The sequence below is a fragment of the Allosphingosinicella sp. genome (genome assembly GCF_059502505.1).
In genome coordinates, this window is the sequence record NZ_JCACEU010000019.1 from 1 (window position 1) to 222,375 (window position 222,375).

The window sequence follows — 222,375 nt, forward strand, 5'->3', positions numbered from 1 at the left end:
CCTGTGGCCTCTGCCTTCGGAGGGCAGCGCTCTATCCAGCTGAGCTACGGGTGCCTGGCGCGGAGTTAGCAAAGGGCAGGCCGGCCTGCCAGAGGCTTATTTCGCCACGTCCAAGCGCGCTCGCCGCGCGGGCTTTGGTGCGGTGCCCGGAGGCGGGGTCTTGGGTCGGTAGCGGCAGATGTGGGCGATCACGCAGCGCCAGCATTCGGGCACTCGCGCCTTGCAGACATAGCGGCCGTGGAGGATCAGGAGGTGGTGGGCGTCCCGGCGCCAAGGCTGCGGCGTCACCTTGTCCAGCTTCAGTTCCACCTCCAGCACGTTCTTGCCGGGGGCGAGACCGGTGCGGTTGGAGACGCGGAAGACATGGGTGTCGACCGCGAAGGTCTCGGCACCGAAGGCGGTGTTCATGACCACGTTCGCCGTCTTCCGGCCGACGCCCGGGAGCGCCATCAGCAGGTCGGGGTCGCGCGGCACCTCGCCGTCGAACTGCTCGACGAGCACCTTGGAGAGCAGGATGACGTTCTTCGCCTTGGTGTTGAACAGGCCGATCGTCTTGATCGTGTCGCGCAGGCGCTCCTCACCATAATCCAGCATGGCCTGGGGCGTGTTGACCGTCTCGAACAGCTCGCGCGTGGCGAGATTGACGCTGGCATCCGTAGCCTGGGCGGAAAGTACGACCGCGACCAGCACGGTGAAGTCGTTGACGGACCGGAGCTCGGTCTCGGGATTGGGGGTGCGGTCCGCGAGCAGGCGGTAGAGCTCGGCGACTTCGGCCTTCTTCATGCGAGGCCCAGCACGTCCGCCATCGTGTAGCGCCCGGCCGACTTGTCCTGTAGCCAGAGCGCCGCCTGCACCGCGCCACGCGCGAAGATCTCGCGGCTTTCGGCGCGGTGGCCGAGCTCGAGGCGTTCGCCTTCACCGGCGAAGATCACCTGATGCTCACCCGCGACGGAGCCGCCGCGAAGGGCTGCAAGGCCGATACGGCCGGTCGCGCGCGGGCCGGTGATCCCGTCACGACCCCGGTCGCTGACCTCGTCGAGGCTGACGCCGCGCGCTTCGGCGGCCGCGCGGCCGAGCAGCAGGGCCGTGCCCGACGGCGCGTCGGCCTTGTGGCGGTGGTGCATCTCGACGATCTCGATGTCCCAGTCGGGTCCGAGCCGGGCCGCAGCCTCGCGCACGAGATGGGCGAGGAGGTTCACGCCGAGCGAAGTGTTCGCGGCTTGCAAGACCGCGATCCTGGCGGATGCATCGTTGATCAGCCGCTGGTGCTCGGCCTCGAGGCCGGTGGTGCCGATCACAATCGGCCGACCTGCTTCTTCGGCCTCGGCGAGATTGCCTGCGAGGGCGGCAGGGGCGGAGAAATCGACGAAGACGTCGGGCTCCTCGCCGACGATCGTCACGTCCTCGCGCTCCGCGGCGATCTCCGCGATCGCGCGCCCCATGCGGCCGCTCGCGCCGAAGATGGTGATCGCGGTCATGCCTTGTCGCCCCTCATGGAAGCTGCTTCATGGGCGCGGTGAAGCGGCGAGGCAAGATCGGTAGCGGATGAGCGAGACCCTCTCCATCGCCGCCGCGCGCCGCATCGCGCTTGCCGCACAGGGGCTGGCGAAGCCGCGGCCGGACGGACCTTTTGAGCGGCGGCACCTGCTGAAGCTGCTGGACCGGCTGCAACTTCATCAGATCGACAGCGTCAACGTGCTGTCGCGGGCGCATTATCTTCCTGCCTTTTCGCGGCTGGGCGCCTATCGTCGTGAGCTGCTCGACGGCATGGCCTGGCGGAAGCCGCGGCGGCTGTTCGAATATTGGGCCCATGAAGCTTCGCTGCTGCCGCTCGAACTGCATCCGCTCATCCGCTGGCGGATGGCGCGGGCGGAACGCGGGGAGGCAGGGTGGAAGTCGATGCAGGCGTTTCGCGTCGAGCGGCGCGCCGAAGCGGATGCCGTGCTGGCGCGGATCGTCGCGGAAGGGCCGCTCGCCGCTTCAGACTTCGAGGTGAAGGGAAATGGCGGCTGGTGGGGCTGGAGTAGCGCCAAGGCCGCGCTGGAATGGCTGTTCCTCACCGGCCGCATCACCACGGCGACCCGCCGCAGCAGCTTCGAGCGGGTCTACGACCTCACCGAACGCGTCATCCCCGGTCGCATCCTTGATCTGCCGACGCCAAGCGAGGCCGAGGCGCAGCGCGACCTGCTGGAGCGCTCCGCCCGGGCGCACGGCATCGGCACCGCCCGAGACCTGCGCGACTATTTCCGCCTCTCGCCGGGTGATGCGGCAGCCCGCATCGCCGAACTTGTGGAGGAGGGAGCGCTGCTGCCCGTGCAGGTCAAGGGCTGGCGCGAGATCGCCTATCTGCACAGGGATGCGAAGCGGCCGCGCGGCGCCGAGGGGCGCGCCTTGCTGGTCCCTTTCGATCCGCTGGTCTGGGAGCGCGCCCGCGCCGAGCGCCTGTTCGACTTCCGCTACCGGATCGAGATCTACACGCCGGCGGACAAGCGTGTGCACGGCTATTACGTGCTCCCGTTCCTGCTTCGCGATCAGATTGCCGCGCGCGTGGACCTGAAGGCCGACCGACAGGCCGGGACTCTGCTCGTCCAGGCAGCGCATCTCGAGCCGGGCGCCCCGGCGGACACGGCGGAGGAACTGACGCAGGAGCTGAAGCTGATGGCGTCATGGCTGGGGCTGGAGCGGATCGAGATCAGCTGCCGTGGCGATCTCGCGCCCGCACTGAAACAGGCAGTGAGGCGCGCGGTGGAGGCTTGAGCTTCTGAAGTGTGGATGTCCTGCTCTCGATCGAAAGCGGATATTCGTCAGATGGAGGCGGGAGCTACCGAGGGCGGTTCGCTATCGCGGCTGCCTCGTCGGAACGCATGCTTTCGGGCCGGCCGCCCGGGCCGGTTTGCTGCTGCAGAGCGCTTTCCTGTGCGGCGAGTGCAGCTTCGTCCCATTGCGCCTGGGTGCGGCAGGTGCGGGTGCTGAGGCGCGTTCCGCTGAGCACCAGGTTGCGGCACACCTTGCGGCCGGGATCGTTTTTCGCCGATTTGCCCTGTGGTGCGGCGGGAGCGGAGCCGTCATTCTGGCCCGCAAGCGCCGTACCCGCCCAAAGAGCGGCAACTCCTATCGCCAAGGCCGAGCTTGTGACCAACGTCCTTACGGCCATTTTCATCCCCTCCCATCCCTGCTGCCGAGTCGGCGCTGCTGTCCCCGGACGTACAAGATGTTGATCCGGAAAGGGAGTCCCACCCGCGGCTGGGGATCTTGTGCCGGTGCAGAAGAGCTCGACATCGTCTGTAAAGGTGAGGACTGCGGCCGGATCTCCTGTTCCAGCGGCGAGGCTGAGAATTACTGCAGGCCATTTCAGACGGTCCGGCCGCTCGCTAAACGGGCGTAATGCGTGACATCCGAAACATCTTTGTCCTGACTGGCGCGGGCATTTCGGCCGAGAGTGGGGTGGCCACTTTCCGGGGGCCAGATGGGCTGTGGGAGGGGCACCGGGTGGAGGATGTGGCGACGCCCGAGGCGTTCCGGCGGGATCCGGCGCTGGTGCAGAAATTCTACGATGCGCGGCGGGCGCGGCTGGGCGAGGTGGAGCCGAACGCAGCGCATCGGGCGCTGGCGCGGCTCGACGCCGAGTGGCCGGACGAGTTGCTGATCGTGACGCAGAATGTCGACGACCTGCACGAGCGCGCCGGCGCGAAGCGCGTGCTGCACATGCATGGCGAGCTGAAGTCCGCCTGGTGCCGCGGCTGCGACGGACGGGTGCCGTGGGAGGGGGAGCTTTCGAGTGGGCCGCCTTGCCCCGGATGCGGCGCGGCGAAGCTGCGGCCGGACATCGTCTGGTTCGGCGAGATGCCGTATCGGATGGACGAGATCGACGCGGCGTTGATGAAGGCGGACCTGTTCGTCTCTATCGGCACTTCAGGCGCGGTCTATCCGGCGGCCGGTTATGTACAGACCGCCCGCTACCTCGGCACGCCGACGCTCGAGATCAACCTCGAGCCAAGCCAGGGGAGCTTCTTCTTCGAGGAGAGCCGGATGGGACCGGCGGGCGAACTGGTGCCGGAGTGGGTGGAGGAGATGCTCGCGGGGCGCGGCTAGCCCTTGTTCCGGGGAACGGGCTTAGACGGAGCGGCGTTCTAGGGCGAGTGCCGCTTCATCGACCAGCGTGCGGATGATGTCAGCGACGGATTCCTCCTTCTTCACCATGCCGACCGACTGGCCTGCCATGACCGAGCCGGATTCGACATCGCCGTCGATGACGGCGCGGCGGAGGGCGCCGGCCCAGTAATGCTCAATCTGGAGCTGGGCCTCCGCCATCTCGACCTTCTGCTCGTCGAGCAGCTTGGCGACCTCGATCTGCTTGGCGGAGAAATTCTCCATTTCGCGGTTCTTGAGCGCGCGGACGGGGATCACCGGGAGGCGCGGATCGATCTGGACGCTGGGGATCGCGTCACGGGCCGAGGCGCGGATGAAGGCCTTCTTGAAGTTCGGGTGGGCAATGCATTCGTGCGCGCAGACGAAGCGGGTGCCGAGCTGCACGCCGGCAGCGCCCATTTCGAGATAGCCGGCGATGGCGCCGCCGCGGCCGATGCCGCCGGCGACGAAGACCGGGACCTCGGATGCGACCTCAGGCAAGATCTCCTGAGCGAGGACCGAGGTGGAGACCGGGCCGATATGGCCGCCTGCCTCCATCCCCTCGATCACCAAAGCGTCGACGCCGGAGCGGATCAGCTTCTTGGCGAGGGCGAGGGCGGGGGCGAAGCAGATCAGCTTGGCGCCGCCTTCCTTGACCTTGTCGATCGACCCGGCAGGGGGAAGGCCGCCGGCGAAGACGACATGGCCCACGGTGTGGCGGCGGGTGACCTCGATCAGCTCGGTGAGCTGCGGGTGCATGGTGATGAGGTTGACGCCGAATGGGCGGTCGGTGCGCACCTTGGTCTCGGCAATCTCGCGATCCAGCAGGTCCGGAGTCATCGCCCCGCAGGCGATCACGCCGAAGGCGCCGGCATTGGAGAGGGCGGAGACGAGATTGCGCTCCGAGATCCAGCTCATCGCGCCGCCCATGATCGCGACCTCGCAGCCGAGGAAGTCGGTGCCGCGCTTCATCAGCCGGTTGAGACGGTCGTGGCCGATGCTGATCGTGTCCGCCTCGCTCATGCCGCCGCTCCCGTGTCGTCGAGGCCGTAGGTGGTGTGGAGCACGCGGACGGCGAGCTCGGTATAGTCTTCGGGGATCAGCACGGACACTTTGATTTCCGAGGTGGTGATGGCGAGGATGTTGATGCCGCGGCCGGCCAGGGCCTGGAACATCTGTGCGGCGATGCCGGCGTTGGAGCGCATGCCGACGCCGACCGCGCTCACCTTGACGACGTCGGTGTCGGTCAGGATCTCGGCGAAGCCGATGCTCTCCCGCGCCTTCTCGAGCGCTTCGACGCTGTGGGCAAGGGAAGCGGTCGGGACGGTGAAGGTGAGGGTGCTCTCCGCCCCGGCCCGGGGCACGCTCTGGACGATCATGTCGACGTTGATGCCGGCGTCGGCGAGCGGCGCGAAGATCGCCGCAACCGTGCCGGGAACATCGGGCAGGCCGGTCAGCGTCACCCGCGCCTCGTTCTTGTCGTAGGCGATGCCGGTGACGAGCTGCCGTTCCATTTCATATCCTTCCAATTCCTCGTCGGCGACGACGAGGGTGCCGGGCTTGTCCTCGAATGAGGACAGCACCGTGATCGGCACCCGCTCGCGCATCGCCAGGCCGACGGAGCGCGTCTGCAGCACCTTGGCTCCAACGCTCGCCAGCTCCAGCATTTCCTCGAAGGTAATGATCGGGAGCTTCTTCGCCTTGGGCACGATGCGCGGATCGGTCGTGTAGACACCGTCGACGTCGGTGTAGATGTCGCAGCGATCGGCCTTCACCGCCGCCGCCAGTGCCACCGCCGACGTATCGGAACCGCCGCGGCCGAGAGTGGCGACGTCGCCATCTGCCGACACCCCCTGAAACCCCGGAATGACTGCGATGCCGCCGCCTTCGAAGACGCGCTCCAGCACGTCCGCATCGATGCCCTCGATAAGGGCGGCGGCGTGGCCGCTGGTCCGGATCGGGAGCTGCCAGCCCATGTAGCTCTTGGCGTTGAGGCCCATGCCCTGGAGTGTGATGGCGAGAAGGCCGCTCGTCACCTGCTCGCCCGAGGCGACGACCACGTCATATTCGCGCGGATCGTAGAGCGAGGAGGCCTCGCGGCAGAACTGGATCAAGCGATCGGTCTCGCCGGCCATGGCGGAGACAACCACGGCGACCTGGTTGCCGCGCTCCGCCTCGCGCTTCACCAGCCCCGCGACGTGGCGGATGCGCTCGATGCCGGCCATCGAGGTGCCGCCGAATTTCATCACGATGCGGGCCATGCGGGGCGGCTGATAGGGGGCGGGAAGGGCTTCGACAAGCGCGCCGCGAGGGCGTAAGGGCCACGTATGGCAACGTCTGGCTCGACCATCGATCCCCGCGAGGCCGAGCATTTCGGCCGGATGGCGGCGGACTGGTGGAATCCCCGGGGCTCGTCCGCCATGCTCCACCGGCTGAACCCGGTGCGGCTCGGCTACATACGCGACCAGATCGATCATCATTGGAGCCTCGACGAGTGCCACCGCCGGCCGCTCGCCGGCAAGCGCGCGGCGGACGTGGGCTGCGGCGCGGGCCTGCTGGCCGAGCCGCTCGCCCGGCTCGGCGCGGAGGTTGCCGGCGTCGATCCTGCGCCGGAGAATGTCGCGGCCGCGCGCATTCACGCCGAAGGGCAGGGGCTCGCCATCGACTACCGCGTCGGCAGCGTCGAGGCGCTGACCGCTCCCTACGACCTCATCACCAGCCTCGAGGTGATCGAGCATGTGAACGAGCCGCGCCTGTTCGTGCAGGGACTGGCGGACGCGCTGGCCCCCGACGGCCTGCTGATCCTGTCGACGCCGAACCGCACGGCCTGGTCGCGCCTGCTGATGATTGTGGTGGGAGAGGGGACCGGGCGGATTCCCCGCGGCACCCACGACTGGGAGAAGTTCCTGAGCCCCGACGAACTATGCGCGCTGCTTCGCGACGCGGGGCTGGAGATCGTGGACCGGACGGGAATTGGCTGGAACCCGATGAGCGGATTCAGCCTGACGGATGATCTTTCGCTCGATTATTTCGTAACCGCAAAGAGGCTCTGAAGGGCGTGCGCCGGATCGTTCCGGGGAAGAGACAACAACACTAGCTGTAGCGGAGATTGTTAAGTATAGTTTCGCGGCCGGTATAAGAAAAAATCAGCCGGCGCGTAGCTTGAAGGGAGGACAGATTGCCGCAAGATCGTTACCGGCTCGAGCGCCGGCGCGTGCTGCTCATGACCGCCATCTCCTATGTCGAGGATCAGCAGCGCAACATATCGCGCGACACCGCACATTTCCTGGATTGGGCAAGGCAGGAACTGATCTTCGTGGACGCTCTGCTGAGGCAGCAGCAGCTTCTCAATCAGTTCCTGAGCTACAGCGCGTCGAACAGCAGGCAGCTGGAAGCCGCGTAAGACAGGACGAGGCCGTCCCGCTGTCGGGTCAGAAGAAGTCCACTTTGTCATAGTGGGCCGGCGGGACGATCACTTCCATCCGTTCGCCAAGGAACGGGCGGAAGCTCGGCCGCGACTTCATGACGGCATACCAGTCGGTCGTCTGCTTGTGGCTGCGCCAGTCGAGGCCGCCAAGATAATCGGCGACCGATAGGTGGGCGGCCGCCGTGAGATCGGCGAGGCTCAGCACCGGCCCGGCCAGCCAGCGGCGGTGGTCGAGCAGATAATCGATATAATCGAGATGACTGTTGGCGACCTTCATCGCCTCGCGAAGCACGCGCGTGTCGGGGGGGTCGCGGTTGACGATGCGTTTGCGCATTCGCTCTTCGAGCAACGGGCCGACCACGTCGCCGTAGAGCCGGTCGTCGAAGAAGGCGACGAGCCGCCGCACCTCGGCGCGATCGCGGGCGGTGCCCGGAATCATCGGCGCCTTTTCGACCGTCTCCTCGAAATATTCGCAGATCGCGTTGGAGTCGATGAGGATCGTGCCCTTTTCCTCGACCAGCACCGGCGTCTGGCCGGCGGGGTTGAGGTCGAGGAACTCGTCACGCCGCGCCCAGGGTGACTCGCGGACGAGCTCGTGCGGCACGCCTTTCTCGCCCAGCATCAGCCGGACCTTGCGGGAGAAAGGACAGAGGGGGAATTGGTATAGTTGCCACATGCGCGCCGCGACTATTAGCGTCACGGCGCGCTGGGTAAACTCTGAGTTTAGCTAATCGCCTTTAACGGCGACGATATTCGTAATCTGGATAGTAATCGCGACTGCGGCTGCGGCGGGCGTCGTAGATGGCGCGGTCGAGATTGCGCTCGAGATCGGCGAGCGAGCGCCTGAGCGCCGGGGCGACGACGGCGACCTGCGCCATCACGTCGCCCATCTCGATCGCGACGTCATCGACGGAGTCGCGGATGCGATCGCGAAGGTAAGGATCGCGCGATACGTCGGCGATGGTGTCGTCGCGGCGGACGCGGCGGGTGGGGTCGATCGCCTGGATGACTCCGCCGATCGGCACGTCGATCACGGCCTCGGCGGCGCGACCCGCGGCGTCTGCCATGGCCTCGACCTCGGCCGGATGCGGCAGGCTACGGGCGATCTCCTCGTCCATCTCCTCCGGGAAACTCGGCGAAGACTGGGCCGACGCCGCGGCGGGGAAAGCGAAGGCCATCGCGGCCGCGGCAAGAATGAGCTTACGCAAAATAGGCCTCCTCACGTACATCAGCGGCGCGTGCGAACAACGCGCTCGGGGGCGACTCGTTGCCGCCTTATAGCCTTGAGGGATGAGCCTAATCTGAACGTCAGCGCGCCGCCAGCCAGACCAGGGCAGCGGCGCCGGCGACGATCCGATACCAGGCGAATGGCGCGAAGCCGTAGCGGGTGACGATGCCGACGAACGCCTTCACCACCACCAGGGCCACGATGAACGACACCAGCGCGCCGAGGCCGATCTCGCCGATGAGATCCGGGGTGATCTCGTCGCGATGCTTGGCGAGTTGGAGGACGGTGGCGCCGGTGAGGGTCGGCACGGCGAGGAAGAAGCTGAACTCCGCCGCGGTCTTGCGGTCGACGCCGAGGCTCATTGCGCCCAGGATGGTGGCGCCGGAGCGGCTGACGCCGGGGATCATGGCAAGGCATTGCACCAGGCCGACCCCCATCGACTGGCGGAGGGTCACCCCGGACACGCCGCCCGCATCGACCGGCTTGGCGAAACGTTCGACGATCAGGATCGCGATACCCCCGATGATCAGCGCCCAGCCGACAACGACCGCGTTCTCAAGCAAAGCCTCGATCGGGTCGTTGAAGATCAGGCCGATGATCACGGCCGGGAAGAAGGCGACCAGCAGGTTGCGGACGAATTTGATCGCGGCGGGCTCGCGGCGGGTGAGGCCGACCAGCACGTCCCTGAACGTCCGCCAGTAAAGCACCAGGATAGCCAGGATCGCGCCGGGCTGAATGGCGATGTTGAATAAGGCCCAGCGCTCGGCTTCGAACCCGAGCAGCTCGGTCGCCAGGATCAGGTGGCCGGTGGATGAGACCGGCAGATATTCGGTGAGACCCTCGACGATGCCGAGGATGATGATGACGAACAGGGATTCCATTCTAGCACGTCACCCCGGCGAAGGCCGGGGTCCCAGGACGATAAGGCAAAGCGGGTCTCCACGAGATCCCGGCCTGCGCCGGGATGACGACTAGTTTCAGTAGGGTTGCTTGGCGGCGAAGCGACCGCCGCGGCGATAGGCGGTCAGCCACCCCTCGGACACGGCGGCGAGCGGCGTCGGCGCGATCCCGAAGCTGCGCAGGCCCTCGGCGCCCGGCGCGACGATATTGTCGCGCTGCAGCATCAGCCACTGGTCCCAGGTGATCGGCGCGCCCGGAAGCCAGCCGGTCGTGCGGGCGATCAGGCCGCCGGCCGAGTCTGGAATGTCTACAAGGGCGCGGTTCCAGCCGGTGGTCTCGTCGATCCACTCCATCAACTCGCGCATGGTGAGCACCTGCGGCCCGCCTAGCTCATAGATCTTGCCGCCATGGTCGCGCGGGTGGAGCGCGGCGGCGGTGACCGCCTTGCCGACATCGGCCGCATAAATAGGCTGGAGCTTGACCGTCGGGCGGATCACCGGAAGCACCGGCGCGAGCCGCGACATCGACGCGAAGCGATTGATGAAATTGTCCTCGCGGCCGAACAGGACGGAGGGGCGGATAATGGTGGCGGTCGGGACGGCGGTCCGCACCGCCTCCTCGCCCAGGCCCTTGCTGCTGCCGTAGCGGGACTCGGCTCCAGGGTCCGCGCCGATGGCGGAGATGTGGACCAGCGACCGGATCTCCTCGACAGCGCAGGCCTCCGCCACATTGGCGGCGCCGTCGATGTGGATCTCCTCGAAATTGCCCTTGAGGATTCCGACCAGGTTCACGACGGCGTCGCTGCCCTTCACCGCCTCGCGCACCTGGTGGGAGTTGCGGATGTCGGCCGCGACGAACTGGGTCTGGCCGAGCCCGCCCAGGGGCTTCAGGAAGAAAGCGGTGCGCGGATCCCGCTGCGCGATGCGGACGCGGGCGCCCGACTTGTAGAGCGCCTGGGCGACGTAGCGGCCGAGAAAACCGCCGCCGCCGAACAGGGTGACCAGCCGGAAAGTGTCTGGAAGCATGGGTTCGCCTGATTGAAAATCGGCGCCTCAATGCCCGCTCGGCTCTTCATTGACAAGCGCGCTCGGGGGCGGCTAAGCGCGCCGCCTACCCCGTGCCCAGATGGCGGAATTGGTAGACGCACCAGCTTCAGGTGCTGGCGCTCGCAAGGGCGTGGAGGTTCGAGTCCTCTTCTGGGCACCATTCCTTTCAGAGCACCGAAAAGGACGCTGCGGTCTAGGCAGCGCCCTGATGTGATGGCGCGAATTCCAGACGATAGCAGCGAAGGTCCTCGCCCGGCCGCGGCGGCTGCGCTCTGCTGCAGCTACCGCGGCGAGGGAGATCAGCTTCTCATCGCGGCTCGGCAATGCCGATCGGCTGGACGCTGTCCGGGTTCTGCGGGACGTCGAAGCGGTCGGCGTTCATCACCTTGGTCCAGGCAGCGACGAAGTCGCGGACGAATTTTTCCTCGTTTCCGCTTTCGGCATAGACCTCGGCGACGGCGCGGAGCTGGCTGTTGGCGCCGAAGATGAGGTCGGTGCGGGTCGCCCGCCATTTTTCCTGCCGGCCGCCGCGGTCGTAGCCGATGAACTCCTCGTCGGCGCTCGTGTCGACCACCTTCCAGAAGGTGTCGTTGTCGAGCAGATTGACGAAGAAGTCGTTGGTGAGCTGGCCCTTGCGGTTGGTGAAGACGCCCTCGGGCTTGTCCTGGTGGTTGGCGCCGAGCACACGAAGACCGCCGAGCAGCACCGTCATCTCCGGCACCGACAGGCCGAGCAGCGAAGCACGGTCGAGCAGCAGCTCCTCGGTCTTCACGCTGTGCTTCGTCTTGAGGTAGTTGCGGAAGCCGTCGGCCACCGGCTCCATCACGGCGAAACTGTCGGCGTCGGTCCAGTCCTGGGTCGCATCGCCGCGGCCGCCGGTGAAAGGCACCTCGACATTGTAGCCGGCATCCCGCGCCGCCTTATCCACCGCGGCGGTGCCGGCGAGCACGATGGCGTCTGCCATCGACAGCGAGCCACGCAGCTCATCGATCTTGGCGAGAACCCGTCCGAGCTCCTCCGGCTCGTTGACCGCCCAGCCGCGCTGCGGCTCGAGGCGGATGCGTGCGCCGTTCGCGCCGCCGCGATGGTCTGACCGGCGGTAGGTGGACGCCGACGCCCAGGCGGTCTTGACCAGCTGGCCGATGCTGAAGCCGGCGTCGAGGATCTTTTCCCTGAAGGTGGACACGTCAGCGGCGGACGGGGTTGAGCCGGCCGGGACCGGATCCTGCCAGATCAGATCTTCCGCCGGCACTTCCGGCCCGAGGTAGCGGACCTTCGGCCCCATATCGCGGTGGGTGAGCTTGAACCAGGCGCGCGCGAACGCGTCCTTGAACGCTTCATGGTCGTTGCGGAACCGCTCGGAGATGGCGCGAAACTCCGGATCGACCTTCAGCGCCATGTCGGCGGTCGTCATCATCGTCGGCACGCGCTTGCTGGGGTCGTGCGCGGCCGGCGCCATGTCCTCCGGCTTCTGGTTGATCGGCTGCCACTGCTGTGCCCCAGCGGGCGACCGCACCAGCTCATATTCGTAATCCAGCAGCAGGCGGAAATAGTTCTCCGACCACTCGGTGGGGGTGTTCACCCAGCTGCCCTCGATGCCGCTGGTGATGGTGTGCTCGCCAAAGCCGCTCTCATGCGCGCTGGCCCAGCCGAGGCCCTGCAGGGCGATGTCGGCCGCCTCGGGCGCGGCGTCGACCAGGCTCGGATCGCCGGCGCCATGGGCCTTGCCGAAGGTGTGGCCGCCCGCGGTCAGCGCTACCGTCTCCTCATGGTTCATCGCCATGCGCTCGAATGTGATCTTGATGTCGCGCGCCGACTGCAGCGGGTCGGGGACGCCGCCGGGGCCCTCCGGATTGACGTAGATGAGGCCCATCTGGATTGCCGCGAGCGGATGCTCCAGCTCCAGCTGTTCCTCGGGAAGAATGCGGGTCTTGTTGTCGGGGTGGCCGACGAACTGCTCTTCGGAGCCCCAGTAGATATCGCGCTCGGGCTCGAACACGTCGCGGCGACCGCCGCCGAAGCCGAACACCGGGCCACCCATCGATTCGATTGCGACATTACCGGCCAGGATGAACAGGTCGGCCCAGCTGATATGCTTCCCGTATTTGCGCTTGATCGGCCACAGCAGGCGGCGCGCCTTGTCGAGATTGCCGTTGTCCGGCCACGAATTGAGCGGGGCGAAGCGCTGCTGACCGCTGTTCGCGCCGCCGCGGCCGTCGGCGGTGCGGTAGGTGCCCGCCGCGTGCCAGGCCATGCGGATCATCAGGCCGCCATAATTGCCGTAATCGGCCGGCCACCAGGGCTTGCTGTCGGTCATCAGCGCGGTGAGGTCGGCCTTCAGCGCATTGTAGTCGAGCGCCTTGAACGCCGCGGCATAGTCGAAATCGTCGCCCATCGGATCAGGCGAGGTGCCGCCCTGGTTGAGGATCTCCAGCGGGAGCGACTCGGGCCACCAATCCTTGTTCTGTCGCCCGAGCAGCGAACGCACCGTGCTCGGCCGCTCAACCGGGCAGCCGCCACCAATATCGCCGGTCTTTGCGTCCATCTCGTCGCTCTCCTTTTTGATTTGTCGGGGGAGGCTAGGCCTGGCGCAGCGGGGACGAAACCCAATTCTTTTCGTCACCGAGAATTGCAAAATCGATCAGAGGCGGCGCCTCTACGCAGCGCGGAACCGGCCTAAAGCCCTGAATGTTCTGCCAGCGGAAGAAATCACAGGAGACGATCCATGCCTGCCAAGTCCGGAGCCCAGCAGAAGGCGGCGGGCGCCGCCTTGTCGGCGAAACGCGGCGATACGCCGAAGAGCAAATTGAAAGGCGCATCCAAGTCCATGGCGGACTCGATGAGCGAGAAGGAGCTTGAAAAGATGGCTTCCACCAAGCGCAAGGGGAAGCCGGAGCACGCCAGCAAGAAGTAGCTAGAGCATTGCCCTGATGATCGCCTCGGCCGCTTCCTCAGGGGTCATGGCGGTGGTGTCGATGCGGATGTCGGGGTGCTCGGGCGGCTCGTAGGGGCTGTCGACGCCGGTGAAGTTGGTGAGGGCGCCGCTGCGCGCCTTGGCGTAGAGGCCCTTGGGGTCGCGTTCTTCGGCGACACCGAGCGGCGTGTCGATGAAGATCTCCACGAATTCGCCCGCGGGAAAGATGCGGCGGGCCATCTCGCGCTCGGCGCGGAAAGGCGAGATGAGGGCGGCGAGCACGATGAGGCCGGCATCGGTCATCAGCTTGGCCGCCTCGGCGACGCGGCGGATATTCTCGACACGCTCGGCATCGGTGAAGCCGAGATTCTTCGACAGGCCGTGACGGATATTGTCGCCGTCCAGGACGAAGCTGTGCTTGCCCATGGCGTGGAGCTTGCGGTCCACCAGGTTGGCTATGGTGCTCTTGCCCGCGCCGGAGAGGCCGGTGAACCAGAGCAGCTTCGGCTGCTGATTCTTGGCGGCCGCGCGTGCCTCGCGCGTGACGTCGATCGCCTGCCACTGGACGTTCTCGGCGCGCCGCAGCGGGTGGTGGATCATGCCGGCGCCGAGCGTCGCCGCGCTGTCGCGGTCGATCAGGATGAAGGCGCCGAGCTCCCGGCTCTCCTCATAGGAGGTGAAGGGGAGGGGACGGTCGAGCGCGATGTTGACGGTGCCGATGCCGTTCAGCTCCAGCGTCCGCGCCGCGAGCTTCTCCAGCGTCTCGACATCGGTCGCGGACTTGAGCTCGGTCACCCAGGCGCCGACCGTGCTGGTTGCGAGCTTCAGGCGGTAGGAGCGGCCGGGCAGCATCGGCTGTTCGGCCATCCAGACGAGGGTGGCTTCGAACTGATCGGCGACGTGCAGCGGCGTTTCGGGCGCCGCGACGATCTCGCCGCGGGAGCAGTCCAGCTCGCGATCGAGGACGAGCGTGATCGACTGGCCGGTGACGGCTTGTTCGAGATCGCCGTCCATCGTGACGATCCGGGACACCGAGGCCGTGCGTCCGGAAGGGAGCAGGCGCACCGGGTCGCCCGGCGCAACCTGGCCGGCGGCGATCATGCCCGCATAGCCGCGGAAGTCCGCGTCCGGGCGGCTCACCCACTGCACCGGCATCGCAAAGGACGTCGGTGCGGTGCTTTCGCCAGCAGGCAGATCGTGCAGCAGATCGAGCAGGGTCGGGCCCGAATACCAGGGGGTGGCGTCGCTCACGGCCGTGATGTTGTCGCCGCGGGCGGCCGCCAGCGGGATCGCATGAACTTGAAGGTCCAGCGTCCCCGCCATGGCCGAATAGGCTTTGGCGATCTCCTGGAACACAGCCTGGTCGAAGCCGACCAGGTCCATCTTGTTCACCGCCAGCACGATGTGGCGGATGCCGAGCAGGCGCGCGAGGTAGGAGTGGCGCAGCGTCTGGGTGAGCAGGCCCTTGCGCGCGTCGACCAGCAGCACCGCCGCGTCGGCGCGGGAGGCGCCGGTCACCATGTTGCGGGTATATTGCTCGTGCCCCGGCGTGTCGGCGACGACGAACTTGCGCCGGTCGGTCTCGAAATAGCGCCAGGCGACGTCGATGGTGATGCCCTGCTCGCGCTCCGCGGCGAGGCCGTCGAGGAGCAGGGCATAGTCGATCTCGCGGCCGCGGCTGCTCGCCTGGAGGGCCGCGAGCTGGTCATCGGGGATCCTGCCGGTCTCGAACAGCAGCCGCCCGAGCAGGGTCGACTTGCCGTCATCGACGGAGCCGCAGGTGAGGAAGCGGAGCAGGGATTTGGGCGCAGCCGCGGTCATGTCAGAAATAGCCGGCCTGCTTCTTCATCTCCATGCTGGCGGAGGGTTCGCGGTCGATCAGTCGCGCCTGCCGCTCGGAGAAGGTGGAGGCGGTGAGCTCCTCGATGATGTCGGCGACGGAGGATGCCTCACTCTCGATCGCGCCGCTGAGCGGATAGCAGCCGAGGGTGCGGAAGCGGATGCGCCGTTCCTCCGCGGCTTCTCCGGGCGCGAAGCGGAACCGCTCATCGTCGACCATCAGGATCGCGCCGTCGCGCTCGACGGTGGGGCGGGGCGCGGAGAAATAGAGGCGGACGACCGGCACATCCTGCGCCGCGATGTAGCGCCAGACGTCGAGCTCGGTCCAATCCGAGAGTGGGAAGACCCTCAAGGTATCGCCGCCGGCGACGCGCATATTGTAGAGCCGCCAGAGTTCGGAGCGCTGGCTCTTCGGATCCCAGCGATGGGTGGCGGAGCGGACCGAGACGATCCGCTCCTTGGCGCGGCTGGCTTCCTCGTCGCGGCGGGCGCCGCCGAATGCGGCGGTGAAGCCGTGCCTGGCCAGCGCCTGCTTCAGCCCTTCCGTCTTCCACAGCTCGGTGTGGGCGGGGCCGTGGTCGAAGGGATTGATCCCCTGCGCCTCCGCGTCCGGATTGCGATGGACGATCAGCTCCATGCCGGCTTCCGCTGCCATGCGGTCGCGATGCTCGTACATCGCCCGGAACTTCCACATCGTGTCGACGTGGAGGAGCGGGAAGGGCGGCGGCGCGGGATGGAAGGCCTTGCGCGCCAGGTGCAGCATCACCGCGCTGTCCTTGCCGGCCGAGTAGAGCATCACCGGCCGTGCCGTCTCCGCGACGGCTTCGCGGAGAATATGGATGCTCTCCGCCTCGAGCTGGTCGAGGTGGCTGAGGCTCGGCGGTCGCTGCGTCACTCCTGGACCCGCTTCAGCTCCTCGTTGATCAACACCGGCGCACCGAAGCCGAGCGCCTCGAGGCGCTTCGCCTGGGTCGCCGCATCGCCGACGATCACGTAAGTCATCGCGGTCGGACGGAGGTAGCGGCCGGCGAGCGTCTTGACCTGGTCGACCGTCATCGCGTCGACGATCGCCTGCTCCTGCTTCGGATAATCGAGCGGGAGGCCGTAATCGGCGATGTTGCCGAGGTAACGCAGTTTGGCGTCGGTGGTCTCGAACGAGCGGGCGCGGCTCTTGGTGAGGAAGCTCTTGGTCACGTCGAGGTCAGCGGGCGTGTAGGTGGTGGCGAGATCGCTGACGATCTTCCTGGTGAGCTCGGCCGCCTCCAGCGTCACATTGGCTCGCACGCCGCTGCCGATCTGGAAGGTGCCGTAGCTCTCGCCGCCGCCGAAGCCGGAGCCGATGCCGTAGGTATAGCCTTTGCCCTCGCGCAGCTCCTGCGTCAGGCGCGAGGCGAAGCCGCCGCCGCCCAGGATGTAGTTCATCACCGTCGCCGGATAGTAATTCTCGTCGGAGCGGCGGAGCGCGGGATAACCGAAGGCGAAAGTCGACTGCTTCGCGCCCGGCAGGTCGTAGAAGAGGATCTTCGACGCCGTGGGCGCCTGCGGCTGCGGATAGGCGGGAATGCGCACGTCTCGGCGCGTCCAGCGGCTGCCGAGATCGGCAAGCGCCGTCTGCACCCGCGCCTGCGGCACCGCGCCGACGACGCGGAAGCTGGCGAGGTTCGGCGCGAGATTGGCGGCGTGGAAGCGCTTCAAATCCTCCATCGTCGTCGCCGCGACCGACTTCTCGCTGCCGAGCGGGTTGCGCGAATAGATGTGCTTGTCGCCGAAGGTAGCGTATTCGAAGGCGCGGGCGGCGACCGCGTTGGCCTCGACCTTCTCGCTCTGGATGTCGCTGACGGTGGCCGCCTTCTGGATGGCGAGTTCTTCGGTGTCCCAGCGCGGCTGGAGCAGCATCTCTTCGACCAGGTCCATGGTCTTGTCGAAATTGCGGGCGAGGGTGCGGCCGGAAATGACGAAATGCTCGTTGCGCGCCTCGGCCTGCACTTCGGCGCCCAGCGATTTCAGCGCATTCTCGAGCTCGGCGGGTGTGCGGCGGGCAGTGCCGCGGGTGAACATCCGAGCGAGCAGGGCCGCGGTGCCGGGCTTGTCGAGGCTGTCCATCAGGCGGCCGCCCTTGATCGCCAGCTCGAAGCGGGCGAGCGGGAGCTCGTTATCCTCGATGCCGAGCGCGCGGAGGCCGTTCGGAAGCTGGGCCTGCCATACCGCCGGGAGGTTGACCGCGGGCCGGGGCCCGTAGGGCGGCTCGACGGTGCGGTCGAAGCTGGAGGGCGTGCGCGCATAGGTCGCGGCGGCGCTCGCATCGACGGCAGCCTCGGCGCCCTGGACGATCGGCTCCTCGACGACCTTGGCCTGGGTCGCGCCCTGGAGCGCGAGGTCGACCTTGCCCTTGGGCACGAAGCTCGCCGCCACGAAGGGCTTGTTCTTGAAATAGGCATTGTAGACCCGCATCACGTCGGCGGGCGTGACGGCGCGGAGGGCCGCGATCTCGCGATCGGCATAGGCCGGGTCGCCGGTGTAGAGGTCGTAGCGGGCGAGGCGGCGGACCTTGCCGAGGACGCTGCCGATCTGGCCGTAGACCTCCACTTCCTGCTGAGTCTTGACGCGCTCCAGGGCGGCGGGATCGACGCCTTCGCGCTCGAACCGGGCGAAGCCTTCGTCGAGAGCGGCCTTGACCCTGTCGAGGTCGATGTCGTCGAAGGCGCGAACCGTCAGCCAGGTCTCGCCGGCGACCTTGCCCGCATCCTGGAAGGCGCCGACTTCGCTCGTCACCTTCTTCTCGTCGATCAGCACGGCGTTGAGCGGCGCCTCCTTGCCGTCGGTGAGGAGGTCCACCAGCACTTCGATGGGCGCATAATCGCGGTGGAGGGCAGTGACGGTCGGCCAGACCATGGTGAGCTGCGGCAGCTCGGCGAAATTGTCCTCGTGGTAGAGCGACTTGGACGTCGCGAGCCCAGCGGCGCGGACCGGCGCCGGGTCGACCTTGGCGCCGGCCGGGATCTCGGCGAAATATTTCTCCACCCACTGGCGCGCCTGAGCCGGATCGAAGTCGCCCGCGATGACCAGCGACACGTTGCTCGGCACGTACCAGCGCCGATAGAAGTTGCGGACATCCGCCAGCGTCGCCGCGTCCAGGTCGGCAAGCGAGCCGATCACCTCCCAGCTATAGGGATGGCCGGCCGGATAAAGATTCTCCGCCACCACCGCGCCGGTATGGCCATAGGGCTGGTTGTCGACGCTTTGGCGCTTCTCGTTCTTGACGACCTGCTTTTCCTTGGCGAGCACCGGCTCGGTCACGGTGTTGATGAAATAGCCGAGCTTGTCCGCCTCGGCCCAGATCATCTTCTCGAGCGCGTCCTTGGGGACGGTCTGGAGATAGTCGGTGATGTCTCGGCTGGTCGAGCCGTTCGCGCCGGAGCCGCCGATGCGGGCGCTCATCTTGTCGAGCCCGCCTTTGCCGAGATTTTCCGAATCGAGGAAGAAGAGGTGCTCGAACATGTGCGCGAAGCCGGTGCGGCCGGGCTCTTCTCGCGCGGAACCGACATGGGCGTTCAGCGACACCGCGACAACGGGGTCGGAGCGGTCGACATGCATGATCACCTTGAGGCCGTTCGGCAGCGTGAACTGCTCAACCGGGATCAGCGCCTGCGCGCTCTTCTGCGATGCCGGGGCCTGCGCATGCGCCACTTGGGGTGCCAGCATCAGAGCGGCCAATGAGGCCGAAAGAGCGAACCTATTCAACGTCATGAACATACCCCACCCGATGCGACGCGCGACCTTAACCGAGGACAAGCGGGTCCGCCAGCAGGCTACAGCTCCGCCAGAGCGGCCAGAAGGGTGTCGACCTCTTCGGCCGTGCTATACTGGCAGAAGCCGACGCGGAGCAGGCCGCCGGACGCCTCTAGGCCGAGGCGCGTGATCGCCTCCTTGGCGTAGAAATTGCCGGACCAGGCGAAGATGTTGCGCTCGGCCAGCCGTTCCGCCGCCTGGCGGGCGGTCATGCCTTCGACCGTGAAGGAGAAGGTTGGGACGCGGCCTTCCATTTGGTTCGGCCCGTAGAGCTTCATCCGCTGGAGCCGGGAAAGGCCGTGGAGGAATTGGCGGCCGAGCTCACGCTCATATTCAGCAACGCGGTTCATCGCGCTGACGATGCGCTCACGACGGGTCGCGCCCGCCCCGAGGCTGGCGATATGCTCGATCGCGCCGATGGTGCCGGCCATGCCTTCGTAGGAGGGAGTGCCGGTCTCGAAGCGCACCGCGGCGGGAAGGGTGGGAGAGGGGCGCAGCTTGTAGGCTTCCAGCTCCTCCAGGAGCTCGCGCCGGCCCCAGAGCACGCCCTGGTGAGGACCGAAGAATTTGTACGGCGAGCAGGCGAGGAAGTCGCAGCCGAGCGCGCGCACGTCGGTGGCGATGTGCGGCACCGACTGGACGGCGTCGACATAGACCAAAGCGTCGGAGTGGGCGCGGACGATGCGCACCGCTTCGGCAACGTCGTTGATCGTGCCGAGGGCGTTGCTCGCGCCGCCAAGCGCAACCAGGCGGGTGCGGGCATTCAGGAGGGACGGCAGTTCGTCGAGGCGGAGACGCCCTGTCTCAGGATCGAAGTCGAGCCAGCGCACCTCCATGCCGACATCGCGGGCGACCAGCAGCCACGGCGCGACATTGGCATCGTGGTCGAGGCGAGTGACGACGATCTCGTCACCCGGCTGGAACCGGCGCGCGAGCGCCCGCGACACGGCGAGCGTCAGCGTTGTCATGTTCTGGCCGAAGGCGATCTCGGAAGACTGGCCGCCGAGCAGGTCGGCCATCGCTTCATGCGCCTCTTCGGCCATCGCGTCGGTAGCGACGGCAGTGGCGAAGGCGCCGCCGGAATTGGCGGTGCCGCCTTCGAGGTGGCGTACCATCGCCCGGATCGCGCGGCGGCAAACCTGGGTGCCGCCCGGCGCGTCGAAATAGACGCGGGGGCGGCCATCATCCTCGACCGCCAGGGCCGGGAATTCGGCACGGACCGCCGCGACGTCGTAGCTCAAGCGGCAGACTCGTCGCCGGAGGAATCGCGTGCCTGCTCCTCCGGGGCCTGGTCCTGTTCGTCCTGATAATAAGGCTCGACGGGACCGCTCAGCTTGATCGTCATCGGCTGTCCGTAGCGGTCGAGGCTCTTGCCCGCGGCCACTCGGATCCAGCCCTCGCTGACGCAATATTCCTCGACGTTGGTCTTCTCCTGGCCCTTGAAGCGGATGCCGACGCCCCGGCGAAGCAGGTCCGCGTTGAAGTGGGGACTGCGCGGGTTGAGCGAGAGACGGTCGGGAGGGGTGTCGGACATGCGAGAGCTTTCGGAAGTGTTGCGGGCACTCGATTAGCCAGCGGATGGATCGAAGCCAAGCACGTCATCCCGGCGACGGCCGGGATCTCAGGACGAGAAGACGCCTGCGCAAGTTCTCGCTGAGACTCCGGCCTTCGCCGGGGGTGACGCGCTTCTCCCGGGGCCTCAGCGCAGCTTGGCGATCTTGATGCCGTCCGTCTTCGCCCGATCCTGCACCGATTCCTCGCTGCGGGTGAGCGCCTTGGCGATCGCCTTCAGGCCCATGCCCTTGCCCGCCAAGGTCTTCAGCTTGGCGAGTTCCTCACTTTTCCATGGCTGGCGATGGCGGACGAAATTCTCCGCCATCAATCCTCCTTGGCGCCGAGGCCGCCGCCGCTGCCCTTGGTGGACGGCTTCGCGGCGATGGTCTTCTTGACCTCCTTCTTCGGCTTCCGCGCTTCCTTGTTGCTGCGCACCTGTCCCTTGGCCATCTCGTCTCTCCCTCAGCTCTTGCGTGATGTGATATAGGCGTTGACCTGATCGTCGAGAATATCGAGCGGCATCGCGCCGTTTTCCAGCACCGCGGCGTGGAAGTCGCGAATGTCGAAGCGGTCGCCGAGCTCCCGCTTCGCGCGGTCGCGCAGCTCGAGGATCTTGATCTGGCCGACCATGTAGCTCGTCGCCTGGCCCGGATTGTTGATGTAGCGCTCAACCTCCTTCTTGGCGTCGCGCTCCGAGAGGAGGCCGTTCTGGCGGAAATAGTCGATCGCCTGCTCGCGGGTCCAACGCTTGTGGTGGAGGCCGGTGTCGACGACGAGGCGGATCGCGCGCCAGATCTGGGTGGAGAGCATGCCGAACTCGGAAATGGGCTCGTCGTAGAAGCCCATCTCTTTGCCGAGCCCCTCGGCATAGAGACCCCAGCCTTCCGAATAGGCGCCATAGCCGCCGAAGCGACGGAATTTCGGCACGTCCGGTAGCTCCTGCTGCAGCGCGATCTGGAAGTGATGGCCGGGGGCCCCCTCATGATAGCTGATCGCCTCGGTCTGAGGCTTCAGCACCTGGTTCATGTCGGCGAGGTTGACGTAATAGATGCCGGGGCGTGAGCCATCGGGCGAGGGGCGGTTGTAGAAGGCGACCGAGGCCGTCTCCTGGCGCCACGTCTCGACCGCGCGCACCTCCAGCGGGGCCTTGGGCAGGCGGCGGAACCAGGTCGGGGCAACGGCCATCACCTGATCGATGAAGCCGCGCGCGTCGGCGAGGTAACGCTGCCTGCCCTCCTCCGTGTTCGGATATTTGAACTCGGCGCCATTGTTGATGTGCTGGAAGAATTGCTGGAGCGTGCCCTTGAAGCCGACCTGGTTCTTGATCCGCTCCATCTCCCCATGGATGCGCCGGACTTGGTCGAGGCCGAGCTGGTGGATCTGGTCGGCGCTCATATCCGTGGTGGTCGAGAAGCGCAGCGCAGAGGCGTAGAAGTCAGCGCCATTGGGAAGGCGCCATGCACCGTCATTGCTGGTCGCCTGCGGCTCGATCGCGTCCAGCGCTGCAAACATCGTGTCGTAGCCGCGGCGGAACGGGCCGGTCAGCGCCGCCTTCGCCTCGGCGATCAGGCGCTGCTTCTCCTCGACCGGCGCCTGGAGCGCGTTCACCTTCTTGGTGAAGTCGGCCAGAACGGTGCCGTCGGCGCCGCTGTCGAAGGGAGCGCCAGTCAGGATCTTGCGGGCGTCGGCGCGGACCGGCGCGAAGACGAACTTCGGCGGGACGATGCCCGTCCGGGCCTGCTCGCGGACATTGGCGGAGACCTCGCCCATCACCCGCTCCACTTCACGCAGGCGCGAGATGTAGGCTTCGGCGTCGGCGACCGTGTCGACGCGGTGCTGGTTGATCAGGAAGACGGGGATCTGGCCTGCCGGGCTGCCGTTGGTCGAGATCGGGAAGCGGTGCTTGCGCCACTGGAACTGCTCGCGGCCGCGGACGACGCCATTCTCGAACATGCGGTAGCTGAGCTGGCCGGCCGGGCTCAGCTTCGCGACGTCGAACTCGGCCTTCATCTGGGCGAGCTGCCGCTCGGCAAGCGCCCGCTGCCGTTCCGCCTGCGCGTCGGTATAGTCGTTGAGCCTGCCGTAATCCTGCTTGCTGCCGAGCGCTGTCAGCGTCTCCGGGCTGGAGGCGATCGACTCGTCGAACGCCCGGTCGAGGAAAGCGAGCAGCCGCTGGTCCTCGGCACGTGGATCGGCCGCGACGGAGACGGGTGCTGGGGAAGCGGGCGCGCTCGCCTGCGGCTGAGGTGTGGCACAGGCGGTGGCGGCAAGCAGCAAAGCGGCGACGGAGAGCTTGGTCGTCAAAGGATTTTCCCTGGTTAGGTTGGGGAGTCTTAGTAGCGGCCCTGGTCCGAGCGTCCACCCTCGGCGGCATTGCATGGGTCCCACTCGGGCTCCGGACCGAAGCGCTCGGCGAGGAAATCCACGAGGGCGCGGACGCGGGCGGTGGTGGCGCGGCCGGGCGGCATGACGGCGTGCATGTCGACTTCCGGGATCGGGTAGTCGCGCAGGATCGGCTCCAGCTCGCCCGACTGGATCGCGTCGGAGGCGATGAAATTGGGCAGGGTGACGATGCCGAGGCCGGCGCAGGCAGCGGCCTTCAGCATCTCGCCGCTGTCGGCGCGCATGCGCATATTTCCCTGCGCTTGCTCCATTCGGTTGCCGATCTTGAAGCGGAACTGCTCCGACATGGCGAGGTTGGCGTAGAAGAGCAGGTCGTGGCCGTTGAGGTCGCGGGGGTGCTCGGGGCGGCCGCGCTCGGCCAGATAAGCGGGGCTGGCGAGCACCGACGCGCGAACGGTGGTGAGCCGCCGCGCCTTCAGCGAGGAATCCGGCAGCTTGCCGATGCGAACGGCGAGGTCGAAGCCGCCGCCGACCAGGTCGACGCGCTTGTCGTCCAGCGAGACGTCGAGCTCCACCTTCGGATGAGTGCGGGCGAACTCGACGAGGGCAGGGGCGAGATGCTTGGTCCCGAACGAGACGGGCGCGCTGAGCCGGATCGGGCCGGCGACCTGTGTCACTGCGTCGGCGACGATCTCCTGCGCCGCCTCCAGCTCCGCGAGGATGTTGGCGGCGCGCTCGTAATAGGCCTGGCCGATATCGGTCGGCTGCGCGCCCTGGGCGGTGCGGGTGAGGAGGCGAGCGCCCAGTTGCTCCTCCAGCCTTGCGACGCGGCGGCTCAGCACCGATTTCGAGATCCCCATGCGCTCGCCGGCACGGGCGAAGGCGCCGGTCTCGGCCACTCGGACAAAGGCGAGGACGTCGAGCATGTCGACCGATGAGCGTTCCATGATCTGCAACACCAGGGTGCGGGTTGAATGCCTACTCGCAACACCTCTATCGCCTTATCTCCCTTCCATCAAGTTCACGGAGGAAGGCATGACCAAGGTTCTCATCATCGACAGCGCCGCGACCGGCGAAGCGTCCGTGTCGCGCAAGCTCACCGCCGAGTTCGCGGACCATCTCCTTAAGGTGCGGCCGGGCGTTCAGATCGTTCGCCGCGACATTGGCCGGGCGCCGATCCCGCATCTGACCGAGGAGACGGTCGGCGCCATCCGCGGCGCACCCGCGGAGACCGAGGCCGCCGAGGCTGCGCTGGGTCTTTCCGACACGCTCATCCACGAGCTTCGCGAAGCGGACCTGATCGTGATCGGCGCGCCAATGTACAATTTCGGCATGCCCTCGACACTGAAGGCCTGGTTCGACCACGTCCTGCGCGCCCGGGTGACGTTCCAATATACCGAGACCGGTCCCGAAGGGCTGATCAAGGGCAAGAAGGCGATCGTGATCGAGACGCGCGCCGGCTTCTACAGCGAGGGTCCCGCGGCTGCGATGGACAGCCAGGAGCCGCATATCCGCACCTTGCTCGGCTTCATGGGCGTGGACGACGTGAACTTCGTCCGCGTCGAGAAGCTCGCCTTCGGAGCCGAGGAGGCGATCGCCGCCGCCGTCGCCCAGCTCGACGGGATCGCGGCAACCGAATTGGCGCTGGCTGCGTAACACAGCCGGCGCCTCGATCCGCCCGCTCTGCCGGACCATGCCCCCTCCTCGCGGGGCGGGCGGATCAACCCACAGGGAGACAAGAACATGGCCAAGCTTCGTCTGATCAGCTTTCCGCTCTGCCCCTATGTGCAGCGCGCCGCGATCCTGCTGCTGGAGAAGGGCGTGGAGTTCGAGCGAGTTGATATCGACCTCGCCAACAAGCCGGACTGGTTCCTGAAGCTGTCGCCGCTCGGCAAGGTGCCGGTGCTGGTGGTGGAGCAGGACGGCAAGGAGCAGGTGCTGTTTGAGAGCGCGGTGATCGCCGAATATCTGGACGAGGTGCTGGAGCCGCGGCTTCATCCCGCCGAGCCGCTCGAGAAGGCGCGGCACCGCGCGTGGATCGAGTTCGCGTCGGCGACGCTGGCGGACATCTACGGCTTCTACACGACGCCCGACCGGGAGACGTTCGAGGCGAAGCGCGACGCGATAGCGGCCAAGTTCGAGCGGCTCGAGGCGCAGCTCGGGCAGGGCCCGTTCTTCGCGGGCCAGCAGTTCAGCATCGTCGATGCAGCCTTCGCTCCGGCGTTCCGCTACTTCGACCTGTTCGACCGGCTGACCGACCATAAGCTGTTCGAGGGCAAGCCCAAACTCGCCGCTTGGCGGCAGGCGCTGGCGAAGCGGCCGAGCGTGCGCGACGCGGTCGTCGCCGACTTCCAGGATCGCCTGCGGGATTATGTCCGTGAAAAGGGTGGCTATCTCGCCACCGCAGCGCTCGCCGAAACGGCTTGAGCTGGATTTGAAAGGAACATGAGATGATCGACATTCGCCCCTTCCGCACGCTCGGCCACGCCGATCATGGCTGGCTGAACGCGCGCCATCATTTCTCCTTCGCCAATTACTATGATCCTGCCCGGATGAGCTGGGGCGCGATCCGGGTGTGGAACGACGACGAGATCGCCGCCCGCTCCGGCTTTCCGCCGCATCCGCACGACAATATGGAGATCATCACCTACGTCCGGACAGGCGCGATCACCCATCAGGATTCGATGGGCAACCAGGGCCGCACCGAGGCGGGTGATGTCCAGGTGATGTCGGCCGGCACCGGCGTCCGCCACGCCGAATATAATCTGGAGGACGAGGCTACGACGCTCTTCCAGATCTGGGTGCTGACCGACCAGCGTGGCGCGCAGCCGAGCTGGGGCGCCAAGCAGTTCCCGAAGGGCGATCGTGCGGGCAGCTTCGTGACGCTCGCCAGCGGCTTCGACAACGATGCCGACGCGCTCAAGATCAACGCCGCCGCACGAGTGATGGGCGCGACGCTGAAGGCAGGCGAGACGGCCGACCTTCAGCTCGACCCGAGCCGCCATGTCTATCTGGTCGCGGTAGGCGGTGCGATCGAAGTGAACGGCACCCGCGCAGAGTCACGTGACGGTGTTGCCATCACCGGCGAGGAGCGGGTGACGATCAAAGCTGTCGACAATGCCGAGATCGTGCTCGTCGACGCGCGCTAAACTCCTTCTCCCCGGCCGCAAGGCCGGGGAGAATTTCAGATCAGCTTGATCTCCCGCAGGCGCTGCAGGAGGAAATCGTGGCTGCTGATCGGCTCCGGATAACGGTTCGGGTTCTCGGGCGTGATGCAGTTCGGCAGCGTCTCGATCACATAATCCGGCGCGAAGTGCAGGAAGAAGGGGGTCGAGTAGCGCGCGAAGCCGCGCCGCTCGGGAGCCGGGTTGACGACACGGTGCGACGTGGACGGCAGCACATGGTTGGTCAGCCGCTGCAGCATGTCGCCGATATTGACGACGAGCGCGCCAGGCGGCGGGTTGATCGGCAGCCAGCGGCCGCCGCGGTCGAGCACCTCCAGGCCTGCCTCCTCGGCGCCCAGCAGCAGGGTAATGGTATTGATGTCCTCATGCGCGCCGGCGCGTACCCCGCCTGCCTCCTTCGGCACCGGCGGATAGTGAAGAAGGCGCAGCACGCTGTTGCCGTTTTCCACGGTCGGCTCGAAGAAGCCGTCATTGAGACCGAGGTCCCGTGCGATCGCCCGCAGCACCTTGCCGCCCATGGCGTCGAGCGCATCGTAGAGCGCCAGCAGCCGCGTGCGGAAACCCTCGATCTCCTCCGGCCAGACATTGTCCGCCATCACGGCGCGGAACGGGTGTCCCTCCGGCAGCTCGCGGCCGACATGCCAGAATTCCTTGAGGTCGAAATGGGTGGCGTCCTTGGCGGTCTCGATGCCGAATGGCGTGTAGCCGCGCGCGCCGCCGCCGCCGGGCGTGTGATATTTGCGCTTCACCTCGTCGGGCAGGGCGAAGAAGGCCTTGGTCTTCTCCAGCGCCTCGTCCACCACCTGCTGGTCCAGCCCGTGATCCGCAATGACCGCGAAGCCGTAGCGCCGGAAGGACGCGCCGAGCCCTTCCGAAAAGGCGGCGAAGTCGCGGTCGTAGCCGGACATGGAGACCGGCTCGATCCCGGGCAGGACGGCGGCGGCGGATGAGGACATGGCTGGCACCTTGGCTGGTTGCTGGACACCCGGATAGCCGAGCGCATCATGTGGCGACGGATACTCCCGCCGAGGCTCCCACGCAACGACGAGGCCGCAAGAGCCGGGACGAAGCTATTTCCCGACCGTTCGGTCGGACAGTGCTGGTGGGACTCGCTAAGACCTGATAAAAGTACGGTATTCGGCGGCCGCGGGCCTGCCGGCAACAGTCTCAGAGAGGTGCGGCGCTGTGGCGGTAATGGTGCCAGGCGAAGATGGCGGCGGCGCCCCGGTGCGGGCGCCAGCTCTCGGCAAGCTCGCGCACCCTGCGCTCGCCGGGCTTTTCGGGGAGGCCCAGGATCCGCCCGGTCTGGATCTGGACGACGAGGTCGCCGGCGGGCCAGATATCCGGCCGCCCCTCCGCAAACAGAAGGTAGACTTCGGCGGACCAGCGGCCAATGCCCTTGATCCAGACAAGCTGGGCTATCGCGGCCTCGTCTTCATCATCTAGATTGTCGAGGTCGAGCCGGCCCGACAGCACTTCCTCGGCAAGGCTCCTGGCATAGCTCATCTTCTGGCGCGACAGGCCGGCCGCGCGCAGCGTCTCGTCGCTCGCGGCAAGGATATTGGCAGGGGAGGGGTCGCCCACCAAGGTCTCGAGCTTTGTCCACATCGACGCGGCCGCCTTGATGCTGACCTGCTGGCCGACGATCGTGCGCAGCAGGGTGATGTACCCCGGCGCGCTGGTGCGCGGCTCGGGATACCCGGCTTCATCGAGAGCTTGCGCGATTGCCGGCTCGCGACGCGCCAGTTCGTCGAGCGACGCCCTCAGCGCCTCCGCCGGTATCCCCACCTCTATCCTCCTCGCTTGATTTGCCCCGGCGCGCCTAGCATAGGCCGCGCGCCAAGCACTCCCGTTTCTTCAGGCCAGGATCCCAGCAATGCCCAAGCTCATCGTCGTCACCCGCGATGGCACGGAGACCCCTGTCGAAGGGCAGGAAGGGCTGAGCGTCATGGAAGTGATCCGCGACAACGGCTTCGACGAGCTGCTCGCCTTGTGCGGCGGCTGCTGCTCCTGCGCGACCTGCCACGTCCATGTCGACGAGAGGTGGCTGGGCATGCTGCCGAAGATGCATGGCGACGAAGACGATCTGCTCGACAGCTCCGACCATCGGGTCGCCAGCAGCCGGCTGTCATGTCAGATCCCGATGAGCGCCGCGCTCGACGGCATGCGGGTGCGCATCGCGCCGGAGGACTAGGCGCCGACCCGGATCAGCGCCTCACTTCGATCCACCCGCAGTCGCTGCTGCATAGAGCGCGATCGCGGCGGCATTTGACACGTTCAGGCTCTCGATCCGGTCGCTGATCGGAAGCTTGGCGAGCGCGTCACAATGGCTTTCGGTGTTCTGGCGCATGCCTTCGCCTTCCGCACCGAGCACCAGAGCGACTTTCGACGGGCCTAGCGCCTCGGCAAGCGTCATCCCCGCCTCGCCGGTGAGGCCGACGCGCCAGAAGCCAGCCTCGGCGATCTCGTCGAGCGCGCGGGCGAGGTTCACAACCCGCACCCACGGCACCGTCTCCAGCGCGCCGCTCGCGGCCTTGGCGAGCGCGCCGGATTCAGGGGGCGCATGCCTGTCCTGGGTAACGATACCGAGCGCGTCGAACGCGGCGGCCGAGCGCAGGATCGCGCCGACATTATGCGGGTCCGTCACCTGGTCGAGCACCAGCAGGGGGCGGCGATCCGCGGCCTCGTCGAGGAGATCGGCAAGCAGCAGGTCCGGTAGCTTCTCGACTTCCGCGACCATCCCCTGGTGCGGTGCGTCGTGCGGCACCAGCCGGCCAAGGTCAGCGGCGTCGGCGAGGGTGACCTGGATATCCTTGTCGGGATTGAGGAAGGCTGCCGCCTCGCGGGTCGCCCAGATCCGCACCACCTTGCGCTCCGGATTGTCGAGCGCGGCCGCGACGGCGTGGCGTCCCCAGAAGCGCGGGCGGTTTTCGGGCTTGGTGGTCTGGCGGGCCTTGCGTCTCATCCCATCCCCATGCCGGGCTGCCCCGACAGGCGCAAGCCGCGCTCCTGAACCCGGCGCTTCGTCCCGCGTTGAGCGGGCGAGGAGCATCGATGGCCACCACTTTTGCCGCGACCGCCGGAAGAGCCGGCGGCCGCCTGTTCTATACGGCCATGGGGCTGGCGATCGCATTGCTCGTCTTCGCCGGCTATGCGCAGAGCTACTATCTCTCCCGCTGGGTCGAGCCGCCGGCTCGCGCGCCGGAGATGACGGCGCTCCTCCACCTGCACGCGCTGAGCTTCACCTTGTGGATCCTGTTCGGCGTCCTGCAGCCCGCACTGGTCGCCTCGGGAAGGGTCGAGGCCCACAAGCGCGCAGGCTATGCGGGCGTGGCGCTCGCCCTGCTGGTCTGGCTGCTCGGCAACGTCGCCGCGATCGAAGCGATCCGCGTCGGTTACAAGGGCCTCGGCGACCCTTACGCCTTCTACTCGGTCACGTTCTTCTCGATCCAGGCTTTCGCCGTCATCGTCGCCCTGGGAGTGTGGAAGCGCCGCGACCCTGAGACGCACAAGCGGCTGATGCTGCTCTCCAACGCCGCCATCCTCGAGGCTGCGGTCGGGCGGCTGCCCCTCGCCGCGGTGGTCCAGACGGCGCCGCTTTCCTTCTATCTCGGCGCCGATCTCGTCATCCTCGCGGGCATCGCCTATGACAAGCTGACCCGCGGCGAGATCCATCCCGTCTGGACCTGGGGCGGCGGTCTGCTCGTCCTCAGCCAGCTCTTCCGCCTCGCCATCATGCACAGCGAGCCGTGGCTCGCCTTCGCGCACATGATGGCGCGGCTGGCCTGACCGCGCGTTGACAGGCGCGACCCCTTTCGTCATGGAGCCGCCTTCCTATCTAGGCAGCTCGCCGAGCGCCTTCTGGGACAGGTGGCCGAGTGGTTAAAGGCAGCAGACTGTAAATCTGCCGGGGTTGCCCCTACGCTGGTTCGAATCCAGCCCTGTCCACCAACTCCGCGTTTCATGCGGTCCCGTGCTGTTTCAATGAAGTCCAGCAATGTCGGCAGTATTTTGGGAGTGTCGACTTCAATCGGTGGGGATATCGGGGTTGACCTGGGGCTGCGGACCCAACGCGCGCCGGCAATCTGCTCCTTTATGACTCCGACATCGGCATGTCGACGTCGGGCGGCTGAGGCCCGCCGCCGCCGTGCCGAAGCCCTGGCGGGGGGGGGATTTGGAGGATGTTGGAGCCGCGGCCCAAGATCTGCTGCTGCACAGCGGCGTCCGCCGTGCTGCGGACAGCCCGCTTTCTTGTCGGGTGACGGACCCTCACCGCGGCGAAAGGTCCCGCGGCACGTGCCGCGGGACCCGGATCCTAGAATGCGTTGCCAATCACGGCGCCGATGAGGCCGCTGGCGATCGCGATCAGAACCGCGTCATTGTCCGACTGGACCCAGCGATAGCCGCGCGGCGCGTCGTAGAGGCGATAGGCCCGCGGATTGCTGACGACCCGGTAGTTGCGCGCATAACGGCTCTCGAAACGCTCGCCCTTGCGCCAGTTCCGCTGCTGCGCCTGGCGGGTCCGCACGACCTGCTTGGTCACGACCCGGCGACCGTTGTCGCGGGTGACGACGCGCTTGTTCTTCTGGACCTGAACGACGCGTCCTCGGTCATTATGGCCAAAGGGCGCCGCAACGGCCGGAGCGGCGACGACGGAAGCAGCCACGGCGGCGAGGATAAGCTTCTTCATGTTCAAGTTCCTTCTGTCTGGACGCCTCAATCGGCGTTGACAGATAGATGGAGCCTTCCTGTCGCAGACCTATCTCCGGCGGAGCGCAAATTGGTATCAGATTGTATCAGGAGCCGTGCGACTTCTCCGCTTCCCGGAAGGCGCGGTCGCGGGCTTCCGGTGACGCCTGGAAGACGATGGCGGTGTCGCCGACACGGCCCCGGACATGGCCGCTCGGCGACACGCGGAAGCGGAACGGGCGGCCGGTGCCCCTTTCGTAGCCCTTGAGGTGCAGCACGCCGGACGCGTCGATGTGACTGGTATATTCCGGCGCGATCGCCACGGCGGCCGGCGGGGCTGCCAAAGCAGGGGCGGCAAGGGCGGCGAGGGCGGCGGCCAGGGGCAGGTAGTTTATTCTCATCGAGCTCTCCTCTTGAAGCGCCGGCACCGCGCCGGCCGCGGGCTGCTTTCAAGAGGTGTGCCACTCCAGCAATACACTGGTTCCAGATACACTTAGCGAAACAGGGGGAATCGCGAGGCTGCGCGATTTGCCAAGGGGTGGCGGTTCTCGCCAATCGCGGGCGCAGCGGCCATATGGGCTTGTCTGATATGGCCGCTGGCGATATCGGCCGCCTGATGCGGGCGTAGCATAGTGGTAATGCTCCAGCCTTCCAAGCTGGCTAGGAGGGTTCGATTCCCTTCGCCCGCTCCACCTTCGCCCCGCCTAGCGCTCGCGCAGCCAGCTCATGAGCTCGCGGAACGGGATCACCTGATTGAAGGCGATGCCGCAGATTCCGTCCTGGTACCAGCGGACCACGCCGACCACCGGGCGGAAGCCTTCGAGGGTGAGCACGACGTCCTGGCCCTCCTCGAGCGGTTCGTCGGTCTCGATCTTGATGCCGCCTTGGCTGATGTCGCGGGTGCTGACGCCGTAGAGGCTGGCGCCGACGCGCAGGGTGGCGAGGCAGTCGATCTCGACCCGGGGCAGGCGCGGCCGCCAGCCATTTTCCAGCACCGAGTGACCCGCCAGCATCTCCTCGACGTCGATCTGCTCGGCGAAGGTGATTCCGGCATTGTTGTCCTGGAGCCATGAGACGCTGCCGGCGATCCGCTGATTGGTCTTGAGCTCGACCCCGACCGGCTGGTCGACCTCGAGCGGCGAATAGACATGGGCCATCAGTCCGCCGGCCGAGATGTTGCGGATCAGGCAGAGCTCGCGCTTGTCGCCGACGAAGATGCTGCCGACGCGGAGGATGGTCATGTAGCGGCGCTGCTCGCGCCGCTCGGGCGGCTGCGGCGGGATCGCCGAGAAGGAGAAGATGGTCTCTTCGAGAGCAGTGTCGATGTGCAACTTCGTTTCCTCGCAAGCCTGCGGAAGACCGGCAATCTCCGATCCGGCTTCCACCCTCCGGATTAGGAGAAGAGAAGTTTAAGATCGGCTTACGCGGCGCGCGGAGGTTACGGCCTTCCCGTTTTGGGACGGACACGAACTCCGTCTTCACGGCTTGCTTACGCTGCTCCATTATCGAGGGGCCGCAATGACTGCCCAGAGCAAGATCGAAGCCGCGCTCCGCGTGGACCCCCGTCCCGCTTCCGCGGTGAGCACGATGGTGGGCGTCGTCGGCCTGGTCGGGCTGTTCGCCTGGGTGGCGGTCGCGCGCAGCTATGGCTGGGACGGACCCGTTCCTTCGCTCGGCGCGCTGCTCGCCTGCGGCATTCCGATGGTGCTGTGGTCGCTGCTGGTCGACAAGGTCCACCGAAACCCGAGCACGGGCATCGACTGGGACGCGGCGCCGCGGCCGCTATCCGAAACGCTCGACGTGAGCCTGGTCAAGATCGCCGGCATCTGGGGGATCTGGGCCGTCATCGGCTTCCTCTATTGCGTCGCCCGCTGGTATTGGGACGGCAATTACCTCTTCTCGATGCAGTTGCTGGCGCTGGGCTCGCCGCTTCTGCTGGTCCTGTCCGTGCCCTACATCCTGTGGCTCGACCGGCGCCTCAGGGAGCCGAAGGACGGCGCCTGGCATTTCGGGCGGCTGTTGATCGGCAAGCCGAAGGGCGTCGACCGCGAGATCGTCTACGATTTCCTTCGCGCCTGGGCGATCAAGGGCTTCTTCCTCGCCTTCATGATCTCGATCGTGCCGCCCAACTGGACGGACACGATACGGCCGGCAGCGGCGAACATCGCCGCCAATCCGGTCAACCTTGCCCACTGGCTGATCGCGCTGATGTTCCTGATCGACGTGAGCTTCGCGACCGTCGGCTACATGCTGACGATGAAGCCGCTCGATGCCCATATCCGCTCGGCCAACCCCTATGCGGCCGGCTGGATGGCAGCCTTGATCTGCTATCCACCGTTCATCCTGATGAACCCGGGCGGGCCGCTCGACTATCACCAGGGGACGGCGGGATCGGGCGGCTGGGTGCACTGGCTGGACGGATCGCCGCTCGCGCTTGCCGCGATGGGCTTCGTGCTCGTCCTGCTGACGGGCATCTACGCCTGGGCGACAGTGGCGTTCGGGCTGCGTTTCTCCAACCTCACCCATCGCGGCATCCTGACCCACGGTCCCTATGCCTGGACCAAGCACCCTGCCTATCTTTCCAAGAACCTGTTCTGGTGGCTGGCGACGATGCCGTTCCTGGCCGTGAGCGGGAACCCCAACGACATGGTCCGCAACACCGTCGTGCTCGGCATCGTCAGCGGTGTCTATTACTGGCGCGCGCGCACCGAGGAGCGGCACCTGTCCGAGGATCCGGCCTATGTCGAATATGCCGCCTGGATGGAGCGCAACGGCCCGATCCCGCGGCTGCTGCGCAAGATCGGGCTGAAGCGCACGGAGCCGCTGCCGGCCGAGTGAGGCCCGGACGCGGCTAAGTTCCGGGAAGACACGCAGCCTTGCGAGGCGCCTGCGACGGCGCTCCTCGCGACGGGCGTGAAGATAACCGGAGGATGAGGCCGACGGCGCTATGTCCGCTTTCGACCCACTGCGGGCATTTAGAATTCTTTAGTTCTACGATATTTATTCAAGCGATCGACCCTTTCGGCCTTTTGACCGCCCTTGGTGTCACTGGTCGAGGCCACCTGAAAGAATGTCGTGTGACGCAAAAACGACGGAAATTCAGGCAATCTGTTATGCGGCCGGCCGCTCCTGCTAGCGCCGAGGAGTTCGCCGCAAACCTGCAGCGGCGGAGGCAAGCAGCACAAGGGCTAGAACAAGACCTGCTCACTAAGGTGCCATTGCTGTATGGATCGCCTGATAATCTAGCGCCGCATGGAGACCCTGGCGTGGTCCTTGCGCAAATTCACCAAGACGAACTGCTGCGGAAGAATGGCGGTGGAGTCTTGTCGCGGTCTAGGAAACGATCTGAGGTCGCTCTTCCATTTGAGCGCACGACGGCAGCATTAGCTATTCTGCTCTTCTTGTTCTTCCTTTTCGTAGATTAGCGGGACGACCAAGGTCCGTGCCGATTGTCTGCTTTCCAACCATTGTGGACTTTCGTCAGTCAACCCGCACCGGGCCAGAGCCCGCAGGGCAGCGCGGTTCCTACGCCGAGCGTTTCCGCGTACCAGCCGCCATAGACGATTGACGTCCGCTAGATTGACAGGCCGGGATCGCCCTCCAGCACTTCTTGCGTGAGATGGGGGCGCTCGCCCGGGCGCCATAGACGGGCACGATGGGAGACCCGGTAACGTAGCGGCCCGCCATCCGCTTGCTCGCTGCGCCGGATCGGGCGCGGGATGCAGACGAACTCGGTCTGGATCTCCCGGCCGTCGAGCCGGACCTTTCCGTAGCCGTGAGCGCCCATGTCGACGAATTCCAGATGTGGGGAGAGGGCCGGGTTGCTGAGCGCGCGGGCGCGCTCAAGGTCGTGGTTGCGCGCATAATCGAGACAGGCGCGGACGCCGTGTTTCAACAGCATGTTGAACGTCCAATCGGGTTGGCCGCCATCGGCGCGGTCGGCGAGATACAGCGGCCGCAGCGGCAGCGTCTTGCGGTGCTCGTACGATTCCATCGCGCCGGGGCTCGTCATCGATGCGCCGACGAAGCTCAGGCCGATCGGCTCGAATTCGGCCGGCGGCAGCGCCCTGGCGGCATAGCCGGCCCAGAAGCTGTGCCGGTCGCCGGAAACGATGGCGAAGCCGGTGATCTTCTCGTCCCGGACCAGATCATAAATCTCGCCGCGCTCGACCCAGGCGGTGCCATAGTCGCCGCCACCGAGATTTGCGAAGCTGCCCTTGGGCCAGGGCTTCTTGATGAGCTCCGGCGGCAGGTTTTCGGGGTCGGCGCGCAACTCGAGCGTACCGAGCGAAGCGCCCCAGATCTTCCATGTCGCCGTCGAGCGCCGCAGTCGGTCCTTGAACCAGGCCTTCTGGGTCGCGCCAAGGATGGCCTGCGGCGGCGCATTTCGCTGCGGATTGGCGATCTGCTTGTCGCCGAAGCGTAGTTCCGCAGGCGGATTGCCGCCGTTGAACGCACGGCCGCCGTCAAGCACCTGCAGGGCCGCGTCCGGGAACATGCCGTTATAGTCACCCCAGTCGCCAAGCTCGTCGAGCGACGGGTCGCCAAACGGGGTCGGGCTCCGGAAGCTGTGCTGGTCGGTGATGATCAGGTCGAGGTGCCGACCGTAACGGAGCGCGCGATAGGCGATCAGGCTGTTGATCGCGGTGAGGTTGTTGGGCTCCTGGCTGAGGCCATTGTCGTCGAACTGGGCGAGCGGGACATTCTTCACCGCGGGCGGTCCGAACTGCTCGAGGGATTCGCTCGGCGCCGCCACGCGCGCGGGGATATATTCGAACCAGGCCTGATTGGCCGCGACCTTTACGGTCTGGCCGGGCTGGTCGATCGGCCCGGCCTTGAGGACGCTCTGCCAGCCCTGCCAGGAGAATTCGTGATTGTCCCACATGCAGACGAACGGCCAGCGGGCGCGGGCGTCCTGAAGCTCCGGGTCGCGAAGATAGCCGCGATAGATAGCGCGGTAGCCGTCGATCGTCGTCGGGATGTGGAAATTGCTGACCTTGAGGGCGTCTGGAATTCGGGCGACCTCATAGATGGTCCGGTCGTAGCGCGTCTTCACTTCGTCGGGATATTGGACGACCTCATAGATGAAGTCGCCGAGGTGGAGAATGAAACCGAGCTGGTCCTCGGGCCGCGCCCGTTCATCCTCGAAGATCATCCGCCGGTAGCCGTTGAGCGCGCCCTCGTTGACGGTCTGGCAGCTCACGAAGGCGAAGTTCACGGCTCTCGGATCGTCCGGGCGTGGGGCGGTGATCGTCCTGCCGATCCGGCTTCCATTGCCGTCGGCGTCGGTGAAGCGATACCAGTAGGTGGTTGCGGGCTTGAGGCCGCCGACCAGGACCCGGCTGGTCCAATCCGCCGCGGCTGACACCGGCGCCGACGCATTGGCGACGACGCGCCTGAACTCGGGATCGGTCGCGACCTCGACGGTCAGAACGTGCCGCGTGCCGGACTGGAATGGGCGGCGGGTCCACAGGATGACGCTGCTCGGATCGGGATCGCCGGAGGCGACGCCTTCGGGGTAGAACTCTCGCGCTTCGCGCCAGCTGGTCCGCGATGCCCGCGCCGAGCCGCTCCACGCCAGCGAGGCGCCGAGCCCAGCTGCCAGTTGGACGAACTCACGGCGGCTGAGCGTCATCATCTATCCCTTCGCAATCGTTCGGCGTGCCGGGCTCGATGAGCCGGGCCTAGGCCGCATGCTGCTTCAAGCAGTTCCGGCCGCAACCTGTTTTCGATGAACGGGCGAACGGCGCTTTCCCGCACGAGCCTGCGAGACTGTGGCTCGTTCTCATCGGCGCGCAGTGATAGGGCAGCCTCAAACGGAGGATCTATGAAGGCGACCATCTATCACAATCCGCGCTGCGGGACTTCGCGCAAGACGCTCGAGATATTGGAGCAGGCGGGGGCGGAGGTGGCGGTGGTCGAGTATCTGAAGCATCCGCCCTCCAAGGCAGAGCTGAAGCGCCTCTACGAGCGCGCGAAGATGATGCCGGAGGAGGGGCTGCGGGCGAAGGAGTCGCTCGCCGAGGATCTCGACCTGCTGAGCGGGCGGGTCAGCGACGATGCGATCCTGGACGCGATGGTGGCGAATCCGATCCTGATCGAGCGGCCGCTGGTGGAGACCGAGAAAGGAGTCAGGCTCTGTCGGCCGCAGGACAAGGTGCGGGAAATCCTGTAGAAAGCGCCATGCGACGCGGCCCCAATCCCCCGGCGACGACGGTGCTCGATCCGGACCTGGTGCTCCGCGCCTATTCGATCGGCGTGTTCCCCATGGCGGACAGCCGTGACGCAAACGAGGTCTTCTGGGTCGAGCCCAAGCGGCGGGCGATCCTGCCGCTGGACGGATTCCGGATGTCGCGGTCGCTGCGCAAGACGATCCGCTCGGGCCGGTTCGAGGTCAACCGCGACACCGCCTTTGCCGAGGTCGTGCGGCACTGCGCGGAGCGGGCGGAGACCTGGATCAACCCGCAGATCGAGGCGAGCTACAATCTGCTCCACAGGCTCGGCCACGCCCATTCGATCGAATGCCGTGAAGGGGGCGAGCTGGTCGGAGGGCTCTACGGCGTGAAGCTCGGCGGCGCCTTTTTCGGGGAGAGCATGTTCTCGAGCCGCACCGACGCGTCCAAGGTCGCGCTCGCCTGGCTGGTCGCCCGGCTGATGGTCGGCGGCTTCAGGCTGCTCGACTGCCAGTTCATGACCGATCATCTGCGGAGCCTCGGCGCAGTCGAGGTCCAGCAGACGGATTATGTGGTGATGCTGTCGGCGGCGCTCGGCGGCGACGGCTCGGGAGCCGGCGCGGGCGCGGGGGAGGGGCCGGAGTTCGGCGCCCTCGACCGCCTGCTCGTCTCCCCGATCGGCGGCTCCGCGCCGAGCGGGTGCGTCATCGCGCAGCTCTTGGGCCAGACGTCGTAAATGGGGTGCTCGACGACGTTCAGCGACGGCGTCTCCTTGTAGAGCCAGCCCGAGAAGACGCGCTGGAACTGGCCCTGCGGGTTACGGACGTCAAGCTGGACGAAGGCGCCGGTCAAATTCTGGACCTCCCACGGAGCGGTCGTCTCGCATGCGCGCAGGCGGACGATGACGTCGCCGACGCGGAGCGCCTCGCCCGGCTTCATGGTGAGGTTGCGCGAGATGCCGTTGCGCTTGTTGAGCAGGCCGAGCACGGCGACGCGCTGCGCCATCGGCGTGGTGCCGGGCGCAACGGCGGTCACCGTCTGGGGGATGTCGACCGTCTCCGGCTCTGGCTCCGCCTCGGTCTTCTGCTTCTGCGCGGGCTCCGGGATGTCGCCGCGGTTGCAGCCTGCCGCGGCGAACAGCACCGCGAGGAACATGAAGCTGGAGACGCGCCTCATCGTCTTATTCGGGGATCCAGGCTTCATAATCCCCGCTAGCCGCCTGGCGCTGGCCGCCACGCTCGAGCGCGCCCGAGGGGCGGTAGGCTTCGGCGGTGCCGGTGCGGTTGCCGGTCGGCGGCTTCTGGAACTTGCGAACCGGCGGCAGCGCCTCGTCCGGCAGGCCGTCGATCTGGCCGTGGATCCAGCTGTACCAGTCGGGCGGGATGCGGCTGGCGTCGTTGGCGCCGTTGTAGATCACCCAGCGGCGGCCGCCCTTCTTCGCCTCATAATAGATGTTGCCGAGCGAGTCGGTGCCGACCTTGCGGCCGTGCCGGCGGGTGTGGAGCGCGGTGCCGATCGTAGCGCCGTTCCACCAGGTGAAGATCTGCCCGAGCAATCCCATCGCCGCCGCCTAGCCCTTGTGCCGGAGCCTGCGCAAGCCTTAGCGCCGGTCGGTCCAGCTGACCCGGTCGCCCTCCGCGATACCGAGCTCGGCCGCGCGGCCGCCGGCAATCTCGAGCACGGCGGCGACCGGCTCGTCGACGCCGACCGGCTCGAGCGAATGCGGCACGGTGTTGGCGGCGATGCGGGCGATGGTGCCGTCGGCGCGGACGAAGATCATGTCGAGCGGGATGAGTGTGTTCTTCATCCAGAAGCTGGCCGGCCGCGGCGCGCCGAACGGGAAGATCATGCCGGCGTCGGGCGCGAGCCTCTCCCGGAACATCAGCCCCTGCGCCTGCTCCGCGCCGGTGCGGGCGACTTCGACGGTGAAGCGGTGAGTGCGGTTCGCACTGCTGATCTGGAGGGGGACCAGATCCAGGCCGGAAGGAGCGGTCCGGGCCGTGACAGCCTGAGTGGCCACGGCTTGCGGCTCGGCGCGGCACGCGGTGAGTGGCGCCGCCAGAGCGGCGAGGAGGAGGAGGGCCTTGAGCATCAGCGGGGCTGCACGGCGACGGCGAGCGGTCCCTTGCGCCCCTGGGCGATGCGCGCGCTCAGCGGCTCGTCAGGAGCGAGATCGGTAAGACCGCCGCGGCGAACCGTCTCCATGTGGACGAAGATGTCCTGGCCGTCATCCTCGTCGCGGACGAGGAAGCCGTAGCCTTTGAGACGGTTAAACCATTTGACGTGGACCGGCTCATACTCGCCGGCCTCGTCGATCAGAGCGGACGGATCGACCCGCTCCGCCGTCGAGCTGCGCGGCCGCGCGGCATCGGGCATGATCGCGCGGCTGAGGTCGATCGACAGGATCTTGCGCGCCTGCAGGCCGCGCTCCTGATCGGCAACCAGGCATTCGACGATCGCACCCTCGGGCAGCGAGCGGCGGTCATGCTCCTTCAGCACGCTAAAGTGGACGAGCACGTCGCCCTTCGCCTGCTCGCTGACCAGGAAGCCGAAGCCGCGGGTGGCATCGAACCATTTCATGGTGCCGGTCAGCTTGACGAGCGCCTCGTCCTCCGGACGCGGGGCATCACCCCCTTGGATGGAAGGATCGTCCGCAAGCATTTCCCGGCGCGAAGTCATTACAGGCCGATCCAATACATAAACTCTGCGCTAGGACTATCACGGCTCCCGCGCTCTTGTGAACTGTTCCAACACGATTTTTACAGTTTGTCCATTTCCGGTATCTCGCCAGGAGAGGCGTTAAGAATTCGGCGGACATATTCTGTGCGGTGGCCGGCTCGCACCATCGCTCCAAAGGCGCGCTGGCGGGCCGCGCGATCGACCTGCTCCGCGCCATAGGGGCCGATCCGCCGGCGCTCGGCGAAGCGCAACGCGGCGGCCCAGGCGCCCTCGCTCGCTTCCTCGCGCGCGTCCGCCCCATCCTCCTCGCCGATGCCGGCCGCCTTCAGCGCCTGCGCCACGCGCCGCTCGCCATAGCCGCGGCGCTGCAGAGACGCTGCGCGCGCCGAGGCGAAGGTGGCGTCATCGATATAGCCGGCCTCCGAGAAGCGCTCCGCCAGCCGCCCGAGGTCGGGAGGCGAGGCCTCGCTCCAGCCCCTTTCTGCGAGTTTGCGCCGGAGATAGGCGGCGAGCTTGGAACGCGTGGTGGCGTATCGGCCGACATAGTGGAGAGCGAGCCGCTCCAGCGCTTCGGCGTCCAGCGGCGGGCGCGGCTTGTTGGGGCGGTCCCGTGTCACTGCGCCATGATTGTGCCACAGTCGGGCCGGAATAAGAACGCCTGGCGCGCTAGAAGACCCGCGGGAGGCGGGCGACCATGCCGCCACGCCAGACGAAAAGGATGAATTCCGACGTGCTCCACCAGGCTCTGGACCAGACGGCCCGGCGTGACAGCAAGGACAGCGAGCCGCTCGCTTATACTCCGACGGCCGACGCGTTGCCGCGACGGTTCGCCGATTTCGACACGCTCGGCGAGGCGCTCGATTATGCGGCCCGCGGCGTGCGCGGCCTCAACTTCCACAATCCGCGCGGGCAGCTCGTGCGGCCTTATTCCTATGCTGAGCTGCGCGAGGATGCGCTCGCCGCGGCCTATCGCCTGATCGCGCATGGCGTGAAGCGGGGCGACCGGATCGCGATCACCGCCGAGACCGGGCCGGAATTCGCCGCCCTCTTCTTCGGCACCGTCTATGCCGGCGCCTGGCCGGTGCCGCTGCCGCTGCCGACCTCCTTCGGCGGGCGCGATTCCTATATCGACCAGCTCGCCGTCCAGATGCGCAGCGCCGAGCCGAGGATGCTCTTCTTCCCGGCCGAGCTGAGCGGCATGGCCGGCGCCGCCGCCGAGGCTGTCGGGGCGGAAGGCATCGCATGGGAGGATTTCGCGCGGAACGAGGCGCCGCCGGCGCCTCTTCCCAAGGCGGGTCCGGACGATATCGTCTTCCTGCAATATTCGAGCGGCTCGACCCGCTTCCCGCATGGCGTTGTGATCACCCACCGGGCGCTGCTCAACAATCTCGCCGCCCACGGCCACGGCATGGGCCTGATCGAAACCGACCGGTGCATCTCCTGGCTGCCCTGGTATCATGACATGGGCTTGGTCGGCTGCATGCTCTCCCCGGTGGCGAACCAGCTTTCCGCCGATTATCTCAAGACCGAGGATTTCGCGAGGCGGCCGCTCGCCTGGCTAGACCTCATCAGCCGCAACGAGGGCACGACCGGCAGCTATTCGCCGACCTTCGGCTACGACATCTGCGCGCGCCGCGTCTCCAGCCAGACCAATGTCGCCGAGCGCTTCGACCTGTCGCGCTGGCGGATCGCGGGTAATGGCGCCGACATGATCCGGCCGGACGTGATGCAGGCCTTCCTCGACGCATTTGCGGAAGCCGGCTTCGACGCCAAGGCGTTCCTGCCGAGTTACGGCCTTGCTGAGGCGACGCTCGCCGTGACCCTGATGCCGCCGGGCGAGGGGATCGTGGTAGAGCTGGTTGAGGAGACTTTGCTGTCGGGAGGCGAAGGGCAGCGCGACCGGCCGCAGCGCTACCGGGCGATCGTCAATTGCGGCAAGCCCGTGCGCGACATGGAAGTCGCGATCCGCGACGAGGATGGCGGGGCGCTACCCGACCGGGCGATCGGCAAGGTTTGGTGCCGCGGTCCGTCCGTCATGGCCGGTTATTACCGGGACGAGGAGGCGACCGGCGCCTGCCTCAGCGCCGACGGTTGGCTGGACACCGGCGACATGGGCTACATGTCCGACGGCTATCTCTACATCGTCGGCCGCGCCAAGGACATGATCATCATCAACGGCAAGAACCACTGGCCGCAGGACATCGAGTGGGCGGTCGAGCAATTGCCGGGCTTCAAGGCGGGCGACATCGCCGCCTTCGCGATCACCACGCCGGGCGGCGAGGAGACGCCGGCGGTGCTGGTCCAGTGCCGGACATCCGACACTGAGGAGCGCAGTCGCCTTCGCGATGAGATCCGCGAGCGGGTCCGCGCCATTACCGGCATGAATTGCGTGATCGAGCTGGTGCCGCCGCGGACCCTGCCGCGCACCAGCTCGGGCAAGCTGAGCCGCGCCAAGGCCCGCAGCCTCTACCTCACCGGCGAAATCCAGCCCTACGACATCGCAGCCTGACGTTTCGGAGAAGGCGCACGTGCGTACGTTGCTTCCGCTATTCGCGCTCGGTCTCACCGCAGGCTGTGCAGGCTATGCGATCGATTATGTGAAGCCGAAGAGCGAGATTATCGGTGGCGAGCTCGCGCGCTACGGGCTCGATGCGACGCAATCCGCCTGCGTCGTCGGACGATTGGGCGAGACGCTCGATCCGTGGCAATTGCGGCAGCTCCAGCAGGCGGCGAGCGGCGTGACGCGCGGCTATTCCGATCCGGACCGGCTCCAGATGAGCGACCTCCTCTGGGTGTCGCGCCACGTCAACGATCCCAAGGTGGCGCTGGAGCTGGGCACCGCCGCCAATGCCTGCGGCCTCAGCGCGGCCAATGTCGCGACGGCGCAGATCCCCGCGAGGGCCGCTCCGGCCGGGACCGGTATCGTCGCTGAGGCGTCATCGGGCGCCCCTGTGGTGACTCTGCCCGAAGCGCCCGCCGGCCCTGTCGCGACGTCGTCGCCCGTCGTCGTGTCGCCAGGCGCCTGGGTGAATCTCGGAGCGGCGTCGACCGGTCAGGCGATCGCCGTCGATGCGCTCAGCCTCGACCGCACCACCGCGCCGCACCCGCAGGCCTGGTTCCGGGTTGCCAATCCCGGCCAGACCGGCCCCAGCGACAGCTCCTATCTGCTCCGCATCGACTGCGCCGGCCGGACGATCAACCCGATGGCGATCCGCAAGCACGACGCCGCCGGCGCGGTCACCGAGCAGCGCGACTATGGCGCCGGCGGGGAAGGGGCGCTGCCGATCGAGGCTGGCACGGTGATGGAAGTCGCCTACCGCGCGATCTGCACCTGACCGCCCTTGCGCCCGCGCCGAACCGCGGGTAATGGCGCGGGTCTCCGGCCTAGGAGTGTAGCTCAGCTGGTAGAGCATCGGTCTCCAAAACCGAGGGCCGTGGGTTCGAGTCCCTCCACTCCTGCCATCTTCCCGCCCGCCTTCACGGCGGGTGCGGCGCACTGGGAAAACGGGCCGGAGACCCTATTTCGAAGTTTCCGAACATCCAGAGGGAAAGAGAGCAAGCAGTGGCGAAGGTCAGTCCCGGCGAATTCTTCCGGCAGGTGCGCGCCGAGACCGCGAAGGTGGTCTGGCCGAGCCGCCGCGAGACGATGACGACCGCGCTCATGGTGGTGATCATGACCAGCCTGCTCGGCCTCTTCTTCTTCGGCGTCGACAGCGCGTTCAGCGCGATCGTCCAGGCCCTGCTCGGCCTCCTCAGCTAAGGATCACAAGACCCATCATGTCCCGCTGGTATATCATCCACGCTTATTCGGGCTTCGAGAACAAGGTCCGCGACGCGATCATGTCGGAAGCGACCCGCATGGGCCTCGACCAGCTGGTCGAGGCGGTCGAGGTGCCGACCGAGAAGGTGACCGAGGTCCGCCGCGGCAAGAAGGTGACGTCGGACCGCAAATTCTTCCCCGGCTACGTGCTCGCCAAGCTGAGCATGAACGACGACGTCTACCATCTCGTCAAGAACACGCCCAAGGTGACCGGCTTCCTCGGCTCGTCGGGCAAGCCGCAGCCGATCAGCGAGGCCGAGGCCGCGCGCATCCTCAACACCAAGGACGAAGCCGCCGCCGCCGCGCCCAAGCAGAAGATCAGCGTCGACTATGAGATCGGCGACCAGGTCAAGGTGCTGGAGGGCCCGTTCGCGAGCTTCAACGGCATCGTCGAGGAACTCGACTTCGACCGCGGCCGCGTCAAGGTCGGCGTGTCGATCTTCGGCCGCGCGACGCCGGTCGAGCTCGAGTTCGAGCAGGTCGAGCGAGCCAAATAGGCTCCGCCTGTTTGGCGCCCGCACGGCGTAGGGGCCCCATCAAAGTACTACTTTGATGGGAACCCCCTAGCGCCGGCGAAGCGTAGCGCAGTCCAAGCTAGCGCCGAGACGGCGCTCGTCCGGCCGACGGGTCGCGAAGCGAACCCGTTCGACGTCGCGAGGCCGCCCTCGCGACCTTCTATCTTTCGTTCAGGGCTCCGGTAGGATCGAGACGTTGCACCTCGCGGCGGCTCAGCAGGAGCGCGACCGTATGGAGCAGCGGCGATGAGGTCTTGCTGATGTTCGCTCTATGTTCCAGATGGGGCGAATGGCTGAACGGCGATGGGGGACGGGGAAACCGGGAGACGGCCGGCCGGCCATGCCGCGGATCTGGCCGCATTGGGCGTATACGATCGGGGCGATGCGGGCGTCGGGGGCGGTCGTACGATTTGCGTGTCTGGGGTGCCGGCGGCTGTTCGACGTGGATCTGGAGGCGCTGCTGATCCTGCGTGGGGCGGACTGGGGGCTGATCGGGCGGCGGGCGCGGTGCAAGGCGTCGAAATGCCGGGCGCGCGGGCTGTTCGTGGCGGCGCCGGTGGACCGGGAGCGAGGCGATGCGCGCTTCTCGCCTTTCCTGCTGCTGCACGAGAGCGCGGCCATGCCGAACTGGCTCGCCGGCACCTGCCCCGCCGACCACGAGCCGCCGCCCGGCCCCACCACGCCGCCCGAAGGCGGCGGTCCGCCCCCTGCGCCGCGCGGTGTCGATCCGGTGCGGTGGGCCGCGGCGCGCAGCGATGCGGAGAGGAAGCGGCTGGTGCGGGAGGCGCGAGGGTGAGGTGTGCCATTCCGGCACTTGCGGCTCTCCTCATATTGCACGGCGCCTCGGCACATGCAGGCGGCTCAGGGAAAAACAGAGGTATCGCTTGCTACCAGACCAGGCACCTAGCCGGCACAGACTGGGCCCAAGGGTATTACAAGCGCTGAACGAGCTTCTCGACGCTATAGGCGAAGAGGCTTGCGGCTCCCCCCGGTTCCCAGTTCGCGAAGACAACGACGAAGCACTTACGCTGGCCAAGCGGATCTACGTGGCTCGTCGCATGCGATCCCGCTACTTTCCCGACGAGCTTTTCTCGGAGCCAGCATGGGACATCCTACTGGACCTTTATGTTAGCAATGCAGAGGGGCGAGCCATTTCTGTCTCAAGTGCTTGCATCGGCGCAGCCGTTCCGAGCACGACCGCCCTGCGATGGCTCAAGCTGCTTGAGAAGAAAGGGTATATTCGCCGGGTTCAGAAAAGCGGCATGCGGACCTGCGTAGAATTGAGCGAACCGGCCAAGATCAGACTGGGCGAAATGCTCACTAGACTATGACAATCCAAGCTGGAGCTCACCCGCGACCCGCCCACCGGCGACCCGCTGCCGCTGCCGCTGCCGACCGAACGGCAGTGGAAGGACGGGGTGAAGTGGCAGCGGCGGTGAGGCGACGTGAATTGCGGACCGGAGAGACTACTTGAGCAGCGGCGAACCCGTTGTGAAGCGCGAAGCCTGCGCCTACCCTTCTTAAACCTAGAGGATTGCGGCGAGTGAACGATGGCAAATGATGAGGCATTCCAAGAACTCAGAACGCTCGTTGAATCGGCGAATGAGCGGAACCGAAATGAGGCAGAGACCCGACACAAGATAATTGACGTCGTGCTTCATAGCGTCCTGACTTGGCCGCGAAACCGTTTGACAGTCGAGGAATACATCAGACCCGGATACGCCGACTACGTGCTTAGAAAGACTAATGATGACCCTATCATTTTGATCGAAGCTAAGCGTGAGGGGGAATTCTTTTCTCTTCCTGCACCGGCTGATGTATCTGAGACCTCCGCGTATATTAGCTTGGAGAAGCTTCTAAGTGATGCCGCGATTAAAGATGCGGTGATGCAGGTTCGGACATATTGCGTAGATGTCGGCTGCGAATATGCCGCCATCACAAATGGTCATGAATGGATCCTATTTAAGACCTTTGAAAAGTCCCGTCGGTGGGATACGATGAGGGCGTTTGTCATTCGTCGGCTTGATTTCTTCTTGGAGGAGTATACTCGCGCGATCAACAGTCTATCTTACACGTCTGTGGTCGACCGCTCATCGCTGGCTTCTTTGCTGACAAGCGCCCCTCCTAAAGATCGATCGATATTCTATTCTAAAGAGCGAGTCCCGTCATTCTCCCATCCAATCGCCTCCAACCGGCTGGCTCCATTTCTTCGGCCTCTGGTTAACCGCTACTTCGGCGTCATCGGCGACGATGACCCCACTTTCATGGAGAGGTGCTACGTTTCTCAACGCGACGATCAGCATACTCTCCAGGGCATGCGAAGCCTGATCCAAGATGCGTTGAGCCCCCACCTGAAAGAATATGGAATTAAGCAGCTTGAGGACACCCACGACGGAGGACAAATAGGAGCAAAAATAACTAAGGCCGTCAAACGCAATAAAAAGGGAGAGGTTCTTGTCCTGTTCGGCGGTAAGGGTGCAGGAAAATCGACGTTCATCAAACGTCTATTACACTACAATCCGCCGTCTTGGCTCAGAGACCATTCCATCGTTGTTATCCTTGATCTTCTGAAAGTTCCGGAAGACACGGCGGTAATCCGGTCTAGCTTGTGGTCCAACCTGGTGGAACACCTCGACGTAGATCATATTCTTGAAAGCGAGCGGGATGAACTGATCCACACTCTTTTTCACGAGCGGTTTTCTGTGGTCCAAAAGCAGGATCTAGCTGGCCTCCCTCCCGCCTCAGAGGCATACAACATGCGGCTCAACTCACTCCTCGCAGAGTGGAAAGCCGACAAGGCGTTTTGTGCACAGCAGTTGGTCCGTTACTGGCAGGTAAGGGGCAAGGGCATCGTGGTGGTCCTTGATAATACCGACCAGTACGCCGGCCACGTTCAGGATTTCTGCTTTACCTCCGCGCAAGAGGTCGCCGACCAGCTAGGCTGCACTGTCCTAATCTCAATGCGTGAAGAACGGTTCTACAACTCCAAGATTCACGGCGTCTTGGACGCCTTCCAGAATTCTGGCTTCCACATTAGCTCTCCACGACCTGCTGAGGTATTCAGAAAGAGGCTTGAGTATACAGAGGACCTTCTAGCTTCATCTGGTCCTGATGAACTCCTGCTGGATGCAGACCAGAAAACTGTCCAAGAGTGCTGCAGCTACCTTGCCGTAGTTCGGAAGGAGCTCGCCAAGCACAAGTCTCACCTCACAAACTTCTTGACGGCTTGTGCACATGGGGACACGCGATTGTCGCTAGACTTGTTCAGAAGTTTCTTGCTTTCTGGCTACACAAATGTGGATGAGATACTGTCTGCGCCCACGTGGGACTTCCAGATTCATCAGGTCATAAAGCCGGTCATGATACCGTCTCGCTACTTTTACGACGAAAAGATGAGCGACATTCCCAACATATTTCAGCTCCGCTTCAATCGCCACTGTTCTCATTTTACGGCGCTGCGCATTTTGAGGAAGCTAGCAAAGCTCGTGGAGGGCGGAACAGCAGGTTATGTGCCGGTCGCCCAGCTGCAATCTCATTTCGTTGAAACGTTCAACATGCTTGACGATCTTCACAGCAATCTTGATGTTCTGCTAAAGCATGGGTTCGTCGAAGCTAACAACCGCCTCGATTTCTATTCTGATGCCGTCGATGCTGTGAAAATCACGCCATACGGACTCTACATGTTGAACGACCTGGCATATTACTTCACCTACTTGGACCTCGTTTGCGTCGACTGCGGGTTGTTTGACGAACAGGTAAGCAATTATACGGCAGAGGCGGCCAAGCTGGAATACGATCTGTTTATGAAACGTGACCGGTATAAGAGAGTTGAGCTTCGCCTGGACCGTGTCGACAAGTTCATCGAATACCTTCACGCCGAGGAGATGCGGGAGAAGGATGCTTACTCCCTCGATATGCCGGAGGAGGAGACCTTCACTTTTCGCGCTCGGGACGTTTTCAGGGAGGAGAGTGCTAGGGTCCTCACTAGCGCGCGGAGGCGGGCAAATCGCAGATGATCGGCCTTATCGATAGCATCAGGCCTCTGAATGTATTATCCTTCACCGACCCTGCCCAGCGTTCCTTTTTTGTTCTTTCCTACAGCTGGGGAGAGCCGTTATCGCTTCCGAATCGGTGGGAAGGCGGCATCATGGCAAAGCAGGCGGACCAAGACGAAATTTGGGCGGTGCGGCTTTGGATTGCGCCGACACCGCGCCAGGAAGATACGCCCGCGCCACACCAACCGGAAAGCGAGTTAACGCAAGATCGGCTTTGCAAGACGGGAGCACGAACGTGGTCTCGACCATTCCTATATCGGACCAATTGATCTACTAGTTAGTAGCTACGTTCAGGTTTTGGGCTGTTTCAGGCCTGTTAGCTTCACTCCGCCGTCTCCCGCTCCCGCACCGCCGCCGAGCGCCGCCCCTTCGCCTTCGGTGCTTCCACCACCTCCGGCGCATGGCCTTCGAGCAGCGGCTTCAGATAATTCCCGGTATATGACCGCACCTCCCGCGCGACCTGCTCCGGCGTGCCCTCGGCGACGATCTCGCCGCCTTTGTCGCCGCCTTCGGGGCCGAGGTCGATGACCCAGTCGGCGGTCTTGATGACCTCCAGATTGTGCTCGATGACGACGACGCTGTTGCCCTGGTCGACGAGGGCGTGGAGGACCTCGAGGAGCTTGCGCACGTCCTCGAAATGCAAGCCCGTGGTGGGCTCGTCGAGGATGTAGAGGGTCTGGCCGGTGGCGCGGCGGGAGGGCTCCTTGGCGAGCTTGAGGTTTACCGCCTCCGGCGCTTCTTCCAATCCTTGAGCCGCCACCCGCCGAACAGCGCCTTCCTCGGGTTGTGCGGCTGCTTGTTTGGGTCCGCCTTGCTCCAGCCCGTCACCTGCTCCAGCGCCGGGAGGGCGGGGGGCGGTTCTTCTTCGGGGAAGCGCCAGTCGCCGGTCGCTTCATATTGGGCGGCGCGGCGGAGGGCGGCGGCTTCGGCTTCGCGGGCCTTCTCCGACTGATACATGGCCTGGAGGCGCGTGCGGTGGGTCTCGTCGGACTCGCCGCGGCGGCGGCGGCGGTGCGGGGCGTCCCAGCCGAGGCGCACGCCCTTCTGGTGGAGGAAGAGGAGCTGGAGCGCCTGGTCCGCACTCATCTGCGGGATCGGGGGCGCATCATTGTGGCGCCAGCCGTCGTCGGCATGGCTCTCCGGCACGGCGGCGGCGATCGCGGCCGCCTCGAGCCGCTCATAGCCCATTTCGAGCGCGAGGCGCTTCTCGCGGGCGAAGGCGGGGGCCTTGCGGGCCCGCGCATAGAAGCTCGAATGGGCGAAGCCGGCGGCGGCGGCGGAGAGGCGGACGTTGGCGCTCGCCGAGAGGGCGGCGAAGAAGGCCTGCTCGGCCGCCCTGGTCATGCGGCCGGCGGGGGCGAGGCGGAGCTGGAGGCGGCCGGACTTGAGGCGGACGATTGTGGGTTCGCCGCCTTTCGTGCGGAGGGAGGAAGGGCCAACCCCCGGCCCCTCCCGGAAGGCCGGGAGGGGAGAATGAGGTTCGGGCGGTCTCTGGCCCCCGGCGAGCTTGAAGGCGGCGTGGGCGGCGGCGAGGGCGGCGTCCCAGTCCTGGGCGAAGGCGGCGCATCCGGCGCGGCGCTTGGTGTAGGTGGCGCGGTTGACATTGAGCTCGCGGGCGGCGAGGCGGGCGTTGCCGGTGCGGCGGAGGGCTTCGAGGAAGCGGCGGTTCTGGAGCGCCTGGGCGCGGGTGAAGGGGCGGCTGGGCATCCCCAGCCTAGCGCAGAGGATTTCCTACATTGCAACCCTTCGCCGAGGCTTCGGCGGGCGGGCCCTGTGGTTCTTCCTTGCGGCTTTGCGGCTTGGCGTCAGCGCCTCTTTTCTCACGCGGAGGCGCGGAGAAGAAGGGGAGGCGCGGAGGGGGGCGGGATGCCGCTGCGCGGCGGTTAGAAAGTGACTTCGAGGCCGAGGCTGAAGCTGGTGCCGATGTCGTAGCTGTTGGTGTCGATGCGGCTGGCGTTCAGGGTCTGGAACTCCTCATAATCCTCGCCGAGGAGGTTGCGGGCCTCGAACTTCAGCTCGGCTTCGCGGCCGAACAGGCTGAAGCCCTCGCGGGCGACGAAATCGAGGCGCAGGCCCGGCTTCTCGAAGATGTCGGGCTGCTGGCCGGGGCCGCGATTGGTGACGCGGCGGCTGGCATAGGTGAGGAGCAGGGTCTGCTGGGACAGGCGCTCCGTGTTCTCGAGGCCGAGCTGGAGGTTGGCGAGGTGCGTCGACTGGCCGGTGAGCGGCGTGCCGTCGTCGAACACGTTCGCCGCCGGGACCGGAGCGCCGGCGGTGCCGACCGGGATGGTCGTGTCGTCGGGGCCGACCTTTATGTTGCTCTCGGAGTAGGTGTAGTTGGCGATGAGGACGGCGCGGCGGGTGGTGAGGAAGTCGGCGCCCAGCGTGTCGAGGGCGAAATATTTCTGGAGCTCGATCTCGCCGCCGTAGAGCCGCGCCTTGGGGGCGTTGGCGAAGGTGGTGAAGAAGGTGCCGCCCTGCTGGAAGGCGACCGCCTCGATCGGCCGGTCGATATCCTTGTAGAAGCCGGCCAGGCTGAAGCGCTGGTCGCGGGCGAAATAATATTCGTAGCGGGCCTCGGCGTTGAACAGCTCGCTGTCGGTCAGGAACTGGTTGCCGAAGAAGGTGCGGTCGGTGTCGGGGTCCGAATATTGCTGCGGGGCGAGCTCGCGGAACTGGGGACGGGCGATGGTCTTGGAGGCATGCAGGCGGATCTGCATGTTCTGGGCGAGGTTCCAGGTGAGCGTGGCGGCGGGGAGGAAATAATCCTCAAAGATGGCGGACGGCGTGATGTCGGCGCCGCCGGTGCCGAACAGGTCGATCGGGGTGACCGTCTGGTCGGCATCCTCGTAGCGCACGCCGGCCTGGAGGCGGACGCTGTCGATCGGCTCGAGCTCAAGCTGGACGTAGCCGGCGCGGACCTCGAGATCGGCCTCGTAGCGCGCGGCGCCGGCGGTGCCGGAGATGTCGGTGAGGACGATGTCGTAGGTGTAGACGTTGAAGTCGGAGAGCAGGAAGTCGGGCCGCTCCTGCGCGACCTCGAGCGGCAGGATGTCGAGCGGCGTGTAGCGGAAGTCGCGGCGGGTCGCGCGGCGGTCGTTCTTCAGGTAGGCGCCGCCGGCGGAGACGGTGAGGTCCATCTCGACGGGCACCTTGTAGGCAATGTCGGCCCCGCCGGCATAGACGTCGTCGACCAGGTTGCTGAAGGCGACGCGGGCGAACTGGCCGTTGGTCCTGAGATCGTTGACGGAATCGTCGACGCGTTCGTCGAAGCGGTAGCTGATCGTGCGCTCGTACGGGGATTCGCGCTGAGACTGGGCGTAGGTGCCGCGGAGGTCCAGGTCGAGGTCGCCGAAGTTGAACTCCCCGACCAATTGGGTGTCGATCAGCTGGCGCTCGAACCAGGCAATGTTGGAGATGCTGACTGGATCGGCGCCGACGTTGATCTGGTTGGTGCCGGCCTGGATCCGCGCTTCCTTGAGGGTGTCGCGGATATAGAGGTTGGTCCAGCGCAGCTTGTGCTCGCCGAAGCTGAGGCCGAAACCGATCAGGCCGTTCACCAGGATGCGGTTCTCGGTCGACAGGAAGCGATAGTCGACGTCGGGCTGGAGCGTGTCGGTGCCGTCGATCGGGGTGATGCCGGCGGCGACCTGCTGGAGGCCGCCGCGGGTCTGCCAGCTGTTGCTCCAGTTGGCCGCGAAGATGATCGAGAGCTGCTGGTCGAGACCTGGCACGTCATAAGTGGTCGCGCCGCTGAAGCCGAGGCTGCCGTTGACCGGGATGTTGTCGTTGCGTTGGACGAGGGTGGTGGACGCGTTCAGCAGGCTGGCGGTGATGTCCTTCACCTGGTTCTCGGTGAAGTTCGGGCCGATGACGATCAGACGGTTGGAGTTGATCGCGGTTTGCAGCGGACGCGGGATGTCGCGGCTGCCGTCGTCGAAGCCGGTCCAGTCGGTGTCGGAGCCGTAATAGGTGTAGCCGAGCTGGCCGGTGGTTTCGGTGTCGCCGCCGATGCTGCCGCCGATCGTGAAGAAATCCTCGCGCGGCGCGGAGACGGTGGTGAGATTGATGACGCCGCCGCCGAACTCGCCCGGATAGTTCACCGAATAGCTCTTCTGGACGACCGAGCTGGCGATGACGCTGGTCGGGAAGATGTCGAGCGGCACGACGCGTCGCAGCGGCTCGGGCGAGGGAAGGGGTGAGCCGTTGAGCAAGGCGAGCGAGTAGCGCTCGCCGAGGCCGCGCACGTAGACGAAGCCGCTGCCGACGACACTGAGGCCGGTGACGCGCTGGAGCGCGCCGGCGATGTCGCCCTCGCCGGTTCGGGCGATGTCGGCGCTGGAGAGGACCGAGATCACCTCCGGCGTCGAGCGGATCACGTCGGGGATGTTGCGGCCGGTGACGACGATCTCCTGCTCCGCCTCCGGATCGGCGCCCGGCGCGGAGATTTCGAGGCCCTCATATTGGCCCGGCGGTGCCGCGGCGGGCGCGGCGTCCGCGACGAGCGGTCCGTCTGGGGTCTGGCCGAGCGCCGCCGCCGGGACGAGCGCGGTGGTGAGGAGCAGCAGGCTCCCGAACAAGGTGCGGCTGGTCATCACGAAACCCCCAGGCTTACTTCAGCTATTCGGTGGATGGTTCAGGCCGCCGGCGACGCGGTGCAGGACGGCGTCGTGAAGCCCAGGCCGCAGGTCCAGCCGATGAACCATTGGTCGGCATTGTCGCGGACCGCGCCGATATAGCCGGCCACCTGCAGGAAGCTGCTGAAGCTGGTCGGATTGGTGGCGACCACCGCGCTCTCGTTGGTGCCGTTCACGAACACGTTCTGGAGCGAGTTCGTGCCGTTCGAGACGTTGTTGTTGCCGCTGAAGATCGCAGCGATCTGGGCGGCAGTGCCGTCGGCTTCGTCGCGGAACGGATTGGCGCAGGAGAAGAAGGCCGAGCGGAAGGCGGGCGGGCCGGCTTCCTCGGCGGCGGCGCCGGAGGCCTGCAGGGTCACCGAACTATCGTCGACGTCGAGGCAGATGGGCGAGCCGGTGACGACGCTGTTCAGCACCGCGAAGTCGGTGCCGCCGCGGAACAGCAACGCATCGGCGCTGCGGCGGCTGACGAAGGTGGCGTTTGCGAACTTCGGGTAGGAGCGGGGGACATTGTTGCCGTTGCCGTTGGTGTCGGCCTCGATCACGCGGTCGCCGCCGCCGGTGCGCTGGACGACGATCACATATTGGTTGGCGCCCTTGTAGCCGAAGTCGGTGTCGAGGCTGTCGTCGTCGGCGCCGGTGATGACGATGTAGCGGCCGTTGACGGTGCCGCCGAACCACTCGATGCCGTCATCCGAGCTGTTGTGGACCTGGATCCGCTCGACGGTGGTGCCGGAGCCGACGCCGGCCAGGGTGATGCCGTTCAGCTCGTTGCCGGTCGAGACTTCAAAGCCCGGATAGCGAACCTGGAGGTAGCGCAGCCGGCCGCTATTGTCGTTGGCGGTGGCGCCGCCGTAGAGGCCGGTCGTGCCCTCGACCTGCGACTGGCAGTTGACGCTGCCGCCCGGCACGTTGGGCTGGTTGCAGCTCTGGATCGGCGCGCGGCCGAGGATGACGAGGCCGCCGAACTGGCCGATCGAGTTCTCGGTCGCGGTGCCTTCGATATTCTGGCGGCTGGTGAAGATGATCGGGCTGTTCTGCGTGCCTTCCGCGAAGATCTGCGAGCCGCGGTTAACGATCAGGAAGTCGAGGCCGCCCGAGCCGAACAGCACCGTGCCCGGATCGATGGTGAGTTGCGAGGTCTGACAGCCGGCGATCGGCGCCGCGGGATCGGCGCCGCAATCGGTGCCGACCTGGACGCGGCCGGCGAGCGAGTAGACTACGCCCGGCAGGTTCTGGATCAGGCGCTGACCTGTGATGGTGCCGGAGATCTCGCAATTGCGGCGGTTGCTGAGGATGCCCCGGTCGGTCGTGCCGGTGGGGCAGGAAGCGGCGGGTCCGCCCGGAGGCGTCGGGGTCGGTGAAGGCGAGGGGGAGGGCGAGGGCGACGGAGTCGGCCCGGGGACGAGCACGCCCTCACCCGGTGAAGCCACATCGTCCGCGCCGCAGGCCGCAAGCGGAAGCGCCGCCGTGAGGAGAAGAAGTTTGCGAAGGTTGGTCATCATCTGCCCCTTTGTTCCCGTGAACCCGAATCGCTTTTCGATTCGAAGTGTCGAGGCGGGAGCTATGGGCGTTTGATGATGCTTATATTACAACTACGGAACTAAACTGCAGCAGCTCAACTGTAATATGACTGCAATCTTTCGTTCACATGATCGACACACACCTTAACTCTACTTTGATGCCGGCGATGTTGGATTGACGGGCAGGGAGAGCTTGATCCGGTCTCCAGCGCGTTCCACTTCGAATTCCGCGACGTAGGAGCCGGCGATTTCCCGCGGAAGCTCCAGCAGCTTCTCCTCGCTCTCGAAGGCCTGGCCGTTCACCGCCAGGATCACATCGCCGGGACGGAGGCCGGCCCGGTGGAGGACGGGCAGATCGGCGCCGGCCTTGAGCTCGAACCCGGTGATGCGGCCGTTCGCCTTTTGGGGACGGAGGCCGAGCCGAAGCGCGGGCGCGTCCATGCCCGCCAAGCCTGGAGCGGGGGGCGGCGCGGGAGCGGGAGAGGGCTGACTGCTGACGGTCGATCTCGAGCCGTTCAACTCCAGCCGCGTTTCGCGCCCTGCGTCGGCAAGCACCGCGTGGGTGGCGCCGACTTCCTTGACGACGAGCCCTGGCCGATATTCGCGCCCGACTGGAACGATGCGGGGATAGCCGGAGGCCATGCCGATGATCGCCGCCATGCCTGCAGAACCTCCGCCGGAGACGCCGTAGAGTACGAGACCGTCGGTAGAGACCGGAGGAGCCGGCGCGACGGTCTCAAGCGTGGGGGAGGGTGGCGGCGCCGGCAGCGGCGGCGGCGGGAGCGGAGCGGGAAGAGCCGCGAGCCCGGCGGGATCGCGGGCAAGAAGAGCGTAGAGGACGATTGCAGCCGTGAGGCCGGCGGCGCCCACAAAGGCCGGCCGCGGTGCGGAGACGTCAGGCATCGTCGTCGAGCGCATAGCCGGCGGCGCGCACGGTGCGGATCAGGTCCGGGCCGCCGCCGGCATTGAGCGCGCTGCGCAGGCGCCGGATGTGGACGTCGACCGTGCGCTCGTCGATTTCGCGGTCGTTCGGCCAGATCGCCTCGACCAGCCGGGCACGGGAGAAGACGCGGCCCGGATCGCCGATCAGGTGGCGCAGCAGCCGGAATTCGGTCGGCGCCAGCGGGATCATGCGTCCCGCCCGCCGCACCTTGTGCTCGGCGAGGTTCATCGTGAGATCGCTGAAGGCCAGCTGCTCGCCCGCGAGCGCCGGGCGGACGCGCCTCAGCACGGCGCCGACGCGGGCAACCAGCTCGCCCGGCGAGAAAGGCTTGGTGACATAATCGTCGGCGCCGGCCTCGAGGCCGCGGATCCGGTCCGCCTCCTCCCCGCGCGCGGTGACCATGATGATCGGCAGGGCGGCGGTGGCGGGGCAGCGGCGCAGGCGCCGGCAGACCTCGAGCCCCGACGGACCTTCGATCATCCAGTCGAGCAGGACGATGTCGGGCGGCGACTTCTTGGCGAGCAGCAGCGCCTCATCGCCGTCGGGCGTGTGGACGACCTCGAACGCTTCCCGCTCGAAATGCCATTGGAGCAGCTTCACGAGATGCGGATCGTCTTCGACCAGCAGCAGCCGTGCGCTCATCGTCTCTCCATCCGCGCCAGACGGCGCCCCGAACGGTTCCGCATCCAGCCGCTCGCCGGATGACCTGTTGCGGCCGTTTCTGGGCGCGCTCCGTGACAGGGGGGTGACAGACGTGTGACGGTTGCGGCATCGCCGCCTGTGCGGGATCGTCCAGCTTGGGTGCGATGCCGTCCGCAGGCTTGGCAGCAGCTTGATATGCGCGTGGCGGCGGAGTCATGACGCACCCGCAAGGAGCCCACTCCGCCCCACCTCGCGCTGGAGCCGATCTGGAAACATGCGGCCTGAGCATCGACATAGAGGCGGCGTCGCGGGCGCCCCCTCGCTATTGTGGAAGAGAAGATGAAGTTTCGCGGCATCACCGAGGAGAGCCTGAAGGCGCTGGTCGATACCTTCTATGCGAAGGTGCGGCAGGACACGCTGATCGGGCCGGTGTTCAACGACGCCATCCATGACTGGCCGGAGCATCTCGACAAGCTCCAGTCCTTCTGGTCCTCGGTCATGCTGACCAGCGGCCGCTATAAGGGCCGGCCGCTGCCGGCGCATGTGAAGCATGGCGACCGGATCTCCTCGGCATCGTTCGAACGTTGGCTTGCTCTTTGGCGCGAGACGACGGAGGAGATGCTTGACCCCGCCAGCGCAGCGGCGCTGCAGGAAAAGGCCGGCCGGATCGCGGAGAGCCTTTCGATGGGTATATCCTTCAGCCGCGATCCTGACAGCCTGCTGAAGCCGCGAGCGGCCTAGCTGTTTACCCCGGCGGCGACTTGCGTTATGGGCCGCCGCTTCCAAGCTACAGCGCGGAACATTTGCGGGAGGATGCCCTGTGCGTCCGCTTGGACCGCTAGACTTGAAAGAGAGTGAACAATGGCAAAGAAGGTAACGGGCTACATCAAGCTCCAGGTGCCCGCGGGCGCCGCCAATCCGTCGCCGCCGATCGGCCCGGCTCTGGGTCAGCGCGGCGTCAACATCATGGAATTCTGCAAGGCGTTCAACGCCTCCACGCAGGAAGTCGAGAAGGGCATGCCGATCCCGACGGTGATCACCGTCTATGCGGACCGCAGCTTCTCGTTCGAGACCAAGACGCCGCCGGCGAGCTTCCTGATCAAGAAGGCGGCCAAGCTGAAGTCGGGCTCCAAGGAGCCGGGCAAGGTGTCGGCGGGCCGCATCACGCGCTCGGCGCTTCGCGAGATCGCCGAGACGAAGATGAAGGACCTGAACGCCAACGATCTCGACGCGGCGACCAAGATCATCGAGGGCTCGGCCGTCTCGATGGGCCTTGAAGTGGTGGAGGGCTGATCATGGCGAAGCTGACCAAGAAGCAGAAGGCGCAGGTCGGAACTGTCGACCGCGAGAAGCTCTACGGCGTCGATGAAGCCATCGCGCTCGCCAAGAGCAATGCGACCGCCAAGTTCGACGAGACTATCGAAGTCGCGCTGAACCTGGGCGTCGATCCGCGCCATGCTGACCAGATGGTGCGCGGGGTCGTGACTTTGCCCGCCGGGACCGGCAAGGACGTCCGCGTTGCCGTGTTCGCGCGCGGCAACAAGGCCGAGGAAGCGACCGCGGCGGGTGCCGACGTGGTTGGCGCCGAGGACCTGATGGAGACCATCCAGGGCGGCACGATCGACTTCGACCGCGTCATCGCGACCCCGGACATGATGGGCATCGTCGGCCGGCTGGGTAAGGTGCTGGGTCCAAAGGGCCTGATGCCGAACCCGAAGCTCGGCACTGTGACGCCGAACGTCACTGAGGCGGTGAAGGCCGCCAAGGGCGGCCAGGTCGAGTTCCGCGTCGAGAAGGCCGGCATCATCCACTCGGGCATCGGCAAGGCGAGCTTCTCGAACGAGGACCTCCGCCGCAACTTCGACGCGTTCGTGGACGCGATCGTCAAGGCCAAGCCGACCGGCGCCAAGGGCAAATACGTCAAGAAGGTCGCGCTCAGCTCCTCGATGGGGCCGGGCGTGAAGATCGACGCGGCGGAAGTCGCGACGGCCTGACACCTTAGCTAAGGTTCGAAGGATCAAAGGGGAGCGGCTCAAATCCGCTTCCCTTTTCTTTTCGTGGCCCTGCGGATCCTCATGACAGCGAGCGCAGCTAGGCGCTCCAGGGACGGCTGCGTGTAAGTTGTCCGTCTGTCGTCCCATAATCAGCAATGGCCTTGTCTTTACGCCGATCTTTCATGTGGTTAGAGCATGCTCCTCAGCATTTTAGACAGCTGATCTGGCCTAGGGGGAAGCGTAGTGGCAGTGAATGTTATCAATCCGCCTGATGGGTACACCGGCGGGACCTCCCAAGACGACACATTCACTGTTACCGACCGTGGCGGCTATATGCGCGTTTTAGACGGGCTTGCTGGGTATGATAGTTTGTACATTTCTAGAAGCTTCGAAGTTGGCACTGCGGTGCGAGTTGCCGATACTTTCGGCAACGGTAGTTTCGATGGAAGGGTTTCACATAGTTCAGGCTATGAGTCCTTCGTCGATTTCTTCAACATGGAGAATGTTCGGATCGTAGGTTCTTCGGGCAATGATTCTTACTCTCTTGAGGTGCGGCCATCCTCGGCGGCCTTGAACGTGCAATTCGATGCGGGAGAAGGCGCCGACTCACTGTTGTTCGACTTCAGAACTTTCACTCAATCGGTGAGCTTCGCCGCCAATCTGGAGGTGATCAGCAGCAGCTATGGTCAGTTCGCCGGCTTCGAGATTTTCACCATTCATGGCGGCGCTGGCGATGACGTTATCCGAACGCGCGATGGAAATGATACGCTGTGGGGCGGGCTCGGCACCAACATCCTGGACGGCGGCAACGGAGATGACGGCTTCTATTCGACGTCTTTGACGGATTGGTCCGACGGTGGCGCAGGACACGATTTCTGGCAAGCCAATTGGAGCACTGCGAGCGCAGCCTTGAGCATAGAGATCGGCAGCGATGTCGAGCTGTTCGGCACGGTGGTCGCCACAAACATGGAGGCCATTCAGGTCGGCGCCGGCAAAGGCAACGACGTCATCAACATCACAAAGACTGGTTCGGTGTATGTGTATGGCGGCGCGGGGAACGATATTCTGATCTCGGACATCTCCGCCGATCAAGTTGAAAACTTCCTCGTAAATGCTACCACATTGGGAACGCTGTTAGGCAACGCGAACGGCGTGGGCTTCCAAGATATCGAATCCGTTGTTTTCACCGGTGGCAACCGTGACGACACGTTTCGAGTTCTCGGTATTTTCTCCTCCAATCAGATCAACTTCGACGGTGGAGCCGGGATGGACAGTCTCGTGGCTCAGTTCGAGTCGCTGGCTGAGTCAACGACCTTCGTTGTCAATTCGGACGGAACCATCACAAGCAATCGCGGCCAGTTTTCCGGCTTCGAGACATTCACCGTCACCGGCGGCGATGGGAATGACACGCTGATCGGCGGCGAGGGCAATGACTCGCTCAGCGGGCGCGGGGGCGACGACACGGTGGATGGTAAGGGCGGCGACGATTTTCTGATCGTTTCTGGAACTGGTATTGATATCGTCGATGGCGGCACAGGTATCGATACGCTGTTCATCGATTATCAGAATGCGACTGCAGCGATCTTCACAGCCGGTCCGGGGAACACGTCACGTCCGCAGGCGGACGCCAGCGGTTTCAGCGGCAGTTTCACGGATTCGCTGGCTAGCCCCTCAAGCTCCGCGACCTTTCAAAATATCGACCGCTTCAGCATCATAACGGGAAGCGGGGCTGACACCATCGTCACCGCCGCGGGAAACGATCAGGTTGCCAGCGGTTCAGGCGACGATTTCGTGGATGTCGGCGCGGGTGACGACATTGCACATGGCGGTATCGGCTTCGACGTGATTTCGGCCGATCTGTCGCAGGCGACGACGGATATCATTTTCGATGTCCGCTATGACATCTATTTTGCCGAGGTTGGCAGTTTCACGAATTTCGAAGCGTTTGGAACGCTGAAGACCGGCTCGGGCAACGATTGGATCGTCACTAGCGTTGACCGTTCGCTTGGCGGCGGTGCGTTTACGAGCACCTCGGAAACAGTCGATGTGGGTGGGGGCGACGACACCGTCACTCACTATAGCGGCGCGGACGGTGTGACTGGCGGATCCGGCTTCGATACGCTGATCGTAGACTATAGCGGGAAGACCGGTTTCGTGTCCTGGGAAGCGACTGACGTGACCCCCGGCGACCTCGCCTCGGGTTACAAAGGTATCTTCAGGAATGACTCGAGCGGCAGCCGCGTGACGTACACCGGTATCGAGGCGTTCGTCATCACCGTCGGCAACGGCGCCAGCGCCACGATTCGCACCGGTCGGGCAAACGACATCATCACCACGGGCGACGGCTTTGATGTCATCACTCCGGGCGGCGGCAACGATGTCGTCAACGCCGGCGCCGGCGGCGACCGCATCGACTATTCCCAGAACCTGATCGGTGCGGAAACAGGGACCGTTGGAGTGGTCCTGAACCTATCAGGGGCCGACTTTGTGGTCCCTGCCGGTCATCCCAATGCAGGTGCCACCGTCGCGGCCGGTGAAGCGATCGACAATTTCGGTGATCGCGACACGTTAATCGGCATCGAACATGCCGACACCAGTGCGCAAAACGACATTCTAATCGGCGGCAGCGCTCAGAATTTCTTCAATGCCGGGGCCGGCGACGATCGCCTCATCGGCGGTGGCGGCGTGGACAGCCTGAACGGCGGCGACGGGATCGACACGGCCGATTATTCCACCGAAACGGGGACGTTCGGTATCATAGTCAACATGTCGGGCTTCTTCCTCAACCCGCCCGGCCGCAATCTCTTCAGCAGTCTCGGCCCGGGCGAAGCGCTCGACAGCTATAACAATCGGGAAACGCTCCTCGGGATCGAGAACGTGGTCACCGGCAGTCTCGACGACTGGGTTTTCGGCAGCACTGACCGCAACGTCATCCATACGAAGGAAGGCAACGACCGCATCAACGGCAACGGCGGCAATGACGAGCTGAACGGCGGCGCCGGAGATGACGACATAACCGGCGACGCCGGCGACGACCTGCTGATTGGCGAGGCGGGCAATGACATTCTAAACGGCGGCGCCGGCATCGACACCATGAGCGGCGGCACCGGCGACGACATCTATTTCGTCGACAACGTCGCTGACGCAGTGACGGAAGACGCGGGCGAAGGCACCGCGGACGACATTCGAACCACGCTCACAAGCTACAGCATCGCGGCCCTTCCGAACATCGAGCGGCTGGCCGGCCTCGGCAACGTCAATCAGACGCTGACGGGCAACGACGCCGACAATTTGATCAGCGGCGGCCTGGGCGCCGACACGATGATCGGCGGCACCGGCAACGACATCTACATCGTGGACGATGCCGGTGACGTTGTGACGGAGCAGGCGGGTGAGGGCGATGCGGACGAGGTTCGGACGTCGGTGGCCAGCTATCAGCTGCCTGATTATGTCGAGAAGCTGACCTATACGGGCTCGGCGGGGGCTTCGCTTCGAGGCAACAGCGCCGACAACATGCTGGTAGGCGGGACGGGGGTCGACGCCTTCTACTTCCAGGACGGCGGTGACGATGCGGTCTGGGCCGGCGCGGGCGACGACGGCATCTACTTTGGAGCCGCCTATACGGCTGCCGATCGGGTGGACGGCGGCTCCGGCAGCGATGTCGTCGTTCTGCAGGGCAATTATACGGTCACGATGGGCGCGGACAGCCTTGTCGATGTGGAATATCTCTCCGTCCAATCCGGGGCTTCGACGCGGTTCGGCGATCTTGCCGGCAACACGTACAATTATGACGTGACGCTGCTCGACGCGAACGTGAAGGCGGGACAGAGGTTCGCCGTCAACGGTTCGTCCCTGGGCGCCGGCGAGACCTTCACCTTCAACGGCTCTGCCGAGACCGATGGCTATTTCCTGATCTATGGCGGCTATGGAACGGATCTGCTGACCGCGGGCGCCGGCAATGACGGTTTCCATTTCGAAGGAACCCGCTGGGGCGCGAACGACGTGGTGGACGGCGGCTCTGGAAGCGACGTTCTCATCATCCGCGGCGTTGCCGGCATGAATACAGTCGTCCTCGGCGACGCCCAGCTGAGGAACATGGAGGCGATCTCCGTCAGCGACCGATATGCGCTGAGCTCCGGCGGGCTCCCCTCCTATGATCTTACGCTCGCCAACGGCAATGTGGCGCCCGGCGGAACGCTTATCGTCAACGGCAATTCCCTGCTCAACGCCGGGCAGGTGTTCAAGGTGGATGGCAGCGCGGTCCAGAACGGCAGCCTCAGGCTCTATTCGGGTGCCGGCGACGACACTCTGATCGGCGGGGCAGGAGACGACATATTGTGGGGTGCCGGCGGGACCGATAGTCTCTCGGGCGGCAGCGGCAGCGACACGTTCCAGGTTCGCCGGCTGTCCGATTCCGCTGTCGACAATGCGGATAGCGTTCTGGATTTCACCTCGGGCATCGACAAGATCGATCTTCGCCTTCTCGATGCGAATGCCGGCGTGGCGGGTGACCAGTCGTTCACCTTTATCGGGAGCAACGCCTTCGGCGGCGGCGCCGGTGAGCTTCGCGCCTATGATACGGGGTCGGGCTATTGGCGCCTCGAAGGCGATGTCGACGGCGACGGAATGGCGGATTTCGCCCTCAACGTCACCTTGGCGAGCCAAGTTCCCCTCGCGAGCTCTGACTTTATCGCCTAGAGCCCATACGAGCATATCTTTGGAAAGGAAGACCATGACGGAAGCAAACACCACTGATCGGCTGCCTTCGCAGAGCCCGGCGCCCTGGGCGAAGCCCGTGCTGAAGCGACTGAACGCAGGGTCGGCAGAGAACGATACCAACGCTAACGCTGACTTCTCAGACATGAGCTAATCGGCGTTCACGCAGCGGCAGCGCTTTGGGACGGAACGGATGCGTATCGAGTCGGTTGAGGCTTTTGGAAATAGGAGACGCATCATGGGCCGCAACGTCACGATCAGCATCGGCGCTCTCATTCTTCTCGTCATCGTCGTCGCGATCATCTTCTAGGGCGTCGCGCCCGCGCGGGCGCCTGGGAGAAGATCGTCGTGGAAACGCAGGAGCTCCATCGCGGGCGGCTGATCGATCACATCCAGCTGGTGGTCGCCGACCTCGCTGCCAGCCGCCGCTTCTATGAGGCGGTGCTGGCGGTTCTCGAAATGCCGATCGGCGGCGCGGCCGAGGATTATTTCTGGGTGGACGAGCTGTTCGTCTCGTCTGCCGACAGCGCGGCGGCGCAGGGGCGGCTGACCGGGCGCCACCATCTCGCATTCCAGGCGAAGGACCGGGCGGCGGTCGATGCGTTCCACCGGGCTGGGCTCGCCAATGGCGGCACCGACAATGGCGGCCCCGGCGAGCGGCCCTATCATCCCGGCTATTACGCCGCTTTCCTGCTCGATCCCGACGGCAACAATATTGAGGCCGTCCATCATGGCGAAGCGGATCGAAGCGCGCCTTCGGTGAAGATCACCTTCTAGCCACGCTTCGGAGCGTCCGTCACTTCCACGGCATAGGCGGGAGTTCATTCCGCGCGCGCCTTCGTCGCGCGGGACACGGCGTTTGTCGGACCAGGCCCGCCTCCGTCGACTCGCGCCCCGCATCCATCGAACGTGCGCTGAGCGGCGCAGGCGGCCGCATTAGGGGGACGGCAGCGGCTCGATCGGCGAGTCGGGGAAAATGCGAAAGGGATGAAAGATGAACGCGGAAATGTTCCGTACCGTCTCGACCTGCGTCGCGGCTCTGTTCGTGAGCACGATGCTGGTGACTGCGGCGACGTCGATGCCGATCATGTTCTGATCGGCATCGCCACCCCTTGTTGAGTAAAGATGATGAGTGAAGCGTCCATTTTCGGCGAAGGCGTCCCAGGCGCTGCCGCCAATCCACCGCATACCGCCGAACACGGCCCCTGCTGCTGCCCCGCCCACGGCCTGTTCGGGGCGAAGGCCGGCGCGCAATGCAGCTCCGGCTGGTCGGCCTTGTACGGCCGGGTTCAGTCGAACTCGAGCGCGTCCTTTACCGCCCGCACGTAGCTCGGGCCAACTTGGACGTTCGCGCCGTCGGCGAGCACCAGCACCAGCGAGCGGTTCTCCCGCTTCACCTCCGACACCTTGTCCGGCCTGACGAAGGCGGAGCGGTGCACGCGCAGCAGCGGCGAGCCCGCCAGCTTCTCCTCCAGCGACGCCATGGTGATGCGGAGCAGGTGGCTGCGCACATTGGTGTGGAGTAGCACATAGTCGCGCGCCGCCTCGATCCAGTCGATGCTGTCGATCGGCACCCAGCGGCGGCCGTTCCGCTCCGGCACCCAGAAACCCTCATTCTGCGAGCTCTGCGGCTTCAGCGAGGCGAGCCGCTCCTCGAGCTGGTCGGCGCGTTCGGCCGCCTCGCGCAGCGAGCGGCGGCGCCGGGCGCGGTCGACGGCGTGGCGGAGGCGCTCAAAGCGGACCGGCTTCAGCAGATAATCGGCAGCGTCGACCTCGAACGCGTCGGGGGCATAATGTTCGTGAGCGGTGACGAACACGATCTCGGGCCGCGGCTCGATGTCGATGTCGGCGGCGGCGCGGAGGCCGTTCTTGCCCGGCATCTGGATGTCGAAGAAGACGAGGTCGGGCTTCAGCCGCTGGATTTCGGCCAGAGCCTCGTCGCCGTCGCGGGCCTGGCCGACCACCTCGGCGCCGTCGATGTCCGCGAAGAAGGTGCGCAGGCGATCGAGCGCCAGCGCTTCATCGTCGACCAGCAATACGCGCATCTCACCCAATCCCCATTCAGGCGCCGGACAACGGCACCCGACATAGGCGCGAAGCGAGAGCATTCGTCAACATCCGCGTCAACCGCGCTGCACCTCGGGGATGCAGATCCGGGCGCGGTAGCGGTTCGGCAATTGCTCGATATCCAGGCTGGCGCGCTTGCCGTAGACCGCCTGGAGACGCCGCCGGATGTTCTTCAGGCCGACGCCGGCGCCGAAGCTCGGCTCGTCCAGCAGGGGCGAGGTTCCGTTCTCGACCTCGATGCACAGATCCTTGCCGGTAACCTCGGCGCCGATGCGGATGCGGACCGGATCGCGCGAGGGGGCGACACCGTGCTTGATCGCATTCTCGACCAGGGGCTGGACGATGAAGCTCGGGACGAGGGCGGCGCCGGCGTCGGATTCGCAGTCGATCTCGACGTCGAGACGCTCGCCGAAGCGGACGCCCTCGATGTCGAGATATTCCTCGATCAGCGACAATTCCTCCTCGAGCGGAACCAGGCGGGCAGGGTCCGCCGAAAGCGAGTTGCGCAGGAAGCTGGACAGCTTCTCGGTCATCTTCTCCGCATCCTCGTTGCGATGGGTGACGATGAGCGCGGAGATCGAGTTCAGCGAGTTGAACAGGAAGTGCGGGTTGAGCTGGTAGCGGAGCGCCGTCAGCTGCGCCTGCTGGGCGGCGGCGCGGGCGTCGCTCAGCTGCCGGTCCTGGATGAATTCGCGGCGGCGGGCGGAGGTGAGCTGGAACAGCGCGACGTTGACCATGTAGACGAGCAGGTAGCGGAAGTATTTCTCGTAGGCCTGGTTGAGGTAGCGCTCGAGATTGTACCAGCTCTCCTGGATGTTCGCGGCCACCCAGCCGGCGAAGACCAGGTCGAACATGGTCTGGACGAAGGCGGTCGCGATGGTGGCGGCGAGCAAGGCCGCGAACCGCCTGCCGATGGTCAGGGTAATCGTCGCGTTGAACACCGCGAACAGCAGCATCCCGAACAGGATCGAGACGACGATCGTCGAGCTGTCGAGAAAGATGCTGCCGATGTCGCTGCCGTGGCGCTGGATGATGCGCGGCATGAAGATGAGCAGCATGAACAGCCACAGCGCCGAGGTCAGCAGCAGCGCTTCCGTCCAGCGTACGTGGGAGCGATTGGAAGGCATGAAGGCGGAGATGCCTCGATCGAAAACGGACCAGGTCCGCCCATAACGCGACAGGCCGTCGCTCGCCATCAACATTCGCGCCCCTCCAGAGGGAGAGGCTGCCCACCGGGTCGCGCGTATTGCCAGTGCGGCGGGACGATCATGTCGATTCCTGCGACGAAACTGCATGCGCGCGCTGGTCGAGGGCTTCGCTGCCTTGATCGCAGCAGTGGTGCGGGCCGCAGCGGCCTGTGGTGAAGCATCATCAAGCACACCGGCAGATGGAGGTCGTCATGGAAGCAGTTCAGAGGATCGATACCTTCCTCAAGAAGGCGAAGACGAGCTGGATGACGCCGTTCATGAGCGGCGCCTTCGCGGGCCTGTTCCTGTTCTGGGTCTGACGCCGAGCACAAGGGGATTGATCATGGCCCGGATTGCACTGCCTTTCGCCTTGCTGCTCGCCGCCTGCGGCCAGCAGCTGCCGCCGGCCGCGAGCGCCGACGACATCCAGCGCGCGGTCGATCGTGCCGAGCTGGCCGCGGCGGCCGCGGTCGCCAAGAGCGGGACGACGCAAGGAAGCTGACCCGATCGGCGGCAGGCAATGGGAGCGTCCTCGGGGGGACGTGCCTGCTTCAAAGGCGGTGGAGCGCATGGTAACGTGCGTCCACCGCCACAGGCCTCAGGGGGAAAGCTCATGGACGATCGCTTTGCCGCATCCAGCAACAGCCGCCGCCGGGCGCTGCGAGCCGCACCGGCGGCCTTCCTGATCCTGGCAGCCTGCTCGCGGGCGTCGCTGCTGGGCGGGCCGGGGCCGGAGGTCGAGCACCACGCCGCGCCGGCCGAGATCGAGCGGCTCGCTCTCGCCGAGCCGGTCAAGTCGTTCGACAGCAAGGAAGCCTGCAAGGCGCGCCTCGAAGCGCTGGCGCACGAGCATGGCGCCGAGGTGATCAAGATATCCGAGAAGGAATATCGCACCTATGCCAGCACGCCGTGGGGCGAGGGTGAGACGCACCATGAATATAGCTGCGCCGGCAAGGACCTGACCGAGCGGTCATGGGGCGCCAAGGCGGACGGCGCGGATGCGCACCACGCCGAAGAGGCGCATTGAGGCTTTCTCCCTCTCCCCGGCGGGGAGAGGGCCTAGTCGATCTTGAGGCGGACGAAGGCCATCGCGCCGGCCGGGTCGCCGCGGTAGCTCGGCTCCAGCGCGCCGGGGACGAAGTTGAAGGCATAGAGGCCGCCGAGGCCTAGCTTCACATTCTCCGCCACCTCGAAATCGTGGACCGCGCCGAGCGAGACCTTGCCGACGCGGTAGGTCGGGCCGTGATGGTTGCCGACCCGCACCAGCTCGTTGGTCTCGATCATCTCGGCGCGGCCGAAGATTGTCCACGCGTCGCGGCGAACGGCGCTTTCCAGCATCCAGGCGTCGAGATCCTCATGATCGGACGAGCGCCGCGCAAAGGCGGCGGTGGTCGACCACCAGCCACGGGGGAGGGGGAGGGTGTGGATCGCGCTTGCCGACCAGCGTTCCTCATCCTCGTCCGGCTCCAGCTGCTCGGGAGTCTTGAGGTCGGCCCAGCTCGCTTGGAGCGAGAGGGTACGCAGCGGATTCCATGAGAGGCGGACGGAGGTGGAGTCCAGCGGCCCGGTCTCGATGTTCCAGCGCTTCTCGTCTGGCTCGCGACCGTTGAAGCGGGAGGCTTCGAGCTTGAAGCGGTCGAGGACGACTCCGGCGGTCAGCACGCCGAAGGTGATGTGGGTGGAATCGAGCCAGTGATGGGTGATCGGCGCCTCCGGCGAGTCCATGATCGAGAGGCGGTGCATGAAGGCGGGCGGGCCGAAGGCGGGCTCGCCGGGTAGGCCGCCATAGAGGAACAGGCTCGATCGGTCCGACAGGCGGACGCTGTAGCTGGCGGACAGCTCCATGAAGAAGTCGTGCGGGTGCTGGCGGTCGATCAGCGGCGTAACGCCGTCTGCGGTTTCGCCGGCGGCGAGCAGGAGGGGATAGCCGCGCCGGCCCATCAGCGGGTCGGGGCTGAGCATGGCGCGGAGCTGAAGCGCGTTGCCGTCGGCGAAGTTGCGGCGGGCGCTGCCCATCAGCATGCCGGAGAGAAAGACCTTCTCGTCGCCGCGCGGCGCTTCCTGCCAGCTGTAGACGCCGTTGAGGAGGGCATGGCCCATCAGGCTCCAGTCGCCGCTCGTGGCGTGGATGCCGCCATGTTCGGAGACGTCCGGCTGCCAGGCGGTGCCCGAGGCCTCGCGGCTCATCGGATAGGGGCCGAGGGCGCCGCGCATCTCGTGATGACCACCGGATTGGTGGGCCGCATGGTCCTGCGCGGCCTGATGCGCCGAGTGATCCTGCCCAGGCTCGGCATGATGCGCCGAGTGATCCTGTTGGGCCTCGGTCTGGTGGCTGGAATGATCCTGCTCGGGCGCAGGTGCCTCGGCCGGAGCGGCGTGGCCATGATCCTGATGCTGGGCGTGCGCCGGAGAGGCGGCGATAAATAGAGCGCCGCCGGCGAGGAGAAGGGCCTTCACTTGTTGGTCCTCTCGAGGAGCTGGATCAGCTCGTTGACCTTCTGGCGCTGCTCGCCCGGATCGCCACTGACGATGGCAGCTTCCACGCAATGGCCGAGATGGTCCTTCAGCATCTCCGATTCCACGCGGCTGAGGGCGGCGCGGACTGCCTGGAGCTGCGTCATCACATCGATGCAGTAGCGGTCCTCCTCGACCATGCGGGCGACGCCGCGCACCTGGCCTTCGATGCGGCTGAGGCGGTTGAGCAACTTGTCCTTGTTCTCGCGTTTCACGTCCTGGCTCCGGGTGGTGCGGGTTGAACTATACCCCCGCAGGGTATATGTCAACATACCCACATGGGGTATACCACACAGAGGCAGTTATGGCAGACGCGACCACTTTCCCAACGACCGAGAAGGCGATCCTCTACCGGATGGTGATGCCGGGTCATGTCTGTCCGTACGGGCTGAAGGCGCTCGATCTGTTGCGCCGGCGGGGCTTCGAGGTCGACGATCGCTGGCTGACGACGCGCGAGGAGACCGACGCTTTCAAGGCGGAGCATGGCGTGAAGACGACGCCGCAGACGTTCATCGGCGCGGCGCGGGTCGGCGGCTATGACGATCTCAGGCGTCATTTCGGCAAGCGCGTCCGCGATCCCGCGGGGGTGACCTATCGGCCGGTGGTGGCGGTGTTCGCGGTGGCCGCGCTGATGGCGCTGGGGGCGAGCTGGGCAGCGCTCGGCGCGCTGTTCACGGTCGAGGCCGGTGAATGGTTCGTGGCCTTCAGCATGTGCATCCTGGCGCTGCTGAAGCTGCAGGACATCGAGAGCTTCTCCAGCATGTTCCTGAACTACGACCTCCTGGCGCGGCGGTGGGTTCCTTATTCCTATGTCTATCCGTTCGCCGAGCTGCTGGCCGGCGTGCTGATGGTCGCAGGCGCCCTGATGTGGCTGTCGGTGCCGGTCGCCCTCTTCATCGGCACGATCGGAGCGGTGTCGGTGTTCAAGGCGGTCTATGTCGATAAGCGCACCCTCAAATGCGCCTGCGTCGGCGGCGGCAGCAACGTGCCTTTGGGCTTCGTCTCTCTGACGGAAAATCTGTTCATGATCGCAATGGCTTTGTGGATGCTGGTGCGGCACCAAGCTTTGGGTTGAGATTGCCGGCGGATTGCTTTAGGGGCCGCCCATCCCGCGGGAGCCTCTGGCTTCGCGCGGTCCGTCCGAGACAGTGGGTGACCGGATTTTCCGGTCTTAATCTCCCGCCTAGACGGGGAAGAGTTTTACCGGCTCGCCAGTGCGATGGCTCCGGGTCTGCCTGACATGATCAGGTTGGCAGCGCTCCCCTCGGACAATCCGGCTCCCGTCGAGGCTTGCCTCTGCGGGCGTCAATCACCTGCCTCGCGGGCGTTCCGCGGGGCTGTTTGGAGTGCAAGGCATGGATCGAGCTCAAAAGAAAGAGCAGGTCGCCCAGCTGAAGCAGACGTTCAACGAGACTGCGGTGGTCGTGATCACCCGCAATCTCGGCATGACGGTGGCCCAGTCCACCGCCCTGCGGATCCGGATGCGCGACGCGGGCGCCAGCTACAAGGTGTCGAAGAACACGCTCGCTCTGATTGCCGTCGAGGGCACGACGTATGCACCGATCAGCGAAATGCTGACGGGGCCGACGGCGCTCGCGACATCGCAGGATCCGGTGGCGGCCGCCAAGGTCGCCGTGGATTTCGCCAAGACGACCGACAGGTTCGAGATCGTCGGCGGCGCGATGGGCGACACGCTTCTCGACGCTAACGGAGTGAAGGCGCTCGCCGAGCTTCCGTCTCTCGATGAACTGCGCGCGACGATCATCGGCCTTATCCAGGCCCCTGCATCGAAGATCGCCCGCACCATCAACGAGCCGGGCGCGATGCTGGCGCGTGTCTTTGGCGCTTATGCGGCCAAAGAAGACGCCTGATTACAACCTGATCTGAATTGAACCTTTTGGAGATTTGAAAATGGCAGACATCCAGTCCCTCGTCGATCAGCTCAGCGAGCTGACCGTCCTCGAAGCCGCCGACCTCGCCAAGGCCCTCGAAGAGAAGTGGGGCGTTTCCGCCGCCGCTGCTGTCGCGGTTGCCGGCCCGGCCGGTGGCGGCGCCGCTGCGGCCCCGGTCGAAGAGAAGACCGAGTTCGACGTGATCCTCGTCAATGACGGCGGCAAGAAGATCAACGTCATCAAGGAAGTGCGTGCGATCACCGCGCTCGGCCTCGGCGAAGCCAAGGCGCTGGTCGAAGGCGCTCCGAAGCCCGTCAAGGAAGGCGTCAACAAGGCCGAAGCCGAGGAGCTCAAGAAGCGCCTCGAGGAAGCCGGCGCCACTGTCGAGCTCAAGTAAGATTTCGGGATCCTCTGCGATCCCGATGTCGAGAAGGGGCGGCTCCTCATGGGGCCGCCCTTTTGCTTTGATGGGCGGATGATCAGGGCGGCTTATCTCGCGGCGGGCGTGATCTCGCTGCTGCTCGGCGGGATCGGACTGTTCCTGCCGTTGCTGCCGACCGTCCCGTTCGTGATCCTGGCGGCCTTCTGCTTCGCCCGTTCCAGCCCGCGGCTGGAGGCGCGGCTGCTCGACCACCCGAAGCTCGGCCCGCACATCTTGGCCTGGCGGACGCGCGGCGCGATCAGCCGCAAGGGCAAGCGCGCGGCGCTGCTGGCCTTCGGGGCGAGCGCCCTGATCGGCCTGCTGCTGCTCGATCTGCCCTGGTCGCTGGTGCCGATCGCTGCCGCCCTGATCGGCGGCAGCTGGATCGTGACCCGCCCCGAATCCTAGTTCTTTCCCCGGCCGCCTTGCCGTTACGGCGCCGCCGCCCAATCTGGACGCATATGCCATTCGATTCGCTGCCGCCGCTTCTCGCCGAAGCACTCACCGCCCGTGGCTATGCCGCGCCGACGCCGGTCCAGGCCGCCGTCCTCGAAGATGAGGCGGAGGGGAGGGATCTTGTCGTCTCCGCCCAGACCGGTTCGGGCAAGACCGTCGCCTTCGGCCTCGCCATGGCGCCGCAGCTCCTGCAAGCGAACGGCAGCCTGCCGTTCATCCGCGAGCCGCTGGCGCTGGTGATCGCACCGACACGCGAGCTGGCGCTGCAGGTCAGCCGCGAGCTGATCTGGCTCTACGGCAAGGCGGGGGCGCGGATCGCGACCTGCGTCGGCGGCATGGACGCGTCCAAGGAGCGCCGCAACCTGGCGCAGGGCGCGCACATCGTCGTCGGCACGCCGGGACGGCTGCGCGACCATCTGGAGCGGGGCGCGCTGGACCTCTCTGCGTTGCGTGTGGCCGTGCTCGACGAGGCCGACGAGATGCTCGACATGGGCTTCCGCGAGGATCTCGAGGAGATACTCGACGCGACGCCGCAGGAGCGGCGGACCCTGCTCTTTTCCGCGACGATGCCGAAGCCCATCGTCGCGCTCGCCAAGCGCTACCAGAAGGACGCGCTGCGCATCTCCACGGTCGGCGAGGATCGCGGCCATGGCGACATCAGCTATCAGGCGATGGCGGTGGCGCCGGCCGACATTGAAAATGCCGTCGTCAACATCCTCCGCCTCCACGACGCGGAAACGGCGATGCTGTTCTGCGCGACGCGGGACAATGTCCGGCGGCTCCATGCCAGCCTGATCGAGCGCGGCTTCGACGCCGTCGCTCTGTCCGGCGAGCACAGCCAGAACGAGCGCAACGCGGCGCTGCAGGCATTGCGCGATCGCAGGGCGCGGGTCTGCGTCGCTACCGACGTCGCCGCGCGCGGGATCGACCTGCCGACGCTCAGCCTCGTCGTCCACGTCGAACTGCCGCGCGATGCCGAGACGCTCCAGCACCGGTCCGGCCGCACGGGGCGGGCGGGCAAGAAGGGCACGGCGGTGCTGATCGTGCCCTATCCGCGCCGCAAGCGCGTCGACATGATGCTGCGCGGCGCCCGCATCGCCGCCGAGTGGATCAAGCCGCCGACGCCGGAGGATATCCGCCGCAACGATCGCGAGCGGCTGCTCGCCACCCTGCTGGAGCCGGTCGAGGTGGACGAGGAGGATCGGGAGCTCGCCCAGCGGCTGCTCGCCGAGCGCTCGCCCGAGGAGCTCGCCGCCGCTCTGGTGCGGGCCCATCGCGCGAAGATGCCGGCGCCCGAGGAGATGCTCGAGCAGAGCGACAGCCCGCAGCGGCAGGAGGGTCCACGCCAGGGCTTTGAGGACACGATCTGGTTCCGGATGGACATCGGCCGGCGGCACAATGCCGATCCGCGCTGGCTGCTGCCGCTGCTGTGCCGGCGCGGTCACATCACCAAGGACGCGATCGGCGCGATCCGCATCGCCGCAAACGAGACGATGTTCGAAGTGCCGCGCTCCGTCGCAGGCCGCTTCGCCGATGCGGTGAAACGCACGCAGGGCGGCGATCCTTCCGGCGAGGGAGGTATCCGCATCGAAGCCGTGCAGGGCACGCCGCGCGACGCCGCCAAGGCCAATCGCCGCGCCGGTCCGCCGCCCGCGCGCCACAAGGCGAAGCCCTATCGGGCCAAGCCCGCGCGCAATTGATGGCGGCGGCTCGCATCCTGGTCGATGCGGACGCCTGTCCGGTGAAGGAGGAGATCTACAAGGTCGCCTTCCGTCACGAGGTGTCGGTCGCGATCGTCAGCAACAGCCATTTGCGGGTGCCGCCGCATCCGCTGATCGAGCGGGTCGTGGTCGGGGCGGGGTTCGACGCGGCCGACGACTGGATCGCCGAGGCCGCGGGGCCGGCGACGGTGGTGGTGACTGCCGACATCCTGCTCGCCGACCGCTGCATCAAGGCCGGCGCGGCGGTGATCGCGCCGAACGGCAAGCCGTTCACCGCCAGCTCGATCGGCGCGGCCGTGGCGACGCGCGCGATCATGGCCGACCTCCGCGCCGGCATGGGCGAGGGGATCGGCGGCCCGCCGCCCTTCGCCAAGGCCGACCGCTCCCGCTTCCTCTCCGCGCTCGACGAGGCGCTGGTGCGGCTGAAGCGCCGGGCCTAGCTGGTCGCCGCCAGCCGCTCCATCAGCGCGCGGGCGGTGCGGCTGTTGGGATCCAGCTCCAGCACCCGCGCCCCGGCCTTGCGGGCGATATCGGTCCGCTTGGCCGCTTCGGCGAGGTGGGCGAGGACGTTCCAGGCATCGACATTGTCGGGGAACTGCTCGACGCCATATTCCGCCGCGGCCAGCGCCGCCTCCGGGTGCTTGCCGTTCCACAGCATTTCGGCCGCGCGCGGGATCTGCAGAGTCAGGTTGGCGTAAAGATGGGCGGGGTCGGTGCGATATTTGTGGAGCGCCTCGCGCACCGCCGCCGGTCCTCCCGCCTTCGAGGCGGCGATGAGCTGCTCCTGAAGTGGCGGCTGCGGCACGTAGTTCAGCGCTGCCTCGAGCGCGGGATCGCGCCCGGCGACATAATCGGCGAAGGTCAGCGGCGTCGCGACATCCACCCAGGTCCAGGGGTCTTTGTTCTGGCCTTGTTGCCAATAGTAGATGGACGAGCGGATATGGATGCCGCTGTTCGGCATGCCGATGCGGTAGGCGTCGCCGAACGAGCTCGGCTTGGAACTGGCCGGCTCGCCGATGATGATTGCGTCGCTCAGCCGGTCGAGATCGTCGAGGATGAACTGGCTGGCCGAGAAGGTGCCGCGCCAGGTGAGCACGAACAGGCGCGTGTCCTCGTCCTCGGCCCTGATGAGCTCGCGCACGAGGCCGTTGCGCAGGTGGCCGCCGCCGCCCTGATTGAGCCGGAGGTCGAGGATGAGCGCGCGCGGATTGGCGGCGCGGGCGCGCGCGCCGATCTTTTCGCCATATTCGGTGAGTGACTGGCCGGCGATATTGGTGACCATGTTGAGCTGGGCATAGAGCGCCTTCTGCTCCGGAAGCTCGACGAGGCGGTGATAATCGAGCGGCGCCTGGAGCCAGAGGGGCTTGGGCGCAGTGCTGGCGTCCACCCAGCCTTCCGGCGTCATCAGTGAGATGTCGGTGTCGGGCGGCCAGATCGGGTCGACGGCGCCCGACGGGACGGTGGCGGTCCAAACGCGCTTGCCCTTGCGCAGCTTCAGCGTCGCGGCCTCGCGGCTCGTGCCGAGCTCCAGCGCGTGGAGGAGGTCGGGCATGGCGAGGTAGAGCGGCACGAACAGCTTCGGTCCGATCTCGTTGTCTCGCGAGCTGATCGCGGCGGCGCGGCGGATCGCCTCCTCGACCGGCACGCCGCCGATCGCCTCGACCTTCGCGCCGACCAGGGCGGCATGTTCCGGCGCCGCAGCGCGCACGTAGAGGCCGTCCTCGAACAGATAGAGCTTCAGCGGCAGCGACCGGAAGCCGAAGCGCGGGTCCTTGCGCGGGTCGATGCGGGTGTGGCCGTCGCCGACCATGGCGGCGATGCGCATCATGCCGACGATGATCTGGTTGCGCTGCAGGCCGGGGATGCGGGCGTCGAGATCGGCGACTGCCGCGGCGAAGCGTTCGCGCGAGACCGTGTGGTAGAGGTTCGCGTGGCGGCGCTCCATCTCGGCCGCCATGAAGCGCAGGTCCTCGCGCCATTGCTCGGCGGTGACTTCGGCGACGGGTGGCGACTGGGTCTGTGCGAAAGCGGGCTGTCCGAGGGCCAGCAGCGCCGCCGCCAGGAATAGGTTTTTCACGTTCACGAGCATCTCCCCTGCTACAAACGTAGCATGCTACCATTGTAGCAGTAGGCGCAAGCGGGAATTTGTCGCGCGGCGCTCTGGGCGATGCTACCGCGCGGGCGATGTTGCAGACGCTGAAGCTCCACCCGGACGACAAATGCGACGCCGTGACCCAGATCGGGGCCGAGGTCGTGCGCCGCGAAAGCGTGCTGGAGCTGCGCTATCTTCTCAGCGGCAACGTGGACGCGGTGCGGCTGCCCGCCTTTGCGGAGCCCCGACGCGGCGAGGAGCTTTGGCAGCATAGCTGCTTCGAGGCATTCATCCGCGAGCCGGAAAGTGACACCTATCTGGAACTCAACTTCGCGCCCTCGGGTGAGTGGGCGGCCTATCGCTTCGCCCGCTATCGCGGCGGCCGGTCGGACCTGGAGCCGGCGCCTTTGCGGTTCGAGACGCGGCGCGGCGAGGGTGTTTACGAGCTGCGGGCGGCGTGCCTGCTCGATCTGCCGGCGCAGGCACCGTGGCAGCTCAACATCACCACGATCGTCGAGGAGACGAGCGGGCGCAAATCCTATTGGGCGCTGGCGCATCCGCGGGGTAAGGCGGACTTCCACCATGACGATGGCTTCGTCCTCCACCTTCCTGCGATAGCGTGAGCGTCTCCATGAAATTTGGCATCGACCGACTTCTCGCCGATCCCCAGCTTCGCGCGCCGCTCGCCGGCAAGCGCGTCGCCCTGCTCGCCCATCCCGCGTCGGTGACGGCGGACCTGACGCATTCGCTCGACGCCCTGGCGGCGCTCGGCGACATGAAGCTCAGCGCCGCTTTCGGCCCGCAGCACGGCATGCGGGGCGACAAGCAGGACAATATGATGGAGACGGAAGACTTCACCGATCCCGAGCACGGCATCCCCGTCTTCAGCCTCTATGGCGAGGTGCGGCGGCCGACGGGGCAGTCGATGGGCACGTTCGACGTGCTGCTGGTCGACATGCAGGACCTTGGCTGCCGCATCTACACCTTCATCACGACCCTACTCTACGTAATGGAAGCGGCCGCGCACCATAAGAAGGCGGTGTGGGTGCTCGACCGCCCCAATCCGGCGGGGCGGCCGATCGAGGGGCTGACCTTGCTCCCGGGCTGGGAGAGCTTCGTCGGCGCAGGGCCGATCCCGATGCGGCACGGGCTGACGCTCGGTGAGCTCGGCAAGTGGTTCGTCGATCATTTCAAGCTCGACCTCGACTACCGAGTGATCGAGATGGAGGGCTATGAGCCCGATGCGGCCCCGGGTTACGGCTGGCCGCTCGGCGAGCGCGTCTGGATCAACCCGAGCCCCAATGCGCCGAACCTCTGGATGGCGCGGGCCTATGCCGGCACCGTGATGCTGGAGGGCACGAACCTCTCCGAAGGTCGCGGAACGACGCGGCCGCTCGAAATCTTCGGCGCTCCTGATATCGACGGCAAGGCGGTGATCGCCGAGATGCGTCGCCTCGCGCCGAACTGGCTGGAGGGCTGCACCCTGCGCGACTGCTGGTTCGAGCCGACCTTCCACAAGCACGTGCATAAACTCTGCAGCGGTGTGCATATCCATGCGGAAGGGCCGGGCTACGACCACGAGGCGTTCAAGCCCTGGCGTGTCCAGGCACTCGCCTTCAAGGCGATCCGCCGCCTCCATCCCGACTATGACCTTTGGCGCGATTTCCCCTACGAATATGAGTTCGGCAAGCTCGCAATCGACGTCATCAACGGCGGACCCGGCCTGAGGGAATGGGTCGACGTTGCGGCATCGGAGGCGGGCGATCTCGACACGATCACGATCCCGGACGAACAGGCCTGGGCCGAGGAGCGGCGGCCTTATCTCCTCTATTGAGCGAGATACTCAGAAGGGGAAGAAGATCGGGATCGCGACGCAGGCGGCGGCCCAGGTGATCAGGTTAAGGGGCAGACCGACGCGGACGAAGTCCATGTAGCTGTAGCCGGCCATCTGGTAGACGAGGACGTTCGTCTGGTAGCCGAACGGGGTCGCAAACGCGGCGCTGCCGGCGATCATCACTGCGACGAGGAAGGGGCGGGGGCTGACGGCGAGCGCCTCGGCGAGGGCGACGGCGAGGGGGGTAACCAGCACCGCCACGGTTGCGTTGGAGAGCACCTCGGTCAGGAACAGGGTGGCGCCGTAGAGCAGGACCAGCGCGAGCAGCGGGTGGAGGGAGTCCAATGAGCCGACCAGAGCGGAGGTCGCGGCGCCGGCGAGGCCGGTCTCCTCAAGCGCGATGCCGAGCACGACCATGCCCGCGATCAGGATCAGGATCTCCGGGCGGAGGCCCTGATAGGCTTCGTCGGCGCTGATCACCCTCAGGACGATCAGCAGCACCGCGCCGGCAAAAGCAGTGGCAGCGATCGGTGCCAGGTCCAGCGCCGCGAGCGCGACGACCGAGATGAAGATAGCGATCGCCATCAGGGCCTTGAACGGCTGGAGCGGACGCGGCTCGGCGAAGACCTCCGGCACGCCGGGCTGGCCGCTGCCCATGTCGGATTCGTGCGAGGCGGTGAGCGCATCGCCGAACGTCGCCTCGGCGCGCCCGTCCTGTTTCAGCAGTCGGCCGCTGAAGAAGAAGAGGTAGAGGCCGCCGACGAGGGCCACGGCGAGGCCGACCGGGGTGATCTCGAAGATGCCGAAGCGCGGCTGGCCGGAGATGGAGGCCATGTCGTTGACGAGCAGATTTGTCGACGTGCCGATCAGGGTGATGCAGCCGCCGAGCACGGCCACGTAGGAGAGCGGCATCAGGTAGCGCTTCGGCGAGAGGTTCATGGCCGCCGCGACGTCGCGGATGACGGGCGCCCCGAGCACGACGATCGGGGTGTTGTTGAGGAAGGCCGATGCGCCGCCGCAAAAGGCGATGAGCAGCCAGATACCCAGCGAGCCGATCCGCCGGCAGATGTCGACACCTTTGCGGATCGCGGTGTCGAGCAGGCCAGTCAGCTCCATCGCGTAGGCGATCACGAACAGGGAGGCGAGGGCGATGATGGCCGGGCTGGCGAAGGCGCCCTGGACCTCGATCGGGCGGACCGCACCGGTGACGAGCAGCACCGCCGCGCCGCACAGGGCGACCACATCGGCACGCACCTTGTCCCAGATCAGCGCGGCCACCACCGCCGCCAGGACGAGCAAGGTTATGACCTGGTCGGAACTCATCGGCCTCGCGGGTTTCCCTTGTGGGTCAGGCCCATGGCCTTGCCCGCTCCGCCCGGCAACGGCAAGGGCGGCACGTCCCCGGGGTCGGCAAGGGCCGCATCTTCTGTTACGGTCCCGGTCATGAAGTTGAGCTTGCGAAGCCCGTCCTCCCTCGCCGCCCTGCTCCTGATCGCCACACTCGCCGCGTGCGAGCGCAAGTCGGACCCGGACCCCGGCAACAGCGTCGCGCCTGCCAAGGAGGAAGACAGGCCGCTCAAGCTTCCCGCCGCGATACCGACGCCGTCGCCCGAGCTCGATCGCGCAGCGCTGCTGACGGCGGTGGCGCAGGCGGCGAGCGCCTATGCGGCCGGACAGGACGATCGCGAGGCGCAGGCGGAGCTGGCGGGGCGCGGCTTCACCCTAAAGATCCGGTTCGGCTGCGGCGGGGCGGCCGCGAACGCAGAGCTCGGCGCGATGGGCTGGCGATATGACGAGGAGGAGCAGAGGCTGACGATCCGCGCCCGCCCGGACATAGATGCAGAGAACGCCACTCTGAAGGGCTTGCCGGAAGGGGCGGTGGAAGCGGTGGAAGGCTTCTGGATTCCGCAGCCTTGGCTGCTGACCGATGCCTGCCCCGCGCAGCCCGCCACGCCCGGCGCCGCCCCGGCATCGCCGCCGAGCGTCGGCATCGCCCATTATTTCACTGCCGACGATTCGAGGGTCCAGCGCCGCTCGGAGCGCTCCTATGAGATCGTCCGGCGCGCAGACCCTGCGATCCTGCCGCCGGCCGGCGGGTTCAATCTGGTGCTGGAGGGTCGGCTGGAGGCCTGGCCGCAAGCGGGCGTGATCCGCTGCAGCGGATCGGGCGGCGCGGCCCGCCCGGTCTGCATCGTCTCGGCCGAGTTCGATCGTGTCGCTTTCGAAAACCCCGAGACCGGCCAGACGGTGGCCCAGTGGAGCGCCGGATAGACGGCGCGAGACGCCTGACAGGCTTTACATCCGGCACTCGCGCTCCTATCTAGCGGCCACTACCCCACCGCATCGGAACAGGACGCGCCGTCGCGCAGCGCGTTCAACGCATTGATCGGACGGGGTTTATCAAGACGCTGAAGCTGCGGTTTCCACGCTGGAGACTCGCGGCTTTTTGCGTCTGATGCGTCGACGAAGACGAGGCTCCGGCGCCCCGGAGCCGAAAAAAGAGGCGAACACACCTAATGGCGACCATCGCTCCCCAGGCAGGCGACACCCGCTCGACTGCGTCCAAGCGTATCCGCAAGATCTTCGGCAACATTCACGAAGTTTCCGAAATGCCGAACCTCATCGAGGTTCAGCGCGAGAGCTACGAGCAGTTCCTCCGCTCGCGGCCGCAGGACGGCTATGTGTCGGGCCTGGAGAAGACGCTGCGCAGCGTGTTCCCGATCCGCGATTTCGCCGGCACGGCTGAGCTCGACTTCGTCAATTACGAGCTCGAAGATCCGAAATATGACGTGGACGAATGCCGCCAGCGGGGCATGACCTATGCCGCGCCGATGCGCGTGACGCTCCGCCTGATCGTGTTCGAGGTGGATCCCGATACGGAAACCCGCTCGGTGCTCGATATCAAGGAGCAGGACGTCTACATGGGCGACATGCCGCTGATGACGAAGAACGGCACGTTCATCGTCAACGGCACCGAGCGCGTCATCGTGTCACAGATGCACCGCTCGCCGGGTGTGCTGTTCGACCATGACCGCGGCAAGACCCATGCCTCGGGCAAGTATCTCTTCGCCGCCCGCGTCATTCCGTACCGCGGCTCGTGGCTCGACTTCGAGTTCGACGCCAAGGACATCGTCAACGTCCGCATCGACCGCAAGCGCAAGCTGCCGGTGACGGCGCTGCTGCACGCGCTCGGCCTCAACAACGAGGAAATCCTCACCACCTTCTACAACAAGGTCACCTATGGCCGCGGCGCCGGCGGCTGGCAGATCCCGTTCGTGCCCGAGCAATGGCGCGGCCAGAAGCCGACCTTCGACATCGCCAACGCGGAATCCGGCGAGGTCGTGTTCGCGGCCGGCCAGAAGATCACGCCGCGCGCCGCCAACAAGGCGGGCAAGGACGGCCTCAAGACGCTGCTGATTCCGACCGAGGAGATTTTCGGCCGCTACAGCGTCTATGATCTCATCAACGAGAAGACCGGCGAGATCTACATCGAGGCGGGCGACGAAGTGTCGCCGGAGAATCTCGAGAAGCTCGACAAGGCGGGCATCGACCGCATCGAACTGCTCGACATCGATCACGTCAACACCGGCGCCTGGATGCGCAACACGCTGAAGGCGGACAAGGCCGAGGACCGCGACCAGGCCCTCGCCGACATCTACCGCGTCATGCGACCCGGCGAGCCGCCGACCCGCGAGACCGCGGATGCGCTGTTCGCCGGCCTGTTCTTTGATCCGGAGCGCTACGACCTCTCCGCGGTCGGCCGCGTCAAGCTCAACATGCGCCTCGACCTCGACGCCGAGGACACGGTGACGACGCTCCGCAAGGAGGACATCATCGCCGTCGTGAAGACGCTCGTCGACCTCAAGGACGGCAAGGGCGAGATCGACGACATCGACAATCTCGGCAACCGGCGCGTGCGTTCGGTCGGCGAGCTGCTCGAGAACCAGTATCGGGTCGGCCTGCTCCGCATGGAGCGCGCGGTGAAGGAGCGGATGAGCTCGGTCGACGTGTCGACGGTGATGCCGAACGACCTCATCAACGCCAAGCCGGCCGTGGCGGCGGTACGCGAATTCTTCGGCTCCTCGCAGCTCTCGCAGTTCATGGACCAGACCAACCCGCTGTCCGAGGTAACGCACAAGCGTCGCGTCTCGGCGCTCGGGCCGGGCGGCCTCACCCGCGAGCGCGCGGGCTTCGAGGTCCGCGACGTCCACCCGACCCATTATGGCCGCATCTGCCCGATCGAGACGCCGGAAGGGCCGAATATCGGCCTGATCAACTCGCTCGCCAGCTTCAGCCGGGTCAACAAATACGGCTTCATCGAAACGCCGTATCGCCGCGTCGTCGACGGCAAGGTGACGACCGATGTCGTCTACCTGTCCGCGATGGAGGAGGCGAAGCACACGATCGCGCAGGCGAATGCCGAGCTGACCGAAGCGGGCGGTTTCGCCGAGGATCTCGTCTCGGCCCGCCAGGCCGGCGAGTTCCTGATGGCGCCGCGCGACATCATCACCCTGATGGACGTGTCGCCGAAGCAGCTCGTCTCCGTGGCGGCCTCGCTCATTCCGTTCCTCGAGAATGACGACGCCAACCGCGCGCTGATGGGATCGAACATGCAGCGCCAGGCGGTGCCGCTGGTTCGCGCCGAGGCGCCGTTCGTCGGCACCGGCATGGAAGAGACGGTTGCTCGTGACTCCGGGGCGGCCATCTCGGCCCGCCGCGGCGGCATCGTCGACCAGGTGGACGCGGCCCGCATCGTGGTTCGCGCCACGGGTGAGGTCGAGGCCGGCAAGTCGGGCGTCGACATCTACACGCTGATGAAGTTCCAGCGTTCGAACCAGAACACCTGCATCAACCAGCGTCCGCTGGTGAAGGTGGGCGATGTGGTCAACGCGGGTGACGTCATCGCCGACGGTCCGTCCACCGAATTCGGCGAGCTCGCGCTCGGTCGGAACGTGCTCGTCGCGTTCATGCCGTGGAACGGCTACAATTACGAGGACTCCATCCTGATCTCCGAGCGGATCGTGAAGGACGACGTCTTCACCTCGATCCACATCGAGGAGTTCGAGGTCATGGCCCGCGATACCAAGCTCGGGCCGGAGGACATCACCCGCGACATCCCGAACGTCGGCGAGGAAGCCCTTCGCAACCTCGACGAGGCGGGCATCGTCTATATCGGCGCCGAGGTGGAGCCGGGCGACATCCTGGTCGGCAAGATCACGCCGAAGGGCGAAAGCCCGATGACGCCGGAGGAGAAGCTTCTCCGCGCCATCTTCGGTGAGAAGGCGTCGGACGTTCGCGATACGTCGCTCCGTCTGCCGCCGGGCGTCGCGGGCACGATCGTGGAGGTCCGCGTGTTCAACCGCCACGGCATCGACATCGACGACCGCACCCGCGCCATCCAGGCCGAGGAAAAGGACCGGCTCCGCAAGGACGCCGAGGACGAGCGTTCGATCCTGAAGCGCGCCACCTATGCGCGTCTTCGCGAGATGCTGATCGGCCAGACCGCCACCGCGGCGCCGAAGGGCTTCAAGAAGGGCGCCGACATCGACGACGCCGGTCTCGAGGCCGTCGAGCGCCACGAATGGTGGAAGTTCGCGGTCAAGGACGACAAGGTTCAGGCCGATCTCGAGGCGGTGAAGACGCAGTATGACGACGCGGAGGCGGTGATCCGCCGCCGGCTCGAGGACCGCATCGAGAAGCTCGAGCGCGGCGACGAGCTGCCGCCGGGCGTGCTGAAGATGGTCAAGGTGTTCGTCGCGGTGAAGCGCAAGCTGCAGCCGGGCGACAAGATGGCCGGCCGTCACGGCAACAAGGGCGTCATCTCGCGCATCCTGCCGATCGAGGACATGCCGTTCCTCGAAGACGGCACCCATGCCGACATCGTGCTCAACCCGCTCGGCGTGCCGTCGCGCATGAACGTCGGCCAGATCTTCGAGACCCATCTCGGCTGGGCCGCGCGCGGCCTCGGCAAGCAGATCGGCGAGATGCTGGAGTCGATCCATCACAAGGCGGACGGCATGGACGGCAGCGATGTCGGCCAGGTCCGGCAGAAGCTGAAGGACGTCTATGGCGACCATTATGCCGGCGACATCGATGCGCGCGACGACGACCAGGTGATGGAGCTCGCCTCCAACCTAGTCAGCGGCGTGCCGATGGGCACTCCGGTGTTCGACGGCGCTCGCGAGGCGGACGTGTCGGCGATGCTGGAGAAGGCGGGCCTCGACCCCTCGGGTCAGGTGACACTCTTCGACGGCCGCACCGGCGAGGCGTTCGACCGCAAGGTGACGGTGGGCTACATCTATATGCTGAAGCTCCACCACCTCGTCGACGACAAGATCCACGCGCGTTCGATCGGGCCTTACAGCCTCGTCACCCAGCAGCCGCTGGGCGGCAAGGCGCAGTTCGGCGGGCAGAGGTTCGGCGAGATGGAGGTCTGGGCGCTCCAGGCCTACGGCGCCGCCTACACGCTGCAGGAGATGCTGACGGTGAAGTCGGACGACGTGATCGGCCGCACCAAGGTCTACGAGGCGATCGTCAAGGGCGACGACACCTTCGAGGCCGGCATTCCGGAGAGCTTCAACGTGCTCGTCAAGGAAATGCGCAGCCTCGGCCTCAACGTCGAGCTGAACAGCGTCGAGAGCGAGGACGATCAGCAGCAGCTGGCCGCGGAGTAAGTGTCGGGGCGCCGCCATGGCGCTCCGCACCTCCCGCCGACGATGAGATTTCTCCCATAAGGGACTGAAAGAAAATGAACGAACTGACCAACTTCGCCAATCCGGTCGTCAAGCCGGAGACGTTCGACCAGATCAAGATCGGCATCGCTTCGCCGGAGCGGATCCGTTCCTGGTCGTTCGGCGAGATCAAGAAGCCCGAGACGATCAACTACCGCACGTTCAAGCCCGAGCGTGACGGCCTGTTCTGCGCGCGCATCTTCGGTCCGATCAAGGATTACGAATGCCTGTGCGGCAAGTACAAGCGCATGAAGTATAAGGGCATCGTCTGCGAGAAGTGCGGCGTCGAGGTCACCGTCTCGAAGGTTCGCCGCGAGCGCATGGGCCATATCGAGCTGGCCGCGCCGGTCGCCCACATCTGGTTCCTGAAGTCGCTGCCGAGCCGCATCGGCCTGCTGCTCGACATGCAGCTGAAGCAGCTGGAGCGCGTCCTCTACTTCGAATCCTACATCGTCACCGAGCCGGGCCTCACCGCGCTCGAGAAGTTCCAGCTCCTCACCGAGGACGAGCTGCTCGAGGCGCAGGATGAATATGGCGAGGACGCCTTCACCGCCGGCATCGGCGCCGAAGCCGTGCGCAAGATGCTCGAGGAGCTCGATCTCGAAGGCGAGAAGGAAGAGCTGCTGAAGGAGCTGGCCGAGACCAAGTCGGAGCTGAAGCCCAAGAAGATCATCAAGCGCCTCAAAGTCGTCGAGAGCTTCCTCGAGTCCGGCAACCGTCCCGAGTGGATGATCCTGGAAGTCATTCCTGTGATCCCGCCCGAGCTGCGCCCGCTGGTGCCGCTGGACGGCGGCCGCTTCGCGACGTCGGACCTGAACGACCTCTATCGCCGCGTCATCAACCGCAACAACCGCCTGAAGCGGCTGATGGAGCTGCGCGCGCCGGACATCATCGTCCGCAACGAAAAGCGCATGCTGCAGGAGTCGGTCGACGCCCTGTTCGACAACGGCCGCCGTGGCCGGACGATCACCGGCGCCAACAAGCGGCCGCTGAAGTCGCTGTCCGACATGCTCAAGGGCAAGCAGGGCCGCTTCCGCCAGAACCTGCTCGGCAAGCGCGTCGACTATTCGGGCCGTTCGGTCATCGTCACCGGTCCGGAGCTCAAGCTCCACCAGTGCGGCCTGCCGAAGAAGATGGCGCTCGAGCTGTTCAAGCCGTTCATCTACTCGCGGCTGGACGCCAAGGGTCTGTCCATGACCCTGAAGCAGGCCAAGAAGTGGGTCGAGAAGGAGCGCAAGGAAGTCTGGGACATCCTCGATGAAGTCATTCGCGAGCACCCTGTTCTTCTGAACCGCGCGCCGACGCTCCACCGCCTCGGCATCCAGGCGTTCGAGCCGGTGCTGATCGAGGGCAAGGCGATCCAGCTCCACCCGCTGGTCTGCGCCGCGTTCAACGCTGACTTCGACGGCGACCAGATGGCCGTGCACGTCCCGCTGTCGCTTGAAGCGCAGCTGGAAGCGCGCGTGCTGATGATGTCGACCAACAACATCCTCTCGCCCGCCAACGGCAAGCCGATCATCGTGCCTTCGCAGGACATGGTGCTGGGTCTCTACTATCTGTCGATGGAGCGCGAGGGCGAGCCGGGCGAAGGCTCGATGCTGGCCGACATGACCGAGGTGCACCAGGCGCTCCACGCCAAGGCTGTGACGCTGCACACCAAGATCATCAGCCGCGTCCCGCAGACGGACGAAGAGGGCAACACCTTCATGAAGCGCTTCGAGACGACGCCGGGCCGCATGCTGCTCGGCGAGACTCTCCCGAAGAGCCACAAGGTGCCGTTCGAGACCGTCAACCGCCTGCTGACCAAGAAGGAGATCGGCGACGTCATCGACGTGGTTTATCGCCACACCGGCCAGAAGGAGACGGTGCTGTTCGCCGATGCGATCATGGGCCTCGGCTTCCGCCACGCCTTTCAGGCTGGCATCAGCTTCGGCAAGGACGACATGATCATCCCGCACGAGAAGGAGGGCCTCGTCGACGAGACCCGTGCCCTCGTGAAGGATTACGAGCAGCAATATCAGGACGGTCTGATCACCCAGCAGGAGAAGTACAATAAGGTGATCGACGCCTGGAGCCGCTGCGGCGACCAGGTGGCCAACGCCATGATGGACAAGATCAAGGCGCAGCCCAAGGACGAGACCGGCCGCATGGCGCCGATCAACTCGATCTACATGATGGCCCATTCCGGCGCCCGCGGTTCGCAGGCCCAGATGAAGCAGCTTGCCGGCATGCGCGGCCTGATGGCCAAGCCTTCGGGCGAGATCATCGAGACGCCGATCATCTCGAACTTCAAGGAAGGCCTGACCGTCCTTGAATATTTCAACTCCACCCACGGCGCCCGCAAGGGTCTGGCGGACACGGCGCTCAAGACGGCGAACTCGGGCTACCTGACCCGCCGTCTCGTCGACGTGTCGCAGGACTGCGTGATTGTCGAGGAGGATTGCAAGACGGAGAACGCGCTGGAGATGAAGGCGATCGTACAGGGCGGCGCCGTCATCGCCTCGCTCGGCGAGCGCATCCTGGGCCGCACGCCTGCCGAGGACATCGTCGACGGCAAGACCGGTGACGTGCTGGCCAAGGAAGGTGAGTTGATCGACGAGGCCGCCGCGACGCGCATCGACGAGATGGGCATCCAGGCGGTCAAGATCCGCTCGCCGCTGATCTGCGAGAGCCAGCATGGCGTCTGCGGCCGGTGCTACGGGCGCGACCTCGCTCGGGGCACGCCGGTGAACATCGGCGAGGCTGTCGGCGTCATCGCGGCGCAGTCGATCGGCGAGCCGGGCACGCAGCTGACGATGCGGACCTTCCACATCGGCGGCGCCGCGCAGCTCAACGAGACCTCGAACCTCGAGGCGGCAGTCGACGGGACCATCGAGTTCCGCGACCTGCCGACCATCGTCGACGCTCGTGGACGCCGGGTGGCCATGGCCCGCAACGGCGAAGTTGCGATCGTCGACATGGACGGCCGCGAGCGCGCCTCGCACCGTATCCCTTATGGTGCGCATCTGATGTGCGACCACGGCCATATCGTCACCAAGGGTGAGCGGATCGCCGAGTGGGATCCGTTCATGATGCCGGTCATCACCGAAAAGGGCGGCACCGTGAAGTTCCAGGACCTGGTCGAGGGCAAGACCCTCACCGAGCAGGTCGACGAAGCGACGGGCATCGCCCAGCGCGTCGTCACGGAATTCCGCGGCACCGCACGTTCGAAGGAGGATCTGCGTCCCCGCGTCACCCTGCTCGACGAGCAGAGCGGCGAGGCCGCGCGCTACATGCTGGCGCCGGGCGCGATGCTGTCGGTCGAGGATGGTCAGACGGTGGCCGCCGGCGAAGTGCTCGCCCGCGTCTCCCGCGAGGCCGCCAAGACCCGCGACATCACCGGCGGTCTGCCGCGGGTGGCGGAGCTGTTCGAAGCGCGCAAGCCGAAGGAGAATGCGATCATCGCCAAGGTGTCCGGCCGCGTCGTGTTCGGCAAGGACTATAAGGCGAAGCGCAAGATCGGCATCCAGCCCGAGGATGGCGGCGAGATGGTCGAATATCTCGTGCCGAAGTCGAAGGTGATCGACGTGCAGGAAGGCGACTTCGTCAAGCGCGGCGACAATCTGATTGGCGGCTCGCCCGATCCGCACGACATCCTCGAGGTGCTCGGCGTGGTCGCGCTGGCGGAATATCTCGTGGCGGAAATCCAGGAGGTGTACCGGTTGCAGGGCGTGAAGATCAACGACAAGCACATCGAGGTGATCGTTCGCCAGATGCTGCAGAAGGTCGAGATCACGGAGAGCGGCGACACCACGTTCCTGGTCGGCGAGCAGGTCGATCACCAGGAGATGCGGGAGGTCAACGACAAGCTGGCACCGAAACAGCGCAAGGCCGAAGGCAAGCCGGTGCTGCTCGGCATCACCAAGGCGTCGCTGCAGACCCGCAGCTTCATCTCGGCCGCTTCGTTCCAGGAAACGACCCGCGTCCTCACCGAGGCTTCGGTGCAGGGCAAGGTCGACACGCTGGACGGCCTCAAGGAGAATGTCATCGTCGGCCGCCTGATCCCGGCGGGCACCGGTGCGGGCATGAACCGGATGCGGATCGCCGCCTCCAGCCGCGACGCAGCGCTCCGCGCCGCTCATCGCAAGCTGCAGGAATCGCTCATCCTGCCGAACTCGGCTGAGGAAGAGCATGCGGCGGAGCTCGCCCAGGGACCGGAAGCGGCGATCGGCGACGATCCGCTGGCGGCGGTTTCTGCGGAAGGTCACGGCACCGACGCGGATGCGGGCGAGTATCTGCAGGGCTGAGGACTGACCTCAGGCTGAAATGAAAGACCCCGCCGGAGCGATCCGGCGGGGTTTTTCTTTGCCGCCGCTCGGATTGCCGGACGGGCGGGGGCGTGCGATGCATTGCGTTCCTTGCCCACGGGGGGAACCATGAAAGCCTTGCTCACCGTAAGCTTGATCGCGCTAGTCATCTCTGCTCCGGCACTGTCCCAGAAGCAGCCCGCCCCGGCCGCGCAGAGCCAGGGAGTGCCCGAAGCGGAGCTCGCCAAGCCGCCGAAAGACGCCGAGAAGCTGTTGATCACCTCCTCGGCCGGCCCCCACGGCACCGTCTACCGGTGGACGGCAAAGGACGGCACCCGCTGGTCGCGGCAGAGCCTGTTGCTGCGCGGCTTCAAGACGGAAATCGATCAACGCCTGGCTGTCGATGTGAAGGGGCTGATCACAGCCGCGGAAGTCCGCGGCTTTTCCACCTTCGGCGGCGACGCGGGCGAGACCTATGACAGCCGCACAGGCTATGTGACGCCGGTCGATCGCGGCGGTCCTGTCCCGGCTGGTGCGCTCTATGTGCCGTTCGGCGGCACCGCCGACGCGACGGCCGCCATCGCCGAGGCGCTGATGAAGGCGCCCGGGCATACGCTGGCGCTCGGCCCTTCCGGCAGGGCCACAATGGTGCGCCTTGGCGATCACCAGGTGACGGCGAACGGAAGCGCCAAGACTCTGACGCTGTGGGCCGTGGACGGCTTCGGCCTGTCACCGTTCCCGCTCTGGTTCGAGGGCGATCGAGTGTTCGGCAGCGCGAGTTTCCTGAACTTCCTGCCGGCCGGATGGGAGAGTGCGGCGCCGGAGCTGGCGCGTCTGCAGGACGAGGCTCTCGCTGCCCGGGCTCCTGCTTTGCTCGCCAGGATCGCTCCCAAGGCGACGGCGCCGGTCGCGTTCCGCGGCGTCCGGCTCTATGATTCGAAAGCCCGCACCTTCCGCGACAATATGAGCCTGGTCGCGCAGAATGGGCGCATCACGGCGGTCGGTCCGGCGGGCTCAGTGGCGATTCCAGCCAATGCTTCGGTGTTCGATGGCGCCGGCAAGACGCTGCTGCCGGGCCTGTGGGACAGCCACATGCACTATGGGGATGATGCGACCGGGCCGCTCTTGCTGGCGACCGGCATCACCAACGTGCGCGATCCGGGCAACGACATAGAGACCGGCACCGCACGCCGCAAGCGCATCGAGTCGGGCCAGCTTCTGGGTCCCCACTCGGTGTCGTCGATGCTGATCGACGGACCGGGCGAACTGGCGGCGCAGGGCGCGGTGACGGTCACGAATGAAGCGACCGCCTTAGCCGCCGTGCGGCGCGCCAAGGAGCTCGGCTTCTTTGGCGTCAAGCTCTACGGCTCGCTAGACCCCAAGCTCGTCAAGCCGATCGCGGACGAGGCGCACCGGCTGGGACTGCGCGTCCACGGCCATATCCAGCGGACCCGGCGCCCGGCCGAGGCGGTCGCCGACGGCTATGACGAGATCACTCATATCAACTGGGTGATGATGCAGGGAATGCCAAAGTCGGTGATCGACCAGTCGAACGGGCTGCAGCGTTTCTACGGCCCGTATCAATTCGGGCCGACGCTCGACTTCAAGGCGGAGCCGATGAACGCATTCCTCGCCGAGCTGGCGCGGCGCAAGATCGCGGTCGATCCGACCGTGGCGGTGTTCGAGGGCGACTATATTCCGCGGGGGCAGCTCGCGCCTGCCTATCGCCCGTTCGCCGGCGTGCTGCCGCCGCAGCTCGACCGCGGCCTGCGCAATGGCGGACTCGCACCCACCCCGGAGGTCTCCACGGCGCAGATCGAGAAGGGCATTCAGAAATACAAGGCGCTGGTGAAGGAGCTGCACGACCGCGGCGTGCCGATCGTCGCCGGCACGGACGGTTTCGGAATCGAGCTGATCCGTGAGATCGAGATCTACAACGAAGCCGGCCTGACGCCCGCCCAGGCGCTCGCCACTGCCACGATCGTGCCGGCCATGCTCTACGGGATGGGCGACGAAACCGGCTCTCTTGAGGTCGGCAAGCGGGCCGATCTGTTCCTGGTCGAAGGCGATCCCTCGGCCAATCTCGGCGCGCTTCGCCATGTCGAGATCGTCATGCATGACGGCCGCCTGATGAAGGGCGACGATCTGCGCACCGCCGCGGGTCTCAGCGGCCGCCCGCAATGAACCGCGGCGGGCATTAGCCATGCTGCTCTGGATCGGGCTTGGCGTTCTGAGCGTGGCGCTGCTGGTCGCAGTGACGGGAAAGCCGGTCGCCGCGCCCCGCAAGAAGCGAGCTGCGCCGCCGCCGGCGATCATGGATGAGGACGAGGACGCGCTGGATCTGCTCGCCAGGGATGCTCCCGCCGCGCTCGCCCGTTACGGCACCCCGGAAGTCGCGCAGATGCTCGAGGAACAGGGGCGCGGCGACGAGCTGCGCGGCCTCGGCTATCGCGAATGAAGGCGCTGATCGCGATCCTCGCCCTGGTGCTGCTGATCGTGCCGATGCTCGCCGGCATCCGCCGCATACGCCGTCTGCCGCCGCGCCCAAGGGATCCGCCCGAATAGCGTCGAGAGATTTGGCCTTTGCGGCGCATCCGCGTATCGGGGCGGCGATGGACGCTTCCGACCTCCGCATCGCAATGTTCAGCGGCAATTACAATTATGTCCGCGACGGCGCGAACCAGGCGCTGAACCGGCTGGTCGACTATCTGCTGCGCCAGGGGGCGGCGGTGCGGATCTATTCGCCGACCGTGGCGGAGCCGGCCTTTCCGCCCAACGGGGACGTCGTTCACATTCCCTACGTGCCGATCCCCGGCCGGTCCGAATATAAGATGGCGCTGTCGCTGCCACCACGGGCGAGGCGCGACATCAAGGCATTCGCACCCAATATCCTGCACGTCGCCAGCCCGGACTTTCTCGGACACCGCGCGATCAGCTGGGCACGCCGGCATGATCGTCCTGTCGTTGCCTCGGTCCACACCCGCTTTGAAACCTACCCGCGCTATTACGGTCTCGCGTTCCTGGAACCGGTGCTGCTCGCCATCTTGCGGCGCTTCTACCGCCGCTGCGACGCGATCTTCGCGCCGTCTGACTCGATGGCGCAGCTGCTGCGCGAGCAGCGGATGAACTACGATGTCGGCATCTGGACCCGCGGCATCGACCGCGAGATCTTCGACCCGGCGCGGCGCGACCTCGAATGGCGGCGTTCGCTCGGCATAGCGGACGACTTGCCGGTGATCGGCTTCACCGGGCGGCTGGTGATGGAGAAGGGGCTCGACGTCTTCTCCGACACGATTGACCGGCTGGAGCGCCGGCAAGTGCGCCACAAGGTGCTGGTGGTGGGGGAGGGGCCGGCCCGCGAATGGTTCGAGAAAAGGCTGCCGAACGGCTGCTTCGTCGGCTTCCAGGGCGGGGCGGATCTCGGCCGCGCCGTCGCGTCAATGGACATGCTGTTCAATCCGTCGGTGACAGAGACGTTCGGGAACGTGACCCTGGAGGCGATGTCGGTCGGCATCCCAGTGGTGGCCGCGATCGCCACCGGCAGCCAGAGCCTCGTCGCCGACGGCGTCACCGGACGGCTGGTGCGGGCGGGAGCGATCGAAGGCTTTGCGGATGCACTGGCGAGCTACTGCCAGGACTCCGCTCTACGCGAGAAAGCAGGCCGCGCGGGTATGCAGGCGAGCACGCGTTACGGCTGGGACGAGGTCAACCAGGAACTGGTCGACGCCTATATCCGGATCATCCGCCAGCGGCAGGCGGGGCTGAGGCCGAGGCCGAGCCCGGTGCCCTGAGCATCGGCCTTATTCGATCGAGCCGACCTTCTTCGTGCCTTGCCAGACTTCGCAGACCGGGCAGTCCTCGTCGTCCATCGCCTCGCGCATTGCCTCGCGGTCGTCGGGCGCCTCGATGTCTTTGCCCTTGACGATGCGGCCTTGCGGCTCACGCAGTTTGTAGACGCGATAGTGCTTCATGACCCCTCCACCCCGGAGGCCGCCAGATTAGGCCCTAAGCTGTTGCTTCACAAGAACAAAGGAAAAGTCAGGCGGCGTCGCGCCAGTCGAAGCCGAGCGGCGCCTCGCGGAACGCGAAGCGGTCGAGATGACGCGCAACAGCGCCCTTGAGTGCCTCCAGCTGGCCGGGTGCGCTCGCCTCGATCCTGCATTCCAGCGCCTCGGCCTGAGCCGTCATCGTTACGATCGCCTCGCCGGGCCAGTCCGCGCCCCGAGCATCGCGCGGGAAGACGATCGTGCCGTGTTCAGGCGTGAATTCGACCCTAAGATTGTGCTGCCAGTGCTTGCAGAGCTGCTGCAGGTAGCGGCTGGCATTGGACGTCAGTACGGCGGCGGAGCTGGTCGTCATCGTCTCTCGATCTTCTGGGCGGCCTCGTCGAGAATGGCCGCGATTTCGTGGAGGGTGCTTTCGTCGACGTCGTCGCGGGTGACGCGGTGCCAGAGGGCCGAAAGAAGATTGCCGACGGCGCGCTTGATCGGGGCGCCGCCTGCCTTGCGCTTGTCCTCGCCGAGGCCTTGGAGGCGGCTCATCAGCGCGTCGATCTCGTCCTTGCGGTCGGCGAGATAGGCTTCGCCCTCGGCGGTGGCGGCATAGAGCTTGCGAGAGCCCTCCGCCTCCTGCTCGCGGATCAGGCCCATGTCCTGGAGCATCGTCAGGGTCGGGTAGACGACGCCGGGGCTCGGCGCATAGGTGCCGTGCGTCAGGTCCTCGATCGCGCGGATGAGGTCGTAGCCATGGCGCGGTTGCTCGGCGATCAGGCGAAGCAGGACGAGCCGGAGCTCGCCGGACTCGAAGACGCGGCGACGGCCGCCGCCCCGATGCCTGTGACCGCCGCCGAACTCGGTTCCCCAGTCCCACGGCCCAGATCCCCAGCCGCGGCCGCCGAGGCCCATCGCCAGGATCGCCTCGGGAAAGCCGCGCGGCCCGCAGCCATGCATCCTGAACTTCATGCCCATGTCCAAAGCTCCTTCTTCTTGTATCTAAGATATATCGTAGACAGTCGCTCGTCAATGGATAGCTAAGTGCTGCTCCTGGCGCCGGAATCCGCTAGAGGCCGGGGATGGCCGACCTTTTTGCCAGCGACGAGCCCGCCCAGCCGGAGGCGCCGATCTCCGACTCGGCGCCGCTCGCCGACCGGTTGCGGCCGCAGCGGCTCGAGGATGTGGTCGGGCAGGAGCATCTGACCGGGCCGGAAGGGGCGATCGGGCGGATGGTGGCGGCGGGGAAGCTTGCCTCTATGATCCTGTGGGGTCCGCCGGGGACGGGAAAGACGACGATCGCGCGGCTGCTCGCCGACGCGGTCGGCATGAGGTTCGTGGCGATCTCGGCCGTCTTCTCCGGCGTGGCGGATCTCAAGAAGGTGTTCGCCGAGGCGCGCGAGCATGTGCGGCTCGGGCGGCAGACCCTGCTGTTCGTGGACGAGATCCACCGCTTCAATCGGGCGCAGCAGGACGGCTTCCTGCCCTATGTCGAGAACGGCACGGTGGTGCTGGTCGGCGCGACGACCGAGAACCCGTCGTTCGAAATCAACGCTGCCTTGCTGTCGCGGGCGCAGGTGCTGATCCTCAACCGGCTCGATGCGACGGCGCTCGGCAAGCTGCTCGACCGGGCCGAGGCGATCATGGAGCGGCCGCTGCCGCTGACGCCGGATGCGCGCGATGCTCTGATCGCGACGGCGGATGGTGACGGGCGCTTCCTGCTCAACCAGGCGGAGACATTGTTCTCGGTGGAGCTGGACGGGCCGCTCGACCCCGCCGGCCTGTCGGCACTGCTGCATCGGCGGGTGGCGGTCTACGACAAGGACCGCGAGGGGCATTACAATCTCATCTCCGCGCTTCACAAGGCGATCCGCGGCTCCGATCCGCAGGCGGCTCTCTACTATCTCGCGCGCATGCTGACCGCCGGCGAGGAGCCTCTCTATCTCCTGCGGCGGCTGACGCGGGCGGCGGTGGAGGATATCGGCCTCGCCGACCCGCAGGCACTGGTCCAGTGCATCGCAGCGAAGGACACTTACGACTTCCTCGGCTCGCCGGAGGGCGAACTCGCAATCGTCCAAGCCTGCCTCTATCTGGCGACCGCGCCCAAATCGAACGCGGTCTACAAGGCGCAGAAGGCGGCGTGGCGGAGCGCGAAGGACACGGGATCGCTGATGCCGCCCAAGAACATCCTCAACGCACCGACCAAGCTCATGAAGACGATCGGCTACGGCAAGGGCTATCGCTACGACCATGATGCGCCCGAGGCCTTTTCCGGCGACAATTACTGGCCGGACGAGATGCAGCCGCAGACTTTCTACGAGCCGACTGAGCGCGGGATCGAGAAGAGGATCGCGGAACGCATGGCCTGGTGGGACGAGCAGCGCCGGGCACTGCGGGAGCAAGGCGGTGAATGACTGGGAGGAGGCGGTGGCGTTCGCCCTCGGCCTGCCGGCCACGGAGCTCTCGACTTCCTATGGCAAGCCGGCCGTGAAGGTGAAAGGCAAGGGCTTCCTCTATATCGGGCGGGATGCGGGCAGCTTCGCCGTGGCTTCGCCGCTGCCGGAGAAGGAGCTGCTGATGGAGACGGACCCGGAGATCTTCTGGGAGACGGCCCATTATCGTGGCTGGCCGGCCATACTTGTGCGCTATGGCACCGCGGATCCGGAGCGGGTGGGGAACGTCATCGCCCGCGCCTGGTGGGACAAGGCGCCCAAGGCGTTGCGCAAGGAATTTGGAGAACGACCCTGATGAAGAAGGCTTGGCTCGCGTTCGTACTTGTGCTGGCGGCGCCGGCGGCGGCGCAGGTGGATTCGCCACGCTACGTGCGGGCGCTGGCGGCGGGCTACAAGGCCGGCTTCCTGTGCAGCGACATCTTCAATGCCGGCATGACGGAGGCGCAGGTCGAGGCCGACGACCTCAAGCGCAACTATCCGGAATATGTGCCGATCATGGCCGAGCTGGAAGCGACGGTGGACCGCCACGGGCGGACGGTGAGCGTCGCCTTCGACGACAGGCTACCGCCGCGGATCGCGGTGTGGCGGCCGCATCTCGGCTGCGCGCAGCTGCCGATCGGCGCGACGGCGGAGGCGGCGCGGTTCGTGCCGCGGCTCAGCGTCAACCCGCCGGTGGATCGGTCCGATCGGCTGCCTTGGCCGAACGGGGATCGCAATGCGCTGGCGAAGCCGCGCGGCGACGCGCGGCCGCTGACGCGGGCGGTGGATGCCGCCTTCGACCGGCGCAGCTACGGGCAGGGGAGCGAGACCACCGCGGTGCTGGTCGTGCAGGACGGCAGGATCGTCGCCGAGCGTTACCGGCCCGATTTCAACATGCACATGTCGCAGCGCACCTGGTCGGTCGCCAAGAGCATCGCCGGCAGCGTCGTCGGCGCTGCGGTCCAGCAGGGGCTGATCGACGTGAATGCGCCGGCGCCGGTGCCGGAATGGCAGTCGCCGGGCGATCCGCGCCAGGGGATCACCACCGATCACCTGCTGCGCATGGCGAGCGGCCTTCACACCGACGCCGCCGGCAACCGCACCGATGCGAGCTATTTCGGCGGCTCGGCGGTGACCGAGGATGCCACCCACTGGCCCATCGAGGTGCCGCCGGGAACGCGCTTCCGCTACGCCAATAACGACACCCTGCTGGCGATACGCGGCCTGAGGGCGAAGCTGGGGCAGGGGGAGCGGCCGCTCGCCTTTCCGCTGACTGATCTCTTGTGGCGGATCGGCATGACTCGCACGGTGCCGGAGACCGACTGGCAGGGCAATTTCATCCTCTCCAGCCAGGTCTGGACGACGGCGCGCGACCTCGCGCGGCTCGGGCTGCTCTACCAGAATGACGGTGTCTGGAACGGCGAGCGCATCCTGCCGCCGGGCTGGGGCAGCTACGTCTCGCGGCACGGACCCGCCCAGCCGGAGCGCGGCTACGGCTATGGCGCGACCTTCTGGACGTTCCCCGCGGACCTCGGCATTCCCGCCGACGCCTATGTCGCGCAGGGCAATCGCGGCCAGTATCTGGTGATCGTGCCCTCGCGCCGGATCGTGATCGTCCGCCGCGGCTATGACGGCCCCGGCACGGGCTTCGATCCCGGGCGCTTCACGGCTGACGTGCTCGCGTCCCTCCGCTAAACGGAACCCATGGCTTCGCTTCGGCATTGAGCCGACGTCAGCCCGCGTAAGGAGGGGGAGCAGCTTATGTACCGCACCGGCCCGGACAATTGGCAGTATCAGCTCGAAATCTGGGCGCCCCGCATCCTCGGTGCACTGGCCATCCTCCTCATCGCTTATGTCCTGGCGCGGGCGGCGAAATGGGCGATCGCCAAGCTGGTCGACCGCGTCCCGGCGCTGAAGAAGCATTATGAGGCGGAGCCGGGCAGCACGCTCGGCGGCCTGATCGGCGACATCGCCTTCTGGCTGATCCTGCTGATCGGCATCATGCTCGCGCTGCAGCCCTTGGGGCTCACCCGCGTGCTGGAGCCGGTGCGCGAGCTCACCAACAACACCTTCGCCTTCATTCCGAACCTGATCGGCGCCGGCCTCATCTTCGCGGTCGGGCTGATCATCGCCAAGATCGTCCGGCGGATCGTGCAGGAGGCGCTGCTCGCCGCCAATGCCGATCGCTGGGTGCAGCGGACCGGTCTGGTGGAAGGCGGTGCGGCCACGAGCACGCCTGCGGCGCCTGTCGGCTCGCCGCCAGCCGCGACGCCGGCTCGCACGTCCCTCAGCCGCTCCATCGCCACCTTGGTCTTCTACCTGATCATGATCCCGGTCACGATCATGGCGCTCGACACGCTCAGGATCGAGGCGATTTCTGCGCCCGCCACGTCGATGCTGCAGACCATCCTCAACGCGCTGCCGAACATCGTCGCGGCGCTGGTGCTGCTCGCCATCGGCTATATCGTCGGCAAACTCGCCAAGCAGTTCATCGAGCAATTGTTGCCCTCGGCGGGCTTCGACCGCGCGGTGGCGACGCTCGGCTTCTCGTCGGAGAGCACGACCCCGTCGCGCACCGTCGGCACCCTCGTGATGATCGCGATCCTGATCTTTTTCGCGATCAAGGCGGCGGAGCTGCTCCAGTCGCCGATCATCGCCGCGATGCTGGCCCAGACGCTGGAGCTCGGCGGGCGCATCCTGTTCGGCACCGGCATCATCCTCGGCGGCGTGGTGATCGCCCGGATCGTATCGAACCTGGTCAGCGGCGCCGGCACCGAAGGGTGGCTGCCGGCGATCCTCAAATGGTCGATCATCGCGCTGTCGGTGGCGATGGGCCTGACCTTCATGGGCCTGGCGAACGAGATCGTGATCATCGCCTTCGCGTCGGTGATCGGCTCGGCGGCAGTCGCGTGTGCGCTCGCCTTCGGCCTCGGCGGCCGCCCGACCGCGCACAAATTGCTCGAGCAATGGACGGCCGGCAATCGCATCCCGCCGCCGCCGACCCGCCCGCGCGCGCCTAAGACGCCGACGCCGCCCGAGCAGCCGCCATTGGTGTGAGCCGGTTCCGGCGCTTTGCCGCGATCGACTGGTCCGGAGCCAAAGGAAGCCGCCACAAGGGCATCGCAGTCGCGGTCTGCGAGATGGGCGAGGCTCCGCCGGCGCTCGTCGAGCGCGGGCGGCCCTGGTCGCGCATGGAGGTGCTGGAGTGGGTGCTCGCGACTGCGGGCGAGGCGCCGACGCTTTACGGCTTCGATCTCTCCGGCGCCTTCGCCTTCGTCGACCGCGGCGCCTATTTCCCCGGCTGGGGCGCGAGCCCGCCGGACGTGCGGGCGCTCTGGCAAATGGTCGAGGAATATTGCGCCGACGAGCCCGATCTCGCCGCCTCCAACTTCGTCGACCACGTTGAAGCGAGCCGTCACTTCCGCCGCCACGGCGGCCGCTGCGGCGACATGTTCCAGCCCGGCGCCGGCCGCATGCGAGTGGTCGAGGAGGAGGAGAGGCGGCTGGGCCTCTGCAACCCGGTCAGCAACTTCAACCTGGTCGGCGCGGCGCAGGTCGGCAAGTCGAGCCTGACCGGGATGCGACTGTTCCTGAGGCTCGATCCGCACTTGCCAATCTGGCCATTCGATCCGCTGCCACCCGCAGGATCCGTGGTCGTCGAGATCTACACCAGCATCGCCGCCGCCGCCGCCGGCCTGCCGCGCGGCCGCACCAAGGTGCGAGATCCGGAGACGCTCGATCTCGCCCTGGCTCGCCTGGGCAGCCGCCCGCACCGGCCGCTCTCCCGCTATGACGATCACGCCACCGACGCGATCCTGAGCTCCGCCTGGCTGCGGCAGGTGGCGGATCGGGAGGACTATTGGTCGCCAGCGGCGATGACCCCGGAGATCGCCCGCACCGAGGGCTGGACCTTGGGCGTGCCTTGACGCATTGCTCGCCGCAGCGCCGGATTAGCACAGTGGTAGTGCAGCGGTTTTGTAAACCGAAGGTCGGGGGTTCGAATCCCTCATCCGGCACCACAAGCGGGTTTAGCATGGTTTACGACGACACCCTTTCGATCAGCGTCAACGGGCAGCATCGCCGCGTCACCAAGGGCATGACGATCGCCGATCTGGCGCTGGAACTGGGGCTGGAGCCGACACGGGTGGCGGTGGAGCGGAACCTGGAGATCGTGCCGCGTTCCACGCTCGCCGAAACGAAGATCGAAGATGGCGACGATTTCGAGATCGTTACCTTCGTGGGGGGCGGCTGATGAATGCGGAAACAAAGGTCGTCGGTGAGGACAGCTGGTCAGTCGCCGGACGCACGTTCCACTCGCGCCTGATTGTCGGCACTGGCAAGTATAAGAGCTTTGAGCAGAATGCCGCCGCGGTGGAAGCCTCGGGGGCGGAGATCGTCACTGTCGCCGTGCGGCGGGTGAACATCGCCGATCCCAAGCAGCCGATGCTGATCGATTTCATCGATCCCAAGCGCTACACCTACCTGCCCAACACGGCCGGCTGCTTCACCGCCGAGGACGCGATCCGGACGCTGCGGCTGGCGCGCGAGGCGGGGGGCTGGAACCTGGTGAAGCTCGAAGTGCTGGGCGAGGCGAAGACGCTCTATCCAGACATGCGCGAGACGCTGCGGGCGACGGAGACCCTCGTGAAGGAGGGCTTCGAGCCGATGGTCTATTGCGTCGACGATCCGATCGCTGCGAAGCAGCTCGAGGAAGCGGGCGCGGTCGCGATCATGCCGCTGGGCGCACCGATCGGCTCGGGCCTCGGCATCCAGAACCGGGTGACCATCCGGCTGATCGTCGAGGGCGCCAAGGTGCCCGTCCTTGTCGACGCCGGCGTCGGCACCGCCTCCGACGCCGCGGTGGCGATGGAGCTCGGCTGCGACGGCGTCCTCATGAACACCGCCATCGCAGAGGCGAAAGACCCGGTCATGATGGCCCGCGCCATGAAGGCCGCCGTCGAATCTGGCCGCCTCGCCTACCGCGCCGGCCGCATGGGGCAGCGGCGCTACGCGGATCCGTCGAGCCCGCTCGCCGGCCTCATCTGAGCCAGCCAGACGCTGGGGCCTTCGGCGACCGGCATTCCCGGCTTGAAGCTGAGCACCTCGAAGTCGTTGGCCTCGAGGAGCTCGCGATATTCCTCCTCGGACAGGCTGGCGTGATAGAGCGGCTCGCCCTGCCACTCGCCGGTCGCCTCGCCGTGCAGCGGCCCGCTCGTGAAGGTCAGCGGCGTGCCCGGCCGCGCATGGGCGGCGAAGCGCGGAAACATCGCGCGCTGGTCGTCGAAATGGAGGTGGAAGAAGCTGTACCAGGCGAGGATGCCGTCGAAGCGGCGGCCGAGCTCGAGCGCGCGCATGTCGCCGACCTGCCACTCGTGATCCGGGAAGCGCTCGCGGCACATCGCGACAAGCGATGGTGACGAGTCGAGGCCGGTGACGCGGTAGCCTAGTTCGATCAGGTGGCGCGCGACGGGTTCGCCGCTCCCGCAGCCGAGGTCGAGGATCGATCCGCCCGGCGGCACCAAAGCGGCGAAGGCGTCGATCCACTGCCGCTCCTTGAGCTCGCGCCCGCGGGTCTCGTCCCAGGCGGCCGCATGTTCCTCGTAGAGGCTGATAATGCGCTCGTGCGGCTGCATCGGAACGCCTGCTGCTGCTCCAAGTTGGTGGTGCGAGAGGTGTGTGATGGCAGACTTTGGAGCGGCGCGCGAGAAGATGGTCGAGCGGCAGATCGCCGGGCGCGGCATCCGCGATCCGCGCATTCTGGAGGCGTTTCGCGACGTGCCCCGCGAAGCGTTCGTGCCCGAGCATTTGCACGAATTCGCCTATGAGGATTCGCCGCTGCCGATCGAGGCGGATCAGACGATCTCTCAGCCCTATATCGTCGCGCTGATGATCGAGGCGGCGGAGCTCGAGAGCGCCGACCTCGTGCTGGAGGTGGGGGCGGGCTCCGGCTACGCATCGGCGGTGATCTCGAGGATCGTCGACGAGGTGATCGCGATCGAACGGCACGACGAGCTTGCCCGCCTCGCGGGCGAGCGGATGGGGACGCTCGGCTACGAGAATGTCTCGATCTACGAGGGAGACGGCACGCGCGGCTTTCCGGACAAGGGTCCGTTCGACGCAATCATCGTCTCGGCCAGCGGTAGCCATGTGCCGGAGGTGCTGCTCCAGCAGCTGGAGATCGGCGGCCGGCTCGTCATGCCGGTCGGTGAGCCACAGGAGGTGCAGAAGCTGCTGAAGGTCACCCGCACGAGCGAAGAGGAGTTCGAGCAGGAGGAGCTTGGCGCCGTCCGCTTCGTGCCGCTGATCGGCGCTCATGCCTGGAATGAGAAAGGCGGCCGATCGGACCCCAGGTCGCTCCCGGAGCTGATCCGGGATGCGGCCGAACCTCTCCCCGATCTCGATGACTCGGATTTCGGCGCACTGTTCGACCGGTTCGCGGATGCGAAGGTGGTGCTGCTCGGCGAGGCGAGCCACGGCACCAGTGAATTCTACCGCGCTCGCGCCGCCATCACCCAGCGGCTGATCGAGGAGCACGGCTTCAACATCGTCGCGGTCGAGGCGGACTGGCCCGATGCCGCGACGATCGACCGCTATGTCCGCCATCGGGGCCCGCGCGAGGGCGAGGAAGAGGCGTTTCAGCGTTTCCCCACATGGATGTGGCGCAACACCGATGTGCAGGCTTTCATCCGCTGGCTGCGCAGCCGCAACGCCGTCGCCGAGCCGGAGCGGATGGCGGGCTTCTATGGGCTCGACCTCTACAATCTCGGCGGATCGATCCGCGCGGTGATCGACTATCTCGACGACGTCGATCCCGAGGCGGCGCGGGTGGCGCGGGAGCGTTACGGCTGCCTTCAGCCCTATGCCCGCAACCCGCAGGGTTACGGTCGCATGGCGATGACCCGCGGCTATGCGCAGTGCGAGCAGCCGGTCGTGCAGATGCTCCGCGAGCTGCTCCAGAAGCGCGTCGAATATGTCGACGAGGATGGCGACGAATGGCTGGATGCGGCTGCCAATGCCCGGCTCGTCAAGAATGCCGAGGCTTATTACCGGGTCATGTATCACGGCGCGGCGGAGAGCTGGAACCTGCGCGACACGCACATGTTCGAGACGCTCTGCCAGCTGCTAGATGCCAAAGGGCCGGACGCGAAGGCGGTGGTCTGGGCGCATAACAGCCATATCGGCAATGCCGCCCATACCGAGATGGGGCAGGTGCGGGACGAGCTCAACATCGGCCAGCTCTGCAAGGAGAAATGGGGCGACGAGGCGCGGCTGATCGGCTTCGGCACCCATACCGGCACCGTCGCCTGCGCGACGGACTGGGACGATCCGATGGAGGTGAAGCAGGTCCGTCCGTCGCTGGCCGGCAGCTACGAGCGCATGTCGCACGATGCCGGCGTGCCGCGCTTCCTGCTCGACCTGCGCGAGGGCGTCAACGAGGCGGCGGTGGAGGGCTTGATGGAGCCCCGGCTCGAACGCTTCATCGGCGTCATCTACCGGCCGGAGACCGAGCGCTGGAGCCATTATGCGCAGGCGGTGCTTCCCAACCAGTTCGACGCCTGGCTGTGGTTCGACGAGACTTCGGCGGTGACGCCGCTCGACGGCCGCGAGCAACCGGCGGGCGAGGAGGAGATGTATCCGTTCGGCCTCTGAGGAACTTCGGGAAGAGCCTCCGGTTGGGCGTGCAGGAGAGGTCACATGCGCGCATCCATCATCAGAACGGCTTGCCTGGCAGCTGCGATCGCCTTGCTGTCCGGCTGCGCCGAGACGGCGGCTGAGGAGGGCGCCATGGCTCAGGTGGAGGGGAGGCAATGCTTCCTCCCCCGCCAGGTCAGCGGCTTCAATTCCGATGATGACGATCGTGTCTATGTCACCGTCGGTGTGCGCGACGTCTACGCACTCGACATCGTCGGCGCATGTCCGGATGTCGACTGGTCGCAGCGGATCGGCATCCGCTCGCGGGGTTCGTCATTCATCTGCCAGGGATTGGACGCCGAACTGGTCGTGCCGAGTCCGACCGGAACCCAGTCCTGCGCCGTCACCGGCGTGCGCAAGCTGGGCGATGCTGAGGTCGAAGCCTATCGCGAGCGGCGTCGCAGCTGATCCGTTCGGCGCACGGCCGAAACATCATGGCGGAGGCGCGGAACCACGCCGCTCCTCTCCGGTTGGCTGAGGTGAATGCGGGGAGCGACGCCCCGTGCGTACGCCAGTCAGGAGCAGGAAAAAATGGAAATATCCAAACGGATTCGACACGAACATGCGGAGCTTCGCTCGCTTGCGCAGAGGATCCTGAGCCAGGCCGAGGGCGACACTGCGCGCGAGCAGGACTTCGCATCCTATGACCGGCAGATCCGCGAGCATCTAGACCTGTTCGAGGTCTTCTTCCTCAAGCGGATGAAGGAAGACGTGGCCGTCAAGGACAGCGTCGCCGACATCAAGTCCGAGCATGCGCTGGTTCGCAAGGAGCTGAAGGGGCTCCATCGCGGCGACAAGGACAGCCACCAGTGGAACGCCGAGTTCCGGCGCTTCACCGAGCGCTTCGAGCATCTGTGCCATCGTCACGACGCCCTTGTCGGCCATGCCGAGGCGAGCGGCCGCAGCGAGTGGCTCGACACGCAATATGAGGAAACCAAGTCGCGGCGGCAGCGCAGCTTCTTCGCGCCGTCAGGTGGGCGCGGCTCCACCACCGCCATGGTCGTCGGCGCTGCGGCAGCGGCCGGCGCCGCCTATTTCCTGTCGCGCTATCTGAAGGGCGGCACTCCGACGAGCACGAGCCGGCTCAGCCGCCGCAACGAGTGGAAAGAGGAAGGCTCGACGACCATCGTCACCATCCGTTCGGAAAGCGAAGTCAGCGCCTCGCCGGCCATCGAGCCGCGCCCGGCCTTCGGCTTCGAAGGCGCGGCCCCGGACACGGACGGCGCACGCACCGCGCCCAATCCGGCCACCGCGCCAAGCGCGAGCGGCATCATCATCAACTGATCTGAGATCGGACCGGCTCAAGGCCGGTCCACTTTTTTCCCACCGCTCCCCCTGCAGGGGGGGTGGCGAGCAGGATGCTCCGCTAGTGCCCTTTGCCGCGGGCCTTGTTGATCGCGAACAGAATCCCGATCACCGCCGCGCCGACGATCAGGCCGACCACGGCCGATCCGAGCGCAGTGACGATCCACTCGACCACGCCGCCCGCGAAGGGCGCGGCGTGGCCCGCCGCTGCCGCGCCGTCATGGACGAGGTGCGGGATCGGAGTGAGGTGGAACTCCTCGAGGCCGTGGACGACGATGCCGCCGCCGACCCAGAGCATCGCGGCGGTGCCGATGATGCTGAGCGCCTTCATCAGCACCGGCATGCCGACCACCAGTCCGCGCCCCAGCGCCCGGCTGGCGGCGGCGCGGCGCTGGGCGAGGTGCAGGCCGATGTCGTCCATCTTCACGATCAGGCCGACCGCGCCGTAGACGGCGATGGTGATGGCGATACCGACGACGGCGAGGATGATCGCCTGGCTGAGCAGGGGCTGGTCGGCGACGTCGGCGAGCGCGATCGCCATGATCTCGGCCGAGAGGATGAAGTCGGTGCGGATCGCACCCGAGACTTTCTCCGCCTCCATTTCGCCCGGCGCGGTGCCGACCGGCACGTCCGCGACATGGGCATCGTGGCCGATCACGGCCTCCATGATCTTCTCGGTCGCCTCGTAGCAGAGATAGGCGCCGCCGAGCATCAGCAGCGGCGTGATCGCCCAGGGCGCGAAGGCGCTGAGCAGCATCGCCGCCGGGAGCAGGAAGATGATCTTGTTGCGAAGCGATCCCTTGGCAATCCGCCAGATGATCGGCAGCTCGCGGTCGGGCGTGAAGCCGGTGACGTAGTTAGGCGTGACCGCGGCGTCGTCGACCACCACGCCCGCCGCCTTGGTGCCGGCACGGCCGGCGGCGGCGCCGATATCGTCGAGCGAGGCTGCGGCGAGCTTGGTGATGCCCGCCACGTCGTCCAGCAGAGCTACCAGTCCTGACGGCATCGCAATCCCCTGTAATTCAATGGATCACCAGATCGCGCTGGTCCTCGCGCCCCATCGCCAGCAGGAAGGGCGAGGCGGCCTGCATCTCCTGGAAATCGCGCTTGGAGCGCAGGCCGCGCCATTCGATGGCGATCAGCGCCTGGGCGATGGCGCCGCCGAGCGTGTCGCCGGGGCCCAGCAGGATGATGCGGTCGGGCGCATGTTCGCGCACCGCCACCTGGATGGCGCGGGTGAAGTCGTAGGTCTCGAGGATTTGCGTGACGAAGGTGTAGTCCCGCAACGCCTCCGCATTGCTGGCATGGCGCCGCCAGATGTGACCCCGGCCGTCAATCATGGGCGTGGCGGGAGACGTGAACCCGTCGGTCGGGATCTGCGTGAGCGCGCGTTCGGACGAACCCTGCATCAGCGGCGTGTGGAATGGGCCATGGTTGACGAGGCGGAGCGGCTCCCGCGCGGGCGTCGGCGGAGCTTCCTTCAGCAGCGCCTCCAAGGCCGGCTCTGTGCCGGCGAGGACGAGCATACCGCCGAGATCGATCGACGGGTAGAGAGAGTGGCCGGACCGCGAGTTGATCGATCGCACCAGCGCCAGCACGCGCTGGCGCAGGCCCGGCAGCTCGCGCCAATCCTCGTCGATGAGGGTCAGCAGGACCTGCCCGCCAGGTTTGCCGGCCTGGCTGTTCTGGCCCATGGCATCGACGATCTCGAAGCCGTGTTCGGCGCTGACCGCGCCGCCGACGGCCAGCGTCGTATACCAGCCCATCGAATTGCCGGTGGCGGCAACGATGTCGAAGCGTGAGCGGTCGATGGCGAGGAAATCGGCATAGGAGGCGGCGAAGATCAGCGGCGAGGCGATGTCGCCGCGCGTGTGCAGGGCAGGGCTGAACCGGTCCGCGCTGTCGAGCTCGGTGATGGCCGGCTGGCCGCGGGCAGCACGAATTCGATCGAACGCCCCAATCAGTTCGCCTTTGTCGCCGTGGAAGCGTTTCAGGTACCCGAGCTCGGCCTTGCCGTAGGTTCCCCGACCGGGGCAAACGACCAGCGCCGTCAGCTTCTCAGCCATGAACTGCCTCCAGCGCCGCCGCGACGATCGAGTCCCGGCTCGGCAGGGTGAGGGTCGCCGCACGGCCGAGCGGGATGAAGCTGTCCTCGGCGGCGATGCGGCGGCAGGGGATGCCCGGCGCACGCTCCGTGAAGAGCGCCATCAGCGCCTCGCTCTGCGAGCCGGTCTTGCGGCATTCGTCGACGATCAGGATGCGCTCGCAGCCCGCGACGGCATCGATCAGCCCGTCTTCATTGAGCGGCGCGAGCCAGCGCAGGTCGATCACCCTTGCCTTGAGGCCGTGCTGCTCGCTCAGCAGCTTTTCGGCCTGTCGAGAGAGGTAGTAGCCGTTGCCATAGGTGACGATGGCGAGGTCGGTGCCGTCGCCATGGACGCCGAGCTCGCCGAGGCGGATCGGCTTCGCCTCGCCGGGAGCAGCGTAGGTGGACGTCCAGAGCGCGTCGCCTTCGGCATGAAGGTCGCGCGTCATGTAGAGCGCGATCGGCTCGACGAAAACGACGACGCGCTGCTCCTCGAGCGCGAGGCGGACGCATTCGCGCAGCATCCCGACGGCGTCGGCGCCGTTGCTGGGCACCGCCAGAATGAGGCCGGGAATGTCGCGGAATACGGCGAGGCTGTTGTCGTTGTGGAAGTGGCCGCCGAAGCCCTTCTGATAGCCGAGGCCGGCGATGCGGATCACCATCGGGTTGGCATATTGGCCCGCCGAGAAGAAGCTCAAGGTCGCCGCCTCGCCCCGTATCTGGTCCTCGGCATTGTGGACATAAGCGAGGAACTGGATCTCGGTGATCGGCAGCAGGTCGTTATGCGCGGCGCCGATGCCGAGGCCGAGGATGCTCTGCTCGTCGAGCAGGGTGTTGATCACGCGGGCGGGACCGAAGCGCTCGTGGAGCTTGGCGGTGACGTTGTAGACCCCGCCCTTGGGCCCGACATCCTCGCCGGCGACGATGATGTTCCCGTGAGCCAGCATCAGGTCGGCAAGCGCCCAGCTCAGCAGCCGCGCCATATGCTGCGGCTTGTCCATCATGCCGAGATCGCGGGCGAACAGGGCCTTGCGCTCCTCGGGGGAGGGCGTGTTGGCGCGGACGGACTCCCGCTTCGGGGGCACAATGCTCGCCATCACTTCGCTGCTGGTGGTGATCTTCGGCCGCTTGATCGCTTCCGCGGCGAGGCGGTTCAAAGTGGCCTCGGTCTCGTTGTAGATGTCGAGGATCTCGCTCTCGGCGAGGATATCCTGCTCGCGGAGCAAGGACGCGCTGTAGAGCAGCGGATCGCGCTCCTCGTCCGCCTCGATCAGCGATTTCGAGAGATATGTGGACTGAACGTCGGAGCCGGCGTGGCCGTAGAGCCTTACACAGTCCATGTGTAGGAAGACCGGCTTGCGGCGGGTGCGGGCGAAGTGCGCGGCCTCCAGCGCGCCGCGATAGGCGTCGACCAGGTCGAGGCCGCTGCACCGGACATATTTGAGTGCGGGGCGCTCGCGGAAGTTGGCTTGGATCCAGCCCTGGGGCGTGCGGGTGGAGATGCCGATGCCATTGTCCTCGCAGATGAAGACGAGCGGCATCGGCGTGCCTTGATAGGCGGCCCAGGCGGCGCTGTTGAAGGCGCCTTGCGCGGTCGAATGATTGACCGAGGCATCGCCGAAACTGCAGAGGACCACGGAATCCGAGGGAAGGGGGGGGTCCTCGAGCTTCAGCGTCTTCGCGATGCCGATACTGAACGCGGCGCCGACTGCCTTGGGGAGATGGGACGCGATCGTGCTGGTCTGCGGCGGGATGTTCAGCGGCTTGGAGCCGATCACCTTGTGGCGGCCGCCCGAGATCGGATCTTCCGCGGAGGCGGCGAAGCTCAGCAGCATGTCCCAGAGCGGCGACTGGCCGGGCAGCTTCTTCGAACGATGGATCTGGAAGGCGTTGGAGCGATAGTGGAGGAAGGCCATGTCGCCGAGCCGGAAGGCCTCGGCGACGGCGGCGTTGTTCTCGTGGCCCGAGCTGCCGATCGTGTAGAAGCCTTCGCCCCGCGCCTGCAGGCGACGGGAGAGGCGGTCCATCTGCCGGCTGGCGCACTGGCTGTAGAACAGCTCGACCGCGGCTTCGGACGCCAGGCCGACATCCTCCGGCTGTACCTGCACGAGCCGGGGCGGCAGCTTCCCGCCTTTGACCTTCGCAACGAACTTCTCGTGAATGGCTTCGGCCGCGTCCATCAGCCGCCCCTATCGCTCGGCCGTCGCCTCGTCGAGGGCCCGAGCTTGACCTGACGTTTACGTAAGGTAGGAGAGGCGGGACATCGTAAGGAGCATTGCATGACCAAGAGCGAAATGGCCGCCGCCCTCAACGAAAAGAGCGCCTGGCTTCCCGGCAAGCGCGTCAAGATCGACTTCGGCGGCAGCGAGGGCGTCGTGATGCTCGACGGTCAGGCCAACAAGGTTTCCGAGGAAGACGGCCCCGCCGACACCACGATCAAGGTCAGCTGGGCGGACTGGGAGGCGATGTCCTCCGGCCAGCTCGACGGCATGACCGCCTTCATGCAGGGCAAGCTCAAGGTCGAGGGCGACATGTCCAACGCGATGCAACTGCAGGGCGTGCTGGCGAAGCTCCGGAGCTGAGCCCTCACGCGTCATCCCGGCGAAAGCCGGGATCTCAGGTCGGAGGCCGCGTCGGGAGCGTCCGCCTGCGCTCTACCGCGCTGAGATCCCGGCGTTCGCCGGGATGACGATGGCGCTGAAGTTGAAACCTCATTCAGGTTCGCTTGACCTGACTCGCCGCGCCCGCCTATCGCGTCTTCCGTTTCAGGGGAGATCGCATGCAGAAAATCTATCCCGATGCGGCCGCCGCGCTTGAAGGGCTGCTCTTCGACGGCATGACGATCTGCGCGGGTGGGTTCGGCCTGTGCGGTATCCCCGAGCGGCTGATCGACGCCATTCAGGCCAGCGGGGTCAAGGACCTCACCATCGCCTCCAACAATGCCGGCATTGACAATGAGGGCCTTGGCAAGCTGCTGCGCACCCGGCAGGTGCGGAAGATGATCTCCTCCTATGTCGGCGAGAACAAGGAGTTCGAGCGGCAGTATCTCGCCGGCGAGCTAGAGGTCGAATTCTGTCCGCAGGGCACGCTTGCCGAGAGGATGCGGGCAGGGGGCGCCGGTATCCCCGGCTTCTACACCAAGACCGGGGTCGGCACCCAGGTCGCGGAGGGCAAGGAGCATAAGGAATTCAATGGGGAGACCTACATCCTCGAGCGCGGCATCCGGTCGGACCTGTCGATCGTGAAGGGGTGGAAGGCCGACGAGGCGGGCAATCTCGTCTTCCGCAAGACCGCCCGCAACTTCAACCAGCCGGCCGCGACCTCCGGCCGCATCTGCGTCGCCGAGGTTGAGGAGATCGTGCCGGTCGGTTCCCTCGATCCGGACGCCATCCACCTGCCGTCGATCTACGTGAAGCGAATGGTCCTCGGCGCGCCCTACGACAAGAAGATCGAGTTCCGGACGACGAGGCAGAGGGAGACCGCGTGACGGTCCAAAGACTCCGTTCGTGTCGAGCGAAGTCGAGACACGCTTCTCGACTTCGCTCGAAGCAAACGGCTGTCGCTATCGGCGCTCTGCTGCTCTTTGGCTGCGCGACCATGCCTGCGCCGCCTGTGCCCGTCGTGGCGACCCCGCCAGCGGTGGGTTCTCCCGCCAATCCGCCCGCGACGATGCAATGGCTCTACGGCTCCGCCGAGGCCGCTGCGATCAGCATCCAGACCTACCACGCCTTTCGCGACCATGTTCTGGAGCGGGCACGCCAGCGGCCCCGAGAGAGCGTCATTCTGGCGGACGGCGCCACGCTGGCGAGCCCGGGCTTCGTGCCGTGCGGATCGAAGCCGCTTGCGGTCGTGCTGGACGTGGACGAGACGGCATTGCTCAACCTCGGCTACGAATATGACGAGGCGGTGAAGGGGCGCAGCTTCGATTCCGCGATCTGGAACCGCTGGGAGCAGACGGGCGCCGACAAAGTAGCGCCGGTACCCGGCGCCGTCACCGCGCTGCGGGCGATCCGCGAAGCCGGCGTTGCGGTGCTGTTCAACACCAATCGCAATGCCGCCAACGCTGCCCAGGCGGAAGCCGCACTTGCTGGCGCCGGCCTGGGACCGGCGAAGCACCGCGACACCTTGTTCCTGCAGGGGGATGCCGGCACCAGTTCGGCCAAGGACCCGCGCCGCGCCCTGATTGCCGAGGGTTTTTGCGTGATCGCGATGGCGGGCGATCAGCTCGGCGACTTTTCCGACCTGTTCAATGCCAAGAGCTTGAGCGTACCGGAGCGTCGGCGCGCGGCCGCGACGGCGCCCTTTGCGCCGCTCTGGGGGAATGGCTGGTTCCTGCTGCCCAACCCGGTCTACGGCCCGGGCGTGCGCGGCGGCTTCGACGATGTGTTTCCGGCGGACAAGAGATGGTCCGATCCGGCAGGGGAGAAATGACGATGGGTTGGGACCGCAACCAGATGGCCGCCCGCGCGGCGCGCGAGCTTCGCGACGGCTATTATGTGAATCTCGGCATCGGCATCCCGACGCTCGTCGCCAACAACATCCCGCAAGGGATGACGGTCACGCTCCAGTCCGAGAACGGGATGCTCGGCATCGGACCGTTCCCGTATGAGGACGAGGTCGATCCGGACCTCATCAACGCCGGCAAGCAGACCATCTCCGAGCTGCCCTCGTCGAGCTATTTCTCCTCGTCCGACAGCTTTGCGATGATCCGCGGCGGGCACATCGACCTCACCGTGCTCGGCGCGATGGAGGTCAGCCAAAGCGGCGACATCGCCAACTGGATGATCCCGGGCAAGATGATCAAGGGCATGGGCGGCGCGATGGACCTGGTCGCCGGGGTCAAGAAGATCATCGTCGTGATGGAGCATGTCTCCAAGAACGGCGATCCCAAGTTCATCCCCGAATGCACCCTGCCGCTGACCGGGAAGAACGTCGTCGACATGGTGATCACCGATCTCGCGGTCTTCCATCGACCGGACCATCAGAGCCCGTTCCGGCTGATCGAGATGGCGCCGGGCGTGACCGCGGAGGAAGTGGCGGCGAAGACGACGGCGCGTTACGACAGCTAGGGCTTGGACGGGGGTGATATGAAGAAGCTGATCCTGGCGGCCGCGGCCTTTCTCGGGCTCGGCGGCATGCAGGCGCCGAAGGCGGAGGCACCGTTGTCGCTCTGGCGGCTCGACTGCGGCGAATTCGAGATCAAGCAATATGGCGCCTTCTTCTCCGACACCTTCCAATACCCGGCCGGTCCCAAGGACATCGTCGCCAGCTGCTACCTGATCCGCCACGGCGATCGCTTCATGCTGTGGGACACGGGTCTCACCGACGCGCTGATCGGCCGCGGCTTCTCGAACGAGCAGCAGACGCTCCGCGTCCGCACCAGCATCGCCGACCAGCTGAAACAGATTGGCGTGCGGCCCGAACAGATCGAGCTGATCGGCATCAGCCACTGGCATTTCGACCATGTCGGTCAGGCACCGCGCTTCCCGCAGGCGCGGCTGCTGATGGGGAAAGGCGATCTCGACCTGCTCCGCACGACGCCGCCCGTCGACGAGGATTCGGTGAAGGCGCTGACCCATTGGCTGAGCGGCGCCGGCAAGGTGGAGCCGGTCACTCGCGATCACGACGTGTTCGGCGACGGGCGCGTGCTGATGCTGAAGCTCCCCGGTCATACGCCGGGCCACTATGCTCTCCTGGTGCGGCTGGCGTCCGGACCGGTGCTGCTGACGGGCGACCTTTACCATTTCACCGAGCAGGTCGCGAACCGCGGCGTCCCGCCGTTCAATCACGACCGCGCCGACACGCTCGCGTCGATGGACCGGTTCGACCGGATCGCCAAGAACCTGGGGGCCAAGGTGATCATCCAGCACGAGGCGGCCGACATCGCCAAGCTCCCGCCGTTCCCGAAGGCGGCGCGATGAAGACCCTGCTGTCGCGCGAACCAGGCGGTCCGGAAACGCTCGAGCTGGCGGAGGTCGCGGACCCAGCGCCTGGTCCCGGTCAGCTGCTGGTGCGGGTGAAGGCCTGCGCGATCAATTATCCGGACGTGCTGATCATCGAGGACAAATATCAGTTCAAGCCGGCGCGGCCCTTCGCGCCGGGCGGCGAGATTGCCGGTGAGGTCGAGGCGTTGGGGGAGGGCGTTTCCGGCTGGTCCGCAGGCGACCGGCTGATCGCGATGCTGGGGCATGGCGGGCTCGCCGAAAAGGTGCTGGTGCCGGCGGCGATGGCGCTACCCCTCCCCGCGGAGCGGAGCTTCGAGGAGGGGTCCGCGCTGATCCTCACCTATGCGACCTCGATCCACGCTCTGCTGGATCGCGGCAAGCTGAAGGAGGGGCAGACCCTGCTCGTCCTCGGTGCGGCCGGCGGCGTCGGGCTGGCGGCGGTGGAGCTCGGCAAGGCGTTCGGCGCCCGCGTGGTGGCAGCCGTTTCGTCGGAGGAGAAGGCGGAGGCGGCGCGGGCGGCGGGTGCGGACCATGTCCTCGTTTATCCGCGCGGGCCGTTCGACAAGGACGACTCCAAGGCGCTTGCGCAGATGTTCAAGGACGCAGTCGGCGGTCAGGGAGCGGAGGTCATCTACGATCCGGTGGGCGGCGATTATGCCGAGCCCGCATTGCGGTCGATCGCCTGGGAGGGCCGCTATCTGGTCGTCGGCTTCCCGGCCGGCATTCCCAGGCTTCCGCTCAACCTCACTCTCCTCAAGAGCTGCGACGTGTGCGGCGTCTTCTGGGGAGCCTTTGCGGCCCGCGACCCGCAGGCGAATGCCGCGCACATCCGGACCCTGTTCCGCCTCTGGGACGAAGGGAGGATCGCCCCCCGGGTGAGCCGCACCTGGCCACTAGCTCAAGGCGGCGAAGCGATCGCTCACATGGCCGCACGCCAGGCGGTAGGCAAACTCGTCGTGACGATGGAGTGAGGCGATGAGATCGGCCTATCTGCTCGCGCAGCACTGCCACGCCAGCAACCTGCAAGGCCTGCCACGACCTCTACCAGGTCCCGCAGGACCGAAGGAGTCGATCCGAGCGGGCGTCGCCTTCGGGTCGCGCCGCGTGAGTATCAGGCCCTAGCGGACAGCGACCGGGCGGCCTATCTGACGCTAATGAACTGCAGCAAAGGAACGACATGACGACTTTCGACGACCGCGAACGCGCGTTCGAGAATATGTACGCCCGCGATCAGGAGATGCAGTTCAAGATCGTCGCGCGCCGCAACCGGCTGCTCGGCCAGTGGGCGGCGGGGCTGATGGGGCTGACTGAGGTCGAGGCGGAGGCTTATGCCAAGGACGTGATCCGCTCCGACTTCGAGGAAGCCGGCGACGAGGACGTGATCCGCAAGATCCTCGGCGATCTCACCTCGGCCGGCGTCGACTGCGACGAGGGGCGGATACGCGAGGCGCTGGCGCACAAGACCGTGGAGGCGCGGCGCCAGTTGATGGAGGCGCAGGGCTGATGGCGATGGCCGCCGATGAGATCGAGACCCTGATCCGCGCCGGCATCCCCGATGCAGTGGTCCAGATCACCGACCTCGCGGGCGATGGCGATCATTATGCCGCCCGCGTGGTGGCGGAGAGTTTCAGGGGGCAGTCCCGCGTCGTCCAGCAGCGGCGCGTCTATGAAGCACTGGGCGGACGGATGGGCGGCGTGCTCCACGCGCTGCAATTGACCACCGCCGTCCCGGATTGAGGAAGATCAAATGACCGACAGCAATGCCCGCATCGACGAGATCGTAAGGTCTAAGGACGTCGTCCTGTTCATGAAGGGCACCGCCCTCTTCCCGCAATGCGGCTTCTCGAGCAGGGCGGTGGCGATCCTCGACCATCTCGGTGTCCAGTTCGACACGGTCGACGTCCTCCAGGACCCGGAGATCCGCCAGGGGATCAAGGCCTATTCGGACTGGCCCACGATCCCCCAGCTTTACGTCAAGGGCGAGTTTGTCGGCGGCTCCGACATCATGATGGAGATGTTCGAAGCCGGCGAACTCCAGACCCTGCTCGACGAGAAGCAGGTCGCCAAGGCCTAGGCCGCTGCGGCCCGGCTGCGCCTGACGCCGATCCATTCGAGCAATGCGAGCCCGCCGACGGCGGCGGCCTGGACGCTCACGAAGGCAGTGCCGAGCGCCGTGATCCCGCCTGTGTTGGCGGTGAGAACGAAGCTCTCGACCGTCCATATGAAATTGCCGCCGATCACCAGATAGACGAGCGCCGGCGCGGCCGCCTGGCGCGTGCCCAGCCACAGGATGAACAGGCCGAGCGGGATCAGTGCAAGCCCGGCGCCGCTGACGATCTGCCGGTCGATGCCGAAGAGCGGCGCCAGCGTCGCGGCGCCGATGCTGAGCAGCAGGCCCATCGCAAGGCAGCTCGCGGAATCGAGGACCAGCACGCGCTTCAGAAAGGTCGAGAGGATCATCGTCTGTCTCCTTGGATGTTTGGCGGCACGCCGTGCGCCTGCCGTAAGCGGAAAGATCGGCTAGGGAGGGAGGCGTGTCGATTACCTCGCAGGTAGTGGTCCGCCTGCTCGTTCCGCGCCAGAAGAGCGGGAGGAGGTGATCCCATGATCGAAGCGGCGACGGCATCGCTGGGCGACCAGCTGCGTGGATGGCGGCAGCTGCGGCGGATGAGCCAGCTCGACCTTGCGCTCGACGCGGAGATCTCCGCACGGCACCTGAGCTTCGTCGAGACCGGCCGTTCGCAACCGTCGCGCGAGATGATCCTGCGCCTGGCCGAGCGGCTGGGGATACCGCTGCGGCATCGCAACGCGCTGCTACTCGCCGCGGGCTTCGCCCCTGCCTATCGGGAACGCACGTTCGACGATCCCGAGCTTCGGCAGGCGCGCGCGGCGGTCGAGCAGATATTGCGGGGGCATGAGCCTTATCCCGCTCTGGCGGTCGATCGCCACTGGACCATGCTGGCGCACAATGAAGCGGTGGCGCCGCTGCTCGCCGGCATCGCGCCAAGGCTGCTGGAACCGCCGGTCAACGTCATCCGCCTCAGCCTCGATCCGGAGGGGCTGGCGCCGCAGATCGTGAACCTCGGCGAGTGGAAGGCGCACCTGCTCGAGCGGCTCAACGGTCAGTTCGCGACAAGCGCCGATCCGGTCCTGGGCGAACTCGCGCGCGAAGTCGAAGGCTATCCGGCGCCGCCCTTCCGCGGCTCGACCGAACGCCATGGCGGCGTGTTCGTGCCGATGATCCTCGACCTCGGGGGAGTGCGGCTCTCCTTCTTCTCGACGACGACCGTGTTCGGCACGCCGATCGACGTCACCTTGTCGGAGATTGCGGTGGAGGCCTTCTTCCCGGCCGATGCGGCGACTGCGGCGGCGTTGAGGGGGTCCTGAAAAGTTCAGGGCGGACGGCGCGACCAGAAAAGCGCCAGTCCGCCCCTTCAAGGAACTGTGTGGACGCCGGAAAAGATACACGCGCCGTGCCAAGTCGCGTCGGTGGCGGATTTCCGCGCCTTACGGTGGTGAACCGAAATTAACCTTTTCTCAGCGTGTAAAAATCGCCGACAAAAGAGCCTAACGCTCCGTTGACCCATTGCTCAGCGCCCCGAATGGCCGGGGGTGTCGCGCTCTTGGCTTCCTATGCCCCCGATGCCACATGCTCGGCATGGCGGACCTTACCGGCAAGATCGAACAGCTCGGCCCGCTGGTGCGCCGCGTGTTGGCGCCGAACCCGTCGGCCTTCACCTTCACCGGCACCCAGACGCATATCGTCGGCCAGGGGAAGGTGGCGGTGATCGATCCAGGACCGGACAGCCCCCCGCACATCGACGCCTTGCTGAGCGCCACCGCGGGCGAGGAGATTGTCGCGATCGTCTGCACGCATACCCATCGGGACCACAGCCCCGGCACGCGGCCGCTCAAGGCGGCCACGGGCGCGCCGATCGTAGGCTGTGCGCCGCTCGCGTTGCAGGACGAGGGCGAGGACGAATCCTTCGATCCCGATTACCGGCCTGACCGGGTGCTGGCCGACGGCGAGCTGCTGGAGGGTTCCGGCTGGACGCTGGAGGCGGTGGCGACGCCCGGGCACACGTCCAACCATCTCTGCTTCGCGCTGAAGGAGGCCAATGCCCTCTTCAGCGGCGATCATGTGATGGGCTGGTCGACCAGCATCGTGTCGCCGCCCGACGGCGACATGGGCGCCTATGTCGCCAGCCTCGAAAAGCTGCTGCCGCGCGAGGAGAGCATCTACTATCCGGCGCATGGACAGGCGGTAGCCGATCCGCGCAAGCTCGTCCGCGGCCTGATCCTCCACCGCAAACAGCGTGAGGCGGGTATCCTCGCTCGGCTGAGGGCCGGCGATGACGGCGTCCCGGCGATCGTCGCCAATCTCTACCAGGCGGTCGACCCGCGTCTCCATCCGGCTGCGGCGCGGTCCGTGCTCGCGCATCTGATCGACCTGGAGCGGCGGGGACTGGTGGTCGCGGAGGGGGCAACATGGCGAAGCCGATAGCGGCCGCGCCGCCGGTCCGGCTGCTGGTCGCCGCCATCGTCGTGGCGTTGCTCATCCTCCTCGGGCTCTTCGCCTATCAGCGATACCAGGAGCTTTACGCAGTCACCGAAGAGGAAGATGGTCCCGCGGTTACCCAGCTGATCACCGCGAGGCTGTCAGGAATGAGCCAGCTCAAGGTCGCAGAGCTGTCGGGCACGGTTCAGAGCACCGCGACCGACGTCCGCGGCTTTGGCTGGCTGCGGTCCGATCAGGTGGTGAAGATGCCTTATTCGGTCGACTATTTCGTCGATGTGTCGCGGATCGGCCCGGGTGACGTCGAATGGATCGAGGGCTCGCGCACCCTGATCGTGAATGCGCCCGATGTCGTCGTCGCCACGCCCAATACGGAGGAGGGGCGGCGCACGCTCGTCCGGACCAGCGGCGTGTTCGTGACCCGGCAAGCAGGGGAGGAGCTGAGCCGCCGCACATCGCTGGCCGCACAGCGCAAGGCCCGTTCGGAGGCGTATTCGCCGCAGAGGATGGCGCAAGCTCGAGAACATGCGCGGCGGGCGGTGTCGAACCTCATGTCTGCGCCGCTTGCTGCGCTGGGCTATGGCGATGCCCGCGTCATCGTCACCTTTCCCCCCGAGCGGTCGTTTCGCAGTGGCGAGCGCTGGGATGTGTCGAGGCCAGCCGCGGAGGTGTTGAACGACACCAGACCTTGAAAATCGGCGCCCGAAGCCCCATGTGGGACGTCCGTGGCACGCGGGTGGCACCTCGCTCTGGAGGCACCTCGGGACCGCCCTTCGACACGCTTGGGGCGAGCGGCTATAGACCGAACCACACGGGGGTTTTGCCATGAATATGACCGTCGGGAGCCTTCGCGGGCTCGACATCCGCGCCGAGATCGACCGGCTGCGCAAGGAGCGCAACGCCGTCATCCTCGCCCATTATTACCAGGAGCCGGCGCTCCAGGACATTGCCGATTTCGTCGGCGACAGCCTCGATCTGTCGCGCAAGGCCGCGGCCACCGATGCCGAGGTGATCGCCTTTTGCGGGGTTCGCTTCATGGCCGAGACCGCCAAGATCCTCTCGCCCGAAAAGATCGTCGTTCTGCCGGACATGAATGCCGGCTGCAGCCTTGAGGATTCCTGCCCGCCCGACCAGTTCAAGGCGTTCCGCGAGGCCCATCCGGACCATATCGCGCTCACCTACATCAACTGCTCGGCCGAGGTGAAAGCGCTCTCCGACATCATCGTCACCAGTTCGTCCGCCGAGACGATCCTGTCGCAGATCCCGAAGGAGCAGAAGATCATCTTCGGCCCCGACAAGAATCTCGGCGGCTGGCTCAATCGCAAGTTCGATCGCGACATGCTGCTCTGGCCGGGCGTGTGCATCGTGCACGAGGCCTTCTCGGAAACCGAGCTGCTGAAGCTCAAGGCGCAGCATTCGGGCGCGCCGGTGCTCGCCCATCCGGAATGCCCGCCGCAGATCCTGGACCATGCCGATGAGATCGGCTCGACCAAGGCGATTCTCGACGCAGCGCTGAAGTCGCCTTCGGAGACGATCATCGTCGCCACCGAGCCGCACATCATGCACCAGATGGAGAAAGCGGCGCCGCACAAGCGCTTCATCGGCGCTCCCGGCGCGGACGGGAACTGCAACTGCAACATGTGCCCCTATATGGCGCTGAACAGCGTGGAGAAGCTCTACGTCGCGCTCCGCGACCTCCAGCCGCGGATCGAGATGGACGAGGAGCTGCGCCTGCGCGCCCGCACCTCGCTCGACCGCATGCTCGAGATGGCCGGGCGCACGGTGGGGCAGGGCGATGTCGGCCGGCCCGTGGTCGCCGCGGGTTGATGTCCGCATTGCCAGGCTAGTGACTTCAGGGGGCGGGAGACGGTAGGTCTCCCGCCTTCTCTTCTTCCGGAGATCCGAATTGCATCGTCTGCTCTTGTCCGCCGTGGCTCTCGCCAGTGCTGCCGTCGCGATCGCCCAAACGCCCGCCGCTCCCGAAGACCCCTATCTCTGGCTGGAGGAGGTCGAGGGCGAACGCGCCCTTGCCCAGGTCAAGCAGTGGAATGCGGCGACCGAGCAGCTCCTCACCAGGGACCCGAAGTTCGAGCAATATCGCAGCCGCGCCCGCGCGATCCTCGACGACGAGCAACAGATCGCCGCGCCCGAGGCCGTGCTCGGGGAATATGTCACCAATCTCTGGCGCGACGCGAACAATCCGCGTGGCGTGTGGCGCATCTCGCCGCTCGCAGCCTATGCGGCCGGCAAGCCGCAGTGGCGCACGCTGATCGACGTTGACGCCCTCGGCAAGCAGGAGGGGAAGAGCTGGGTCTGGCACGGCGCCAACTGCCTCGCGCCCGAATATCGCCGCTGTCTCGTCTCGCTGAGCCCCGGCGGCACCGATGCCGACGTGGTTCGCGAATTCGACCTTCAGACCGGCAAGTTCGTGAAGGGCGGCTTTGTCGTTCCGGAAGCGAAGAGCAATGTCGCCTGGGCCGACGCCGACACCCTGATCGTCGCTACGGATTATGGCACGGGCTCGCTCACGACATCCGGTTATCCGCGGATCGCCAAGCTCTGGAAGCGCGGCACGCCGCTCGCGGAGGCGCGCACGATCTTCGAAGGAGAGGCGGGCGACGTGGCGGTAACGCCGATTGCCATCCAGGACGGCGACACGCGCTGGACGTTCGTCGGTCGGGGCAAGACCTTCTGGACCAACGAATACAGGCTGCTGACGCCTGAGGGTCGTCTCGTCTCCGTGCCGCTGCCGGAGGATGCCGAGTTCGAGGACATTATCGGCGGTCGCCTCATCGCCAAGCTGCAGAGCCCGACCACGAGCGTCGGACGCACGCTGCCAGAGGGCGCGATCGTCTCCTACGAGCTGGCGGCGATTCGCGACGGACGCGCCGCCGAGCCTAGGCTGGTGATGGCCCCAACGAAGAGCCAGGCGATCGAGGAGGTGGCCGCATCCGACAACGTCCTTTGGGTCAAGGCGCTGGACGACGTGTCGGGCAAGCTGTTCGCACTGCGGCCGGGCGCGGACGGTGGCTGGAGCCGGACCGAAGCGGATCTGCCGGACAACAGCACCCTCCATCTGCTGGAGACCGCCGGCAGCTCGGACATCGCCTTCGCGACGGTGGAGGGCATGCTGACGCCCCCGGCGCTCTATGCGGTTCGGCCGGGCCAGGCGCCGGAGCTGGTGCAGGCGCTCCCGCCCAAGTTCGATGCCAAGGCCTTCGAGGTAGAGCAGCGCTTCGCGACGTCGAGGGACGGCACGCGGATTCCCTATTTCCTCGTCCGCAGGAAGGGCGTCGCGGGACCGGTGCCGACGCTCATCCATGCCTATGGCGGTTTCCGTGCGGCGCAGACGCCGGGCTACATCACCGAGCAGCCGTATCGCGCCGGGCCGCTCGGCCTGTTCCTGGTAGAGGAGGGCAATGCCTATGTCCTCGCCAACATCCGCGGCGGCGGCGAATATGGACCCGAATGGCACCGCTCCGTGCTGCGCGAGAACCGGCAGAAGAGCTTCGACGACCTCCACGCCGTGGCCGAGGATCTTATCCGCACCGGGGTCACCGCCCGCGGCAAGATCGGCATTTCGGGCCGTTCCAACGGCGGCGTGCTGGTCGGCGCGGCGCTGACGCAGCGTCCGGACCTCTATTCTGCGGTGATCTCGGGCTCGCCGCTGCACGACATGAAGCGCTATTCGCACATGCTCGCCGGCGCCTCCTGGATTGACGAATATGGCGATCCGGACAAGCCGGAGGACTGGGCGTTCATGAGCCGATATTCGCCCTACCAGAACCTGAAGCGCGGCGTCGATTATCCAGCCGTGTTCTTCTACAGCTCGACCAAGGACGATCGCGTCCATCCCGGCCATGCCCGCAAGATGGCGGCGCGGCTCGGCGAATATGGCAATCGCTTCTACTTCCACGAATATCTGGAAGGCGGCCATTCGGTCGGCGCGGACCATGCGGAGGACGCGAAGCGCGCGGCCTTGCTGATGGCCTATCTCAAGCGGGAGCTCGGCGGGGCGGCCAAGTGAGCTTCGCGCTGCCCGGCTTCGACCTCGAGGCCTTCGTCCGCGGCACCCTGGCCGAGGATTTGGGAGAGGGTGGCGACATCACGTCCGCCGCGGTCATTCCCGCCGAGGCGCGATTTCGGGGAGTAATGGACAGCCGCGATGCGATCACCGTCGCGGGGCTGCCGATCGCGGAGGCCTTCTTCCGCGCACTCGACCCGGCGGTGGAGGTAGAGCGGCTGGTCGAGGACGGCGACAGGGTCCGCGCGGGCACGGACCTGATGCGCGTCACCGGGCGCGCCCGCGCCCTGCTCACCGCCGAACGGTCGGCGCTCAACACGCTCCAGCATCTCTCCGGCGTCGCGACCCTCGCTCGAGCGTATGTCGATGCGATCGAAGGCACCAGCGCCATCCTGCTGGACACGCGCAAGACCATTCCTGGCCTCCGGCTGCTTGAGAAATATGCGACACGCATGGGCGGCGCTCAGAACCACCGCACGGGCCTCTGGGACGCCGCGATGATCAAGGACAACCATGTCGCCGTAGCCGGCAGCGTCGAGGAAGCGGTGCGCCGCGCCGTCGCCGCCGGCATCGAGAGGATCATCGTCGAAGTCGACCGGATCGATCAGGTCGAACCCGCGCTTGGCGCGGGCGCGACCCACCTGCTGCTCGACAATATGGATGCGCCGACGCTGCGCGAGGCCGTGCGGCTGGTGGGCGGCCGCGTTCCCACCGAGGCGAGCGGTGGAGTCACCCTCGATACGATACGCGCCAAGGCGGAGACCGGCGTGACCTATATCTCGGTCGGCCGGCTCACCCAATCAGCTCCGGCGGCCGACATCGGCCTCGATTTCTCGGAGGTCTGAGCCTGGCCTCGCCACGACCTCGCCCTCGATCGTCATCGTCGAAGGATGATGCTTGTCGAGATAGCGCTTGATGATCCTGATGTTCCTGCTGTTGGACCGGAAGACGAAGTCGAACAGGTCCCCGACCAGCGGGATCGCCCCCACCGCCGTGTCGACGCCGACATTCGCCGCCATCCGCGCGAGCTGGAACTTAGACATGCCGAGGTTGCGCGCCTCCCAGACCAGCCAGGCGCCCATCGATGCGGTGATCACGTCGCCGACCACGGGGACGAGGCCGAGGATGGAGTCGAGCCCGATTGGCCGGTTGATGCCGGGAACCACGAAGATCCGCTCGAGCAGCCCCTCTACGGCCTCCAGGCGACGCCGGACCGAGGCGGGGTCGCGGCCGATCGGCAGCTGGCTCGCAAGCGCTTCGAACTGTTCCTGCGGCGTCGGCACCACCCAGAGCTAATGGTCCTAGGGGCGGGCTGCAACCAGCGCCCCTGCGAAATGTCGCCCGAACATGTTGGTGCGGAAGCCGGTGACACGTTCCGACACCAGCGACCACCGCACCGGCGCCGTCAGCGGAATGAAGGGCACCGCCTCGACCAGGAGGCGGTCAGCGCTGGCGAGAAGCTGCTGTCGTTCGGCGACGGAAAGGGTGTTCCGAGCCGCCTCCAGCATCGTGTCCACCTCGCTGTTGCAGACCCTGCGGCGGTCGCAGGTGAAGTGTCGCAGATACCAGGTGGCGAGCCCCGCCGGCGCGACCTCGTCGATCAGGACCAGGTCGGCGCGCTCGTCCGGCGCGACCCGCTCCGCCTCGACGCCGATGGCGCGCCAGTCGCGGCGGATATGGGCGAAAAGGAGACGGTAGCCAGGCAGGTCGGGCATTGCGACGCGTAGCGTCGGCGGCTGGTCGCCCTCTGCCAGGCCGCTGATGATCGCCGCGGCGGCGGCGCGACGGGCGGACAGGGGGTCTGCCACCCATGCCGGCTGGGCCGGGTTGGGAAGCTCGGCGATGCCGGGCGGCAGCAGGGAGGCGCGCGGCGTGAGATCGGGCACGGCGATGGCAGCGGCAATGGCGGTGCGGTCGATCGCCATGCTGAGCGCGCGGCGTGCCTCCGGGGTTTCGAGCCACTCGGGCGGCCGCGAGAAAGCAAGACCGAAGAGGCCGGACACGGAATCGAACCGCAGCGCGGCATTCGCCGGATCGGCCGCTCGCGCGATCGGCAGGTCGCCCGCCGTGCCCCCAAGGACGAGAGCGGCGAGGCCGCGCTCGAAACGCGCCACGGCCATGGCGGCCCTTTCGCCGCGCAGGATGATCTCGGAGGCGGCGGCCTGCGGCTCCGCCTCTTCATCCTCGCCGCTCGTGCGCGGACGAAGCCGGACGGCGCCCCCGCCAAGATCCTCCGCGACATAGGGGCCGGTGCCTTCTTCGTTGCGGATGATCGCCATTTCAGGCTGGGCGAGCAACTGCAGGAAATTCGGCCGCGGCGCCTTCAGCCTGATTTCGATGACTCGGTCCGTCATCGCGAGGATCTCGTCGATGGCGCCGAGCAGGGGCTTCAGATCGTTGCGGCTGGCGCGGCTGCCGGCCGCCTGCAGCCGTGCCGCGACCTGCTGCGCCGTGACTGGGCTTCCGTTCGACCATTGCAGGCGGTCGATCCGAAAGATGTAGCTGAGGCCGTCGTCGGAGACGGTCCAGCTCTGCGCCAGAGCGGGTTCGATCTGGCCGCTCGGGTCGAAGCGGGTCAGCCCCTGCGCCGTTGCCGCGAGCAGGAACGCGGAGGCCGCGTCGAGCTGCGTCAGGTTCGGATTGACGAGCGTCGGCGCGGCACCGATCGCGCTGACAGTGACCGGCCCGGTCTCGGCGCTGTCGCACGCCGCGCCCGCCAACAGTGCGGCGGCTGCGAGGGCGTTCAGGAGCCTGGTTCGAATCGTCATTGGTCCCGTCGATAGACCAGCCGCGACGGGATGTGCAGAGCCGCGGGACAGCCGGCCGTTAACCCGGTTTCTCCACCTGTTTTTCACTTAATCCCGGTTATCTGCCGGGAACGCCAGTGTGGGACGCGTAGATGAAGCCCGATCAGCACAGGACCAGCGACTTCGTCGACCGCGGAAACGAGCGCCTGCCCGTCGCCACCACGACCCGCATGCGCAGCGACGAATGGTATAATGTCGAGGTGAAGGTGCGCGACGTGTCGCAGACCGGCTTCATGGCGGAATGTGCCCACCCGGTCAGCATCGGCAGTGCGGTATCGCTCGACGTTCCCGGCATCGGTCCGGTCCACGCGCAGGTGCGGTGGCAGCTCGGTAGCCGGATGGGAGGCCTCTTCCTCGATCCGATCAGCCTCACGCAATGCGAGTGGACCGCAGTCCGGGCGGAGTCGCCGAAGGTTCCCGCCTGAAGATCGCTGAGTCTGGCAAGCGCTGCTGGAGCTAGACCCGAAAAGCTGTCAGAAACAGGATCATGCCGAGGGGGCCCGATCCGAATGCTGAATCGACCGCGCCGGCGGGCGGCCTGAAGGGGCTGCTGGTCCGCTTCGGCCTGAGATTCCCCGACGACCGCGAGGAAGAGCTTTTCTTTGCCGGCTACATCGCCCGGCACCTCACCTTCATTCGCTACATGCTGCTGCTCGGCGGCGGGCTGTTCATCGTCTACATCCTTTGGGACCGCATGATCGATCCCGTCGGCGCGCAGACGACGATGTGGATCCGCATCCTTCTCCTGACGCCGGCGGTGTGGCTGGCGGCCGTGTTGCTCTATTTCCGCGCCGCCACTCCTTATGTGGAGCAGATCAACTGCGGCATTTCGAGCATTTCGACCGCGATCATCTGCTTCATCTGCGCGATCCTCGACGGCGGCATGAACATCATCGCCGGTGGCCTCAGCCTCGTGATCGTGTTCGTCTTCTCGCTGCTGCTGATGCGGGTGCCCTGGTATCTGCTCTTCTGTCTAGCGACGATGACCAGCTATTATGTCGCCCAGGCCTATGCCGTGAATTACCTGCCGGGCATGCCGCTCATCAACACGATCACGTTGACGACTGCCATGTTCCTCGGTGGCGTCACTCTGGTGGCCCGCGAGAAGAGCGCCCGCCGCGAATTCCGGGCGCATAACCGCATCGAGGAGCTGCTCCATTCCATGCTTCCGGCGGACATCGTGCAGCGCATCCAGAGCGGCGAGACGCAGATCGCCGACCTCCACAGCAAGGTCAGCATCGTCTTTTCCGACCTTGTCGGCTTCACCCGGCTGTCGCGCGAGGTCAGCGCCTCCCGTCTCGTCGAGATCCTCAACCGGCTCTTTTCGGAGTTCGACCGGGCCGCGGATCAATATGGCATGCACAAGATCAAGACAATCGGGGACGCCTACATGGCGGTGGGCGGGGTGGTCGGGGAGGGCACCGGCAAGGAGCCGGCCATGTGCGCGGCCGAGTTCGCCTGCGCGATGCATGGCATCACCGAGCGCGTCTCTCGCGAACTCGGCCTGCCGCTGCAGGTTCGGGTGGGCCTCCACGTCGGACCAGTGGTCGCCGGCGTGATCGGCACCAGCCGTCCCGCCTTCGATTGCTGGGGGGAGGCGGTGAACCTGGCCAGCCGCCTTGAAAGCGCCTCTCAGCCGGGCGCCGTGCTGATGTCCGAATCCGCCTATCAGCTGCTCCGCGACGCCTTCCCGATCGAGCAGCCGGGGACGGTCCAACTGAAGGGGATCGGGGAGGCGAGCGTCTACCTGCTCCGCCTGGGTAACACTCTGCTCCGCCTGGGCGACACGCAGCCTGCTGGCAAGGCGCTACACTGACTGGTGCGGACGGCGGCACTGGAACCCGCAGGCTCAGAAGCAGAAGACTTTCAAGTCCGGCCGCGGAGGTTTGCCAAAGGTTCCTGAATGGCCGACTCTGCCTTCGGAACAGTGGTTAGCGTTCGCGTGACAAAGCGGGATGTGCCAGAACATGCCGGAAACTGCGGGCACGATCACCTACCAATTGCACGCTCCGCCCCGCCCCATCGCCTCTGTTCAGCCGCTCCTGAAATATGCGTTCATTCGCTTTGGTGCTCCGATCGCTACTTGCAGCACGGAAGCTAGCCACGTGACCGGCATCCAGTCCCGGGGTGCTTGCGAAGCACCCAGCAGCTCAGCAGGGATCTTGTCTGTAGACCCCTAAGCGCAGAGGCGGAACAGCTCGTCGCGGGCGGCGTGCAGGGTCATCTGGGTGTGGACTGCGGACAGGTTGGTTTGGGCAAGATGGCTGCCGCAACCGTGCATGCTGCTCTCCAGATCGGGGCGTTCGCCGATTGCCAGGCATCGTTCGAACGCGCAGGCGGCAAGAGGCAACCAGTGGGTCGACGCCTGCGGCGGATCGGCGGCGGCCTGTTCGAACGCGATGGTGCCCATCAAGAAGAAGAAATCGGGGGAATCAGGCCAATTGGCCAATTCGCTCTGGGCGATCGCCAGCGCGCTGTCGAACTCGCCCTGCCGGCGCAGGCAATTGAGGTGCCGCAGGACCAAAGCGTGGCGCCAGCTCACCGTCGGCCGGGCGCTCCCATAGGCTGCGGCATAATGGGCGCTTGCCGTCGCCAGCTCGCCGCGATGCTCCCGGTCCTTGCCCAGTTGATAGAGTAGATAGGGGTCACCCGGCCGATCCTGGAGCTCGCGCTCGAGCAGCGGGCCATTGCGGTCGCGCTTGCGAACGACCTGTTCGGCGAGATAGCCGTCATGGGCGATGTGAAGCTCGATCCGTTCGTGTGGAAGCGCGCATATCGGTTGCTCATGGACGCGGCCGGCATAGCGGACGCCGCGGGGCAGTATCCGCCCCATCCAGTGGCGGCGGCCGCCACCGGCCTCGGCATGTCCATCGAGGGCGCTGTGGACGCACAACAGGCCGAGCCGCGCCGGGCCCCGGCACCAGCGGCGCAGCTGCTTACCGCCGGACATGATCCATTCGTCGGCATCGATCACCAGGTTCCAGTCCGCATCCGCGAGGTCGAGCGCGTGGTTGCGCGCCGCCGCAAAGTCGTTCGGCCATTCCAGGTGGTGCACCTCGGCTCCGCACGCCCTCGCCAGCTCCGGGGTGCCGTCCGTCGACCCCGTGTCCACCACCAGCATCTTGTCGACATAGGGCCTGACGCTTTTGAGGCAGCGCGTGATCGAGCGGGCCTCGTCGCGCACGATCAAGGCCGCGGCGACGGATATGTTGCGGCGTTTCTGTCTGCGCATGCGAGGCTATTCCCGGATCCGGTTCGAAGATCTGAGTGTAAGGGTGGAAGAGCGAAGATGCGGTTAACCCTGTTCCCGCTCATAACGCGGCAGCCGTGGAGCTCGCCGGAACATCTCAAGCGGCCCTTTTTAGCCGCCGCTCGGGACGCGAAGACGCTGCAGGTCGCGCCGTCGGCATTCTGAAGCCCTGGCACGCCTCGAGCTCGAACTGCGTGGCCATCTGCTTGGCCCGTTCGAGGTCGCCGACCGTGTCGATTTCGTACGCATCGACCTCGCCGACGTTCAGCGGCAGGAAATTGCGCAGATGCTCGTAGACCGCGGTCGGTCCTACTTCCTCGAAGAAGCGGGTGGGCAGCCAGGAGATGTTCGCCCATTCATATCGGGTCGGCAGGTCGCGCCGGAATGCCGAAGCCCGGCCGTTCGCCAGCTCCACATAGACCGCATCGGTGCTGCGCGAACTGGTGAGCGCGAGACGCGGCTCGCCCGGCCGACATTCGGCGATGAACTGGTTAAACGTGTGAGGGACGATCAGAAGATCGGCGTCCATGAACAGGCAGTCGCCCGTCACACCCCTTGCACCGATCGCATAGCTGTGGAGCGTGGTCGTGTTCCTGTAGTCGGGATTGCGGACGACGATCGCGTCGGGACGAATGCGGGTCAGCTCCTCGATGACGTCCGCCTCCATGAAGCCGACCACCACGCGCACGTCCGGCACGTCGGCCACCAAGTGCATCAGGTGCGCCAACACGCTGACGCCGTTGATCCGCACCAGGCATTTCGGCTTTCCGTGTCCGAGGCGGGAGCCAAGCCCCGCCGCCGCGATCACAACGTGTCCAACAGTCGGCATAAGCCCCTCCCATTCAGCGCTACATAATCCGCGGCCGAGACCAGTGCGTCCGGGCTGGGGTGCACGCCGTTGAAGGCGATGCCGACATCGGCGGCATCGAACATCGGCACGTCGTTGAAACCGTCGCCGATCGCCGCCACCCGGCCGAACCGCTCCTTCAGCTCCCGCGTGGGCACGTTCTTCCGCATGATGTCGACCAGCTCCAGCCGGCCCTCACCGTCGATCCGGCTTGTCGAGGAATAGAAATGGCAGCCGAGCCGCTCGACCAGCGGCGCGATCCAGACGTCGAGATTGCCCGTTATGACGAAGCACCGTTCGCGATTGTCGGCGATGAAGCATTCGATGTCGGGGTCCAGCTCGACCTCGGAGACGATCTGCTGGATCCGCTCCAGCCCGGCGGTGCGCAGGATCGCGAAGCGCAGCCGGAAAGAGTCCTCGAACGGGATGAGCCCGTCCATGGTGATCCGGGTCAGCAGCCGCATCTCCTCCTCGAGGCCGACCTCGGACGCGATCAGCGGCAGCAGCTCCTCGCCCGTGATGGTGCCATCGAGATCGAAGCAGAAGCAACTGGCGGGCGGCTGGTATGTCACCGCTTCTTCCTGACGATGCAGAAATGCTGCCGGGTTTCGGCCCGGTTGTTCAGGTCCGATTGCTCGAACAGGAGCTCGATCGCCCCGATCTCATGTGCGGGTGAGGAAAAGGCTTCCCCCAGCGCGGCGGCGATCTCGCCCGGCGAGCGGTAGATTGCGCTGTAATGGGTCTGGAGCTCTTCCGACCAGTGTCCCGACAGGGTCAGGCGGCCGTTCATGCCCATCGGTTCGCGGACATAGATAACTGCGCCGGGCGTCAGATGCCGGCTGAGAGCCCCCAGCAGCGACGCCACCTGCCTGTCGTCGAGATAGATGAGGATGCCCGAGCAGATGACACGGTCAAAAGGCCCATGCTCTGCCAGCCATGCATCGGTGAGGTCGTCGACCCCCGCCGCGTGGAACGCGACATTGTCGCGCCGGCAATAGGATCTCGCCAGTTCGATCAGCGAAGGGCTGGCGTCGATTCCGTGATAGACGCTGACGCGATCTGCGATCGCCGCGCCCCATCGGCCGATGCCGCAGCCCACGTCCAAGACCCGTTCGGCGCCGGTTAGCTCGAGCAGGGGAAGCACCCGCTCCCGCTCCATCGCGTCGCGCAATTCGGCGATCTCCGGATGCTTGTCCTGATAGAGAATGGCGGTCAGCGGCGTCGCAGCATCGAATTTGCGCGCCCGCTGCTCGAAGAAATTGGCGACCTCATCCTTGTTGAGGGGGATCTTCTCCCCTGCGACCCTGCTCATAGTGCCTCCTGCCGCCGGGCGACGAAGCCGTCCGCGATCGAATCGAGGATGATCTCGGCTGGCTCCCGCTCGTTCGGGAGCAGGATATCCAGCAGCGCCTGCCGCTGCTCCTCATGCTTGAAGGGCGCGCCGCCGGCATAGCCTTCGGCGGCAGCCTTCATCGCATCGAAGGTCTGGACATGATGGGCTGCGGCCAGCGCGGCGTCGCCCAGCCGGTTCATCTGCACGTGGCGGCCGGAATCGAAGAAGACGAGCGGCTTCTCGAAGATCGGATATTCGGTGAGGAAGGAGACGCCGTCCGTCACCATCATGTCGGACGCGGCGAACAAGCCGCCATAGGTGCCGAGCTCGATGGCGCAATTCGGCAGCGCCCGCCACGCCTCCAGGAAAGCGTCGAGGTCCGCTTGCGGCACCGATCCGCTCTTCAGGGCGAATCTGAACAAAGCGGGGTGCGGCTTCAGCACGAAGTCGATGTCGGATCGTTCGCGCGCCCAGGCGAGGAAGTCGCGGTAGACCCGGTCGAACGTGCCGAAGCCCAGCCAATTGGTTCCCACCGAATAATGCGGCGCCCAGATGATCCGGAAGCGCCGCTCGCCTCGGTTCGCGACGGGCCAGGCCTCCGGCTCCTGCCGCGCGCGCAGCAAGCGGGTGAGCTTGGGATAGCCGCTGACGATGAACTTCTCCGGGTCCGAATGGTCGAACTGGACGAAGTAATCGCGGGTCTGGTCCGTCTCGCAGAACACCCGCCACGCCATGCGGTGATAAGGCTGGTCGAACGCCTGCTTGTTGACGCCGTTGATCAAGGTGTCGCGCGGCTGGAACTTGCCGACGATCGACATGCCGTATGGCACCGAGCAGATGCGCGCGAAGCTGAGCCGCGACGTCGCGAACGCCGGGGGAAGGTCATTGTCCCACTGCGCCTGACGGAAGATCACATCGGGCTGAAGCGCCCGCAGGATGTCGAGCGCCGCCGCAGCTTGCTCCGTGCCGAGCCGGATATGACGAACGCCGGCCCGGTCGAGCGCCGCGCTGGTCTCCTCCTCGCCGCCATATTGCGCATCGCCCGGGAAGCGCCGGTCGATGCTGATCACCAGCGGGTCGAAGCGGTCGTCGCCCACCATGGCTTCGTAGATTTCGACCTGCGCATCCCAAAATTCGATCGCATGGACGAGAAACACGCAGCGTATGCGCGGCCCCCACGTGCCGATCTTGCGGGACGCCAGATGCCCGATCTGCCTGAGATCGTTCGCCTCGCTGTCGACCTTCAGATAAAGCTGCTGCCCGACATCGGTGACGAGCGCGCGCATGCGCTCGCCGAGCCGCGCCTCCATTTCCGCAATGACGACATCGATCCGTTCGGCCAGACGTTCCTCGACATCGGCAATGGCGTTGGCGAGAAACGCAAGCGCCTCCACCACCACGTCCTGCGGCTCGGGCGCCGCATTCGGATCAGGATCGTCCGAGGGAAAGCTCTGGAGCTCTAACACGATATTCGTCTCACTCTTGTCCGAAAGGCATGACGGCAGGGCGGCTGCGACGGGCTGCGGCCGCAGCGTCAGAAGAACTGCTGGCAGTACGAAGGCAGGTCGAAGACGGCGTCGTCGTTGCTCGCCTTGTCGGCAAAGTCCGGATTGACCCGCAGCCATGCACGCGGTTCGCGATCGCCAGCGGGGGGAACCTCATGGGTCAGCCGCTCGAGCAGCTTGGAGGAGACCATCCCTAGTATGTCGCTGTCCAGCGTCGGGTCGACGATCGGCGGGCCGTCGCTGAATTCGACGGCTTCGGTCAGCGCCGTCGTCACCGCGGCCAAGGTCCGCACGATCTCTATCGGCAGGCCGGTGCTTTCCACCGGGCGGTAGGCGGCCATGCGATGATAGAGGATATAGGCTTCCACCCAATGCTTCGACTGGATCAGCAGGCGGAAGGCCACCGTTTGGCGGACGGCCATGAAATCCATAATGGCGCGATTGAGCGCGGCTCGATCCTCGTCGGCGAACTGGCCCCGCCCGAACGTGTGAGAGGCGATATATTCGAGGCCGCCGCGATAGCTGTCCCACTGGAACATGCATTCCTTGTTGCCCTGCTGCGTCCGCGGATCGTTGGAGATCGCGGTGACGCGGGCAAAGGGCTCGGGCATGAACAGGATGTCGGCGGCGTTTAGCGCCCGCGCCGTGAACAGGAAGGCCCAGAAGATGAACGGCGTCGCACCCGAAATCGACTTGGCGAGAACGTCGCGGCGGACGATCAGGAACTCGGGAAAGACGTGGCGCTCCAGGATGAAGTTCAGGAGGCTCGCGAAGTCGCCTTTGCTGTGTCGGGTAGGTGCGGAGAGCTTGTAGAAAGGCCGCATGTCGCCGCCGCCGGGTCGAGCATCGACGAGGAGCCACGGCGCCTGCACCATGCCGATTTCCGGGTCCTTCTCCATGATCTGGAGATATTCCGCGACCTTGTCCGGGATGAGCAGGTCATCGTCGCCCAGAAACACCGCATATCGGCCGCGTGCCCGCTGCATCGCGAAGGCGTAATTACTGAGGAAGCCGCTGTTGCGGGCGCGGCGATAGGACCTGACCTCAGGCTCGCCCTCCAGCGAAGCGAGATATTCGGCAGTCTCGTCGGTGGAGCAATCGTCCACCAGCACCATTTCGAAGCTGATCCCGAGCTGGCGGAATTCCTGCAGATGGAAGGAGACATTGCGCTCCAGCAGGAACTTCCGATTGAACGTCGGCACGCAGATCGAAAGTAGGATTTCGGATTCCGGCATGAGAGGACTGCCTACGGATGTTGCGACCCCACCATCCTGTTCGAAGGCTTTAAACATATCGTTAAGAGCGCGGTAAGGCGTCGGTTCAGCCGCGAGATTGCCTGGCGTCGGAGTGAAAAATCAGCGTGATCGCCACCACGGTCTCAATTTTTGAACACCGCTCTTCCCAGCGGCGACTTGCCGATACATCGGCACTCGCTATGGAGGGCGCTCACTCCGTCGGACCCCTGGTTCTGGCGTATCAAGCACGATCGTCCGAGCACAGGGTCCAACGTGTGATTAGCACTGCCTTCATCGGATCCGATGAGCTCAAAGCGTAGGTGATGACGACATACGATTACCTCGTCGTCGGCGCGGGTTTCGCCGGGTCGGTGCTCGCCGAGCGGCTCGCCAGTCAGCATGGCGCACGCGTGCTCGTAGTCGACAAGCGTACGCATGTCGGTGGCAACGCCTACGACCATCTCGACGAAGCGGGCGTGCTGATCCACCAATATGGACCCCATATTTTCCACGCGAACTCGGACGAGATCGTCGACTATCTCTCCGAGTTTACGGAATGGCGACCTTACGAGCACCGGGTGCTGGCAATGGTTCGCGACAAGCTCGTGCCGATCCCGATCAACCGGACGACGCTCAACATGCTGTTCGAGCTCGATCTCAAAACGGACGAGCAGGCGGCCGAATATCTCGGCTCCCGCGCCGAGGCAGTAGACGAGATCCGCACGTCCGAGGATGTTGTCATCAACGCCGTCGGGCGCGAGCTCTACGAACTCTTCTTCCAAGGCTACACGCGCAAGCAATGGGGGCTAGACCCCAGTGAGCTTGACAAGCAGGTGACCTCGCGCATCCCGACGCGGACCAACACCGACGACCGCTATTTCGGCGACAAGCACCAGATCATGCCAGCCGCTGGCTACACGGCCATGTTCAACAACATGCTGGCCCACCCGAACATCGAGGTGCTGCTCTCCACCGACTACAAGGACATCGTCGGCCGGGTCGACGCGGACCACATCATCTTCACCGGCCCGATCGACGAATATTTCGGCTTCCGCTTTGGCAAGCTGCCGTACCGGAGCCTGAAGTTCGAACATAAGGTGAAGGATCAGGAGAATTTCCAGCCGGTCGCCGTAATCAACTATCCCGACCCGACCGTGCCCTACACCCGCATCACCGAGTACAAGCACCTCACAGGGCAGGAGCATCCGAAGACCAGCATCACCTACGAGTATCCGGCAGCGGAGGGCGATCCTTATTATCCGATCCCGCGGGCGGAGAATCAGGAGCTGTTCAAGAAGTACGAGGCGCTGGCGGACGTGACGCCTAACGTCACCTTCGTAGGGCGGCTCGCCACCTACCGGTATTACAATATGGACCAAATCGTGGGCCAGGCGCTCGCCACCTTCCGCAAGCTCGACGCCGAGTGGAAGGCAGGCTGAGCGCGCAACTCCTCATCCTGCCCCCTTGTTAAGGTAAACTGCTGGATCCGCTGCTTCGCGACTCCACTTGGTTCGGGTGCTACCTCGGCGGATGGCGGTGCAGGGCAAGCCGCCGCCGGTCACTAGGCGACGGCCCTCGGGTCAGGGAGCATCGGCGAGTTCTTTGACGGCTCAGCGGTGCGAAGTGGGCTAAGCAGCTGACTCTCCTTGATGTAGAAGCGTCACGCTTCCCTACTTTAGCGGGGCTTAGGTGGTCGCCGTTTGATCTCGCAGACAAGCATGGTGCGGACGGCGGGACTCGAACCCGCACGCCCTTACGGGCAGAAGATTTTAAGTCTCCAGCGTCTACCGGTTCCGCCACGTCCGCACGGGTGCAGCCTTAGCGGGCGTCGCGCCGGGCGCGAAGATCATTCGGATGCGGATTTGTCGCGCCGCGACAGCTTTGCCGCGCGCAGTGGACAATAGGCTCGCGGGAGAACGCCTCAGACGTTCAGGCGCTCGCGCATTTCCTTGCCGGGCTTGAAATAGGGCACGCGCTTGGCGTCGACGTCGACGGCGGCGCCGGTGCGCGGGTTGCGGCCCTTGCGCGCCTCGCGCTCGCGGGTCGAGAAGGCGCCGAAGCCGCGAAGCTCGACACGGCCGCCCGCCTGGAGCTGGTCGATGATCGAGTCGAAGAAAGACGACACTACGCGCTCGATCTCCTTGACCGTCAGGTCCGGATGATCTTCGCAGAGCTGCTGCACCAGTTCGGAACGGATCAAGGCTTTATCCCCCACCCAAAAGTTCGAAAGATCAAGCGAACGCCGGATCGCACTGGCCGCAATCCCCAAAGCGGCTAATCCAGATCAATCGCACCACATCGCCGGAAAAGCAATGCTCTCCAAGGAGATATGGCTCCGGAAAGTATCGATTCGGCGCAGCTGAAGGGAGTGCGGACGCATTTTTGCGCGCACTCCCTCCGAAAAGAATAGCTTAGCTGTTCTTTTGCTTCAACGCTTCCCCAAGGATGTCGCCGAGGGACGCGCCCGAGTCGCTGCTGCCGTATTGAGCGACGGCCTGCTTCTCTTCGGCGATCTGCATCGCCTTCACGGAGAAGGTCGGCTTCTTAGAGCGGTCGAAGCCGGTCACCATCGCGTCGAACTTCTGGCCGACCTGGAAGCGCTCGGGGCGCTGCTCGTCGCGGTCGCGGCCGAGGTCGGTGCGCTTGATGAAGCCGGAGACGCCGTCGTCGCCGACCTGCACCTCGAGCCCGCCGTCGCGCACTTCGAGCACGGTGACGGTGACGACCTCGTTCTTGTTGACGCCGCCGCCGGCCTTGCCGCCCGCCGCCGCGGACACGCCGCCGCGCTCGAGCTGCTTGATGCCGAGGCTGATCCGCTCGCGCTCGACGTCGACCTCGAGCACCTGCGCCTGAACCGTCTCACCCTTGTGGTGAAGGTTGAGCGCATCCTCGCCGGAGACGCCCCAGGCGATGTCCGACATGTGGACCATGCCGTCGACGTCGCCCTCGAGGCCGATGAACAGGCCGAACTCGGTCGCGTTCTTGACCTCACCCTCGACGGTCGAGCCGACCGGGTGGGTCTCGGCGAACGCGGCCCATGGATTGGCCTGCGCCTGCTTGAGGCCGAGCGAAATGCGGCGCTTGTCCTCGTCCACCTCGAGGATCGACACGTCGACCTCCTGGCTGGTCGAGACGATCTTGCCCGGGTGCACGTTCTTCTTGGTCCAGCTCATTTCGGAGACGTGGACCAGGCCCTCGATGCCGGCCTCGAGCTCGACGAACGCGCCATATTCGGTGATGTTCGTGACGCGGCCCTTGAACACGCCGCCGACCGGATATTTGGCGCCGGCGCCTTCCCAGGGATCGCTCTCGAGCTGCTTCATGCCGAGCGAAATGCGCTGCGTCTCGCGGTTGATGCGGACGATCTGCACCTTCACCGTGTCGCCGATGTTGATCACCTCGGACGGATGGTTGACGCGCTTGTAGCTGATGTCGGTGACGTGGAGCAGGCCGTCGATGCCGCCCAGGTCCACGAAGGCGCCGTAATCGGTGATGTTCTTGACGACGCCGTCCACCACCTGGCCCTCGGCCAGCGACTGGATGAGGCCGGTGCGCTGCTCGGCGCGGGTCTCTTCGAGGATCGCGCGGCGCGAGACGACGATGTTGCCGCGGCGGCGGTCCATCTTCAGGATCTGGAAGGGCTGCGGCAGGTCCATCAGCGGGGTGACGTCGCGGACCGGGCGGATGTCGACCTGGCTGCCGGGCAGGAACGCCACGGCGCCGTTGAGGTCGACGGTGAAGCCGCCCTTGACGCGGCCGAAGATCACGCCCTCGACGCGGTTGCCGGCGGCATATTCGCTCTCGAGCTTGTCCCAGGCGGCCTCGCGGCGCGCGCGGTCGCGCGACAGCATCGCTTCGCCCTGGTGGTTCTCGACGCGGTCGACATAGACCTCGACTTCGTCGCCGATCTTGAGGTCGGCCTTCTGGCCCGGCGCGGCGAACTCGCGCAGCGGCACGCGGCCTTCGGATTTCAGCCCGACGTCGATGACCGCGAGGTCGTTTTCGATGCCGGTGACGGTGCCCTTGACGACGCGGCCTTCGAAGCCTTCATTCTCGCCGCCGAGCGATTGATTGAGCATAGCCGCGAAATCGTCGCGGGACGGCATTGCCGTGGTGGCCATAAAAGATGCTTTCCTTCTGGTTTGTTGTGCCGGCCGGGGGTTGTCTCCCCTGGTCTTTTGACCCGACTGCCGCGCCGGCCCCATGCCGATGCGGCGTCCGGTGGGCGCATGAGCGAAGCGAAAGCGGCGGATAAGCGAAAAGAGCGCGTTGAAGGCGGGCCTTAGGGCCTCTCCTCACGCGCTTATCCAAAGCCTTAGCTTCCGCAGGCGCTTAGCACCCGCCGGACGGGTGCGCGTATAGGCGAGAGCAAGAGGAGGGGCAAGCGGGAACGATAGACCCTGGCCGTAATCTGCCACTCGGCATCGACCGGTCGAATGTCTGCTTCAGAGCCCATGCGACATGAGGACGGCCGCTCTATCTGGCTCTCTGATCTTGTGCTGAGCGTTGGCGATCATAGCTCTGGCATCGAAGTCTGTCGCCATATCCAGCAGAACGCGCCTAGTCTGTTCGTCGGACGCGCCGCCAGCCAAGCGCCGACACTGAAGCGCCTTCTGTCGCAGCTCAGCCTCATTCATCGGGTTCAGCATCGTGCCCTCCGGGCTAGTCCCCCGTGATTGAAACGGCTTCCTTGAAGGGTATCGAGAGGACTAGCTGGCCGGCCTCGTTCTCCGCATCGATGCGGTAGCGCAGGTCGAGCTTACCTTGCTTCACATCGGCGCTCATGAGGTCGCGGGCGCCGGCAAGCACAGATCGCCGCAGCTCGTCCAAGGTCTCGAATTGCGTGCCGTCCGGGTCGAGGATCTCATCGACGCCGTCACGCTGGTGCAGGAAATAACGGGGCATGGACGCTCCACTTGCAGGCGGGAGCGCGTCGGTCTCTCAGCCGCCGGAGCCTGGGAATCCCTTTTCCGGCGATGGCGCTTTGTGCGCTTTCGCACAAAGCATGGCAAGATCGCTTCAAAACAAATGCTTAGCCATCCGAACTCATAAGCGAGCAGATAGCGACGTCGCTTCAGCTCGCCTTGCCGAACGGGCCGATCAGGCGGCGATATTCCTCCTCCGGCCGGCCGTAGCTTTCGCCGGCGACGGACAGGAGCTTGGAGCGGTCGCGGACGGCGATGCGGCCGCGCATGGTGCGGATGGCGCCGGCGGCTTCCAGCGTGTGGAGGGTGACGGTGACGCCGGAGCGGCGCACGGCCAGCATCATCGACATGAACTCGTGGGTGAGCTCCAGCTCGTCGCCGTCGATGCGGTCGTGGCACATCAGCAGCCAGCGGGCGAGGCGTTCGGGCAGGGTGTAGTTGCCGTTCGCAGTGGCGGTTTGGGCGGTCTGGATCATGAACGTCTGGACGTAGCGCAGCAGCAGGTTGCGCAGGCTCTCGCTGGCGTTGATCGCCTCGCGCAGCCGGTCGGCGTCGATCCTCAGGGCGGTGGTCGGGCCGACCTGCATGAAGCCGCGGTGGGGGGTGCGGTCGGCGCCGAGCAGCACCGGGATGCCGGAAACGCCCTCACGGCCGACGATGCCGACCTCAATCTGCTCGCCGCCCTCCTCGTCGGAGACGATCGAGCCGACGCCGGCTTCGAGGAAGTGGAGGTGCGCGATCTCGCGGTCGGGTTCGAACAGCCCATCGTTGCGCTCGAGATCGACCCGGCCGAGGTGCGGTTGGAGCAGCGCGAAATCTTCTTCCGACATGGCGCCGAGCAGCAGGTTACGCGTGTACGACTGGCTGGGTAAAGACATCTGCCCCCGATCTTGAGCCGCGATGCGGGGGCGTTCCTTCTTTGCCAAGCGAGAGGGGCACTTTGGTGCGCCACCGCACAAACCCTTAGGGGTTCAGCCCTCAGGCGTTGGCGGCCAGACGCGGCGCGCCGAATTCCGGCCGGCGGCGCTCGAAGACGTCCATCAGCGGATGAGCGATGCGGTAGAGGCCTTCCGGGTCGATGCGCGCGGTGCGTGAGCTGATCTCCACCAAGCCCTTCGCTCGTAATTCCTTCAACGTGCGGTTCACGTGGACAGCGGTGAGGCCGAGGATCTCGCCAAGCTCCTGCTGCGTCAGTGGCCAGGGAATGCTGGTCGCATCGTCCCCGACCAGCCCGGCCAATGCGAGCCGGCCGCGAATGTCGAGCAGCAGCAGCGCGAGGCGCTCCTCGGCGCGGCCGCGGCTGATCGCGATCAGCCAATTGTGCAGGCGCCGCTCGTCCTCGATCGACTGCCACCACAGGCGCAGCGTGAGTGCCGGATCCTTCATGGCCGCCCTGCGAAGAGCCGCTTGGTCGACCATGTCGAACTGACAGGCGGTGATGGTGGCGATCTCGTCCGGCTGTTGTTCCAGGACCATCGAGCGGACGCAGACGAAATCGCCCGGCAGCAGGATCGCCATGACCTGGCTGCGGCCGTCCTTGAGGAATCGCAGCCGCGCGCACCAGCCGGAACGGAGGCGGTAGACGAAGCTTTGCTCCTGGGCGGCCGGCACCAGGCAGCGGCGTGCCTCGATGCTCAGGCTCCGGGGTTCGACGAGCTGGTCGAAGCGGCGCTCGCCCTGCTGCAGCTCGGATCCGATTTCGGCGCGATGGAGCGGGAAGAAGGCGTGCGGCATGGCGGCGCGGGACGGATCCAGTCTCAATTGGAGCATGTCCTGCTCCTCCGTTTGAGGGTGCCGCATGACCGAGAGGAGCGGGGTGAAGGTCCGCCGAACTCTGCCTTTGAACGCTGCAGCAAAGCGGGAAAACATTCCCTCCGTGATGAATGCCCGAACGGTTAAGCCTTTGAAAGGACTAGCCTCGGAACCGTGCGGTTACGCACACACGTCATAAACCTCGATCAAGCGGACTTGCCGAATGGACCCAGCAGGCGGCGATATTCGGCCTCGGGCACACCGTAGGTCTCGCCGGCCATGTCGAGGAGCTTCTGGCGATCGCGGACGGTGATCTCGCCACGGCGGGAGGAGATCGCGCCGGTTCCCTCCAGCAGGTGGAGCGTCACAGTCACGCCGGCGCGGCGCACGGCCAGCATCATCGACATGAACTCGTGGGTGAGGTGGAGGATATCGCCCTCCACACGGTCGTGGCACATGAGGAGCCACCGCGCGAGGCGCTGCGGGATCTCAGCGCCGGCATTCGAGGCTGCGGTCCGCGCACCCTGAACATTCATCACCTGGCCGAAGCGCAGCAGCACCGAGGCGAGCGACGGGCTTTGCGCGACCGCTTCCTGCAGATGCCCGGTGGCGAGGCGAAGCGCAGTGGAATCGTTGATCTGAACAAAGGACCTGTCGGGCGTCTGGTCGGTACCCAGCAGGACCACCGTCCCGGTATAGCCTTCACGGCCGATCAGCCCGACCTCCACTTCCTCGCCGGATTGGTCGGCGACAATAGAGGCCACGCCTCCTTCGAGGAAATGGATGTACCGGATCGGCTGGTCGGCGAAGAACAGGTCATAGCCGCGCGACAGCTCGATCCGCTCCAGATGGGGCTGCAGCAGCGTCCAATCGGCGGCCGGCAAGGATGCAAGAAGGAGATTCCGGGTGTAACTTTGGTCTGGAAGGGTCATCTTTCGGCCCATTTAAATTGGGGGCGAAAGGAAAAAGCTTCTTCCAGCCGCTCGCGCCCTGAAGAGTCAGGCGAGCGATCCAATTGATATAGGTGAGTATTCGCTCGCTTTCAAGGAACTGATCTTGATCAAGGGAAATGTGCGATAGCGCACAAATCCTGGGAACCTCGTATTTCCCGAATCGCTGAACGTCGGACGGCCGGCACGGCGGGCGCCACCGTCTGGCGGCGAGCATGTGCCAGGAGGTGGGAGTTAATGCCGCGTTACTATTTCCACGTGGTGACGCCCAGCGAGCGGATCGAGGATACCGAAGGGCAGGAGCTGCCCAACCTCGAGAGCGCGCGCGTTGAGGCCGTCGAGAGCCTTCGCTCCATCATCAGCGCGGAAGTGCTGCATGGCGTGCTCGGGCTGGATGAATGGATCGAGGTGACGGACGGGGCGGGCAAGGAGCTGCTGACGATACGGGGCGGAGACGCCCTGAAGATCGCGACAGCCTCCAATTCGAAGGACACCACGGTCGTGTCGCTGCGTTCGGTGCGCCCGCACGAAGAATGACCGGCTCACAGGCGTGAGCCGGCACCTCAGGCCGCGCGGCTTTGCCGGGGCGGCCTTTTTCGTGCGCTTGGTGCGGCGGTCAGGGCAAAAGGGAGCGGGTGATGAACGAGGAAGAGAAGGACAGCCCTTCGACGGAATCAGGCGTCGCGACGATGGGGAGGCGCGAGCAGCGCTGGTGACGGCGCTGCGGCTGACCCAGCCGGGTTCTAAACCTCGCCCTCGGTGGTTAGGAGGGGCTCATGCAGTCGATTGCGACAAGGCGGCTGAAGCGCGCCTACAACATCGCCGATCTGCGCCGGCTGGCGCGCCGGCGGCTGCCGCGGCCTATCTTCGACTATATTGACGGCGGCGCCGATGACGAGGTGACGCTTGCGCGGAACATGCTCGCCTTCTCGCGCTACGAGATCGTTCCGGACGTGCTCACGGACGTGTCGGATATTCGGACGGGGACCACGATCTTTGGCCAGCCGGTGGCCTGGCCGCTGATGCTGGCGCCCACGGGGCTGACGCGGATGTTCCACGGGCACGCCGAGCTCGCGGTCGCGCGGTCGGCGGCGGCGCACGGCTTGCTCTACAGCCTCTCCACGCTCGGCACGACGCGCCTGGAGGCGCTTGCCGAGGCGTTCGGCGGTCCCAAGGTCTTCCAGATCTACATCTTCAAGGATCGCGGCCTTACGGCCGAGTTCGTGGCGCGCTGCAGGGCTGCCGGCTTCCATGGCCTGGCGCTGACCGTCGACACGCCGGTGGCCGGCAATCGGGAACGGGACCGCGTGAACGGGCTGTCGCTGCCGCCCCGGCTGACCTGGCGCTCGATGCTGAGCTTCGCGGCGCATCCGCTTTGGTCGATCCCTGCGCTTTCCGGCGCAAAGTTCGATTTCGCCAATGTCAGTCACAAGGTCGATGCCCTGGCCGGCGGCCCGATGAGCCTGTTCGACTATATCGGCGGGCAATTCGACCGCAGCCTGACCTGGGCCGATGTCGAATGGCTCGCGCGCGAGTGGGCGGGGCCGCTCGCCATCAAGGGCGTGATGGCGCCCGAAGACGCCAGGCGCGCCATCGCCTCGGGCGCGACAGGCGTGATGATATCGAACCATGGGGGCCGCCAGCTCGACGGGGCTCCGGCTCCGATCGACCAGATTGCGGCGGTTCGCGAGGTGTTGGGCGAGGGGCCTGACATCATCTGCGACGGCGGTGTGCGGCGCGGGTCCGACGTGGTGAAGGCTCGTGCTCTTGGGGCCACCGCTTGCTCGATCGGCCGCCCGTATCTTTACGGCCTGGCGGCCGGGGGCGAAGCCGGAGTGGACCGCGCCTTGACGCTGCTGAGGGAGGAGTTCGACCGCACACTGGCGCTGGCGGGAGTCAATGACTTGGCGCGGCTTGAACGCCGGCACGTGCGGCGGATTTCGCAGTGATCGCTATGGCGCGGCCGACCCGAAACTGGCGATTCAGGTCCTGCGCGAGAAGGAGCGGATGATGAGCACGCTGATCCGGCCGGTGGCGGAGCCGCGGATCCGGGTGCTCTAGCGGCGGCCTTCGACGGCGGCGATGGCTTCGGCGATGGCCTGTTCGACAGTGAGGTCGCTGGTGTCGAGGAGGTGGGCGTCGGGGGCGCGGGCGAGGGGGGCGGCGGCGCGATTGCTGTCGCGCTCGTCGCGGGCGCGGATGTCGATCAGGACGTCCTCATAATGGCTGGGGCGGCCGAGGCTTTCGAGCTCCTGCTGGCGGCGGCGGGCGCGGACTTCGGGGCTGGCGGTGACGAAGAGCTTGGCCTCGGCCTCGGGCGCGATGACGGTGCCGATGTCGCGGCCGTCGAGGACGGCGCCGCCGGGCTGCGCCGCGAAATCGCGCTGGCGCTGGAGGAGGGCGGCGCGGACCGGGCGATAGGCGGAGATGCGCGAGGCGATGCCGCCGACCGCCTCGCTCTTCAGCTCGCGGTCGGCGAAGTCGATCTGGCTGAAGTCGCAGGCGCGCAAGGCGGAGAATTCGCTCTCGGGGTCGCCGTCCCAGCGCAGAAGATTGAGGGCGACGGCGCGGTAGAGGAGGCCGGTGTCGAGATGGGGCAGGCCGAAATGGCGGGCGAGGGCGCGGGCGATGGTGCCCTTGCCGCTCGCCGCCGGGCCGTCGACGGCGATGATCATGAGGCGAGCCCTGCGAGGGTCTCGGAGAAGGCAGGGAAGCTGGTCTGGACTGGAGTCATGTCGTCGACCGTTACCGGCTGACGAGCGTGGAGGCCAGCGACCGCGAAACTCATCGCGATGCGGTGGTCGAGAGCGGAGTTTATCGTTGTGCCGCCGGCGAGCGGGCGGCCGGCGCTGCCTTGGATGGTGAGGCCGTCGGCGCTTTCACGAGCCTCGACGTCAATAGCGCGGAGGCCGCCGGCCATGGCGGCGATGCGATCGGATTCCTTGACGCGCAGCTCGGACAGGCCGGCGGCACGGGTGGTGCCTTCAGCGAAGGCGGCGGCAATGAAGAAGATCGGGAATTCGTCGATCATCGCGGGGATGATCCCCGGCGGAACGTCGATGCCGCGGAGCGGCGAATGAGCGACGGCGATGTCGGCGACCGGCTCCCCTGCGAGATCGCGTTCATTCTCGATGCGGAGGTCGGCACCCATATGCCTCAGCAACTCGAACAGCCCGATGCGCATCGGGTTCACGCCGACCCCTTCTATGCGGATGCTCGAGCCGGGGACGATCAGCGCCGCGACAGCCAGGAAGGCGGTGGCCGATGCGTCGCCGGGAATGCGGATATGCTGCGGCTCGAGCTCCGCCTCGCCGGCGAGCTCGATACGGCATTCTCCATCCCGCTCATGCCGATCGATGCGGGCCCCGAAGCGGCGCAGCATCCGCTCGGTATGGTCGCGGGTGCGGACCGGCTCGACAATGCGGGTGACGCCGGGCGTGTTGAGCGCCGCGAGGAGCAAGGCCGACTTGACCTGCGCCGAGGCGATGTCGAGGCGGTGGGCGAGGGGGACCGCCGGACAGACGCCGCGCAAGCTGAGCGGCAGCCGCTCGCCGGGGCTGGCGACGATGTCTGCGCCCATCCGGCGCAGCGGCGCGATCACGCGGTCCATCGGACGGCGGCAGAGCGAGCGGTCGCCGATCAGGGTCGGCGAGATCGGATGACTGGCGATGAGGCCCAGCAGCAGCCTTGCCGAGGTGCCCGAATTGCCCATGTCGAGCGCCTGTTCGGGCTGGATGAGTCCGCCAGTGCCGACGCCGTCGACGGTCCAGCCGGTGGGGGAGCGCTCGATCCGCACGCCCATGGCGCGCAGGGCCGATGCGGTGGCGGCGACGTCACTGCCTTCCGAAAGACCTTCGATGCGGCTGCGCCCGTGCGCCATCGCTGCCAGCATCAGCGCCCGATGCGAGATCGACTTGTCGCCGGGCACCCGGACGCTGCCCCGCAGCGGGCCGGCCGGCGCGAACGCCATCGGCTGAAGCTGGGGAGGGGGCATCGGCACCTGCGGGCGGAGGGGGTGCCAAGGCTTTTGACAGTGGCAAATCCCTGTGGCAAGGCGCGCGCCGACCGCGGCCCTATTGTTCGATATGGCCGCTTCTCATCATTTCATTGAAAGGCTCACCACCGATGGTGAAAGCTGAATGGGGCACGAAGCGTAGCTGCCCGAAATGCGGCACCCGTTTCTACGACCTCGGCAAGGACGATCCCGTGACCTGCATCGAGTGCGGCGTCGCCTGGGAGCCGGAGCCGGTGCTGAAATCCAAGCAACCGCTGCCGTTCGACGCGCCCAAGAAGGAGGCAGTCGTCGACGAGGCGCCCGATTCCGATCTTGCCGCTGACGATCTCGAGATCGACGAGGATGCCGAGGAGAATCCGGACGACGAGGTCGATATCGGCGGCGACGACGATATCGGCGTGCCGGGTGCGGGCGACGACGACGAGGAAGTCTAAAGCGTCTTGATAGGCGCCGCCGGCTGCTCTAAGCGGCGGCGTCATCACGCGCCCGCCCTTCCCAGGGGCGGCCAAAAAGGTTCGGGGCCGTAGCTCAGCTGGGAGAGCGCTGCAATGGCATTGCAGAGGTCAGGGGTTCGATCCCCCTCGGCTCCACCAGCCTCACGTTCGCACCCTCATCGTGCTTTGACGCCCCCGGGATAGGAGCCTCAGCAGGCAGGTCCCCGATTGTTCCACAAGGGGATGTCCCTGAGCCGTCGCCTATCCCAAGCAGGTCTTTGGTTCAGCCTGAGCCAATCCCGGAATGCCTGCAACGGGTTCTTTGCAGACGTTCGGCGCGGCGCGGCGGCGGCTTACGATACAGCAGCCGCTATCCGGTTGGAGAGGTCATCCAAGGCCAGCACCGCGTCTTCGAAGCGGTGCTCGGCTTCGGCGCGGCGTAGGAAGCCGACGCGCTCGACGAGAATTTCGGGAGGCGTGGGGTCTTGATGGAAGAGAGCCATCACCTCATCGATGAACTCGTCAAGCGGCTGGTATCCGTCCCGGTTCTCCTGGCCGGGCGTGAGGCTGGTCTGGACGGCCGGCGGGACAAGCTCGATAACTTCGATCTTCCCCTGGAGCGCGGAGCGCAGAGCCACCGTATAGGAGTGGATCGCGGCCTTGGTCGCGGAATAGGTCGGGGCCGCTGTCAGCGGCACGAAGGCCAGGCCCGAGGAGACGTTGACGATCGAGGAGTCCCTCTGCCCGGCGAGGTGTTCGACGAAGGCGTCGATCATCCGGATCGGGCCGAGCAGATTCGTAGTGATGCTCGCCTCGGCGTCATTGAGGTTCCGGGCCTTGTCGACCTTCTCGTAGCGCATGATCCCGGCATTGTTCACGAGCACGTTGAGCGTCGGATATTCGGCTCTCACGCGTTGCGCGAACTCGGCGATAGCCTCGCAGCTTTCGACATCGAGCTGCATCGCAAACATATTGTCGCGGCCCTCGATCGCTTCCTGAAGGACGTCGAGCCGCCGGCCTGTCACGATCACCCTGTTGCCAAGATCGTGGAACCGATGCGCCAGCGCCCGCCCGATGCCGGAACCGCCGCCGGTGATCAGGATCGTGTTGCCTCGGATCTTCATCGTCTGCCTTTCACCTCAGGTTGAGAGCAGCAATCTAGATAGCTACTCTTCGCACGAAAGAAGGCGCCGAAAAGATTTATACTTACTCGAAAGAGAGTGAAGCATGAAACGAGAGGCGCTGAGGCCCACGCGGGAAAAGCCCTGGCCGGAGTCGGATCCGCGCGTCGATGCGCTGGTGACGGAGGTCATCGGCCGTGTTGCCGACAAATGGACCATGCTGATCCTCGAAACGCTGGCGGAGCACGAATTCCTGCGCTTCACCCAGATCGGGCGCCTGGTGAAGGGCATCAGCCAGAAGATGCTGACGCAAACCTTGCGGCAGATGGAGCGCGATGGGCTGCTGGTGCGCAAGGTTCACCCGGTCATTCCGCCGCGCGTGGACTATAGTCTCACCGACCTCGGGATCAGTCTTGGCGCGGCATTTTGCGGCGTCTGGATGTGGGCGGAGGAGAATATCGAACGGATCGAGACCGCCCGCGGGGAATATGACGGGCGGAAAGCAGACTAGCGTCCGCCTTGGGGCGAAGCCGCAGTGGCGTGAGCGTGCGCAATGGGTGGAAAGCGGCCGCCGGTGTGCGTACAGGTGAAGCTCCACGGGGAGCAGACATGCTGACAGGAAGCGAAACCGGCCGGGCGTCGCCGGGGCCGACCGGGGAATGGATCGAACGCTTCAACGCCTCGGGCCTGAGTGACGAGGAAAGATATTCCTTGCTGGTCGAGCGGTTCGCGTCGGTGGGTGACGATGCCCTGATACGCCCACCGTTCTTCTGCGATTACGGATACAACATCTCGCTCGGGTCAGGAGCCTTCCTGAACTTCAATTGCGTCATCCTGGACGTTGAGCCGGTCTCTATCGGTGACGGCACAGCCATCGGTCCGGCGGTTCAGATCCTCGCCTCAGATCACCCACGGGATCCCCGGCTGCGGCAACAGAAAGTGCGCTTCGGCCGACCCGTGACGATCGGCGCGAATGTGTGGATCGGCGGCGGTGCGATCATCCTGCCGGGTGTTACGATCGGCGACGATGCGATCCTGGGCGCCGGCAGCATCGTCACGCGAGATGTGGCCGCCGGCGCTACCGTCGTCGGCAATCCTGCGCGGGAGAAGTGAAGGTCCGCTGCGGGTGGGAAGCGGAGCTGCGATGGCAAGCTACTACTCCAAGCCCTCGATACCGAGCGCAGCCCAGGCGTAGAAGAACTGCGTCAACACGATGAACGCGATCAGCGCAACGTCCACGCGCTCGCGCCTCGAGAAAGCGAGCCACAGAAAGGCGGGCATGTTGAGCAGAAGGAGCAGGCCCGCGACCAGCATCGCGGGATGGGCGGCAAGTTCCTCCGGCTTCACCTGCGGCATTGTCCCCAGTGCTGCGACCAGCCCCTGAGAGAGCGCGTTGATGATGAAGACGCCGAGGACCACGAAGCGCTTCTGCTGCCGGTAATATTGGTCGAAATCCGGCCACCGCTGGGGATCGTCCGGAAACACCTGCGTCGCGACCAGATAGTAGCCGCCAATCAGCGCCAGAACGCAGAACACGGTCAGCATATTCATTTCGAGGCCGGTGCGGGCCACCCAGAGCAGGCTCCAGAAGGTGGCCAGATCGACCAGAACCAGCAGGCCGAGCAGCGGCACCAGCCAGCCGACGCGGACATTGATAGCCGCCTCGTCGATGCCGGCTTTCCGCCGCGCACGCAGCTTCAGGACGTGGCCGAAACCGTTTAGCATCTCCGCCACCGCCAGCCCCAGCAGCAGGGCGAACAGCTCAAAGATGTAGCTGAACTCATCCATTCGGCGCCCTCCCGTTGAGCGAAGGGGGTGCGAATCACCACCCGCAGCTCGCTCCCGAGGCTTCGCAAGGCGTCGCTATGTCGGCAATGGGTCGAAAGCAGACACTGCGCTGGATGCTAGATATGGGTCGAAAGCGGACGTTCGGCTCGCGACCAAGACGGGCGGAGGTGAAGACGAGCGACATCTGCGTCGCGACGTATTGCTTAGCCTAGGAGCGTGTAGAGCCATTCGCCGAGACGCCGCTGGGGCCCCTGGTCGAACAGCGCGAACTCAGGCTTTGCTCGAGGATCAGCGCCGGCGCGACGAACAGCCATACCGGGTGGATCTTTCCGTAGCGCCCCCGATCGCGCAGGGCCGCGATCAGGATCGGGGAGTAAGCGAGCACCAGCGCGAACGTGATTTCGGGCTTGGGCACGAGCGGCAGCAAATGCCGTAAGCGGAAGAATGCCGGCCACAGGAGTTGGATCGTCGCGAGCATGGCAAGCCGCTTGTGCCAGTCGGGCCTCCCGCGCGTGGCGACAGCCGCGGTGGCGAGCATGAGGTAGAGACTGAGTCCGGTCACCGTTCCTGCAAGGCTCGAGGTGGCGGCGGTGCCAAGCGTGGCCAAGTCCCGTTCAGCCGCCCAAAGGGCGGTAGCGATCCCGCTCGCCCAGGCGGCGAGCGCCAGCGGGAGCCCACCCTGACCCAGCCGTCTGTGCAGCTGCGTCCGGCGCGCTCGCACCAGCTTCGCCTGGGCGATCAGCAGCAAGATCCAGCCGAGCGCGGCCGCGCCGTGGAGATGGACGAACCAGGGCGCCGAGAAGGTCCGGCGAGCCATGGGTATCGCATAGGTGACGCCGAAGCCGAGTGCGACGACCAGCAGGCCGAGAAGCCCGAACCCGGCATAGAAAGCCGTCGCACGATCCCGTGCCCACGGATTGGTCATTCTGAAACCCCCCCGCCCAACCCTAGCAGTGCCGTTTCTACCGGCAAGGAGCCGCGATAGCTCGCTGAGCAGGCGTGGGCGTTATCTGGCCCGGAAGATAGCGACCGGAAGGGTCTAAGCCGCTGGTGCGGTGCCCGGCCGAAGGTAGGCGAACATGTGCGGCACATAGTCCACCTTGCCGAGCGGCACGCCGGCGTGGCGCAGGATGGCGTAGGCGATCATCTGGTGGAACGCGACCTGCGGCAGCGCCCAATCGCGGACATATTGCTCGCCGGTCATGTCGAAGATCATGCGGGTAGGGAGATCGTGCGCGATCGGCTTGTCGGCAGCGGCGTCGAATTCGCCCGGCCGGACGGCGGCGAGAAAGGCCGCCGCGTCCGCCACGCGGCCACGCACCTCGGCCCAGGTGCCCGGCCGCTCCCCGCCGTCGCGGCCCTCCTGCCGCACCTCGAGCACCGCCTCCGGCACAGCTTCGCCCCGCAGACGATAGACCGGCTCCTGGGCCTGGAAGGCGAGGAAGCGCAGCTGCGTCGTCAACGGAAACATGTCAGGCGCCAGGCGCAGAGCAAGCAACCGGTCGGGGCTCTCTCCGCGCTCAGCGGCGAAGGCCTCCGCCTTGGCGAGCCATCCGGAGAGGGCGTGAAGCTGGTTGGAGAGGGTGGGAATGATGAGGCTTGTCAGCTGCATTGGCCGCTTGTGAGTGGCCGCACGCGCGGGATCAAGTCCTGCAGCCGCAAGGAGCAGCTTACCGCCTGCCTTGCCTCCGGGAATATCCGTGAATAGCCTCGGCCCATGGATGCGCTGCTGCTCGGGCTGGTTTTGCTTTCCGCAGCCGAGGTTCATGATTGGGGCGCGACCCTCCGCATGGACGCCACTGCGCTCCACGACGATATAGCCAACAATCATCCCGGACCGATCAACCCGGAAGACCCAGGCTTTGCAGCCCATAATGACGCTCAGCTTGCGCGGGCTCTGAGCCGGGCCGGAGTCGCGACAAGCTATGCCGACTATTTCTATGCGATGCGGCAATATGTCGCATCGTTCAACGACGGCCATCTTCAGTTCGGAGTCTTCGGCAATACGCCCGAGGATTATCGCTGGCCGGGCTTTCTGACCCGCCATGATAGCGATGGCGAACAGCGCGTCTTCGTCAGCGAGAAATGGTCGCCCGTGCCCATCGGGGCCCGCCTCCTGGCGTGCGACGGCAGGTCGGCGGAGGCCCTCGCGAGAGACATATTGGGCTCGACCGAGGGACGGTGGCATCTCCGTTCCCAGCGGCTGCGGTGGGGGATTCTGTTCACGGACAAGACGAACCCGTATGTAAAGCACCCGGAGCGCTGCACGTTCGACATCGGAGGGATGAAAAAGACTGTCGATCTCGAATGGCGATCGGTGGAGGCGACGGAGCTTATCGGCAAGATGTCGAGCGGACAGAACCGTCCTCAAAGGGCGGTGGGCATCCGCAGGCTGGCCGACGGCACCCACTGGGTGAGCCTTCCCTCCTTCGACGGCGATCCGGCGAGCGAGCGCGGGAAGGCCCTGTCTGCCGTCGTTTCCGCGCTGTCGGAAGGGCGCGCGGCGCTCAGCGCGGCACCGGCGATAGTGCTGGACTTGCGGGGCAACGGCGGCGGCTCGTCAGATTGGTCGGTCCAGATCGCGCGCACTATCTGGGGTGCGGGGGCGCTTGCTGCCCTTCCTCCGAGCAAAGCAACCGTGACGTGGCGGGCGTCTCCCGCGAACCTGGCCTCGATGGAGGAGAGCTACAGGCAGCGGATGAAGAGCGGGACTCTGTCGAAGGACATGCAGGGGTGGTTCGAGCAGACGATCTCCGGGCTGAGAGGAGCAATTGCTTCCGGTCAACGTGGCTGGAATCCGCCAACGGAGGCCGTTCCGGACCGACCGCCGGTGAGGCTGCCAGCTCATGAGCTGTCCGGCCGCGTCTACTTCATCACCGATTGGTCCTGCATGTCGGCCTGTCTCGACGCGGTTGACCTGTGGCGCGCGCTTGGTGGCATCCATCTGGGGCAGGAGACGTCTGCCGACACGCTCTACATGGAGGTCCGGGAAGCCAAGCTGCCGAGTGGGTTGGGGGCAGTCGCGCTGCCGATGAAGGTCTACCAGGGTAGGACGAGGGGCAATAACGAGCCGGTTGTGCCGCATCGGGCATATTCGGGGGATATCAGCGACGATGCCGCACTGGAAGCTTGGGTGGCGACGCTCCATTGACTGCGCGCCGGACGGATGCCTCTTTCGGCCGTGAGTTCGAAGCGAAGCGCGCGATCGCCTGAACCTGCCGCCACCGCCTTGCATGTTCTCGCGGCTCTTGTAGTGCCGGCTTCGCACCATGGCCAATCTTCCCGCTGTCATCGAAACCCTGGAGAATAGGTGGATGAGGGCGTGGGTGGCGCGCGATGTGCGCACCCTGAAGGCGCTGACGTCGCGGAACTTCATGCTGGTGATGGGGGCGGAGCCGTGCGTCATCCTGGACGCCAAGAGCTGGCTGGAAGCCGCGGCGACGCGCTACGTCTGCACGTCCTACCGCTTCGGTGACATTTATGCGCGCGACCTGGGATCAGTGGCCTTGTTCGCATCCCAGCTCGACCTGGAGGCGAGCGTGGACGGCCAGGACTGGTCGGGCCGGCTGTGGGTCACGGACCTGTGGCGCAAGAGCGCTGTGCGGCGGAACTGGCGCTTGATCGAGCGGGTGGTCTCGCGGCCCCAGGACCGTCCGGAGTTGCCGGCCGCGATCCGATCGATGCAGCTCTGGCGCTGAAGGGCGGAAACATGCTGCACCTCGCCGCTTCAGAAGGCGGCGTGGGCGCGCGTTCTTTGGTTGCCTGACCTGCGAAACGCCCAGGGCTCGCCGGGCTTGACCACGTAATTGGCCCAGACGTACCGCCACGGGATCGCGAAGATCAGCACCACTGCCAGCGACGTGTCCGAGACGCTGCTGCGCATGCCTTCATCGAGCGTGCCGTCGAGCCAGCGCGGCAGGGCGAAGGCGACAAGCCAGATCACTTTCCACATCAGTTCGAACAGCAGCAGCGGGATCATCTGAAGCGGATAACGAAGGCCCAGCAGCGAGAGCAGCCCGATCGTCCCCAAGAGGGCGAAGACGACGCCGGTCATGCGCGGCAGCTCGGGGTCGTGGCTGATGATCAGCGGCCAGATGGTGAGCCCGAGACCGACGGCCATGAGCAGGTACATGGCCCGCATCACCCAAAAGCGGATCGGCGAAACCTGGGTCATTGCTCTTTCTCCATGTTCACGATTGTTGGGGCGCGACGTCGTGCGCGAGCGGTCGCTGATGCCGCTGCCCGGTTCCGCCGGCGCGGATGCGCACGAGCCAGAAGAGCATGATCGCGAAGGGGGTGAAGGCCAGCACGAACAGGATGGGCGATCCGTGCACCACCTTGGGCAGGGCGTCCTGCTGGCCGAGGAAGAAGGAGCCGGTGGCGATGGAGAAGGCGAAGCACATCCGCCAGAGGTGACGCGACAGGCGCTGGACGTGCGTCAGCTTGCCGCGCAGCACCGCGGCGAGGTCGCCGAGGCCGGCGAGCAGGCAGAGCGCGGCGAGGGCGAAGACCGGGCCGGAGCCCGCAGGCGTCGTCGCTCCGTTGAAGCCGCCCCAGGCCATGATAGCGGCGGTGCCCATTGCCACCGCGCAGGCGGCCATTTCGAACCTGCCGGTCCTGCCCTCGCGGCGGCGCGCGGTAGCCCATGATGTCGCGACGAAAGAGCAGACGAAGAGGCCTGCGACCAGCGATCCCGGCGGCGTCCTGAACGGCTCCAGGATCGCGGCGGTAACGCCGAGGACGAGCATCGAAGCGACGAACCAGGTGCCGGCGCGGGCGTGGAACGGGCCTCCCTTGCGGGCGGCGACGGCGACAGTGCCCGAGAGGAGGGCAAGAATCCCCCCAGCGATATGGACCCACATCAGGATGGTCATGCTGCCTCCCTTTCCGGTCCGCTCGCTTCGGGCTGCTCGTCGTCCGCCGAGTCCGGCAGGAACTCCAGGATGTCGCCGGGCTGGCACGACAAGGCGGCGCAGATCGCCTCGAGCGTCGAGAAGCGGATCGCGCGGGCCTTGCCGGTCTTCAGGATCGACAGGTTGACGATGGTGATGCCGACGCGCTCGGCGAGCTCGGTCAGCGTCATGCGGCGCGCGTGCAGCAGGTCGTCGAGCTTGACAGCGATCGCCATGCTCAGACCGTCCCTTCCAGATCTTCGCGCATCAGCGCGCCGACCGCGAACACCCGCGCCAGCACGAAGGTGAGCAGCACCGCGAGCCAGCCGTTGACCGAGAAGCCCGCGTCGAGATTGACCGGGTGCTCCGGGGTGGAGACGCCCTTGGCGATCGCGGCGATGACCAGGCTGAGGAGCTGCAGCGCGAGCAGGATCCAGGCGATCGTGTTCAGGCGGTAGGCGTTGGCGGCGACGAAAGGATCGCCTTGCCGCACCGTCTCCGTCATCGCGAGCAGCCGCTTCAGAATGGCATGGTTGAGCGGGATCGTGAGGAGGCCGATCGCCGCCACCGCGCGAAGTCCCCAGACCAGCCGCTCCGCCTCCGGCGATGGCGTCAGATCGAACGCGCTCATGATCCACCGCTCGTTGGGCATGACGAACAGCAAAGCGAGGATCGCGGCCCCGACGAACCAGTTCACGAGGATTAGGATGCGGATCACGACATAGGCGATCGGCAGCGCGGCGGAATAGGGTCGGGGCATGGTTCACTCCAGCGACTCTGATATCGAAAAACGATAATCCATTTATCGAAAGTCGTCAAACCCGGCTTTGATGGTGCGAAGGGGCGGGGATGAGAAGTGATCGGGGTCTCCCGATCGTGGTGCAGCCCGCCGCGGGAGCGGCGGCGCGTATACGGTTCGCTAAGCCTTCCCGCCTTATCCTCCCCGCCAGGAGGCCCTGCGATGGCAACGATACCGGACGACGAAGCGGCATATTGGGCAGAGCGGGCGGAGCGGGAGCTTCAGCTTGCCCGCCAGTGCAACGGCCTGGCGGCGAGCAGCCACCGCGCGCGGGCGAGCCGCTTCCGCGACCTCGAGCACAAGGCGATCCGCCAATGCTCGGTCGAGGAGCGTCCCGGCCAGACGCTCTGGTTCTGAGCGCGCTGCCCGCCAGGGGCTCTGGCGGGCGCCGTTGAACTGACGTAGCCTCCAAGAGTGAGCGTATCCGCCCCGCCGAGGCTGTCGGCGATCTTCACCCATCCGAGGCTGCTGCAGGCGGCCGTGTGCGGCGTCGCGGCGCTGCTGATCGTGGTTGCGTGGAGCGTCGTCTCGAACCGGCTGCGGACGGAAAGAGCGACGGCGGTCGCCGCTGCGATCACCCAGAACAGGGTGCGCACGGTGGCGCTGGAGCAATATGTCCGGCGGACGCTGGAAGCCGCGGACCTGGCCATGCGCCATGCCGCCGAGAGGCTCGAGCAGGACGTGGAACGCGAGGGGCCGGCGCCGGGCATCGCGCTGATCGAGGACTTCACCGGCAACGACCATCTCTGGGGCGGCATCAGCATTGCGGACGCGCAGGGGAATTTGGTCGCCTCGACCGTCCGCGGGCTGAAGCAGCACGCCAATGTCGCCCGGCAGCCCGCTTTCGCTGTCCACCGGAACGGCACGAGCGGTCGCCTGTATGTGAGCCCGCCCCGTTATAGCCCTGGGCTCGGGGGCGACTTCCTTTGGCTCACGCGCCGGATTGACCACAAGGACGGCCGCTTCGCCGGCGTCGTCGCGATCAACCTTCCGCCGCACCGGCTGACTCAGCTCTACACCGACGTCGAAATGCGGCCGTCGGACCTGATCTCTGTGATAGGGCTCGACGGGATCACCCGGGCGCGGCGAACCGGCGGCAGACTGTCCTCGGGCGAGGACCTGAGGGGCAGGCTGGTGATGCGGATGCAGCAGCGCGCGCCCAACGGCAGCTATCGCGGGCCGAATTCCTTGAGCGGCGGCGTCCATTATTTCAGCCATCGGCGCCTTCCGGAATATGATCTTTTCGTCACGAGCGGGATGACGGAGGCGTCGATCCTCGCCCCGGTCGGAAAACGCATCGCGGCGGTGGCGCTCAACGCCGGTATATTCACCCTGCTCGTCCTCGCCGCGGCGGGCTTCTTCCTCGTCGTCGTAGGCCGCCGTCACGCGCAGATGATCGAGCTGGGCGAAGCGAACCGCCGGTTGAACCAGGCGCAGCGGATCGGCCAGATGGGCGACTGGAGCTACGACCGCAGGACGGACCGCTCGAACTGGTCGGACCATCTGCTGGAGATGTACGGCCGGGCGCCGGCGGAGGGCGCGCCGGGCTACCGGGCGTTCATGGGCTTGCTCGACGCGGACGGCCGCACCGCCTTCAAAAGCGCGGTGCGCCGGGCGATCGAGACCCATCTCCCGCAACGCTGTGACTTCGTGCTGCGGAGGGATCTCAGCGAGACCCACCGTGAAGTGATGGTGGTGCCGGTGGTGGAGAAAGGCGCGGTCGTCGGCTTCTACGGGACCGACCGGGACATCACGACGGAACGCGAGCTCGAGCAGATGCGGTCGCGCCTCGCCCATGCCTCGCGGGTCGGCGCGATGAACGCGATGGCCTCGACGCTGGCGCATGAGCTGAACCAGCCGCTCGCGGCCGCTAAAAATTATCTGATCGGCAGCCGCCGCCTGGCGCAGGGGGGCGATCCCAGCCTGACCGACGGCATCCGCAGCGCGGAGCAGCAGATCAGCTTCGCGGGCGACATCATCCGGCGGATCCGCTCGATGGTGCAGGGGCAGGCGAGCGCGGCCGAGCATGTCGAGCTGGCGGACGCCTGGAACGCGGCGGTGATGCTGGTGAGCGCGGCCGGTCGGCAGAAGGGCTTCAAGACCGCCGTCGCGCTGGATGCCGACGCCAGCGCGGTTTTCGTCGACAGGATCCAGCTCAAGCAGGTCTTCGTCAACCTGCTCCGCAACGCGCTGGCGGCGACGGAAGGGCAGAGGAACCGCCGTATCTCCGTCTCCAGCAGGCGGCTCGACGAGGATCTGGTCCAGGTCACGGTATCCGACACCGGCCGCGGCTTTCCCGAGGACATGGCCGATCCGTTCTCGGCTTTCTCCTCGGCGACGCGGGACGGGCTCGGCCTCGGGCTGTCCATTTCCCGGACGATCGTCGAGGCGCATCACGGGCGGATCTGGGCGGAGCGGACCGACCGTCTGACCTCGATCCATTTCACGCTGCCGATGCCGCTCGCCGACCGGCAGCTCATCGCCGCCGAATAGTCGGCCCGATAACGACTGCGTGCCGACTGTTCCGAAGCGGGACGGCGCCCGCGAGTGCGGCCTTGCAGGCTTGATGCGGTGGTAAAGAGCGCGTTAACGCGGCGGCATGAACCGCCTCTCGCCGCTGATCGTCCGCCAATATCGCAAGCCCCATCTGCGGGCGCGCGGACGCTGGCAGAACCTTCCGGAGGACGTGCAGAAGGACCCGCTGGAGGACCTGAAGCTGTTCGCCACCGGCTGGGTCGCGGGCCTCATCTTCTTCGGCACGTTCATCAGCTAAGCGAGCGGCCTCAGTCGCAGGCGAGGTGGAGCTTCCAGGCGATCCAGGCGGCGATGGGACTCATCGCCGCGACCAGCATCAAGGTGCCTTCCACTGAGACGCCGGCCTGAACGAGGCCGGTGAGGATCAGCGCGGAAAGCACCATCGCGCCTGAGTTGACGATGTTGTTGGCGGCGACGGTGCGGGCAGTCTCGGACTTGGGAACGGTGGTCGTCAGGAAGGCATAGAGCGGCACCACGAACATGCCGCCGGCCACCGCGACGCCGAACAGGTCGAACATCACCCACTCGGCCTGCCGGATGACGGCGAAGGTCCTGAGGTCCAGCAGCGGGCCCGAGGTGACCGGCCAGTCGAGCACGTTCCAGTAGAGGTGGAGCACGAACAGCCCCATCGCGATCGCCGAGGCGGGCGCGTATTTGGCGAGGACGCGGCCGGCAAGCAGGCGGTTGATCAGCACCGAGCCCAAGGCGACGCCGATCGAGAAAATGGCGAGGAAGGCGGTGGCGACCTCCTCATTGGCGTGGAGCACGTTCTTCACCAGCGGCGGGAACTGAGCGGCGAGGATCGCGCCCATCGACCAGAAGAAGCTGATCGCGCCGATCGCCAGGAACAGGCGCGGGATGTGCATCGTCGCATTCACGAGGGCGATCGAGGCGCGGATGATGTGCCAGTCCATCTTGAGCGGCGGCGCGTCCGCTTCGGGCGGGGCAGGGGGCACCATCCGGCCGGTGAACCAGCCGAGCACGGCCACGGCGAGCACGCCAACAGCAGCGATCTCGTAATGATTGCGGCCGAGCAGGCCGCCGGCGATCGTGCCGAGCAGGATGGCGCCATAGGTGCCGGCTTCGACGAGGCCGGTGCCGCCGAGCACCTCGTCGCTCTTCAGATGCTGCGGCAGGATGGCGTATTTGATCGGGCCGAAGAAGCTGGAGTGGACGCCCATTGCAAACAGCGCCGCGAGCAGCAGCGGGATGTTGTGGAGGACAAGACCGGCCGCGCCGAAGACCATGATCGCGATCTCGGCCGTCTTCACGATCCGGATGATCCGCGACTTGTCTGAGGAGTCCGCGAGCTGCCCGGCCAGCGCCGAGAAGAGGAAGAAGGGCAGGATGAAGAGCCCGCCGGCAATGGCGTTGAACGTCGCTTCCTTGGTTTCGTCGCTATAGATGGCGTAGGTGACCATGATCACCATCGCCGACTTGTAGAGGTTGTCGTTGAACGCACCCAGGAACTGGGTGGCGAAGAGCGGCAGGAAGCGGCGCTTGCCGAGCAGGCTGAGCGAAGGAGTCACGGCCGGTTGGTTGCCGTTATTTCGAAGCGGGCTGCGCGCCGGCGGGGATCGGGCGGAAGTCGCGGACGAAGCGGTCGAGCAGCCGCACGCCGAAGCCGGCGGAGCCTTCCGGCACCGTCGGAAGCGCCGAATTGCGCCAGTCGACGCTGGCGATGTCGAGATGCGCCCAGGGCGTGCGCTCGACGAAGAAACCAATGAAATGGCCGCCGAAGCCGGCGCCGGGGGCGCCGCCTTCGACGACATTCTTGATATCGGCGATGTCGGACTTCATGTCCTCGGCATAATTGGGGTGGAGCGGCAGCCGCCAGAGCTCCTCTCCGGTCGCCTGACCGGCGGCGGTGAGCTGGTCGGCAAGGGCGTCGTGGCGGGTGAGGAGGCCGGCATATTCATCGCCGAGGGCGGTGCTGACCGCGCCGGTGAGAGTGGCGACGTCGACGATCGCCGCGGGCCGGTACTGGCGCTCGGCATAGGCGACGCCGTCGGCGAGGACGAGGCGCCCTTCGGCGTCGGTGTTGAGGATCTCGATCGTGCGGCCGTTCATCGCCTTGACGACGTCGCCGGGACGGGTGGCGGAGCCGCTGGGCATGTTCTCGGCAAGTGCGGCGATGGCGACCACGTTCACAGGGGCGCGGCTGCGGGCGAGGCTCAATGCCGTCCCGACCACCGCGGCGGCGCCGGCCATGTCGCCCTTCATTGCCCACATGCCCGAGCCCGGCTTCAGCGAGATGCCTCCGGAATCGAAGGTGATACCCTTGCCGACAAGGGCGACGGGCGCGGTATTGGCGCCGCGATAGTTGACGATCAGCATCCGCGGCGGGCGAACCGAGCCCTTGCCGACGCTGAGGATCGAGCCCATGCCGAGCCGCTCCATCGCCGGCACATCGAGCACCTCGATGGTGACATTGTCCAGGCCGCGGAAGGCGGCGCGGGTGCGCTCGACGAACACTTCCGGATAGAGGACATTCGCCGGCTCGGTGGCGAGGTCGCGGGTGAAGGTCACGGCTTCCGCGAGCGCGCGGCCGTCCCGGTCATAGGTCCGTTGGGCGGCGGCGGGATCGGTGGTGACGACGGTCAGGGGGGCGTCGCGGCCGGCCGGCTTCGGCTTGGCCGGATCGACATATTTGTAGCGGTCGAAGCTGTAGCCGCCGAGGCCGGCGCCCGCGGCGATGTGGCTGGCGGCGTCGGGTAAGTTGGGGGCGAGGCCTGAGGCGAGGAGGCTGACCGGACCGTTGCTCTTTCCCGTTTCCGTGATCGCGATGCCGCCGATATCCTGGAGCTTCGCCGCGGTGAGCGGCTCCGCGCCGGTGCCGATGACGACGATCTGGCTCCACGGACCGATGCCGCGCAAGGACAGCTTCGACTTGTGCTCATAGTCGAACTCGGCCGAGGCGAGCGCGCGTTCGATGGCGCTACGGGTGCCTGCGTCGAGGCCGGCGCCGCGGGTGGCGAGCTCGGCCGCGTTGCTGAGGGGAATGACGACGGCGCCGCTCTGCGGCAGCTCGGCAGCGAAGCGGATCGGGCGAGCGGCCCCGGCGGGCGCGGCGGCGACGAGGGCGAGGACTGCGAGCGAGGTGAGAAAACGCATGTGCCGGGGGCTCCGTGAGGGGCGGGACAGAGGAGGCGCCGCTTTCATTGGCCGAGCTTCCGCCGCTCCGCAAGCTCCCGCCACGGCCGCTCCCATTGTCGGGCGGGACGCGCTAAGGGGGCTGGGATGCTGACGCTCCCGAACCTGCTCACCCTTTCGCGCATCCTGGCGGTGCCGATCCTGGTGTTCCTGCTGTGGAAACCGAGTTGGTTCGATTATGCGATCACCTTCGTGCTCTACTGCCTTGTCGGCATTACGGATTATTTCGACGGCTATCTGGCGCGGGCGCAGAAGACGGTGTCGCGGCTCGGCATCTTCCTCGATCCGATCGCCGACAAGATCATGGTGGTGGCGGTGATCGTGATGCTGGTCTCCAGCCGCCATGCCAATGCGGCGCTGCCGATCATCTACGATTACCACATCATTCCTGCGCTCGTGATCCTGCTGAGGGAGATCACGGTGTCGGGGCTCCGCGAATTCCTCGCCGGGCTGCAGGTGTCGGTGCCGGTCAGTCAGCTCGCCAAGTGGAAGACGACCTTTCAGCTGGTGGCGCTCGGCGCACTGATCCTGGCCGGCGCGGTGCCGCAATGGGAGTGGGTGCACCAGGTCGGGCTGGTCAGCATCTGGGCGGCCGGGACGCTGACGCTGGTGACCGGCTGGGACTATCTGCGCGTCGGCCTCAAGCACATGGACTAACTTTCCTCCCCAGCAATGCTGGGGAGGAAAATCAGAACGGCTTCACCGTCTGGAACTGGACGTTCCGCAGCTCCGGCAGGGCCTTGAGCTGCGGCGTGATCTTGGCGAGGTCGCCGACGACGACGAGCGTGGCGCGGTCGATCGGCAGGGCCTGCGTCACCGACTGCTGCATCCCCGTCGCGGTGACGGCGAGGACATTCTGGACGTAGGTGTCGAGCCAGTTCGACGGCAGGCCGTGGAAGTCGCGCGTCGCGATCTGGTTGATGAGGCCGGCGGGGCTGGCGTTTTGAAGCACGAAGACGCCGGCGAGATAGTTGCGCATGCCGGCCGCCTCCTGCTCCGGGATCGCCTCGGTCTGCATGCGGCGGATCTCGTGGAACACTTCCTTGATGGCGGGGCCGGTGACGTCGGTGGTGACGTCGGCATTGAAGGTCCAGACCGCCTGGCCGGGGTTGAAGCTCGTGGTGGAGAAGGGGGAGTAGGTGTAGCCCTTCGCCTCGCGGATGTTGCTCGTGATGCGCGAGCTGAAGGAGCCGCCGAGCAGGGCGTTGCTGACCCGCATCGGAATGTCGCCGGGCGATCCCGCGACGGGGGCGGGGAAGGCGAGGCGGATCGTCGATTGCGGCGCGCCTGGCCGGTCGACCAGGATCACCCGCGGTCCCGGCTGCGGCTGCGGCGGCAGCCTCAGGCGCTCGGGCCCGGCCGTCCAGTCGGCATAAGCCTGCTCGATCGCGGCGCGGACGGCGGCGGCATCGAAGCGACCGGCGACATAGAGCCGCGCCCGGCGCGCGCCGTAATTGGCGTCGTAGAAACGGCGGACGTCGTCGAGCGTGTAGCCGCGCAGCTGGGCTTCGGTCGGGAAGAGCCGGCCATAGGGGTGGCTGGTGCCGTAATAAGCGGCAGCGAGCGCCACATCCGCGGACGGCTGCGGCTGCGACTTGGCGACTGCGAGATTGCGCAACAGGCTGTCGCGCACCCGGTCCAGCTCGGTCGCTGGGAAGGTGGGCCGACGCACCACGTCGGAGACGAGACGGACGGCGTCAGGCGTGAATTCGGACAGCACGTCGAGGGTGACGGTCGTCTCATGCAGGCCCGACCCGACCGCGAGGTTGCCGCCCATGCCGGCGGCAGCCTCGGCGATCTGGGCACCGGTGCGGCCAGCCGCGCCTTCGCGCAGCATCTGGGCGGTAAGGTTGGGCAGCCAGACATCGTCGCCGCTGTTGAGGCCGCCGGCATAGACGCGAAGGCTGACCACCGCCGTCGGCGTGATGCCGTAGGGGATGAGCGTCACTTCCAGGCCGTTGGGCAGGCGGAAGCTCTCCGAGGCTGGAACCGTGAACGGCTTCGGCGTGCCGATCGGCGGCATCTGGGCCGGGAAGGGGGACTGCGCGACCGCCGGGGCGGCAACGGCGAGGGCCAAAGCGGCGACGGCCGCGGCTACAGTGCGACGGATCATTTCGCGGCTCCCGTCCTGGCGGGCGCGGCCTGCGCGGCCGCTCCGGGTTCGATGATGAGGATGGTGCGGTTGGTCGGCCGCAGATATTCGCGGGCGGTGGCGAGCAGCAGCTCCGGCGTGACCTGGTCGAAGCCGCGTTCGAGACGGTTCACCCAGTTCGGGTCATTCTCCCAGAGCGCTCCGACGGCGAGCAGGTCGACCATGCCGAAGCGGGTCGCCGGATCCACCGCGGAATAAAGGTCGGCGCGGACCTTGGTCTTCGCCCGCGCCAGCTCCTCGGCCGTAACCGGCGTCGTCCGGATGCCCTCGATCACCTCGTTCAGGGCAGCGGTGATCTCGTCGCGGCTCTTGGCCGGATCGTGGACGAAGCCGACCGTCCAAAGCATCGGCCCGTTATAATTGTACATGTTGCCGAGGCCGATATTGATGCCGCCGTCGACCGAGCCGGCGATCGCCCGCTCCCGCACGATCTCCTGGTAGAGACGGCTGTCCTGGCCCTGCACCAGGATCTGGTCGAGCAGCCCCATCGCATACCATTCGGGCGTGTTCCGCTCGGGCACGTGCCACGCCGCGGTGTAGGCCGGGCGCGGGGCGAGCGGGTCCTGCTTGACGTGGATCTTCTCCTGCGTCTGCCGCGGCTCGGAAATGTCGGGGATCTGCACCGGCTCGCCGCGCGGGATGGAGCCGAAATAGCGGTCCACCATCGCGCGGGTCTGGGCATAGTCGATGTCGCCCGCGACGATCAGGACGGCGTTGTTCGGGCGGTAGAAGCTGTTGAAGAACTGGGTCGCATCCTCGACCGTCGCAGCCTGCAGGTCCTCCAGAGCGCCGTAGAAATTATGGGCGTTGTGCCAATTCTCGTTGGCAACCTGCGGCATGTCGAGCCAGGGCCAGCCCCCATAAGGCTGGTTGAGGACGTTGACCTTGACCTCGTTCTGGACGACGCCCTGCTGGTTCTCCAGCACTGCCTGGTTGATCACCGGTCGCGCCATCCGGTCGGCTTCGAGCCAGAGGATGCTCTCCAGCGCGTTGGTCGGCACCACCTGGTAGTAATTGGTGAAATCGAAGCGGGTGGAGCCGTTGAGGACGCCGCCGGCATTGGTGATCGTGCCGATGAAGGTGCCCTTGGGCGCGTGCTTCGATCCCTGGAACAGCAGATGCTCGAACAGATGCGCGAACCCGGTGCGGTTGCGCGGCTCGATCCGGAAGCCGATGCCGTAATAGACGCCGACGGTCGCGGTCGGCACCGACGGCTCGCGCGCCAGGACGACCTTCAGGCCGTTGGGCAGCGTATAATATTGGCTTTCGAGCTGGAGACCGCCCGGCATTTCGCTGGCGGCGGCGGAAGCGGAGGCGGGCGGCGTCTCGGCGGGCCCGGTGGCGCAGGCGCCGAGCGCCAGAGCCATGGCCGCCGCAGCAAGGAGCTTGGTGCGCATGGTATCCCCTCTTTATGTGGGGGCACGTCTAATTTCGCCGCCGAACCGAGTCAACGCGGCGGCGCGTGAAAAGGCCAAGCAAATCAACCGGGCAGAAGGACCGCGTCGACGACGTGGAGGACTCCGTTCGACTGCATGACGTCGCCTTGGGTAACCCGGCTGCGATTGCCCCTCGTGTCCGATATGATGATCGCGCTCCCGTCCATGCGGGCACGCAGTCTTTGGCCGGAGACGGTCATGTAGGTCGCCGTGCCGCCGCCGGCCCGGATGTCGGCGGCCATGTCGGCGGCGGTCTTGCGGGCCGACAGAACATGATAGCTGAGGATGTTGGTGAGCAGGCTCCTGTTGTCGGGGTGGAGCAGGGTCTCCATCGTGCGCGGCGGTAGCTGGTCGAAAGCCGCATTGGTGGGGGCGAACACCGTATAGGGTCCGGCGGAGGCCAAGGTGTCGGTCAGCCCCACTGCCTGCACTGCCTGCACCAATGTAGTGTGGTCCTTGGAGTTCGCCGCGTTCTGTACGATGGTGCGGCTCGGAAGCATGGCCGCGCCGCCCACCATCGGAATGGCACCTGTGGCGGTGGCAGGAGCGGGCGCGCTCGCGGCTACGTTCGTGTCGGCCTGTGTGCTGGGCACGCAGCCGCTCGCCGTCACCGGGAGGAGAATAAAGACGCCGGGCAGGCATTTGGGCATGGGCAGTCCTCCGCTGCCTTCAAGAACACCCCATCCGCCGCTTCGTTGCGCCGCTGCAACCTTTTCAAGCGCTTGCTGCGCGCGCTTGGCCCAATGCGTCGGCGAGCAGGCGGAACTCCTTGTCGCGTGGAGAGCCCTTGCGCCAGATGAGGGCGATCCGTCGCGCGGCATGATCCGCCTCCAGCGGGCGCGCCTCGACACGGGTGCCCTCAAGCAGGCCTGCGCCGAGCGCCATTTCCGGGATCATGGTCACGCCCAGGCCGTTATCGACCATCTGGACGAGCGTGTGGAGCGAGGTGCCGAGCATCGCCGCCTCGGCGCGCAGCTCCGGCCGGTTGCACGCCGCCAAGGCATGATCCTTCAGGCAGTGGCCGTCCTCGAGCAGGAGCAACCGGGTCTCGTCGATGGCGCTGGCCGGGACGGGCTCGCCCGGGCGTCCACCCGCCTCGCCGGGAGGAAAGGCCAGGAACAGCCGGTCCTCGAACAGTTCGGCTGCATCCACTTCGCCGCAGCCATAGGGCAAGGCGAGAAGCACGCAGTCGAGGCCGCCGCGGTGGAGGGAGTCGCAGGCCGCCTGGCTCGGCTCCTCGCGGAGGTAGAGCTTGAGGTCAGGCCATTCGGCGCGCAGCTTCGGCAGCAGGGTGGGCAAGAGGAAGGGCGCGATGGTGGGGATGACGCCCATGCGCAGCTCGCCCGACAGCGGCTTGCCGGCGGCCCGCGCCATGTCGCTCAATTCCTCGGCCTCGCGCAGGATGCGCTGCGCCTTATTGGCGATGCGCAGGCCCAAGGGCGTGAAGCGGACGACGCGTCGCGTGCGCTCGACCAGGGTGATGCCGATCAGCGATTCCAGCTCGCGAAGACCTGCGGAAAGAGTGGACTGGGTGACGAAGCAAGCCTCGGCCGCGCGGCCGAAATGACCGTGGTCCTTGAGCGCCACGAGATATTGGAGCTGCTTCAGCGTGGGCAGGTAGGTTGTCATTGGCCTGATCGATCAATCGAAGCGATCTTATCAATTTGTTCGATCGGGAACAGCCCCTATATGAGCCTTGGCGCGGCGCTCCTCGCCGCCGCTACGCTATTCGAAAAACAGGAGAACATACGTGCTCACCGTTGGTGACAAGATCCCTTCGCTCATCGTTCCCGTCCAGCAGGGCAGCGCGCTGCCCGCCGGCGAGACGCTCGACCTCGGCGAGACCAACGGCAAGTGGAAGATCCTCTTCTACTGGCCCAAGGACTTCACGTTCGTCTGCCCGACCGAGATCATCGGCTATGGCGAGCTCGCCCAGGATTTCGCCGACCGCGACGCGGTGCTGATCGGCGCCTCGACCGACACCGACTTCGTCCACCATGCGTGGCGCAAGGCCGACGAGCGCCTCGCCGCCTGCGACTTCCCGTGGATCGCGGACAACAAGAAGGAACTGGCGGATGCGCTCGGCATCATCGCCAAGGATGAGGGCGTCGCTTTTCGCGCCACCTTCGTCATCGATCCGGACAACGTCATCCAGCATGTGACGGTGAACGGCCTCAATGTCGGCCGCAACCCGCAGGAGACGCTCCGCATCCTCGACGCGCTCCAGACCGACGAGCTCTGCCCGTGCAACTGGAGCGAGGGCCAGGAAGTCCTGAGGCCGGCCGCCTAACCTCCCAAGGCAGCCATTGGACTCGGACTTTCGGAAGGGGCGCGGCGCTTCGGCTCCGCGCCCCTTTTTCTTGAACAGGAAACCAAGATGTCACTGAAGCAATTTTCCGACGCTCTTCCCGATTATGCCAAGGATCTGCGTCTCAACATGTCGTCGCTGCTCAGCGATCAGACGCTCGGCGATCAGCGCAAATATGGCCTGATCCTCGCCTGCGCCCACGGCACCGGCTACAAGCCGATCGTCGAGGCCGCCGAGGCCGAGGTCGCGGGCAAGCTCAGCGAGCAGGCGGCCAATGCAGCGCGAGCCGCAGCCGCGATCATGGCGATGAACAACGTCTATTATCGCTTCGTGCACCTCGCCTCGAACCCCGAATATGGGACGATGCCGGCGCGCCTGCGCATGAACGTGATCGGCAATCCCGGTATCGAGAAGGACGATTTCGAGCTGTTCAGCCTTGCCGTGTCCGCGATGAACGGCTGCGGCATGTGCATCGACAGCCACGAAAAGGTGCTCCAGCAGCACGGCGTCAAGGCGGAGACCATCCAGGCCGCCGCCCGTGTCGGCGCGATCCTCAAGGCCGTCGCGACCGTCCACGCGACGCTCTGACTGAAGCCCGGGCGGCGGCGATTTGAAGCCGCCCGGACTTTCCCCTACCGTCCGCCGCCGATCGGCTGAGGCGGACAGATGAACGACATGCAACCGGGCCAGCGGCTGCGTCCCGCCATGGGCTTCCGCCAATGGTGGAGCGAGCATGTCGCCGTCAGCGTCGACCATCGCGACGTGGTCGACCGGGTGCAGGAGGAGGGCGGCTGGTCGGCGCACTACGCCTTCATGATCCTGATGTCGGCGGGGATCGCCGTCCTCGGCCTGCTCCTGTCGTCTCCGGCGGTGGTGATCGGCGCGATGCTGATCTCGCCGCTGATGGGGCCGATCATCGCATTGGGCTTCGCACTCGCCACCTTCGACTCGATCGAGCTGAGGCGGAGCCTTCGTGCCGTCGCGCTCGGCGTGGCGCTGGGGATCGCCTTCTGTGCGCTGATCGTGCTGCTCTCGCCGCTCCAGACGGTGACCAGCGAGATCGCGGCCCGCACCCGGCCCAATCTGTTCGACCTGCTGGTCGCGCTCTTCTCCGGCCTCGCCGGCACCTATGCCATGATCCGCGGCCGCCACGGCGCGATCGTCGGCGTCGCGATCGCGACCGCCTTGATGCCGCCGCTCGCGGTGGTCGGCTTCGGCCTTGCGACGGCGAACTGGACGGTGCTCGCCGGCTCGTTCCTGCTCTTCTTCACCAACCTGATGACGATCGCGGCGTCGGCAGCGGTGCTGGCGCGGCTCTACGGCTTTGCGCCCGATCTGTCGCCGCGGCAGACGCGGCTGCAGGCGACATTGGTGATCGTGATCCTGGTCGCGCTGGCGGTGCCGCTGGCGCTCTCCCTGAGGCAGATTGCCTGGGAAGCTGTGGCCTCGCGCCAGACACGCGATCTGCTCACCGCCTATTTCGGCCCGAAGGCGCGGATCAGCGGCATGGAGATCGACTTCGATGCGGAGCCGATGAGCGTCTCGGCCACCGTCCTGACGCCTCGCTACCAGGCTGCCGCGGAGCGCGAGCTGACCGGGCGGCTCGGCGAGAGGGTCGCGCGGCCGGTGAGCCTGTCGATCAACCAGGTGCGCACCGAAAATGGCGATGTGGAGGCGCTCGAGATCGCGTCTGCCAAGGGTGCGGCGACCGATACCGCGTCGACCCGCATCAGCGAGCGGCTGGCGCTCGTTGCCGGGGTCGAGCGCGATCGCGTGCTGATCGACGGCAGCGCCAAGCGGGCGCTGGTTCGCGCCGCTCCTTTGCCGGGCGCCGACCTCGCCGCCTATCGCGCGCTCGAAACCCGCGTCGCGGAGGCGGAGCCGGGCTGGACCGTCAATCTCATCCCGCCGGTGGCGCCGTTGCCTGAGATCGAGTTCGAGGGCGACGAACCCAGTCCCGCCGGCACGCAGGCCCTCGCCACCGCCGCCTGGGCGGCGCGGCGCCTGGGCCTGTCCGTTCGCGTAAGCGGCAGTTCGGAGCGGGTCGAACCGATCGTCGCCGCCCTCGTTCAGGCGGGCGTCCAGGCGAGCGCGAATGCGGAAGGGGAGGGGCCCGGAGTGCGCCTCGGCTGGGCGACCGGAGCGGCGGAATAAGGCTCAGGAGAGGCCGAGCAGCCAGCGGTCGAGCGGCACGGCCTGGACCTTGGCGCCCGGGGCGGTTCGGGCGAGGTCGAGGCGGTGGATCATGATCCATTGCAGGCATTCGCCGCGACTGCCGAACAGGGGATAATTGTCGCGCGAGGGGCGGCAGGATTTCTCGTCGATCAGGTAACGCGCGCCGAGGCGGCAGCCGGGGGCGCCGGCCCAGTCGCGCGTCGGCGCCCGCACCGCGGGCACCCAGTAGACGCGGGTGGAATCGAGCGACTCGACGTCGGAATGGTGCATGGCTCCACTCCTCTCCTTCGAGGGCGACTTTCCTGCTTTTCCCTGAGCTTGTCCATGCCCGCAGCGGGCGGGGCGGATCCGGCGCATCGCCGCACAGAGGCTGCGCGGCGGCCCCGGCTGGAAATCGCCTCTGCTCCGCCTTATCTTCCGACCCGGTGAAACCGGAGCGGACATAAGGGTGACGGGGCTGATCGACTATCTGGACAGCGTGAAGGCGCGCGATCCGGCGCCGCGCTCGCGCTGGGAGATCCTGCTCTATCCGGGCGTCTGGGCGCTCGGGATGCACCGGCTCGCGCACTGGCTGTTCAAGGGCGAGCTCTATTTCCTCGCGCGGCTGGTCAATCATCTCTCGCGCATGATCACGGCGATCGACATCCATCCCGGCGCGGTGATCGGCCGCAATTTCTTCATCGACCATGGCTTCACCGTGATCGGCGAGAGCGCGGAGATCGGCGACGACGTCACCATCTACCAGCAGGTGACGCTGGGCGGCACCAACCCGACCGACGGGGTTCCGGGGAAGCGCCATCCGACGATCCGCGATGGCGTCATCATCGGCTCGGGCGCGCAGATATTGGGGCCGATCATCGTCGGCGCCGGCGCCCGCATCGGCGCTAATGCGGTCGTAACCAAGGACGTGCCAGAAGGGGCGACCATGATCGGCATCCCGGCACGCTCCACCCTGGTCGATGCGGACCAGTATAAGACCGGCTTCGTGCCCTATGGCACTCCGTGCTGCGACATGTATGATCCTCAGACGCAGAAGCTCGAGCTCCTCCGCTGCGAGGTCGAGCAGTTGAGGAAGAGGCTGGCCGAGCTGATCGAGGAGCAGGGCAGGAGCGCGGGCGAGCCGACCCTCGAGGAACGGGCCGCGCCGAAGCAGGACCGGGCCTGATGGGGACGGTCCACCCTTTTCCGGTGGCCAAATCGCCCGCCGTCCAGGTGGGCTTCGATAGGGCGGAACTGTCCCGCATCATGGACCTGTACGGCCGCATGGTCTCGGCTGGGCAATGGAAGGATTATGCGATCGAGTTCCGCGGCGACGCGGCATCCTTCTGGGCCTTCCGCCGCACCGCCGAGCGGCCGGAATATAAGATCGAGAAGCGGCCGGCGCTGCGGGGCCGGCAGGGCATGTGGGCGCTGATCGGCGAGCACGGGACCGTGCTGAAGCGCGGCCATGAGCTCGGGCCGGTGCTGTCGCCGATCGAGCGGCGGCTGCTGAAAGTCGTCAATCAGTAAGGAAAGCCCCTCCCCGCATGGCAGGGAGGGGACAGAAGTTCAGGCAGCGACGATCGCTCGATCGATCACCGGCAGCTTCGCCTTGAGGTTGGCCGGCAGCGGCTGGACGACGCCGCGGCGAGCGCTGTGCCAGAAGGCTGAGAGCAGCAGCAGAGCCGAGCCGATCACCAGCGCGGTGAGCGCGACGCTCAGTTCGACCGCGCCGTAGGTCCGGAATAGGCTGTTCAGCGCGAAGAGCACATAGGCGAGCGCCGACACGAGCAAGGCGCGGCGGTCGATGGCGAGGGCGGTGAGGCCCAGCACGACATAGACCAGCAGCACGATCACCGCCTCGACCACCGTCGCATTGCCGTCGGTCAGGCCGAGCAATGAGAAGACCGGGTGGACGATCAGCGGCGCGGCCAGCAGGTGCAGCCAGAAGGCGACGTCGGAGCGGCGCGTCTCCCGGCGCGGGTCGGACGAATCCCACCACATCGCGAACAGAAACACGCCGATGCCGAGCGCCAGGCCGAAGCCGAGCATGATCTGCTCGAGCCGGGGCGTGTCGCCGATCGCGAAGGCGATCAGGGCAAGGACGACGCCGACCACCGCCGTCGCTCCGGCCGCGATCGTGATCGGCACCCGGAAACGCCGCCAATGCAGCCAAGCCGCGCCCGCGGCGACCGCGGCGGAAGCGGCGGCCACGATGGCGATGGCGCGTTCGTCATTCTCGAAATTGCTCTCGCCGATCATCGTGACGAGGCCGCTGAACGTGGCCACCAGCACGCCGCCGACGAAGGCCAGCAGCAGGATGATGCTGGGCAGCGCCATGCGCCGCTTGCGGGTGAAGAATTCGGCCAGCGCCCAGGCGGCGCCGGCGACAAACAGGCCGGCGAAGGGCGAGGGGCCCTCACCGCCGATATTGGGCGGGATGGAATTGCCGATCCACGAGACGGCGGTCAGCAGCAGCACCGCCGCGATGCCGACGAAGATGTCGTTGAAGCCGGTCAGCAGCCGGAAATGCTCCTCGTCGACCGTAGGCGCGGCACGGGTCCCGGCGACATAGTTCCTGAGCGAAGCCGCGGCGTCCGGCGTCAATGCGCCCGCCGCGACGGCAGCCTCCAAATCGCTTTCGCTGTACATGGTTTTATTCTTCCTAGCGCAGGAGGCGTAACACAAGCGTGTTAGAGTGGCAATACAGCAAGACGCTGCTCTTCATCCTATCGTCATCCCGGCGAAAGCCGGGATCTCAGGACGCGAAGACGCGGAGCTTGTTCTGGCTGAGACCCCGGCGTTCGCCGGGGTGACGCTAGCGGCCCAGTCGCTGGAGCTGCTGCAGGATCATCATCGCCTGCTCCGATCCGGACTTCGGCACGATCTCGCCGCTGCGGTCGGCGATCTTCTCCCAGTTCGCGGCCACTTGCTCGACCGTGCGCTCGCCTTCGGACAGGGCGACTCCCGGCGTGAGCGTGACATAGGCAGCCTGATAGACACCCGCGCCGGCGCCCATGATCGCGCCCGTCGGGGCATCCTGCGAAACCAGGAAGAGGGCACCCGGCACGACATTTTCGGGGTTGAAGGCCGCGAGCATCTCGGCCGGGAAGATGTCCTCGGTCATCCGGGTCGCGGCGGTCGGGGCGAGGGTGTTGACGCGCACGTCATATTTCGCGCCCTCCAGCGACAAGGTCTTGGCGAAGCCGAGCAGCCCGAGCTTGGCGGCGCCGTAATTGGCCTGGCCGAAATTGCCGTAGAGGCCGGTGGACGAGGAGGTCATCAGGATACGGCCGTAAGCCTGCTCGCGCATCGTCTCCCAGACCGCCTTGGTGCAGACGGCGGAGCCGACCAGATGGACGTCGAGGACGGCGCGGAAGTCGTCGACGCTCATCTTGGCAAAGGTCTTGTCCCTGAGAATACCAGCATTGTTGATGAGGATGTGCACGCCGCCCCAGCGCTCCTTCACGGCGGCGACCATCGCATCGACTTGCGCCTCGTCGGTAACGCTGGCGCCGTTCGCCATCGCCGTGCCGCCGGCGGCCTCGATCTCGTCCACCACGCGTTGCGCGGCGTCGGAGCTGCCGGAGCCGTCGCGGGCGCCGCCGAGATCGTTCACCACCACATGGGCGCCGCGCCGCGCCAGCTCGAGTGCGTAGGCGCGGCCGAGGCCGCCGCCGGCTCCCGTGACGATTGCGACCCTGCCGGTGAAGTCGATGCTCATTGATGATGCCCCTCTCGAAAGCCGTGGGGCGGGTGATGGCAAGGGGGGCGCCGGCGGGCAAGAGGCCCGGCTGGCGTGGCCGGTCCGCTTCTGGCAGTTTCCGGCCGTGCAGCGGACGATCATCCTCTATGCGCTGGCGCTCGCGCTCGCAGCGACGGCATTGCAATGGCTGGAATATCGCTACGTCACGCGCGCCTTCTCGACCGAAATCTACATCGGCCTGCTCGCTGCGGGCTTCATCGCGCTCGGCGCCTGGGCGGGGCACCGGCTGACGCCGGCGTCGCGCGCCGCGCGAACCGAGTTCCAGCGCAACGAGGCGGCGATCCGCTCGCTTGGCCTCACCATGCGGGAATGCGAGATCCTGGACCTGCTCGCGTCGGGGGAGTCGAACAAGGAGCTGGCGCGGCGGCTCGGCATCTCGCCGAACACCGTCAAGACGCACGTCGCGCGGGTCTATGACAAGCTCGGGGTGCAGCGGCGGGTGCAGGCGATCGAGAAAGCGCGGATGCTGGCGCTGATCCCGTGACCCGAAATGCGCATTTCTGTCCAAATCACCCGTTCGGGCGATAGGCCGCCGCCTCGGCTTGGCCTATCCCCGAGCTCTCAATGAAGGAGATGGATATGCCGGTTTTGGGGATGGGTGGCTTCTTTTTCCGCGCCAAGGATCCGGAGCGGCTGCGGCTCTGGTATCGCGAGCAGCTCGGCGTTGGTGGCGGCATGGGGACCGACGAGAACGGGCAGTCGAACGAATATTGCTGGTACCATCAGGGCGGTCCGATGGTGTTCGAACCATTCAAGGAGACCAGCGACTATTTTCCTCGCGATCGGACCGCGATGGTCAATCTTCGCGTGAGCGACCTTCAGGGGCTGATCGAGCAGCTGAGGGCGGCGGGCAACGAGGTCATCACCAAGGACGAATGGAACAGCACGGAAGCCGGCAGCTTCGCGCGAGTCCACGATCCGGAGGGAAACCCCGTCGAGCTGTGGGAACCGCCGGCGGCCGCCTGAGCCGGGTAGGGGAGACACGGGATGAAATACGCGCTCATCTACGGCACCATCGCCGGCGCCATCGTCGTCAGCATCATCAGCGCCAGCATCGCTATGGATCTGCCAAGCCATGCGACGTCGGTATGGGTCGGCTATCTGGTCATGCTCGCGGCGCTGTCTCTGATCTTCGTCGGCATGAAGCGCTACCGGGATGTTGAATGCGGCGGCGTCATCAGGTTCGGACGCGCTCTGGGTGTGGGGCTTGGGATCGCTGCGGTGGCGGCGCTCATCTACGTGATCGGGTGGGAGATCTACCTCGCCGCCTCCGGCCACGACTTCATGACGGAATATACGGCGGGTATCCTGAAGGACATGCGCGCGGAAGGAACCACGCAGGCGGCGATCGACGCGAAGGCCGCTGAAATGAGGGAGATGGCGGAAAGCTACCGCAATCCCTTGTTCCGGATGCCGCTCACCTTCGTGGAGATTTTCCCGGTCGGGCTGCTCGTGGCGCTCGTCTCGGCGGCGTTGCTCCGCAACCCGCGGCTGCTGCCTGCGGTGCGGTAGAAGGGGAGGCGGCGCATCGGCGATGCGCCGCCTTCACTCGTTAGCGCGGCGCGCGGCCCCGCTCGTAGGTCTGGACGCAGCCGTCCGTCATGTCGCGGGTGCAGGGCGGATATTCCTTGGTCGACGCCTGGGTGGCGAAGACCGCCGCCTGGTTCGGATTGACCGTCACCTGCGCACCGGCGGGCACCGGCGTCGCCTGGTTTGCACCGGACGGCGCCGTCGCCGGCGCGGAGACGACCGGAATACCACGGGCATCGCGTTCCGGCTCGGAACTGCTCTGCGCCATTGCGGCGGTGCCGATCGCGAACGCCGACAGGACGATGATGAACTTCATTTTTTGCCTCCTAAGCAAAGGCGCTCCAAATGAGGAGGAGCGCCGGACAAGCCCCCGAACCCACCGAGCAACGCAGCAGCGTTGCTTTTGCTCCCGAAACAATCTGGGGCGTGAAGGTCAGGCGCGGCCGTCGCTGTCGAGGGCGTAGCCGGCCGAGCGAACGGTGCGGATGATGTCGCTGCGGCCGCCGGCGTTGATCGCCTTGCGGAGGCGGCGGATGTGGACGTCGACGGTGCGCGGCTCGATGTAGCTGTCGTGCCCCCAGACGCTGTCGAGCAGCCGCTCGCGCGAGAAGACGCGGCCGGGATGCTCGAGGAAATGCTTCAGGAGCCGGAACTCGGTCGGCCCGAGCTGGACGGTGTCGCCGCCGCGCCGCACCTTGTGGCTGACGATGTCCATCTCGATGTCGGCATAATTGAGCTGCTCGCCGGCGAGCGCGGGGCGGACGCGGCGGAGGACGGCGCCGACGCGGGCGACGAGCTCGCGCGGGGAGAAAGGCTTGGTGACGTAATCGTCGGCGCCGGTCTCCAGGCCGCGCACCCGGTCCGCTTCCTCGCCGCGCGCGGTCAGCATGATGATCGGCACATTGGCCGTCGCGGGAAGGCGCCGGAGGCGGCGGCAGACCTCTATGCCGCTGACGCCCTCGATCATCCAGTCGAGCAGGACGAGGTCGGGCGGGCTCTCGCGCGCCAGCAGCAGCGCCTCCTCGCCATTGCCCGTCCGGCAGACTTCGAACTCCTCGCGCTCCAGATGATAGGTCAGAAGCTCGACGAGGGCGGCATCGTCTTCGACGAGCAGGATCAGGCCCTTAGCCATGGACCGCGCCGGCCCCGATCGGATCTTCACCCTTCGGCCGCTCCGCAAGATGCTCGCCGGTCGAGGCGAAATAGACCATCTCTGCGACGTTGGTCGCGTGGTCGCCGATCCGCTCCAGGTTCTTGGCGACGAACAGCAGGTGAGTCGCCGGCGTGATGTTGTGCGGGTTCTCCATCATGTGGGTGAGGAGGGTGCGGAAGATCGAGTTGTAGAAGTCGTCGACCGCCCGGTCGCGCTCGCACACCGCCCGTGCCTTGGCGGCGTCGCGCTCGACGAACGCGTCGAGGACATTGTGGACCATCTCGCCGGCGATGCGCGCCATTTCGGGCAGCAGCGACAGCGGCTTGATGTCGGTATTGTCCTCGACGACGCGGGCACGCTTGGCGATGTTCTTGGCATAGTCGCCGATCCGCTCGACGACGCCGGCGATCTTGAGGGCCGCGACGACCTCGCGCAGGTCGTCGGCCATGGGCGCGCGCAAGGCGATGATCTGGACGGCCTGGCGCTCGACCTCCGTCTCGAGGTCGTCGAGGCGGCGGTCGGCCTCGATCACGCGCAGCGCGCCGTCATTGTCGCGCTGGACGAGCGCGCGCATCGACTCGGCGATCGCATTTTCGGCCAGTCCGCCCATCTCCGCGATCAGGGCGCGGAGCTGGTCGAGCTCGTCGTCAAAGGCTTTTACGGTATGGGCGCTCATGGGTCGTTTCCTGGTCAGCCGTAGCGGCCGGTGATGTAATCCTTGGTGCGGGTCTCGCGCGGATTGGTGAAGATCTGCGACGTGTCGCCATATTCGACGAGATGGCCGAGGTGGAAAAAGGCGGTCTTCTGGGAGACGCGCGCCGCCTGCTGCATGTTGTGGGTGACGATCACGATCGCATAGCGGCCGCGCAGCTCGTGGATCAGCTCCTCGATCTTGGCGGTGGCGATCGGATCGAGGGCCGAGGCAGGCTCGTCCATCAGGATCACCTCGGGATCGACGGCGATGGCGCGGGCGATGCAGAGGCGCTGCTGCTGGCCGCCGGACAGGGCGGTGCCGCTGTCCTGAAGGCGGTCCTTGACCTCGTCCCAGAGGCCGGCGCGGCGGAGCGACTTCTCGACCACCTGGTCCATTTCCGCACGGCCGGCGGCGAGGCCGTGGATGCGCGGGCCGTAGGCGACATTCTCGTAGATCGATTTCGGGAACGGGTTCGGCTTCTGGAACACCATGCCGACCCGGGCGCGGAGCTGCACGACGTCCATCGCGGGCGAGTAGATGTCCTCGCCGTCGAGCTCGATCCGCCCCTCGACCCGGGCACTGGAGATGGTGTCGTTCATCCGGTTGAGGGTGCGCAGGAAGGTCGACTTGCCGCAGCCGGACGGGCCGATGAAGGCGGTGACATTCTCGCGGTTCACATCGATGGAGACGTCGTCGATGGCTTTCTTGTCGCCATAGAAGACGCTGACGCCTTTGGCGCGCATCTTCGGATGGGCGTCGCGGCTGTGATCGGCGCGCTGGTGCGCGGCGAGGTCGTTGACGGTCATGTCGGTCATCAGTTTCACCAGCGCCGTTCAAACTTGTTGCGAAGATAGATGGCGATGCCGTTCATCGCGAGGAGGAAGACGAGCAGCACGATGATCGCGGCGGACGTCTTCTCGACGAAGCCTTTGCTGACCTCGTCCGACCAGAGGAAGATCTGGACCGGCAGCACCGTCGCCGGATCGGCGATCCCGCCCGGCGGCGAGGCGATGAAGGCGCGCATGCCGATCATCAGCAGCGGCGCGGTCTCGCCGAGCGCGCGGGCCATGCCGATGATCGTGCCGGTGAGGATACCGGGCAGCGCCAGCGGCAGGACATGGTGGAAGACCACCTGCACCCTGGACGCGCCGATGCCGAGGGCGGCATCGCGGATCGACGGCGGAACCGACTTGATCGCGTTGCGGCCGGCAATGACGATCACCGGCATCGTCATCAGGGCGAGCACCAGCCCGCCGACCAGCGGTGCCGAGCGGGGCAGGTGCATGAAGTTGAGGAACACCGCCAGGCCGAGCAGGCCGAAGATGATCGACGGTACCGCGGCGAGATTGTTGATCGAGACCTCGATGAGGTCGGTCCAGCGGTTCCGCGGCGCATATTCCTCAAGATAGACCGCGGAGAGGACGCCGATCGGGAAGGCCAGAGCCAGCGTCACGAGCATGGTCAGCAGCGAGCCCTTGAAGGCGCCCCAGATGCCGACGACGGTCGGGTCGGTCGCGTCGGAGCCGGTCAGGAAACGGAGGTTGAGGCCGGTCCTCACCGCGCCGCGCTGGTCAAGGTTTCGATAGGCCTGCTCGGCCTCGGCGGCACCGTCGCCCTTGGCGGCCATGTCGATGCCGGTCGATGCGGGCAGCCACATTGTGGCGGTGCGGGTGAGGATCTGCGGATCCTCCTTGATTGCCTCGCGGACGCGCAGCCAGGCGCCTTCGGACACGAGGTCGGTGGGGCTTTCGCCATATTGCGCCGCCACCGCCTTGCGCACCGTCCCGTCAATGTCGGCGCTGGCGAGCGCGGCGTCCGCGCCGAAGCCCTGCAGCGTGGCGGGATCGACGAACAGGGCGCTGCGGGCGAAGTCGATGTCGAGCCGGACCTCGGTCTGGGTGAAGCCGCGGATGCCGTTGCTGAACATGGTGATCAGCAGGAAGGCGAGAAAGCCGGCGGAGAGGAGCACCGCGCCGAGGCCGAGCAGGCGGAAGCGGCGCTCGGCGGCATAGCGGCGGCGGATGCGCTGCTGCATCGCCTTCGACTTCCAGTCGGTCGGGGTGACGGCCCCTTCGGCGCCGCTCAGGACAGGGCTACTCATAGGCTTCGCGATATTTCTTCACGACGCGCAGCGCGACGATGTTGAGCAGCAGGGTGACGATGAAGAGGACGAGGCCGAGCGCGAAGGCGGCGAGGGTCTTGGCGCTGTCGAACTCCTGGTCGCCGGTGAGGAGCTGCACGATCTGGGTCGTCACGGTGGTGACGCTGGCGAACGGGTTGGCGGTGAGGTTGGCGGCGAGGCCGGCAGCCATGACGACGATCATCGTCTCGCCGATCGCCCTGGAGACCGCGAGCAGCACACCGCCGACCACGCCGGGAAGCGCGGCGGGGACGAGCACCTTCTTGATCGTTTCCGAATTGGTCGCACCCATGGCGAGCGAGCCGTCGCGCATCGCCTGCGGCACGGCGGCGATCGAATCGTCGGCCATGGAGGAGACGAAGGGGATGATCATGATGCCCATGACGAGGCCGGCGGCGAGCGCGGACTCTGACGAGGCGGGGATGCCGAGGGTGAGGCCGAAGTCGCGGATCGCCGGCGCCACCGTCAGCGCCGCGAAATAGCCGTAGACCACGGTCGGGACGCCGGCGAGCACCTCCAGCAGGGGCTTCATCCAGCGCCGCACCCGCGCGCTGGCATATTGGGTTAGGTAGATGGCGCTCATCAGCCCGAGCGGGATCGCCACGATCATGGCGATGATCGCGCCGATGAAGATCGTGCCCCAAAAGAGCGGGATCGCGCCGAATGCGCCGGACGAACCCGCCTGGTCGGCGCGGATCGCGGTCTGCGGGCTCCAGGTCGTTCCGAACAGGAACTCGACAGGGCTGACCAGCGCGAAGAAGCGCAGCGATTCGAACAGCAGCGAGAGGACGATGCCGAGCGTCGTGAGGATCGCGATCAAGGAGGCGATGAGGAGCGCGGCCATGACCAGTCGCTCGACCCGGGTGCGGGCGCGGAAGCTCGGCGAGAGGCGAGCGAAAGCGAAGGCGCCGCCGGCGAAAGCGAGCAGGAGGGCGACGACCGTGCCGATGACCGAGATGCGGGTCTGGGCGCGCTCATATTCCGGCGCCAGCGCCGTCGCCTGCGGGTTGAACGCGGCCTGCTGCCGGCCGTCGGCGAGAGCGCGCGCCTCATCGAGGATCGCGGTGCGCTGCATCGGCTCGGTCGGCAGCGATGCCGCGGCGGGGCTGTCGAGCACAGCGGAGGTGACGAGGCCACCGGAAACGCCGCTCCACACCGCCAGGAACAGCAGAGCGGGGACCATCGCCCACAATGCCACATACCAGCCGTGATAGCCGGGCAGCGAGTGCGGGCGCGCCTTGCTGCCGACGAATGCCTGAGCCTTGGCGCGCGCGCTCAGCCAGGCGACGAGGCCCAGTCCAAGCACCAGCAATGCGATCGCGCCAGTCGACACGGCAGTTCCTGTTCGGCCGGACGGGAGCCGGCGCTCTCTCTTACTTCAGCGCGTCCGGCGCAAGCGGCGTGAGCTGCGTCGCCGCCGCGGTCGCCTGCGCCTGCACGTCGACGGGCGAGGGGATGAGACCGCGCTGGGCGAGATAGCCGCCGGCGCCCCAGGCGCGGGCATATTCGGCGAGGAACTCCTTCATGCCGGGGATCACGCCAACATGCTCGCCCTTCGCGTAGACATAGACCTGCCGCGCGCCCGGATATTGGAGGCTGCTGATCGTGTCGGCGGTCGGTGCGACATTGTTCATCGGCACCGCGGCCAAGCTGTTCATATTGGCTTCGAGGAAGCTGTAGCCGAGCACGCCCAAGGCGCCGGGGTTGCCGGCGACCTTCTGGACGAGCAGGTTGTCGTTCTCGCCCGCCTCGACGAATGCGCCGTCCTCGCGGATCTTGGTGCAGACGTCCTTATGCCGGTCGGAGTCGCTTTCCTTCAGCGCCTTCATCTCCGGATTGGCGTCGCAGCCCTTCTCCATGATCAACTCCGCGAAGCTGTCGCGGGTGCCCGACGTCGGCGGCGGGCCAAACACCATGATCGGCGTCGCGGGGAGCGAGGGATTGACGTCGCGCCAGGTCTTGGCGGCGTTCGGCTTGCCATAGGGATTGGCGGCGAGCGCCTTGTAGACGTCTTCCGTAGTCAGGCTGAAGGCCGGCGTGTTCTTGGCGTGGATGAGGACGAGGCCGTCAATGCCGACCGGGACCTCGATGATCTTGTTGACCCCGTTCGCCCGGCACTGCTCGACCTCGCTCGCCTTGATGCGGCGAGACGAGTTGGTCATGTCGGGGAAGTTCTGGCCGACGCCGTTGCAGAATAGCTTGAGGCCCGCGCCCGAGCCGGTCGATTCGACGATCGGCGAGGCGAAGGAGGGGTTGGACTGGGCGAAGCGCTCCGCCACCGCCTTGGTGAAGGGGTAGACGGTCGAGGAGCCGACGATCTGGATCGGATCTCCAGCTGTCCCGCCACCGCCGCCGCTCTCGCCGCAACCGCCGAGGGTCAGCGCCGCAAGCGCCGGAATCAGGACTGATTTCTTCAACTGAGCCTCCGTTTGTCGCCCGATGCGAGCGTTCGATGAAAGTTTGATGACATGTCTCGTCAGAAATCGATCTGGGCGCGGGCGCCGATCACGTCGATGCCGTAATCCCGGTCGCCGCCCGCGGCTGCGATTGCCGCATCGTCGTAGCTCAACCGGCCGTAGTTGAGCATGAAGCGGACATAATCCTGCGGGATCCAGATCAGTGACGCCTGGTAGCCGCGCTGCCGCCCGCCGATGATGCCGGCGTCGCTGAGGTCGAGATGGTCGTAGCGCAGGTTGAGCTGGAGCGCGCCGAAGCCGCCGCTGCCGACCGGCTTCAGCACCTTGGTCCGCTCGAACCGGTCGGCCGAATAGCCGCGCGTCTCGCCAGTGAGATAATAGCCGATTTCCGCATAGCCGCCGAAGAAGGTCGGGTCGCTTGTCCGGTCGAGGACATCGAACTTCAGCCAATGGACTTCGGCGGCGGCGTGGAGGGGGCCGCGGATCAGCGCAGCTTCCAGGCCGTAATGGGTCTCTTCTTCCACGCGAAGGGCCGGTGTGGCGAGGAAGCGCGTGTCCGTAGTGTGGATCATCGGCCGCTGGCGGTAGCGGGTGGTGGTGCCGCTCGCCGCGAGATCGCCCGCATCGCGATAATGCGCCGAGCCGCCGAGATGGAGCTGGGTCGCGCCGATCTTCGGCGCGTAGACCAGGCGAATGTCAGCGCCGACGCTGTCATTCTCGTCGCCCGCGCCGGTGCCGCCGCCGTCGCCGGAAAGGTCGGCGATATTGTCCGTGAAGATGCCGGCCTGGGCAGTGAGGGCGCCCTGCGTATAGCGGCCCGAAAAGCCGACGCGCCGCTCGAAGTTGAAGGCGTCGGTGAAGGCGGCGCGCTCCAGGAAGGAGGAGAAGCGCGAGCTCGTCAGCTCCTCGAGCGACTGGTAGCTGTTGTGCTGGCCGAGCACGAACTCGAGCGCGTCCGAGGCTTCGTAGGTCAGGATGGCGTCGGTGATCTCGGTATCTTCGGCGAAATCGAGCTCGAACCGGTAGCCGAACCCCCCGGGCACGGTGCCTTCGACACCGAGACGCGCGCGGCGGAGCTCGTTGGCGAAGCCGAGGCCGGGGTCGGTCACGCCGCGTGGATGTTCGACCGAGCCGACATCATATTGGATGCGCCCACGCGGCTTGAACGACCAGCCGCCCGGGGCGGTGAAGCGCGGCGCGCCGCTGAAGCGGATCGGCTCGGCGGGCTTGGGCGCCTCCGCCTGCTTCACCGGCTCTGCAGGTTGTGCCGTCGGGGCGGGCTTGCCGCTCTCGAGCGTCTGAAGCCGCGCCTCCAGCGTCTCGAGCTTTGCCCGCATCGCCCGGATTTCGGCCGCGAGCGCAGCCGCATCGTCTTGGGGCGCCGCCTGGGCCAGCGCCGGTGCTGCGATGAGAGTGGCTGCTGCCAGACAAGCTGATCGGAGGATAAGTTTACGCATCGATCCGCTGAAGCTCCGATCTTATGTGACGGAACTGCAATAGGGATGTGACCTCTAAGTGAAAGCTGCGTTACGGATTTGTGACAATGCCGGGGAGATAGACGAGGACCGAGGTGCCTTCGCCAAGCGTGCTCCTGATCTCCAGGCGGCCCCGGTGCCGGCCGACGACATGCTTGACGATCGCGAGGCCGAGGCCGGTGCCGCCGATCGCCCGGCTGCGGCTGGGGTCGACGCGGTAAAAGCGCTCGGTGAGGCGGGGCAGATGCTCCGGTGCGATGCCCTCGCCTTCGTCGGTCACGCTCATCAGGAGCATATCGGGGCCGCTTTCCTCGAAGCGGATCACGACCTCGGACGCGGGCCGGCCATATTTCAGCGCATTGACGACGAGGTTTTGAAGCAGCTGGACGAGCTGGGCACGGTCGCCGGGCACCATCGGGTCGAAGTCGCCTCTTTCGACGCGAAGGGTGCTGCCTTTCTGCTCGATCATCGGCGCGCAGCCGTCTTGCACCTCGCCCACCACGGCAAGCAGGTCGACCGGCTTTCTCGGCAGGCTGAAGCGCTCGGCCTCGATCCGCGAGAGGGAAATGAGGTCGTCGACGAGGCGGTGCATCCGGCGGGCTTCATCGAACATGATGCGGATGAAGCGGGAGCGGGTCTTCTCGTCGCCGGCGGCGCGCTCGTCCTGGAGCGTCTCGAGGAAGCCGAGCAGGGTGGCGAGCGGCGTCCTCAGCTCGTGGCTGGCATTGGCGACGAAATCGACCCGCATCTGCTCGGAGGCATGGACCTCGCTGCGATCGATCAAGCGGACGAGGCGGCTGCCGTCGTCGAGTAAAGTCGCGGTCATCTCCCAGCGCCGGTCGGGCTCGCGGAGGCCGACCAGCTCGGTGCGCGTCACGCGCTCGGCCGGCTCGCCGGGGCCGCGGTCGATCAGGCGCTCCGCGGCGGCCGGATGTCGGATGGCGAGGCGAACGTCGACGCCCTCGATATGCTCCCCAAGCAATGCGCGGGCCGCGGGATTGGCGAAGAGAACCCGGCGATTGCGGACGATCAGCAAAGGATCATCGACGGCCTTCAGGAGATGGATGGCTTCGGGAAGAGGCGCCGGGCCGGTTTCGTCGCCGGGGGATTCGGGCCGCAGCTCGCGGACCTGCGTCGGCCGGACTATGGCAGCGGCAAGCCCGCCCGCGACCAAGGCCAGGAGAGCGGCGGCCACTGGCGCGCCCATCAAGCTGGCGATGAGCAGGCCGAGCCCTGCCGCCGCGACCCCGGCCAGCGCCCGCCTGATCCACCCTCGCCCCATCGATCTGTCTCTTAGCGGGAACATGTGACAGTCTCCAGCGCTCGCATTTGCAAGGCTTTACGGTTAGGAAAGCACCCGCCGTGTATCCGGAGCAGGCATGAGCGACGCGTTCGACAATAGGGGCGAAGCTCCCGAGCCCACCCGGCGGGTCGTCCTGGCGCTGGGCGCCGCCGCCGCTTCGACGGTGGTGACGATCAAGCCCGCGCTCGCCCAGACGGCCGGTTCCGTCCTCAATTGCGAGATCCCGATCCCGGCGCCGCAGGCCGCGGGCAGCTACATCGCGCCGGACGGCAGCCTGGTGCCTGCGGGGACGCAGGGCGCGGTGCCGCCGCTGCCGCGTACGCTGACCGGCGAGGAGGCGAAGCAGCTGCTGAGCGGCTCGACCCCGGCCGGCGTCGATGCTGAGGCGGCGCAGGCTTATGCCAATTACATACGCCGTCTGCAGGCGGGGATGAGCGGCTTCACCTGCTACGCCTCGCTGCAGATGCCGCGCTGAGCTGAATGGGCCGGCATGGCCGGTCCCCGCTTCATCGCCGATCCCGCCGATCAACTGAAGGCCGTGCGGCTCGACGGCCTGACGGCCGTTTTCCACCGCCCGTCGGGGATTACGCATCTGCTCGCGCCGCCGGCGCCGCAGATACTGGAGGCGCTTGCGGGCAGCGCGGCGGATGTCGAGGGGCTGCTCGCTCGCATCGCTGAGCAATTCGAGGTCGAGGGCGGTGCCGACGCGCTCACGGCCCGGCTGGCGGAGCTGGAGGCGGCCGGGCTGGTCCGGCGAGCATGAGGCACGAGCATCGGCTGAAGGTCGGGCCGGTTACGTTCCGGGTCGGCTCCGACTGGGCGGCGCCCGTCCGGCAGCTTGCCGCGCTCTATGAAGGCTATCCCTCAGGCGAAGGCGTCTGCGACTTCACCGTGCGGCTGGAGGCGGAGAAGCCCTGGCGGCGCTGGCTGCGACCGTCGGTGGCGATCCGCGGCGACTACATGTTGCCGGATGCGGTGCCGATGGCGCTGGAGCATGGCCTGCTCGCGGCCGAGATGGGCATGAACCTGCAGATGGCGCTCGGCTGGCGGCGGCACCTCCTGCTGCACGCGGCGACGGTGGAGCGGGACGGGCGGGCGCTGCTGATGACGGGTCTTTCGGGATCGGGCAAGTCGACGCTGGCGGCCCTGCTGGGTGAAGCGGGATGGCGGTTGATGGGCGACGAGTTCGCCTTGCTCGACACGGGGACCGGCACGTTCCACCCATTCCCCCGCGCGGTGAGCCTCAAGAACGAGTCCGTGGCCGTGATGGAGGCAAGGGCGGGGGCCAGTCGGCTTGGACCACGGCTCGAGGGGACGCCCAAAGGCACGATCCGGCACCTGAAGCCGCGCAGCGATGCGATCGCACGGATGCACGAGCCGGCCACGCCGGCGCTGATCCTTTTTCCGCGCTACGGTCACGAACCGGCGGTGCGCCCGGTCGGCCCGGCGGAGGTGTTCGTGCGCCTCACCCAGGCCTCGACCAATTATGTCGCGCTCGGCGAACTTGCCTTCGAAGCGCTCACGCGGCTCGTCGGGACCGTACCTGCACTGGCGATCGACTATCCTGACACCGATACGGCGCTCGCCCAAGTCGAGGAGCTCTGGAGCCGGTGAAGGCGGCGACGCTCCTCGTTCGCGCGCTTGCGGATCCCTCCGGCACCAGCGGCCTTCCCGACGAGCAGTGGACCGCGCTGATCGCGGCGGCGCGGGCGGAATCGCTGATCGGCAGCCTCGCCTTCCGGCTTGCAGGCGAGGGCCTGCCGCCGCGGGTCGCATCTCTGCTCGAAGCTGCACGGGAGGATGCGGCGCAGGCGAAGCGGCAGGCGCTCTGGGAGGCCGAGATGGCGCGCCGGGCCCTTGCGCCCCTTGGCGTGCCGGTGATCCTTCTCAAGGGCACCGCTTATGCCGCGGCCGGCCTGGAGGCCGCGGTCGGCCGCTCGATCGGCGATCTCGACATCCTGGTCCCGCGCGACCGGCTCGGCGATGTGGAGCGGGCTCTACTCGGCGCCGGGTGGGAGTGGGTGAAGGAGGACGCCTATGACGACCTCTATTACCGTCGCTGGATGCACGAGCTGCCGCCTTTGATCCACCGCGAGCGCGACCGGATGATCGACGTCCACCACACCATCCTGCCGCTGACCGCCCGGCCGAAGCCCGACGCGGCGGCGATGATCGCCGACAGCATCGCGCTAGAGAATGGCCTGAGGGTGCTCGCGCCCGCGGACATGGTGTTGCACGCCGCCGCCCACCTGTTCGCCGACGGCGATCTCGCCGGCGGGCTGCGCAACCTCTGGGACATCGACCGGCTGCTGCGCGAGTATTCGAGCCGACCCGATTTCTGGTCCGACCTCTCTAACAGGGCCGCTCGCCATGGCCTGTTGCCGGCGGTGGCACGTGCGGTCCGAGTCGCTGCCGATCTTTACGCCACACCCGTGCCCAGGGATTGGCGGGGGGGCGGGGCCGCCGATGCCCTGTTCAAGGCGCGTCTTCTCGCCCGCAACGGCTGGGGACAGGGGACAGACCCAGGATTGCGCCTCGGCTTCTACATCCGCTCGCACTGGCTGCGGATGCCGCCGCTCATGCTCGCGCGCCATCTCTGGACGAAGGCGCGGAGGTAGCCGGAGCTGGGTCTCGCCCCGCTATGGAAATCACAAGATTTCCGTGCGATGGAGCCGCCGAAATCTCCCGCAGGAACCAAGATGAAGACGGCCCGACCCTTTGCCGCAGTGATCCTTGCCGCCGGCAAGGGCACCCGCATGAAATCCGACGTCCACAAGGTTCTCCACCCGATCGCCGGACGGGCGATGCTCGACCATCTGCTCGGCGTCGTCGACCGGCTGAGCCCGGCGCACAAGATCGTCGTCGTCGGGAGCGGGCGTGAGCAGGTCGAGCATCTCGTCAGCGCCCGCGGCGGCGAGACGGTGGTGCAGGAGCAGCAGCTCGGCACCGCGCATGCCGTCGCCCAGGCGGGCCCGGTGCTGGACGGGTTCGCGGGCGACGTCCTTATCCTTTACGGCGACACGCCCCTGGTCGAGGCCGAGACCATGTCGCATATGCTCGAGCGCCTCAACGCGGCCGACAAGCCCGCGGTGGTCGTGGTCGGTTTCCGCCCGGATGATGCGGGCGCCTATGGCCGCATCATCGCCGGAGCGGACGGCGCGATCGAGAAGATGGTCGAATATAAGGACGCATCGCCCGAGGAACGCGCCGTCGACCTGTGCAATTCCGGCCTGATGGCGGTGCGGGCCGAAGACCTGTTCCCGCTGCTCGCCCGTGTCCGCAACGAGAACGCGGCGGGCGAATATTATCTGCCCGACATCGTCATGCTCGCGCAGGGCGACAGGCGGACCTCGGTCGTGATCGAGGCGCAGTCGTGGGAGATGGCGGGCGTCAATAGCCGCGCCGAGCTCGCTTTGGTCGAGGCCGAATGGCAGCGCCGCCGGCGCCTCAGGGCGATGGCCGACGGCGTCACACTCGTCGCCCCGGACACGGTGTGGTTCGCCCACGACACCGAGATCGGCCGCGACTGCGTGATCGAGCCGCATGTCGTATTCGGTCCGGGCGTGAGGATCGCGGACGGCGTCTGCATCAAGGCATTCAGCCACATCGAGGGCGCAACTGTCGCCAGCGGCGCGGAGATCGGCCCCTATGCGCGCCTCCGCCCCGGCGCGGAGATCGGCGAGACCGCAAAGGTCGGCAATTTCGTCGAGGTGAAGAAGGCGAAGCTGGGCAGGGGCGCGAAGGCCAACCACCTCTCCTATATCGGCGATGCCGAGGTGGGGGCGAACGCCAATATCGGCGCGGGCACGATCACCTGCAATTATGACGGCTTCTTCAAATACGGCACCAAGATCGGCGACGGCGCCTTCATCGGTTCCAACAGCGCGCTGGTGGCGCCTGTTTCGATCGGCCCCGGCGCGATCGTGGGCGCGGGATCAGTCGTGACGAAGGATGTCGCCGCCGACGCGCTCGCCCTCGCCCGCGGCAAGCAGCAGGAGGCGCCCGGCTGGGCCGCACGCTTCCGCGCGAAGATGGCTGACAAGAAAAAAGCGGGCTAAGGGCGCGGCTCTTTCGGGAAAGTAGGCTTATGTGCGGGATTGTCGGAATCGTCGGGCACGCGGAGGTGGCCGACCGGCTGATGGGAGGGCTGAGGCGCCTCGAATATCGCGGCTATGACTCGGCGGGTATCTGCACCATCGTCGACGGCGAGCTCGAGCGCCGCCGCGCCGAGGGGAAGCTCAATAACCTCGAAGCCGAGCTGGAGAAGGAGCCTCTTCCCGGCATCGTCGGCATCGCCCACACCCGCTGGGCGACGCACGGCGCGCCGACGGTCGGCAACGCGCATCCGCACCTCGTCGACGGCGTCGCGCTCGTCCATAACGGCATCATCGAGAACTTCCGGCCGCTCCGCGAGGAGATGAAGGCGCTCGGCCGCGAGTTCCAGAGCCAGACCGACAGCGAGGTCGTCGCCCATCTCGTGGCGAACGAGCTCGGCAAGGGGAAGACGCCGCAGGAGGCGGTCGCTGCCGTCCTGCCGCGCCTCGAGGGCGCTTTCGCCATCGCCATCATGTTCCGCGACCATCCCGACCTGCTGATCGGCGCCCGCATGGGCGCGCCGCTGACGGTCGGCTATGGCGAGGGCGAAACATACCTCGGCTCCGACGCGCTCGCCCTGGCGCCGCTGACGCAGAAGATCGCTTATCTCAACGAGGGCGACTGGGCGATCGTCACCCGCGAGGGCGCGACCATCTACGACCGGCAGAATAACGAGGTGAAGCGGCCGATCGTCGCCTCGGGCGCCTCCAGCGCGGCGGTCGAGAAGGGCAATCACCGCCACTACATGCAGAAGGAGATCTTCGAGCAGCCGATCGTGGTCGCACAGACGCTGCAAAGCTATCTGCGCTCCTACGAGCAGACCGTGGCGCTGCCCGACATGGAGTTCAGCTTCAAGGACGTGCCGCGCGTGACGATCGTCGCCTGCGGCACCTCTTATTATGCCGGCATGGTCGCCAAATACTGGATCGAGCAATGGGCGCGGGTGCCGGTCGAGCTCGATATCGCCTCGGAATTCCGCTACCGCGAGCCGGTGTTGGAGGAGGGCGGCATGGCCCTCTTCATCTCCCAGTCGGGCGAGACTGCCGATACGCTCGCCGCGCTCCGCCACGCGCGCGAGCAGGGGCAGAAGATCGCCGTCGTCGTCAACGTTCCCACCAGTTCGATGGCACGCGAGGCGGACCTGCTCCTCCCGACCCGTGCCGGCCCGGAAATCGGCGTCGCCTCCACCAAGGCCTTCACCTGCCAGCTTGCCGTGCTGGCCGCGCTGGCGACGAAGTTCGCGCGCGACAAGGGTCGGATGAGCGAGGAGGAGGAGCGCGAGATCGTCTCGCACTTGGCCGAGGCGCCGGCCGCGATGAACCACGCGCTCGATCATGACGAGGAGATCGAGCGCATGGCGCCGATCATCGCCCGCGCCCGCGATGTTCTCTATCTTGGCCGCGGCCCGGACTATCCGATGGCGCTTGAAGGCGCGCTGAAGCTCAAGGAGATCAGCTACATCCATGCCGAGGGCTATGCCGCCGGCGAGATGAAGCACGGCCCGATAGCTCTCATCGACGACCACGTGCCGGTCATCGTCCTCGCGCCGTCAGGCCCCCTGTTCGAAAAGACCGTCAGCAACATGCAGGAAGTCCAGGCCCGCGGCGGCAAGGTCGTCCTCATCTCGGACGCCGAAGGCCTCGCCAAGGCGAGTGAGGGCACGATCGCCACGATCGAGATGCCCAAGGTCCACCCCCTGATCGCGCCGATGGTCTATGCGATCCCGGTGCAGCTGCTCGCCTACCATGTCGCCGTCGCGAAGGGCACGGACGTCGATCAGCCGCGGAACCTGGCGAAGAGCGTCACGGTGGAGTGATTGCTGCTGCGTCTGCGTTGCAGCCATTGCGGACGTTCGAACCCGCCGATACCCATCGCTTGGTGGGTGGAAAAAGCGATGGAAGATCCCTTCGAGACTACGGTCAAACGGCGACTTCCGTTGCTGATCGCTATACTATCTACTGCTTTCCTCGTTCCCGCACTGATGCTCGCGATGGTCTCGCCCATGGCGATGGCCGGAGGCCCTTCCGCGGCTGGCTGGGCGTTCGTTATTCTCCTCATCAGCCAGCCATTTCTACTCGCAGGAGCGGCGGTTGCGGGTTTTCTGTGCTACAGGCGATTTAATCGAACGCGCTTCATCGTCGCTCTCGGCCTGCCAGCCTTGTGCATTCTCGGGATGATAGTCACGGTCGGCGCCTGACCGTCGCGCGCGTCCCCGCACGCGGAACGTCCGCTTTCGAGCCGGCGCGACGCTCAGCCGCGCTTCGCCAGCAGCAACTTGGCTTCATCGACGAGCAGCGACGCCTTGAAAGGCTTGGGGATGAAAGTCGAACCGGGCGGCACGTCGCGGTCGTCCGGTTGCGATACTCCCGAGATGATGATGATCGGGATCTCCGGATGCTGTTCGGCGACGACGTGGCCGAAGACCACACCGTCCACATTGCCGGGCATTCTGACGTCGGTGACGACCAGATTGATGCTCCCGCTGTCCTCCAGCACCGTGTGCGCGTCCAGAGCATTGCTCGCCGTCGCCACGTCGAAGCCGGCATCTTCGAACGCCATGACGAGCTGTTCCACGATCATCTCCTCGTCATCGACGACGAGCACTCTTTGCTTCTGCCTGGCCATGTCACCTCGCCACTAGTGGCCTGACAAGGAACATATTCTCGGAGATAAATCCAGCGGTCGGTAAGTGTCCGAACGAACATTAGCGTGCACCGGGCGACGACTTGCCGCCCGCGCATTCATACCGGCATTCTGCTCGGGCTCGACCCAGTCCAGCGCTTGAACGCGCGGGAGAAGGCGGCGGGGTCGGAGAAGCCGAGGCGGTAGGCGACCTCCTTCACCGGCAGGCGCTCCCGCACGAGCCTTAGCGCAAGGCGGCGGCGGAGGCGGTCGAGTAATTCCTCGAACGTCGCGCCTTCTGCCTTGAGGCGGCGATAGAGGGTCTGGCGGCTCAGGCCCATCGCGCGGGCGACCTGATCGATCCGGACCGGTCCGGCGGCGAGCAGCGGCTCGATGCGTTGCTCCACCTCGCGCCGGAACGGCGTCTCGCGCGGCTTGGCCCCCGCTTCGATGGCCTTTGCGACGGTGCCGAGGAAGGCGACGAACACGTTCGCGCGCGACGGCCGCTCGCCCGACGCCATTGCCGGCCGGCCAAACCGCAGCGCCTTGAACAGCGAGGCGCAGGCGTCCCGCCGCTCGCACCCTCCGCAATCGTCTCGCTTCATTCGATCGATGCAACCGGCGATCATGCCTTTGGTCTCCCAAATCATGGTCTTAGGTGTTCTATACGAATAATACGCCTGAGTTCAGATTGTGCAAGGGGGAACCACATGCATCCGCTGCTGCCGATTCACATCGTCGCGGGAGGTGTCACGTTGATGGCCGGCGCCACCGCGCTGGCCGGCCGCAAAGGTTCTCCGCTGCACGCGCGGCCCGGCACCTGGTTCTTCGCCTCGATGCTGGCAATGGCCGGCACCGGATCCGTCATCGCCGTGTCGATGCCCGAGCGGGGCACGGCGACGGTCGGCGTCCTGACCTGCTATCTCGTCGCGACCTCGTGGATCTCGGCGCGGCGGCGGGACGGCGTTGCAGGACCCTCGGAAGTCGCCGGCCTGCTGGTCGCGCTCGCCTGCGCAGTGTCGTTCCTGACCATCGGCCTGCTCGGCCTCCGGGAGCCGGACGGCAAGCTCGACAAGCTGCCCGCAGTGGTCCACTTCCCGTTCGCGGCGCTGGCGTTCCTCGCCGCCGCGCTCGACCTCAATTTTCTCCTGCGCCGGGAGATTTCCGGCGTGCAGCGCATCGCCCGTCACTTGTGGCGGATGAGCACTGCGCTGCTGATCGCCGCTTTTTCCTTCTTCCTGGGACAGCAGAGGAACCTGCCCGAATTCATCCAGGGCTCCGACCTGCTCTACGTGCCGCCGCTGGCGGTGCTGGCGACGATGATCTTCTGGATCTTCCGCGTTCGCTTCAGCCGCGCCTTCCGCTGGGTCCAGCCGCGCCGGCGCTCGCCCGAAGCAGCCCCTGCACCCGCGCAGCCCGCGGCCGAGCAGGCATAGACTATTTGGGTCCGCGCCTCGGTCCGCGCGGGCCTGCCGGCGGGGTGCGGCCTCGTGGCGGACCCGGGCGGCGGCGCTTGTCGTCTCCACGGCCTACCACCTCCGGGCGCGGCGGCGGGCGGCGCGGGGGCGGGGCGTTCATCGGGGCGACCGAATAGCCTTCCTTGTTGAGGCGGTTGAGGGCCGAGCGGACGCTGGCCGTGATCGCCGCCTGAAGCTCCTTCGGCAGATCGGCGAAGGTGGCGTTGGCGTGGACCGCGTTGATGTCGCGAAGCAGCGTGTTCGGGACGCCCTTTGACGCGGCCTTCAGCGCGTCGAGCGCGTCGACCATCGCCGAGAAGACGATCTCCTGCATCACTTCGGTGGCGGACTTGGTCATGGACGATCAACGAGCCTTGGCTGAAATGGTCGCATAACCCGTCGCTACGCCCGCCGCCAGCGGCTCAGCGGCAGCGCATCTCGTTCTGGTTCTGCTCGACGCTGCGCCCGAACAGCGCACCCAAGGCGCCGCCGATCAGCGTGCCAGCGCCACGGTGCCGGCCCCCGTCGATGACGTTGCCGAGGATGCCGCCTGCCGCGCCGCCGATGACGAGGCCGGTCGTGCCGTCGCCGCGCTTGCAATAATAGCGTCCGTCGGAGCCGCGATAGACCTCATCCTCGGCGCTGAGCCGGCGCTCGGCATAATTGGGTCCATCCCGATAGTCGCGCGCGGCGTCATAGTTGGTTTCGTAGCGGCCGCGGTCGCGGGCCCGCTCCAGCGCCGACATGTAGAGGTCGCGCTCGCGCTCATAGCGGTCCGTCTCGGCCCGATAGCGGTCCTGCGCCTCGTCCCACCGCCGTTCCTGTTCCGCCGTCTGGGCAAGAGCGGGCGCCGTGAGCACCGGCATGAGCGCCAGAGCCAGCATGATGTCGAGCTTACGCATACAAAGATTCCCTCCCGTTGATACGCGACAGAAGAAAGCCGTCACGCTGAACCTATGGTGAATCCTTACGGCGGCGCAATCTGGTTAATTTGTATGATTTTTCGCTTGCGGCGTTGAGCCACCTCTTTATCCGGCGCGCCATGATCGAGAGCGAAGCGATTCCATTCGACGTCCAGGCCGTCGCCGAAGGAGAGGGGACCCGTTTCACGGTCACCCGAGGCGGCGAGACCCGTCACTATCATCTGCCCGGTGGCGATCAGGACGATTATGCGGCCTTCTATCGGGAGCTGGCGCGCGACTTCGGCACGCGCGCGACGCACGATTTCGAAGCCTCGCCGCCGGACGGCGAGCATCATCCGGGCTGGCAGCCGCTCATCACCGATAATCTCAGCCCCCGCATCCTCGCCGGCTATGGCGATCCGGCGGTGCTGAAGACGGAGGAGGGCTATTATCTCGTCGCAACCTCGAACGACGCGCCCGATGCCTTCCCGATCCTGCGCTCCGACGATCTGCAGAGCTGGGAGCCGGTCGGCTTCGTCTTTCCGGAGGGGCGCGCGCCGGACTGGACGGCGCAGGGGCGGCATGTCGCCGATTTCTGGGCGCCGGAAATGGCTAGGGTCGGCGACGAATATTGGCTCGTCTACACGGCGCGGGAGAAAAACAACGCGCTCGCCATCGGCCTCGCCAAGAGCGCGCACCCGGCCGGACCCTGGCAGGACCTCGGCCGGCCGCTGATCACCGGCGGAATCCTGCTCTACCCGCCCGCCGATCCTGAGGCGCCCAAACCGCCGATGAGCGGGGGCGTGATCGACTCTCACATTCTCCTCGATGACGAGGGCAATCCGTATCTGTTCTGGAAGGCCGACACGAACGGCGTCTGGCCGCGGCCGCTTGCCGGGCTGTTCCGCGAGCATCCGGAGCTGATCGCCCAATTGTTCGACAGCGAGGAGGATCGCCGCACCGCCGCCTTCGCCGCCGCCGTCCAGCCTTGGGCGAATGGTCGCCGGCCGATGGAGCGCTTCTTCCTGATGCAGCCGCTGATCGAGGCTGCGCTCGCCGTCTGGCCGAGGGTGCGCCGCGTGCTCGAGGACTTCGCCCATGCCGGGCACATCGTCGAGGCGATGCGCACGCCGATCCGCGCCCAGCGGCTCTCCGCGGACGGCACGTCCTTCCTCGGCGAGCCCACCATCGTCCTCGCCAATGACCTCGATTGGGAAGGCCATCTCATCGAGGGGCCGTGGGTGACGAAGCAAGGGGGGCGTTACTGGCTCTTCTATGCCGGCAACGACTTCTGCACGCCCAATTACGGCATCGGCGTCGCGGTGGCCGACCACCCGCTCGGGCCTTACGTCAAGCAGCCGGAGCCTTTGCTCAAGTCGACCCGCACCTGGTGGGCGCCGGGCCACGCCTCCGTCGCGCCGGGCCTCGACGGCGAGCCGCAGCTCTTTTTCCACGCCTATTTCCCGGAGACCGGCGGCTACAATGCTTTCCGCGCGCTGCTGACGGCCCGGCTGCGCTTCGGCGCGGACGGGGTCGAGCTGGTCTAGACCCGCAGGCCGCCGCCGCCGCGGACCCGGTCGGCCACTTCCTTGAGGAAGTCGAGGAACACGGCGATCTTGGGCGATAGCGCGGTGCGGCCGGCATAGAGGGCATAGACGGTCGGCGGGTTGTAGATCTGGTAGTCGGGCAGGACGCGGATCAGTTCGCCGCTTGCGACCTTGTGCGCCGCGACGAACAGCGAGACGGGCGCGAGCGCATATCCCTGCTCCACCATCTGCAGGTTCATCATCGGATCGTTGCAGGCGAAGCGGGGCCACACGCGCACGTCGAAGCGGTCGGACCCGTTGGTCAGCTGGAGCGGGAAGGACTCGTTTGTCGGCAGTCCGACGACGGCGTGGTTCGCGAGCTCCTCCACCGACTTCGGGAGGCCGTGCACATCCAGATATTTGCGGCTGGCGACGAGCACCGCATTCACATCGGCGATCTTGCGAGCGATCAGGTTCGAATCCTCAAGCCAGCCGATGCGGATGACGACGTCATAGCCGTCGGTGACGGGGTTGAGCGTGCGATCGGTGAGCTGAAGCTGGAGATCGACGTCCGGATAGCGCTCCAGGAAGCCGGGGAGAAATGGGCGCAGCACGATATGCCCCATCGAATAGGGCGCCGAGACGCGCAGCCGGCCGGAGGGGTGGCCCTGATGGGCTGCGATCTCCGCCTCCGCATTTTCGGCTTCGGCTACGAGATTGAGACAATGGGCGTGGAGGGCGCGGCCGATCTCCGTCAGCGTGACGCTGCGGGTGCTGCGCTCCACCAGGCGCGCGGAGAAGACGTTTTCGAGCTTCGCCACCGCGCGGCTGACGCTCGACTTGGGAAGGCCGAGCGCGCGCGCCGCGGCCGAAATGGTGCCGAGCTCACCTACCTTGGCGAAGATCGCCATCTCCTCGAGGTGCCGCACAGATCGTTCCATATCTGGAACGCTGTAGCCCAGATTGGCCCACTACTGGAAGGCTCTGCGGACGACCATAAAGGTTCAGACATCCGAAACAGGGAAGGATTCAGATCGTGGCCGAACTCGCACTGGTCGTGCGCAACGAAGTGCCCGAGGCGCTGAAGCGCGAGCCGGGGGCGGAGCCCCATGTCGAGGCTCCCGCGCCCGCCGAGGAAAAGGTTCGCCCGAAGCGGCGGAAGAAGGTCATTATCGGCGGGATCGGCGGCCTTCTGCTGCTCGCCGGAGCCGGCCTTGGCTATCAGTATAACGCCGTCTGGGCCCACCAGGAATCGACCGACAACGCCTATGTGCGCGCGGATATCACTCCCGTCGCGGCGAAGGTTGAAGGCTATGTCGCCAAGCTTGCCGTCTCCGACAACGAGCGGGTGAAGGCGGGTCAGGTGCTGATGGTGATCGAGGCGGCCGACTATCAGGCGCGCGTCGCCAAGGCCGAGGCGGATCTCGCCAATGCGCGCGCGGCGGTCGAGACCGCCATCGCCGGACGACGCTCGGCGGGCGCCGAGCTCGGCGCGCAGTCCGGCGTCATCGGGCAGGCGAGTGCGAACGTTGCCGCCGCGCAGGCGACCGCCGCACGCGCTGCCGCCGACGAAGCGCGTTTTTCGGAGCTTGCCCAGCGCGGCTGGACGACCCGTGCACGGCTCGATCAGGCGCGGGCGGAGGCACAGGCCTCGCGCGCCGCAGTGGTTGCGGCGCGTGCCGCCGTCGCCGCGCAGCAGGGCCAGGCCGGGGCGCTTGCCGCCGGCACGTCCCGCGCCGACGCAGGCGTCGCCGCTGCCCGGGCGCAGGTTCAAGCGGCCGAGGCGGCGCTGCGGACGGCGAAGCTCGACCTCCAGCGGACCGTGGTCCGCGCGCCGGTCGACGGCGTCGTCGGCAATCGCGCGGTGCGCGAGGGCCAGCTCGTCCGCGCCGGCCAGCAGCTGCTCGCGGTCGTGCCGATGCAGGAAAGCTATGTCGTCGCCAACTTCAAGGAGACGCAGCTCGAGAAGATGAAGGTCGGCCAGCCGGTCGAGCTCCATGTCGACGCCTATCCGGGCCTCCCGATCCACGGGCGCGTCGAGAGCCTCGCCCCGGCCTCCGGCGCGCAGTTCGCTTTGATCCCGACAGACAGCGCCACCGGCAACTTCACCAAGATCGTCCAGCGCGTCCCGGTGAAGATCGCGGTCGAGAGGAACGGCCTCGCCGCGCAGCTGCTGCGGCCCGGCCTGTCGGTCGAAGCGACCGTCGACACGCGAGGCTAGCATGACAGGGCAGGGGCAGACCTTGTCCGCCCGGGCGATCTGGGCGGGCTATCTCGCGATGATCCTCGGCAATTTCATGGCGATCCTGGACATCCAGATCGTCGCCTCCAGCTTGCGCGAGATCCAGGCGGGCGTCTCGGCCTCGGCCGATGAGATCGCCTGGGTGCAGACCAGCTACCTGATCGCCGAGGTGATCGCGATCCCCTTGTCCGGCCTGCTCGGGCGCGCGCTGTCGATGCGGAAGCTGTTCCTGATCTCGGTGAGCGGCTTCACCTTCATGAGCCTGCTCTGCGCCCTCGCCTGGGACATCCAGTCGCTGATCGTCTTCCGGACGCTCCAAGGCTTCCTCGGCGGCGGGATGATCCCGACGACCATGGCGGCGCTGTTCATCCTCTTCCCGGAGGCGAAGCGCGGACCGGCGATCGTGCTGGTCGGCATGGTCTCCACTCTGGCGCCTTCGATCGGCCCCACGCTCGGCGGCTGGCTCACCGAGGCGCTCGGCTGGCACTGGCTGTTCCTGATCAACATCGTTCCCGGTGCGGCCGCCGCCTTCATGGTGTGGCGTTTCAGCCCGCTTCGCGCGGCCGAGCCGGCGCTGCTCCGCCGCATCGACATACTCGGCCTCGTCGGCATGGCCCTGTTCCTCGGCAGCCTCGAATTCGTGCTGGAGGAAGGGCCGGGCCACGACTGGCTTGCCGACGACATGGTGCTGATCATGAGCATCGTCATGGTCACAGGCGGCGCGCTCTTCTTCTGGCGGGCGTTCACCTCCGCCGCGCCGATCGTGGACCTCAGGGTGTTCGCCAACCGCAACTTCCTCGTCGGCTCGATCGTGTCGGTGATCGCCGGCTTCGGCCTCTACGGATCGGTCTACCTGATGCCGCTCTTCCTGGGCGGCGTGAGAGGCTACAATTCGATCGAGATCGGCGAGGTGATGATGGTGACCGGCATCGCCATGTTCTTCACCGCGCCCATAGTGGGCAAGCTGCAGGGCAAGGTCGACCTCAGGATCCTGCTGTCGGTCGGCATCATGCTCACTGCGGTCGGCATGTGGGAGAATGCCCAGCTCACCGCCCAGAGCGGCTTCTGGGAGCTGGCGCTGCCGCAGGTCCTGCGCGGCTCCGGCATCATGATGTGCATGATCCCGATGACGGGTCTCGCAATGGGCACGCTGTCGTCGGACCGGGTCCAGAATGCGTCGGGTCTCTTCAACCTGACCCGCAACCTCGGCGGCGCGCTCGGGCTTGCCATCATCAATACGCTTATCGACAGCGGCCAGGCGCTTCACCGCACCGAACTCGCCACGGCCGTTTCGACCGGCCACGCGGACGCGCAGGGCTGGCTCGACCAGACCAGCGCGAGCCTGGCGGCCCAGGGGGTTGCCGATCCCTCGGCGGCGGCGCTGGCGCAGCTTGCCGGCATGGTCGAGCGGGAGGCGATGGTGATGGCCCTCAACAACGTCTTCATCGTGCTGACGCTCGCCTTCGCTGTGCTCGTCCCGCTGGTGATGTTCACTCGCCAGGCCAAGGCCGCCGGCGGCCCCGGTCACTAGGCGGCGATTGGCCATCCTCCCGCGGCCGCGCTAAGAGGCGCCGTGCCTTCGAGGAGGATGTGATGCGTAGACTGATCCTTGCCGCTTTGCTTGCCACCGCCGCCTGCACCCAGCCGGCTGCCGAGGCTCCGAAGGAAGCGGGCGCCGGAGCCTACGACATGGCGGCGTCGCGGGCGAAGATCGCGCGCATCGACATGAACCCGAACCTCAGCTTCCTCAACGCCGAGGAGCGGCAGGTGGTGAATCTGCTCATCCAGGCGGCGGAGCTGATGAACCCGATCTACCTGCGCCAGCGCTCGGCCGAAAATCCTGAGGTCAGGGCGGCGATCGAAGCGGGCGGCGACGCGGCGCTGCTCGACATGTTCGACCTTCACTTCGGCCCGTGGGACACGCTCTCCGAAAACCACACCTTCCACGGCGACAGCCCGATGCCGGCCGGCGCCGGCTTCTATCCGGCGGACCTCACCAAGGAGCAGTTCGAAGCCTATCTCGCCGCCAATCCGGCGCAGAAGGAAGAGCTCACCAGCGGCTATACGGTCGTGAAGCGGCAGGGAGATCGTCTCGTCGCCGTCCCTTACAGCGTCGAATATAAGCAATGGCTGGAGCCGGCGGCGAAGCTGCTCGAGCAGGCCGCGCAGACGACCACCAACGCCAGCTTGAAGCGGTTCCTGAACCTCAGGGCGCAAGCCTTCCGCACGAACGACTACTATGAGTCCGAACTCGCCTGGATGGATGTCAGCGGCACGCCGATCGAAGTCGTGATTGGGCCCTACGAGGTCTATACGGACGGCCTCTACGGCACCAAGACCGCGTTCGAATCCTTCGTCACCGTGCAGGACCCGCGGGAGAGCGGCGCGCTCGAAAAGTACAAGGGGCTGCTCCGCGACATGGAGCAGAATCTGCCGGTCGAGGACCGCTACAAGAATTTCAACCGGCCGTTCAATTCGCCGATCCTGGTCGCCGATCAGGTCCATGGCGGCGGCGACAATGTTCCCGGCGTGCAGACGGTCGCGTTCAACCTGCCCAACGACGAACGGGTGCGAGAGGCGAAGGGCGCCAAGAAGGTGATCCTCGCCAACGTGCTCGGCGCCAAATATGACCGGATCCTCGCGCCGATGGCGAGCCAGGTGCTGGTGCCGGAGCAGGCCCGGCTGGTCTCGAAGGAATATATGACCAACGAGACGCTCTTCCACGAACTGTCGCACAGCCTCGGGCCGGGCACGATCGCCGTCGGCGGCCGCCAAACCACCGTCAACGCCGAGCTGAAGGACGTCTATTCAGCCAGCGAGGAGGCGAAGGCCGACGTCATGGGGATGCACAACATCCTCTACATGATGAGCCGCGGCGAGCTGCCGCCCGCCGAGCGCGAGCAGGCGCTGGCGACCTATTTCGCCGGCATCTTCCGCGCCGTCCGCTTCGGCATCGACGAGGCCCACGGCCGCGGCGCGGCGATGCAGTATAGCTACCTGAAGGAGAAAGGCGCCTTCGAGTGGGTGCCGGACCAGAAGCGCTTCCGGGTGAACTTCGACCGGATGGAGCAGGGCCTTCGCGAGCTCACCGCCGATCTCGTCCGCCTGCAGGGCAATGGCGATTATGCGGGCACCAAGGCCTTCTTCGAACGCTATGCCCGGCTCGACGACAATGCCCGCACCGTGCTTGCCGCCACGTCGGGCATACCGACCGACATCCAGCCCAACTACCCCGACCGGGTTTGACCGAACCGCTCCGTTGAGAGCAGGGTCACGAAGAGGAACAGGGTCGCCGCGACCAAAGCGAGGCCGCCGACCTCGCTGAGCAGCGGCAGGACCAGTTCCACGGCCTCGTCGCCGACCGAAAGGATATGGCGCGCGGCGAGGAACAGGGCCGCAGCCGCGAGCAGCTCGATCACCACCTCCTCGCGCCGGGCTCGCGCGGCCGCACGGTCGGCGACCTCGATGTCGATGGTCCGGTCGACACGCAGCACGAACCCTTCGTCCGGCCCCCGCTCCGGGATCGCCAGCCGCCGTGCGAGTTCTTCCGGGGTCATGCCTGATCTCCGTTGCCGAGCAGCTTCATGAGCTGCGCGGTGCCGCGCGCGACGCGGCTCTTCAGCGAGCCGAGCGGGAAGCCGAGGATCGCCGCCGCCTCCTGGTGGCTGTGGCCGAGCACGTGGCAGAGCACCACCGCCGCCCGGTCCTCCGGCTTCAGCCGCTTCATCGCGTCCGCCACGATCGCCTCCTGCTCCGCGGTGGCGGCGGCGCTCGACTCCGGTGCCAGCGCCTGCCCCGCATAAGCGGGCGGCCGCCGCCGCCGCGTCCGCGCGTCCATCAGGAACGCGTTCCAGGCGATGCCGAGCAGCCAGGAGCGGTAGCGGCCGCCACCGCCATAGCTGCCGGCGCGGGTCCAGGCGCGCAGGAAGGTCTCCTGGGCCAGGTCGTCGGAATTGCCGAACTCGGGCGCCAGCCGCATCAGGAAGCCCCTGACGACCCGTTCGTGCCGCCGCACGAGCGCGCTGAACGCGGCCCGATCGCCCGCTGCCGCGGCGGAGGCAAGTGCGTCATCGGCCGGCTCCAGCTCAGCCTCCCTGCCTCTTCAGGATCGCCCGCCAGACGATGACGATCCCGATGAAGGCAGGGAAGATCGCCGCCCCAGCGGCGCTGCGGATATTGGTTTCGCCGCCTTGGACGAAGCCGGAGAGGAGGATGGCCACGGCGATGGCGATGAGGACGAAGCCGGTGGTCTGCACACGCCGGCGCGGGCGGTCCTTCAACTGCTCCATCAGCTCCGGGACGATCGGCGAATTGGCCCTGATCGCCTCCTGCAGCGTCTGGTGGAGATGAGCATCCTGCCGCACCCGCATCACGTGGAAGGCGACGATGAACAGGCCCATCGCGATGAACGCCAGCAACAGCTCCTGATCCACTACCGCGCCTCCCGAACCTGAAGCATCGGTTTGGAGGATCGAGGCAGCGAACGGTAGCGGAAATTGGGCCAACTCAGCACCGTCGGACGATCTGGCTCACGACCCCCTGGCGGAGCATCGACTGGGCAAGGATCGTCTCGACCAGTTCGGCATGGCTCATGCCGACCGCGCGGGCGGCGCGGGAGATGGTCTTCTTCGACCAGAGGTTGCAGGAGAGGTTGACCTCCATGAAGCGGATGTCTCCGGTCGCCGGATCGTAGCGATATTCGAAGCGGCCATAGTCGAACGGCCACAGCTCGCCGATCAGCAACTGCGTCTGCGCTTCGAGCCGCTCGACCAGCTCCGGATCGTCGATCGTCTCGAGCGGATCGTCTTCGACCGCGACGAGGCCGCGCTTCTCCTCGTAGGAGCGCATCGTGCCCGTCGCCTTCGGGAAATAGCCGGTCGCCGGCAGCAGCCAGGGCCCGCGCGCGCCGATCACCGGCACGGCGATGTCGATCAGCGGCGCATAGGGCTCGATGATCACGTCGTGGCCGGAGGCGAGAATGCCCTCTGCATGCGCCTTCGCCTCGCTCCAGTCGTCGAGGATCTTGACGCCCCAGGAGGCGGAGCTGGCATTGGGCTTCACCACCAGCCGCTCCCATGCGAAGGGCGGCGGCTGGACCTCGCCCTGGCCGCGGCGGACGCAGACCCAGTCGGTGACCGGCACGCCCAGATGCCGCGCGACCACCTTCATCAGATGCTTGTCGTCGCTGAGGCCGCGCAGGATTGGCGTCGCGCCGAGATAGGGGATGCCGTGCCGTGTCAGGAGCAGCGGCCCCAGCATCTCGCTGTTGAGGAAGCCGCCGCGGTTGAGGAGCGTCACGACATAGTCCGCGTCGGGCCGCGCCTGGATCGCGTCGAAGCTGCTCGCCGGCGTCACGGCGAGGCCGATCTCGCGCAGCGTCGTCAGCATCTCGTGATGATAGACGGCGTGGGTGCCGTCCTCCGCATCGGGCACGCCGCCCGACAGTGCGTGCTTGGCGAGGAAAAGGACGCGCAGCCGCTCCTTGTCCTCGGCGAGAATGCCCAGAGGGCCTTGTTCCTGCTTCACATATTCCACGACGCGTCACTCCGGCTGCTAGTCCTGCCTCTTTGATGCCGGTGCGGCGGGTGCTGGATGAATCCGCACCAAAAATATTCGGAAGCGGAACGAGCTTAACCAGTGTTAGGCACATTTCCAGGAACGGGAACGGCGCTCAACGGGTTGAGAAGGCAGAGTTTATCTTCCGTCCGGCGTTCTTTCGGGCGGGCTCTCGGAGACCTTCATCCATGGCGACGCAGATCGCTTCCTTGCCGCCGTCCGTGGCGGCGCTGCCCTTCCTGTTCGCGCGGCCGCAGGTGGACGATGCCGGCTGGAACTATCGCGCGGCCTTGCTCGCCGCGACGGCTGCCGAGCGCGCCGACGACACTCGCCGCAACACGCGCGGGCGCATTGCCTATCTGCTGTGCGAGCTCGGCTTCCAGCTCGCCCGGCGCCGGATCGATGCCGACGCGGCGCTCCCGCTGACCCGTAATGACATCGCCGACGCGCTCGGCGTCAGCCTCTGCAAGGTGAAGCGCACGCTCGCCTTGCTGTCGCTCTCGCAGGTGATCGAATGCGACGCCGCCACGTTGCGCGTGCTCGATTGGCCGCGCCTCTGCTCGGTCGCCACATACGAGGCGAGCCGGCTCGAGTTGAAGCAGGAAGAGGACGCGTTCGATCTCGTCTCCGCGGTCCAGGACGAGGAGCAGCCGCAGCTCGTCACCAGAGCCGGCGATCCCGCCTGCTTCGTCTGATCCTTATTCGTGCAGCGAGGGATCGTCCTCGCTGTGGGGGGCAGGCTCGGTCGGTTGCTCGGTGAAGCCTTCGATGCCGGCCAGCTCTTCGAGATCGCGCCTGATCTCCACCGGGCTCGAGGCATAGAGCACGATCAATTCCGCCAGTGACTTGAGCGAATGGGCGTGGATGCGCTCGTAGCCGTGGCTGGCGTCGATGCCGAAGGTGATGAGCGCGGTGCGCACGTCGGCGCCGCCTTCGAGGGCCGAGGCGCTGTCGGAGCGGTAATAGCGGAAGACGTCGCGCTGGTAGCGGATAGCGTTCTCCTCGCAGAGGCGGATCAGCTTGCGGGTGAGATAATAATCGAACGGCCCGACCTGGTCGGCCATGGCGACGGTGACGCCGAATTCGGAGCTGTTCTGTCCGGGCGCGGTGGTCCCGTTGTCGATCGAGACCATGGCGACGACGTTATCGAGCAAAACCGCCGACGCGCCGGAGCCCACCTCCTCCGTGATCGTGAAGATGAAATGGATATCGACGGGTGTCTCGACGCCCTCGTCGACCATCGCCTTCAGCGCAGCGAGGGCGATCGCGCAGCCGGCTTTGTCGTCCAGGTGACGCGACACGATATAGCCGTTGTCCAGAATCTCGGTGCCGGGATCGATCGCGACGAAGTCGCCGATATGGATGCCGAGCGCCTCGGTCGACGCGCGGTCATAGCAGTCGGCGTCGATGCGCACCTCGATATGAGGCCAGCCGACCGGCTGGGTGTCGACCTCCTCGTTGAAGGTGTGGCCCGAGGCCTTGAGCGGCAGGATCGTGCCGCGGAACGAGCCCTGGTCCGAGAAGATCGTGCAGCGCGAATATTCCGCCGCCCGCGCCGACCAGGTGCCGATCGGCACCAGCTCGAGCCGGCCATTGTCCTTGATCATCTTCACGGTCGCGCCGAGCGTGTCCAGATGGGCGACGATCGCACGCGCGCCCTCGACCTCGCGGCCGCGATAGAGCGCCAGGATCGCGCCCCGCCGGGTGACGGAGTAGGGGACGCCGAGCCGCTCCAGCTCCTCCGAGACGTAGCGGACGACCGTGTCCGTATAGCCGGTGGGGGAGGGGGTGGAGAGCAGCCGCTCGAGCTGCGCCCTCAGATAATCCGTATCAATGTTCGGCAGCGGCATCGGCCCTCCTCGGCGCGGCTGCGGGCATGCTCAGCGGGAAGAGCAGGTCGACGAAGCGCTCGGCGGTCGGCTGCGGCTCGTGATTGGCGAGGCCGGGCCGCTCGTTGGCTTCGATGAAGACGTAATCGGGCTCGGACGGATCGCGGACCATGAAGTCGACGCCGACAACCGGAATGTCGATCGCCCGCGCAACGCGGACCGCAGCCTCTGCGAGCGCCGGATGCACCTGGCTCGTCACGTCGTGGATCGTGCCGCCGGTGTGCAGGTTGGCCGCCTTGCGCACCGGGAAGCTGACCCCTTCGGGCGGCACTTCGTCCATCCCATAGCCGGCCTTGGCCACGCACCGCTCGGTCTCGGCATCGAGCGGGATCTTCGACTCCCCGCCGGTCGCGGCGGCGCGGCGGCGGCTCTGCCGTTCGATCAGCTGGCGTACCGTGTCGCGGCCGTTGCCGACAACTTCGGCGGGGCGCCTCGTCGCCGCGGCGACCAACTCGAAGCCGATCACGATCAGGCGGAGGTCGGAGCCTTTGTGGAAGCTCTCCACCAGCACCCGGTCCGATATGGTCGAGGCGATCTCGATGGCTTTCTCGACGCTGTCCATCGTGTCCAAGTCGACGGCGACGCCGCGGCCCTGCTCGCCGCGCGCGGGCTTGACCACGAGCGAGCCGTGTCTTTCCAGCATCGCCTTCACGGCCTCGCGGTCGGAGGCTTCGACCTCCTCCGGCACCTTTACGCCGGCGGCCTCGACAATGCGCCGGGTCATCGCCTTGTCGTCGCAGATGGAAAGGGCGACGGCGCTGGTCAGCTCCGACAGGCTCTCGCGGCAGCGCACGTGGCGGCCGCCGAAGCTCAGCTGGAAGACGCCGCCCTCGGCGTCGATCACCTCGACGCCGATGCCGCGGCGACGGGCCTCGTTGATGATGATACGGGCATAGGGGTTCATCGCCTTGGCGGGATCGTGGCCGACGAACAGCCGCTCGTTGATGACGTTGCGGCGCTTTACGGCGAACACCGGCAGGCGGTGGAAGCCGAGCTTCTCGTACAGCGCGATCGCGCCTTGATTGTCGTGCAGGACGGACAAGTCCATCCAGCCAGCACCACGGGCGATATAATGCTCGGCGAGCCAGCGGATCAGCGCCTCGCCGACGCCCGGGTGCGGGGTCTGCGGATCCACCGCCAGCGTCCAGAGCGAGGAGCCTTTTTCCGGATCCTCAAATGCTGCCGCATGATCGATGCCGGTGACGGTCCCGATCACCGCGCCCGTTTCCTCGTCCTCGGCGACGAAGTAGGTGAGGGTCCGTCCCTGGCTCTTCTCGTCGAAGAAGTCGGTGCGGACCGGCACCATGCGGTGCAGCGCGTAGAGCCGGTTGACGGCGTCGGCATCCGTGTCCGGAACCATACGCCGGACGAAGAAGCCCTGGGGTCGCCGGTCCGCCGTCCGATAGGTGCTGAGGTTCAGCCGATAGGTATGGGAAGGATCGAGGAACAGCTCGGCCGGTGCCGAAGCGATCAGCACGTGCGGATCGGTGACGTAAATCGCAATGTCGCGGGTGTGCGGGTTCTCGGCGCGGATTTCGGAGACCAGGTGGGCAGCGTCCTTGAACGTGTGGCCGAACAGGATGCGTCCCCAGCCGCAATCGACGACCGCGTTGGGCGAGGGCTCCGGACCGGGCGCGTGCTGCCGGGAGAAGGGGGAGGGGCGTCTCAGGCGGAGCCTTCTCATCCGCCGACTCCATGCTGCTGGAGCCAGAGTTCGAGCAGCCCCACCTGCCACAGCTCCGATCCGCGGAGCGGCGTGATGTGTCCGGTGGGGTCGGCGAACAGCCGCTCCAGATAGGACGGGGAGAAAAGCCCGCGCTCCCGCGCCGCTCGCGAGGTCAGCGCGTCGCGGACGAGGTCCAGATAGGGGCCGTCGATATATTTGAGGGCGGGGACGGGGAAATAGCCCTTGGGCCGGTCGATCACCTCGGCCGGGATCACCTTGCGTGCGACATCCTTAAGGATGCCCTTGCCGCCGCCGGCCAGCTTCAGCTCGGCCGGCACGCGCGCGGCGAGCTCGGCCAGATCGTGGTCCAAGAAGGGGACACGCGCCTCCAGGCCCCAGGCCATGGTCATGTTGTCGACGCGCTTCACCGGATCGTCGACCAGCATGACCGTGGAATCGAGGCGCAGCGCCTTGTCCACCGGGTCGCTGGCGCCGCCGCGGCCGAAATGCTCGCGCACGAAGTCGAGCGGCAAGGTGCCGCCGTCTCGCCAGTCGGAGCCGAGATGTTCGTTCAGCGTCGCTGCATCGCGGTCGAAGAAGGCGCGGGCATAGGTCGCCACCGGATCGTTGGCGCCGGCCATCGGCGGATACCAGTGATAGCCGGCGAACACCTCGTCGGCGCCCTGGCCGGACTGGACGACCTTGATGTGCTTGGCGACCTCGCGGCTGAGCAGATAGAAGCCGATATTATCGTAGCTCACCATCGGCTCGGCCATCGCCTCGATCGCGCCGGGGAGCTCGCGCAGCAAATCATCCGACGGCACGAACAATTTGTGGTGATCGGTGGCGTAATGGCGCGCGATGAGATCCGAATAGACGAACTCGTCGCCTTTCTCGCCATGCGCCTCCTCGAAGCCGATCGAGAAGGTGGCGAGGCCATGCTGGCCCATCTCGGCCAGCAGGCCGACGATCAGGCTGGAGTCGACGCCCCCCGACAGCAGCACGCCGACCGGCACGTCCGCAACCATTCGGCGCTCCACGGCTGTGCGTAGGGAGGCGAGCACCAGCTCCTGCCATTCCCCGGCGCTGCGGCTCCGGTCATTGCCTTCCTGACCGAACGGCGGGTCCCAATAGAGGTGCTCCCTGGAGCTGCCATCCTCTTCGATCACCCGCACGGTAGCGGGCGGCAGCTTCCTTATGCCCTTCAGGATCGTCCAGGGCGGCGGCACGACGGCGTGCCAGCTCATGTAGAATTGGAGCGCCTCAGGATCGACCGAGGTGTCGACGTCGCCCGCCGCGACGATGCCCGGCAGCGTCGAGGAGAAGCGCAACCGCCCCGGCACCTCCGAGATGTAGAGCGGCTTGATGCCGAACCGGTCGCGGGCGAGCATGACGCGTCCGCTCTCCCGCTCGTGCAGCGCGAAGGCGAACATGCCCTTGAAGCGCTTCACGCAATCGACGCCCCAGGCGTGGTAGGCCTTCAGGATCACCTCGGTATCGCCGCCCGAGAAGAAGGAATAGCCGAGAGCCTGCAGCTCCCCGCGCAGATCCTGGTAATTGTAGATGCAGCCGTTGAAGACGAGGTCGAGGCCGAGCTCGTTGTCAACCATCGGCTGGGCGGAGCGGTGCGACAGGTCGATGATCTTCAGCCGCTGGTGCCCGAGACCGACGCGGCCGCGCATCAGCTGCCCGCATGAATCCGGCCCGCGCCGCGCCTGGCTGCGCATCATCCGCGCGACGGCGTCGGCATCCGCGATGCTGCCGTCGAAACGGATTTCGCCCGCTATGCCGCACATGGGCCGCGGGCCTCCTTTGCTGAAACTGGTAACATGGGCCCCGAACGAAGAAAGCTGTTCACCCTGACAACCGCTCCGGGCGCAATAAGGTCCCGGCTTTCAAAATCGGCCCGGGTCTGAAACAAGGGCGCCGAACGAAGCAGGGGAGCGGCCGATGGACCTTCAGAAACTGGTCGAGGACGCGCTGAGCGGCGCCGAGGTCTATCGCGGCCATGGCGACGTGGCGAGCTACATACCGGCGCTGGCGGCGGTCGATCCCAGGAAGATGGGCATCGCCATCGCCTGCAAAGACGGCAGCACCTATCGCGCCGGCGACGCCGACGAACCGTTCTCGGTGCAGAGCATCTCCAAGGTCTTCGCGCTGAATCTCGCGCTCGATCATGTCGGCGCGCAGCTCTGGAACCATGTCGGGCGGGAGCCTTCGGGTTCGCCGTTCAACTCGATCGTCCAGCTCGAGCAGGAGAAAGGCAAGCCGCGCAACCCTTTGATCAACGCCGGCGCGATCGTCGTCAGCGACAATATCATGGGCCACGGCACGGCCGACGCGGCGGTGGCGGAGATCCTCGAATTCCTGCGCGATCGGGCAGGAGACGACAGCATCGCGATCGACGAGAATGTCGCCATCTCCGAATCGCAGGCCGGTTTCCTCAACCGCAGCCTGGCTTATTTTGTCTCCGCCTTCGGCAACCTCAAGAACCCGGTCGAGGAGGTGCTGTCGGTCTATTTCCGGCAGTGCGCGATCGCGATGAGCTGCCGTCAGCTCGCACGCGCGGCGCTCTACCTGGCGTTCGACGGAACCGATCCGATCACCGGCGACGCGGTCACCATCTCCCACCGCGCCCGACGCATCAACTCGCTGATGCTGACCTGCGGCCACTATGACAATAGCGGCGACTTCGCCTTTCGCATCGGCCTTCCCGGTAAGAGCGGCGTCGGCGGCGGCATCCTCGTGATCGTCCCCGGCTTCGGCGCGATCTCCGTCTGGTCACCCGGCCTCAACGCCGCCGGAACCTCGCTCGCCGGGGCGGTCATGCTGGAGAACGTCGTCGAGCGGACCGGCTGGTCCGTGTTCGTCTAACGGATCGCCGACCAGAGCCCCTGGCGCCGCGACCGCACCTGGCTTCGCGCCGGCGTGAAGGCGGCGGCGACCTGCTTGATCACGGCCGGCTGCGGGGCGTCGCAATAGAGCTGCAGCGTTGCCGGGTTGCGCTGGAGCCAGCGCTCGCGGCCGCGGATGATGTCCTCGGCGGTGCGAAGAGTCCGCACCAGATCGTCCTCGCTATAGGGCTTGGAGAGGCAGCCGAGCGCCAGCTCCGGCATCGGAAAGGCGGGCGGCATGCTGGTCGTGAACAAGCAGGGTATGCCGAGGTCGCCGAGCTTCACCGCGACGCTGTAACCGGTCGATCCGCGGGCAAGCTGGAGGTCGACCAGCGCCAAATCCGGCCGGCGCTCCTCTGCCGCCTCCATCGCGCTTTGGAGGTCTTCGGCGACGCCGGTGACCTGGTAGAGCGGGTTGAGCTCGACGAGATGCCTCAACGTTGCGGCCAGCAGCGGCTCATCCTCCACAATCAAGATCTTCAGCATCAAACCCCTCCCATGCGTTTTGAGGAGGTTAGCCGCGGCTTCGGCGCCCGTGAATCGTTTCGTAGCCGTTTTGCGGCGAACGATTCTCCAGCAGCGCCGAAACGTGTTAGATGAAGTGCGCAGGACGCATGTGCGGGTGAGCGTTTCGCATTCCGGCTGCTCTTCAGCAGGCGGCGTCACGGCCGTATGAGGCGGCCAGAATAACCGGGCGGGAGACAGCCGAGGTGAGCGACGCGGAAACGGCATTGCTGCTGGCGCGGATCCAGTTCGCCTTCACCGTCTCCTTCCACTTCATCTTCCCGGCCTTCTCGATCGGCCTCGCTTCCTATCTGGCGGTGCTGGAAGGGCTGTGGCTGAAGACGGGCAAGGAGGTTTACCTCAACCTCTTCAAATACTGGCTGAAGATCTTCGCCATCGCCTTCGCGATGGGCGTCGTCTCCGGCATCGTCATGTCCTACCAGTTCGGCACCAATTGGTCGGTCTTCTCGGACCGCGCCGGGCCGATCATCGGTCCGCTGATGGCATACGAGGTGCTGACCGCCTTCTTCCTGGAGGCGGGCTTCCTCGGCGTGATGCTGTTCGGGCTGGAGCGGGTCGGCAAGAAGCTCCACTTCCTCGCCACCTGCATGGTGGCAGTCGGGACGGCCATCTCCGCCTTCTGGATCCTCAGCGTGAACAGCTGGATGCACACGCCGGTCGGCTGGGCGCTCAACGATCAGAATCAGTTCGTGCCGGCGGGGAGCTGGCTGACCATCATTTTCAATCCGAGCTTCCCCTATCGCCTCGTCCACACCGTCACTGCCGCCTACCTCACCACGGCCCTGGTGGTCGGCGGGGTAGGGGCCTGGCACCTGCTCAAGGGCCGCGACCTGCCCGGTGTCCGGACGATGTTCTCCATGGCGATGTGGATGGCGGCTTTGGTCGCGCCGGTGCAGATCTTCGTCGGCGATTTGCACGGGCTCAACACGCTCGAGCACCAGCCGCAGAAGGTGATGGCGATGGAGGGCCATTACGAGCCGAGCCCAAACGGCGCCCCGCTGATCCTGTTCGGCCTGCCCGATGACGAGGCGGAGGTGACGCGGTGGAAGGTCGAGGTGCCGAAGCTCGGTTCCTGGATCCTGAAGCACGACGGCGACGCGCCGCTTCCCGGCCTCAAGGATTGGCCGAAGGAGGAGCGCCCGCCGGCCGAGATCGTCTTCTGGTCGTTCCGGATCATGGTCGGCCTCGGATTCCTGATGTTCGCGCTCGGCCTCTGGAGCCTGCTCGCCCGGGTGCGCAGGCGCCTCTACGACTGGTCATTGCTGCATCGCTTCGCCGTGCTGATGGGGCCCGCGGGCTTCGTCGCCGTCATCGCCGGCTGGATCACCACCGAGGTCGGCCGCCAGCCCTATGTCATCTACAATCTTCTCCGCACCGAGGATGCGGTCTCGCCGATCGCCACCCCCGGCGTCACCGGATCGCTGATCGCCTTCGTGATCGTCTATTTCGCGGTCTTCTCGGTCGGCACGCTCTACATCCTGAAGCTGATGGCCCACCCGCCGCACAAGGGCGAGCCCAAGCCCGCCGAAGCCCCGATCCGCACCGCCGGCATCACGCCGTCCCCGGCGATGCGGCGCGGTGCCGCCGACCCGCGGCCGGATGCTACAGAGGAGGCGGAGTGATGGACCTGACCGTCATCTGGGCGTTCCTGATCGCCTTCGCCGTCGCAGCTTATGTGGTGATGGATGGGTTCGATCTCGGCATCGGCATCCTCTTCCCCGGCTTCAAGGTGGGCAAGGAGCGGGACCAGGCGATGAATGCGATCGCGCCGGTCTGGGACGGCAACGAGACCTGGCTGGTGCTCGGCGGCGGCGGTCTGCTCGCCGCTTTTCCGCTGGCCTATGCGATCATCTTGCCGGCGCTCTACGCGCCGCTGACCGCGATGCTGCTCGGCCTCGTCTTCCGCGGCGTCGCTTTCGAGTTCCGCTGGCGTGACGCCGAGCATCGGCGTTGGTGGGACGCAGGTTTCTTCCTCGGCTCGCTGGTGGCGACGTTCGCGCAGGGCGTGACGCTCGGGGCCTTGCTGCAGGGCATCACCATCGAGGGCCGCGCTTATGCCGGCGGCTGGTGGGAATGGCTGTCGCCGTTCAGCCTGATGGCCGGCGCGAGCCTGGTCGTCGGCTACGCCTTGCTCGGCGCCTGCTGGCTGATCTGGAAGACGGAAGGGCAGATCCAAGCCGACGCCCGCCGCTACGCGAAGCCGCTGCTGCCTGCCTTGCTGGTCGCCTTCGGCGCGGTCAGCCTGGCGACGCCGTTTCTGGAGGAGAAATATTACGAGCGCTGGTTCGACTTCCCGGGCCTGCTCGTGACATTGCCCATGCCGATCGTCGTGCTCGCCGTCTCATGGCTGATGTGGCGGAGCCTCAAGCGCGACAATGACGCGCATCCCTTCCTCTACGGCCTGATCCTGTTCGCGCTGGCGATGATCGGCCTCGCCATCTCGATGTGGCCGGACGTCATTCCCGGCCGCCTGTCGATCTGGGACGCGGCCGCGCCCTATACGAGCCAGCTCTTCATGCTGGTCGGCGCGGCGGTGCTGATCCCGCTCATCCTCGCCTACACCGCCTGGTCCTACTGGGTCTTCCGCGGCAAGGTCGGCGAGGAGGGCTATCATTGAGGACGAAGCAGCTCGCCTGGTTCGTCGGGCTCTGGGCGGCGAGCGTCGCCACGATCTCGGCCGTCGCGTACCTGCTCCGCCTCTGGATCCATTGAAAGGTGAAGCGGCGGGCGTCTTTCCGCCCGCCGCTCAAGAAGGTCAGTTGCCGAACAGACCGCCGAGGCCGCCGGGGATCGGCAGACGAACCTTCTTCTTCTTGCCGCGCTGCGGCGCTTCGGCGGTGACGTCCGCCTCGTCGTCGCCGCCGGTCATGTCCGGCATCTCCATGCCGAGCATGTTGCGGTAGGTCGACTTGGTCCTGAGCTTCACCGCCCATTCCGGACGCCATGAGGCCGGCGCCTTGGCGGGACGGGCCGGGTGGCTGAAATTGGCCTCGCTGCCGAAGGCGACGACGCTCAGCATCGCCTGCGGCGCCGCCTTCACGGCCTCGGCGGGAACGGTGCAGCGGTCGGTCGCGGCCGGCAGCAGCATCTTCTGCTGGAGCAGGCGCGCGATTTCCGCCTGCGGCAGATAGTCGCTCATCATGTCGAAGATCTGGCTCTGGCTCGAGGTCCAGACGACGAGATCGCCGCCCTGATTGGAACCGATCGTGCTGGCGAACCAGGCCTGCGCGCCGGCCACGGGCTTCCACACGAGCGGCATCGCACCGGACGGCGCCTCGGCCTGCGAAAGCAGTTGCACCGGCGCCAGAAAGTCCTGGTTCTGGGCAAGGTTGAAGCGGATCTCCGGAGTGTAATTGCCCTTGACGACATGGGCGCCGACCAGCGAGCCGGCGGCGGGCACGCGGGTGCCGCTCTTCTCGTTCGGCCACTCGCCATAGGTGCCGGCCCGGTCGGCCGATGGCGGGGTCATGAACTTCACGTTGGCGGTGCGCATCAGCGACTGCGCCTTGCCGGAAGCGAGGCTGGCCATGTCGATCACCGCCGGCTGACCCGGGCCGGCGCGCTCGCCGCAGCCCCAGTAGATCAGGATGCGGCCCTTCGGGCGCTCCATGTTCGCGGTCCAGTCCTGATTGGTCTGGCCAGTCGGGCGCACGATCTTCGGGCTGACCAGCGGCAGGGTCGGGCCCGCCTGCAAGCCGGTCGGCGGCAGATGCTCCGCCATCGGCTCGCCGGCCGCGCGCTGGGGTGATCCGAGCTGGAGCATCAGGGTGCGTGCGTAAGCTTCCTGCTTGCCGCCGCCGAACATGGCTTTCATCATCGAGGCCGACGGGTTGCCGCCGGTCATGCCCGCGCCGAGGCCGGAACTGGTCTCGGCCGAAAGCCAATATTCGGCTGTGCCGCGCGCTGCCGGCTGCTGGGCCTTGGCGGTGGCGAAGGTCAGGGTGCCGGCGACGGCAACCGCGCAGACCCCCGCGAGCAGGTGTTGGTTGAGCTTCATAAGTCCCCCTTGAGAAAGCAAAACCGGCCGCCTTTCGGCGACCGCTGAGCGGGCGCCTAGAGGTTCGGCAGGGGAAGGGGAGGCTCGTGCGACGGACCCGTCATTCCAGGCGGGGAAGGGGAGGCTCCTGCGACGAGCCCGCCGTTTCAGGCGACGGGCACGACATTGTCGTTGGAATTCCGGTCGATGTAGAAATTGTAGGGGTCGACGCCGGCGTGGGTCGGCTTCTTGTCGGTGACGAAGCGGAAGACCTGCTTGCCGCTCTTCACCGGCTGGCGCTGCATCAGGATGACGTTCTTCTTGTCGAAGGAGCCGCGTCCGGGCTCGGCGGTGAACAGGCCGATCGCGATACGGTCCTGGAGCGGTGCTTCCTTCTCCGCTCCCTTGCCGTCGGCGTAGAATTTCTTCGCCTCTACGGTCACGGTTACGTCCCATTTGCCGTCCTTGCGCTGGACGGCGGTGGGGGCGGTGGTCTTGAGATCGTAGACGGTGATCCGCTCGAACAAGTCGGTGATCAGCGCCTGATCCTCGGGCGTCCTGGCCTCGCGCCGGAACGCCTGGATCGCGTCGACTGAGCGCGGGTAGGGAGCGCCCTTGAACTTGTAGCGGTCGATCACGCTCTTCAGCGCACGATTGACCGCCGCCTCGCCGAGCCGGGCCTGCAGCAGGTACATGACCAGCGAACCCTTCTGATAGTGGATATATTGCTGGTTCTCGACGCGGGCGATCGGCAGTTCCTCGATCACCTCGCCGCCGCGGCTGCGCAGGTATCGGTCCAGCTCGAACTTGAGGAAGCGGCGCATCGCATCCTCGCCGTAGAGCTTCTTCATCACCATCAGCGCCGAATATTGGGCGAAGGTCTCGCTCAGCATCGTGCCGCCCTGCATGTTCGCGCCGATCACCTGGTGTGCCCACCATTGGTGGCCGACCTCATGGGCGGTGATGTAGGTGACGTAATCAATCTCTTCCGGATCGGACGTGTCGGCGACGAAGCCGATCGCCTCCGAATAGGGCATTGTGTTGGCAAAGGCCTGCGCGAAGGTCGCATAGGCAGGGAACTCGATGATCCGCGCCTGATCGAACTGATAGGGGCCGAAGGCGGGCTGATAGTAATCGAGCGCCGTCGCCATCGCGTTCAGCATCCGGTCGACGTTCCAGCGATGCGCCGGATGATAATAGACGGCGAGCTCCACGCCCTTGTGGTTGCGCTTCTTCTCCGCATAGCGCGCCGACTGGATCGAGAAGAAGGTGAGGATCGGCGCGTCGGAGAGGAAGCGCGCCGTGCGGCGGCCGTTCCGGGTCACATCGGACACCTTCTTGCCGGGCGCGATCGGGAGCTGGTCGGCAGAGGTGGAGAGGGTGATGTCGGCAGTGGACCAGCCGCCGCCGAAATAGGGATCCTTGGTGGCCGCTACCTCCTCCAGCTTGGGGAGCCTGAGCTCGGCCGGCAGGTCATATTTGCGGCGCCGCGTGCGATCCTGGAGCATGCCGGTCCGGTCCATGCCGATCAGCGGCGCGAATTCGTAATTGTTGAGGAAGGTGCCGTTCTCGACGAGGTTCGTGTCCTCGCCGGCATTGCGGAAGCCGCGGTTCCAACGCTGCGCCTTGAAGGTGAGGGTGCGCGTCTCGCCCGGCGCCATCGGCTGGTCGAGCCGGTAGATGCGGTAGCCGAACTCCTCGTCGTGGCTGGCGAGCCGGGCGCCCGGGAAGGTCACGTTCTGGATCTTGGTTTCCAGATCGAAGTCGCGAACGTGGACGTTGCGGATCGGCGTGTCGGTCAGATTGCGCAGCAGATATTGGCCGCTCACCTCCGCCCGCCGTTCCTGGGGGTATAGGTCGACGGCCAGCTTCACGTCCGAGATGGTCGGCTGCGGCAAGTCCTCATATTTGAGGAACTTCTTCTCGTAATTGGCCCTGAACAGCTCGCCCTCGTCGCGGGTGCGATATTCGTTGAGCACATTGGTGTTGTAGAAGATCCAGGCGCCGGTCCCGACCAGCACGATGACAGCGAGGCCTGCAATCAGGCCCGGCGTGCCCTTGAGGCGGGCCGGTGCGCGCTGCAGCCGGGGCTTGAGCCGCGTCTCGGTGCCGCGCCGCCAGAGCAGGTGCGCGGCGACCAGCAGCAGCACCGCGAAGGCCGCCCAGTAGAGGCGGAACCACCAGGCGCCGATCCAGAAGCTGCCGGCATTGTTAATGTCGGACAGCGGCACGTTCGGCCCCTGGCCGTAGACATAGAGATTATGCTCGAGCCCGACGCTGCCGGCGATGATCTGGAGCACGATGTAGAGCACCATCACGCCCCAGCCGACATACTTATTGGGGCTGAGGGCCTGCACGAAGACGGCGAGGATCGCGATCAGGATGACCGCGAAGCCGTTCGGCAGCACGTACCAGAGGAAATATTTGCCGAGCTCCAGGTCGGTATAGCCCTTGCCGAGCTGGACCAGGATCGCTGCGGCGACGCTGATCAGCAGGGTGACGAGCAGCACCAGGCTGACCGCCGCGGTCTTGGGAATCACATAGGCCCAGTTGGGGAGCGGCGTCGCATCGACGATCTCGTGCATCTTGCGGTCGCGCTCGCGCCAGACGAGCTCGCCGGCATAATAGATGGCGATGATGATCGGGATGATCGAGAAGGTGCCTTCCAGCACAGGGATGACCGCGCGGGTCACCGGCAAGGTGGGCGTGCCGAACAATTCGCCGGCCAGGGCAAGGCTCGCCACCGAATTGACGAGGCCGAGGGCGATCAGGACGATGAAGGCCGGGCTGCGGAAGACCTGGCGCATCTCGAAGCCGGTGCGCGACCAGAATTGCGCACGCGCCGCCTCGCGGCCGAAGCGAGGGGCGGGAAGGGCCGCGGCCGGCCCTGTATGCTGCTCGGCCGCCTCGGCGGCCGCGAGCGCCGTTTCGGCCTTCTTCTGCTTGCGCGCCTTGCGCTTGGAGATGCCCGGCTCGGCGAAGCGATAGGCGAAGTAGGCGATGGCGAGGAAGCCGATCGAGATCGCGATCCAGAGCAGGCGATTGTAGAGCAGAACCCCGGCGAAATCCGGCAGCATCGTGTTGCGCTCGGCGGCGGTCCAATACCTTGTGATCGAGTTGAAGGCGCGGCCGCCGAACGGCTCGAGGACGCCGATCGTCGCCTCGATCTCCGGCCGCTCGCGCACGCTGCTCAGGAAGACGAAGTACAGGATCAGGAACGCGATGACGCCGATATAGGTCGTCATCATCGACCGGGTGGCGGTCGCCAGCGCGAAGAACAGGGCCGAGGTGATGAGGACGTTCGGCACCGCGAGCAGGAAATAGGTGTAGAGATAGTCGTTGAGCCGGTTCGGCCCGAGCGTCTCCGGGTCGAGCCAGGGCATCAGGGAGCCGAACCAGATCCCCAGCGGAATGGAGAGGAAGCCGAGGCAGGCGATCAGCCAGGCGCCGGTAAAACGGCCCATCAGGTAGTCGAACTTGCTCACTCGCGTGGAGCGGACGATCGGCCCGAAACCGGTATCGTCGTCACGCACCACCACGTTCGCGACGAACGCCGTCGTCACGAACATGTAGAAGAGCGAGAAGATCATCTGCGTCTGGGCGAGCGCGTTCGGGCTGTTCTCGTGGACGTTGCCGCCGCTGCCGATCTGCACCTGGTCGCTGGCGACGAAGCCGAAGGAGAAGAGGAAGAACAGGCCGGCCGCCACCCAGAAGACCGGGTTGCGGAACTGGTAGCGGAACTCGAAAGCCGCGATCTTGCCAAGCATCGTCTCGCTCCTCAGGCCGCGCGGCGCGATTGGGCGAGGGTCGAGAAATAGACGTCCTCCAGGCCACCCTCGACGGCGACGAAGCCGTCGCCGGGATCGTTCTCGGAAAGGATGTGGACCACCGTCCGCCCCGCGAAGAGCCGCGTGGAGATGAGCTCGTAGCGCTCGCGATACTGGTCGAGCTGGCCGCGCTCGATGACCTTCATCCAGATCCGGCCCTTGGTCGACTGGATGAGCTCGAGCGGCGCGCCCTCGATCTGGATGCGGCCGCCCGCCAGCACCGCCATGCGCGGGCAGAGGTCGGAGACGTCCTCGACGATATGGGTCGAGAGGATGACGACGACATTCTCGCCGATCTCGGCGAGGAGGTTGAGGAAGCGGTTGCGCTCCTCGGGGTCGAGGCCGGCGGTCGGCTCGTCCACGATGATCAGCTCGGGATTGCCGATCAAAGCCTGGGCGATGCCGAAGCGCTGCCGCATGCCGCCGGAGAAGCCCGCCAGCGCCTTCTTCCTGACCGACCAGAGATTGACCTGGTGGAGCAGGCCCTCGACCGTCGTCTTGCGATCGGACGCGGAGGCGACGCCCTTCAGCACGGCCATGTGATCGAGCATGTCGTAGGCCGAGACGCGCGGATAGACGCCGAAATCTTGCGGCAGGTAGCCCAACGTGCGCCTGAGCCGCTCGGGCTCCCGGATTACGTCGATGTCGCCGAAGCGGATGCTGCCCTCGGTCGGGGTCTGCAGCGTCGCGACGGTGCGCATCAGGGTCGACTTGCCGGCGCCGTTGGGGCCGAGCAGGCCATACATGCCGCGCGGAATAGAGAGCGTCACATGATCGAGCGCGCGCGTCCCGTTGCCATAGACATGGCTGACATCGTTCAGTTCAAGCATGCGATCCCCACCCCGTCTTCAACTGTATTATCACTATAGGCCACGTGACGGGCGCCAACCTTTCACCTCTTGAAGCTGTTGCCAAGCCCTTGTCGGAAGTTCAGTGCACAGCCTCATGAAAAAGCTGACCTTGCTCGCGGCGCTCGCGCCGCTGCTGATCGCCGCCAAGCCCTTCGAAATCGCCTCGGACGTGAGGCAGGAGAATATCCGCGCCATCATCGAGAAGCTGGTGAGCTTCGGCACCCGCCACACGCTCTCGTCGCAAAGGGATCCTAGGCGCGGCATCGGCGCCTCCCTCAAGTGGACCGAGGACGAGTTCCGCCGCTACTCCCGCGCCTGCGGCGGCTGCCTGACCATCGCCACGCCGTCGGACGTGGTCACCGGCCGCCGGGTGCCCACGCCGACCAAGGTCACCAACGTCCTCGCCATCCAGCGCGGCACCCGCGATCCGAACCGCGTCGTCATCATCTCCGGCCATATCGACAGCCGCGTCACCGACGTGATGGACTTCACCAAGGACGCGCCCGGCGCCAACGACGACGCTTCGGGCACTGCGGCCGCGATCGAGGCGGCGCGCGTCCTCTCGAAGCACAAATTTCCCTACACCATCGTCTATGCTGCGCTGTCGGGCGAGGAGCAGGGCCTGCTCGGCGGCAAGATCCTTGCCGACTACGCCAAGGCGCAGGGGTGGGAGGTGCTCGCCAACCTCAACAACGACATCATCGGCAACAGCTGCGGCTCCGACGGCAAATGCGACGACGCCCATGTCCGCGTCTTCTCGGAAGGACCCCGGTGGCAGGGCAGGGAGGACCTCGCCGCCCGCCAGCGCAGCCTCGGCGGCGAGAATGACGCGCCTTCGCGCAACCTGTCGCGCTTCATGGACGAGCTCGCCGACGATCTCGGTCTCGGCCTCGACGTCCGCCAGATCTGGCGCAACGACCGCTTCGGCCGCGGCGGCGACCATACCGAGCTGCTGAACGCGGGCTATCCCGCCATCCGCCTCACCGTCGCGGTCGAAAATTATAACTGGCAGCACCAGGACCTGCGCGTCGAGAACGGTGTCGAGTTCGGCGACACGATCGACAAGGTCGACTTCCCCTACCTCACCAAAGTGGTGAAGCTGAACGTTGCCGCCCTGGCCGCCCTCGCCAGCGCCCCGCCGCCGCCGGCGCCGACTGCGGAAGGAGCGGTTTCGACCGATACGACGATCACATGGCGGACGGTGCGCGGCGCCGACGCCTATGTCGTGCGCTGGCGCGCCACGGATGCAGCGGACTGGGAGGAGAGCCTCCGGGTCACGCCGGGCGTGAACCTCGTCTCCACCGAAGTGCCGCAGACGAGGCGGAACGCACCGCGGATCTGGGCCGATCACAAGCTGGTCCTGCCGGGTATCCGCGTCGACGACTATGTCTTCGGCGTCTCCTCGGTCTCTGCCGAAGGCTTTGAATCCCCCGTTGCATCCGCATTGCCGGGTGGCGCGTTCGGGCCCTACACGCCTCCGCCGCCAGCACAGTAGGAATGCCGAAGAAGCAGCAACGCACCGGGCTCCCGAGCCGCCAGGAGATACTCGATTTCATCGAGAGCTCCGACACGCCCGCCGGCAAGCGCGAGATCGCCAAGGCGTTCGGCCTCTCCGGTCACGACAAAATCGCGCTGAAGCAACTGCTCCGCGACATGGGTGACGAAGGGCTGATCGACGGCGGCCCCGGCCGCGCCTTCCACAAGCAAGGCGGCGTGCCCAAGGTGACGGTGCTGCGCGTCGTCGACGTGGACGACAGCGGCACCGCCTGGGCGACGCCCGAGCGCTGGGAGAGCGACGCGCCCGAACCGCGCCTCCGCCTCCAGGAGCGCGGCCGCAAGGGCGCGCTCGCCGTCGGCGACCGCGTCCTCGCCCGCACGGAGCAGAAGGGCAACGGCTTCATCGCGCATCCGATGAAGAAGCTCTTGAAGGGCAGCGAGCTCGTCATGGGCGTCGTCCACCAGGAAGGCGAACGCCACTGGCTCCGCCCCGTCGACAAGCGCGAACGGCGCGAGCTTCCCATCTCCGACCTCGGCAAGGCGGAGGTCGGCGATCTCGTCCTCGCCGAGAAGACCGGCCGCCCGCCTCGGCTCAGCGCGCGCGTTGACGCCGTGCTCGGCGACCCGTTCGCCCCGCGCAGCTTCAGCCTGATCGCGATCCACAAGCATGGCATCCCGCATGAATTCTCCGACACAGTGCTCGAGGAGGCGGAGCGGGTCGCCAAGCAGGACCTCGGCAAGCGCGAGGACCTGACTCACATCCCGATCGTCGCCATCGATCCGGCCGACGCGCGCGACCATGACGACGCCGTCTGGGCCGCGCCCGATGACGATGCGGCCAATGCCGGCGGCTGGAAGGCGATTGTCGCCATCGCCGACGTCAGCTTCTACGTCCGCCCCGGCTCCGCCCTCGACAAGGAAGCGAGGAAGCGCGGGAACAGCGTCTATTTCCCCGACCGGGTCGTGCCGATGCTGCCGGAGACGCTCTCCGCCCATGTCTGCTCGTTGGTCGAAGGGGAGGACCGCGCCGCCCTCGTCTGCCACCTCCAGGTCACGAAGGACGGTCAGCTCAAATCGTGGCGCTTCACCCGCGCCCGCGTCCGCATCGCCGCCAACATCGCCTACGAGGACGCCCAGGCCGCGATCGATGCCACGCTTGGCCAGGAGCGGATCGAAGTCTCCTCGCCGACCTGCGCGATGCCGGAGATCGAGCCCACCGAGCCGCCGGTCGATCCCGAAATCGTAGAAACCACGCTCAAACCCCTCTGGGCCTGCTGGGACGCCATGTATCGCGCCCGCGAGAAGCGCGGCCCGCTGGAGCTCGACCTCCCCGAACGCCGCGTGGTGCTCGACGAAAAGGGCCGCATCCTCTCCGTCGCCCCGCGCGAGCGGCTCGACGCGCACAAGCTGATCGAGGATTACATGATCGCCGCCAACGTCGCAGCCGCCAAGGCGCTGGAGGCAAGGAAGGCGCCGGTCATGTATCGCGACCACGAGCCGCCGAGCCGCGAGAAACTGGTCGCCCTGAAGGAATATCTGAAGACCTTCGACGTCGAGTTCGCACTCGGCCAGGTGGTGCGCCCCTCGACCTTCAACCACATCATCGAGCGTGTCGGAGAAGCGGACTTCAAGCCGCAGATCATGGAGCAGATCCTACGCACCCAGACCCAGGCCTATTACGGCCCGGAAAATCACGGCCATTTCGGCCTGTCGCTCGGCTCCTACGCCCATTTCACCAGCCCGATCCGCCGCTACGCCGATCTGGTGGTGCACCGCTCGCTCGTGCGCGCTTACGGCCTCGGCGAGGGCGGCCTCACCGACGGCGAAGCCGAGGCGATGGAAGTGACCGGGGAGCTCATCTCCCAGCTCGAGCGCCGTGCCATGGAGGCGGAGCGCGACACGATCGACCGCTACGTCGCCGCCTATCTGTCGGAGCGCGTCGGCGACCTCGTCGATTGCCGCATCACCGGCGTCCAGCCGTTCGGCTTCTTCGCGACCGTCGTGGGACTGGGCGGCGACGGGCTGGTGCCAGTCTCCACGCTCGGCACCGATTATTTTCGCTATGACGAGGCCAGCCAGACGCTGGTCGGCGATGACAGCGGCGTCGAGTTTGCATCGGGCCAGCGGCTGAAGCTGAGGCTGGTCGAGGCCAATCCGGTCAGCGGCGGCCTCCGCTTCGAGCTTCCCGACGCCTCGGGCGGCGGCGGCGGCCAGCGGCGCACCGTTCGTCGCGACGGACGCAGGGAAGAGGGCAAGCGCCCGCAGGGCAGGCGCGGCCGTCCCGCCAACATCCGCCACCAGGGGCGCAAATAGCCGTAGCCGAGGCGACGAGCGTTCAGTTGATCGTGATCACGCCATCCACCGCCCGCCATTCGGCCGGGCGTATCAGATGCTGGTGGGCGATGCGGACCGAGTGGAGCGCCGCTTCGATCTCGCGCCGCCAATGGTCGAGGAAGCCGTGCAGCACCGGGAAGGTCGGCGCGGTGTCATATTCCTGCCAGATGAAGAGCTGGATGAGCCTGGGATGGTCCGGCATCCAATAGCTGATCTCGGCCGTGGTGAGCCCATAGCCTTTGACCTGCATGAGGAAATCGCGGCTCGGTGCCGCACCGCCTCCTGGATCCTTCATCATCTCGCGACCTTCCCTGCTCCTCCAATGCGCCGGGGCAGTGAAAACTCTGACACGCCCCGGTCGTTCCGCAAAGGTATCGAATCTGGGTTAACCGAAGCGTAACGGCCACAGGCACTTGCCGGGGCAGGCTGGGATCATGCTATCGCTCGCCTGATGCATTTTCTCCTGATCCTCCTGATGCTCGTCCAGCCCACACCGCCGGTGCCAGCGGCCGAGCCGGTCGTCCTGCTGCGCCCGGCGCGCGTGTTCGACGGGACGACCCCGCGCTCGCTCGAAGGCTGGCAGGTGCTGGTCCGCGGGGACCGGATCGAAGCCGCCGGCCCCGCGCTCGCCGCGCCGGCCGGGGCGCGGGCCGTCGACCTTCCCGGCATGACGCTGATGCCGGGCCTCATCGAGGGCCACTCGCACCTCTTCCTGCATCCGTACAATGAGACCAGCTGGGACGATCAGGTGCTGCGCGAGCCTGAGTCCCTCCGCACCGCGCGCGCCGTCACTCATGCCCGCGCGACCTTGATGGCCGGCTTCACCACCGTGCGGGATCTCGGCACCGAGGGCGCCGGATATGCGGATGTCGGCCTCAAGCAGGCGATCGAGCAGGGCATCGTCCCGGGCCCGCGCATGCTGATCGCCACCCGCGCCCTCGTCGCGACCGGCAGCTACGGGCCAAAAGGCTTCGAGCCCGGCGTCGCGGTGCCGCAAGGGGCCGAGGAGGCGGATGGATCCGAACTGGTCGTCGCGGCGCGGCGCCAGATGGGCAAGGGCGCCGATGTGGTGAAGCTATATGGCGATTATCGCTGGCGCCCCGGCGAGGAGAGCCGGCCGACCTATACGCTCGCGGAGCTTCGCGCCGTCGTCGAGGCGGCTCATGCGGCCGGCCGCAAGGTCGCCGTCCATGCCAGCACACCCGAGGGCATGCGCAATGCCATCCAGGCGGGCGCTGATACGATCGAGCATGGCAATGCCGGCACGCCCGAGATATTCCGGCTGATGCGGGAGAGGGGGGTGGCGCTCTGCCCCACGCTGGCGGCGACCGACGCGATCTCGCGCTACCGCGGCTGGAACGGCGCGGAGCCCGCGCCCGCCGCGGTCTTGGAGAAGCGTGTCAGCTTCGCCGCGGCAATGGCGGCGCGGGTGCCGATGTGCATGGGCGGCGACGTCGGCGTCTATGCCCATGGCGACAATGTCCGGGAGATGGAGCTGATGGCCGCTTACGGCATGCGTCCCGTCGACGTGCTGATCGCCGCCACTTCCGGCAACGCCCGCCTGTTCGGCCTGGAGGACAGGCTCGGACGCGTGCGGCCCGGCCTGCTCGCCGATCTGGTGGCGGTGGAAGGCGACCCTGCGAGCGACGTCGCCGCATGGCGTAAGGTCCGGCTGGTGATGAAGGGCGGCGCGATCGTGCGGGAACCCTGAGGGGCTGCGGGTTCAGGTTGTCGTCAACTGCCGGCCGCCGGGGGCCGGCCCGCTAAGGGCGCTTGAGGCCCGACTTCGACCAGCTCGTCACCGAGCAGCCGCCGGTCGAGATCTGGCTGATCGACGAGCAGACCAGCACCGTGTCGCGGTCCGCAGACTTGTGATCGACGATGATGGTGGCCGGCTGCATGCTGCCGGGCTCGGGGAGGAGGATCACCGTTGCTGCCTTGGCGCCGCCGGTCAGTGCGGTGGCGAGCAATGCTGCAGTCAGCAGGTGCTTCAACATCGTTCATCCCCCTTTCTATGCAGCGACGAAGCGCCCCATCGAATGAACCCATTATGAACGCCTGTAAGACTTTGCAAAGCCAAAACTAAAGGGGTGCCACTTTTGTAGCAGAGTCGTGACCTGTTTGCATCGGTCGGACAGGCCGATTCGTTCGGCTTTCAGCCGAAATGAGGTGTATTATTCGACCAAGGCACTTTGTCCGTCTGCAAACCGACAGGCGGAGTCTGCCGGGCGTCTCACCGGGGCGGTACACATGAACTCCTCAAAGCCACAGGAGATACATCATGCGTCTGATCACCGTCACCGGCCTCGCCGCCGCCCTCGCTCTGTCCGCCACGCCTGCCTTCGCGGCGAAGACCAGCGCCAAGGACCAGACCGTCGCCCAGGAGAGCGGCGCCTCGGCTGAGGCCGGCGAGAAGAAGATCTGCAAGCGGCTCGAAAATTCGGGCACGCGCATGAAGAACGACCGCGTCTGCCTGACCAAGGCCGAGTGGAGGAAGGTCGAAGACCAGCGCTAAGCGCTCCCGAGCGGGCTTGGGCTGCGGCTCGCTCCGTCAGGGAGCGGAACGAGCCGCCTGCGCCTGCCGACCTGCAACGATGTTCCCCGACCGCCACGCGGTCGACCTGCCTCCGTTCGAACCTTGGGCGGAGGCAGTTTCTTTTCGGCCTTACTGGATCGGCTGGCCGCTCGCGAGCTGGCGCTTGGTGCGGGCGATCGCCTCCTCGTCGCGCTCGACCTTCAACTGGGCCTCGATCGCCCGGCTGAACTGCGCGGCATATTCCTCGCCCATGATCCGCTCGAACTGGGTGCGCGTGGCCTGGATCAGCCCAGGCTCCGCGGCGGCATTGCCCGGCGTCGCTTCGGCAAGGTGGACGACGAACCAGCCTTGGCCGTTCGGCGCCGGCAGCACCCGCGCCTTACCCTCGGGCAGGCTGAACAGCATCGTCAGCGCCGGCGGCACCGGCTGGCCCGGCTGGGCGATGTCGATCCGGCGGCGGCTGACACGTTCCGGCGCCGGCAGGCGCACGACGGCGCCTGCAAATGCCTGGGCCGCGGGCATGCCGCCGTTGATCTTGGCGACGATGGCGTCGGCGATCGCCCGCGCCCGCTCGTTGGCGCGCTGCTGGACGAGATCGGTCCGCACCTGCTGCGCAATCTGTGCCAGCGGCGGCGGGGCGGCGGCGACCACGCGGGCCAGCGCCACGACCGCGAACCGGTTCGGCGCGAGCGTCTCGACCACCGGATCCTCGTCCGGGCTCATTTGAAAGGCTTCGCGGAGCAGGGGCACCAGTTCGGGCGGGGTCTGCCAATTGGCCGCGCCGGGGTTCTGACCCGTGGCGGTGAGCGGCGGCGTCTCCTGGATCTGCAGCCTCTCGGCCCGGGCCACTTCCTCGAAGCTGGCGCCGTCCGCGAGCGCGTCCTCGATCCGGGTGACGAGGGTCGTCAGCGCGTCCTGCGCCTTCTGCTGCTGGAGCTGGGTCCGGATTTCGTCCTGCACCGCGGCGAGCGGCGTCTCCGCCGTGCGGTTGATCGACTCCACCCTCACCACGTGCCAGCCGAGCGGCGACTGGACCGGCGCCGTCGCCGCGCCCTCGGCGGCGGCGAAAGCGGCATTGGCGACGGAGGCAGAGGTCAGCCGCTGATACTCGGCCTTGTTCTGGTTCTCGAGGCGCGTGTCGGCCTCGCTGAAGCCCGCTTCCCGAGCCGCCGCGGCGAAGCTGGTGCCCTGGCCGAGCTTCGCGGCGAAGGCCCGCGCCGCCGCCTGATCGGGGAGGACGACCTGGTTCAAGGTCCGCGTTTCCTTGGCACCGTAGCGCGCGGCATTGGCGCGGTAGAAGGCCTGGACGTCGGCGTCGGTCGGCTGAGCGGCGCCCGTGACATGCTCCGGACCGAATGCTGCATAGCGGATGACGCGCCGCTCCGGGATCGTGTAGCGGGCCTGGTTCTGCCGGTAGAATGTAGCGACCTCGGCATCGGTCGGCGCCGCGCCTGCTTCGACCGCGGCGGCGGGCACGAGGCCGACGCTGCCGCTTCTCTGTTCGAGCAGCAGCGAGGCATATTGCAGCGCCATCTCCTGCGGCACGACCGGAGCCGCCGCCACCGGCAGCAGGATCTGCCGCTGGATGATCGAGCCGGCAATGTCCTCCCGCAGCTGATCCTCGGTGATACGCTCGCTCTGGAGCATCTGCTGGAACACCTGCTGGTCGAACTGGCCGGCCAGGTTCTGGAAGGCGGGGATGCCGGCGATCTCGCCGTCGATCAGCCGCTTGGATGCCGCAAAGCCCTGGCTTTCGCCGAACGCCAGCATCGCCTTCTGCCCGATCAGCTGACGCACGACCTCCTCATAGGCGCCCTGCTGGAAGAAGGCGGCGAGATCGACCTCGGGCTGCTGCTGGCGCACGCGCTCCAGCTGGCGGTTGACCTGGTCGGCCACCTCGACCGAGCTCACCGCCTGATCGCCGACGCCGACCAGCCGCTCGCCGCCGCCCGCCACTGGCCCCCCGCCGGGGCTGTTCACGCCGGTGATGATGAAGGCGATCATGACGAGGCCGAGTATGGCCAGCACCAGCCAGGACGAGAGACCTTTGCGGAGGAAGGAGATCATTCGGGAAGTCCGTGACTTGAGGGCGGGGCGCCGGGCGCCAGGTTGCGAGCGTCATAGAAAGGCCGCCGCCGCCCGGCAAGCTTGGCGCGGGGCGGCGGCCTTGCTAGGCGCCGCT

Annotated in this window: 217 protein-coding genes, 7 tRNA genes and 3 pseudogenes; 114 read left to right on the forward strand and 113 right to left on the reverse strand. The window is 66.5% G+C overall.

The features are described from left to right. Positions 1 to 96: 96 nt before the first annotated feature. On the reverse strand, positions 97 to 783 hold the full coding sequence (gene nth, locus AC5JBD_RS12390) for an endonuclease III (protein ID WP_495722126.1): 687 nt from the start codon (positions 781 to 783) through the stop codon (positions 97 to 99). Continuing rightward, the gene (gene dapB, locus AC5JBD_RS12395; protein ID WP_495722127.1) at positions 780 to 1,478 is read right to left on the reverse strand and encodes a 4-hydroxy-tetrahydrodipicolinate reductase; all 699 of its coding nucleotides are present in this window, start codon (positions 1,476 to 1,478) and stop codon (positions 780 to 782) included. The genes nth and dapB overlap by 4 nt, the downstream gene beginning before the upstream one ends. A 67-nt stretch (positions 1,479 to 1,545) precedes the next feature. On the opposite strand from dapB, the gene AC5JBD_RS12400 reads away from it, so the two are divergent. Next, a complete protein-coding gene (locus AC5JBD_RS12400; RefSeq protein WP_495722128.1) occupies positions 1,546 to 2,757 on the forward strand; it encodes a winged helix-turn-helix domain-containing protein in 1,212 nt (403 codons plus the stop codon). Positions 2,758 to 3,384: 627 nt separating this feature from the next. Then, the gene (locus tag AC5JBD_RS12405; protein WP_495722129.1) at positions 3,385 to 4,092 is read left to right on the forward strand and encodes an NAD-dependent deacylase; all 708 of its coding nucleotides are present in this window, start codon (positions 3,385 to 3,387) and stop codon (positions 4,090 to 4,092) included. Positions 4,093 to 4,113: 21 nt separating this feature from the next. Here the strand turns inward: AC5JBD_RS12405 and AC5JBD_RS12410 are convergent, their stop codons facing one another. Further along, complete coding sequence (locus AC5JBD_RS12410) at positions 4,114 to 5,151, reverse strand: NAD(P)H-dependent flavin oxidoreductase (RefSeq protein WP_495722130.1); 1,038 nt, start codon at positions 5,149 to 5,151, stop codon at positions 4,114 to 4,116. Then, positions 5,148 to 6,389: an aspartate kinase gene (locus AC5JBD_RS12415; protein ID WP_495722131.1), complete on the reverse strand. Its 1,242-nt coding sequence runs from the start codon at positions 6,387 to 6,389 to the stop codon at positions 5,148 to 5,150. The genes AC5JBD_RS12410 and AC5JBD_RS12415 overlap by 4 nt, the downstream gene beginning before the upstream one ends. A gap of 66 nt (positions 6,390 to 6,455) precedes the next feature. Here AC5JBD_RS12415 and ubiG point away from each other — a divergent pair, with 66 nt between their 5' ends. Together ubiG and AC5JBD_RS12425 are read left to right on the forward strand one after the other, a co-directional pair. Continuing rightward, positions 6,456 to 7,181, forward strand: a complete 726-nt coding sequence (ubiG, locus tag AC5JBD_RS12420; RefSeq protein ID WP_495722132.1) for a bifunctional 2-polyprenyl-6-hydroxyphenol methylase/3-demethylubiquinol 3-O-methyltransferase UbiG — start codon at positions 6,456 to 6,458, stop codon at positions 7,179 to 7,181. A gap of 125 nt (positions 7,182 to 7,306) precedes the next feature. After that, positions 7,307 to 7,531: a hypothetical protein gene (locus AC5JBD_RS12425; RefSeq protein WP_495722133.1), complete on the forward strand. Its 225-nt coding sequence runs from the start codon at positions 7,307 to 7,309 to the stop codon at positions 7,529 to 7,531. Positions 7,532 to 7,559: 28 nt separating this feature from the next. On the opposite strand, the gene AC5JBD_RS12430 is transcribed toward AC5JBD_RS12425, so the two are convergent. The 4 genes from AC5JBD_RS12430 to AC5JBD_RS12445 all read right to left on the reverse strand — a co-directional run bounded on the left by AC5JBD_RS12430 (position 7,560) and on the right by AC5JBD_RS12445 (position 10,708). Next, positions 7,560 to 8,231, reverse strand: coding sequence for a glutathione S-transferase family protein (locus AC5JBD_RS12430; protein ID WP_495722134.1), 672 nt, complete (start codon positions 8,229 to 8,231; stop codon positions 7,560 to 7,562). A gap of 61 nt (positions 8,232 to 8,292) precedes the next feature. Continuing rightward, positions 8,293 to 8,763 carry a hypothetical protein gene (locus tag AC5JBD_RS12435; protein WP_495722135.1) on the reverse strand — a complete coding sequence of 157 codons (471 nt, stop codon included), beginning with the start codon at positions 8,761 to 8,763 and terminating at the stop codon, positions 8,293 to 8,295. Positions 8,764 to 8,863: 100 nt separating this feature from the next. Beyond that, positions 8,864 to 9,664 (reverse strand): undecaprenyl-diphosphate phosphatase, encoded by an 801-nt coding sequence (locus AC5JBD_RS12440; protein ID WP_495722136.1) that lies wholly within the window; start codon positions 9,662 to 9,664, stop codon positions 8,864 to 8,866. A gap of 96 nt (positions 9,665 to 9,760) precedes the next feature. Beyond that, complete coding sequence (locus tag AC5JBD_RS12445; protein WP_495722137.1) at positions 9,761 to 10,708, reverse strand: complex I NDUFA9 subunit family protein; 948 nt, start codon at positions 10,706 to 10,708, stop codon at positions 9,761 to 9,763. 94 nt (positions 10,709 to 10,802) lie between these two features. Here AC5JBD_RS12445 and AC5JBD_RS12450 point away from each other — a divergent pair. Beyond that, positions 10,803 to 10,889: transfer RNA gene (locus AC5JBD_RS12450), tRNA-Leu, on the forward strand. 147 nt (positions 10,890 to 11,036) lie between these two features. Here the strand turns inward: AC5JBD_RS12450 and katG are convergent. After that, a complete protein-coding gene (gene katG, locus AC5JBD_RS12455; protein WP_495722138.1) occupies positions 11,037 to 13,274 on the reverse strand; it encodes a catalase/peroxidase HPI in 2,238 nt (745 codons plus the stop codon). A 180-nt stretch (positions 13,275 to 13,454) separates the two neighbouring features. Between katG and AC5JBD_RS12460 the strand changes: the two genes are divergently transcribed. Then, positions 13,455 to 13,643, forward strand: a complete 189-nt coding sequence (locus tag AC5JBD_RS12460; RefSeq protein ID WP_495722139.1) for a DUF3008 family protein — start codon at positions 13,455 to 13,457, stop codon at positions 13,641 to 13,643. Here AC5JBD_RS12460 and cysC read toward each other — a convergent pair whose 3' ends face one another. The 9 genes from cysC to AC5JBD_RS12505 all read right to left on the reverse strand — a co-directional run bounded on the left by cysC (position 13,644) and on the right by AC5JBD_RS12505 (position 24,127). Beyond that, positions 13,644 to 15,464, reverse strand: coding sequence for an adenylyl-sulfate kinase (gene cysC, locus AC5JBD_RS12465; RefSeq protein ID WP_495722140.1), 1,821 nt, complete (start codon positions 15,462 to 15,464; stop codon positions 13,644 to 13,646). It lies immediately after the preceding gene. A gap of 1 nt (position 15,465) precedes the next feature. Then, on the reverse strand, positions 15,466 to 16,377 hold the full coding sequence (gene cysD, locus AC5JBD_RS12470; RefSeq protein ID WP_495722141.1) for a sulfate adenylyltransferase subunit CysD: 912 nt from the start codon (positions 16,375 to 16,377) through the stop codon (positions 15,466 to 15,468). Continuing rightward, on the reverse strand, positions 16,374 to 19,229 hold the full coding sequence (locus AC5JBD_RS12475; RefSeq protein WP_495722142.1) for a M16 family metallopeptidase: 2,856 nt from the start codon (positions 19,227 to 19,229) through the stop codon (positions 16,374 to 16,376). The genes cysD and AC5JBD_RS12475 overlap by 4 nt, the downstream gene beginning before the upstream one ends. 62 nt (positions 19,230 to 19,291) lie before the next feature. Further along, positions 19,292 to 20,512, reverse strand: a complete 1,221-nt coding sequence (locus AC5JBD_RS12480) for a cysteine desulfurase-like protein (protein ID WP_495722143.1) — start codon at positions 20,510 to 20,512, stop codon at positions 19,292 to 19,294. Continuing rightward, positions 20,509 to 20,805 (reverse strand): DUF3297 family protein, encoded by a 297-nt coding sequence (locus AC5JBD_RS12485; protein ID WP_495722144.1) that lies wholly within the window; start codon positions 20,803 to 20,805, stop codon positions 20,509 to 20,511. The genes AC5JBD_RS12480 and AC5JBD_RS12485 overlap by 4 nt, the downstream gene beginning before the upstream one ends. A 165-nt stretch (positions 20,806 to 20,970) precedes the next feature. Continuing rightward, on the reverse strand, positions 20,971 to 21,150 hold the full coding sequence (locus AC5JBD_RS12490; protein ID WP_495722145.1) for a hypothetical protein: 180 nt from the start codon (positions 21,148 to 21,150) through the stop codon (positions 20,971 to 20,973). Then, on the reverse strand, positions 21,150 to 21,275 hold the full coding sequence (locus AC5JBD_RS12495; RefSeq protein WP_495722146.1) for a hypothetical protein: 126 nt from the start codon (positions 21,273 to 21,275) through the stop codon (positions 21,150 to 21,152). Before AC5JBD_RS12495 ends, AC5JBD_RS12490 begins: the two co-directional genes overlap by 1 nt. A 12-nt stretch (positions 21,276 to 21,287) precedes the next feature. Then, positions 21,288 to 23,129, reverse strand: coding sequence for a DUF885 domain-containing protein (locus AC5JBD_RS12500; protein WP_495722147.1), 1,842 nt, complete (start codon positions 23,127 to 23,129; stop codon positions 21,288 to 21,290). Between the two features lie 29 nt (positions 23,130 to 23,158). Then, positions 23,159 to 24,127 (reverse strand): LysR family transcriptional regulator, encoded by a 969-nt coding sequence (locus AC5JBD_RS12505; RefSeq protein WP_495722148.1) that lies wholly within the window; start codon positions 24,125 to 24,127, stop codon positions 23,159 to 23,161. 76 nt (positions 24,128 to 24,203) lie between these two features. On the opposite strand from AC5JBD_RS12505, the gene AC5JBD_RS12510 reads away from it, so the two are divergent. The 3 genes from AC5JBD_RS12510 (at position 24,204) to AC5JBD_RS12520 (ending at position 26,317) form a co-directional block, all read left to right on the forward strand. Beyond that, entirely contained in the window at positions 24,204 to 24,824 is a 621-nt protein-coding gene (locus AC5JBD_RS12510; RefSeq protein WP_495722149.1) for an FMN-dependent NADH-azoreductase, read from the forward strand. Positions 24,825 to 24,911: 87 nt separating this feature from the next. Next, positions 24,912 to 25,595: a glutathione S-transferase family protein gene (locus AC5JBD_RS12515; protein ID WP_495722150.1), complete on the forward strand. Its 684-nt coding sequence runs from the start codon at positions 24,912 to 24,914 to the stop codon at positions 25,593 to 25,595. A 23-nt stretch (positions 25,596 to 25,618) separates the two neighbouring features. Beyond that, positions 25,619 to 26,317, forward strand: a complete 699-nt coding sequence (locus AC5JBD_RS12520; RefSeq protein WP_495722151.1) for a pirin family protein — start codon at positions 25,619 to 25,621, stop codon at positions 26,315 to 26,317. 35 nt (positions 26,318 to 26,352) lie between these two features. On the opposite strand, the gene AC5JBD_RS12525 is transcribed toward AC5JBD_RS12520, so the two are convergent. Together AC5JBD_RS12525 and AC5JBD_RS12530 are read right to left on the reverse strand one after the other, a co-directional pair. Further along, positions 26,353 to 27,309, reverse strand: a complete 957-nt coding sequence (locus tag AC5JBD_RS12525; RefSeq protein ID WP_495722152.1) for an isopenicillin N synthase family dioxygenase — start codon at positions 27,307 to 27,309, stop codon at positions 26,353 to 26,355. A 211-nt stretch (positions 27,310 to 27,520) separates the two neighbouring features. Next, positions 27,521 to 28,141: a DNA-3-methyladenine glycosylase family protein gene (locus AC5JBD_RS12530; RefSeq protein WP_495722153.1), complete on the reverse strand. Its 621-nt coding sequence runs from the start codon at positions 28,139 to 28,141 to the stop codon at positions 27,521 to 27,523. A gap of 88 nt (positions 28,142 to 28,229) precedes the next feature. On the opposite strand from AC5JBD_RS12530, the gene AC5JBD_RS12535 reads away from it, so the two are divergent. After that, positions 28,230 to 28,547, forward strand: coding sequence for a 2Fe-2S iron-sulfur cluster-binding protein (locus AC5JBD_RS12535; protein WP_495722154.1), 318 nt, complete (start codon positions 28,230 to 28,232; stop codon positions 28,545 to 28,547). A 21-nt stretch (positions 28,548 to 28,568) separates the two neighbouring features. Here AC5JBD_RS12535 and rlmB read toward each other — a convergent pair whose 3' ends face one another. Continuing rightward, positions 28,569 to 29,318 (reverse strand): 23S rRNA (guanosine(2251)-2'-O)-methyltransferase RlmB, encoded by a 750-nt coding sequence (rlmB, locus tag AC5JBD_RS12540; protein ID WP_495722155.1) that lies wholly within the window; start codon positions 29,316 to 29,318, stop codon positions 28,569 to 28,571. 89 nt (positions 29,319 to 29,407) lie between these two features. On the opposite strand from rlmB, the gene AC5JBD_RS12545 reads away from it, so the two are divergent. Both AC5JBD_RS12545 and AC5JBD_RS12550 read left to right on the forward strand, forming a co-directional pair. Then, positions 29,408 to 30,142 (forward strand): hypothetical protein, encoded by a 735-nt coding sequence (locus tag AC5JBD_RS12545; protein WP_495722156.1) that lies wholly within the window; start codon positions 29,408 to 29,410, stop codon positions 30,140 to 30,142. Between the two features lie 75 nt (positions 30,143 to 30,217). Beyond that, positions 30,218 to 30,304 (forward strand) — tRNA-Tyr (locus AC5JBD_RS12550). Positions 30,305 to 30,668: 364 nt separating this feature from the next. Here the strand turns inward: AC5JBD_RS12550 and AC5JBD_RS12555 are convergent. Both AC5JBD_RS12555 and AC5JBD_RS12560 read right to left on the reverse strand, forming a co-directional pair. Continuing rightward, positions 30,669 to 31,043, reverse strand: a complete 375-nt coding sequence (locus tag AC5JBD_RS12555; RefSeq protein WP_495722157.1) for an RcnB family protein — start codon at positions 31,041 to 31,043, stop codon at positions 30,669 to 30,671. 106 nt (positions 31,044 to 31,149) lie between these two features. Further along, on the reverse strand, positions 31,150 to 31,443 hold the full coding sequence (locus tag AC5JBD_RS12560) for a hypothetical protein (RefSeq protein ID WP_495722158.1): 294 nt from the start codon (positions 31,441 to 31,443) through the stop codon (positions 31,150 to 31,152). 217 nt (positions 31,444 to 31,660) lie between these two features. Here AC5JBD_RS12560 and AC5JBD_RS12565 point away from each other — a divergent pair. Next, positions 31,661 to 31,734 (forward strand) — tRNA-Gly (locus AC5JBD_RS12565). A gap of 12 nt (positions 31,735 to 31,746) precedes the next feature. Here AC5JBD_RS12565 and AC5JBD_RS12570 read toward each other — a convergent pair. Then, a complete protein-coding gene (locus tag AC5JBD_RS12570; protein ID WP_495722159.1) occupies positions 31,747 to 32,373 on the reverse strand; it encodes a PilZ domain-containing protein in 627 nt (208 codons plus the stop codon). 187 nt (positions 32,374 to 32,560) lie between these two features. Between AC5JBD_RS12570 and AC5JBD_RS12575 the strand changes: the two genes are divergently transcribed. Continuing rightward, positions 32,561 to 33,880, forward strand: a complete 1,320-nt coding sequence (locus AC5JBD_RS12575) for a methyltransferase family protein (RefSeq protein ID WP_495722160.1) — start codon at positions 32,561 to 32,563, stop codon at positions 33,878 to 33,880. A gap of 736 nt (positions 33,881 to 34,616) precedes the next feature. On the opposite strand, the gene AC5JBD_RS12580 is transcribed toward AC5JBD_RS12575, so the two are convergent. After that, entirely contained in the window at positions 34,617 to 36,677 is a 2,061-nt protein-coding gene (locus tag AC5JBD_RS12580) for an alkaline phosphatase D family protein (RefSeq protein ID WP_495722161.1), read from the reverse strand. Positions 36,678 to 36,869: 192 nt separating this feature from the next. Here AC5JBD_RS12580 and arsC point away from each other — a divergent pair, with 192 nt between their 5' ends. After that, the gene (gene arsC, locus AC5JBD_RS12585) at positions 36,870 to 37,217 is read left to right on the forward strand and encodes an arsenate reductase (glutaredoxin) (protein WP_495722162.1); all 348 of its coding nucleotides are present in this window, start codon (positions 36,870 to 36,872) and stop codon (positions 37,215 to 37,217) included. An 8-nt stretch (positions 37,218 to 37,225) separates the two neighbouring features. Continuing rightward, positions 37,226 to 37,951, forward strand: a complete 726-nt coding sequence (aat, locus tag AC5JBD_RS12590) for a leucyl/phenylalanyl-tRNA--protein transferase (RefSeq protein ID WP_495722163.1) — start codon at positions 37,226 to 37,228, stop codon at positions 37,949 to 37,951. A 35-nt stretch (positions 37,952 to 37,986) separates the two neighbouring features. Here aat and AC5JBD_RS12595 read toward each other — a convergent pair. From AC5JBD_RS12595 to AC5JBD_RS12615, 5 genes and pseudogenes are all read right to left on the reverse strand, one after another. Further along, a pseudogene (locus AC5JBD_RS12595) lies at positions 37,987 to 38,418 on the reverse strand (DUF2155 domain-containing protein); the annotation flags it as partial. Continuing rightward, the gene (locus AC5JBD_RS12600; protein ID WP_495722164.1) at positions 38,396 to 38,776 is read right to left on the reverse strand and encodes an NADH:ubiquinone oxidoreductase subunit NDUFA12; all 381 of its coding nucleotides are present in this window, start codon (positions 38,774 to 38,776) and stop codon (positions 38,396 to 38,398) included. The pseudogene AC5JBD_RS12595 and the gene AC5JBD_RS12600, both read right to left, overlap by 23 nt. 39 nt (positions 38,777 to 38,815) lie before the next feature. Further along, positions 38,816 to 39,307, reverse strand: coding sequence for a DUF192 domain-containing protein (locus tag AC5JBD_RS12605; protein ID WP_495722165.1), 492 nt, complete (start codon positions 39,305 to 39,307; stop codon positions 38,816 to 38,818). Beyond that, a complete protein-coding gene (locus AC5JBD_RS12610; RefSeq protein WP_495722166.1) occupies positions 39,307 to 39,876 on the reverse strand; it encodes a cold-shock protein in 570 nt (189 codons plus the stop codon). Before AC5JBD_RS12610 ends, AC5JBD_RS12605 begins: the two co-directional genes overlap by 1 nt. Before the next feature lie 98 nt (positions 39,877 to 39,974). Beyond that, entirely contained in the window at positions 39,975 to 40,511 is a 537-nt protein-coding gene (locus tag AC5JBD_RS12615) for a regulatory protein RecX (RefSeq protein WP_495722167.1), read from the reverse strand. A gap of 101 nt (positions 40,512 to 40,612) precedes the next feature. Here AC5JBD_RS12615 and AC5JBD_RS12620 point away from each other — a divergent pair, with 101 nt between their 5' ends. The 7 genes from AC5JBD_RS12620 to AC5JBD_RS12650 all read left to right on the forward strand — a co-directional run bounded on the left by AC5JBD_RS12620 (position 40,613) and on the right by AC5JBD_RS12650 (position 48,245). Then, entirely contained in the window at positions 40,613 to 42,403 is a 1,791-nt protein-coding gene (locus AC5JBD_RS12620) for a fatty acyl-AMP ligase (RefSeq protein ID WP_495722168.1), read from the forward strand. Positions 42,404 to 42,422: 19 nt separating this feature from the next. Next, entirely contained in the window at positions 42,423 to 43,229 is an 807-nt protein-coding gene (locus AC5JBD_RS12625) for a hypothetical protein (protein ID WP_495722169.1), read from the forward strand. 51 nt (positions 43,230 to 43,280) lie between these two features. After that, positions 43,281 to 43,356, forward strand: a tRNA-Trp gene (locus tag AC5JBD_RS12630). 100 nt (positions 43,357 to 43,456) lie between these two features. Next, complete coding sequence (gene secE / locus AC5JBD_RS12635; protein ID WP_495722170.1) at positions 43,457 to 43,654, forward strand: preprotein translocase subunit SecE; 198 nt, start codon at positions 43,457 to 43,459, stop codon at positions 43,652 to 43,654. 17 nt (positions 43,655 to 43,671) lie between these two features. Further along, positions 43,672 to 44,211: a transcription termination/antitermination protein NusG gene (gene nusG, locus AC5JBD_RS12640; protein WP_495722171.1), complete on the forward strand. Its 540-nt coding sequence runs from the start codon at positions 43,672 to 43,674 to the stop codon at positions 44,209 to 44,211. Between the two features lie 307 nt (positions 44,212 to 44,518). Beyond that, positions 44,519 to 45,025, forward strand: a complete 507-nt coding sequence (locus tag AC5JBD_RS12645) for a hypothetical protein (protein ID WP_495722172.1) — start codon at positions 44,519 to 44,521, stop codon at positions 45,023 to 45,025. Positions 45,026 to 45,779: 754 nt separating this feature from the next. Next, entirely contained in the window at positions 45,780 to 48,245 is a 2,466-nt protein-coding gene (locus tag AC5JBD_RS12650; protein ID WP_495722173.1) for a hypothetical protein, read from the forward strand. A gap of 361 nt (positions 48,246 to 48,606) precedes the next feature. Here the strand turns inward: AC5JBD_RS12650 and AC5JBD_RS12655 are convergent. From AC5JBD_RS12655 to phoB (AC5JBD_RS12680), 6 genes and pseudogenes are all read right to left on the reverse strand, one after another. After that, a pseudogene (locus AC5JBD_RS12655) lies at positions 48,607 to 49,014 on the reverse strand (hypothetical protein); the annotation flags it as partial. Further along, positions 49,005 to 49,991: a hypothetical protein gene (locus AC5JBD_RS12660; RefSeq protein WP_495722174.1), complete on the reverse strand. Its 987-nt coding sequence runs from the start codon at positions 49,989 to 49,991 to the stop codon at positions 49,005 to 49,007. The gene AC5JBD_RS12660 and the pseudogene AC5JBD_RS12655, both read right to left, overlap by 10 nt. A gap of 176 nt (positions 49,992 to 50,167) precedes the next feature. After that, complete coding sequence (locus AC5JBD_RS12665; protein WP_495722175.1) at positions 50,168 to 52,879, reverse strand: TonB-dependent receptor domain-containing protein; 2,712 nt, start codon at positions 52,877 to 52,879, stop codon at positions 50,168 to 50,170. A 41-nt stretch (positions 52,880 to 52,920) separates the two neighbouring features. Then, a complete protein-coding gene (locus AC5JBD_RS12670; RefSeq protein WP_495722176.1) occupies positions 52,921 to 54,423 on the reverse strand; it encodes a beta-helix domain-containing protein in 1,503 nt (500 codons plus the stop codon). A gap of 171 nt (positions 54,424 to 54,594) precedes the next feature. Next, positions 54,595 to 55,347, reverse strand: a complete 753-nt coding sequence (locus tag AC5JBD_RS12675) for a PDZ domain-containing protein (protein WP_495722177.1) — start codon at positions 55,345 to 55,347, stop codon at positions 54,595 to 54,597. Further along, positions 55,340 to 56,029, reverse strand: a complete 690-nt coding sequence (gene phoB / locus AC5JBD_RS12680; protein WP_495722178.1) for a phosphate regulon transcriptional regulator PhoB — start codon at positions 56,027 to 56,029, stop codon at positions 55,340 to 55,342. Before phoB (AC5JBD_RS12680) ends, AC5JBD_RS12675 begins: the two co-directional genes overlap by 8 nt. Positions 56,030 to 56,368: 339 nt before the next feature. On the opposite strand from phoB (AC5JBD_RS12680), the gene AC5JBD_RS12685 reads away from it, so the two are divergent. The 5 genes from AC5JBD_RS12685 (at position 56,369) to AC5JBD_RS12705 (ending at position 63,516) form a co-directional block, all read left to right on the forward strand. Then, positions 56,369 to 56,770: a group III truncated hemoglobin gene (locus AC5JBD_RS12685; RefSeq protein ID WP_495722179.1), complete on the forward strand. Its 402-nt coding sequence runs from the start codon at positions 56,369 to 56,371 to the stop codon at positions 56,768 to 56,770. Between the two features lie 120 nt (positions 56,771 to 56,890). After that, positions 56,891 to 57,322 (forward strand): 50S ribosomal protein L11, encoded by a 432-nt coding sequence (rplK, locus tag AC5JBD_RS12690; RefSeq protein ID WP_495722180.1) that lies wholly within the window; start codon positions 56,891 to 56,893, stop codon positions 57,320 to 57,322. A gap of 2 nt (positions 57,323 to 57,324) precedes the next feature. Next, entirely contained in the window at positions 57,325 to 58,023 is a 699-nt protein-coding gene (gene rplA, locus AC5JBD_RS12695; protein WP_495722181.1) for a 50S ribosomal protein L1, read from the forward strand. A 243-nt stretch (positions 58,024 to 58,266) separates the two neighbouring features. Beyond that, positions 58,267 to 62,721: a beta strand repeat-containing protein gene (locus AC5JBD_RS12700; protein WP_495722182.1), complete on the forward strand. Its 4,455-nt coding sequence runs from the start codon at positions 58,267 to 58,269 to the stop codon at positions 62,719 to 62,721. A gap of 366 nt (positions 62,722 to 63,087) precedes the next feature. Next, positions 63,088 to 63,516 carry a VOC family protein gene (locus tag AC5JBD_RS12705; RefSeq protein ID WP_495722183.1) on the forward strand — a complete coding sequence of 143 codons (429 nt, stop codon included), beginning with the start codon at positions 63,088 to 63,090 and terminating at the stop codon, positions 63,514 to 63,516. A gap of 159 nt (positions 63,517 to 63,675) precedes the next feature. Here the strand turns inward: AC5JBD_RS12705 and AC5JBD_RS12710 are convergent, their stop codons facing one another. The 3 genes from AC5JBD_RS12710 to AC5JBD_RS12720 all read right to left on the reverse strand — a co-directional run bounded on the left by AC5JBD_RS12710 (position 63,676) and on the right by AC5JBD_RS12720 (position 66,008). Beyond that, the gene (locus tag AC5JBD_RS12710) at positions 63,676 to 63,993 is read right to left on the reverse strand and encodes a hypothetical protein (RefSeq protein ID WP_495722184.1); all 318 of its coding nucleotides are present in this window, start codon (positions 63,991 to 63,993) and stop codon (positions 63,676 to 63,678) included. Positions 63,994 to 64,028: 35 nt separating this feature from the next. After that, positions 64,029 to 64,784: a LytR/AlgR family response regulator transcription factor gene (locus AC5JBD_RS12715; protein ID WP_495722185.1), complete on the reverse strand. Its 756-nt coding sequence runs from the start codon at positions 64,782 to 64,784 to the stop codon at positions 64,029 to 64,031. Positions 64,785 to 64,862: 78 nt separating this feature from the next. Next, complete coding sequence (locus tag AC5JBD_RS12720) at positions 64,863 to 66,008, reverse strand: sensor histidine kinase (RefSeq protein ID WP_495722186.1); 1,146 nt, start codon at positions 66,006 to 66,008, stop codon at positions 64,863 to 64,865. Between the two features lie 328 nt (positions 66,009 to 66,336). Here AC5JBD_RS12720 and AC5JBD_RS12725 point away from each other — a divergent pair, with 328 nt between their 5' ends. Together AC5JBD_RS12725 and AC5JBD_RS12730 are read left to right on the forward strand one after the other, a co-directional pair. Next, the gene (locus tag AC5JBD_RS12725) at positions 66,337 to 66,495 is read left to right on the forward strand and encodes a hypothetical protein (protein WP_495722187.1); all 159 of its coding nucleotides are present in this window, start codon (positions 66,337 to 66,339) and stop codon (positions 66,493 to 66,495) included. Positions 66,496 to 66,606: 111 nt separating this feature from the next. Continuing rightward, positions 66,607 to 67,020: a hypothetical protein gene (locus AC5JBD_RS12730; protein WP_495722188.1), complete on the forward strand. Its 414-nt coding sequence runs from the start codon at positions 66,607 to 66,609 to the stop codon at positions 67,018 to 67,020. A gap of 32 nt (positions 67,021 to 67,052) precedes the next feature. Here the strand turns inward: AC5JBD_RS12730 and AC5JBD_RS12735 are convergent, their stop codons facing one another. After that, positions 67,053 to 68,450: a hypothetical protein gene (locus AC5JBD_RS12735; protein ID WP_495722189.1), complete on the reverse strand. Its 1,398-nt coding sequence runs from the start codon at positions 68,448 to 68,450 to the stop codon at positions 67,053 to 67,055. After that, positions 68,447 to 68,722, reverse strand: coding sequence for a metal-sensitive transcriptional regulator (locus AC5JBD_RS12740; protein ID WP_495722190.1), 276 nt, complete (start codon positions 68,720 to 68,722; stop codon positions 68,447 to 68,449). The genes AC5JBD_RS12735 and AC5JBD_RS12740 overlap by 4 nt, the downstream gene beginning before the upstream one ends. A gap of 89 nt (positions 68,723 to 68,811) precedes the next feature. On the opposite strand from AC5JBD_RS12740, the gene AC5JBD_RS12745 reads away from it, so the two are divergent. The 6 genes from AC5JBD_RS12745 (at position 68,812) to AC5JBD_RS12770 (ending at position 73,437) form a co-directional block, all read left to right on the forward strand. Beyond that, positions 68,812 to 69,582 (forward strand): glutaredoxin family protein, encoded by a 771-nt coding sequence (locus AC5JBD_RS12745; RefSeq protein ID WP_495722191.1) that lies wholly within the window; start codon positions 68,812 to 68,814, stop codon positions 69,580 to 69,582. Positions 69,583 to 69,862: 280 nt separating this feature from the next. Next, entirely contained in the window at positions 69,863 to 70,378 is a 516-nt protein-coding gene (rplJ, locus tag AC5JBD_RS12750) for a 50S ribosomal protein L10 (RefSeq protein WP_495722192.1), read from the forward strand. A gap of 40 nt (positions 70,379 to 70,418) precedes the next feature. Continuing rightward, on the forward strand, positions 70,419 to 70,796 hold the full coding sequence (gene rplL, locus AC5JBD_RS12755; RefSeq protein WP_495722193.1) for a 50S ribosomal protein L7/L12: 378 nt from the start codon (positions 70,419 to 70,421) through the stop codon (positions 70,794 to 70,796). A gap of 78 nt (positions 70,797 to 70,874) precedes the next feature. Continuing rightward, entirely contained in the window at positions 70,875 to 71,228 is a 354-nt protein-coding gene (locus AC5JBD_RS12760; protein WP_495722194.1) for a YbaN family protein, read from the forward strand. A gap of 53 nt (positions 71,229 to 71,281) precedes the next feature. Beyond that, a complete protein-coding gene (locus AC5JBD_RS12765; protein WP_495722195.1) occupies positions 71,282 to 72,976 on the forward strand; it encodes a DEAD/DEAH box helicase in 1,695 nt (564 codons plus the stop codon). Next, the gene (locus AC5JBD_RS12770) at positions 72,976 to 73,437 is read left to right on the forward strand and encodes a YaiI/YqxD family protein (RefSeq protein ID WP_495722196.1); all 462 of its coding nucleotides are present in this window, start codon (positions 72,976 to 72,978) and stop codon (positions 73,435 to 73,437) included. Before AC5JBD_RS12765 ends, AC5JBD_RS12770 begins: the two co-directional genes overlap by 1 nt. Here AC5JBD_RS12770 and AC5JBD_RS12775 read toward each other — a convergent pair. Next, positions 73,434 to 75,080, reverse strand: a complete 1,647-nt coding sequence (locus tag AC5JBD_RS12775) for a hypothetical protein (RefSeq protein ID WP_495722197.1) — start codon at positions 75,078 to 75,080, stop codon at positions 73,434 to 73,436. The two genes, AC5JBD_RS12770 and AC5JBD_RS12775, sit on opposite strands and share 4 nt — an antisense overlap. A 101-nt stretch (positions 75,081 to 75,181) precedes the next feature. Here AC5JBD_RS12775 and AC5JBD_RS12780 point away from each other — a divergent pair, with 101 nt between their 5' ends. Next, positions 75,182 to 75,712: a DOMON-like domain-containing protein gene (locus AC5JBD_RS12780; protein ID WP_495722198.1), complete on the forward strand. Its 531-nt coding sequence runs from the start codon at positions 75,182 to 75,184 to the stop codon at positions 75,710 to 75,712. 8 nt (positions 75,713 to 75,720) lie between these two features. Further along, positions 75,721 to 76,923, forward strand: coding sequence for an exo-beta-N-acetylmuramidase NamZ family protein (locus tag AC5JBD_RS12785; RefSeq protein WP_495722199.1), 1,203 nt, complete (start codon positions 75,721 to 75,723; stop codon positions 76,921 to 76,923). A 9-nt stretch (positions 76,924 to 76,932) separates the two neighbouring features. Here AC5JBD_RS12785 and AC5JBD_RS12790 read toward each other — a convergent pair whose 3' ends face one another. Then, positions 76,933 to 78,246 carry an SLC13 family permease gene (locus tag AC5JBD_RS12790; RefSeq protein ID WP_495722200.1) on the reverse strand — a complete coding sequence of 438 codons (1,314 nt, stop codon included), beginning with the start codon at positions 78,244 to 78,246 and terminating at the stop codon, positions 76,933 to 76,935. A gap of 120 nt (positions 78,247 to 78,366) precedes the next feature. Here AC5JBD_RS12790 and AC5JBD_RS12795 point away from each other — a divergent pair, with 120 nt between their 5' ends. From AC5JBD_RS12795 to AC5JBD_RS12820, 6 genes are all read left to right on the forward strand, one after another. Continuing rightward, positions 78,367 to 79,194 (forward strand): hypothetical protein, encoded by an 828-nt coding sequence (locus tag AC5JBD_RS12795; protein WP_495722201.1) that lies wholly within the window; start codon positions 78,367 to 78,369, stop codon positions 79,192 to 79,194. A 245-nt stretch (positions 79,195 to 79,439) separates the two neighbouring features. After that, on the forward strand, positions 79,440 to 83,597 hold the full coding sequence (gene rpoB, locus AC5JBD_RS12800; RefSeq protein ID WP_495722202.1) for a DNA-directed RNA polymerase subunit beta: 4,158 nt from the start codon (positions 79,440 to 79,442) through the stop codon (positions 83,595 to 83,597). Between the two features lie 74 nt (positions 83,598 to 83,671). Next, positions 83,672 to 87,940 (forward strand): DNA-directed RNA polymerase subunit beta', encoded by a 4,269-nt coding sequence (gene rpoC, locus AC5JBD_RS12805; RefSeq protein WP_495722203.1) that lies wholly within the window; start codon positions 83,672 to 83,674, stop codon positions 87,938 to 87,940. A gap of 129 nt (positions 87,941 to 88,069) precedes the next feature. Then, positions 88,070 to 90,124 carry an amidohydrolase family protein gene (locus AC5JBD_RS12810; protein WP_495722204.1) on the forward strand — a complete coding sequence of 685 codons (2,055 nt, stop codon included), beginning with the start codon at positions 88,070 to 88,072 and terminating at the stop codon, positions 90,122 to 90,124. Positions 90,125 to 90,143: 19 nt separating this feature from the next. Then, on the forward strand, positions 90,144 to 90,398 hold the full coding sequence (locus tag AC5JBD_RS12815) for a hypothetical protein (protein ID WP_495722205.1): 255 nt from the start codon (positions 90,144 to 90,146) through the stop codon (positions 90,396 to 90,398). 154 nt (positions 90,399 to 90,552) lie between these two features. Beyond that, positions 90,553 to 91,731 carry a glycosyltransferase family 4 protein gene (locus AC5JBD_RS12820; RefSeq protein ID WP_495722206.1) on the forward strand — a complete coding sequence of 393 codons (1,179 nt, stop codon included), beginning with the start codon at positions 90,553 to 90,555 and terminating at the stop codon, positions 91,729 to 91,731. Between the two features lie 9 nt (positions 91,732 to 91,740). Here the strand turns inward: AC5JBD_RS12820 and AC5JBD_RS12825 are convergent, their stop codons facing one another. The 3 genes from AC5JBD_RS12825 to AC5JBD_RS12835 all read right to left on the reverse strand — a co-directional run bounded on the left by AC5JBD_RS12825 (position 91,741) and on the right by AC5JBD_RS12835 (position 92,901). Further along, entirely contained in the window at positions 91,741 to 91,911 is a 171-nt protein-coding gene (locus AC5JBD_RS12825) for a hypothetical protein (protein ID WP_495722207.1), read from the reverse strand. Positions 91,912 to 91,978: 67 nt separating this feature from the next. Continuing rightward, positions 91,979 to 92,299: a DUF2218 domain-containing protein gene (locus AC5JBD_RS12830; protein ID WP_495722208.1), complete on the reverse strand. Its 321-nt coding sequence runs from the start codon at positions 92,297 to 92,299 to the stop codon at positions 91,979 to 91,981. Then, positions 92,296 to 92,901 (reverse strand): PadR family transcriptional regulator, encoded by a 606-nt coding sequence (locus AC5JBD_RS12835; protein ID WP_495722209.1) that lies wholly within the window; start codon positions 92,899 to 92,901, stop codon positions 92,296 to 92,298. The genes AC5JBD_RS12830 and AC5JBD_RS12835 overlap by 4 nt, the downstream gene beginning before the upstream one ends. Before the next feature lie 110 nt (positions 92,902 to 93,011). Between AC5JBD_RS12835 and AC5JBD_RS12840 the strand changes: the two genes are divergently transcribed. From AC5JBD_RS12840 to thiS, 7 genes and pseudogenes are all read left to right on the forward strand, one after another. After that, positions 93,012 to 94,343, forward strand: a complete 1,332-nt coding sequence (locus AC5JBD_RS12840) for a replication-associated recombination protein A (RefSeq protein ID WP_495722210.1) — start codon at positions 93,012 to 93,014, stop codon at positions 94,341 to 94,343. Next, positions 94,336 to 94,677, forward strand: a complete 342-nt coding sequence (locus tag AC5JBD_RS12845; RefSeq protein WP_495722211.1) for an MmcQ/YjbR family DNA-binding protein — start codon at positions 94,336 to 94,338, stop codon at positions 94,675 to 94,677. Before AC5JBD_RS12840 ends, AC5JBD_RS12845 begins: the two co-directional genes overlap by 8 nt. Beyond that, a complete protein-coding gene (locus AC5JBD_RS12850; protein WP_495722212.1) occupies positions 94,677 to 96,056 on the forward strand; it encodes a serine hydrolase domain-containing protein in 1,380 nt (459 codons plus the stop codon). Before AC5JBD_RS12845 ends, AC5JBD_RS12850 begins: the two co-directional genes overlap by 1 nt. A 66-nt stretch (positions 96,057 to 96,122) precedes the next feature. Then, positions 96,123 to 97,418: a mechanosensitive ion channel gene (locus AC5JBD_RS12855; RefSeq protein WP_495722213.1), complete on the forward strand. Its 1,296-nt coding sequence runs from the start codon at positions 96,123 to 96,125 to the stop codon at positions 97,416 to 97,418. Continuing rightward, on the forward strand, positions 97,415 to 98,287 hold the full coding sequence (locus tag AC5JBD_RS12860) for a hypothetical protein (RefSeq protein WP_495722214.1): 873 nt from the start codon (positions 97,415 to 97,417) through the stop codon (positions 98,285 to 98,287). Before AC5JBD_RS12855 ends, AC5JBD_RS12860 begins: the two co-directional genes overlap by 4 nt. Before the next feature lie 18 nt (positions 98,288 to 98,305). After that, positions 98,306 to 98,380, forward strand: a tRNA-Thr gene (locus tag AC5JBD_RS12865). Between the two features lie 14 nt (positions 98,381 to 98,394). Continuing rightward, positions 98,395 to 99,407: pseudogene (gene thiS / locus AC5JBD_RS12870) on the forward strand (sulfur carrier protein ThiS). Here the strand turns inward: thiS and AC5JBD_RS12875 are convergent. Beyond that, positions 99,368 to 99,994, reverse strand: coding sequence for a class I SAM-dependent DNA methyltransferase (locus AC5JBD_RS12875; RefSeq protein WP_495722215.1), 627 nt, complete (start codon positions 99,992 to 99,994; stop codon positions 99,368 to 99,370). The pseudogene thiS and the gene AC5JBD_RS12875 sit on opposite strands and share 40 nt — an antisense overlap. Before the next feature lie 46 nt (positions 99,995 to 100,040). On the opposite strand from AC5JBD_RS12875, the gene AC5JBD_RS12880 reads away from it, so the two are divergent. The 3 genes from AC5JBD_RS12880 to AC5JBD_RS12890 all read left to right on the forward strand — a co-directional run bounded on the left by AC5JBD_RS12880 (position 100,041) and on the right by AC5JBD_RS12890 (position 103,337). Continuing rightward, the gene (locus AC5JBD_RS12880) at positions 100,041 to 102,011 is read left to right on the forward strand and encodes a protein-L-isoaspartate(D-aspartate) O-methyltransferase (RefSeq protein WP_495722216.1); all 1,971 of its coding nucleotides are present in this window, start codon (positions 100,041 to 100,043) and stop codon (positions 102,009 to 102,011) included. Between the two features lie 45 nt (positions 102,012 to 102,056). Continuing rightward, on the forward strand, positions 102,057 to 102,461 hold the full coding sequence (locus AC5JBD_RS12885) for a DUF6491 family protein (RefSeq protein WP_495722217.1): 405 nt from the start codon (positions 102,057 to 102,059) through the stop codon (positions 102,459 to 102,461). A gap of 123 nt (positions 102,462 to 102,584) precedes the next feature. Further along, positions 102,585 to 103,337: a hypothetical protein gene (locus AC5JBD_RS12890; RefSeq protein WP_495722218.1), complete on the forward strand. Its 753-nt coding sequence runs from the start codon at positions 102,585 to 102,587 to the stop codon at positions 103,335 to 103,337. Positions 103,338 to 103,419: 82 nt separating this feature from the next. On the opposite strand, the gene AC5JBD_RS12895 is transcribed toward AC5JBD_RS12890, so the two are convergent. The 3 genes from AC5JBD_RS12895 to AC5JBD_RS12905 are packed head-to-tail and all read right to left on the reverse strand — an operon-like array spanning position 103,420 to position 107,624. Further along, complete coding sequence (locus AC5JBD_RS12895; RefSeq protein ID WP_495722219.1) at positions 103,420 to 104,364, reverse strand: DUF808 domain-containing protein; 945 nt, start codon at positions 104,362 to 104,364, stop codon at positions 103,420 to 103,422. A gap of 16 nt (positions 104,365 to 104,380) precedes the next feature. Next, a complete protein-coding gene (locus AC5JBD_RS12900; protein WP_495722220.1) occupies positions 104,381 to 105,424 on the reverse strand; it encodes an ACP S-malonyltransferase in 1,044 nt (347 codons plus the stop codon). Beyond that, positions 105,417 to 107,624: a thiamine pyrophosphate-dependent enzyme gene (locus AC5JBD_RS12905; RefSeq protein WP_495722221.1), complete on the reverse strand. Its 2,208-nt coding sequence runs from the start codon at positions 107,622 to 107,624 to the stop codon at positions 105,417 to 105,419. The genes AC5JBD_RS12900 and AC5JBD_RS12905 overlap by 8 nt, the downstream gene beginning before the upstream one ends. 99 nt (positions 107,625 to 107,723) lie before the next feature. On the opposite strand from AC5JBD_RS12905, the gene AC5JBD_RS12910 reads away from it, so the two are divergent. The 9 genes from AC5JBD_RS12910 (at position 107,724) to grxD (ending at position 113,463) form a co-directional block, all read left to right on the forward strand. Beyond that, positions 107,724 to 108,026 (forward strand): SCP2 sterol-binding domain-containing protein, encoded by a 303-nt coding sequence (locus tag AC5JBD_RS12910; RefSeq protein ID WP_495722222.1) that lies wholly within the window; start codon positions 107,724 to 107,726, stop codon positions 108,024 to 108,026. A 197-nt stretch (positions 108,027 to 108,223) separates the two neighbouring features. Beyond that, the gene (locus AC5JBD_RS12915) at positions 108,224 to 108,931 is read left to right on the forward strand and encodes a CoA transferase subunit A (protein WP_495722223.1); all 708 of its coding nucleotides are present in this window, start codon (positions 108,224 to 108,226) and stop codon (positions 108,929 to 108,931) included. Positions 108,932 to 109,041: 110 nt separating this feature from the next. Continuing rightward, positions 109,042 to 109,875 (forward strand): HAD family acid phosphatase, encoded by an 834-nt coding sequence (locus AC5JBD_RS12920; RefSeq protein ID WP_495722224.1) that lies wholly within the window; start codon positions 109,042 to 109,044, stop codon positions 109,873 to 109,875. Between the two features lie 2 nt (positions 109,876 to 109,877). Then, complete coding sequence (locus AC5JBD_RS12925) at positions 109,878 to 110,513, forward strand: 3-oxoacid CoA-transferase subunit B (RefSeq protein ID WP_495722748.1); 636 nt, start codon at positions 109,878 to 109,880, stop codon at positions 110,511 to 110,513. An 18-nt stretch (positions 110,514 to 110,531) separates the two neighbouring features. Next, positions 110,532 to 111,365, forward strand: a complete 834-nt coding sequence (locus tag AC5JBD_RS12930) for an N-acyl homoserine lactonase family protein (RefSeq protein ID WP_495722225.1) — start codon at positions 110,532 to 110,534, stop codon at positions 111,363 to 111,365. Further along, positions 111,362 to 112,360 (forward strand): NADPH:quinone oxidoreductase family protein, encoded by a 999-nt coding sequence (locus AC5JBD_RS12935; protein WP_495722226.1) that lies wholly within the window; start codon positions 111,362 to 111,364, stop codon positions 112,358 to 112,360. The genes AC5JBD_RS12930 and AC5JBD_RS12935 overlap by 4 nt, the downstream gene beginning before the upstream one ends. A gap of 206 nt (positions 112,361 to 112,566) precedes the next feature. Next, complete coding sequence (locus AC5JBD_RS12940; RefSeq protein ID WP_495722227.1) at positions 112,567 to 112,893, forward strand: DUF1476 domain-containing protein; 327 nt, start codon at positions 112,567 to 112,569, stop codon at positions 112,891 to 112,893. Further along, positions 112,893 to 113,126, forward strand: coding sequence for a BolA/IbaG family iron-sulfur metabolism protein (locus tag AC5JBD_RS12945; RefSeq protein WP_495722228.1), 234 nt, complete (start codon positions 112,893 to 112,895; stop codon positions 113,124 to 113,126). Before AC5JBD_RS12940 ends, AC5JBD_RS12945 begins: the two co-directional genes overlap by 1 nt. A gap of 10 nt (positions 113,127 to 113,136) precedes the next feature. Continuing rightward, positions 113,137 to 113,463 (forward strand): Grx4 family monothiol glutaredoxin, encoded by a 327-nt coding sequence (gene grxD, locus AC5JBD_RS12950; protein WP_495722229.1) that lies wholly within the window; start codon positions 113,137 to 113,139, stop codon positions 113,461 to 113,463. Here grxD and AC5JBD_RS12955 read toward each other — a convergent pair. Then, the gene (locus AC5JBD_RS12955) at positions 113,460 to 113,849 is read right to left on the reverse strand and encodes a hypothetical protein (RefSeq protein WP_495722230.1); all 390 of its coding nucleotides are present in this window, start codon (positions 113,847 to 113,849) and stop codon (positions 113,460 to 113,462) included. The two genes, grxD and AC5JBD_RS12955, sit on opposite strands and share 4 nt — an antisense overlap. A 144-nt stretch (positions 113,850 to 113,993) precedes the next feature. Between AC5JBD_RS12955 and AC5JBD_RS12960 the strand changes: the two genes are divergently transcribed. From AC5JBD_RS12960 to nadC, 6 genes are all read left to right on the forward strand, one after another. Beyond that, the gene (locus AC5JBD_RS12960) at positions 113,994 to 114,776 is read left to right on the forward strand and encodes a helix-turn-helix domain-containing protein (protein WP_495722231.1); all 783 of its coding nucleotides are present in this window, start codon (positions 113,994 to 113,996) and stop codon (positions 114,774 to 114,776) included. 262 nt (positions 114,777 to 115,038) lie between these two features. Beyond that, entirely contained in the window at positions 115,039 to 115,893 is an 855-nt protein-coding gene (locus AC5JBD_RS12965) for an MBL fold metallo-hydrolase (protein WP_495722232.1), read from the forward strand. Next, on the forward strand, positions 115,878 to 116,597 hold the full coding sequence (locus AC5JBD_RS12970; protein WP_495722233.1) for a DUF4230 domain-containing protein: 720 nt from the start codon (positions 115,878 to 115,880) through the stop codon (positions 116,595 to 116,597). The genes AC5JBD_RS12965 and AC5JBD_RS12970 overlap by 16 nt, the downstream gene beginning before the upstream one ends. Before the next feature lie 133 nt (positions 116,598 to 116,730). After that, on the forward strand, positions 116,731 to 117,732 hold the full coding sequence (gene nadA, locus AC5JBD_RS12975) for a quinolinate synthase NadA (protein WP_495722234.1): 1,002 nt from the start codon (positions 116,731 to 116,733) through the stop codon (positions 117,730 to 117,732). A 79-nt stretch (positions 117,733 to 117,811) separates the two neighbouring features. Then, on the forward strand, positions 117,812 to 119,932 hold the full coding sequence (locus tag AC5JBD_RS12980) for a prolyl oligopeptidase family serine peptidase (RefSeq protein ID WP_495722235.1): 2,121 nt from the start codon (positions 117,812 to 117,814) through the stop codon (positions 119,930 to 119,932). Continuing rightward, the gene (nadC, locus tag AC5JBD_RS12985; protein ID WP_495722236.1) at positions 119,929 to 120,774 is read left to right on the forward strand and encodes a carboxylating nicotinate-nucleotide diphosphorylase; all 846 of its coding nucleotides are present in this window, start codon (positions 119,929 to 119,931) and stop codon (positions 120,772 to 120,774) included. Before AC5JBD_RS12980 ends, nadC begins: the two co-directional genes overlap by 4 nt. On the opposite strand, the gene AC5JBD_RS12990 is transcribed toward nadC, so the two are convergent. Both AC5JBD_RS12990 and AC5JBD_RS12995 read right to left on the reverse strand, forming a co-directional pair. Beyond that, positions 120,730 to 121,212: a DUF4112 domain-containing protein gene (locus tag AC5JBD_RS12990; RefSeq protein WP_495722237.1), complete on the reverse strand. Its 483-nt coding sequence runs from the start codon at positions 121,210 to 121,212 to the stop codon at positions 120,730 to 120,732. The two genes, nadC and AC5JBD_RS12990, sit on opposite strands and share 45 nt — an antisense overlap. 18 nt (positions 121,213 to 121,230) lie before the next feature. Further along, a complete protein-coding gene (locus AC5JBD_RS12995; RefSeq protein ID WP_495722238.1) occupies positions 121,231 to 122,697 on the reverse strand; it encodes an ABC transporter substrate-binding protein in 1,467 nt (488 codons plus the stop codon). 131 nt (positions 122,698 to 122,828) lie between these two features. Here AC5JBD_RS12995 and AC5JBD_RS13000 point away from each other — a divergent pair, with 131 nt between their 5' ends. Further along, positions 122,829 to 123,161 carry a PilZ domain-containing protein gene (locus tag AC5JBD_RS13000; RefSeq protein ID WP_495722239.1) on the forward strand — a complete coding sequence of 111 codons (333 nt, stop codon included), beginning with the start codon at positions 122,829 to 122,831 and terminating at the stop codon, positions 123,159 to 123,161. A 62-nt stretch (positions 123,162 to 123,223) separates the two neighbouring features. Next, positions 123,224 to 124,552, forward strand: a complete 1,329-nt coding sequence (locus AC5JBD_RS13005) for an adenylate/guanylate cyclase domain-containing protein (protein WP_495722240.1) — start codon at positions 123,224 to 123,226, stop codon at positions 124,550 to 124,552. Between the two features lie 360 nt (positions 124,553 to 124,912). Here the strand turns inward: AC5JBD_RS13005 and AC5JBD_RS13010 are convergent, their stop codons facing one another. The 6 genes from AC5JBD_RS13010 to AC5JBD_RS13035 all read right to left on the reverse strand — a co-directional run bounded on the left by AC5JBD_RS13010 (position 124,913) and on the right by AC5JBD_RS13035 (position 130,906). Beyond that, on the reverse strand, positions 124,913 to 125,968 hold the full coding sequence (locus AC5JBD_RS13010; protein ID WP_495722241.1) for a glycosyltransferase family 2 protein: 1,056 nt from the start codon (positions 125,966 to 125,968) through the stop codon (positions 124,913 to 124,915). Positions 125,969 to 126,083: 115 nt separating this feature from the next. Beyond that, the gene (locus AC5JBD_RS13015; protein ID WP_495722242.1) at positions 126,084 to 126,815 is read right to left on the reverse strand and encodes an NTP transferase domain-containing protein; all 732 of its coding nucleotides are present in this window, start codon (positions 126,813 to 126,815) and stop codon (positions 126,084 to 126,086) included. After that, a complete protein-coding gene (locus AC5JBD_RS13020) occupies positions 126,791 to 127,405 on the reverse strand; it encodes an HAD-IB family phosphatase (RefSeq protein WP_495722243.1) in 615 nt (204 codons plus the stop codon). Before AC5JBD_RS13020 ends, AC5JBD_RS13015 begins: the two co-directional genes overlap by 25 nt. Next, complete coding sequence (locus AC5JBD_RS13025) at positions 127,402 to 128,145, reverse strand: class I SAM-dependent DNA methyltransferase (RefSeq protein WP_495722244.1); 744 nt, start codon at positions 128,143 to 128,145, stop codon at positions 127,402 to 127,404. The genes AC5JBD_RS13020 and AC5JBD_RS13025 overlap by 4 nt, the downstream gene beginning before the upstream one ends. Further along, the gene (locus AC5JBD_RS13030; RefSeq protein ID WP_495722245.1) at positions 128,142 to 129,632 is read right to left on the reverse strand and encodes a hypothetical protein; all 1,491 of its coding nucleotides are present in this window, start codon (positions 129,630 to 129,632) and stop codon (positions 128,142 to 128,144) included. The genes AC5JBD_RS13025 and AC5JBD_RS13030 overlap by 4 nt, the downstream gene beginning before the upstream one ends. A 68-nt stretch (positions 129,633 to 129,700) precedes the next feature. Next, positions 129,701 to 130,906 carry a glycosyltransferase family 2 protein gene (locus tag AC5JBD_RS13035; RefSeq protein ID WP_495722246.1) on the reverse strand — a complete coding sequence of 402 codons (1,206 nt, stop codon included), beginning with the start codon at positions 130,904 to 130,906 and terminating at the stop codon, positions 129,701 to 129,703. Positions 130,907 to 131,229: 323 nt separating this feature from the next. On the opposite strand from AC5JBD_RS13035, the gene glf reads away from it, so the two are divergent. After that, entirely contained in the window at positions 131,230 to 132,345 is a 1,116-nt protein-coding gene (glf, locus tag AC5JBD_RS13040; RefSeq protein ID WP_495722247.1) for a UDP-galactopyranose mutase, read from the forward strand. A gap of 280 nt (positions 132,346 to 132,625) precedes the next feature. Here the strand turns inward: glf and AC5JBD_RS13045 are convergent. The 7 genes from AC5JBD_RS13045 to AC5JBD_RS13075 form a co-directional block, all read right to left on the reverse strand. Continuing rightward, positions 132,626 to 132,712 (reverse strand) — tRNA-Leu (locus AC5JBD_RS13045). A gap of 115 nt (positions 132,713 to 132,827) precedes the next feature. Then, positions 132,828 to 133,106 (reverse strand): integration host factor subunit beta, encoded by a 279-nt coding sequence (locus tag AC5JBD_RS13050; RefSeq protein ID WP_495722248.1) that lies wholly within the window; start codon positions 133,104 to 133,106, stop codon positions 132,828 to 132,830. Between the two features lie 211 nt (positions 133,107 to 133,317). Beyond that, positions 133,318 to 135,027, reverse strand: a complete 1,710-nt coding sequence (gene rpsA, locus AC5JBD_RS13055) for a 30S ribosomal protein S1 (protein WP_495722249.1) — start codon at positions 135,025 to 135,027, stop codon at positions 133,318 to 133,320. A gap of 541 nt (positions 135,028 to 135,568) precedes the next feature. Next, on the reverse strand, positions 135,569 to 135,811 hold the full coding sequence (locus tag AC5JBD_RS13060) for a DUF6894 family protein (protein WP_495722250.1): 243 nt from the start codon (positions 135,809 to 135,811) through the stop codon (positions 135,569 to 135,571). A gap of 169 nt (positions 135,812 to 135,980) precedes the next feature. Then, positions 135,981 to 136,709 (reverse strand): Crp/Fnr family transcriptional regulator, encoded by a 729-nt coding sequence (locus tag AC5JBD_RS13065; protein WP_495722251.1) that lies wholly within the window; start codon positions 136,707 to 136,709, stop codon positions 135,981 to 135,983. A gap of 100 nt (positions 136,710 to 136,809) precedes the next feature. Then, complete coding sequence (locus tag AC5JBD_RS13070; protein WP_495722252.1) at positions 136,810 to 137,601, reverse strand: Crp/Fnr family transcriptional regulator; 792 nt, start codon at positions 137,599 to 137,601, stop codon at positions 136,810 to 136,812. A gap of 188 nt (positions 137,602 to 137,789) precedes the next feature. Next, positions 137,790 to 138,467, reverse strand: a complete 678-nt coding sequence (locus tag AC5JBD_RS13075) for a Crp/Fnr family transcriptional regulator (protein WP_495722253.1) — start codon at positions 138,465 to 138,467, stop codon at positions 137,790 to 137,792. 303 nt (positions 138,468 to 138,770) lie between these two features. On the opposite strand from AC5JBD_RS13075, the gene AC5JBD_RS13080 reads away from it, so the two are divergent. From AC5JBD_RS13080 to AC5JBD_RS13090, 3 genes are all read left to right on the forward strand, one after another. Continuing rightward, the gene (locus tag AC5JBD_RS13080) at positions 138,771 to 139,070 is read left to right on the forward strand and encodes a DUF6894 family protein (protein ID WP_495722254.1); all 300 of its coding nucleotides are present in this window, start codon (positions 138,771 to 138,773) and stop codon (positions 139,068 to 139,070) included. Between the two features lie 239 nt (positions 139,071 to 139,309). Next, on the forward strand, positions 139,310 to 140,482 hold the full coding sequence (locus AC5JBD_RS13085) for an alpha-hydroxy acid oxidase (RefSeq protein WP_495722255.1): 1,173 nt from the start codon (positions 139,310 to 139,312) through the stop codon (positions 140,480 to 140,482). Continuing rightward, positions 140,448 to 140,594 (forward strand): hypothetical protein, encoded by a 147-nt coding sequence (locus tag AC5JBD_RS13090; protein WP_495722256.1) that lies wholly within the window; start codon positions 140,448 to 140,450, stop codon positions 140,592 to 140,594. The genes AC5JBD_RS13085 and AC5JBD_RS13090 overlap by 35 nt, the downstream gene beginning before the upstream one ends. Here the strand turns inward: AC5JBD_RS13090 and cmk are convergent. Together cmk and aroA are read right to left on the reverse strand one after the other, a co-directional pair. Then, a complete protein-coding gene (gene cmk, locus AC5JBD_RS13095; RefSeq protein WP_495722257.1) occupies positions 140,591 to 141,208 on the reverse strand; it encodes a (d)CMP kinase in 618 nt (205 codons plus the stop codon). The two genes, AC5JBD_RS13090 and cmk, sit on opposite strands and share 4 nt — an antisense overlap. Beyond that, positions 141,205 to 142,503: a 3-phosphoshikimate 1-carboxyvinyltransferase gene (aroA, locus tag AC5JBD_RS13100; protein WP_495722258.1), complete on the reverse strand. Its 1,299-nt coding sequence runs from the start codon at positions 142,501 to 142,503 to the stop codon at positions 141,205 to 141,207. Before aroA ends, cmk begins: the two co-directional genes overlap by 4 nt. A gap of 155 nt (positions 142,504 to 142,658) precedes the next feature. On the opposite strand from aroA, the gene AC5JBD_RS13105 reads away from it, so the two are divergent. Beyond that, on the forward strand, positions 142,659 to 142,982 hold the full coding sequence (locus AC5JBD_RS13105; RefSeq protein ID WP_495722259.1) for a TIGR02300 family protein: 324 nt from the start codon (positions 142,659 to 142,661) through the stop codon (positions 142,980 to 142,982). Positions 142,983 to 143,065: 83 nt separating this feature from the next. After that, positions 143,066 to 143,141, forward strand: a tRNA-Ala gene (locus AC5JBD_RS13110). Positions 143,142 to 143,335: 194 nt separating this feature from the next. Here the strand turns inward: AC5JBD_RS13110 and AC5JBD_RS13115 are convergent. Beyond that, a complete protein-coding gene (locus AC5JBD_RS13115) occupies positions 143,336 to 144,106 on the reverse strand; it encodes an SDR family oxidoreductase (protein ID WP_495722260.1) in 771 nt (256 codons plus the stop codon). A 103-nt stretch (positions 144,107 to 144,209) separates the two neighbouring features. On the opposite strand from AC5JBD_RS13115, the gene AC5JBD_RS13120 reads away from it, so the two are divergent. Together AC5JBD_RS13120 and AC5JBD_RS13125 are read left to right on the forward strand one after the other, a co-directional pair. Continuing rightward, complete coding sequence (locus AC5JBD_RS13120; RefSeq protein WP_495722261.1) at positions 144,210 to 144,614, forward strand: winged helix-turn-helix transcriptional regulator; 405 nt, start codon at positions 144,210 to 144,212, stop codon at positions 144,612 to 144,614. A gap of 98 nt (positions 144,615 to 144,712) precedes the next feature. Further along, a complete protein-coding gene (locus AC5JBD_RS13125; RefSeq protein WP_495722262.1) occupies positions 144,713 to 145,216 on the forward strand; it encodes a sugar O-acetyltransferase in 504 nt (167 codons plus the stop codon). Between the two features lie 42 nt (positions 145,217 to 145,258). Here AC5JBD_RS13125 and AC5JBD_RS13130 read toward each other — a convergent pair whose 3' ends face one another. The 3 genes from AC5JBD_RS13130 to AC5JBD_RS13140 all read right to left on the reverse strand — a co-directional run bounded on the left by AC5JBD_RS13130 (position 145,259) and on the right by AC5JBD_RS13140 (position 147,503). Continuing rightward, positions 145,259 to 145,891, reverse strand: coding sequence for a hypothetical protein (locus AC5JBD_RS13130; protein ID WP_495722263.1), 633 nt, complete (start codon positions 145,889 to 145,891; stop codon positions 145,259 to 145,261). 208 nt (positions 145,892 to 146,099) lie between these two features. Continuing rightward, positions 146,100 to 146,816 (reverse strand): hypothetical protein, encoded by a 717-nt coding sequence (locus tag AC5JBD_RS13135; RefSeq protein WP_495722264.1) that lies wholly within the window; start codon positions 146,814 to 146,816, stop codon positions 146,100 to 146,102. Positions 146,817 to 146,930: 114 nt separating this feature from the next. Beyond that, positions 146,931 to 147,503 carry a DUF1993 domain-containing protein gene (locus tag AC5JBD_RS13140; protein WP_495722265.1) on the reverse strand — a complete coding sequence of 191 codons (573 nt, stop codon included), beginning with the start codon at positions 147,501 to 147,503 and terminating at the stop codon, positions 146,931 to 146,933. 105 nt (positions 147,504 to 147,608) lie between these two features. Here AC5JBD_RS13140 and AC5JBD_RS13145 point away from each other — a divergent pair, with 105 nt between their 5' ends. After that, positions 147,609 to 149,042, forward strand: coding sequence for a hypothetical protein (locus AC5JBD_RS13145; protein ID WP_495722266.1), 1,434 nt, complete (start codon positions 147,609 to 147,611; stop codon positions 149,040 to 149,042). 118 nt (positions 149,043 to 149,160) lie between these two features. After that, positions 149,161 to 149,589, forward strand: coding sequence for a nuclear transport factor 2 family protein (locus AC5JBD_RS13150; RefSeq protein WP_495722267.1), 429 nt, complete (start codon positions 149,161 to 149,163; stop codon positions 149,587 to 149,589). 29 nt (positions 149,590 to 149,618) lie between these two features. On the opposite strand, the gene AC5JBD_RS13155 is transcribed toward AC5JBD_RS13150, so the two are convergent. From AC5JBD_RS13155 to AC5JBD_RS13170, 4 genes are read right to left on the reverse strand one after another with little or no spacing between them, the layout of a single operon-like run. Then, complete coding sequence (locus tag AC5JBD_RS13155; protein WP_495722268.1) at positions 149,619 to 150,065, reverse strand: hypothetical protein; 447 nt, start codon at positions 150,063 to 150,065, stop codon at positions 149,619 to 149,621. 16 nt (positions 150,066 to 150,081) lie between these two features. After that, positions 150,082 to 150,765: a DUF2306 domain-containing protein gene (locus AC5JBD_RS13160; protein WP_495722269.1), complete on the reverse strand. Its 684-nt coding sequence runs from the start codon at positions 150,763 to 150,765 to the stop codon at positions 150,082 to 150,084. After that, positions 150,762 to 151,019, reverse strand: a complete 258-nt coding sequence (locus AC5JBD_RS13165) for a helix-turn-helix domain-containing protein (RefSeq protein ID WP_495722270.1) — start codon at positions 151,017 to 151,019, stop codon at positions 150,762 to 150,764. The genes AC5JBD_RS13160 and AC5JBD_RS13165 overlap by 4 nt, the downstream gene beginning before the upstream one ends. 2 nt (positions 151,020 to 151,021) lie before the next feature. Beyond that, entirely contained in the window at positions 151,022 to 151,543 is a 522-nt protein-coding gene (locus AC5JBD_RS13170) for a DUF2975 domain-containing protein (RefSeq protein WP_495722271.1), read from the reverse strand. 201 nt (positions 151,544 to 151,744) lie between these two features. On the opposite strand from AC5JBD_RS13170, the gene AC5JBD_RS13175 reads away from it, so the two are divergent. From AC5JBD_RS13175 to AC5JBD_RS13185, 3 genes are all read left to right on the forward strand, one after another. Beyond that, positions 151,745 to 151,939, forward strand: coding sequence for a hypothetical protein (locus AC5JBD_RS13175; protein WP_495722272.1), 195 nt, complete (start codon positions 151,745 to 151,747; stop codon positions 151,937 to 151,939). 57 nt (positions 151,940 to 151,996) lie between these two features. Next, positions 151,997 to 154,075 carry an ATP-binding protein gene (locus AC5JBD_RS13180; RefSeq protein WP_495722273.1) on the forward strand — a complete coding sequence of 693 codons (2,079 nt, stop codon included), beginning with the start codon at positions 151,997 to 151,999 and terminating at the stop codon, positions 154,073 to 154,075. 106 nt (positions 154,076 to 154,181) lie between these two features. Beyond that, on the forward strand, positions 154,182 to 154,355 hold the full coding sequence (locus AC5JBD_RS13185; RefSeq protein ID WP_495722274.1) for a hypothetical protein: 174 nt from the start codon (positions 154,182 to 154,184) through the stop codon (positions 154,353 to 154,355). A gap of 10 nt (positions 154,356 to 154,365) precedes the next feature. Here AC5JBD_RS13185 and AC5JBD_RS13190 read toward each other — a convergent pair whose 3' ends face one another. Further along, positions 154,366 to 155,646: an MFS transporter gene (locus AC5JBD_RS13190; RefSeq protein ID WP_495722275.1), complete on the reverse strand. Its 1,281-nt coding sequence runs from the start codon at positions 155,644 to 155,646 to the stop codon at positions 154,366 to 154,368. A gap of 16 nt (positions 155,647 to 155,662) precedes the next feature. Beyond that, positions 155,663 to 157,231 carry a leucyl aminopeptidase gene (locus AC5JBD_RS13195; protein WP_495722276.1) on the reverse strand — a complete coding sequence of 523 codons (1,569 nt, stop codon included), beginning with the start codon at positions 157,229 to 157,231 and terminating at the stop codon, positions 155,663 to 155,665. 126 nt (positions 157,232 to 157,357) lie between these two features. Here AC5JBD_RS13195 and pgsA point away from each other — a divergent pair, with 126 nt between their 5' ends. Next, entirely contained in the window at positions 157,358 to 157,927 is a 570-nt protein-coding gene (gene pgsA / locus AC5JBD_RS13200; RefSeq protein WP_495722277.1) for a CDP-diacylglycerol--glycerol-3-phosphate 3-phosphatidyltransferase, read from the forward strand. Between the two features lie 31 nt (positions 157,928 to 157,958). Here the strand turns inward: pgsA and AC5JBD_RS13205 are convergent, their stop codons facing one another. The 4 genes from AC5JBD_RS13205 to AC5JBD_RS13220 form a co-directional block, all read right to left on the reverse strand. Further along, positions 157,959 to 159,383, reverse strand: a complete 1,425-nt coding sequence (locus tag AC5JBD_RS13205; protein ID WP_495722278.1) for a M16 family metallopeptidase — start codon at positions 159,381 to 159,383, stop codon at positions 157,959 to 157,961. Next, positions 159,380 to 160,819 carry a M16 family metallopeptidase gene (locus AC5JBD_RS13210; RefSeq protein WP_495722279.1) on the reverse strand — a complete coding sequence of 480 codons (1,440 nt, stop codon included), beginning with the start codon at positions 160,817 to 160,819 and terminating at the stop codon, positions 159,380 to 159,382. The genes AC5JBD_RS13205 and AC5JBD_RS13210 overlap by 4 nt, the downstream gene beginning before the upstream one ends. Positions 160,820 to 160,902: 83 nt before the next feature. Beyond that, positions 160,903 to 161,508, reverse strand: coding sequence for a fasciclin domain-containing protein (locus tag AC5JBD_RS13215; RefSeq protein ID WP_495722280.1), 606 nt, complete (start codon positions 161,506 to 161,508; stop codon positions 160,903 to 160,905). 64 nt (positions 161,509 to 161,572) lie between these two features. After that, positions 161,573 to 162,487: a hydrogen peroxide-inducible genes activator gene (locus AC5JBD_RS13220; RefSeq protein ID WP_495722281.1), complete on the reverse strand. Its 915-nt coding sequence runs from the start codon at positions 162,485 to 162,487 to the stop codon at positions 161,573 to 161,575. A 121-nt stretch (positions 162,488 to 162,608) separates the two neighbouring features. Between AC5JBD_RS13220 and AC5JBD_RS13225 the strand changes: the two genes are divergently transcribed. The 3 genes from AC5JBD_RS13225 to AC5JBD_RS13235 all read left to right on the forward strand — a co-directional run bounded on the left by AC5JBD_RS13225 (position 162,609) and on the right by AC5JBD_RS13235 (position 165,320). Then, a complete protein-coding gene (locus AC5JBD_RS13225) occupies positions 162,609 to 163,148 on the forward strand; it encodes a peroxiredoxin (RefSeq protein WP_495722282.1) in 540 nt (179 codons plus the stop codon). Between the two features lie 87 nt (positions 163,149 to 163,235). Further along, a complete protein-coding gene (gene ahpD, locus AC5JBD_RS13230; protein WP_495722283.1) occupies positions 163,236 to 163,754 on the forward strand; it encodes an alkylhydroperoxidase, AhpD family in 519 nt (172 codons plus the stop codon). Between the two features lie 78 nt (positions 163,755 to 163,832). Then, on the forward strand, positions 163,833 to 165,320 hold the full coding sequence (locus tag AC5JBD_RS13235; RefSeq protein WP_495722284.1) for a DUF389 domain-containing protein: 1,488 nt from the start codon (positions 163,833 to 163,835) through the stop codon (positions 165,318 to 165,320). Positions 165,321 to 165,323: 3 nt separating this feature from the next. Here the strand turns inward: AC5JBD_RS13235 and AC5JBD_RS13240 are convergent, their stop codons facing one another. Further along, entirely contained in the window at positions 165,324 to 165,611 is a 288-nt protein-coding gene (locus AC5JBD_RS13240) for a hypothetical protein (protein WP_495722285.1), read from the reverse strand. A gap of 178 nt (positions 165,612 to 165,789) precedes the next feature. Between AC5JBD_RS13240 and epsC the strand changes: the two genes are divergently transcribed. Together epsC and AC5JBD_RS13250 are read left to right on the forward strand one after the other, a co-directional pair. Then, positions 165,790 to 166,506: a serine O-acetyltransferase EpsC gene (gene epsC / locus AC5JBD_RS13245; RefSeq protein ID WP_495722286.1), complete on the forward strand. Its 717-nt coding sequence runs from the start codon at positions 165,790 to 165,792 to the stop codon at positions 166,504 to 166,506. Beyond that, positions 166,506 to 166,850, forward strand: a complete 345-nt coding sequence (locus tag AC5JBD_RS13250) for a DUF2794 domain-containing protein (RefSeq protein WP_495722287.1) — start codon at positions 166,506 to 166,508, stop codon at positions 166,848 to 166,850. Before epsC ends, AC5JBD_RS13250 begins: the two co-directional genes overlap by 1 nt. A 39-nt stretch (positions 166,851 to 166,889) precedes the next feature. On the opposite strand, the gene AC5JBD_RS13255 is transcribed toward AC5JBD_RS13250, so the two are convergent. Beyond that, complete coding sequence (locus tag AC5JBD_RS13255; RefSeq protein ID WP_495722288.1) at positions 166,890 to 167,972, reverse strand: hypothetical protein; 1,083 nt, start codon at positions 167,970 to 167,972, stop codon at positions 166,890 to 166,892. A gap of 166 nt (positions 167,973 to 168,138) precedes the next feature. Next, positions 168,139 to 169,044, reverse strand: a complete 906-nt coding sequence (locus AC5JBD_RS13260) for an SDR family NAD(P)-dependent oxidoreductase (protein WP_495722289.1) — start codon at positions 169,042 to 169,044, stop codon at positions 168,139 to 168,141. A gap of 106 nt (positions 169,045 to 169,150) precedes the next feature. On the opposite strand from AC5JBD_RS13260, the gene AC5JBD_RS13265 reads away from it, so the two are divergent. From AC5JBD_RS13265 to AC5JBD_RS13275, 3 genes are all read left to right on the forward strand, one after another. Then, positions 169,151 to 169,570: a response regulator transcription factor gene (locus tag AC5JBD_RS13265; RefSeq protein ID WP_495722290.1), complete on the forward strand. Its 420-nt coding sequence runs from the start codon at positions 169,151 to 169,153 to the stop codon at positions 169,568 to 169,570. A gap of 95 nt (positions 169,571 to 169,665) precedes the next feature. After that, on the forward strand, positions 169,666 to 170,052 hold the full coding sequence (locus tag AC5JBD_RS13270; protein ID WP_495722291.1) for a VOC family protein: 387 nt from the start codon (positions 169,666 to 169,668) through the stop codon (positions 170,050 to 170,052). Between the two features lie 21 nt (positions 170,053 to 170,073). After that, complete coding sequence (locus AC5JBD_RS13275; RefSeq protein WP_495722292.1) at positions 170,074 to 170,598, forward strand: DUF4199 domain-containing protein; 525 nt, start codon at positions 170,074 to 170,076, stop codon at positions 170,596 to 170,598. A gap of 40 nt (positions 170,599 to 170,638) precedes the next feature. On the opposite strand, the gene AC5JBD_RS13280 is transcribed toward AC5JBD_RS13275, so the two are convergent. The 9 genes from AC5JBD_RS13280 to AC5JBD_RS13320 all read right to left on the reverse strand — a co-directional run bounded on the left by AC5JBD_RS13280 (position 170,639) and on the right by AC5JBD_RS13320 (position 179,801). Next, positions 170,639 to 170,932 (reverse strand): hypothetical protein, encoded by a 294-nt coding sequence (locus tag AC5JBD_RS13280; RefSeq protein ID WP_495722293.1) that lies wholly within the window; start codon positions 170,930 to 170,932, stop codon positions 170,639 to 170,641. Between the two features lie 117 nt (positions 170,933 to 171,049). Beyond that, complete coding sequence (gene phoB, locus AC5JBD_RS13285; RefSeq protein ID WP_495722294.1) at positions 171,050 to 171,748, reverse strand: phosphate regulon transcriptional regulator PhoB; 699 nt, start codon at positions 171,746 to 171,748, stop codon at positions 171,050 to 171,052. Beyond that, a complete protein-coding gene (phoU, locus tag AC5JBD_RS13290) occupies positions 171,741 to 172,445 on the reverse strand; it encodes a phosphate signaling complex protein PhoU (protein WP_495722295.1) in 705 nt (234 codons plus the stop codon). The genes phoB (AC5JBD_RS13285) and phoU overlap by 8 nt, the downstream gene beginning before the upstream one ends. A gap of 14 nt (positions 172,446 to 172,459) precedes the next feature. Next, positions 172,460 to 173,278 (reverse strand): phosphate ABC transporter ATP-binding protein PstB, encoded by an 819-nt coding sequence (pstB, locus tag AC5JBD_RS13295; protein ID WP_495722296.1) that lies wholly within the window; start codon positions 173,276 to 173,278, stop codon positions 172,460 to 172,462. Positions 173,279 to 173,283: 5 nt separating this feature from the next. Next, complete coding sequence (gene pstA / locus AC5JBD_RS13300) at positions 173,284 to 174,564, reverse strand: phosphate ABC transporter permease PstA (protein WP_495722297.1); 1,281 nt, start codon at positions 174,562 to 174,564, stop codon at positions 173,284 to 173,286. After that, a complete protein-coding gene (pstC, locus tag AC5JBD_RS13305; protein WP_495722298.1) occupies positions 174,557 to 175,936 on the reverse strand; it encodes a phosphate ABC transporter permease subunit PstC in 1,380 nt (459 codons plus the stop codon). Before pstC ends, pstA begins: the two co-directional genes overlap by 8 nt. A 40-nt stretch (positions 175,937 to 175,976) precedes the next feature. Beyond that, positions 175,977 to 177,020 (reverse strand): substrate-binding domain-containing protein, encoded by a 1,044-nt coding sequence (locus AC5JBD_RS13310; RefSeq protein ID WP_495722299.1) that lies wholly within the window; start codon positions 177,018 to 177,020, stop codon positions 175,977 to 175,979. Positions 177,021 to 177,079: 59 nt separating this feature from the next. After that, positions 177,080 to 178,477: an OprO/OprP family phosphate-selective porin gene (locus AC5JBD_RS13315; RefSeq protein WP_495722300.1), complete on the reverse strand. Its 1,398-nt coding sequence runs from the start codon at positions 178,475 to 178,477 to the stop codon at positions 177,080 to 177,082. Positions 178,478 to 178,547: 70 nt separating this feature from the next. Then, complete coding sequence (locus AC5JBD_RS13320; protein WP_495722301.1) at positions 178,548 to 179,801, reverse strand: ATP-binding protein; 1,254 nt, start codon at positions 179,799 to 179,801, stop codon at positions 178,548 to 178,550. 73 nt (positions 179,802 to 179,874) lie between these two features. Between AC5JBD_RS13320 and AC5JBD_RS13325 the strand changes: the two genes are divergently transcribed. From AC5JBD_RS13325 to AC5JBD_RS13355, 7 genes are all read left to right on the forward strand, one after another. Then, positions 179,875 to 180,273: a hypothetical protein gene (locus AC5JBD_RS13325; RefSeq protein WP_495722302.1), complete on the forward strand. Its 399-nt coding sequence runs from the start codon at positions 179,875 to 179,877 to the stop codon at positions 180,271 to 180,273. Between the two features lie 15 nt (positions 180,274 to 180,288). Then, a complete protein-coding gene (locus tag AC5JBD_RS13330; protein WP_495722303.1) occupies positions 180,289 to 180,561 on the forward strand; it encodes an HPr-rel-A system PqqD family peptide chaperone in 273 nt (90 codons plus the stop codon). Continuing rightward, a complete protein-coding gene (locus tag AC5JBD_RS13335; protein WP_495722304.1) occupies positions 180,558 to 181,412 on the forward strand; it encodes an HprK-related kinase A in 855 nt (284 codons plus the stop codon). The genes AC5JBD_RS13330 and AC5JBD_RS13335 overlap by 4 nt, the downstream gene beginning before the upstream one ends. Next, complete coding sequence (locus tag AC5JBD_RS13340; RefSeq protein ID WP_495722305.1) at positions 181,409 to 182,416, forward strand: nucleotidyltransferase domain-containing protein; 1,008 nt, start codon at positions 181,409 to 181,411, stop codon at positions 182,414 to 182,416. Before AC5JBD_RS13335 ends, AC5JBD_RS13340 begins: the two co-directional genes overlap by 4 nt. 81 nt (positions 182,417 to 182,497) lie before the next feature. Further along, complete coding sequence (gene glmU, locus AC5JBD_RS13345; protein WP_495722306.1) at positions 182,498 to 183,856, forward strand: bifunctional UDP-N-acetylglucosamine diphosphorylase/glucosamine-1-phosphate N-acetyltransferase GlmU; 1,359 nt, start codon at positions 182,498 to 182,500, stop codon at positions 183,854 to 183,856. Positions 183,857 to 183,885: 29 nt separating this feature from the next. Continuing rightward, positions 183,886 to 185,709, forward strand: a complete 1,824-nt coding sequence (glmS, locus tag AC5JBD_RS13350) for a glutamine--fructose-6-phosphate transaminase (isomerizing) (RefSeq protein WP_495722307.1) — start codon at positions 183,886 to 183,888, stop codon at positions 185,707 to 185,709. After that, positions 185,710 to 186,090 (forward strand): hypothetical protein, encoded by a 381-nt coding sequence (locus AC5JBD_RS13355; RefSeq protein WP_495722308.1) that lies wholly within the window; start codon positions 185,710 to 185,712, stop codon positions 186,088 to 186,090. A gap of 53 nt (positions 186,091 to 186,143) precedes the next feature. Here AC5JBD_RS13355 and AC5JBD_RS13360 read toward each other — a convergent pair whose 3' ends face one another. Next, positions 186,144 to 186,518, reverse strand: a complete 375-nt coding sequence (locus AC5JBD_RS13360; protein WP_495722309.1) for a response regulator — start codon at positions 186,516 to 186,518, stop codon at positions 186,144 to 186,146. Between the two features lie 116 nt (positions 186,519 to 186,634). Further along, the gene (locus AC5JBD_RS13365; RefSeq protein ID WP_495722310.1) at positions 186,635 to 187,144 is read right to left on the reverse strand and encodes a helix-turn-helix domain-containing protein; all 510 of its coding nucleotides are present in this window, start codon (positions 187,142 to 187,144) and stop codon (positions 186,635 to 186,637) included. A gap of 81 nt (positions 187,145 to 187,225) precedes the next feature. On the opposite strand from AC5JBD_RS13365, the gene AC5JBD_RS13370 reads away from it, so the two are divergent. Beyond that, positions 187,226 to 187,951, forward strand: a complete 726-nt coding sequence (locus tag AC5JBD_RS13370; RefSeq protein WP_495722311.1) for a DUF2306 domain-containing protein — start codon at positions 187,226 to 187,228, stop codon at positions 187,949 to 187,951. 1 nt (position 187,952) lies between these two features. Here the strand turns inward: AC5JBD_RS13370 and AC5JBD_RS13375 are convergent, their stop codons facing one another. Both AC5JBD_RS13375 and AC5JBD_RS13380 read right to left on the reverse strand, forming a co-directional pair. Next, on the reverse strand, positions 187,953 to 188,330 hold the full coding sequence (locus tag AC5JBD_RS13375) for a hypothetical protein (protein ID WP_495722312.1): 378 nt from the start codon (positions 188,328 to 188,330) through the stop codon (positions 187,953 to 187,955). A gap of 64 nt (positions 188,331 to 188,394) precedes the next feature. Further along, positions 188,395 to 188,874 carry a glycine zipper 2TM domain-containing protein gene (locus AC5JBD_RS13380; RefSeq protein ID WP_495722313.1) on the reverse strand — a complete coding sequence of 160 codons (480 nt, stop codon included), beginning with the start codon at positions 188,872 to 188,874 and terminating at the stop codon, positions 188,395 to 188,397. 140 nt (positions 188,875 to 189,014) lie between these two features. Here AC5JBD_RS13380 and AC5JBD_RS13385 point away from each other — a divergent pair, with 140 nt between their 5' ends. Beyond that, positions 189,015 to 190,421, forward strand: coding sequence for a glycoside hydrolase family 43 protein (locus AC5JBD_RS13385; protein ID WP_495722314.1), 1,407 nt, complete (start codon positions 189,015 to 189,017; stop codon positions 190,419 to 190,421). On the opposite strand, the gene AC5JBD_RS13390 is transcribed toward AC5JBD_RS13385, so the two are convergent. Continuing rightward, complete coding sequence (locus tag AC5JBD_RS13390; RefSeq protein WP_495722315.1) at positions 190,418 to 191,329, reverse strand: LysR family transcriptional regulator; 912 nt, start codon at positions 191,327 to 191,329, stop codon at positions 190,418 to 190,420. The two genes, AC5JBD_RS13385 and AC5JBD_RS13390, sit on opposite strands and share 4 nt — an antisense overlap. Before the next feature lie 107 nt (positions 191,330 to 191,436). Here AC5JBD_RS13390 and AC5JBD_RS13395 point away from each other — a divergent pair, with 107 nt between their 5' ends. From AC5JBD_RS13395 to AC5JBD_RS13405, 3 genes are all read left to right on the forward strand, one after another. Next, on the forward strand, positions 191,437 to 192,621 hold the full coding sequence (locus AC5JBD_RS13395; protein WP_495722316.1) for an HlyD family secretion protein: 1,185 nt from the start codon (positions 191,437 to 191,439) through the stop codon (positions 192,619 to 192,621). 1 nt (position 192,622) lies between these two features. Beyond that, positions 192,623 to 194,173 (forward strand): DHA2 family efflux MFS transporter permease subunit, encoded by a 1,551-nt coding sequence (locus AC5JBD_RS13400; protein WP_495722317.1) that lies wholly within the window; start codon positions 192,623 to 192,625, stop codon positions 194,171 to 194,173. Positions 194,174 to 194,235: 62 nt separating this feature from the next. Then, entirely contained in the window at positions 194,236 to 195,888 is a 1,653-nt protein-coding gene (locus tag AC5JBD_RS13405) for a DUF8614 domain-containing protein (RefSeq protein ID WP_495722318.1), read from the forward strand. On the opposite strand, the gene AC5JBD_RS13410 is transcribed toward AC5JBD_RS13405, so the two are convergent. The 4 genes from AC5JBD_RS13410 to AC5JBD_RS13425 all read right to left on the reverse strand — a co-directional run bounded on the left by AC5JBD_RS13410 (position 195,870) and on the right by AC5JBD_RS13425 (position 198,177). Next, a complete protein-coding gene (locus AC5JBD_RS13410) occupies positions 195,870 to 196,199 on the reverse strand; it encodes a hypothetical protein (RefSeq protein ID WP_495722319.1) in 330 nt (109 codons plus the stop codon). The two genes, AC5JBD_RS13405 and AC5JBD_RS13410, sit on opposite strands and share 19 nt — an antisense overlap. Continuing rightward, positions 196,196 to 196,726: an RNA polymerase sigma factor gene (locus AC5JBD_RS13415; RefSeq protein ID WP_495722749.1), complete on the reverse strand. Its 531-nt coding sequence runs from the start codon at positions 196,724 to 196,726 to the stop codon at positions 196,196 to 196,198. Before AC5JBD_RS13415 ends, AC5JBD_RS13410 begins: the two co-directional genes overlap by 4 nt. Before the next feature lies 1 nt (position 196,727). Continuing rightward, positions 196,728 to 197,075, reverse strand: coding sequence for a hypothetical protein (locus tag AC5JBD_RS13420; RefSeq protein ID WP_495722320.1), 348 nt, complete (start codon positions 197,073 to 197,075; stop codon positions 196,728 to 196,730). Between the two features lie 73 nt (positions 197,076 to 197,148). Then, entirely contained in the window at positions 197,149 to 198,177 is a 1,029-nt protein-coding gene (locus AC5JBD_RS13425) for a D-alanine--D-alanine ligase family protein (protein WP_495722321.1), read from the reverse strand. Positions 198,178 to 198,386: 209 nt separating this feature from the next. Here AC5JBD_RS13425 and AC5JBD_RS13430 point away from each other — a divergent pair, with 209 nt between their 5' ends. Beyond that, positions 198,387 to 198,893, forward strand: a complete 507-nt coding sequence (locus AC5JBD_RS13430; RefSeq protein ID WP_495722322.1) for a helix-turn-helix domain-containing protein — start codon at positions 198,387 to 198,389, stop codon at positions 198,891 to 198,893. Positions 198,894 to 198,896: 3 nt separating this feature from the next. On the opposite strand, the gene AC5JBD_RS13435 is transcribed toward AC5JBD_RS13430, so the two are convergent. The 3 genes from AC5JBD_RS13435 to AC5JBD_RS13445 are packed head-to-tail and all read right to left on the reverse strand — an operon-like array spanning position 198,897 to position 203,549. Next, positions 198,897 to 200,048, reverse strand: coding sequence for an osmoprotectant NAGGN system M42 family peptidase (locus AC5JBD_RS13435; protein WP_495722323.1), 1,152 nt, complete (start codon positions 200,046 to 200,048; stop codon positions 198,897 to 198,899). After that, a complete protein-coding gene (gene ngg, locus AC5JBD_RS13440; protein WP_495722324.1) occupies positions 200,029 to 201,771 on the reverse strand; it encodes an N-acetylglutaminylglutamine synthetase in 1,743 nt (580 codons plus the stop codon). The genes AC5JBD_RS13435 and ngg overlap by 20 nt, the downstream gene beginning before the upstream one ends. Continuing rightward, positions 201,768 to 203,549, reverse strand: a complete 1,782-nt coding sequence (locus tag AC5JBD_RS13445; protein WP_495722325.1) for an N-acetylglutaminylglutamine amidotransferase — start codon at positions 203,547 to 203,549, stop codon at positions 201,768 to 201,770. Before AC5JBD_RS13445 ends, ngg begins: the two co-directional genes overlap by 4 nt. A gap of 154 nt (positions 203,550 to 203,703) precedes the next feature. Here AC5JBD_RS13445 and AC5JBD_RS13450 point away from each other — a divergent pair, with 154 nt between their 5' ends. Beyond that, positions 203,704 to 204,627, forward strand: a complete 924-nt coding sequence (locus tag AC5JBD_RS13450; protein WP_495722326.1) for a glutaminase — start codon at positions 203,704 to 203,706, stop codon at positions 204,625 to 204,627. On the opposite strand, the gene AC5JBD_RS13455 is transcribed toward AC5JBD_RS13450, so the two are convergent. After that, positions 204,624 to 205,133 (reverse strand): LytR/AlgR family response regulator transcription factor, encoded by a 510-nt coding sequence (locus AC5JBD_RS13455; RefSeq protein ID WP_495722327.1) that lies wholly within the window; start codon positions 205,131 to 205,133, stop codon positions 204,624 to 204,626. The genes AC5JBD_RS13450 and AC5JBD_RS13455 overlap by 4 nt on opposite strands. A gap of 224 nt (positions 205,134 to 205,357) precedes the next feature. Between AC5JBD_RS13455 and AC5JBD_RS13460 the strand changes: the two genes are divergently transcribed. The 3 genes from AC5JBD_RS13460 to AC5JBD_RS13470 are packed head-to-tail and all read left to right on the forward strand — an operon-like array spanning position 205,358 to position 207,884. Further along, entirely contained in the window at positions 205,358 to 206,794 is a 1,437-nt protein-coding gene (locus tag AC5JBD_RS13460) for a cytochrome ubiquinol oxidase subunit I (RefSeq protein WP_495722328.1), read from the forward strand. Beyond that, positions 206,794 to 207,789 (forward strand): cytochrome d ubiquinol oxidase subunit II, encoded by a 996-nt coding sequence (cydB, locus tag AC5JBD_RS13465; RefSeq protein WP_495722329.1) that lies wholly within the window; start codon positions 206,794 to 206,796, stop codon positions 207,787 to 207,789. Before AC5JBD_RS13460 ends, cydB begins: the two co-directional genes overlap by 1 nt. Beyond that, positions 207,786 to 207,884, forward strand: coding sequence for a DUF2474 family protein (locus AC5JBD_RS13470; RefSeq protein WP_495722330.1), 99 nt, complete (start codon positions 207,786 to 207,788; stop codon positions 207,882 to 207,884). The genes cydB and AC5JBD_RS13470 overlap by 4 nt, the downstream gene beginning before the upstream one ends. A 43-nt stretch (positions 207,885 to 207,927) precedes the next feature. On the opposite strand, the gene AC5JBD_RS13475 is transcribed toward AC5JBD_RS13470, so the two are convergent. The 3 genes from AC5JBD_RS13475 to AC5JBD_RS13485 all read right to left on the reverse strand — a co-directional run bounded on the left by AC5JBD_RS13475 (position 207,928) and on the right by AC5JBD_RS13485 (position 213,805). Next, positions 207,928 to 209,169: a hypothetical protein gene (locus AC5JBD_RS13475; RefSeq protein WP_495722331.1), complete on the reverse strand. Its 1,242-nt coding sequence runs from the start codon at positions 209,167 to 209,169 to the stop codon at positions 207,928 to 207,930. 146 nt (positions 209,170 to 209,315) lie between these two features. Next, positions 209,316 to 212,915 carry an ABC transporter permease/M1 family aminopeptidase gene (locus AC5JBD_RS13480; RefSeq protein WP_495722332.1) on the reverse strand — a complete coding sequence of 1,200 codons (3,600 nt, stop codon included), beginning with the start codon at positions 212,913 to 212,915 and terminating at the stop codon, positions 209,316 to 209,318. An 11-nt stretch (positions 212,916 to 212,926) separates the two neighbouring features. Then, positions 212,927 to 213,805 (reverse strand): ABC transporter ATP-binding protein, encoded by an 879-nt coding sequence (locus AC5JBD_RS13485; RefSeq protein ID WP_495722333.1) that lies wholly within the window; start codon positions 213,803 to 213,805, stop codon positions 212,927 to 212,929. 115 nt (positions 213,806 to 213,920) lie between these two features. On the opposite strand from AC5JBD_RS13485, the gene AC5JBD_RS13490 reads away from it, so the two are divergent. After that, complete coding sequence (locus AC5JBD_RS13490; protein WP_495722334.1) at positions 213,921 to 215,321, forward strand: M28 family peptidase; 1,401 nt, start codon at positions 213,921 to 213,923, stop codon at positions 215,319 to 215,321. Positions 215,322 to 215,323: 2 nt separating this feature from the next. Beyond that, complete coding sequence (locus AC5JBD_RS13495; protein WP_495722335.1) at positions 215,324 to 217,636, forward strand: ribonuclease R family protein; 2,313 nt, start codon at positions 215,324 to 215,326, stop codon at positions 217,634 to 217,636. A gap of 22 nt (positions 217,637 to 217,658) precedes the next feature. Here AC5JBD_RS13495 and AC5JBD_RS13500 read toward each other — a convergent pair whose 3' ends face one another. Further along, positions 217,659 to 217,952, reverse strand: coding sequence for an usg protein (locus AC5JBD_RS13500; protein WP_495722336.1), 294 nt, complete (start codon positions 217,950 to 217,952; stop codon positions 217,659 to 217,661). A gap of 156 nt (positions 217,953 to 218,108) precedes the next feature. Here AC5JBD_RS13500 and AC5JBD_RS13505 point away from each other — a divergent pair, with 156 nt between their 5' ends. After that, entirely contained in the window at positions 218,109 to 219,368 is a 1,260-nt protein-coding gene (locus AC5JBD_RS13505) for a metal-dependent hydrolase family protein (RefSeq protein WP_495722337.1), read from the forward strand. 52 nt (positions 219,369 to 219,420) lie between these two features. Here the strand turns inward: AC5JBD_RS13505 and AC5JBD_RS13510 are convergent, their stop codons facing one another. Then, positions 219,421 to 219,654: a hypothetical protein gene (locus tag AC5JBD_RS13510; RefSeq protein ID WP_495722338.1), complete on the reverse strand. Its 234-nt coding sequence runs from the start codon at positions 219,652 to 219,654 to the stop codon at positions 219,421 to 219,423. A gap of 284 nt (positions 219,655 to 219,938) precedes the next feature. On the opposite strand from AC5JBD_RS13510, the gene AC5JBD_RS13515 reads away from it, so the two are divergent. Continuing rightward, positions 219,939 to 220,172, forward strand: coding sequence for a hypothetical protein (locus AC5JBD_RS13515; RefSeq protein ID WP_495722339.1), 234 nt, complete (start codon positions 219,939 to 219,941; stop codon positions 220,170 to 220,172). 150 nt (positions 220,173 to 220,322) lie between these two features. Here AC5JBD_RS13515 and AC5JBD_RS13520 read toward each other — a convergent pair whose 3' ends face one another. Beyond that, on the reverse strand, positions 220,323 to 222,260 hold the full coding sequence (locus AC5JBD_RS13520) for a peptidylprolyl isomerase (protein ID WP_495722340.1): 1,938 nt from the start codon (positions 222,258 to 222,260) through the stop codon (positions 220,323 to 220,325). Positions 222,261 to 222,375 lie beyond the last annotated feature (115 nt).

Coding starts and splice junctions, on each gene's coding strand:
- nth (WP_495722126.1), bottom strand. CDS start 783: ATGAAGAAGGCCGAAGTCGCCGAGCTCTACCGCCTGCTCGCGGACCGC.
- dapB (WP_495722127.1), bottom strand. CDS start 1,478: ATGACCGCGATCACCATCTTCGGCGCGAGCGGCCGCATGGGGCGCGCG.
- AC5JBD_RS12400 (WP_495722128.1), top strand. CDS start 1,546: ATGAGCGAGACCCTCTCCATCGCCGCCGCGCGCCGCATCGCGCTTGCC.
- AC5JBD_RS12405 (WP_495722129.1), top strand. CDS start 3,385: ATGCGTGACATCCGAAACATCTTTGTCCTGACTGGCGCGGGCATTTCG.
- AC5JBD_RS12410 (WP_495722130.1), bottom strand. CDS start 5,151: ATGAGCGAGGCGGACACGATCAGCATCGGCCACGACCGTCTCAACCGG.
- AC5JBD_RS12415 (WP_495722131.1), bottom strand. CDS start 6,389: ATGGCCCGCATCGTGATGAAATTCGGCGGCACCTCGATGGCCGGCATC.
- ubiG (WP_495722132.1), top strand. CDS start 6,456: ATGGCAACGTCTGGCTCGACCATCGATCCCCGCGAGGCCGAGCATTTC.
- AC5JBD_RS12430 (WP_495722134.1), bottom strand. CDS start 8,231: ATGTGGCAACTATACCAATTCCCCCTCTGTCCTTTCTCCCGCAAGGTC.
- AC5JBD_RS12440 (WP_495722136.1), bottom strand. CDS start 9,664: ATGGAATCCCTGTTCGTCATCATCATCCTCGGCATCGTCGAGGGTCTC.
- AC5JBD_RS12445 (WP_495722137.1), bottom strand. CDS start 10,708: ATGCTTCCAGACACTTTCCGGCTGGTCACCCTGTTCGGCGGCGGCGGT.
- katG (WP_495722138.1), bottom strand. CDS start 13,274: ATGGACGCAAAGACCGGCGATATTGGTGGCGGCTGCCCGGTTGAGCGG.
- AC5JBD_RS12460 (WP_495722139.1), top strand. CDS start 13,455: ATGCCTGCCAAGTCCGGAGCCCAGCAGAAGGCGGCGGGCGCCGCCTTG.
- cysC (WP_495722140.1), bottom strand. CDS start 15,464: ATGACCGCGGCTGCGCCCAAATCCCTGCTCCGCTTCCTCACCTGCGGC.
- AC5JBD_RS12475 (WP_495722142.1), bottom strand. CDS start 19,229: ATGACGTTGAATAGGTTCGCTCTTTCGGCCTCATTGGCCGCTCTGATG.
- AC5JBD_RS12485 (WP_495722144.1), bottom strand. CDS start 20,805: ATGTCCGACACCCCTCCCGACCGTCTCTCGCTCAACCCGCGCAGTCCC.
- AC5JBD_RS12490 (WP_495722145.1), bottom strand. CDS start 21,150: ATGGCGGAGAATTTCGTCCGCCATCGCCAGCCATGGAAAAGTGAGGAA.
- AC5JBD_RS12495 (WP_495722146.1), bottom strand. CDS start 21,275: ATGGCCAAGGGACAGGTGCGCAGCAACAAGGAAGCGCGGAAGCCGAAG.
- AC5JBD_RS12510 (WP_495722149.1), top strand. CDS start 24,204: ATGACCAAGGTTCTCATCATCGACAGCGCCGCGACCGGCGAAGCGTCC.
- AC5JBD_RS12515 (WP_495722150.1), top strand. CDS start 24,912: ATGGCCAAGCTTCGTCTGATCAGCTTTCCGCTCTGCCCCTATGTGCAG.
- AC5JBD_RS12520 (WP_495722151.1), top strand. CDS start 25,619: ATGATCGACATTCGCCCCTTCCGCACGCTCGGCCACGCCGATCATGGC.
- AC5JBD_RS12525 (WP_495722152.1), bottom strand. CDS start 27,309: ATGTCCTCATCCGCCGCCGCCGTCCTGCCCGGGATCGAGCCGGTCTCC.
- AC5JBD_RS12535 (WP_495722154.1), top strand. CDS start 28,230: ATGCCCAAGCTCATCGTCGTCACCCGCGATGGCACGGAGACCCCTGTC.
- rlmB (WP_495722155.1), bottom strand. CDS start 29,318: ATGAGACGCAAGGCCCGCCAGACCACCAAGCCCGAAAACCGCCCGCGC.
- AC5JBD_RS12545 (WP_495722156.1), top strand. CDS start 29,408: ATGGCCACCACTTTTGCCGCGACCGCCGGAAGAGCCGGCGGCCGCCTG.
- AC5JBD_RS12555 (WP_495722157.1), bottom strand. CDS start 31,043: ATGAAGAAGCTTATCCTCGCCGCCGTGGCTGCTTCCGTCGTCGCCGCT.
- AC5JBD_RS12560 (WP_495722158.1), bottom strand. CDS start 31,443: ATGAGAATAAACTACCTGCCCCTGGCCGCCGCCCTCGCCGCCCTTGCC.
- AC5JBD_RS12575 (WP_495722160.1), top strand. CDS start 32,561: ATGACTGCCCAGAGCAAGATCGAAGCCGCGCTCCGCGTGGACCCCCGT.
- AC5JBD_RS12580 (WP_495722161.1), bottom strand. CDS start 36,677: ATGACGCTCAGCCGCCGTGAGTTCGTCCAACTGGCAGCTGGGCTCGGC.
- arsC (WP_495722162.1), top strand. CDS start 36,870: ATGAAGGCGACCATCTATCACAATCCGCGCTGCGGGACTTCGCGCAAG.
- aat (WP_495722163.1), top strand. CDS start 37,226: ATGCGACGCGGCCCCAATCCCCCGGCGACGACGGTGCTCGATCCGGAC.
- AC5JBD_RS12600 (WP_495722164.1), bottom strand. CDS start 38,776: ATGGGATTGCTCGGGCAGATCTTCACCTGGTGGAACGGCGCTACGATC.
- AC5JBD_RS12605 (WP_495722165.1), bottom strand. CDS start 39,307: ATGCTCAAGGCCCTCCTCCTCCTCGCCGCTCTGGCGGCGCCACTCACC.
- AC5JBD_RS12610 (WP_495722166.1), bottom strand. CDS start 39,876: ATGCTTGCGGACGATCCTTCCATCCAAGGGGGTGATGCCCCGCGTCCG.
- AC5JBD_RS12620 (WP_495722168.1), top strand. CDS start 40,613: ATGAATTCCGACGTGCTCCACCAGGCTCTGGACCAGACGGCCCGGCGT.
- nusG (WP_495722171.1), top strand. CDS start 43,672: ATGTCCCGCTGGTATATCATCCACGCTTATTCGGGCTTCGAGAACAAG.
- AC5JBD_RS12645 (WP_495722172.1), top strand. CDS start 44,519: ATGGCTGAACGGCGATGGGGGACGGGGAAACCGGGAGACGGCCGGCCG.
- AC5JBD_RS12650 (WP_495722173.1), top strand. CDS start 45,780: ATGGCAAATGATGAGGCATTCCAAGAACTCAGAACGCTCGTTGAATCG.
- AC5JBD_RS12660 (WP_495722174.1), bottom strand. CDS start 49,991: ATGCCCAGCCGCCCCTTCACCCGCGCCCAGGCGCTCCAGAACCGCCGC.
- AC5JBD_RS12665 (WP_495722175.1), bottom strand. CDS start 52,879: ATGACCAGCCGCACCTTGTTCGGGAGCCTGCTGCTCCTCACCACCGCG.
- AC5JBD_RS12670 (WP_495722176.1), bottom strand. CDS start 54,423: ATGACCAACCTTCGCAAACTTCTTCTCCTCACGGCGGCGCTTCCGCTT.
- AC5JBD_RS12675 (WP_495722177.1), bottom strand. CDS start 55,347: ATGCCTGACGTCTCCGCACCGCGGCCGGCCTTTGTGGGCGCCGCCGGC.
- phoB (WP_495722178.1), bottom strand. CDS start 56,029: ATGAGCGCACGGCTGCTGCTGGTCGAAGACGATCCGCATCTCGTGAAG.
- AC5JBD_RS12685 (WP_495722179.1), top strand. CDS start 56,369: ATGAAGTTTCGCGGCATCACCGAGGAGAGCCTGAAGGCGCTGGTCGAT.
- rplK (WP_495722180.1), top strand. CDS start 56,891: ATGGCAAAGAAGGTAACGGGCTACATCAAGCTCCAGGTGCCCGCGGGC.
- rplA (WP_495722181.1), top strand. CDS start 57,325: ATGGCGAAGCTGACCAAGAAGCAGAAGGCGCAGGTCGGAACTGTCGAC.
- AC5JBD_RS12715 (WP_495722185.1), bottom strand. CDS start 64,784: ATGCGCGTATTGCTGGTCGACGATGAAGCGCTGGCGCTCGATCGCCTG.
- AC5JBD_RS12720 (WP_495722186.1), bottom strand. CDS start 66,008: ATGTTGATGGCGAGCGACGGCCTGTCGCGTTATGGGCGGACCTGGTCC.
- AC5JBD_RS12725 (WP_495722187.1), top strand. CDS start 66,337: ATGGCCCGGATTGCACTGCCTTTCGCCTTGCTGCTCGCCGCCTGCGGC.
- AC5JBD_RS12730 (WP_495722188.1), top strand. CDS start 66,607: ATGGACGATCGCTTTGCCGCATCCAGCAACAGCCGCCGCCGGGCGCTG.
- AC5JBD_RS12745 (WP_495722191.1), top strand. CDS start 68,812: ATGGCAGACGCGACCACTTTCCCAACGACCGAGAAGGCGATCCTCTAC.
- rplJ (WP_495722192.1), top strand. CDS start 69,863: ATGGATCGAGCTCAAAAGAAAGAGCAGGTCGCCCAGCTGAAGCAGACG.
- rplL (WP_495722193.1), top strand. CDS start 70,419: ATGGCAGACATCCAGTCCCTCGTCGATCAGCTCAGCGAGCTGACCGTC.
- AC5JBD_RS12760 (WP_495722194.1), top strand. CDS start 70,875: ATGATCAGGGCGGCTTATCTCGCGGCGGGCGTGATCTCGCTGCTGCTC.
- AC5JBD_RS12765 (WP_495722195.1), top strand. CDS start 71,282: ATGCCATTCGATTCGCTGCCGCCGCTTCTCGCCGAAGCACTCACCGCC.
- AC5JBD_RS12770 (WP_495722196.1), top strand. CDS start 72,976: ATGGCGGCGGCTCGCATCCTGGTCGATGCGGACGCCTGTCCGGTGAAG.
- AC5JBD_RS12780 (WP_495722198.1), top strand. CDS start 75,182: ATGTTGCAGACGCTGAAGCTCCACCCGGACGACAAATGCGACGCCGTG.
- AC5JBD_RS12785 (WP_495722199.1), top strand. CDS start 75,721: ATGAAATTTGGCATCGACCGACTTCTCGCCGATCCCCAGCTTCGCGCG.
- AC5JBD_RS12790 (WP_495722200.1), bottom strand. CDS start 78,246: ATGAGTTCCGACCAGGTCATAACCTTGCTCGTCCTGGCGGCGGTGGTG.
- AC5JBD_RS12795 (WP_495722201.1), top strand. CDS start 78,367: ATGAAGTTGAGCTTGCGAAGCCCGTCCTCCCTCGCCGCCCTGCTCCTG.
- rpoB (WP_495722202.1), top strand. CDS start 79,440: ATGGCGACCATCGCTCCCCAGGCAGGCGACACCCGCTCGACTGCGTCC.
- rpoC (WP_495722203.1), top strand. CDS start 83,672: ATGAACGAACTGACCAACTTCGCCAATCCGGTCGTCAAGCCGGAGACG.
- AC5JBD_RS12810 (WP_495722204.1), top strand. CDS start 88,070: ATGAAAGCCTTGCTCACCGTAAGCTTGATCGCGCTAGTCATCTCTGCT.
- AC5JBD_RS12815 (WP_495722205.1), top strand. CDS start 90,144: ATGCTGCTCTGGATCGGGCTTGGCGTTCTGAGCGTGGCGCTGCTGGTC.
- AC5JBD_RS12820 (WP_495722206.1), top strand. CDS start 90,553: ATGGACGCTTCCGACCTCCGCATCGCAATGTTCAGCGGCAATTACAAT.
- AC5JBD_RS12825 (WP_495722207.1), bottom strand. CDS start 91,911: ATGAAGCACTATCGCGTCTACAAACTGCGTGAGCCGCAAGGCCGCATC.
- AC5JBD_RS12830 (WP_495722208.1), bottom strand. CDS start 92,299: ATGACGACCAGCTCCGCCGCCGTACTGACGTCCAATGCCAGCCGCTAC.
- AC5JBD_RS12835 (WP_495722209.1), bottom strand. CDS start 92,901: ATGAAGTTCAGGATGCATGGCTGCGGGCCGCGCGGCTTTCCCGAGGCG.
- AC5JBD_RS12840 (WP_495722210.1), top strand. CDS start 93,012: ATGGCCGACCTTTTTGCCAGCGACGAGCCCGCCCAGCCGGAGGCGCCG.
- AC5JBD_RS12850 (WP_495722212.1), top strand. CDS start 94,677: ATGAAGAAGGCTTGGCTCGCGTTCGTACTTGTGCTGGCGGCGCCGGCG.
- AC5JBD_RS12855 (WP_495722213.1), top strand. CDS start 96,123: ATGTACCGCACCGGCCCGGACAATTGGCAGTATCAGCTCGAAATCTGG.
- AC5JBD_RS12875 (WP_495722215.1), bottom strand. CDS start 99,994: ATGCAGCCGCACGAGCGCATTATCAGCCTCTACGAGGAACATGCGGCC.
- AC5JBD_RS12880 (WP_495722216.1), top strand. CDS start 100,041: ATGGCAGACTTTGGAGCGGCGCGCGAGAAGATGGTCGAGCGGCAGATC.
- AC5JBD_RS12885 (WP_495722217.1), top strand. CDS start 102,057: ATGCGCGCATCCATCATCAGAACGGCTTGCCTGGCAGCTGCGATCGCC.
- AC5JBD_RS12890 (WP_495722218.1), top strand. CDS start 102,585: ATGGAAATATCCAAACGGATTCGACACGAACATGCGGAGCTTCGCTCG.
- AC5JBD_RS12895 (WP_495722219.1), bottom strand. CDS start 104,364: ATGCCGTCAGGACTGGTAGCTCTGCTGGACGACGTGGCGGGCATCACC.
- AC5JBD_RS12900 (WP_495722220.1), bottom strand. CDS start 105,424: ATGGCTGAGAAGCTGACGGCGCTGGTCGTTTGCCCCGGTCGGGGAACC.
- AC5JBD_RS12905 (WP_495722221.1), bottom strand. CDS start 107,624: ATGGACGCGGCCGAAGCCATTCACGAGAAGTTCGTTGCGAAGGTCAAA.
- AC5JBD_RS12910 (WP_495722222.1), top strand. CDS start 107,724: ATGACCAAGAGCGAAATGGCCGCCGCCCTCAACGAAAAGAGCGCCTGG.
- AC5JBD_RS12915 (WP_495722223.1), top strand. CDS start 108,224: ATGCAGAAAATCTATCCCGATGCGGCCGCCGCGCTTGAAGGGCTGCTC.
- AC5JBD_RS12920 (WP_495722224.1), top strand. CDS start 109,042: ATGCCTGCGCCGCCTGTGCCCGTCGTGGCGACCCCGCCAGCGGTGGGT.
- AC5JBD_RS12925 (WP_495722748.1), top strand. CDS start 109,878: ATGGGTTGGGACCGCAACCAGATGGCCGCCCGCGCGGCGCGCGAGCTT.
- AC5JBD_RS12930 (WP_495722225.1), top strand. CDS start 110,532: ATGAAGAAGCTGATCCTGGCGGCCGCGGCCTTTCTCGGGCTCGGCGGC.
- AC5JBD_RS12935 (WP_495722226.1), top strand. CDS start 111,362: ATGAAGACCCTGCTGTCGCGCGAACCAGGCGGTCCGGAAACGCTCGAG.
- AC5JBD_RS12940 (WP_495722227.1), top strand. CDS start 112,567: ATGACGACTTTCGACGACCGCGAACGCGCGTTCGAGAATATGTACGCC.
- AC5JBD_RS12945 (WP_495722228.1), top strand. CDS start 112,893: ATGGCGATGGCCGCCGATGAGATCGAGACCCTGATCCGCGCCGGCATC.
- grxD (WP_495722229.1), top strand. CDS start 113,137: ATGACCGACAGCAATGCCCGCATCGACGAGATCGTAAGGTCTAAGGAC.
- AC5JBD_RS12955 (WP_495722230.1), bottom strand. CDS start 113,849: ATGATCCTCTCGACCTTTCTGAAGCGCGTGCTGGTCCTCGATTCCGCG.
- AC5JBD_RS12960 (WP_495722231.1), top strand. CDS start 113,994: ATGATCGAAGCGGCGACGGCATCGCTGGGCGACCAGCTGCGTGGATGG.
- AC5JBD_RS12965 (WP_495722232.1), top strand. CDS start 115,039: ATGCTCGGCATGGCGGACCTTACCGGCAAGATCGAACAGCTCGGCCCG.
- AC5JBD_RS12970 (WP_495722233.1), top strand. CDS start 115,878: ATGGCGAAGCCGATAGCGGCCGCGCCGCCGGTCCGGCTGCTGGTCGCC.
- nadA (WP_495722234.1), top strand. CDS start 116,731: ATGAATATGACCGTCGGGAGCCTTCGCGGGCTCGACATCCGCGCCGAG.
- AC5JBD_RS12995 (WP_495722238.1), bottom strand. CDS start 122,697: ATGACGATTCGAACCAGGCTCCTGAACGCCCTCGCAGCCGCCGCACTG.
- AC5JBD_RS13000 (WP_495722239.1), top strand. CDS start 122,829: ATGAAGCCCGATCAGCACAGGACCAGCGACTTCGTCGACCGCGGAAAC.
- AC5JBD_RS13005 (WP_495722240.1), top strand. CDS start 123,224: ATGCCGAGGGGGCCCGATCCGAATGCTGAATCGACCGCGCCGGCGGGC.
- AC5JBD_RS13010 (WP_495722241.1), bottom strand. CDS start 125,968: ATGCGCAGACAGAAACGCCGCAACATATCCGTCGCCGCGGCCTTGATC.
- AC5JBD_RS13015 (WP_495722242.1), bottom strand. CDS start 126,815: ATGCCGACTGTTGGACACGTTGTGATCGCGGCGGCGGGGCTTGGCTCC.
- AC5JBD_RS13025 (WP_495722244.1), bottom strand. CDS start 128,145: ATGAGCAGGGTCGCAGGGGAGAAGATCCCCCTCAACAAGGATGAGGTC.
- AC5JBD_RS13035 (WP_495722246.1), bottom strand. CDS start 130,906: ATGCCGGAATCCGAAATCCTACTTTCGATCTGCGTGCCGACGTTCAAT.
- glf (WP_495722247.1), top strand. CDS start 131,230: ATGACGACATACGATTACCTCGTCGTCGGCGCGGGTTTCGCCGGGTCG.
- rpsA (WP_495722249.1), bottom strand. CDS start 135,027: ATGGCCACCACGGCAATGCCGTCCCGCGACGATTTCGCGGCTATGCTC.
- AC5JBD_RS13060 (WP_495722250.1), bottom strand. CDS start 135,811: ATGCCCCGTTATTTCCTGCACCAGCGTGACGGCGTCGATGAGATCCTC.
- AC5JBD_RS13065 (WP_495722251.1), bottom strand. CDS start 136,709: ATGTCTTTACCCAGCCAGTCGTACACGCGTAACCTGCTGCTCGGCGCC.
- AC5JBD_RS13070 (WP_495722252.1), bottom strand. CDS start 137,601: ATGCTCCAATTGAGACTGGATCCGTCCCGCGCCGCCATGCCGCACGCC.
- AC5JBD_RS13080 (WP_495722254.1), top strand. CDS start 138,771: ATGCCGCGTTACTATTTCCACGTGGTGACGCCCAGCGAGCGGATCGAG.
- AC5JBD_RS13085 (WP_495722255.1), top strand. CDS start 139,310: ATGCAGTCGATTGCGACAAGGCGGCTGAAGCGCGCCTACAACATCGCC.
- cmk (WP_495722257.1), bottom strand. CDS start 141,208: ATGATCATCGCCGTCGACGGCCCGGCGGCGAGCGGCAAGGGCACCATC.
- aroA (WP_495722258.1), bottom strand. CDS start 142,503: ATGGCGTTCGCGCCGGCCGGCCCGCTGCGGGGCAGCGTCCGGGTGCCC.
- AC5JBD_RS13105 (WP_495722259.1), top strand. CDS start 142,659: ATGGTGAAAGCTGAATGGGGCACGAAGCGTAGCTGCCCGAAATGCGGC.
- AC5JBD_RS13115 (WP_495722260.1), bottom strand. CDS start 144,106: ATGAAGATCCGAGGCAACACGATCCTGATCACCGGCGGCGGTTCCGGC.
- AC5JBD_RS13120 (WP_495722261.1), top strand. CDS start 144,210: ATGAAACGAGAGGCGCTGAGGCCCACGCGGGAAAAGCCCTGGCCGGAG.
- AC5JBD_RS13125 (WP_495722262.1), top strand. CDS start 144,713: ATGCTGACAGGAAGCGAAACCGGCCGGGCGTCGCCGGGGCCGACCGGG.
- AC5JBD_RS13130 (WP_495722263.1), bottom strand. CDS start 145,891: ATGGATGAGTTCAGCTACATCTTTGAGCTGTTCGCCCTGCTGCTGGGG.
- AC5JBD_RS13135 (WP_495722264.1), bottom strand. CDS start 146,816: ATGACCAATCCGTGGGCACGGGATCGTGCGACGGCTTTCTATGCCGGG.
- AC5JBD_RS13140 (WP_495722265.1), bottom strand. CDS start 147,503: ATGCAGCTGACAAGCCTCATCATTCCCACCCTCTCCAACCAGCTTCAC.
- AC5JBD_RS13145 (WP_495722266.1), top strand. CDS start 147,609: ATGGATGCGCTGCTGCTCGGGCTGGTTTTGCTTTCCGCAGCCGAGGTT.
- AC5JBD_RS13150 (WP_495722267.1), top strand. CDS start 149,161: ATGGCCAATCTTCCCGCTGTCATCGAAACCCTGGAGAATAGGTGGATG.
- AC5JBD_RS13155 (WP_495722268.1), bottom strand. CDS start 150,065: ATGACCCAGGTTTCGCCGATCCGCTTTTGGGTGATGCGGGCCATGTAC.
- AC5JBD_RS13160 (WP_495722269.1), bottom strand. CDS start 150,765: ATGACCATCCTGATGTGGGTCCATATCGCTGGGGGGATTCTTGCCCTC.
- AC5JBD_RS13165 (WP_495722270.1), bottom strand. CDS start 151,019: ATGGCGATCGCTGTCAAGCTCGACGACCTGCTGCACGCGCGCCGCATG.
- AC5JBD_RS13170 (WP_495722271.1), bottom strand. CDS start 151,543: ATGCCCCGACCCTATTCCGCCGCGCTGCCGATCGCCTATGTCGTGATC.
- AC5JBD_RS13175 (WP_495722272.1), top strand. CDS start 151,745: ATGGCAACGATACCGGACGACGAAGCGGCATATTGGGCAGAGCGGGCG.
- AC5JBD_RS13185 (WP_495722274.1), top strand. CDS start 154,182: ATGAACCGCCTCTCGCCGCTGATCGTCCGCCAATATCGCAAGCCCCAT.
- AC5JBD_RS13195 (WP_495722276.1), bottom strand. CDS start 157,231: ATGCGTTTTCTCACCTCGCTCGCAGTCCTCGCCCTCGTCGCCGCCGCG.
- pgsA (WP_495722277.1), top strand. CDS start 157,358: ATGCTGACGCTCCCGAACCTGCTCACCCTTTCGCGCATCCTGGCGGTG.
- AC5JBD_RS13205 (WP_495722278.1), bottom strand. CDS start 159,383: ATGATCCGTCGCACTGTAGCCGCGGCCGTCGCCGCTTTGGCCCTCGCC.
- AC5JBD_RS13210 (WP_495722279.1), bottom strand. CDS start 160,819: ATGCGCACCAAGCTCCTTGCTGCGGCGGCCATGGCTCTGGCGCTCGGC.
- AC5JBD_RS13215 (WP_495722280.1), bottom strand. CDS start 161,508: ATGCCCAAATGCCTGCCCGGCGTCTTTATTCTCCTCCCGGTGACGGCG.
- AC5JBD_RS13220 (WP_495722281.1), bottom strand. CDS start 162,487: ATGACAACCTACCTGCCCACGCTGAAGCAGCTCCAATATCTCGTGGCG.
- ahpD (WP_495722283.1), top strand. CDS start 163,236: ATGTCACTGAAGCAATTTTCCGACGCTCTTCCCGATTATGCCAAGGAT.
- AC5JBD_RS13235 (WP_495722284.1), top strand. CDS start 163,833: ATGAACGACATGCAACCGGGCCAGCGGCTGCGTCCCGCCATGGGCTTC.
- AC5JBD_RS13240 (WP_495722285.1), bottom strand. CDS start 165,611: ATGCACCATTCCGACGTCGAGTCGCTCGATTCCACCCGCGTCTACTGG.
- AC5JBD_RS13250 (WP_495722287.1), top strand. CDS start 166,506: ATGGGGACGGTCCACCCTTTTCCGGTGGCCAAATCGCCCGCCGTCCAG.
- AC5JBD_RS13255 (WP_495722288.1), bottom strand. CDS start 167,972: ATGTACAGCGAAAGCGATTTGGAGGCTGCCGTCGCGGCGGGCGCATTG.
- AC5JBD_RS13260 (WP_495722289.1), bottom strand. CDS start 169,044: ATGAGCATCGACTTCACCGGCAGGGTCGCAATCGTCACGGGAGCCGGC.
- AC5JBD_RS13270 (WP_495722291.1), top strand. CDS start 169,666: ATGCCGGTTTTGGGGATGGGTGGCTTCTTTTTCCGCGCCAAGGATCCG.
- AC5JBD_RS13275 (WP_495722292.1), top strand. CDS start 170,074: ATGAAATACGCGCTCATCTACGGCACCATCGCCGGCGCCATCGTCGTC.
- AC5JBD_RS13280 (WP_495722293.1), bottom strand. CDS start 170,932: ATGAAGTTCATCATCGTCCTGTCGGCGTTCGCGATCGGCACCGCCGCA.
- phoB (WP_495722294.1), bottom strand. CDS start 171,748: ATGGCTAAGGGCCTGATCCTGCTCGTCGAAGACGATGCCGCCCTCGTC.
- phoU (WP_495722295.1), bottom strand. CDS start 172,445: ATGAGCGCCCATACCGTAAAAGCCTTTGACGACGAGCTCGACCAGCTC.
- pstB (WP_495722296.1), bottom strand. CDS start 173,278: ATGACCGACATGACCGTCAACGACCTCGCCGCGCACCAGCGCGCCGAT.
- pstA (WP_495722297.1), bottom strand. CDS start 174,564: ATGAGTAGCCCTGTCCTGAGCGGCGCCGAAGGGGCCGTCACCCCGACC.
- AC5JBD_RS13315 (WP_495722300.1), bottom strand. CDS start 178,477: ATGCGTAAACTTATCCTCCGATCAGCTTGTCTGGCAGCAGCCACTCTC.
- AC5JBD_RS13320 (WP_495722301.1), bottom strand. CDS start 179,801: ATGTTCCCGCTAAGAGACAGATCGATGGGGCGAGGGTGGATCAGGCGG.
- AC5JBD_RS13325 (WP_495722302.1), top strand. CDS start 179,875: ATGAGCGACGCGTTCGACAATAGGGGCGAAGCTCCCGAGCCCACCCGG.
- AC5JBD_RS13330 (WP_495722303.1), top strand. CDS start 180,289: ATGGCCGGTCCCCGCTTCATCGCCGATCCCGCCGATCAACTGAAGGCC.
- AC5JBD_RS13335 (WP_495722304.1), top strand. CDS start 180,558: ATGAGGCACGAGCATCGGCTGAAGGTCGGGCCGGTTACGTTCCGGGTC.
- glmU (WP_495722306.1), top strand. CDS start 182,498: ATGAAGACGGCCCGACCCTTTGCCGCAGTGATCCTTGCCGCCGGCAAG.
- glmS (WP_495722307.1), top strand. CDS start 183,886: ATGTGCGGGATTGTCGGAATCGTCGGGCACGCGGAGGTGGCCGACCGG.
- AC5JBD_RS13360 (WP_495722309.1), bottom strand. CDS start 186,518: ATGGCCAGGCAGAAGCAAAGAGTGCTCGTCGTCGATGACGAGGAGATG.
- AC5JBD_RS13365 (WP_495722310.1), bottom strand. CDS start 187,144: ATGATCGCCGGTTGCATCGATCGAATGAAGCGAGACGATTGCGGAGGG.
- AC5JBD_RS13370 (WP_495722311.1), top strand. CDS start 187,226: ATGCATCCGCTGCTGCCGATTCACATCGTCGCGGGAGGTGTCACGTTG.
- AC5JBD_RS13375 (WP_495722312.1), bottom strand. CDS start 188,330: ATGACCAAGTCCGCCACCGAAGTGATGCAGGAGATCGTCTTCTCGGCG.
- AC5JBD_RS13380 (WP_495722313.1), bottom strand. CDS start 188,874: ATGCGTAAGCTCGACATCATGCTGGCTCTGGCGCTCATGCCGGTGCTC.
- AC5JBD_RS13385 (WP_495722314.1), top strand. CDS start 189,015: ATGATCGAGAGCGAAGCGATTCCATTCGACGTCCAGGCCGTCGCCGAA.
- AC5JBD_RS13400 (WP_495722317.1), top strand. CDS start 192,623: ATGACAGGGCAGGGGCAGACCTTGTCCGCCCGGGCGATCTGGGCGGGC.
- AC5JBD_RS13405 (WP_495722318.1), top strand. CDS start 194,236: ATGCGTAGACTGATCCTTGCCGCTTTGCTTGCCACCGCCGCCTGCACC.
- AC5JBD_RS13410 (WP_495722319.1), bottom strand. CDS start 196,199: ATGACCCCGGAAGAACTCGCACGGCGGCTGGCGATCCCGGAGCGGGGG.
- AC5JBD_RS13430 (WP_495722322.1), top strand. CDS start 198,387: ATGGCGACGCAGATCGCTTCCTTGCCGCCGTCCGTGGCGGCGCTGCCC.
- AC5JBD_RS13435 (WP_495722323.1), bottom strand. CDS start 200,048: ATGCCGCTGCCGAACATTGATACGGATTATCTGAGGGCGCAGCTCGAG.
- ngg (WP_495722324.1), bottom strand. CDS start 201,771: ATGAGAAGGCTCCGCCTGAGACGCCCCTCCCCCTTCTCCCGGCAGCAC.
- AC5JBD_RS13445 (WP_495722325.1), bottom strand. CDS start 203,549: ATGTGCGGCATAGCGGGCGAAATCCGTTTCGACGGCAGCATCGCGGAT.
- AC5JBD_RS13450 (WP_495722326.1), top strand. CDS start 203,704: ATGGACCTTCAGAAACTGGTCGAGGACGCGCTGAGCGGCGCCGAGGTC.
- AC5JBD_RS13455 (WP_495722327.1), bottom strand. CDS start 205,133: ATGCTGAAGATCTTGATTGTGGAGGATGAGCCGCTGCTGGCCGCAACG.
- cydB (WP_495722329.1), top strand. CDS start 206,794: ATGGACCTGACCGTCATCTGGGCGTTCCTGATCGCCTTCGCCGTCGCA.
- AC5JBD_RS13475 (WP_495722331.1), bottom strand. CDS start 209,169: ATGAAGCTCAACCAACACCTGCTCGCGGGGGTCTGCGCGGTTGCCGTC.
- AC5JBD_RS13480 (WP_495722332.1), bottom strand. CDS start 212,915: ATGCTTGGCAAGATCGCGGCTTTCGAGTTCCGCTACCAGTTCCGCAAC.
- AC5JBD_RS13485 (WP_495722333.1), bottom strand. CDS start 213,805: ATGCTTGAACTGAACGATGTCAGCCATGTCTATGGCAACGGGACGCGC.
- AC5JBD_RS13490 (WP_495722334.1), top strand. CDS start 213,921: ATGAAAAAGCTGACCTTGCTCGCGGCGCTCGCGCCGCTGCTGATCGCC.
- AC5JBD_RS13495 (WP_495722335.1), top strand. CDS start 215,324: ATGCCGAAGAAGCAGCAACGCACCGGGCTCCCGAGCCGCCAGGAGATA.
- AC5JBD_RS13500 (WP_495722336.1), bottom strand. CDS start 217,952: ATGAAGGATCCAGGAGGCGGTGCGGCACCGAGCCGCGATTTCCTCATG.
- AC5JBD_RS13505 (WP_495722337.1), top strand. CDS start 218,109: ATGCATTTTCTCCTGATCCTCCTGATGCTCGTCCAGCCCACACCGCCG.
- AC5JBD_RS13510 (WP_495722338.1), bottom strand. CDS start 219,654: ATGTTGAAGCACCTGCTGACTGCAGCATTGCTCGCCACCGCACTGACC.
- AC5JBD_RS13515 (WP_495722339.1), top strand. CDS start 219,939: ATGCGTCTGATCACCGTCACCGGCCTCGCCGCCGCCCTCGCTCTGTCC.
- AC5JBD_RS13520 (WP_495722340.1), bottom strand. CDS start 222,260: ATGATCTCCTTCCTCCGCAAAGGTCTCTCGTCCTGGCTGGTGCTGGCC.